Source organism: Paenibacillus sp. FSL E2-0201, assembly GCF_037963325.1.
Classification (GTDB): Bacteria; Bacillota; Bacilli; order Paenibacillales; family Paenibacillaceae; genus Paenibacillus_AQ.
On sequence record NZ_CP150154.1, the window covers coordinates 1,384,112 to 1,614,797 of the forward strand.

The 230,686-nt window shown below is 44.3% G+C and carries 208 protein-coding genes, 1 tRNA gene, 5 pseudogenes, 1 riboswitch and 2 other annotated features (2 of these 217 cut by a window edge); of the genes and pseudogenes, 145 read left to right on the top strand and 69 right to left on the bottom strand.

Translation table 11 applies throughout. The annotated features are described in order from the left end of the window. From NSU15_RS06185 to NSU15_RS06220, 8 genes are all read left to right on the top strand, one after another. Positions 1–58: the 3' portion of a hypothetical protein gene (locus NSU15_RS06185; protein WP_339289611.1), read on the top strand. The gene continues 152 nt to the left of window position 1, outside the view; only the last 58 of its 210 coding nucleotides appear in the window; its start codon lies beyond the left edge, outside the window; it ends in the stop codon at positions 56–58. A 7-nt stretch (positions 59–65) separates the two neighbouring features. Continuing rightward, positions 66–209, top strand: a complete 144-nt coding sequence (locus NSU15_RS06190; RefSeq protein WP_156113062.1) for a hypothetical protein — start codon at positions 66–68, stop codon at positions 207–209. 15 nt (positions 210–224) lie between these two features. Beyond that, a complete protein-coding gene (locus NSU15_RS06195) occupies positions 225–605 on the top strand; it encodes a hypothetical protein (protein WP_042124914.1) in 381 nt (126 codons plus the stop codon). Positions 606–625: 20 nt separating this feature from the next. Next, entirely contained in the window at positions 626–1,123 is a 498-nt protein-coding gene (locus tag NSU15_RS06200) for a hypothetical protein (protein ID WP_339289612.1), read from the top strand. A 35-nt stretch (positions 1,124–1,158) separates the two neighbouring features. After that, complete coding sequence (locus NSU15_RS06205; protein WP_339289613.1) at positions 1,159–1,827, top strand: hypothetical protein; 669 nt, start codon at positions 1,159–1,161, stop codon at positions 1,825–1,827. Positions 1,828–1,874: 47 nt separating this feature from the next. Then, a complete protein-coding gene (locus NSU15_RS06210) occupies positions 1,875–4,088 on the top strand; it encodes a hypothetical protein (protein ID WP_339289614.1) in 2,214 nt (737 codons plus the stop codon). 12 nt (positions 4,089–4,100) lie between these two features. Next, positions 4,101–7,940 carry a hypothetical protein gene (locus NSU15_RS06215; protein WP_339289615.1) on the top strand — a complete coding sequence of 1,280 codons (3,840 nt, stop codon included), beginning with the start codon at positions 4,101–4,103 and terminating at the stop codon, positions 7,938–7,940. A gap of 101 nt (positions 7,941–8,041) precedes the next feature. Further along, positions 8,042–8,821 carry a GNAT family N-acetyltransferase gene (locus NSU15_RS06220; protein WP_339289617.1) on the top strand — a complete coding sequence of 260 codons (780 nt, stop codon included), beginning with the start codon at positions 8,042–8,044 and terminating at the stop codon, positions 8,819–8,821. A 67-nt stretch (positions 8,822–8,888) separates the two neighbouring features. Here NSU15_RS06220 and NSU15_RS06225 read toward each other — a convergent pair whose 3' ends face one another. Next, positions 8,889–9,521 carry a hypothetical protein gene (locus tag NSU15_RS06225; RefSeq protein WP_042124922.1) on the bottom strand — a complete coding sequence of 211 codons (633 nt, stop codon included), beginning with the start codon at positions 9,519–9,521 and terminating at the stop codon, positions 8,889–8,891. Positions 9,522–9,823: 302 nt separating this feature from the next. On the opposite strand from NSU15_RS06225, the gene tkt reads away from it, so the two are divergent. The 3 genes from tkt (at position 9,824) to NSU15_RS06240 (ending at position 13,957) form a co-directional block, all read left to right on the top strand. Then, entirely contained in the window at positions 9,824–11,866 is a 2,043-nt protein-coding gene (gene tkt, locus NSU15_RS06230; protein WP_042124923.1) for a transketolase, read from the top strand. Between the two features lie 33 nt (positions 11,867–11,899). Continuing rightward, positions 11,900–12,217 (top strand): pyrimidine/purine nucleoside phosphorylase, encoded by a 318-nt coding sequence (locus NSU15_RS06235; protein WP_042124925.1) that lies wholly within the window; start codon positions 11,900–11,902, stop codon positions 12,215–12,217. A 222-nt stretch (positions 12,218–12,439) separates the two neighbouring features. Then, complete coding sequence (locus tag NSU15_RS06240; RefSeq protein WP_339289618.1) at positions 12,440–13,957, top strand: M14 family metallocarboxypeptidase; 1,518 nt, start codon at positions 12,440–12,442, stop codon at positions 13,955–13,957. 210 nt (positions 13,958–14,167) lie between these two features. Here the strand turns inward: NSU15_RS06240 and NSU15_RS06245 are convergent, their stop codons facing one another. Then, positions 14,168–15,067 carry an NAD(P)-dependent oxidoreductase gene (locus tag NSU15_RS06245; protein ID WP_076118093.1) on the bottom strand — a complete coding sequence of 300 codons (900 nt, stop codon included), beginning with the start codon at positions 15,065–15,067 and terminating at the stop codon, positions 14,168–14,170. A gap of 234 nt (positions 15,068–15,301) precedes the next feature. On the opposite strand from NSU15_RS06245, the gene NSU15_RS06250 reads away from it, so the two are divergent. From NSU15_RS06250 to NSU15_RS06260, 3 genes are all read left to right on the top strand, one after another. Continuing rightward, complete coding sequence (locus NSU15_RS06250; protein ID WP_042124930.1) at positions 15,302–16,657, top strand: glucose-6-phosphate isomerase; 1,356 nt, start codon at positions 15,302–15,304, stop codon at positions 16,655–16,657. Between the two features lie 132 nt (positions 16,658–16,789). Continuing rightward, positions 16,790–17,422: a YigZ family protein gene (locus NSU15_RS06255; RefSeq protein WP_076118091.1), complete on the top strand. Its 633-nt coding sequence runs from the start codon at positions 16,790–16,792 to the stop codon at positions 17,420–17,422. Positions 17,423–17,426: 4 nt separating this feature from the next. Beyond that, positions 17,427–18,008 carry a TetR/AcrR family transcriptional regulator gene (locus NSU15_RS06260; RefSeq protein ID WP_042124932.1) on the top strand — a complete coding sequence of 194 codons (582 nt, stop codon included), beginning with the start codon at positions 17,427–17,429 and terminating at the stop codon, positions 18,006–18,008. A 143-nt stretch (positions 18,009–18,151) separates the two neighbouring features. On the opposite strand, the gene NSU15_RS06265 is transcribed toward NSU15_RS06260, so the two are convergent. Further along, entirely contained in the window at positions 18,152–18,553 is a 402-nt protein-coding gene (locus NSU15_RS06265; RefSeq protein ID WP_076118089.1) for a secondary thiamine-phosphate synthase enzyme YjbQ, read from the bottom strand. A gap of 206 nt (positions 18,554–18,759) precedes the next feature. Here NSU15_RS06265 and cysT point away from each other — a divergent pair, with 206 nt between their 5' ends. The 5 genes from cysT to NSU15_RS06290 all read left to right on the top strand — a co-directional run bounded on the left by cysT (position 18,760) and on the right by NSU15_RS06290 (position 23,724). After that, on the top strand, positions 18,760–19,575 hold the full coding sequence (gene cysT / locus NSU15_RS06270) for a sulfate ABC transporter permease subunit CysT (protein WP_042124936.1): 816 nt from the start codon (positions 18,760–18,762) through the stop codon (positions 19,573–19,575). Beyond that, a complete protein-coding gene (locus tag NSU15_RS06275) occupies positions 19,572–20,369 on the top strand; it encodes a sulfate ABC transporter permease subunit (protein WP_042124938.1) in 798 nt (265 codons plus the stop codon). The genes cysT and NSU15_RS06275 overlap by 4 nt, the downstream gene beginning before the upstream one ends. A 1-nt stretch (position 20,370) precedes the next feature. Further along, a complete protein-coding gene (gene cysA / locus NSU15_RS06280; protein WP_042124940.1) occupies positions 20,371–21,435 on the top strand; it encodes a sulfate ABC transporter ATP-binding protein in 1,065 nt (354 codons plus the stop codon). A gap of 217 nt (positions 21,436–21,652) precedes the next feature. Continuing rightward, positions 21,653–22,723: a sulfate ABC transporter substrate-binding protein gene (locus NSU15_RS06285; RefSeq protein WP_339289620.1), complete on the top strand. Its 1,071-nt coding sequence runs from the start codon at positions 21,653–21,655 to the stop codon at positions 22,721–22,723. Positions 22,724–22,932: 209 nt separating this feature from the next. Further along, positions 22,933–23,724: an MBL fold metallo-hydrolase gene (locus tag NSU15_RS06290; RefSeq protein WP_339289621.1), complete on the top strand. Its 792-nt coding sequence runs from the start codon at positions 22,933–22,935 to the stop codon at positions 23,722–23,724. A gap of 42 nt (positions 23,725–23,766) precedes the next feature. Here NSU15_RS06290 and NSU15_RS06295 read toward each other — a convergent pair whose 3' ends face one another. Then, complete coding sequence (locus tag NSU15_RS06295; RefSeq protein WP_339289622.1) at positions 23,767–24,978, bottom strand: sugar efflux transporter; 1,212 nt, start codon at positions 24,976–24,978, stop codon at positions 23,767–23,769. Between the two features lie 312 nt (positions 24,979–25,290). Between NSU15_RS06295 and NSU15_RS06300 the strand changes: the two genes are divergently transcribed. Continuing rightward, entirely contained in the window at positions 25,291–25,860 is a 570-nt protein-coding gene (locus NSU15_RS06300; RefSeq protein ID WP_076118237.1) for a GNAT family protein, read from the top strand. A 57-nt stretch (positions 25,861–25,917) separates the two neighbouring features. Then, positions 25,918–27,678, top strand: a complete 1,761-nt coding sequence (locus NSU15_RS06305) for an ABC transporter ATP-binding protein (RefSeq protein WP_339289624.1) — start codon at positions 25,918–25,920, stop codon at positions 27,676–27,678. 363 nt (positions 27,679–28,041) lie between these two features. On the opposite strand, the gene NSU15_RS06310 is transcribed toward NSU15_RS06305, so the two are convergent. Both NSU15_RS06310 and NSU15_RS06315 read right to left on the bottom strand, forming a co-directional pair. Then, positions 28,042–28,845 carry a Cof-type HAD-IIB family hydrolase gene (locus NSU15_RS06310; protein ID WP_042124947.1) on the bottom strand — a complete coding sequence of 268 codons (804 nt, stop codon included), beginning with the start codon at positions 28,843–28,845 and terminating at the stop codon, positions 28,042–28,044. A gap of 12 nt (positions 28,846–28,857) precedes the next feature. After that, positions 28,858–29,805 carry a DMT family transporter gene (locus NSU15_RS06315; RefSeq protein ID WP_076118236.1) on the bottom strand — a complete coding sequence of 316 codons (948 nt, stop codon included), beginning with the start codon at positions 29,803–29,805 and terminating at the stop codon, positions 28,858–28,860. Positions 29,806–30,034: 229 nt separating this feature from the next. Between NSU15_RS06315 and NSU15_RS06320 the strand changes: the two genes are divergently transcribed. After that, entirely contained in the window at positions 30,035–30,748 is a 714-nt protein-coding gene (locus NSU15_RS06320; RefSeq protein ID WP_042124949.1) for a metal-dependent hydrolase, read from the top strand. Positions 30,749–30,832: 84 nt separating this feature from the next. Here NSU15_RS06320 and NSU15_RS06325 read toward each other — a convergent pair whose 3' ends face one another. After that, a complete protein-coding gene (locus NSU15_RS06325; protein ID WP_339291262.1) occupies positions 30,833–31,834 on the bottom strand; it encodes a lipoate--protein ligase in 1,002 nt (333 codons plus the stop codon). A gap of 225 nt (positions 31,835–32,059) precedes the next feature. Here NSU15_RS06325 and cobD point away from each other — a divergent pair, with 225 nt between their 5' ends. From cobD to NSU15_RS06345, 4 genes are all read left to right on the top strand, one after another. Beyond that, positions 32,060–33,148 (top strand): threonine-phosphate decarboxylase CobD, encoded by a 1,089-nt coding sequence (gene cobD, locus NSU15_RS06330; RefSeq protein WP_339291264.1) that lies wholly within the window; start codon positions 32,060–32,062, stop codon positions 33,146–33,148. 575 nt (positions 33,149–33,723) lie between these two features. After that, a complete protein-coding gene (locus NSU15_RS06335; RefSeq protein ID WP_339289625.1) occupies positions 33,724–34,461 on the top strand; it encodes an adenosylcobinamide amidohydrolase in 738 nt (245 codons plus the stop codon). Between the two features lie 49 nt (positions 34,462–34,510). After that, positions 34,511–35,470 carry an adenosylcobinamide-phosphate synthase CbiB gene (gene cbiB, locus NSU15_RS06340; RefSeq protein WP_339289627.1) on the top strand — a complete coding sequence of 320 codons (960 nt, stop codon included), beginning with the start codon at positions 34,511–34,513 and terminating at the stop codon, positions 35,468–35,470. Between the two features lie 8 nt (positions 35,471–35,478). Beyond that, positions 35,479–36,174 (top strand): histidine phosphatase family protein, encoded by a 696-nt coding sequence (locus tag NSU15_RS06345; RefSeq protein WP_339289629.1) that lies wholly within the window; start codon positions 35,479–35,481, stop codon positions 36,172–36,174. 84 nt (positions 36,175–36,258) lie between these two features. Here the strand turns inward: NSU15_RS06345 and catA are convergent, their stop codons facing one another. Further along, entirely contained in the window at positions 36,259–36,918 is a 660-nt protein-coding gene (catA, locus tag NSU15_RS06350) for a type A chloramphenicol O-acetyltransferase (protein WP_339289631.1), read from the bottom strand. Positions 36,919–37,130: 212 nt separating this feature from the next. On the opposite strand from catA, the gene NSU15_RS06355 reads away from it, so the two are divergent. From NSU15_RS06355 to NSU15_RS06390, 8 genes are all read left to right on the top strand, one after another. Next, positions 37,131–37,667, top strand: a complete 537-nt coding sequence (locus tag NSU15_RS06355) for an ATP-binding protein (RefSeq protein WP_339289633.1) — start codon at positions 37,131–37,133, stop codon at positions 37,665–37,667. 158 nt (positions 37,668–37,825) lie between these two features. Further along, on the top strand, positions 37,826–39,277 hold the full coding sequence (locus NSU15_RS06360) for a PLP-dependent aminotransferase family protein (protein ID WP_076118066.1): 1,452 nt from the start codon (positions 37,826–37,828) through the stop codon (positions 39,275–39,277). Positions 39,278–39,296: 19 nt separating this feature from the next. After that, positions 39,297–40,229, top strand: a complete 933-nt coding sequence (locus NSU15_RS06365; RefSeq protein WP_076118230.1) for a D-alanine--D-alanine ligase — start codon at positions 39,297–39,299, stop codon at positions 40,227–40,229. Then, complete coding sequence (locus NSU15_RS06370; protein ID WP_339289634.1) at positions 40,222–41,385, top strand: aminotransferase class I/II-fold pyridoxal phosphate-dependent enzyme; 1,164 nt, start codon at positions 40,222–40,224, stop codon at positions 41,383–41,385. The genes NSU15_RS06365 and NSU15_RS06370 overlap by 8 nt, the downstream gene beginning before the upstream one ends. Positions 41,386–41,477: 92 nt before the next feature. After that, complete coding sequence (gene cobT, locus NSU15_RS06375; RefSeq protein WP_339289636.1) at positions 41,478–42,539, top strand: nicotinate-nucleotide--dimethylbenzimidazole phosphoribosyltransferase; 1,062 nt, start codon at positions 41,478–41,480, stop codon at positions 42,537–42,539. Then, positions 42,536–43,084 (top strand): bifunctional adenosylcobinamide kinase/adenosylcobinamide-phosphate guanylyltransferase, encoded by a 549-nt coding sequence (gene cobU / locus NSU15_RS06380; RefSeq protein WP_339289637.1) that lies wholly within the window; start codon positions 42,536–42,538, stop codon positions 43,082–43,084. The genes cobT and cobU overlap by 4 nt, the downstream gene beginning before the upstream one ends. Continuing rightward, complete coding sequence (cobS, locus tag NSU15_RS06385; RefSeq protein WP_339289638.1) at positions 43,081–43,896, top strand: adenosylcobinamide-GDP ribazoletransferase; 816 nt, start codon at positions 43,081–43,083, stop codon at positions 43,894–43,896. The genes cobU and cobS overlap by 4 nt, the downstream gene beginning before the upstream one ends. 107 nt (positions 43,897–44,003) lie before the next feature. Next, positions 44,004–44,330, top strand: coding sequence for a YnfA family protein (locus NSU15_RS06390; protein ID WP_042124971.1), 327 nt, complete (start codon positions 44,004–44,006; stop codon positions 44,328–44,330). 165 nt (positions 44,331–44,495) lie between these two features. On the opposite strand, the gene NSU15_RS06395 is transcribed toward NSU15_RS06390, so the two are convergent. Then, entirely contained in the window at positions 44,496–46,184 is a 1,689-nt protein-coding gene (locus tag NSU15_RS06395) for a methyl-accepting chemotaxis protein (RefSeq protein ID WP_042124973.1), read from the bottom strand. 355 nt (positions 46,185–46,539) lie between these two features. Then, positions 46,540–46,585, top strand: a riboswitch (PreQ1 riboswitch). A gap of 10 nt (positions 46,586–46,595) precedes the next feature. On the opposite strand from NSU15_RS06395, the gene NSU15_RS06400 reads away from it, so the two are divergent. The 10 genes from NSU15_RS06400 to NSU15_RS06445 all read left to right on the top strand — a co-directional run bounded on the left by NSU15_RS06400 (position 46,596) and on the right by NSU15_RS06445 (position 55,156). Beyond that, on the top strand, positions 46,596–47,309 hold the full coding sequence (locus NSU15_RS06400; RefSeq protein ID WP_042124975.1) for a queuosine precursor transporter: 714 nt from the start codon (positions 46,596–46,598) through the stop codon (positions 47,307–47,309). Between the two features lie 268 nt (positions 47,310–47,577). After that, positions 47,578–49,059, top strand: a complete 1,482-nt coding sequence (locus tag NSU15_RS06405; RefSeq protein WP_076121731.1) for an AMP-binding protein — start codon at positions 47,578–47,580, stop codon at positions 49,057–49,059. Then, positions 49,056–50,207, top strand: a complete 1,152-nt coding sequence (locus NSU15_RS06410) for a thiolase family protein (protein ID WP_076121729.1) — start codon at positions 49,056–49,058, stop codon at positions 50,205–50,207. Before NSU15_RS06405 ends, NSU15_RS06410 begins: the two co-directional genes overlap by 4 nt. After that, positions 50,204–50,605 (top strand): MaoC family dehydratase N-terminal domain-containing protein, encoded by a 402-nt coding sequence (locus tag NSU15_RS06415; RefSeq protein WP_339289639.1) that lies wholly within the window; start codon positions 50,204–50,206, stop codon positions 50,603–50,605. The genes NSU15_RS06410 and NSU15_RS06415 overlap by 4 nt, the downstream gene beginning before the upstream one ends. Further along, entirely contained in the window at positions 50,580–50,921 is a 342-nt protein-coding gene (locus NSU15_RS06420) for a MaoC family dehydratase (RefSeq protein ID WP_042124984.1), read from the top strand. Before NSU15_RS06415 ends, NSU15_RS06420 begins: the two co-directional genes overlap by 26 nt. Positions 50,922–50,923: 2 nt before the next feature. Next, a complete protein-coding gene (locus NSU15_RS06425) occupies positions 50,924–51,745 on the top strand; it encodes an SDR family NAD(P)-dependent oxidoreductase (RefSeq protein WP_042124986.1) in 822 nt (273 codons plus the stop codon). Next, positions 51,746–52,546: an energy-coupling factor transporter ATPase gene (locus NSU15_RS06430; RefSeq protein ID WP_339289641.1), complete on the top strand. Its 801-nt coding sequence runs from the start codon at positions 51,746–51,748 to the stop codon at positions 52,544–52,546. It begins immediately after the preceding gene. Beyond that, the gene (locus NSU15_RS06435; protein ID WP_339289643.1) at positions 52,531–53,388 is read left to right on the top strand and encodes an ATP-binding cassette domain-containing protein; all 858 of its coding nucleotides are present in this window, start codon (positions 52,531–52,533) and stop codon (positions 53,386–53,388) included. The genes NSU15_RS06430 and NSU15_RS06435 overlap by 16 nt, the downstream gene beginning before the upstream one ends. Then, positions 53,381–54,184 (top strand): energy-coupling factor transporter transmembrane component T, encoded by an 804-nt coding sequence (locus tag NSU15_RS06440; RefSeq protein ID WP_339289645.1) that lies wholly within the window; start codon positions 53,381–53,383, stop codon positions 54,182–54,184. Before NSU15_RS06435 ends, NSU15_RS06440 begins: the two co-directional genes overlap by 8 nt. 6 nt (positions 54,185–54,190) lie before the next feature. After that, on the top strand, positions 54,191–55,156 hold the full coding sequence (locus NSU15_RS06445) for a nitronate monooxygenase (RefSeq protein ID WP_339291267.1): 966 nt from the start codon (positions 54,191–54,193) through the stop codon (positions 55,154–55,156). 73 nt (positions 55,157–55,229) lie between these two features. On the opposite strand, the gene NSU15_RS06450 is transcribed toward NSU15_RS06445, so the two are convergent. After that, a complete protein-coding gene (locus NSU15_RS06450; RefSeq protein ID WP_339289647.1) occupies positions 55,230–56,009 on the bottom strand; it encodes an alpha/beta hydrolase in 780 nt (259 codons plus the stop codon). A gap of 198 nt (positions 56,010–56,207) precedes the next feature. After that, positions 56,208–56,442, top strand: a binding site (T-box leader). Positions 56,443–56,498: 56 nt separating this feature from the next. Between NSU15_RS06450 and NSU15_RS06455 the strand changes: the two genes are divergently transcribed. Together NSU15_RS06455 and NSU15_RS06460 are read left to right on the top strand one after the other, a co-directional pair. After that, the gene (locus tag NSU15_RS06455; RefSeq protein ID WP_339289649.1) at positions 56,499–56,621 is read left to right on the top strand and encodes a hypothetical protein; all 123 of its coding nucleotides are present in this window, start codon (positions 56,499–56,501) and stop codon (positions 56,619–56,621) included. 81 nt (positions 56,622–56,702) lie between these two features. After that, positions 56,703–57,569, top strand: a complete 867-nt coding sequence (locus NSU15_RS06460; RefSeq protein ID WP_339289650.1) for a GNAT family N-acetyltransferase — start codon at positions 56,703–56,705, stop codon at positions 57,567–57,569. Between the two features lie 262 nt (positions 57,570–57,831). On the opposite strand, the gene NSU15_RS06465 is transcribed toward NSU15_RS06460, so the two are convergent. Then, positions 57,832–58,926, bottom strand: a complete 1,095-nt coding sequence (locus NSU15_RS06465; protein ID WP_339289652.1) for a Xaa-Pro peptidase family protein — start codon at positions 58,924–58,926, stop codon at positions 57,832–57,834. 293 nt (positions 58,927–59,219) lie between these two features. Here NSU15_RS06465 and NSU15_RS06470 point away from each other — a divergent pair, with 293 nt between their 5' ends. Then, positions 59,220–60,065 carry an SDR family oxidoreductase gene (locus NSU15_RS06470; protein WP_339289653.1) on the top strand — a complete coding sequence of 282 codons (846 nt, stop codon included), beginning with the start codon at positions 59,220–59,222 and terminating at the stop codon, positions 60,063–60,065. A 21-nt stretch (positions 60,066–60,086) separates the two neighbouring features. Then, positions 60,087–60,590, top strand: a complete 504-nt coding sequence (locus tag NSU15_RS06475; RefSeq protein ID WP_339289654.1) for an N-acetyltransferase family protein — start codon at positions 60,087–60,089, stop codon at positions 60,588–60,590. 18 nt (positions 60,591–60,608) lie between these two features. Here the strand turns inward: NSU15_RS06475 and NSU15_RS06480 are convergent, their stop codons facing one another. Then, positions 60,609–60,953, bottom strand: a complete 345-nt coding sequence (locus NSU15_RS06480; RefSeq protein ID WP_076121703.1) for a helix-turn-helix domain-containing protein — start codon at positions 60,951–60,953, stop codon at positions 60,609–60,611. Positions 60,954–61,044: 91 nt separating this feature from the next. Here NSU15_RS06480 and NSU15_RS06485 point away from each other — a divergent pair, with 91 nt between their 5' ends. From NSU15_RS06485 to NSU15_RS06530, 10 genes are all read left to right on the top strand, one after another. Beyond that, positions 61,045–61,305, top strand: a complete 261-nt coding sequence (locus tag NSU15_RS06485) for a YqkE family protein (RefSeq protein ID WP_076121701.1) — start codon at positions 61,045–61,047, stop codon at positions 61,303–61,305. A gap of 232 nt (positions 61,306–61,537) precedes the next feature. Then, positions 61,538–62,485 (top strand): ABC transporter permease, encoded by a 948-nt coding sequence (locus NSU15_RS06490; protein WP_042125010.1) that lies wholly within the window; start codon positions 61,538–61,540, stop codon positions 62,483–62,485. A gap of 2 nt (positions 62,486–62,487) precedes the next feature. After that, positions 62,488–63,432 carry an iron chelate uptake ABC transporter family permease subunit gene (locus NSU15_RS06495; protein ID WP_076121699.1) on the top strand — a complete coding sequence of 315 codons (945 nt, stop codon included), beginning with the start codon at positions 62,488–62,490 and terminating at the stop codon, positions 63,430–63,432. Next, a complete protein-coding gene (locus NSU15_RS06500; RefSeq protein ID WP_042125014.1) occupies positions 63,426–64,181 on the top strand; it encodes an ABC transporter ATP-binding protein in 756 nt (251 codons plus the stop codon). The genes NSU15_RS06495 and NSU15_RS06500 overlap by 7 nt, the downstream gene beginning before the upstream one ends. A gap of 122 nt (positions 64,182–64,303) precedes the next feature. Further along, positions 64,304–65,296 carry a siderophore ABC transporter substrate-binding protein gene (locus NSU15_RS06505; RefSeq protein ID WP_339289658.1) on the top strand — a complete coding sequence of 331 codons (993 nt, stop codon included), beginning with the start codon at positions 64,304–64,306 and terminating at the stop codon, positions 65,294–65,296. Between the two features lie 197 nt (positions 65,297–65,493). Further along, the gene (locus tag NSU15_RS06510) at positions 65,494–65,997 is read left to right on the top strand and encodes a sigma-70 family RNA polymerase sigma factor (RefSeq protein WP_042185661.1); all 504 of its coding nucleotides are present in this window, start codon (positions 65,494–65,496) and stop codon (positions 65,995–65,997) included. Continuing rightward, positions 65,990–67,183: an anti-sigma factor gene (locus NSU15_RS06515; RefSeq protein ID WP_076121697.1), complete on the top strand. Its 1,194-nt coding sequence runs from the start codon at positions 65,990–65,992 to the stop codon at positions 67,181–67,183. Before NSU15_RS06510 ends, NSU15_RS06515 begins: the two co-directional genes overlap by 8 nt. Before the next feature lie 126 nt (positions 67,184–67,309). Beyond that, a complete protein-coding gene (locus NSU15_RS06520; RefSeq protein WP_042125020.1) occupies positions 67,310–67,816 on the top strand; it encodes a metallophosphoesterase in 507 nt (168 codons plus the stop codon). A 103-nt stretch (positions 67,817–67,919) separates the two neighbouring features. Then, positions 67,920–68,381, top strand: coding sequence for a GNAT family N-acetyltransferase (locus tag NSU15_RS06525; protein WP_339289660.1), 462 nt, complete (start codon positions 67,920–67,922; stop codon positions 68,379–68,381). A 37-nt stretch (positions 68,382–68,418) separates the two neighbouring features. Further along, positions 68,419–69,129: an HAD family hydrolase gene (locus tag NSU15_RS06530; protein WP_339289661.1), complete on the top strand. Its 711-nt coding sequence runs from the start codon at positions 68,419–68,421 to the stop codon at positions 69,127–69,129. A gap of 103 nt (positions 69,130–69,232) precedes the next feature. On the opposite strand, the pseudogene NSU15_RS06535 reads toward NSU15_RS06530, so the two are convergent. The 3 genes and pseudogenes from NSU15_RS06535 to NSU15_RS06545 form a co-directional block, all read right to left on the bottom strand. Then, positions 69,233–69,295, bottom strand: a pseudogene (locus NSU15_RS06535) (RCC1 repeat protein); the annotation flags it as partial. Positions 69,296–69,538: 243 nt separating this feature from the next. Continuing rightward, positions 69,539–70,645 (bottom strand): FAD:protein FMN transferase, encoded by a 1,107-nt coding sequence (locus NSU15_RS06540; RefSeq protein WP_339289662.1) that lies wholly within the window; start codon positions 70,643–70,645, stop codon positions 69,539–69,541. Positions 70,646–70,826: 181 nt separating this feature from the next. Next, on the bottom strand, positions 70,827–71,759 hold the full coding sequence (locus NSU15_RS06545) for a glycosyltransferase family 2 protein (protein WP_339289663.1): 933 nt from the start codon (positions 71,757–71,759) through the stop codon (positions 70,827–70,829). Between the two features lie 270 nt (positions 71,760–72,029). On the opposite strand from NSU15_RS06545, the gene NSU15_RS06550 reads away from it, so the two are divergent. Further along, positions 72,030–72,752: a DsbA family oxidoreductase gene (locus NSU15_RS06550; RefSeq protein ID WP_076119983.1), complete on the top strand. Its 723-nt coding sequence runs from the start codon at positions 72,030–72,032 to the stop codon at positions 72,750–72,752. A gap of 141 nt (positions 72,753–72,893) precedes the next feature. Here NSU15_RS06550 and NSU15_RS06555 read toward each other — a convergent pair whose 3' ends face one another. From NSU15_RS06555 to NSU15_RS06600, 10 genes are all read right to left on the bottom strand, one after another. Then, on the bottom strand, positions 72,894–74,474 hold the full coding sequence (locus NSU15_RS06555; protein ID WP_076119982.1) for an oleate hydratase: 1,581 nt from the start codon (positions 74,472–74,474) through the stop codon (positions 72,894–72,896). Between the two features lie 156 nt (positions 74,475–74,630). Beyond that, the gene (locus tag NSU15_RS06560) at positions 74,631–75,200 is read right to left on the bottom strand and encodes a TetR-like C-terminal domain-containing protein (RefSeq protein WP_339289664.1); all 570 of its coding nucleotides are present in this window, start codon (positions 75,198–75,200) and stop codon (positions 74,631–74,633) included. A gap of 20 nt (positions 75,201–75,220) precedes the next feature. Further along, positions 75,221–75,616, bottom strand: a complete 396-nt coding sequence (locus NSU15_RS06565) for a hypothetical protein (RefSeq protein WP_339289665.1) — start codon at positions 75,614–75,616, stop codon at positions 75,221–75,223. A 47-nt stretch (positions 75,617–75,663) separates the two neighbouring features. After that, the gene (locus NSU15_RS06570; protein ID WP_339289666.1) at positions 75,664–76,185 is read right to left on the bottom strand and encodes a hypothetical protein; all 522 of its coding nucleotides are present in this window, start codon (positions 76,183–76,185) and stop codon (positions 75,664–75,666) included. 97 nt (positions 76,186–76,282) lie between these two features. After that, positions 76,283–76,702, bottom strand: coding sequence for a GNAT family N-acetyltransferase (locus NSU15_RS06575; protein ID WP_339289668.1), 420 nt, complete (start codon positions 76,700–76,702; stop codon positions 76,283–76,285). A gap of 103 nt (positions 76,703–76,805) precedes the next feature. Continuing rightward, on the bottom strand, positions 76,806–77,786 hold the full coding sequence (locus NSU15_RS06580) for an RluA family pseudouridine synthase (RefSeq protein WP_339289670.1): 981 nt from the start codon (positions 77,784–77,786) through the stop codon (positions 76,806–76,808). An 82-nt stretch (positions 77,787–77,868) separates the two neighbouring features. Then, positions 77,869–78,057: a CLC_0170 family protein gene (locus tag NSU15_RS06585; RefSeq protein WP_042125046.1), complete on the bottom strand. Its 189-nt coding sequence runs from the start codon at positions 78,055–78,057 to the stop codon at positions 77,869–77,871. 13 nt (positions 78,058–78,070) lie between these two features. Further along, complete coding sequence (locus NSU15_RS06590) at positions 78,071–79,297, bottom strand: Ger(x)C family spore germination protein (RefSeq protein WP_042125048.1); 1,227 nt, start codon at positions 79,295–79,297, stop codon at positions 78,071–78,073. Beyond that, positions 79,290–80,393 (bottom strand): endospore germination permease, encoded by a 1,104-nt coding sequence (locus NSU15_RS06595; RefSeq protein WP_042125050.1) that lies wholly within the window; start codon positions 80,391–80,393, stop codon positions 79,290–79,292. The genes NSU15_RS06590 and NSU15_RS06595 overlap by 8 nt, the downstream gene beginning before the upstream one ends. Continuing rightward, positions 80,341–81,999, bottom strand: a complete 1,659-nt coding sequence (locus NSU15_RS06600; protein ID WP_081954018.1) for a spore germination protein — start codon at positions 81,997–81,999, stop codon at positions 80,341–80,343. Before NSU15_RS06600 ends, NSU15_RS06595 begins: the two co-directional genes overlap by 53 nt. A 169-nt stretch (positions 82,000–82,168) precedes the next feature. On the opposite strand from NSU15_RS06600, the gene recQ reads away from it, so the two are divergent. Both recQ and NSU15_RS06610 read left to right on the top strand, forming a co-directional pair. Further along, on the top strand, positions 82,169–84,004 hold the full coding sequence (recQ, locus tag NSU15_RS06605) for a DNA helicase RecQ (protein WP_042125051.1): 1,836 nt from the start codon (positions 82,169–82,171) through the stop codon (positions 84,002–84,004). Positions 84,005–84,020: 16 nt separating this feature from the next. After that, positions 84,021–85,928, top strand: a complete 1,908-nt coding sequence (locus NSU15_RS06610) for a B12-binding domain-containing radical SAM protein (protein ID WP_339291269.1) — start codon at positions 84,021–84,023, stop codon at positions 85,926–85,928. Positions 85,929–86,146: 218 nt separating this feature from the next. On the opposite strand, the gene NSU15_RS06615 is transcribed toward NSU15_RS06610, so the two are convergent. Genes NSU15_RS06615 through NSU15_RS06630 form a run of 4 tightly spaced genes read right to left on the bottom strand, consistent with a single transcriptional unit; the run spans position 86,147 to position 89,697 of the window. Then, positions 86,147–87,097, bottom strand: coding sequence for an alpha/beta hydrolase (locus NSU15_RS06615; protein WP_339289672.1), 951 nt, complete (start codon positions 87,095–87,097; stop codon positions 86,147–86,149). A 27-nt stretch (positions 87,098–87,124) separates the two neighbouring features. Continuing rightward, positions 87,125–88,093, bottom strand: coding sequence for a type I phosphomannose isomerase catalytic subunit (locus NSU15_RS06620; protein ID WP_042125055.1), 969 nt, complete (start codon positions 88,091–88,093; stop codon positions 87,125–87,127). A gap of 45 nt (positions 88,094–88,138) precedes the next feature. Further along, positions 88,139–88,741, bottom strand: a complete 603-nt coding sequence (locus NSU15_RS06625; RefSeq protein WP_339289673.1) for a class I SAM-dependent methyltransferase — start codon at positions 88,739–88,741, stop codon at positions 88,139–88,141. Next, positions 88,741–89,697: a TIGR01212 family radical SAM protein gene (locus NSU15_RS06630; protein WP_339289674.1), complete on the bottom strand. Its 957-nt coding sequence runs from the start codon at positions 89,695–89,697 to the stop codon at positions 88,741–88,743. Before NSU15_RS06630 ends, NSU15_RS06625 begins: the two co-directional genes overlap by 1 nt. 325 nt (positions 89,698–90,022) lie before the next feature. On the opposite strand from NSU15_RS06630, the gene NSU15_RS06635 reads away from it, so the two are divergent. Continuing rightward, a complete protein-coding gene (locus tag NSU15_RS06635) occupies positions 90,023–90,208 on the top strand; it encodes a hypothetical protein (protein WP_042125061.1) in 186 nt (61 codons plus the stop codon). A gap of 196 nt (positions 90,209–90,404) precedes the next feature. Then, a complete protein-coding gene (trmB, locus tag NSU15_RS06640) occupies positions 90,405–91,121 on the top strand; it encodes a tRNA (guanosine(46)-N7)-methyltransferase TrmB (RefSeq protein WP_036679523.1) in 717 nt (238 codons plus the stop codon). A gap of 53 nt (positions 91,122–91,174) precedes the next feature. Here the strand turns inward: trmB and NSU15_RS06645 are convergent, their stop codons facing one another. Next, positions 91,175–92,290, bottom strand: a complete 1,116-nt coding sequence (locus NSU15_RS06645) for a UDP-N-acetylglucosamine--LPS N-acetylglucosamine transferase (protein ID WP_042125065.1) — start codon at positions 92,288–92,290, stop codon at positions 91,175–91,177. A 48-nt stretch (positions 92,291–92,338) separates the two neighbouring features. Further along, complete coding sequence (locus tag NSU15_RS06650) at positions 92,339–92,866, bottom strand: phosphatase PAP2 family protein (protein WP_042125066.1); 528 nt, start codon at positions 92,864–92,866, stop codon at positions 92,339–92,341. A gap of 401 nt (positions 92,867–93,267) precedes the next feature. Between NSU15_RS06650 and NSU15_RS06655 the strand changes: the two genes are divergently transcribed. From NSU15_RS06655 to rplT, 4 genes are all read left to right on the top strand, one after another. Beyond that, positions 93,268–94,506 carry a glycosyltransferase family 2 protein gene (locus NSU15_RS06655; protein WP_042125070.1) on the top strand — a complete coding sequence of 413 codons (1,239 nt, stop codon included), beginning with the start codon at positions 93,268–93,270 and terminating at the stop codon, positions 94,504–94,506. Between the two features lie 79 nt (positions 94,507–94,585). Beyond that, positions 94,586–94,730, top strand: a sequence feature (ribosomal protein L20 leader region). Between the two features lie 56 nt (positions 94,731–94,786). Next, positions 94,787–95,284 carry a translation initiation factor IF-3 gene (gene infC / locus NSU15_RS06660; RefSeq protein ID WP_042125071.1) on the top strand — a complete coding sequence of 166 codons (498 nt, stop codon included), beginning with the start codon at positions 94,787–94,789 and terminating at the stop codon, positions 95,282–95,284. A gap of 60 nt (positions 95,285–95,344) precedes the next feature. Continuing rightward, positions 95,345–95,545 carry a 50S ribosomal protein L35 gene (gene rpmI, locus NSU15_RS06665; RefSeq protein WP_036679507.1) on the top strand — a complete coding sequence of 67 codons (201 nt, stop codon included), beginning with the start codon at positions 95,345–95,347 and terminating at the stop codon, positions 95,543–95,545. 31 nt (positions 95,546–95,576) lie between these two features. Continuing rightward, positions 95,577–95,936 carry a 50S ribosomal protein L20 gene (gene rplT / locus NSU15_RS06670; RefSeq protein WP_042125073.1) on the top strand — a complete coding sequence of 120 codons (360 nt, stop codon included), beginning with the start codon at positions 95,577–95,579 and terminating at the stop codon, positions 95,934–95,936. A 128-nt stretch (positions 95,937–96,064) separates the two neighbouring features. On the opposite strand, the gene NSU15_RS06675 is transcribed toward rplT, so the two are convergent. Beyond that, positions 96,065–96,607, bottom strand: a complete 543-nt coding sequence (locus NSU15_RS06675; protein WP_042125076.1) for an acyl-CoA thioesterase — start codon at positions 96,605–96,607, stop codon at positions 96,065–96,067. A 307-nt stretch (positions 96,608–96,914) separates the two neighbouring features. Here NSU15_RS06675 and NSU15_RS06680 point away from each other — a divergent pair, with 307 nt between their 5' ends. The 5 genes from NSU15_RS06680 (at position 96,915) to NSU15_RS06700 (ending at position 102,255) form a co-directional block, all read left to right on the top strand. Further along, complete coding sequence (locus NSU15_RS06680; protein ID WP_042125078.1) at positions 96,915–97,967, top strand: BMP family ABC transporter substrate-binding protein; 1,053 nt, start codon at positions 96,915–96,917, stop codon at positions 97,965–97,967. Positions 97,968–98,147: 180 nt separating this feature from the next. Next, positions 98,148–99,686 (top strand): ABC transporter ATP-binding protein, encoded by a 1,539-nt coding sequence (locus tag NSU15_RS06685; protein ID WP_042125080.1) that lies wholly within the window; start codon positions 98,148–98,150, stop codon positions 99,684–99,686. After that, the gene (locus tag NSU15_RS06690) at positions 99,679–100,752 is read left to right on the top strand and encodes an ABC transporter permease (RefSeq protein WP_042125082.1); all 1,074 of its coding nucleotides are present in this window, start codon (positions 99,679–99,681) and stop codon (positions 100,750–100,752) included. Before NSU15_RS06685 ends, NSU15_RS06690 begins: the two co-directional genes overlap by 8 nt. Then, a complete protein-coding gene (locus NSU15_RS06695) occupies positions 100,753–101,709 on the top strand; it encodes an ABC transporter permease (protein ID WP_339289676.1) in 957 nt (318 codons plus the stop codon). It begins immediately after the preceding gene. Positions 101,710–101,913: 204 nt separating this feature from the next. Beyond that, positions 101,914–102,255, top strand: coding sequence for a hypothetical protein (locus NSU15_RS06700; protein ID WP_339289678.1), 342 nt, complete (start codon positions 101,914–101,916; stop codon positions 102,253–102,255). Positions 102,256–102,277: 22 nt separating this feature from the next. On the opposite strand, the gene NSU15_RS06705 is transcribed toward NSU15_RS06700, so the two are convergent. Further along, positions 102,278–102,724: a GNAT family N-acetyltransferase gene (locus NSU15_RS06705; RefSeq protein WP_339289679.1), complete on the bottom strand. Its 447-nt coding sequence runs from the start codon at positions 102,722–102,724 to the stop codon at positions 102,278–102,280. 591 nt (positions 102,725–103,315) lie between these two features. Between NSU15_RS06705 and ilvB the strand changes: the two genes are divergently transcribed. The 14 genes from ilvB to NSU15_RS06775 all read left to right on the top strand — a co-directional run bounded on the left by ilvB (position 103,316) and on the right by NSU15_RS06775 (position 125,419). Further along, entirely contained in the window at positions 103,316–105,058 is a 1,743-nt protein-coding gene (gene ilvB, locus NSU15_RS06710) for a biosynthetic-type acetolactate synthase large subunit (protein WP_339289680.1), read from the top strand. Continuing rightward, the gene (ilvN, locus tag NSU15_RS06715) at positions 105,055–105,543 is read left to right on the top strand and encodes an acetolactate synthase small subunit (RefSeq protein ID WP_209445830.1); all 489 of its coding nucleotides are present in this window, start codon (positions 105,055–105,057) and stop codon (positions 105,541–105,543) included. The genes ilvB and ilvN overlap by 4 nt, the downstream gene beginning before the upstream one ends. A 177-nt stretch (positions 105,544–105,720) precedes the next feature. Then, entirely contained in the window at positions 105,721–106,713 is a 993-nt protein-coding gene (gene ilvC, locus NSU15_RS06720; RefSeq protein ID WP_036679485.1) for a ketol-acid reductoisomerase, read from the top strand. A gap of 101 nt (positions 106,714–106,814) precedes the next feature. After that, complete coding sequence (locus NSU15_RS06725) at positions 106,815–108,356, top strand: 2-isopropylmalate synthase (RefSeq protein ID WP_339289682.1); 1,542 nt, start codon at positions 106,815–106,817, stop codon at positions 108,354–108,356. Between the two features lie 320 nt (positions 108,357–108,676). Continuing rightward, positions 108,677–112,435 (top strand): collagen binding domain-containing protein, encoded by a 3,759-nt coding sequence (locus NSU15_RS06730; RefSeq protein ID WP_339289684.1) that lies wholly within the window; start codon positions 108,677–108,679, stop codon positions 112,433–112,435. 412 nt (positions 112,436–112,847) lie between these two features. Then, complete coding sequence (locus NSU15_RS06735) at positions 112,848–113,690, top strand: MBL fold metallo-hydrolase (RefSeq protein WP_339289685.1); 843 nt, start codon at positions 112,848–112,850, stop codon at positions 113,688–113,690. A gap of 130 nt (positions 113,691–113,820) precedes the next feature. Further along, positions 113,821–115,560, top strand: a complete 1,740-nt coding sequence (locus NSU15_RS06740; protein WP_339289686.1) for a histidine kinase — start codon at positions 113,821–113,823, stop codon at positions 115,558–115,560. 2 nt (positions 115,561–115,562) lie between these two features. After that, on the top strand, positions 115,563–116,903 hold the full coding sequence (locus tag NSU15_RS06745; RefSeq protein WP_339289688.1) for a helix-turn-helix domain-containing protein: 1,341 nt from the start codon (positions 115,563–115,565) through the stop codon (positions 116,901–116,903). 125 nt (positions 116,904–117,028) lie between these two features. Further along, positions 117,029–118,762, top strand: a complete 1,734-nt coding sequence (locus NSU15_RS06750) for an extracellular solute-binding protein (RefSeq protein WP_339289689.1) — start codon at positions 117,029–117,031, stop codon at positions 118,760–118,762. Between the two features lie 90 nt (positions 118,763–118,852). Continuing rightward, on the top strand, positions 118,853–119,743 hold the full coding sequence (locus NSU15_RS06755) for an ABC transporter permease subunit (RefSeq protein WP_339289690.1): 891 nt from the start codon (positions 118,853–118,855) through the stop codon (positions 119,741–119,743). A 9-nt stretch (positions 119,744–119,752) separates the two neighbouring features. Beyond that, complete coding sequence (locus NSU15_RS06760) at positions 119,753–120,646, top strand: carbohydrate ABC transporter permease (RefSeq protein WP_060625478.1); 894 nt, start codon at positions 119,753–119,755, stop codon at positions 120,644–120,646. Positions 120,647–120,698: 52 nt separating this feature from the next. Then, positions 120,699–121,982 carry a Gfo/Idh/MocA family oxidoreductase gene (locus NSU15_RS06765; protein ID WP_339289692.1) on the top strand — a complete coding sequence of 428 codons (1,284 nt, stop codon included), beginning with the start codon at positions 120,699–120,701 and terminating at the stop codon, positions 121,980–121,982. Further along, complete coding sequence (locus tag NSU15_RS06770; protein WP_339289693.1) at positions 121,979–123,640, top strand: DUF4091 domain-containing protein; 1,662 nt, start codon at positions 121,979–121,981, stop codon at positions 123,638–123,640. The genes NSU15_RS06765 and NSU15_RS06770 overlap by 4 nt, the downstream gene beginning before the upstream one ends. Positions 123,641–123,670: 30 nt before the next feature. Further along, entirely contained in the window at positions 123,671–125,419 is a 1,749-nt protein-coding gene (locus NSU15_RS06775; protein WP_339289695.1) for a beta-galactosidase family protein, read from the top strand. An 82-nt stretch (positions 125,420–125,501) separates the two neighbouring features. Here the strand turns inward: NSU15_RS06775 and NSU15_RS06780 are convergent, their stop codons facing one another. From NSU15_RS06780 to NSU15_RS06790, 3 genes are all read right to left on the bottom strand, one after another. After that, a complete protein-coding gene (locus NSU15_RS06780; RefSeq protein WP_339291272.1) occupies positions 125,502–125,822 on the bottom strand; it encodes a BTAD domain-containing putative transcriptional regulator in 321 nt (106 codons plus the stop codon). Continuing rightward, complete coding sequence (locus NSU15_RS06785; protein WP_339289696.1) at positions 125,717–126,646, bottom strand: response regulator; 930 nt, start codon at positions 126,644–126,646, stop codon at positions 125,717–125,719. Before NSU15_RS06785 ends, NSU15_RS06780 begins: the two co-directional genes overlap by 106 nt. A gap of 70 nt (positions 126,647–126,716) precedes the next feature. Beyond that, the gene (locus tag NSU15_RS06790) at positions 126,717–129,827 is read right to left on the bottom strand and encodes an ATP-binding protein (RefSeq protein ID WP_339289698.1); all 3,111 of its coding nucleotides are present in this window, start codon (positions 129,825–129,827) and stop codon (positions 126,717–126,719) included. Positions 129,828–129,946: 119 nt separating this feature from the next. Here NSU15_RS06790 and NSU15_RS06795 point away from each other — a divergent pair, with 119 nt between their 5' ends. From NSU15_RS06795 to NSU15_RS06810, 4 genes are all read left to right on the top strand, one after another. Then, complete coding sequence (locus NSU15_RS06795; protein ID WP_076119970.1) at positions 129,947–130,513, top strand: RNA polymerase sigma factor; 567 nt, start codon at positions 129,947–129,949, stop codon at positions 130,511–130,513. Next, on the top strand, positions 130,510–130,962 hold the full coding sequence (locus NSU15_RS06800; RefSeq protein ID WP_076119969.1) for a zf-HC2 domain-containing protein: 453 nt from the start codon (positions 130,510–130,512) through the stop codon (positions 130,960–130,962). Before NSU15_RS06795 ends, NSU15_RS06800 begins: the two co-directional genes overlap by 4 nt. A gap of 78 nt (positions 130,963–131,040) precedes the next feature. Continuing rightward, positions 131,041–131,538, top strand: coding sequence for a hypothetical protein (locus NSU15_RS06805; RefSeq protein WP_076119968.1), 498 nt, complete (start codon positions 131,041–131,043; stop codon positions 131,536–131,538). 17 nt (positions 131,539–131,555) lie between these two features. Beyond that, positions 131,556–132,647, top strand: coding sequence for a DUF4097 family beta strand repeat-containing protein (locus NSU15_RS06810; protein ID WP_339289699.1), 1,092 nt, complete (start codon positions 131,556–131,558; stop codon positions 132,645–132,647). 51 nt (positions 132,648–132,698) lie between these two features. Here the strand turns inward: NSU15_RS06810 and NSU15_RS06815 are convergent, their stop codons facing one another. Next, positions 132,699–133,679 (bottom strand): aldo/keto reductase, encoded by a 981-nt coding sequence (locus NSU15_RS06815; RefSeq protein WP_076119966.1) that lies wholly within the window; start codon positions 133,677–133,679, stop codon positions 132,699–132,701. Positions 133,680–133,845: 166 nt separating this feature from the next. Beyond that, positions 133,846–134,079: an aldo/keto reductase gene (locus NSU15_RS06820; protein WP_339291274.1), complete on the bottom strand. Its 234-nt coding sequence runs from the start codon at positions 134,077–134,079 to the stop codon at positions 133,846–133,848. 25 nt (positions 134,080–134,104) lie between these two features. Here NSU15_RS06820 and NSU15_RS06825 point away from each other — a divergent pair, with 25 nt between their 5' ends. From NSU15_RS06825 to NSU15_RS06850, 6 genes and pseudogenes are all read left to right on the top strand, one after another. After that, on the top strand, positions 134,105–134,323 hold the full coding sequence (locus NSU15_RS06825; protein WP_339289701.1) for a hypothetical protein: 219 nt from the start codon (positions 134,105–134,107) through the stop codon (positions 134,321–134,323). Between the two features lie 127 nt (positions 134,324–134,450). Beyond that, positions 134,451–135,533, top strand: a complete 1,083-nt coding sequence (gene leuB / locus NSU15_RS06830) for a 3-isopropylmalate dehydrogenase (RefSeq protein WP_339289702.1) — start codon at positions 134,451–134,453, stop codon at positions 135,531–135,533. Positions 135,534–135,697: 164 nt separating this feature from the next. Then, a pseudogene (locus NSU15_RS06835) lies at positions 135,698–136,236 on the top strand (peroxiredoxin). A 228-nt stretch (positions 136,237–136,464) separates the two neighbouring features. Beyond that, positions 136,465–136,872, top strand: a complete 408-nt coding sequence (locus tag NSU15_RS06840; RefSeq protein ID WP_042125131.1) for a hypothetical protein — start codon at positions 136,465–136,467, stop codon at positions 136,870–136,872. Positions 136,873–137,237: 365 nt separating this feature from the next. Continuing rightward, complete coding sequence (locus NSU15_RS06845; RefSeq protein WP_339289703.1) at positions 137,238–138,341, top strand: ATP-binding protein; 1,104 nt, start codon at positions 137,238–137,240, stop codon at positions 138,339–138,341. A 123-nt stretch (positions 138,342–138,464) separates the two neighbouring features. Further along, the gene (locus tag NSU15_RS06850) at positions 138,465–139,970 is read left to right on the top strand and encodes a leucyl aminopeptidase (RefSeq protein WP_339289704.1); all 1,506 of its coding nucleotides are present in this window, start codon (positions 138,465–138,467) and stop codon (positions 139,968–139,970) included. A gap of 107 nt (positions 139,971–140,077) precedes the next feature. On the opposite strand, the gene NSU15_RS06855 is transcribed toward NSU15_RS06850, so the two are convergent. The 4 genes from NSU15_RS06855 to NSU15_RS06870 form a co-directional block, all read right to left on the bottom strand. After that, positions 140,078–140,224, bottom strand: a complete 147-nt coding sequence (locus tag NSU15_RS06855; RefSeq protein ID WP_170880321.1) for a hypothetical protein — start codon at positions 140,222–140,224, stop codon at positions 140,078–140,080. A gap of 103 nt (positions 140,225–140,327) precedes the next feature. Next, a complete protein-coding gene (locus NSU15_RS06860) occupies positions 140,328–140,507 on the bottom strand; it encodes a FeoB-associated Cys-rich membrane protein (protein WP_076119959.1) in 180 nt (59 codons plus the stop codon). A 44-nt stretch (positions 140,508–140,551) separates the two neighbouring features. Continuing rightward, entirely contained in the window at positions 140,552–142,564 is a 2,013-nt protein-coding gene (feoB, locus tag NSU15_RS06865; RefSeq protein WP_339289705.1) for a ferrous iron transport protein B, read from the bottom strand. After that, a complete protein-coding gene (locus tag NSU15_RS06870; protein ID WP_339289706.1) occupies positions 142,561–142,779 on the bottom strand; it encodes a FeoA family protein in 219 nt (72 codons plus the stop codon). Before NSU15_RS06870 ends, feoB begins: the two co-directional genes overlap by 4 nt. Before the next feature lie 286 nt (positions 142,780–143,065). On the opposite strand from NSU15_RS06870, the gene NSU15_RS06875 reads away from it, so the two are divergent. The 3 genes from NSU15_RS06875 (at position 143,066) to NSU15_RS06885 (ending at position 146,721) form a co-directional block, all read left to right on the top strand. Beyond that, positions 143,066–144,025 (top strand): aldolase catalytic domain-containing protein, encoded by a 960-nt coding sequence (locus NSU15_RS06875; protein ID WP_170880320.1) that lies wholly within the window; start codon positions 143,066–143,068, stop codon positions 144,023–144,025. A gap of 329 nt (positions 144,026–144,354) precedes the next feature. Then, on the top strand, positions 144,355–146,481 hold the full coding sequence (locus NSU15_RS06880) for an EAL domain-containing protein (protein ID WP_339289707.1): 2,127 nt from the start codon (positions 144,355–144,357) through the stop codon (positions 146,479–146,481). 166 nt (positions 146,482–146,647) lie between these two features. Then, positions 146,648–146,721, top strand: a tRNA-Gly gene (locus NSU15_RS06885). 154 nt (positions 146,722–146,875) lie between these two features. Here NSU15_RS06885 and NSU15_RS06890 read toward each other — a convergent pair. Further along, positions 146,876–148,020, bottom strand: a protein-coding gene (locus tag NSU15_RS06890; RefSeq protein ID WP_339287325.1) for an IS3 family transposase whose coding sequence is annotated in 2 segments (ribosomal slippage) — positions 146,876–147,732 and positions 147,732–148,020 — 1,146 coding nt in all. Because the reading frame shifts where the segments join, the coding sequence is not laid out codon by codon here. Positions 148,021–148,154: 134 nt separating this feature from the next. Further along, positions 148,155–149,510, bottom strand: a complete 1,356-nt coding sequence (locus NSU15_RS06895; protein ID WP_339289708.1) for a dipeptidase — start codon at positions 149,508–149,510, stop codon at positions 148,155–148,157. Positions 149,511–149,815: 305 nt separating this feature from the next. Between NSU15_RS06895 and NSU15_RS06900 the strand changes: the two genes are divergently transcribed. The 4 genes from NSU15_RS06900 to NSU15_RS06915 all read left to right on the top strand — a co-directional run bounded on the left by NSU15_RS06900 (position 149,816) and on the right by NSU15_RS06915 (position 152,216). Next, on the top strand, positions 149,816–150,211 hold the full coding sequence (locus NSU15_RS06900; protein ID WP_339289709.1) for a helix-turn-helix domain-containing protein: 396 nt from the start codon (positions 149,816–149,818) through the stop codon (positions 150,209–150,211). Positions 150,212–150,253: 42 nt separating this feature from the next. Then, positions 150,254–151,207 (top strand): RNA methyltransferase, encoded by a 954-nt coding sequence (locus tag NSU15_RS06905; protein ID WP_339289710.1) that lies wholly within the window; start codon positions 150,254–150,256, stop codon positions 151,205–151,207. Between the two features lie 32 nt (positions 151,208–151,239). Beyond that, entirely contained in the window at positions 151,240–151,857 is a 618-nt protein-coding gene (locus NSU15_RS06910) for an NUDIX hydrolase (protein WP_339289711.1), read from the top strand. Positions 151,858–152,063: 206 nt separating this feature from the next. Continuing rightward, positions 152,064–152,216 (top strand): hypothetical protein, encoded by a 153-nt coding sequence (locus tag NSU15_RS06915; RefSeq protein WP_170880319.1) that lies wholly within the window; start codon positions 152,064–152,066, stop codon positions 152,214–152,216. Positions 152,217–152,317: 101 nt separating this feature from the next. Here the strand turns inward: NSU15_RS06915 and NSU15_RS06920 are convergent, their stop codons facing one another. The 3 genes from NSU15_RS06920 to NSU15_RS06930 form a co-directional block, all read right to left on the bottom strand. Continuing rightward, positions 152,318–152,788 carry an ASCH domain-containing protein gene (locus tag NSU15_RS06920; protein ID WP_339289712.1) on the bottom strand — a complete coding sequence of 157 codons (471 nt, stop codon included), beginning with the start codon at positions 152,786–152,788 and terminating at the stop codon, positions 152,318–152,320. A 26-nt stretch (positions 152,789–152,814) separates the two neighbouring features. Further along, complete coding sequence (locus tag NSU15_RS06925; RefSeq protein ID WP_339289713.1) at positions 152,815–154,779, bottom strand: ABC-F family ATP-binding cassette domain-containing protein; 1,965 nt, start codon at positions 154,777–154,779, stop codon at positions 152,815–152,817. A 122-nt stretch (positions 154,780–154,901) separates the two neighbouring features. After that, entirely contained in the window at positions 154,902–155,069 is a 168-nt protein-coding gene (locus tag NSU15_RS06930; RefSeq protein WP_156114741.1) for a hypothetical protein, read from the bottom strand. Between the two features lie 180 nt (positions 155,070–155,249). Between NSU15_RS06930 and NSU15_RS06935 the strand changes: the two genes are divergently transcribed. Beyond that, the gene (locus NSU15_RS06935) at positions 155,250–155,627 is read left to right on the top strand and encodes a PH domain-containing protein (protein ID WP_042125154.1); all 378 of its coding nucleotides are present in this window, start codon (positions 155,250–155,252) and stop codon (positions 155,625–155,627) included. A gap of 5 nt (positions 155,628–155,632) precedes the next feature. On the opposite strand, the gene NSU15_RS06940 is transcribed toward NSU15_RS06935, so the two are convergent. Continuing rightward, positions 155,633–156,172, bottom strand: coding sequence for a chromate transporter (locus NSU15_RS06940; protein ID WP_339289714.1), 540 nt, complete (start codon positions 156,170–156,172; stop codon positions 155,633–155,635). Continuing rightward, a complete protein-coding gene (locus NSU15_RS06945) occupies positions 156,172–156,750 on the bottom strand; it encodes a chromate transporter (RefSeq protein WP_339289715.1) in 579 nt (192 codons plus the stop codon). Before NSU15_RS06945 ends, NSU15_RS06940 begins: the two co-directional genes overlap by 1 nt. A 207-nt stretch (positions 156,751–156,957) precedes the next feature. On the opposite strand from NSU15_RS06945, the gene ggt reads away from it, so the two are divergent. Both ggt and NSU15_RS06955 read left to right on the top strand, forming a co-directional pair. Further along, positions 156,958–158,535, top strand: coding sequence for a gamma-glutamyltransferase (ggt, locus tag NSU15_RS06950; protein ID WP_339289716.1), 1,578 nt, complete (start codon positions 156,958–156,960; stop codon positions 158,533–158,535). A gap of 478 nt (positions 158,536–159,013) precedes the next feature. Then, positions 159,014–160,408 carry an amidase family protein gene (locus NSU15_RS06955; protein WP_339289717.1) on the top strand — a complete coding sequence of 465 codons (1,395 nt, stop codon included), beginning with the start codon at positions 159,014–159,016 and terminating at the stop codon, positions 160,406–160,408. Positions 160,409–161,210: 802 nt separating this feature from the next. Here the strand turns inward: NSU15_RS06955 and NSU15_RS06960 are convergent. Then, entirely contained in the window at positions 161,211–161,594 is a 384-nt protein-coding gene (locus NSU15_RS06960; RefSeq protein WP_339289718.1) for a RidA family protein, read from the bottom strand. A 240-nt stretch (positions 161,595–161,834) separates the two neighbouring features. Between NSU15_RS06960 and NSU15_RS06965 the strand changes: the two genes are divergently transcribed. From NSU15_RS06965 to NSU15_RS07050, 18 genes are all read left to right on the top strand, one after another. After that, on the top strand, positions 161,835–163,409 hold the full coding sequence (locus NSU15_RS06965) for a PucR family transcriptional regulator (RefSeq protein WP_339289719.1): 1,575 nt from the start codon (positions 161,835–161,837) through the stop codon (positions 163,407–163,409). A 38-nt stretch (positions 163,410–163,447) separates the two neighbouring features. Beyond that, a complete protein-coding gene (locus NSU15_RS06970) occupies positions 163,448–164,572 on the top strand; it encodes an XdhC family protein (protein WP_339289720.1) in 1,125 nt (374 codons plus the stop codon). Next, the gene (locus NSU15_RS06975) at positions 164,514–165,086 is read left to right on the top strand and encodes an NTP transferase domain-containing protein (protein ID WP_339289721.1); all 573 of its coding nucleotides are present in this window, start codon (positions 164,514–164,516) and stop codon (positions 165,084–165,086) included. Before NSU15_RS06970 ends, NSU15_RS06975 begins: the two co-directional genes overlap by 59 nt. A gap of 237 nt (positions 165,087–165,323) precedes the next feature. Continuing rightward, the gene (locus NSU15_RS06980; RefSeq protein ID WP_339289722.1) at positions 165,324–166,490 is read left to right on the top strand and encodes a BMP family ABC transporter substrate-binding protein; all 1,167 of its coding nucleotides are present in this window, start codon (positions 165,324–165,326) and stop codon (positions 166,488–166,490) included. 108 nt (positions 166,491–166,598) lie between these two features. Then, on the top strand, positions 166,599–168,131 hold the full coding sequence (locus NSU15_RS06985) for an ABC transporter ATP-binding protein (protein ID WP_339289723.1): 1,533 nt from the start codon (positions 166,599–166,601) through the stop codon (positions 168,129–168,131). Continuing rightward, entirely contained in the window at positions 168,128–169,270 is a 1,143-nt protein-coding gene (locus tag NSU15_RS06990; protein ID WP_339289724.1) for an ABC transporter permease, read from the top strand. Before NSU15_RS06985 ends, NSU15_RS06990 begins: the two co-directional genes overlap by 4 nt. A gap of 3 nt (positions 169,271–169,273) precedes the next feature. Next, positions 169,274–170,203 (top strand): ABC transporter permease, encoded by a 930-nt coding sequence (locus tag NSU15_RS06995; RefSeq protein ID WP_339289725.1) that lies wholly within the window; start codon positions 169,274–169,276, stop codon positions 170,201–170,203. A 56-nt stretch (positions 170,204–170,259) separates the two neighbouring features. After that, entirely contained in the window at positions 170,260–171,159 is a 900-nt protein-coding gene (locus NSU15_RS07000; protein ID WP_339289726.1) for an FAD binding domain-containing protein, read from the top strand. 33 nt (positions 171,160–171,192) lie between these two features. Continuing rightward, on the top strand, positions 171,193–173,487 hold the full coding sequence (gene pucD / locus NSU15_RS07005; RefSeq protein WP_339289727.1) for a xanthine dehydrogenase subunit D: 2,295 nt from the start codon (positions 171,193–171,195) through the stop codon (positions 173,485–173,487). Then, positions 173,474–174,010 (top strand): (2Fe-2S)-binding protein, encoded by a 537-nt coding sequence (locus NSU15_RS07010; RefSeq protein WP_339289728.1) that lies wholly within the window; start codon positions 173,474–173,476, stop codon positions 174,008–174,010. Before pucD ends, NSU15_RS07010 begins: the two co-directional genes overlap by 14 nt. A 4-nt stretch (positions 174,011–174,014) precedes the next feature. Beyond that, the gene (gene uraD / locus NSU15_RS07015; RefSeq protein ID WP_339289729.1) at positions 174,015–174,536 is read left to right on the top strand and encodes a 2-oxo-4-hydroxy-4-carboxy-5-ureidoimidazoline decarboxylase; all 522 of its coding nucleotides are present in this window, start codon (positions 174,015–174,017) and stop codon (positions 174,534–174,536) included. A gap of 18 nt (positions 174,537–174,554) precedes the next feature. Continuing rightward, positions 174,555–175,505 carry a factor-independent urate hydroxylase gene (gene pucL, locus NSU15_RS07020; RefSeq protein ID WP_339289730.1) on the top strand — a complete coding sequence of 317 codons (951 nt, stop codon included), beginning with the start codon at positions 174,555–174,557 and terminating at the stop codon, positions 175,503–175,505. Beyond that, positions 175,505–175,891, top strand: a complete 387-nt coding sequence (uraH, locus tag NSU15_RS07025; protein ID WP_339289731.1) for a hydroxyisourate hydrolase — start codon at positions 175,505–175,507, stop codon at positions 175,889–175,891. Before pucL ends, uraH begins: the two co-directional genes overlap by 1 nt. A gap of 33 nt (positions 175,892–175,924) precedes the next feature. Then, the gene (locus tag NSU15_RS07030) at positions 175,925–177,319 is read left to right on the top strand and encodes an allantoinase (protein WP_339289732.1); all 1,395 of its coding nucleotides are present in this window, start codon (positions 175,925–175,927) and stop codon (positions 177,317–177,319) included. Next, positions 177,316–178,557, top strand: a complete 1,242-nt coding sequence (locus tag NSU15_RS07035; protein WP_339289733.1) for a Zn-dependent hydrolase — start codon at positions 177,316–177,318, stop codon at positions 178,555–178,557. The genes NSU15_RS07030 and NSU15_RS07035 overlap by 4 nt, the downstream gene beginning before the upstream one ends. A 132-nt stretch (positions 178,558–178,689) precedes the next feature. Then, complete coding sequence (locus NSU15_RS07040; RefSeq protein WP_339289734.1) at positions 178,690–179,922, top strand: alanine--glyoxylate aminotransferase family protein; 1,233 nt, start codon at positions 178,690–178,692, stop codon at positions 179,920–179,922. Positions 179,923–180,154: 232 nt separating this feature from the next. After that, on the top strand, positions 180,155–181,972 hold the full coding sequence (locus NSU15_RS07045; RefSeq protein ID WP_339291275.1) for an adenine deaminase C-terminal domain-containing protein: 1,818 nt from the start codon (positions 180,155–180,157) through the stop codon (positions 181,970–181,972). Between the two features lie 325 nt (positions 181,973–182,297). After that, on the top strand, positions 182,298–182,750 hold the full coding sequence (locus NSU15_RS07050; protein WP_339289735.1) for an IDEAL domain-containing protein: 453 nt from the start codon (positions 182,298–182,300) through the stop codon (positions 182,748–182,750). Positions 182,751–182,836: 86 nt separating this feature from the next. Here the strand turns inward: NSU15_RS07050 and hemH are convergent, their stop codons facing one another. Next, positions 182,837–183,850 (bottom strand): ferrochelatase, encoded by a 1,014-nt coding sequence (hemH, locus tag NSU15_RS07055; RefSeq protein WP_339289736.1) that lies wholly within the window; start codon positions 183,848–183,850, stop codon positions 182,837–182,839. 496 nt (positions 183,851–184,346) lie between these two features. On the opposite strand from hemH, the gene NSU15_RS07060 reads away from it, so the two are divergent. Both NSU15_RS07060 and NSU15_RS07065 read left to right on the top strand, forming a co-directional pair. Continuing rightward, the gene (locus NSU15_RS07060; protein ID WP_339289737.1) at positions 184,347–186,656 is read left to right on the top strand and encodes an FMN-binding protein; all 2,310 of its coding nucleotides are present in this window, start codon (positions 184,347–184,349) and stop codon (positions 186,654–186,656) included. Positions 186,657–186,855: 199 nt separating this feature from the next. Next, on the top strand, positions 186,856–187,812 hold the full coding sequence (locus NSU15_RS07065) for an HD domain-containing protein (protein ID WP_042125202.1): 957 nt from the start codon (positions 186,856–186,858) through the stop codon (positions 187,810–187,812). A gap of 142 nt (positions 187,813–187,954) precedes the next feature. Here NSU15_RS07065 and NSU15_RS07070 read toward each other — a convergent pair whose 3' ends face one another. Both NSU15_RS07070 and NSU15_RS07075 read right to left on the bottom strand, forming a co-directional pair. Further along, positions 187,955–188,593, bottom strand: coding sequence for a 3'-5' exonuclease (locus NSU15_RS07070; protein ID WP_042125204.1), 639 nt, complete (start codon positions 188,591–188,593; stop codon positions 187,955–187,957). 153 nt (positions 188,594–188,746) lie between these two features. Then, positions 188,747–189,616: a hypothetical protein gene (locus tag NSU15_RS07075; RefSeq protein WP_042125206.1), complete on the bottom strand. Its 870-nt coding sequence runs from the start codon at positions 189,614–189,616 to the stop codon at positions 188,747–188,749. 246 nt (positions 189,617–189,862) lie between these two features. Between NSU15_RS07075 and NSU15_RS07080 the strand changes: the two genes are divergently transcribed. Together NSU15_RS07080 and NSU15_RS07085 are read left to right on the top strand one after the other, a co-directional pair. Continuing rightward, positions 189,863–190,480, top strand: a complete 618-nt coding sequence (locus NSU15_RS07080) for a DNA-3-methyladenine glycosylase (RefSeq protein ID WP_156114742.1) — start codon at positions 189,863–189,865, stop codon at positions 190,478–190,480. Positions 190,481–190,502: 22 nt separating this feature from the next. Next, positions 190,503–191,207 (top strand): DNA alkylation repair protein, encoded by a 705-nt coding sequence (locus tag NSU15_RS07085; RefSeq protein ID WP_339289738.1) that lies wholly within the window; start codon positions 190,503–190,505, stop codon positions 191,205–191,207. A gap of 36 nt (positions 191,208–191,243) precedes the next feature. On the opposite strand, the gene NSU15_RS07090 is transcribed toward NSU15_RS07085, so the two are convergent. Together NSU15_RS07090 and NSU15_RS07095 are read right to left on the bottom strand one after the other, a co-directional pair. Then, positions 191,244–191,927, bottom strand: coding sequence for a PspA/IM30 family protein (locus NSU15_RS07090; protein ID WP_339289739.1), 684 nt, complete (start codon positions 191,925–191,927; stop codon positions 191,244–191,246). A gap of 47 nt (positions 191,928–191,974) precedes the next feature. Next, the gene (locus tag NSU15_RS07095) at positions 191,975–192,193 is read right to left on the bottom strand and encodes a PspC domain-containing protein (protein WP_042125209.1); all 219 of its coding nucleotides are present in this window, start codon (positions 192,191–192,193) and stop codon (positions 191,975–191,977) included. A gap of 288 nt (positions 192,194–192,481) precedes the next feature. On the opposite strand from NSU15_RS07095, the gene NSU15_RS07100 reads away from it, so the two are divergent. Beyond that, positions 192,482–192,895 carry a zinc ribbon domain-containing protein gene (locus NSU15_RS07100; protein WP_042125211.1) on the top strand — a complete coding sequence of 138 codons (414 nt, stop codon included), beginning with the start codon at positions 192,482–192,484 and terminating at the stop codon, positions 192,893–192,895. Positions 192,896–192,957: 62 nt separating this feature from the next. Here NSU15_RS07100 and NSU15_RS07105 read toward each other — a convergent pair whose 3' ends face one another. After that, positions 192,958–194,076, bottom strand: a complete 1,119-nt coding sequence (locus NSU15_RS07105; protein WP_339289740.1) for an endospore germination permease — start codon at positions 194,074–194,076, stop codon at positions 192,958–192,960. A gap of 144 nt (positions 194,077–194,220) precedes the next feature. Between NSU15_RS07105 and NSU15_RS07110 the strand changes: the two genes are divergently transcribed. The 4 genes from NSU15_RS07110 to NSU15_RS07125 all read left to right on the top strand — a co-directional run bounded on the left by NSU15_RS07110 (position 194,221) and on the right by NSU15_RS07125 (position 199,093). Next, positions 194,221–195,735 (top strand): spore germination protein, encoded by a 1,515-nt coding sequence (locus NSU15_RS07110; RefSeq protein WP_339289741.1) that lies wholly within the window; start codon positions 194,221–194,223, stop codon positions 195,733–195,735. Further along, on the top strand, positions 195,732–196,955 hold the full coding sequence (locus NSU15_RS07115) for a Ger(x)C family spore germination protein (protein ID WP_042125215.1): 1,224 nt from the start codon (positions 195,732–195,734) through the stop codon (positions 196,953–196,955). Before NSU15_RS07110 ends, NSU15_RS07115 begins: the two co-directional genes overlap by 4 nt. 538 nt (positions 196,956–197,493) lie before the next feature. Beyond that, positions 197,494–198,267: an SDR family NAD(P)-dependent oxidoreductase gene (locus NSU15_RS07120; RefSeq protein ID WP_076119925.1), complete on the top strand. Its 774-nt coding sequence runs from the start codon at positions 197,494–197,496 to the stop codon at positions 198,265–198,267. Between the two features lie 466 nt (positions 198,268–198,733). Next, positions 198,734–199,093, top strand: a complete 360-nt coding sequence (locus NSU15_RS07125; RefSeq protein WP_042125220.1) for a hypothetical protein — start codon at positions 198,734–198,736, stop codon at positions 199,091–199,093. 64 nt (positions 199,094–199,157) lie between these two features. Here NSU15_RS07125 and nrdF read toward each other — a convergent pair whose 3' ends face one another. The 3 genes from nrdF to nrdI are packed head-to-tail and all read right to left on the bottom strand — an operon-like array spanning position 199,158 to position 202,587. Then, positions 199,158–200,117, bottom strand: a complete 960-nt coding sequence (gene nrdF / locus NSU15_RS07130; protein ID WP_339289742.1) for a class 1b ribonucleoside-diphosphate reductase subunit beta — start codon at positions 200,115–200,117, stop codon at positions 199,158–199,160. Between the two features lie 39 nt (positions 200,118–200,156). Further along, positions 200,157–202,241 carry a class 1b ribonucleoside-diphosphate reductase subunit alpha gene (gene nrdE, locus NSU15_RS07135; RefSeq protein ID WP_339289743.1) on the bottom strand — a complete coding sequence of 695 codons (2,085 nt, stop codon included), beginning with the start codon at positions 202,239–202,241 and terminating at the stop codon, positions 200,157–200,159. Continuing rightward, complete coding sequence (gene nrdI / locus NSU15_RS07140; protein WP_042125226.1) at positions 202,228–202,587, bottom strand: class Ib ribonucleoside-diphosphate reductase assembly flavoprotein NrdI; 360 nt, start codon at positions 202,585–202,587, stop codon at positions 202,228–202,230. Before nrdI ends, nrdE begins: the two co-directional genes overlap by 14 nt. Positions 202,588–202,886: 299 nt before the next feature. Here nrdI and NSU15_RS07145 point away from each other — a divergent pair, with 299 nt between their 5' ends. Further along, on the top strand, positions 202,887–204,464 hold the full coding sequence (locus NSU15_RS07145) for a sugar hydrolase (protein WP_339289744.1): 1,578 nt from the start codon (positions 202,887–202,889) through the stop codon (positions 204,462–204,464). A 56-nt stretch (positions 204,465–204,520) separates the two neighbouring features. On the opposite strand, the gene NSU15_RS07150 is transcribed toward NSU15_RS07145, so the two are convergent. Genes NSU15_RS07150 through NSU15_RS07160 form a run of 3 tightly spaced genes read right to left on the bottom strand, consistent with a single transcriptional unit; the run spans position 204,521 to position 208,896 of the window. Beyond that, complete coding sequence (locus NSU15_RS07150; protein WP_339289745.1) at positions 204,521–205,513, bottom strand: helix-turn-helix domain-containing protein; 993 nt, start codon at positions 205,511–205,513, stop codon at positions 204,521–204,523. Next, positions 205,513–207,075: a response regulator gene (locus NSU15_RS07155; RefSeq protein ID WP_339289746.1), complete on the bottom strand. Its 1,563-nt coding sequence runs from the start codon at positions 207,073–207,075 to the stop codon at positions 205,513–205,515. Before NSU15_RS07155 ends, NSU15_RS07150 begins: the two co-directional genes overlap by 1 nt. A gap of 27 nt (positions 207,076–207,102) precedes the next feature. Then, entirely contained in the window at positions 207,103–208,896 is a 1,794-nt protein-coding gene (locus NSU15_RS07160) for a sensor histidine kinase (RefSeq protein ID WP_339289747.1), read from the bottom strand. 151 nt (positions 208,897–209,047) lie between these two features. On the opposite strand from NSU15_RS07160, the gene NSU15_RS07165 reads away from it, so the two are divergent. The 4 genes from NSU15_RS07165 (at position 209,048) to NSU15_RS07180 (ending at position 216,756) form a co-directional block, all read left to right on the top strand. Continuing rightward, positions 209,048–210,406 carry an extracellular solute-binding protein gene (locus NSU15_RS07165; RefSeq protein ID WP_339289748.1) on the top strand — a complete coding sequence of 453 codons (1,359 nt, stop codon included), beginning with the start codon at positions 209,048–209,050 and terminating at the stop codon, positions 210,404–210,406. Positions 210,407–210,494: 88 nt separating this feature from the next. Next, entirely contained in the window at positions 210,495–211,376 is an 882-nt protein-coding gene (locus tag NSU15_RS07170) for a sugar ABC transporter permease (protein WP_339289749.1), read from the top strand. Then, complete coding sequence (locus NSU15_RS07175; RefSeq protein WP_339289750.1) at positions 211,373–212,278, top strand: carbohydrate ABC transporter permease; 906 nt, start codon at positions 211,373–211,375, stop codon at positions 212,276–212,278. Before NSU15_RS07170 ends, NSU15_RS07175 begins: the two co-directional genes overlap by 4 nt. Before the next feature lie 128 nt (positions 212,279–212,406). Next, on the top strand, positions 212,407–216,756 hold the full coding sequence (locus NSU15_RS07180) for a glycoside hydrolase family 3 C-terminal domain-containing protein (RefSeq protein WP_339289751.1): 4,350 nt from the start codon (positions 212,407–212,409) through the stop codon (positions 216,754–216,756). 102 nt (positions 216,757–216,858) lie between these two features. On the opposite strand, the pseudogene NSU15_RS07185 reads toward NSU15_RS07180, so the two are convergent. The 5 genes and pseudogenes from NSU15_RS07185 to NSU15_RS07205 form a co-directional block, all read right to left on the bottom strand. Beyond that, a pseudogene (locus tag NSU15_RS07185) lies at positions 216,859–217,458 on the bottom strand (MFS transporter); the annotation flags it as partial. Further along, positions 217,418–218,008, bottom strand: a complete 591-nt coding sequence (locus tag NSU15_RS07190) for a hypothetical protein (protein ID WP_339289752.1) — start codon at positions 218,006–218,008, stop codon at positions 217,418–217,420. The gene NSU15_RS07190 and the pseudogene NSU15_RS07185, both read right to left, overlap by 41 nt. Before the next feature lie 79 nt (positions 218,009–218,087). Beyond that, the gene (locus NSU15_RS07195) at positions 218,088–218,621 is read right to left on the bottom strand and encodes a hypothetical protein (RefSeq protein ID WP_339289753.1); all 534 of its coding nucleotides are present in this window, start codon (positions 218,619–218,621) and stop codon (positions 218,088–218,090) included. 210 nt (positions 218,622–218,831) lie between these two features. Then, positions 218,832–219,899: a HAMP domain-containing sensor histidine kinase gene (locus tag NSU15_RS07200; protein WP_339289754.1), complete on the bottom strand. Its 1,068-nt coding sequence runs from the start codon at positions 219,897–219,899 to the stop codon at positions 218,832–218,834. After that, entirely contained in the window at positions 219,896–220,567 is a 672-nt protein-coding gene (locus tag NSU15_RS07205; RefSeq protein ID WP_339289755.1) for a response regulator transcription factor, read from the bottom strand. Before NSU15_RS07205 ends, NSU15_RS07200 begins: the two co-directional genes overlap by 4 nt. 289 nt (positions 220,568–220,856) lie before the next feature. On the opposite strand from NSU15_RS07205, the pseudogene NSU15_RS07210 reads away from it, so the two are divergent. Further along, positions 220,857–221,057: pseudogene (locus NSU15_RS07210) on the top strand (RNA polymerase subunit sigma-70); the annotation flags it as partial. A gap of 188 nt (positions 221,058–221,245) precedes the next feature. Here NSU15_RS07210 and NSU15_RS07215 read toward each other — a convergent pair. Beyond that, positions 221,246–221,516: pseudogene (locus tag NSU15_RS07215) on the bottom strand (transposase); the annotation flags it as partial. A 139-nt stretch (positions 221,517–221,655) separates the two neighbouring features. Here NSU15_RS07215 and NSU15_RS07220 point away from each other — a divergent pair. The 6 genes from NSU15_RS07220 to NSU15_RS07245 all read left to right on the top strand — a co-directional run bounded on the left by NSU15_RS07220 (position 221,656) and on the right by NSU15_RS07245 (position 230,299). After that, positions 221,656–222,480 (top strand): hypothetical protein, encoded by an 825-nt coding sequence (locus NSU15_RS07220; protein ID WP_339289756.1) that lies wholly within the window; start codon positions 221,656–221,658, stop codon positions 222,478–222,480. 415 nt (positions 222,481–222,895) lie between these two features. After that, complete coding sequence (locus NSU15_RS07225) at positions 222,896–223,627, top strand: hypothetical protein (RefSeq protein ID WP_339289757.1); 732 nt, start codon at positions 222,896–222,898, stop codon at positions 223,625–223,627. A 152-nt stretch (positions 223,628–223,779) separates the two neighbouring features. Further along, positions 223,780–225,276 carry a class I SAM-dependent DNA methyltransferase gene (locus NSU15_RS07230; RefSeq protein WP_339289758.1) on the top strand — a complete coding sequence of 499 codons (1,497 nt, stop codon included), beginning with the start codon at positions 223,780–223,782 and terminating at the stop codon, positions 225,274–225,276. Next, the gene (locus NSU15_RS07235) at positions 225,266–226,501 is read left to right on the top strand and encodes a restriction endonuclease subunit S (RefSeq protein WP_339289759.1); all 1,236 of its coding nucleotides are present in this window, start codon (positions 225,266–225,268) and stop codon (positions 226,499–226,501) included. Before NSU15_RS07230 ends, NSU15_RS07235 begins: the two co-directional genes overlap by 11 nt. Continuing rightward, complete coding sequence (locus tag NSU15_RS07240; RefSeq protein ID WP_339289760.1) at positions 226,498–229,431, top strand: type I restriction endonuclease subunit R; 2,934 nt, start codon at positions 226,498–226,500, stop codon at positions 229,429–229,431. Before NSU15_RS07235 ends, NSU15_RS07240 begins: the two co-directional genes overlap by 4 nt. A 19-nt stretch (positions 229,432–229,450) precedes the next feature. Further along, a complete protein-coding gene (locus NSU15_RS07245; RefSeq protein WP_339289761.1) occupies positions 229,451–230,299 on the top strand; it encodes an EcsC family protein in 849 nt (282 codons plus the stop codon). Here the strand turns inward: NSU15_RS07245 and NSU15_RS07250 are convergent. Then, positions 230,289–230,686: the 3' portion of a SprT family zinc-dependent metalloprotease gene (locus NSU15_RS07250; protein ID WP_339289762.1), read on the bottom strand. 331 nt of this gene lie beyond the right edge of the window; the window shows 398 of its 729 coding nt (coding positions 332–729); the start codon falls outside the window, past its right edge; the stop codon is at positions 230,289–230,291. The two genes, NSU15_RS07245 and NSU15_RS07250, sit on opposite strands and share 11 nt — an antisense overlap.

Below are 230,686 nucleotides of genomic sequence, written 5' to 3' on the forward strand. Positions count from 1 at the left end.
GCCGTTGGATTCCAGCCAAACTACAGTTGCTCGGGTCTTAACCCACACTTCGGTTTAACTCAATTATGAAAAAAGACTCGATCTCCATAGCAATGTTTCTAGCCATTGGTTTTGTAATCGCAGGGATGTTCATTACGGTAGCCACGCATATCATTGGCAGCAGTCAGGACGATATCATCACACATACTAAGCAAGTAGAGCAATATTAGGAGGAGGGGTTTCTATTGAAGGAGACCGTCCTCCGGGCATTATTCATGTGGCTTGTCCTGTTTATTATCCTGCAGCCCATTTTCACCTATATTGATTATCTGCTAGATTTGCAGGTCAAAGCTAATACGTCCTACATCACACAAAAAGCAGCAACTGAGGGGATGGTCACAGCATCTATGCGGAATGAAGTGATTTCAAATCTTAAGGCGATTGGGTTCTCGGAGGGTTCCATAGAAATCACAAGCAGCACGGACACTGTTCAGGAACGAAAAAAACGACTAGATGTTTTTGTAACGGCACCGCGAATAAATCTGTTTCCGTATAACTTTTCCACGGTTTCGCAGCCTACCCGATATTATGGGCATGGGTCAATTATGAGTGAATATCTCGATTGATTAAGGGATGAGCCTAATTTATGGATTACATTATTAAGCTGGCATTTGTCCTACTGATCTTTATTTACTCCTGGTTCTTTCAGATTCAGAATCAGGAGTGGGACATGCTGCGCAGCATGCTAAAAGATGCAAACAATATCGCTGTTCACGATGCCGCGCAGGAGTTAGATGAGATTGAACTCACGCAAGGCCGTCTAATTATCGATCCTACGCTTGCATACGATACTTTTCAGCATGCCTTACAGGCGAATCTTGGACTTGATAACGGTCTTTCTCCCAAAATGGGCAGCCGTTTTAAGAATCAAGTAAAGATCGTGAAGTTCGATATTGTTGATGATGCTGATGGAGTGACTTTTCCGCTTTTATACGAGGATAGTGAATATGGCATTACCAAATACATAGAGGGTCCCTCGGTTATTGCCGTCATTGAGACGGAACATCCGCTGCTGATCTCCAGAGCCAAAACACAAGAGCCAATCAGAGTACCAGCAGTTCAGGAGTATAAGTTCAATAAGTAGGGAAAATCCAATTGAGACTAGGGAGAGATTTAGGGATGAAGAAGAGAATTATAGAGGCGACTATGGCAACGACAATGTTATTAGGTGCAGTATTGGGGCAGGGAGTGGTTGCAAATGCGGAAGCGGTTACACCAGTAGCTACTGCTAAGCCAACAGCGGCGGTAAAACCTACAGCAAGCGTGAAACCAACAGCAACGCCGGTGCCTATTATGAGGGATAATCTGAGTAAATTTGGTCTGAAAAAAGAAGTGGATCTTCCAGTAACGGTAACGGCGGATGGGTTGAGTTATACGTTAGAGAAGATAATGATCTATGATGCAAAGTCAGTGGATGCTCAGACTCTTGCAAAACAATATGGCTATAATCTGAAAGATTCTAAGTACTTCATTTGGACCAAGATTACGGTGGAGAATATGAGCGGTAACATCGTTCAACAAAACATTAAGGATTTAAAAGATAAATGGCGCTTAAACTTCGGGGATTTGTCCAAAGGCGAAGCGTATACTAGCATGCCAGATAAAATGCTAGATATTAAAAATAGCAAACAAGCCCTATGGGATTGGAGTCTTAAATCTAGTGAAAAACTGAGTTCGTATCAAGGGTATTGCTACTCTGGCGATATTAATTACTTTAAGATTCGTGTAGATAATAAAAGCAACTCTGCCTCAAAGTACATTGTGGCGCCAAAGGAAATTAAACAATGATAAGAAAGAAAATATTAATACTTTCTTTTTTTGTCGCATGCCTAGTGATGGTGCCATCTCTGATTTATTCTGCTCAATCAACAGATGTTAAGCAAGGTACAGTAAGTGTCCCTTTGAGTACAGGATTAATCGGATCGGGGAATAGCACAAAAACTTTTTATCTGGATATTCCAATTGGGGTCACCAGTTCTGCGATCAAATCCGGAACACTCAAATATTCAGGGAATAACAGTGTTGTGGGGGCTATCACTCTGGAGAACGGGAAGATCAAGCTCACGCTGAAGGGAAATGAGAAGGATGAAACATTTCCGGTAATGGGAAAAGATGGGGCTTTTGAGGATTCTTTTATAAGCGTTCCCGGAAATTCCATCTGGCGCTATGCAGATGGTCGAAGATGGCAGATAAATGATTACAAAGATAACCAGGGAATTAACGTTAGCTATAACGTTAATGCCACTGATTATAGTACACCATCCGAAACACCGCCAACAAGAACGGTTATGACCAAATCTGATCCGGCTAATCCAAGTGTAGCAACATGGTATAGACAAGACCAGACTCAGGTGCCCTATAGTAGTGTAGTTCAATCTAGCATCAAGCTTAATCCACAAGCTCTTGTAGGTGATAAAGGGACTGTATCCGTTAAAAATGGCAAGTTTATAATTACTTATACTGTGCCGTCTGCAAAAAAAAGACCAGAAGAAGTGTCTGAAAGTTTTGGGAAAGGTGGACATGCTAAAGGTTGGCTCTATTATGTCACCCTGCCATATTATTTCGATGCAACTGCCAAAGTAACTTCTTACAGCTATGCTGGTACTGTGAACTTTGACTATAATCTCCCTACAGAACCTACACTTATCGGTACAGTAACCCTAAATAAACCTAATCCAAATCCTACGAAATTGGGAGATAAAGACGAACCCGTTCAAATTTCACTAATGGGGCAGCTTCAAGGATACAATGATGCTTCAAACATTGATGAGTGGGTGTTCTATGCTAAAGAGAAAGATAGGAACAACACACTCAAAACGAAAAAGGAGTCCGCAAAGACATTTAACGTAAGCACGTTATTTGACTTTGAAATTAAAAAGTCGAGTGTGACGGGCGAACATTTTACTCAGGAATATGCTTTAACCGTTCTCGTCCGTTTTAAAAAGCCAATCGTCACAAAGAATGGAACCATCACCTCTCTGGAACAGCCTCTACAGATTTCAGCAGGTGTTTATAAAAATCAACCCCTGGTTACTTTTCCTCCACCTCCGACCGAGCCAGCAGAACCGGAAGGAAAGCCGCCTATTGCAAGAATATCAACAGCTAGATACATAAAAGCAGGGGATGATATGCTCGTTAGCGGAAATGCTTCCTATGATCCGGATGGATATATCACTGATTATGCTTGGAGCACATCTGGAGCGCAGGGGAAAATAGGAAATGTCCCAAGGGGGTATGTATGGTATACCAGAGAGCAAGTTGGAGAGACATTTCCTATAGCGCTCACAGTCGTTGACAATGATGGACAAATAGGTAGTACAAGTACAGAAGTTACCGTCATTGAGCCGAAACCAGCAGCAATTATAGGTATCGAAGGAATACTTAAACAAAATCGTAAAACGACATTGTTTAATAGAAGCCAGAGTCCAACACGCTTTCCGTTAATCGCATCGAAAACACGAGTTACCATCACTGCTGTATCTGGCGGTACGAATGCAGATATTAAATATAGTGGTACATTATCTGAACTTGAAAGCAAAGACATCTTATTTAAGAAACCTGGTAAATATAAGGCTTCGATTTATGTGGAAAATACGCTCGGGTATTCTGATAGTGATGAGATTACTTTTGATATTGTGCCAGATGAAGCGCCGTACAACTACTTTACTCTGCCTGGAGTGGTATATCGAAGTCCTGATTACGGTAATAAAGCGGTGGTTTCATTGGATGATATCTCCTATTCGCCTGATAAAGATGTAGTGGGTTGGAGACTCTGGGAGTATCGCTATGATTCTAATAATGATGGCAGCTTTGAAGGAGAAAAATGGGTGATTTTTAGTAATGAAAATGCGGATCGTTTGAATTTAGAGCTGAGTGAGGTAGGGAAATATGAAGTCCGACTTACTGTCTTTGAAGAATTTGGTCAACCAACCATTGATGAGTTTGTGACAGAAGCTGATCGGAAATCTACAAATTCAGATGGCCAAAAGCTAAGCTCAAGAGTAGTAGAAGTGAAAAATCGAGCGCCAGAAGTGGATTGGTCCTGGTAGAAAGGTGCTTAAATGAAAAAAATAAAAGAAATGATCTCTCTAGTCCTTATAATCACTTTATTATTCGGATTAATGCCTAGCCAGAGCATATATATTCAAACCGTAGAAGCTGCGACTGGTGATCCGAATATCGTCAATTATAAGGATGTTAACATTCCTGCTTACTCCGAGTACCATGATGCAGGATGGAACTACGGAAATTCAAATATAACTATAAATAATCAAAAGCTTACTAATATTAAATACAATAAAATAACCAAACAATTAACATTTGCCATTAGTCCAGATACATTATTTACTTCAAAAGCAACTATCGCTCGTCATAAAGAAAGTGGTTCGTCGAGTATAGTCCAAAGTACTACTATGTGTGTTGGAGCAATAAGTGAGGGGGCAATGTCTCAAAATCTTCCGACTTACGCGTATGGTTGTCCATCTGGACCATATGGTCAATATGTCATGTTTAAACCACTTGAAAAACTGTTTTTCAAAGCATACGATACCGAACCAAATGTCGTTGATACTAAAATTAATTTAGCAACAGATACCCCTTATTCAAATTGGATTGGTTCAAATGTTTTTGATGGTATACCCAAAGGGATATCTATAGAATACTCGCTACGGATAGGCTATCAACATAACTCGGGCGGTTTGTCACCAGAAAATGGTTATGCTTTAATATCTTTTGGTCATACCATTCGATTTGTATACCCCTTAATACCGAACAGTCCACCTACCATTTCGTTAAATACACCTAATAATCAAGTCCTGCAGAACGAGCCTGGACGCAATACACTTAACATCGAGGGATATGTCCACGATCCAGATAATGATGATCTTATCGTAAGTGCGGAGATACCCAATGTATTTTATAGGAAGACGGTAGTATCTCAAACGAAAGGATATCAGTATTTCTCTATTCCTGTAGATGCTATAGGTGACTCTATTCCTCCAGGGGATTATACGATGACTGTAAAAGTAGCTGATCCTGCGAATTTGTCGGAATCTGTGAATATGACTTTTAAAGTTACCAATAGACTTAAGCGAAACGCTTTTGTCCTCGTGAATAGTCCTATCGAGAATAGCGGTACCACCTATGAAGACTATGAGGGAGATGCTAAATACGCTGATCGAGTGAGATATGATCATGATCCCAATTACTTTGATAACTCAATGGGTATTTTAGGGGATTCGGGATTATGGAGGACAAGCCTTTACACTTCATTTCCATATACCGGACAATATGTCGTGAGTTATCAAGCTAAGGATATACCGAAAAGGGATGCTCTCTTTGCTGAATATCAGATGTGGAGTAGAGATGCCGCATCTACGATGAGTTTTAAAGTTCACCGTAAGCCAATAGCGCTTTTTTCAGCAAGACTTATCAATGGAAATGTTCAATTAATAGACTTTTCCTATGATTTAGACCATATTACAAGTTCGGATAAAGGGATTATGCAGTGGCAATGGCAATATAAAAAGTCCTTTGATGAGATGTGGATCGACGGGCAGCCACCTGGGGGAGTTTTTGAGAAAGACAGTTACGACATTCGTTTAAGAGTCCGTGATGTGGATGGAGATAATGGAATCGGTGTATGGAGTGATTGGTGTCAACGTATTGTGGGGAATGCGTCTGTTAATCTACCACCCGTTGCATTATTTACCGTTGATCCGAATATCGTTTCTTATCGTAAATCTACGACCATTATTGATAAGTCTTTCGATCCAGATAATGATCCATTAGATGTATATTACTGGACTGTAATCAAAGACGGATGGAATAAAGTATGGGAACATTGGGGTGGAGCAACAACACCGCCGAATATCGCATCATTCGGTGAAGGGAATTATCAACTCAATCTACAAGTACATGATAATCGTGGCTTGTGGTCAGATTGGTACACTCAAAATGTAAAGGTAGTCAATCATCCACCGGCTGCAGCATTTACAATGCCTAACGAAATATACCGCGATACGATTATCACAATGGATAACTTAACACCAGATCCCGATGAAGATGGAGATGTTCTATCTTATGCCTGGAATACAAAATTTAATGACTCTCCCAACTACTGGGCAGGAAACAACCGTTATCAATCAATGACCATTCGTGATCTTATTAATCGTAACGGTATATCACATAAAAAAGCCATTTCTGACGGTTGGGAAATGCAGCTCACAGCTTCTGATGGAAGGTTAAGCTCTTATGCGACGCGCACATTTATGGTTAAGAATCATGTTCCTGTTGCTAAGATTAACGGACCTTCATCCGTAAATCAGTATGATACAAAACAATTTACGTCAGGCGATACCGATGAAGATACATCAGATCAAGGCTCATTAGAATACTACTGGAAAGTAACGAACAGTACGGGTGAAGTGAAATCGTATCTTACTCGCGATATTACGCTTACCTTCTCAGATCCGGGGATATATACGCTAGAACATTGGGCAATCGATCAGATAGGAGATAAGTCGAATATCGCAGGATTACAAGTCCAAGTAAAAGAGAATCTGGCACCTTCTATGACTTTAACTAGCCCTTCAGGCACAGCAACAAACCCATCTGTGATTGACTCGGACCAAGGCGATCCATTAATCAAGTGGACTTACGCGGATCCGGAAAATGATTCACAGGAGAAATACAGGTTAGAGTTCTTTGCGAAGGATGGTCTATTAGTCTCCACTATAGAAAATCCGGATCCTTCAGGATTGCTCAGACAATATCAAATCCCAAATAATACATTTGAACGGTTTGAATACTTTACAGTGCAAGGTCGAGCATACTCCAAATTTTCATGGTCAGATGTATCAAATGAAAAAACATTCATCATCGATAATGCTCCTAAGCCGGGATTCACTCTGATCACAGATACGGGAAGAGATGCTACAAAGGAACCGATCTACCGTACAGATGTTTTGAATATTAAAAGTACGGCTACGGACAAGGATGAGCCTAAAGGAGATAGCATTAGCCTTAAGTATTATCTGAAAACATCAAATGGTTCAGAAGCTCTCGCAAGTGTAAAAAATGACTTTACCAAGCAATTTAGCAGCAATGGTACCTTTACGTTTAGACAACGTGTAACAGATTCTCTAGGGCTATATCGAGATCTTTCCCAGAATGTTACCATAGTCAACCGTATACCTACAGTTTCGATAACGTACCCAACCAGTATGGACTCGTCAAATCCCACAATCGCAAGTACACTCACACCAATCATTAAATGGGATTATCAAGATGAGGACGGAGATCTGCAGCAACGCTATAAGGTGCGGATTATTAACTTGGCCACCGGTGCAATCAAGGTCCAATCCGGTGAACAAGTATCAAGCGCTAAGCAATGGCAGATTCCAGCTGGTTCACTAATCGAGAACGAGAAGTATGCCGTCGAGGTTGAAGTTTTTGACGGATTCAGCTGGAGCAATGTTTCTGCACGTAAATACTTTATGGTGAATCTATTAAGTATAAAAGGTGCAGTGAAGCACACCGAAGAGTGGAACAACAACCGTAAAGGTTATAACTTGAAAAAGAGCGGAAATGAGGAGAGTCCAAGAGGCTACAACGTATTTTGGGCAGGAGAACGTTTTATTCTGCAAGGTACAGCAACAGGTCTCCCGGATACTGTGCAAGTGACCATGAACGGAGAGTTCACTACGCAGCTCAGCCCAACTAACGACGATAAAACCTTCTGGACAGGTGAAATGTACGATAGTTCATTTGATAAGCTACCAGATGGACCGGTTACTTTTACCTTTACGGCTCAGAATGTGTACAACATCAAAACGGATACCGTTACAGTTGTTATATCATCGGATTGGTCGGAGTATTTCCAGAGTCATCGGATTAAGTAGAGTAGGACCCTATATCATCTATCCCATCTCTTTTTTTTGCTGACTTCTTGGTATCATGTTAATGTTGAAGCAATGTATTAAACATTGATAGGGGTAGGTAAATGATTCGAGAATTAATACCAGCGGAAATGAAATCAATCTTGAGTTCGATTAATAGAGAACAGCATTTTTTATACTATTCATACCTTACAGCTCGTAAGCATAATTCGGTACACTATGGACAGTTTACAGACCAGGGGGAGCTGCTCGGCGTACTGGCCTTTTTAAGGGGGCTCCCGTTCCATGCTTTTTCCGTATTCCCTGTGGAGAAGTCATTTTGTCTCCGGTCCGTGCTTTCATTTATGAAAGACCAACTGAATTTACCTGACAATGCTGTCGGTAGTGTAATCGTTAATGAAGAAGTTATGGCTCTACTTGCTTCACAGCTTGAGCTTGTTAAGTCTCCCAAGAAATTGCTTCTAATGAAGCATATCCATCAAGAAGCGTTACCACCGGTGGATACAAGTGTTGTACATTTGGGCCCCTCTAATTTTGAGCTTATTGAGTCTAAAATGGCCGATTTAGATACAATGGCTTTTTCAAAAGAAGAACTACAGTATCCGTTCTATGGTGTGATGGAACAACGTGAGCTGATTGCGGTAGGGGGATACCATATTTATAGAGAGGATTACGTTGAATTGGGCAACATCGGAACGGATGTAAGATGGAGAAGGCAAGGCTACGGAAAAAAGATCTGCACAGAGCTCACCCGATCGGGAAGAAGGGTTACCTCCAATGTGTATTTAAATGTCCTTGAAGAGAATATCGGTGCAATTACACTATATCAATCGTTGGGCTATGCCCTCATGTGCAAACAGTACATGGTTGAGTTTGTTATTTGAGGGTTAATTAAAAAGGACGAAGTGGAATTACGTTCCACTTCGTCCTTTTTCACAAGCCTAGAACCTTTTATACGACCCCTTCAGTCCGGTCTTCATTCATCCGCATCATTCGTGCGGCAACCGAAGTAGTATGTAATGGTAAAGAGGATGGGCGCGCAGATGCTCTCTGAGCTCTACGTAAATAATAGGATAGCTTGCCAGTAAAAATCTTATGTGCACAGAGTGAAAGAGCGAAATCTTCCGGTGTAACGAAGCAGGAAGGCTTATTCACAGGCTGAACTGCAGTTTCTTCAAATAAAGAGGCAACGAAATGGGAACAAAAATAAGCATTTTCTCTATCGATTTTAATATTCAGAAGCACACCGATTAATCCTAAAAGATGGTATTTATAACGTTCTTGATTTTGCATCATCCCTTGGACATGATTGTACATCGTATCGTATTCCTCAGCGCTAACACGCAACTGATAAATAGAACAATTCGCACTGCTATAGAAAGGGTCAATAAAGTTCTCCTGAATTAGACCTGCCACGAATGGATTGTGCATTTTTTTTCTTCCGAAGCTGTATACCTCCCGCAGTTCACAGTCAAAGGCGATCGAAGCATGATTCAGATCGGCTTTTGTAAACCACTTTATAAAACCACTAAAGGCCGTACCTGTACCGGTAAGCACGATAAAGATGTCCTTATTCGAACTCATGTTCAAAGTTCCTTTCCACTAGGAAATGTTGGATAATGCATGAAAATTATGCTTAACTAACTCCATCTTACTGCATATTTGAGCATTGTAAAACAATCTTTAGTCGTAATTAAAAACTAGACCATAGACTAGTGCAATTTTGGCTTGTCTCATAGTTCTTGTGTGTATATAAATACGTCGATATTGCAAAACATAAGCTGTTGAAATAAAGAGTTTTTAAAAACAATTGGAATTGCTTCCACACTAATGATACAATAAGAGTCAAAATGACATTCTTGAGATTTCAGAGGAGGAACTATTAAATGAGTGAACAAGAACAAGCGATTCAAAAGGAAGAAAACTCAACTGTAGATAACCTGTCCATTACAACGATTCGTACTTTGGCGATTGACGCCATTGAAAAAGCAAACTCCGGTCACCCAGGTATGCCAATGGGTTCTGCACCAATGGGTTACCAATTGTTCGCAAAAACAATGAAACACAACCCTGATCATCCGACATGGGTAAACCGTGACCGTTTTGTATTGTCCGCAGGACATGGTTCTATGCTTCTTTACAGCTTGTTGCACCTTAGTGGTTATGATCTTCCTATGGAAGAATTGAAAAATTTCCGTCAATGGGGCAGCTTGACTCCGGGTCACCCAGAAGTAGGTCACACCGCTGGTGTTGATGCTACTACAGGTCCACTTGGACAAGGTATTGGTATGGCTGTTGGTATGGCTATGGCTGAAGCGCAATTGAGCGCTACCTACAACAAAGATGAACATAAAGTGATTGACCACTATACTTACGCTATTTGTGGTGACGGTGACCTAATGGAAGGGATCTCTTCTGAGTCCGCTTCACTCGCTGGTCATTTGAAGCTGGGCAAATTGGTTGTATTGTATGATTCAAATGATATTTCCCTTGATGGTAAATTGAACCTTTCCTTCTCCGAGAACGTAGCTCAACGTTTTGATGCTTACGGTTGGCAAGTACTGCGCGTTGAAGACGGAAATGATCTTCCTGCGATTGCCAAAGCGATTGCTGAAGCACAAGCTGAGACTAGCAAACCGACTTTGATCGAAGTGAAAACTGTAATTGGTTATGGTAGCCCTAACAAACAAGGTAAAGGCGGCCATGGCGGTACTCACGGTTCCCCGCTTGGAGCAGAAGAAGCTAAGCTGACTAAAGATTTCTACAAGTGGGTATACGAAGAAGATTTCTATGTACCTGATGAAGTTCGTGCTCATTTTGCAGAAGTGAAGAAAAACGGAATCGCAGCTAACAAAGCATGGGACGAAAAATTTGCAGCTTACAAAAAAGCATATCCAGAGCTTGCTGCACAATTCGAAACCGTAATCAACGGCGATCTTCCAGAAGGCTGGGATGCTAACCTTCCAACTTACACTACTGAAGATAAAGCCGTATCGACTCGTGTCGCTTCCGGTAGTGCACTTAACGGTCTGACTGCTGGCGTTCCTCAGCTTGTGGGCGGTTCCGCTGACTTGGAAAGCTCCACTATGACGCATTTGAATGGTTTAACATCGTTCACTTCAGAATCTTATGATGGCCGCAATATTTATTTCGGCGTACGTGAGTTTGGTATGGCAGCTGCGATGAACGGTATTGCACTGCACACGGGTCTTAAAGTATTCGGAGGAACATTCTTCGTATTCACAGACTACCTGCGTCCAGCTATTCGCTTGGCTTCGATCATGAAATTGCCAGTAACCTATGTACTGACACATGACAGTATTGCAGTCGGTGAAGATGGTCCTACGCATGAACCAATCGAACAATTGGCTTCCCTGCGTATCATCCCAGGTCTGACAGTTATTCGTCCGGCTGATGCTAACGAAACTTCTGCAGCATGGGCTTATGCTATGGAAAACAAAGAGAATCCGGTTGCTTTGGTTCTGACTCGTCAAAACTTGCCGATTCTTGCAGGAACCGTTGATGGCGTTCGTGAAAACATCAAACGTGGTGGTTATGTTGTCTCTGATTCCAAGAATGGCACTCCACAAGCACAACTGATCGCAACTGGTTCTGAAGTACAACTGGCTGTTAAAGCACAAGCTGCTTTGGCTGAAGAAGGTATTGATGTTCGTGTAATCAGCTTACCAAGCTGGGATCTGTTCGAAAAACAAGATAAGGAATACCGTGATTCCGTAATTCTTCCAGGAGTTAAGGCTCGTCTTGCTATCGAAATGGCACAAACCTTCGGCTGGGAACGTTACACTGGTGACCAAGGCGATATCCTCGGCATCACTACTTTCGGAGCTTCCGCACCTGGCGACAGAGTAATGAAAGAATACGGCTTTACTGTTGAGAATGTAGTTAGCCGTGTGAAAGCACTTCTGTAATTAACTGAATAATCATTAGGGGGAGAACAAGTAATGAGTCAGTTTAACAACGCAACGATTGAAAAAGCAGCCAATGTATATTATGGCGGACAAGTAACCAGCCGTACGGTAATTTTACAGGATGGAACTAAGGTGACACTTGGCATCATGTTGCCTGGTGTATATGAATTTGGTACGGATGGTCCTGAAATTATGGAGATTCTGTCCGGTGATCTTAAAGTGCTGCTACCCGGCAGCGAAGTATGGCAGGAGATTAAGGGAGCGGAGACGTTCAATGTTCCTGGAAACTCAAAATTTGCGTTGGAAGTATTCGGTGTAACTGATTATTGCTGTTCTTACCCAGTATTGTAATTCAAAGTATAGAAATGAAGAAGTATCCCGGTTGCCTCGGCAGCCGGGATACTTCTTTTTGTGTACCCAGGATAGAGCAAAAAATCAAAAGAAAATATGCAATTATTTAAAAAAGATTAATATAATTAATTTATTGACTAAAATATGACATTCTCATATACTTCCAATATCAATTTAGTAGACTGATATTTTTATCAGTAGACAGATATAGGAGATGACAACATGAGAAAGACAGATTTTCGCAAGGGAATACATAAGATTACACTATTGTTGCTCAGTTGTGTGCTGCTGGTAACTGTATTCGTAACAGCAGCGCCGGTTCAGGCAGCAACGAATATAGTGAATCCCAATCAAGTCTATTCTTATAACTTAATGAAAAGGGATATTGAGAGGTTAGTGCAGGAATACCCTGATCTGGTAATGTCCGAATCTTTAGGGCAGTCTCCTTATGGACGGGATTTGTGGGCGGTGAAGTTAGGCAGAGGAGAATCAGTGCTTTTTCTTAACGGTTCGCATCATGCTAGAGAGTGGATGACAACTAGTTTATTGATGAAAATGCTCGATACGTATGCCCAGGCTTATAAAACTAATGGGAAAATAGGGGGCTATAACGTACGCAGTTTGCTTGATCAAGTCAGCATTTGGATCGTTCCGATGGTTAATCCGGATGGCGTTACTTTATCCCAACAGGGCACTGAAGGTCTTCCAGCCAATTTGGCCAAAACGCTGCTAAAATATAATGGGAACAGCACAAACTTTACTCGCTGGAAAGCAAATATGCAGGGAATTGACCTTAACCGTCAATATCCGGCTAACTGGAACACCATAAAGAATACGGCTTCAACTCCTTGGTATCAGAATTATAAAGGGAAGAAGCCAGCTGAAACCTCTGAAGTGCAGATGATGATGGAATTGACGGAAAGAATTGATCCGGAAGTAACAATTTCATATCACAGCTCTGGTGAAATCATATTTTGGAATTTTAATTCTCTCCGCAGCAATCTTAACCGCGACAAAACAATAGCTCGGACGCTTGGTAATCTGACAGGCTATTCTCTGGTAGCTCCGGAGAAGAATCCTTCCGGGGGTGGTTATAAAGATTGGTTCATTCAGAAGTATGGCCGTCCCGGGTTCACAATTGAAATTGCAAGTTATGTGGGGGAGACCAATGTTCCCTTAAAACAGTTTGATAAGATCTGGTCAGAGAATAAAGAGGTTGGGCTTTACTCTGCGCTACAATCCTATTCCTTATGGCTGAATAAGCAGAAGCCTCAATATCCTCAGCGATCCATGAGTTTGCTGTCGGGAACGGAACTTTATACTAAAATTGGAGCTTCAACAGGAGGTATCAATCTGCAGCCGCAAATGCTTCAAGTGATTGCGAAGAAGGGCGATTGGTATCAGGTTCAAGCAGCGGAAGGACTGGGATGGATTCATCCTTCTCCGGGAAAGCTTGTTATCGTCGAGGAAATATTTGCGAATGCTGAATTCCAGCAAAGTATACCTGCTTATAAGTACCCAGATACATACGCTCCTAAAGTGGTCTCTCTCAATCCGCAGTCTGTCCAGGTCAAGGGAAGATGGGGCACCTGGTTATTAGCCACTACCCCGAGCGGGAGCTGGTGGATTGATGGACGTAAGGCAAAGCTCGTTTGGCCGATAGAAGAGACAGTACAGGAACCGGCAAGTGACGCCGGAATAACCGGCGAAGAACAACCTGATTTTATAACTACTCCATAGTAGTACATACATATTTGCAGTAACAGTAAAGGGGTCTCAAGCCAAGTTCATTCTTGGCTTGAGACCCCTTCTAGAAATATAAGGATAAAATATAAGTTTCACACTATACTTTATCCTTATATTTCTCACATAAACGCTTATCGTCCTGATAAGGACGCCGAAGCCGCTCTTGCTTGATAATCCTTTTTTTCGATATGAATCTTGTATTTATTACTGGTCTGCTTTACTGCCGATTTTCTGCCCGATCCATTCTTCATAGGATTTGACCACTGCGGACAGATCCTCATCAGCGAAGCCGTGGTTGAATCCTGCCTGAAACATGCTCTTAGCTACACCGAGCATAGGCGTAGGCACGCCAGTGGAGTCGCTTAGCGAGGAAGCCAGCTTAAGATCTTTCAGCATAAGACCAAGAGAGAACTGATTGCTGAAATCATTATCGATAATTTTCTGACCCTTCAGCTCGGCCTGCTTGCTGCCCGCAGAGCCATTCTTAACAAGCTCCAGGAATTTATCGGCAGGCACACCGGATTTGACAGCGATGGAGAAGCCTTCAGCTAGAGCGACATTGTGAATGCCAACCATTGCATTATGTGCCAGCTTCGCTGCAGCACCGCTACCGTTGTCGCCCATATGCAGGAGTAGCCGGCCCATAGTATCGAAGATATCGCGATGCTGTTCTATAACTTCAGCACTGCCTCCAACCATGAACACCAAGGTTCCGTCAATAGCTGCCGGTTTGCTACCAGTTACTGGTGCGTCTAGGAAATGTCCGCCGCGAGCTTCTACAGCAGTGGCGATTTCGTGAACTAGTCCTGGAGAAATGGTACTGGAATCAATAATCAAGCCGCCTGGCTTAAGCGCATCGAGAATCCCATTCTGACCATAAAACACTTCACGAACCGAATCATCATTACTGATCATGGTAATAATAACATCCTTACCTTCAGCGGCAGCACGTGGTGTAAGAGCAGTCTGAGCACCTTCTGCTTCAAGAGGTTTACATTTAGCTGCCGTACGGTTGTACACCGTCACCTGAAAGCCGCCGCGAAGCAAGTTGGAAGCCATTGGCGCTCCCATTGTTCCAAGTCCGATAAAACCGATTTGTTTCATTTGTATAGCCACCTTCCGTTTTCTTCATTCTATCACGGCACTTAGGCTAGCACCACAGCTCGGCCATGCCTATTGACGCGGGAAACGCTTCCATGAAACTTTCGAAAACTTGGTTCTAAAGCCCGGGATGTGCCCTAAGACCTTGCCAGTCAAGGCAAATTAAAGTATCCTAATTATAAAGTTGTAACAAGCGGTTTCAAATTTAAAGAGATAAACAGGAGGTTTCCATTACCGATGTCTAAGAAGATTAATTTTGACTACACCAAAGCCCTTTCTTTCTTCAACCAACAAGAAATTGACAACCTTGCCGCCCCAGTTAAGTTAGCACACGAACAGTTGCATAATAAGACTGGTGTAGGTTCCGACTATCTTGGATGGATTGATCTTCCATCAGCTTATGATAAGGAAGAATTCGCACGCATTCAGCAAGCTGCCAAGAAGATCCAGAGCGATTCCGAAGTACTGATTGTAATTGGTATTGGTGGTTCTTATCTGGGAGCACGCGCAGCGATTGAAGCGCTCTCGCATTCTTTTTACAATAACCTTTCTAAAGATAAGCGCAAAACTCCAGAAGTTTATTTCGCGGGTAACAACATCAGCTCTACATACATCACGCATTTGCTTGATCTAGTAGAAGGCAAAGACTTCTCCGTGAACGTAATCTCCAAATCCGGAACTACAACTGAGCCAGCTATTGCTTTCCGCATTTTCCGCGCAGCTCTGGAGAAGAAATATGGCAAGGAAGAAGCTCGCAAACGTATTTACGCTACTACAGACAAGGAAAAAGGTGCCCTTAAGAAATTGGCTACTGAAGAAGGTTATGAATCCTTCATCATTCCAGACGATGTAGGCGGACGTTACTCCGTATTGACACCTGTAGGCTTGCTTCCAATCGCTGTAGCAGGTATTAACATTGAAGAGATGATGCAAGGTGCTGCTGCCGCTGCGGATGAGTTCAATAATCCGGATGTAGCTACTAACCAAGCTTATCAATATGCTGCAGTTCGTAATGCTCTGTATCGTAAAGGTAAGACAACTGAAATCCTCGTTAACTATGAGCCTTCCCTACACTTTGTATCCGAGTGGTGGAAACAATTGTTTGGCGAGAGCGAAGGTAAGGATTTCAAAGGTATTTATCCTTCTTCCGTTGATTTCTCTACGGATCTACACTCCATGGGTCAATTTATCCAAGAAGGTAACCGTAATATCTTTGAAACGGTAATCCAAGTAGATCAAGTGGCTCATCATGTGACCATTGAGAACGATCCAGATGATCTGGATGGCTTGAACTTCTTAACAGGAAAGACTATGGATTTCGTAAATAAGAAGGCTTTCCAAGGTACAATGCTTGCGCATACAGATGGTCAAGTACCTAACCTTATCGTTACTATTCCTGATCAAACACCATACACATTTGGTTATTTGGTTTACTTCTTTGAAAAAGCTTGCGGCATCAGCGGTTACCTGCTCGGTGTTAATCCATTCGACCAACCAGGCGTGGAAGCATATAAGAAGAATATGTTCGCGCTGCTTGGCAAACCGGGTTACGAAAAAGAAAAGGCAGAGCTGGAAGCAAGACTTACAGAATAGTATTGCAGCAGTATTTTAGAGACCATTCATACTAGTGTAAGTCACCAGGAGCAGTCCATAGGTAATCCAATACCGGGGACTGCTCCTGACATTATATGAAGACATCATATGTATATAAGGACTGGAATAATTATGTTAGAACAATATCGGACGGTGCGCTCTTCCGGCTCCAAGGAAGTCGTAATCCGCAAATCTCGCTTCATTGGTCATGTTATGCCGGTTGAGAATGAAGAAGAAGCAATGTTGTTTATCGAAGACATTAAGAAGAAACATCGGGACGCAACGCATAACTGTTCTGCTTATGTGATTGGGGAGAGAGACGAAATCCAGAGGCAATCGGACGACGGGGAGCCGAGTGGAACAGCCGGCAAACCGATTTTGGAAGTAATTCGCAACCAGGGAGTTAAAAATGTCGCAATTGTTGTTACCCGTTATTTCGGAGGCATTATGCTGGGTGCCGGAGGGCTGATTAGAGCTTATACGGATGGAGCAGTGCTTGCGCTAGAAGCAGGAGAAGTGATCACCCGTGTGCTAAGACGAGAGGTATTCGTAGAAATTGAGTACACTTGGCTAGGCAAGGTTGAGAACGAACTTCGGGGAAGAGGTATTCAAACCGGCGAGACTTTGTTCACCGATAAAGTAACGTTGTTATGTTTACCGCGAAATGATGAGGGAGACGCATTTATGGCATGGATAACAGATCTAACCCAAGGGCAAGCCTTGGTAACGGAAGGGCGGCGGATTTACTACAGCGAAGGGGATTAGGTATATGGCAAGGAGAGCAGTGGAGCAGGAGTTGTCGAGGGAAAGAATATTAGAGGCCGCTAGGCATCTGTTTATTACCAAAGGGTATCGAGCGATTTCAATGCGAAGCATCGGTCAGCATTTGGGGTACAGCCACGGCTCTCTCTATTATCATTTCAAAGAGAAGGCGGAGTTGTTCTACGCCATTGTTGTCGAAGATTTTAATCATGTGGCTGCTTTACTGAGCCAAGTAATGAATAAGCCACCTGAAGAAGGCATGACTCGAGTAGAGCAGCTGATTATGGAGTTTATACGGTTTGGAATAGATCATCCTTATCAATATGAGATTATGTTCATGATTCGTGATGAAGAGCTACTGGCTTATTGTAGAGCAGAGCAGGGACGATGTTTTGATTTATTCTCAAGTATTGTACGCCGTCATATGAAGGAAGAGGGATATGTGTCCGAGGATTGGCAGAACGTGCCGCTAACCTTGTTCTTATCCGCTCACGGATTTATTTCTTATTATATCCAAGATAAAGTATCATTTGAGGATGTAAAAGAGGCAGCATCAGCTCATATCAAGGTTTTATGTCGCAGCCTTTAACATGCTGTTTTTTTTATAAGTTTATACTTTAAAGCTGTGCATTGGTATAACACTGCTTCTCTGCTTGGTCAAAGTAATATTTAATTCTAGTTATATTTTAATGGCCGCTCCGGGGCATAACGGAGCGGCCATTTGTATATTGTTTATCCCTCAATAATTTTTAAGAAACATTGTCTTCGTCTTGGTCCATCGAACTCACAAAAATAAATACCCTGCCAACGTCCGAGTAATACTTCACCATCATGGATAATTATACTTTGGGAAGGTCCTGTGGTAATAGATTTAAGGTGTGAAGCAGTATTGCCTTCAGCATGCCGATACTTCGGATGCTCCCAAGGGTAGACTTCATCCAAACGCATCAGAACATCATGCCTCACGTCAGGATCTGCATTCTCATTGATTGCAATTCCTGCGGTGGTATGTGGACAATAAACTACGATCACACCGCTTTGCACTCCGCTTTTTTTCACAAAAGAAATGACTTCACGAGTAATATCCCGTAATTCATCCCTTTTCGTTGTAGTAATCTCCAGTGTATGCAGCATAATCATTCCCCTTCCTGTGATGTGCCACTTTTTCCTATACTTTATTATATATATTTTACCCCAAATTCACTTGAAAGTAATTGACGGCAGCGAGAAGGATTTGGTAAAGTAGTAATATTATAAAACCAAGTATATAAATAGGAATAATTAATGAAGTTGTTGGTTAGTATACCGACCGGTTAGCCGGAGGTGGGAGGGCAAAATCATTGAATTCGCTGCTTAGGCACAAAGGTTGGACTTGGGGTTTCCGAACGACAATTTTGCTCTATTTTGTAGTATTGATCGTGCTGCCTATACTTGGGGTCTATTACAACTCTTTTTCACTGGGTTTCGGTAATTTTGTGGAAAGCATAAGCGACCCGATTGCCTGGAAGTCGGTGCTGTTAACCTTAAAGCTGGCGATCATCGCTACTTTAATTAATGTCTTTTTAGGAACAATGATTGCTTGGGTTCTTATTCGTTATCATTTCATGGGTAAAGCATTGCTTAACAGTCTTGTGGATTTGCCATTTGCGCTGCCGACAGCAGTTGGTGGTTTGATGATTTTGCTCTTGCTCGGGCCTGGTAGTCTTATCGGCAAGGCTGCAGAAGCGCTTGGTTTTGAAATTGTTTTTCATCAGCCGGCAATTGTAATTGCTATGGTCTTCGTAACCTTTCCTTTCGTGATTCGAGCGGTTCAGCCCTTACTGGAGGAACTTGATCCTTCCGAGGAGGAAGCGGCTTATACAATGGGTGCCAAGGGAACTAGAGTCTTCTGGCATGTTATTCTCCCCTCTATGGCTCCTGGGATGATCAGCGGTGGAATGCTTGCCTTCTCGCGGGCACTTGCTGAATTCGGTGCTGTAGTCCTCGTAGCAGGCAATATTCCAGGTCGTACTCTCGTATCTTCTGTTTTTATTTTTGGTGAAGTTGAAAGTGATAATCCGGTTTCCGCAGCAGCGGTTTCTGTCATTCTCTTGACCTTATCTTTTCTTATTCTTTGGCTCATTAATATGCTGCAGATGAGGGGGAGACGCTCATGAGAAAATTGTGGATCGGACTCACTTACTTGGTGTTTTTCTTGCTAATAGCTGCACCCCTAGGAAAAATGGCTATAGGTGCTTTTAGTGAAGGATTCGGTGGTTTCTGGAATGCTCTGACTAGGCCTGAAGCGCTGCATGCGCTTATGATGACTGGGCTTGTTGTGATAGTAGTAACGTTATTAAATACTTTGTTCGGAATTATGATGGCTCTGTATCTTGTTCGGGCGAACTGGATAAATAGACGTCTAAAGGGCTTGCTTAACAGTATTGTTGATTTACCTTATGCTGTGTCCCCAGTTATTGGCGGGCTGATGATTGTCCTGTTGCTGGGTCCAGATAGTGCATTGGGTGCGATTTTTGAAGGGATTGGGCTGAAGATCGTCTATGCGATTCCCGGAATGATCATTGCCACCTTGTTCGTAACCTTTCCTTTAATGGTGCGTGAGGTGATGCCGGTGCTACAGGAGATTGGATCACAGCAGGAGGAAGCTGCTTCTACATTGGGCGCTCGTGGCTGGACTATTTTCTGGAAGGTGACTTGGCCTTCGATTCGTTGGGCGGTTGTGTATGGGGTCATCCTTACGGTGGCGCGTTCACTAGGAGAGTTCGGCGCGGTGCTCGTGGTCTCGGGTAACATTATGAACAAAACCCAGACGGCAACGACGCTAGTCTATCAGGATGTTGAGAATTTTAATGTAACGGCTGCTGGAGGAATAGCGCTAGTTCTGGCTGCATTTTCCGCAGGTCTACTGTTGTTGATGGAATGGACCAAGAGAAGAAAGGAAGTGCAGTAATATGCATGTTGAAGTGCGGGGATTAAATAAGCATTTTGGAGATTTTCATGCGGTCAAGGACGTCAATTTCACCATTACAAAAGGTCATCTGATCGGACTGCTTGGCCCGAGTGGTGGCGGTAAAACCTCAATTCTGCGTATGCTTGCCGGGCTGGAAACACCGGATAATGGCGAGATTATTTTTCATGGTCAGACAGTTAACAATCTTCCTCCTCAGGAGCGCGGGATCGGCTTCGTCTTTCAGAACTATGCATTATTTAAGCACATGACTGTTTTTGATAATATTGCGTTTGGATTAAAAGTTAAAAAGGCCAGCAAAACTGCGATTCGTGACCGTGTTATGGAACTGGTGGAGCTTACGGGGTTAAAAGGCTTCGAGAAGCGTTATCCGCATCAGCTATCTGGTGGACAACGTCAGCGTGTGGCTTTTGCTCGTGCACTCGCACCTGAGCCACAGCTACTGCTCTTAGATGAGCCGTTCGCAGCTATCGATGCGAAGATCCGTCAGGAGCTGCGTGCTTGGCTACGTGAGCTGATTGAGCGTGTAGGTATCACCTCGATCTTTGTAACGCATGACCAAGACGAAGCGATAGAAGTAGCAGATGAGATTATGATCATCAACCAAGGACAGTTGGAACAAAAGGGTACACCTTGGGATATTTATAAGGAGCCTAAAACACCATTTGTGGCAACTTTTATCGGGGAGTCGACACTGATTGAAGATGCTTCTGAGGTGAAGGGCTTTAAAGGCGCTGGAGACGGTAAACCTACCAAGGCACTTATTCGTCCTGAGTATATTGAAGTGGGTAACCTGCATGAGTTCAAGATGGCTTCAGCTACGGAAAAAGGGGTCGTAAAGCATTTGCATTTCCGTGGAAGTGAATGGCTTGTTGAGGTTGAAGTTAATGGTCATAAGCTGGTCACTTACCGTTCCTTGGAGAAAGAAACATTACAGCCGGGGCAGGACATCTCAGTCCTAGTGCACCGGGCTTACCTGTTTAATGATGAGCGAAGCTGGATCCAGGAGAACAACCTGAAAGAAGATCCGATGCCTATTTTTATTTAAAAATAAATAAAATGATTTTCAATTTTTTTGAAAGTAGCGAATGTGATGAGCTAGGTTTAGAGTAACTGAAGTATTGGTATAGAGTAATGGAGTGGAAGTCCAAACATTCCGCGTAATTACGGCAAATACCGAACGTTGGTTACTAGAACTTGGCTTAATCATTCGAGCTACTTTTAAAGAGACTTTAAAATCATTATCTCAAAGGATGTGGGCCGCAATGAATTTCAACAAAAGGAGCAGACAACTGCACGGATGTTTTGCTGCCCTAATGCTGGCCATACTCACGCTGGCGGCAGTCGGTTGCGGGGATGAGAAGGCGGTTACGACGATGGCAGATCCCTCTAAGCCAGGGGATGTCACGCTGGTCGTTGGCGCATACAGTGTGGCTAAGGATGCGATGAAAGATATTTTACCGTTATTTGCAGCACAGTGGAAAGCGGATACTGGTCAGGAGATTAGTTTTCAGCAGTCTTATGAAGCTTCCGGAACACAGGCACGTGCAATTGTGGGTGGATTCGAAGCGGATGTTACACTGCTAGCCATGGAAGGTGATGTCGAGAAACTGGTTAAGGCTGGACTCGTAGCGCCAACGTGGAAAAAGCAGGGTGAACAAGGTATGGTGACACGTTCGGTAGTCGCACTTGGTACACGTGAGGGAAACCCCAAAGGAATTCACGATTTTGCGGACTTAGCCAAGCCAGGGGTTAAAGTGTTATACCCAAATCCCAAAACATCCGGTGGTGCGCAGTGGGATATCAACGCGATCTATGGGGCTGGTCTGAAGCTGTCAGAGGAGCAAGAGGGGGTTAAGGATCCGGCAGCAGCCAAAGCTTTTTTGGAAAGTGTACATGCCAATGTGGAATCTCTGGATAAGAGCGGACGTGCGTCCATGGCTGCCTTCGAGTATGGAGTGGGTGATGTCATCGTCACCTATGAGAATGAACTGCTGGCCCGGATTGCTCAGGGAGTTAAATATGAAGTCATTATTCCTAAAAATACAATTCTGATTGAGAACCCGGCAGCTGTCGTAGAGAAGTATGCGGATGAGCATGGGACTCGCGCGGCGGCAGAAGCATTAGTTGATTTCTTGATAACCCCTCAGGCACAAGAAATCTTCGCAAAGTATGGTTTTCGCCCCGTAGATAAACAGGTCTATGCAGAGAACAAAAGCCGCTACCCCGATCCAGCGGGCCTCTTCGATATTAATTATTTAGGCGGCTGGGATGAGGTGCGAAGCACGCTTTATTCCAAGCGGGGAATTTGGTATCAGGTACTTGCAGGAATATAGGTAGAGGTGTAAAAATAGAGTCATCCTAGCAGGGCTACTGCTTAAGGGATGACTTTTTTGACGAAAGTATATATTTGGGGCCCCCGCAAAGTACCTGGGTACGCATCGAAGCAAAGCTTCACTTTGTGGGGATATTTTGGTGAGCATCTTTAAGATAGACATATAATAATTTAAGACTACCTTGATGGGAACTGAAGGAGAGATGGGCTATGGATACGTTGGTGTTTTTGGGTACTGGGGATGCCATGGGTGTTCCTCGGGTATATTGCAGCTGCGAGACCTGCACAGAAGCAAGGGAACAGGGAAGCAATATAAGGCTGCGTTCCTCTGTACTTATAGATAATGGCAGTGACTTTCTAGTGATTGATTGCGGGCCAGACTGGCGACGTCAGATGGAGGCGCAGGGAGTACGGAATATGCGAAGACTGCTGGTGACTCACGCTCATTTTGATCATATTGGCGGACTGCCGGAATGGGCCGATGCTTGTCGATGGACGGGCATTAAGGGTGAACTTTATACTCCGGCAGAAGTCATTCCCATTATCGAGCGGCAATATCCTTGGCTGCGAAATCACATCGAGATGATTCCCTGTGATGAAGGTATAGAGCTGGACGGCTGGAAGATAGATACCTGGAAAGTAAACCATGGGAAGAATGGATACTCGTACGCTTTTCGGCTAGAGAAGGAGGACTACACATGGGTGTATTGTCCTGATTCCATATCTCTTGGGGCTGAGGAGACACGTCTGATGCATGGAGCCGACCTACTGGTCCTTGGTACAAGCTTCTATTACGAAGCGGCAGAGCTATCCACTCGTTCTGTGTACGATATGACGGAGGCGGCGGAGCTGCTGCAAATCGTTAAGCCTAAAAAGGCAGTATATACTCATATGTCGCATGATGTGGATATGAGACAGTCATATATTTTGCCGGAGAATGTTACACTGGCACAGACAGGTACGAGAATTCCACTACACAAAAAGCCCTTCTCTTCACATTAGAAGAGAAGGGCTTACAGGACAAAGATAGAGCCAATAAACAGGTTAAACGGTTAATTTATCTGATTCATGTACAGGTTGACGTCCGCTTACCGCAAGCATGATTAAGGCAATAGTGATGAGTACAAAACAGAGTACGAATGAATACCGGTAACCTACAAGAGTGGCTAATCCCCCGCCAACAAGACTGCCAATCAATCTGCCGATCGTGGATGAATTAGAGTACAGTGTAGATGCATACCCAGGCATGCTTGGAAGCAGATCCTGGATGTAGCTAATGCCAATCGCTGAAATAACAGCAACGAAAACGGCGAGTAGAACTTGGGCTGCAAGCATCTGCCACATCGCGCCAGAGAGAATGACAACGAGATAATAAGCGCCGCCTAGAATCGCCCCACACATCATCAAGGATCGATTACTGTACTTTGCACTGAGTAGACCTAGCATAATCATAAATGGAATTTCCAGCGCAGCACATATACTGCTGACTAGACCGACATCGCTTGTCGTTCCCCCTAGATTGTTTGTAATAAAGAGGGCTGTATTAATGCTACTCGTCCAGTGCGCTACATACATGAGTATCAGAATCAGAAAAGGCAGCAGAATATTACGGTTCTGAATGAGCCGGAAGCTTTTTACTTTTACTTCAGCCTTGTTGCTGCTCAGCTCTGTATTTGATTTGAGAAATAAGAAAACGAGTAAGGCAACAAGCAGGAAAACTCCGATTGTACCCGAGAAAATCCCCTTAAACCCAACAGCAGCGATTAGCAGGGTGCCGATTAAAGGGCCTGTAATAAAGCCGAGAGAGAAAGCAGATCGCAAGGTAGAATTCGCAAACGCTGTATCCGTAAAATCACTCTTATTCACTGCTTCTCTAGCAATGGCGAACAGTTGAGGCATCCCTGGTGCACCGAGAGCGGTGAACACAATCATGTAGATGAACAAGATCGTAAAATCCTGAATGAGCAAGTACCCGCCAAAAGCCAGAGCATTACAGAGCGTGGCAACTAGATAAATATGTTTTCGATTCAAGCCGAGATCAGAGCGTCTCCCGATAAGCGTACTAATCCATATGCCGGCAACTAATGTGGTAGCTAGAAAAATACCAAACATCCCGACAGATACGCCAAGCTGTTCCGTGAAATAAATGGACAAGAAGGGTGTGCTGAGTGAAATCCCCATTCCCTGCAGTAGCATACACAAAAAGAGTAAGGCATAAGAGGGAATAGAAAATAGTGCAGTAAGTCTTTTGATCATGTTGTGAAGTTACTCCTCTATTTTTGTTAAGATAGTCAAACTGGTTATAGTATACATGAAAAAGACAACAACAATATATATGCGATTTAACTAGAAACCTCAATGATTTGGTTTAAGCTGTGACTTTTCTATGATACAAGGGGGATATCATTCGGGCAAATTCAGCCGTTTGCTGTCCCTTTTGTGATATCTATTGCATTCAGTATTCAGAAGCATGTTTATACTTTATAATCAGAAAGTATTACCGTCTTATATTTACAGATATAGAATAATTATCAACAATGGAAAGGGGAGTACCAAGTGGCTAATCCTATGGATCCGATCCTGATGGAATTTCCTGAGAGCTTTGAGACCGAGCGTCTGCTCATTCGTGCCCCTTTGTGGGGGGATGGCGTTAGTATGAATGTGGCTATAGGTGAAAGTTTAGAGGAATTGAAACCTTGGATGCCTTTTGCTCAAACGAGTCCGACTTTGGATGAATCGGAGAGATTCACACGTGAGGCTAGGCTGGACTTTTTAAAACGTAATCAGCTGCATATGCGCATTTTTAATAAGACTACGGGTAGTTTTATCGGTTGCAGTGGCCTGCATCGTATAAACTGGGAACTGCGAAATTTTGAAATTGGTTATTGGATTCGAAGCTCCTGCGCGGGCAAAGGTTATATGACTGAAGCGGTGAACGGAATCACCGATTTTGCTATCAGGGAATTAGAAGCTAATCGCATCGAGATTCGGTGTAGTGCACGAAATATCAAAAGTGCTGCAGTTGCTGAGCGTGCAGGGTATACACTGGAGGGTATTTTACGGAGAGAGCGCCTTGGGCTAGATGGGGAAATACATGACAGCAAGCTATTTGCGAAGGTTAGAGGCGTGGAATTTTAGGGGGAGAGGGCTGATTTTTTGAAGCAAAAGGGTGTTTTTTCAAGATTAAGTACATACATGTTAAGGCATAAGCTCTTATATACGGTTTTATTATTTACGACTTTATTTGGGATTGTTCTGGATCTAACGATTGCTTGGCTACTCTCAGTGATTACAGATGCTGCGGTTAGACTCGATGTCAAAGCTTTTAAAGGGCTGGTTATATTCGGTTTAATTTACTTATTAGTGAGTGCAATTAACGGTTTCATCGATCGGTATCTCAAAAATAAAATCTCTGCCAAGATCAGAAATGAGCTGCGGCTGGATATGATGCGGCATACCTTAGCACTTCCTCAGTCTTATTTTGACCGTAATCATTCCGGGGATTTATTGTCCCGCTTTACTAATGATAATCAATCTGTGGGTAATGCTACCGGCGAGGTAATGATTGATCTGATCCGTAACCCTTTGCTTGCTCTCGCGGCTTTTGGTTATTTGCTCTATATTAACTGGCTACTGGCACTGATCTGTTTTGCAATGGGACCCTTGATGTTCCTTACGGGAAAAATCTTCGGTTCAGCGATGCGTGAGAACAGTGTGAGGATTCAGAATCATATGAGCAAGATTACTTCCTTTTTGCATGACATTCTAGGTAGTAGTATGGTGTTTAAATCTTTTTCCATCGAACGCAGACTAATGAAGCAGTATCAGGAACATAGTGAAAATATTACTTCCGAAGAATTGAAGCGGGGAAGAATTGAGGGAGCTACCGGCTCATTCTCGTCGTTTTTAGGAAACTTCACGTTTCTTCTTGCGCTGGTCGTGGCTGGTTATTTTGTGGCCAAAGGATCCCTTGAGGTCGGTGCGATGATTGCCTTCATACAGCTCATGAATTATCTAGTCATGCCGTTCTCGGCATTACCAGGACTGATCAATTCGATGCAGCAATCACTTGGGGCGGCGGGACGAATCTTTGAAGTGTTGGATAGCCCTGTAGAAGTGAAGGCTCTACCTGAAGCAGTGACGAAGCAGCCTGAATTTGAGCGTATGGTCATGTCCTCGGTATCCTTCTCTTATCCGGGAGCAGAGAAACACAGCTTGAACAAGATCAGCTTAGAGCTTCACAAAGGGGCTCAAATGGCGATTGTGGGACCGAGTGGTGGAGGGAAATCTACGCTTTTTAAAGTATTGCTTGGGTTATATGAACCTGATGAGGGTGAAGTACTTATAAATAATGAGAAGATAAGTGAAATGAGTCTTGCTAAGCTTAGGAGTCACTTTGCTTATGTGCCGCAAGAGTCCGGGCTGTATACGGGAAGTATCCGTGATAATATTCGGAATGGAAATCCGGATGCAGGTGAGCAAGAAATTCTGGAAGCTTTGCGACAAGCAAACGCTTATGATTTTGTAATGGAGTTGCCGGAGGGCCTCGATACAGATATCGGTGAGGAAGGTTCACGCCTGTCCGGTGGACAACGTCAGCGGCTATCGATTGCAAGAGCGATTCTTAGGAACTCTCCAATTTTGCTACTAGATGAAGCTACTGCAGCGCTCGATAATGAATCGGAGAAGCTGGTGCAGCAGGCGATTCGTAAACTAATGGGAGACAAAACCACACTTGTTATCGCCCACCGTCTATCTACGATTCAGAATGCCGATATCATTCTAGTGATGGAGAATGGTGAAATTGTGGAGAGCGGTACCCACGAAGAGTTGCTTGCGGCGGAAGGAAGATATCATGGCTTGTACTATTCACAGCTGGAAGAGGAAGAAGCTGGCGAGAGCGGGCATGAGGTAATGGAGTTTGCATCTACAGGAGTTCCAAGCTTACTGAAATAACAAAAGGGTGCTGCAACGTCAGATATCATGACGTTACAGCACCCTTTTTTAAGAAATTGAATTTATATAGATTGAACTTTAACTCTATATAAGTTGAACTTTAAAACATTCTAAAAAGGGAAAAGTGACGGAGGGGAAGTTTGGAACTGTAGGAGCGATAGCGACCGCCTGAAAGCTTTCCAAAGGAAAGCTCGCATCGGAAGCATAAGCTGTCACCGGATTTCAACCGTGAACCACGGTATATAATCAAAGAAATCTGGTGACAACAGCGGCCGGAAGTCCAAAAATTCCCCGCAGTCACGCACTTACCTTAATAGAAAAATCTTAAGTTTAACGTATATAAAACTATTAAGTTCAGCCAATTTAGTTCACCTTATTGAGAATGAATTTATCAATCGCGTATTTTACGCCATCTTCATTGTTGCTTAGGGTCACGAAATCAGCAATTTCCTTCAGCGCAGGAATAGCGTTAGCCATAGCAACGCCAAGACCGGCAGCTTCCAGCATCTCATGATCGTTCCAAGAGTCACCCATAGCCATAGTCTCGGAGAGATCACAACCAAAATGATTGGCTAGGAATTCAAGCGCAATTCCCTTGGTTCCTTCATGATGCATGATTTCTAGGAATTGTGGTTTGGATTTGGTAATATGCACGGAATCGCCGAGCAATTCACGTAGAATTGGAGCCAGCTCATCCAAGAATGCAGGATCATCGATAATCAGCATTTTTGGTGTTTTTTGCGGGACAAGCTTCTCCCAATCTGGTTCAATATAATATGGTGTTTTGTTCAGGTCTGTATAATCTTTAATCTTCTGGTTGTCTTCACGGGCATACAGCTTGTCGTCAATGTAAGTTTGCAAATGCAGATTATGCTCCACGCAGTAAGTGAACAGCTTGTGTACCGCATCTTGTGGCACGTAACGCTCATATAGTACCTTTTCATCGAGCAAGTTCTTAACGAGAGCGCCTTGATAAGTGATGATTGGCACGTTAAGTCCAGTTTGACGGGCAATGGCTTGTGCAGAAGCATAAGCTCGGCCTGTAGCAAGGGTTACAACAACGCCAGCGGCTACAGCCTCTTCAAGCGCAGTCTGTGTAGCGGGAGTTACTTCCTTGTCATCGTTAATTAGAGTGTCATCAATATCAATCGCGATCAATTTGTACATTTGTCTCTCTCCTTATCTCTTTCTAAATAAATGTAATTTGGAAAAATAATTCTTCTTATGTTGATTCTGACCCGGTTCCGGACTCAGCTCTGCCATAAGCATAGCTCCCAGAATACAACCACAACCGAGCAGAGCGGACATACCAAGCGTTTCTCCGCCAAAGGCTAAGCCTGTCAGCACAGCGAATACAGGTTCTGTGGCATAAATAATGGCTACCCGGGAAGGCGTAGTGTATTTCTGGCAGGCGGTTTGAATCCAGAAAGCAAAAGCGCTGGTAGGGCCAATAGAGATTAAAAGTGCCCAGAGAACGTCTGGGTCCTTGATAAGCTCTGCGCTGTGTACCAGCGGTGCAGCTCCTTCAAAGATAAGCGAAGCGACAATGCTGAACAGTCCAACGAAGGCGAGCTGCAAGGTTGCCAGCGGCAAAGCCGGATAATGAGGTGCATAAACGCCAGTATATGCGACTTGCAGCGCAAAAGCTATGGCGCATAGCAGGATAAGAGCATCACCTTTATTCAGGGACAAAGCAGAGCCTGTGAAGGTCAGCAGGTAAAGACCTACTGCGGCAAGCGCCGCGCTGAACCAAGTGTAACGTGAAATGGCATGCTTTAGTAGCGCCAGAGAGAGAAACGGAACCAATACGACCGATAGACCGGTAATAAATCCGGTATTGGAGGTGGTTGTATATAGAAGTCCCATGGTCTGGAAGCCATAGCCCATAAACAAAAAAAGGCCTAGCAGCAGAGAATCGCGTACCATGCGGAAGCTTAACTGCTTCCACTCCTTGCGGTAAAAAATAAAAGTGATTAGAGCCAGCAACAGGGCAGCACCTGTAAAGCGGATGCTGTTAAACGCGAGTGGAGGGAGCACTTTGACAGCATTTTGAACAATCAGAAAGGTGCATCCCCACATCATCGCCACAAGTAGCAGGCTGAAATCGGCCATACGGGAACGCTTCACTTCTAAGGTCATCCTCTCTTCGGCAAATGCCGTCCTTGTAAGAACGACAAGGTCAAGTTGTCCAAATTGTATCGTATATTCATGGGGAGGACAAGATAGGAATCGCTCAAAGGCTTATATTTAAAGGGATTTAAGGGATTAGGCTAGACAAAAAAACAGGGTCTTGATATACTTCGATAACCGCACATTTGTTCTTGTTTTTCGCATCTTAGAAAGGAGCGGTTTCACCATGATGGGCAGATCCCATTTAATAATCAGCACTGGGGTTACCCTATCTGTAATGAGTTTGATGTCACACGAGATTACGATTCCAGTTATTGCGGTCGCAGCGTTAAGCTCTTTGCTGCCTGATATCGATGAACCGAATTCGCTGCTCGTGCGCAAGGCGATTCCAGAGTTTCTATTGAGAGCGCTGCAAATTGCTTTGATAGGCGCGGCAATTTATCTCTATTTTGCCGGAATCGTGGAACGCCCTTGGAATATTGTGCTGGCATTGCTTGTAGGTAGTGTATCATTCCTTCCAAGCCGAAAGCTGCGCCATTTGGTCATGATTTTAATCGCCATAGCACTTTTTGCCTTCGGGGAAGCCTATGATCCATGGAACTACATTGCAGCGTGCGTGCTCGTCGTTTCATCGATTGTCCCACACCGTGGCCTGACACATACCTTGTATGGTGTTGCGGGCTGGAGCGCCTTATTGTATTTCGCCTCAGCCGGTATAAATGACGGTGGCAGTCTATGGATAGCTGGCGGTATGTCGTATGCACTTCATCTACTGGCAGACTCCCTTACTCAAAGAGGAATTACACCATTGCCGCCAATCCCCTTTAAGCTGCGTCTCAAGCTAATGAGTACAGGCACGAAAAAGGGTGGAGCCGTAGAGAACATCTGCATCATGCTGACTCTAGCGTTCGTTGTCTATGTATTTATACTTTCTCCTTGAACTAAAATGAATATGAAAGAGGGGCTTGTCTATTCTTTACGCAAATTGCGCAGAGGATAAGCAGGCCCCTTTATTTTTGTATAACTATTCCTCTAAGAAAACCAGTCCGATAAAGTCCTCCGGTTCAATACGTCCGAAATAATGCTTCAGATCTAGATGAGCTAATGCTTCTCTAACTTCAGCCTCGTCATAACGTTTGCCACGAAGGGCATTTTCAACATCGACTACGTCACCAACCCCAAAGAAGTCACCGTAGATTTTGATGTCCTTAATGAGGGAATCTTCAATATCCATACGAATATCAATAATTCCAGCAGGGAATTTGCGTGTGTGTTTGACGTTACTTTTTGGCGACAGACCGTAGTTCCAATCCCAGTTCTGATAGTGCTCTTTGGAAATTTCGTGGATTTTGACCCAGTCTGCTTCCTGAAGTTTGTACTGAGGAACCTCGGATGGCTCCATGCCAAAGATCGAACGCAGCAAGCCGGAGCGGAACTCTTCAATGGTCATGTCTGTACCTAGCAGCTCTTTGATGTTGGCTACGCGACTACGTACGGATTTGGTGCTCTTCGATTTGAACTTCTCTGGATTTACTTTTAGAGAGGCTTGTACATTGTCCAAATTGAGATCAAACATCAATGTGCCATGGCTGAACATGCGCCCACGTGTGGAGAATTGAGCGTTGCCGGAAATTTTTTGTTCGCCGACTTGAAGATCATTCCGTCCACTAAGCTCAGCGTTTACACCCATGCTTTGTAAGTAGTCGATCACCGGCTGGGTGAATTTCAGGAAGTTATGGAAGGATTGGCCGTCGTCCTTAGTAATGAAGCTGAAGTTAAGATTTCCGAGATCGTGATAGACAGCTCCACCGCCGGACAAACGCCGCACAACCTTAATATCATTCTCTTTAACATATTCCTGATTGATTTCTTCAATCGTATTTTGATGTTTACCGATGATGATAGATGGGCTGTTAATATAAAAAAGCAGGTAACTCTCGTCCATCGGCAAGTGTTTCAGCGCATATTCCTCAATCGCCAAATTGATGGAAGCGTCAGTAATCCCTGTGTTATCAATAAAAAGCATAGTGAATTCCTCCGTTGCAGCAAAATTGATTACAGTTCTCATTTTAAACTAAAAGCGGTTTTTTAACAAAAGTGATAGCTTCGTAGTTCTGAATAAGGGTTTGTGTAGTTGGGTTATTCAGATGATTCCTCCGGGGAAGCATTGACGTATTTCCGGCAAAGACGCAATAATGGTGGCAAAGACATACATATTGAGCAGGAGATAGTTGATAGAGGGAGTGTAAATATGCTTGAAAAATACGGCCATGGCGGTGATTTGCTAACGGCTTCGGAACTATATGAGGAAGCTGGCGGCACATTTCTCGATTTCAGTGCCAACATCAATCCTATCGGGCCTCCACCGGCGGTTTTGGAGCTGCTTAAAACAGCATTGTCTACGGTGGTTGCTTACCCGGACCCTGGACACCGACGCTTCAAAAGCCTGCTAGCAGAGGATCTCGGTATAGATAGTAGCTGGTTGACCGTAGGTAACGGAGCAGCAGAATCTATGGCATTGTTGCTGCTTGCGATCGTCCCGAAAAGGGTGGGCATCGTAGAACCTTGTTTCTCTGAGTATAGACAGCTTTCTGTGCAATTCGGCGCAGAAGTATTATCTGTTCAGGGAACAAGGGAACAGCAGTTTCGAGCTGGAGTGGACGAGATTGCCGAGCTGCTGGAGAAGGTTGAGCTGCTGTTCCTTGGACAGCCGAACAATCCTAATGGCGTTCAGTATGCGGTGGATGAACTACGCTGGCTAGCGCAGAAGGCAGAGAGCTGCGGGACATATTTAGCTGTGGATGAAGCTTTTATTGATTTTATTCCAGAGGCTGAACGGAATACGCTGCTGCCGGAGCTGGAGCAGTTTCCGCATACGATACTGGTACGGTCGATGACGAAATTTTACGCGATTCCTGGACTGCGTCTCGGGTTTGCAATTTCGCATCCAGAGCTTGCAAAGGCGATGACCGCAAAGCAGGTCACTTGGAGCGTGAACGGCTTGGCGCTGCTAGCCGGTGAAGCCTGCCTTGAGTGTGGGCACGATTATGAACGTCGCACGCGAGAGCTGATAAAGGCGGAGCGGGAGCTGCTGCGGCAAGGCCTTATGCAGCTAGGCTGCGATGTGCCGCCGGGCGAAGCGAACTTTCTGCTCTGTGGGTTACCCTCGCCGTGGAGTGCGGCTGAGATGCAGACCCGCCTTGGGCGCGTCGGTATACTGGTGCGCAGCTGCGCCATGTACCCCGGTCTAGGGGAAGAGCATATCCGGGTTGCCGTTAAGGGACATGAGGATAATGTCCGACTGCTGAATCAGATGGGGAAGATTCTGGCGGGGAAGTGACTGGTGCAGCGCAGGGTGCTTATGGGGTGCCGTTTACGTGACTGGTGCAGTGGAGATGGTTGGGAGTCAACTGCCTGAGTGATTCATGTTGCGCAGAAGGCTGGGAGTAAACTGCTAAGTGGTCTATATAGCGCAAAAGAATAGGGTTTGAGGCCGGATTGGATGCTTCAGCTCGCATGCTCAAGGTTGTGACAGATTTTGATTAGGTATTTTTTGATGGATACCCTCGAAGGTGAATTCTGTTGTATTTTGTACAACAGAATACGCCTAGGATGAGTAGAAATTCGATTCTATAGCACTCTGTACAATAGAATTTTGAAAATTGGCGCGAAACACACCCTTACGTGACATTCTATTGCACGAATTACAACAGAATGGATTTTGCCAGTGTATCTGGCTAAATCTGTTGTACAAAGTGCAATAAATGGGTTGAGGGACAGGTGCTAAGGTGGATATAGAGTATTTGCTGAATTAGAGGAATAGGCGATTTATGAGTGAGAGGGCTGGGAAGAGAAAGAGCGGCCGTGGAGCTGGTTAAAGAAAAAGATGAGCGTTGAAAGGAGCTGGATCGGGAAATGGTGCAAGTGAAGATTCCATTTAACCTCGCTGGAGGCGTAAAAGAGTACCATTCGGCTATCTGGCCAGGGCTTGCTTTACAGTGGAAGGGAAACCATCTGCTACTGGAGCTGCCTGCTGAAGCAGATGGTTTATCGAGTGCGTTCTATGGTGGAGGAATGAATCGGCTAGAGCGGGCTGTCAATTTATATGTTGACCGCAATTATGAATGTAGTGATCCAGTTCAGGATATGGAGAATAAGCTGCGCAATTGGGGGTATTCATTATCTGGCTGTGCGGGTCTGATGACGGCAGTACCGCTTGAGCATGCAGCGGTAGCTGAAGAAGACACTGGCTCCGCGGGGATTTTTGTTTGCGTTACTGCTGCCGCAGGAAATGCTGCGCGCGCTGGTGTGGAACGCAATGTGCTGGCTGTTTATCGACCGGGTACGATTAACATAATGCTCGGTATTGATGGCCGCCTGACACCAGCGGCCATGGTCAATGCTGTGCAGACAGCTGTCGAAGCCAAAGCTGCTGCTCTGGCCGATCTCGGGATTACCGATCCCGAGAATGGCTTGATTGCAACCGGAACAACTACGGATGCGATCGTACTGGCTGTGAGCCAAAGCGGGCGATACAATGCAAAGCATGTCTACGCCGGAACAGCTACCGATCTGGGGGGCGCTATCGGCCGCCTTGTGTATAGCGCTGTGACAGGAAGTTTGCTGTCGGTTCAGGCAAGGAAGGACAGCTAATGAGAATAGGTAGCTGGAATTGCTGGAGAATGTACAGAGGTGATCGCCTGTGACAATCGCTTTAGTACTGCTTGCGGCTTATGTAATTGATCGGATCGTAGGTGATCCGCGTAGCTTGCCCCATCCCGTAATCGGTATGGGCAAAGCAATCACGGCTCTGGAGCGGGTGATCCGCCTTCTATGGACCCGTCCGCAAAGCCTGCGAAGAGCGGGAGTATTACTTCCGCTGTGTGTGGCGGGCGGCGTTTGGGCACTGACGGCCATTCTTCTATGGCTGTTGTCGTTTATCTCACCTTGGCTCGTCTGGATAGCCGAGGCATGGCTGATTTCAACCACGATTGCCTCCAAGGGGCTAAAGGATGCAGGGATGGCGGTGTACGTGGAACTCCGTAAAGGTGATATTCCTGCAGCTCGCAAGGCTCTGGGGATGATCGTGGGACGTGATACGACCACACTAGATCCCCCGGAAATTGTGCGCGGCACGGTGGAGACTGTAGCAGAGAATATCGTCGATGCGATTATTTCTCCATTGTTCTACGCGCTCATCGGTGGCGCGCCGCTTGCTATGGCTTATCGGGCAGTCAACACGCTCGATTCCATGGTGGGATATAAGAATGATAAATACCGTGATCTCGGCTGGGCATCCGCTCGGTTAGATGATGTCGCCAACTTTATTCCAGCGCGGATAACGGCACTGCTCTTGGCTCTGTGTGCATGGGTGCTTCGTCTGGATTGGCGGAGATGCCTGCAGATGGTGAAGCGGGATGCACGACTCCATCCAAGCCCGAATAGCGGCTATCCAGAATCCGCTGTTGCAGGCGCCCTCGGTATCCGGCTCGGTGGCGAGAACGTGTACCATGGTGTGGCTTCTTTCCGGGCCTACATGGGTGATCCGGTACGATCTATGGAGCCGGACGATATTATTCAGACCTCGCGGATGATGATGCTCTGTTCTTCAATGTTTGTAGGTCTATGCGCAGTAGTAGCATGGGTTTGGATTGGAGGCTGATGCTAGACATGGCGTTTCCTCTTATAAAGCTAGAACTAGTACTTGTTCGCCACGGGCAAACTCAGTGGAATGCTGAACATCGTTACTTAGGACATACGGATCTCCCACTGCTTTCAAGTGCAGTGGAGCAGCTATCTCAGCTAAAACAGCCGCTTGGTTGGTTGACCGAACAGGGGCTTGAAGCATCAAATGGCTTTTGGCGTGTATATTGCAGCGATTTGCTTAGATGTCGGGAAACATTAGCATACATATCACCTTTGCTAGAGAAGGTAGCTATCTACGATCAGCGGTTGCGTGAAATGAATTTTGGTGCTTTCGAAGGTTGTACTTATGAGGAGCTGAAGGATAACTCACTGTATAGAAGCTGGATTGATAATCCTTCCACGGTTACACCACCAGATGGAGAAGCATGGGCGCAGTTTGACGAACGGTTGCGTAGCTTTCTATTAGATTTGGGTCGAGCGGCTGAGGATCCATTTGTGCAGGCATCAATTAAAAAAAACAAGGATAAGGTAGTAACAAATAGGGTGTTGGTAGTCACACATGGTGGTGTTATCCGGAATTTCCTTGCACAGGTAGTTCCGGGAGTCACATTCTACAACGCTGTTGCACCTTCTCCGGGAACAGCAATGGTACTCAGATTATTCTGGCAGAACGGGAAATGGTCGGCAGATCTTTCGGAGATTGATGAGAAAATCAAATAAAAAAAGGGTTCTACATATTAGGCATATCTAATACGTAGAACCCTTTATGTTTAACTATCGTTCGACGTCAGCGAAATAACGAGGTTAATTGTTGGATAACCATTCCTCACAGGTATCTGCACGTAATTGTAATTCATTATACAGCATGCTCGCATGGTAACCATCGCACACGGCATGGTGGAATTGCCCCGATATTGGTAATAGTATTTTTTTGTCTTGAAGAAAATATTTTCCTATAGTAAAGATGGGAAGTAGGAAAGTTCCCTCGTTATACACGTTTAGGTTAAAGCTCGTAAAGCTGACCCACGGAATACTTGAAATAGGGAAGGTGTTCGGTGGTTCGTTTGCTTTAGCGATAAATTGTTTTACACTTCCGTACATTTTCATATCATCCAGATAACGGTTATAGAAATCATTAAACTTTTCACTGTACGAAGTCCAGATGCTTGAGAAAGTCTTATCATCCTCATGGAAAATTGTAAAACTAGGTGACAAGCTATCCCAATAACCTAATCTACCTTGAGAATCAAAGCATGTGCGGAATTCACTATGACGGTTCACCACCGTAGTTATCATGTGGATTAGTGCTGGGTACAGCTTAATTCCCTTATTCTTAAGCTCTGACAGTAGAAGGGTGATATCAATATTTACGGTCATGCTATAGGTACATCTGACATTGTTTAAATAATGCTCAAAATAGGGTTTTCTGCTCCAGTTATCCATGACAATCGGGTTAAAAATCATTTATTATGACCTCCTAAAATTAATTCATTTTTCATTTTAGGAGGTCAACTGGACTGATTTCACCATATCCTTATCACAATCCCTTGAGAAAGTATTTTGTAACGATTAGTATACCATCATCATAGCCGTAATTAATAATAAATCTAATGAAAAATGATACAGTACACTGAGATAGTAGAACATTAGTTAAAGTGGAAGGGAGATCCTTTATAATGCTGTATGAAAAGAGGGTCATCGAAAATTTACTCCAGCAAAAGCGTACGAGCGCGATTCCCATCGTTGTGATGATGTGCGGTGTGGCAGGGTCGGGTAAAACGACCTTTGCTCAAAAGTTGGAGAAAGAAGGATTCGTTCGTCTCTCGATTGATGAGGACATCTGGGCCACTCACGGTCGTTTTGGAGTCGATTATCCAGAGCAGAATTATGATACCTATTTAAAAGAATCAGAATTAAAGCTGCGTGGGGAGCTAGTAAATCTGATTCAGGCTAAACAGCATGTGGTTGTCGATTTCAGCTTTTGGCAACGGAATAGACGGAACGATTATAAGCAATTAATTGAAGAGCATGGCGGTGTCTGGGAGCTGATTTACTTAAAGGTTCAGCCGGATGAATTGCGGCGACGACTACTCATCCGGAGTGAACGTTTTGACGCCAATGCGGCGTTTACGATCACAGAGGACACGCTAACTCGATTTCTAAGTGGTTTTGAAACCCCTGCTGGTGAAGGAGAAACAGTGATCGAAGCGTAGGTCATCCTTCCTTAACCATTTCCCAAGCGTAGAATGAAAATTATCAAATTTGTCAGCTTATCCACTCATAGAACCACAGTCAGATTAAAATCCTATGGCTGTGGTTCTTTTTTTACGCGCTTGATTATGCCATGATAGCTATGGAGGCGACCCGAGAGATGTTTAAGGACTTTAAGCTTATAGCCGGACGGCCGGTGTATATACAAATTAAAGACTATATGAAGCACTTAATTATAAAAGGCGGTCTACAAGGCAACCAAAAGCTGCCCTCCACAAGAGAGCTCAGCACACTGCTTAAGGTTAGCCGCAACTCTGTAATCTCTGCGTATGCAGAGCTTGAGGATGATGGGTTTGCCTATACAGTTCAGGGGCAAGGGAGTTATGTGGCGCCTTCGCCTCCCGGCAGTGAAACGATTGTCTCTTGGACGATGGACTGGAAGTCACGTCTTAACGATCATGCGCGACTCGCAGAGGAAATGGACATCATGAAGCGCGGTTTACGAGCGGAGAAGGGTACGATCTCCTTTACGAGCATCGCACCTGATGAAAGCCTTTTTGATCTGGATAATGTGAAGCGCTCCTTTATGGATCGTATGTCGGTGGAAGGTAACGTCTTACTGAATTATGGATATGCCAAAGGGTATAAGCCTTTAATAGACTATTTGAAGCAATATATGGAGCACAAGGGCGCCCAAATGAAGGGCAAGGATATATTGATCACCAATGGCTTTACAGAGGGATTCGATATTGTATTGTCGGCACTTAGCAAGAAGAATAGATCGGTCATTTGTGAGAATCCGACGCATCATACGGCGATCAAAAATCTGAAGCTGAACGGCTTTGAGATCACCGGAATTCCTATGGAGCGTGATGGGATTGATCTGGTAGAGCTGGAGAAGGCATTGCAGCAGCAAGCTTTTGACTGTGCCTACTTCGTCCCTTCTTATCATAATCCGACCGGTATTGTAATGTCCCCCGAGAAAAGACAGGGGCTAATGAAGCTGATGAATCGGTATCAAATACCGGTGATCGAGGATGGTTTTAACGAGGAATTACGATATTCGGGCTCACATGTGGCTCCACTAATCGCAGCAGCAGGTAGCGGCAACAGCGTGATCTATCTAGGTAGCTTCTCAAAAGTATTATTTCCGGGACTACGCGTAGGCTGGGTGCTGGCAGATCAGGAGTTAATCTATTCTCTCGAAAGCGTCAAGCGCGCACGTACCATTCATACCTCGACGCTGGATCAATCCATTTTGTATCAATACTTATTGGGCGGACATTTAGAGAAGTATTTGAAAAAAGCCAGAGCAGAATACAAACGGAAATATGAACTAACCCTGCAATGCTGTAAGGAGTTTATTCCGTATACGTCATTATCAGGGGACGGGGGATTGCATCTTTTTGTAACCTTCGCGGAGGACTTTAATACTAGGACGCTGCTGGCAGCCTGTCATGAGCAAGGGGTTATTTTTACAGCAGGAGATATATTCTTCACAGACGGTAAGGGTCAAAATACAATACGGATCGGTTTCTCCAGAGTGACGGATGAGGATATCCGCAAGGGGATCGAGATTATTGGTAGAACAGCACGACAACTAATGGGATAAAGAGGTGCTTGAGATGAAGATGAAAGTAGGCGTAATTATGGGCGGGGTGTCCTCAGAGTTTGAGGTATCCATGAATAGCGGGAGAGAGATTTTGAAGAATCTGGATCCAAATAAATATGAAGTTACTCCAATAGTGATCACCAAACGTGAAGAGCTGATTGAGCAGGCAAAAGGAATCGATATCGCGCTGCTTGCGCTCCACGGGGCTTACGGTGAGGACGGTACGGTTCAGGGGACGCTGGAGACAATGGGGATTCCTTATACAGGCAGTGGGGTTTTGTCTAGCAGCATTTGCATGGATAAAGATCTTTCTAAAAAGCTTATGCGCTGCTCAGGCGTCAATACGGCAGATTGGCTGTGCTGGGATAGTATGAAGGATTATTCTCAAGAAGCGGTAGATCGGATAAGATATCCTGTTATGGTGAAGCCGTGTTCAGGCGGTTCGAGTATTGGAATGGAAAAGGTCAGCAGTAGCGAAGAATTATTGAGCGCAGTACAGAAGGCTTTTGCCTGTGATCAATCGATTCTGATCGAGAGCTACATTCAAGGCCAGGAAATCACTTGCTCCATTCTAAATGGAGAGATGTTGCCCGTTTTAGGGATTACTTCAGCACATGCGGAGTGGTTCGATTACAGCGCTAAGTACGAAGATGGCGGGGCAGACGAACGGGTCATCGAACTACCGGCCGAGGTGTATGAGCGAGTGCGTGATGCAGCCTTAACTTGCTACAAAGCATTAAAATGTAGTGTGTATGCACGAGTGGATATGCTCATCAAGGATGGTATTCCGTATGTGCTGGAGGTGAACACGTTACCGGGCATGACGAAGGCCAGTCTTTTACCAAAAAGCGCACAAGCGGCAGGCTACTCCTTCAGCGGACTGCTGGACGCAATTATTTCCCTTTCCCTAGCGGAAAAGAGTCCAAAAGAAGAGGTGTACAGCCATGCATAATGAATGGGTTGCTCCACGTGTGCGAGAGATTGCTCCCTCGGGGATTCGGGCTTTTTTTGACCTAAGTACGGGAAATCAGGATATTATATCGCTTGGTGTAGGCGAACCAGATTTTGTAACACCGGAGCATGTAAGAGCTGCCTGCATTCGTGCTTTAAATGATGGGGAAACGAGGTATACACCAAATTCCGGCTTATTGGAGCTTAGAGAAGAGATCGCCTCTTATCTGCACACAAGCTTCAATCTCCGTTATGAGCCAACTAATGAGATTATGGTTACGGTGGGAAGTAGTGAAGCTGTAGATTTGGCTCTGCGGGCCTTTATCACACCCGGGGATGAGATTATCGTCCCTTCTCCAAGCTATATCGCGTATTCGCCGATTACCCATTTGAACGGGGGGGTTACGGTAGAGGTTGAATCTTCAGCCGAGCAGGGCTTTAAGCTTACTGCTGAAGCGTTGCAGAGGGTAATTACCCCGCGTTCCAAGATTCTTATGGTAAATTTTCCGAGTAATCCTACAGGAGCAGTAATGTCTTACGAAGACTGGTTGCCGATTGCTCAGATTGTAAAAGAGAATAACCTACTTGTCATTTCAGATGAGATTTATGCCGAGCTTACCTATGACAGTCAACATGTCAGCATTGCCTCTCTTCCAGGGATGATGGAACGAACCATTGTCATTAGCGGCTTCTCCAAAGCTTTTGCGATGACTGGCTGGCGAGTAGGTTATGCCTGTGGTGATCAGGAATTAATCGCTGCGATGCTTAAAATCCATCAGTACACAGCAATGTGTGCACCGGTACTAGGTCAAATCGCTGCCATAGAATCACTGCGTAATGGTATGGAACATAAGGACCACATGAAACGATGCTTCGATGAACGAAGAAAGCTGCTGGTTAGTGGATTTCGATCCATTGGATTACCTTGCCATGAGCCGGAGGGTGCATTTTATGCCTTTCCTTCCATCGCTAATACCGGATTGAGATCAGAGGATTTCGCTTTGCAGCTGCTCAAGGAGGTTGGTGTTGCTGCGGTTCCGGGGCATGTGTTTGGAGCCGGTGGAGAGGGGTATATTCGCTGCTCTTATGCAGCATCTCTACAAAAATTGACGGAAGCTTTGGAGAGAATTGAAGGATTTATGAAAGTGAAGTTGTAATTCTAGCGGTCCCCATCTATCATAGATGGGGGCTTTTCTGTGTAGATAAGATAGAATAGGTGATACGGATATCTTTAATTGGAGGTTAAAATATGATTTCAACGATTCAAGAAGTAATTAAACGAATCACACCAGCTGATGAACAGTCTTTCCTAAAGGCGGAGCACCGCCTGAATATTCTAACTAAACCGCCGGGCAGTTTGGGACAATTGGAGACTCTGGCTGTTAAGCTCGCTGGAATTTCGGGTACGGAGCAGCCTAGCTTCACCAAACGGACGGTTGTTGTGATGGCTGCCGATCACGGTGTATGCTGCGAGGGAGTTAGCGCCTTTCCGCAGGAAGTCACAATGCAAATGGCCTATAATTTTCTTAGCGGAGGAGCGGCTGTGAATGTACTGGCACGCCAAGCCGGGGCAGAGGTAAAGTTCGTAGATATCGGTGTTAACGGCGATCTTAGTCATGAGGATCTGATTGATCGTAAGGTACGCCGGGGAACGGATAATATGGCTGCGGGACCTGCGATGAGTCGTGAGGAAGCGATGAGTGCTGTGCTTGTAGGCATAAAAATCGCACAAGAAGCGATTGATAACGGGACGGAGATTTTTATTACGGGTGAAATGGGCATAGGAAATACAACGGCTAGTGCAGCTATTCTGTGTGCTCTAAAAGGAATAGCGCCTGAAGTAGCTGTCGGAAGAGGAACGGGAATTGATGATGAACGTTTACTACATAAAATTGCAGTTGTGGAACGTGCTCTAAAGGTGAATCAGCCGAATCAGGCAGATCCACTGGATGTTTTGTCCAAAGTAGGGGGACTGGAAATCGCCGGTTTGACCGGTCTGATTCTTGGCGCAGCCGCTGCTAGGATCCCTGTGATTCTGGACGGTTTTATTTCGGGTGCGGCAGCTCTCATCGCGAAGGCCCTTGCGCCAGAATCCATTGCCTATATGATAGGCTCCCATGTATCAGGTGAACAGGGACATAAGCTGATGCTGGAGCAGCTTGGGCTTGAACCGTTGTTTAACCTTGGCCTTCGTTTGGGTGAAGGAACTGGAGGCGTATTGTCTCTTCATTTAATAGAGGCGATATGCCGTATTTTGAGCGAGATGGCCACCTTTGAAAGTGCAGGCATCTCTGGAGCTGGGAAACAATGAGTATTCTTGTAACGGGTGGCGCACGTAGCGGGAAGAGTGGTTTCGCAGAAAAACTGATGTCGTCACTGACAGATCAGGCCTTCTATGTAGCAACCGGACAAGCGTTTGATGATGAAATGAAGGAACGGATTGCACTGCATCAGCATCAGCGTTCGCAAAGTGGGTATGCTTGGGAGACGTTAGAGGAGCCCTATGATTTGCCAGATCTTCTTAAGCGTTTATCTGGTGAGAAGGCGGTCCTTGTAGATTGTCTAACATTGTGGTTATCGAATGTACTGCTTGCCATGGAAGGATTTACGGATAGACAAGAACTGATTGAGAGCGAGATTACAAGACTTGAAGACAGTGTACGCACATTTCAAGGAAACCTCATTTTGGTCACTAATGAAGTAGGGGACGGTATTGTTCCAGAGTATGCGCTTGGTCGATTGTACCGTGATTTGGCAGGACGCATGAACGCGTTACTCGCTAGGCAATGTGAGCAGGTCTTTCTAGTGACTGCTGGCATTCCAATTGAGCTTAAGAGCAGGGAGTATCGTTTATGAGGGAGCGCAGGGATGCTGCCGCGGCTGCCTTTCAGTTTTTGTCTCGGTTTCCTGTAAAGAGTGATCCCGGATTTTCTCCTGAGCTGCTGCGCCGAAGTGTGCTGTTCTATCCCGTGGTGGGTGCAGCTATCGGACTGTGCGTAGCTGCTGGAGCAGCTTTGACGGGCTGGATGTTACCGGCTTGGCCAGCCGCTGTTATTACCCTCATTTTATGGGTAGGACTTACTGGCGGCTTGCATCTCGATGGTTGGATGGACTGTGCGGATGGTCTGCTTAGCTACCGACCGAGGGAACGAATACTGGAGATTATGAAGGACAGCCGTGTGGGGGCGATGGGTGTGCTCGCCTGCGTGCTGCTCTTGCTGTTAAAAGCCTCTTTAGTGGCAGCATTAATCGAAGGCTACGCCTATTACGAGCTGCCACTGCTCTTGCTGCCAGCGATCTGGAGCCGCTGGTACATGGTGCGGGCAATGGTGCATTATCCCATTGCCCGCGGGAACGAGGGGCTGGCCGCGAGCTTCGCCGGCCTTGCTCCCTCGCAGGAGCGGCGCGCGCTGGCGATAGCCGCGCTGCTCTCGTTAGCCGCAGCCGCTGCGCCCCTGGCGCTCGGCGCGGGCTTAGGCGCGTGGCCGCTGCATCTGGCGGCAGCGTTACTGCTGCCGGCTGCAGCCTGGGCCAGCGGCACTGTGACTGCGCGGCGGATCAGCAGCCGGCTCGGCGGGCTCACCGGCGATGTGTATGGCGCGCTGAACGAGCTGCTAGAGGTTGTGCTGCTACTAGTATTAGTGCTGCTCCAGCACAACTTTATGTAAGTGGCTCCAGCAGGTGATGCTGTAGTAGTCAGCTTGCTCAATCTGTTTTCATCATCTTCTGCTGATTCATTTAGATTTATATGAGTTCGATAGGAAAGAGGGATGACATGGTTGCTGCCATTCTGCTATTTGTAATTGCCGGCCTTGCTGAGATTGGAGGCGGATACTTGGTATGGTTATGGCTGAGAGAATCACGACCTCTCTGGTACGGTTTGGTAGGTTCTTTGATTCTGATTGGCTATGGCATTATCCCTACATTGCAGAAGTTTCCGTCCTTCGGAAGAGTGTATGCAGCTTACGGTGGGGTATTTATCGTACTAGCTGTGTTATGGGGCTGGCTTGTAGACAAGAAAACACCCGATGTATATGACTGGGTCGGTGCTGTTATTTGTGTGATCGGCGTATCGGTCATTCTTTGGGCGCCGAGACATTAGTATTATTAAGATCTCCTATGCGGTGAATGGTGACTCGTTAGGCGAGCAAGGTTAGTTAGTGGGTTGAAGACTTTGAGGTTTACTCTGCTCTACAGACTGAGTATATTGCTAAAACAAAACAGCCCGTTCAACACTTTCGTGTGAACGGGCTGTTTTTATTTAAGCTTAGATCTTAAATTGTTGTACAGCTTCCTGAAGCTTTTTAGCCTGCTCATAGAGATGTTGGACGGTTACTGCATGTCCTTCAAGCTCTATACGCTGGCGCTCTGAGTTCTCGGATAATGTATCCGCACTTTCTTGGGATCTTGAAGTAATTTGTGCGGTTTCCTCGACGGAAGCACTGACTTCTTCCGTACTTGCTGAGATTTGCTGCGTAGCCGCAGATACGGATTGAATATTCTGATTGATGCTCTGGATCAGAATCAGGAGGTGATTGAAGGCATCGCCCGCTTCTGTCACCTTGCCTACCCCAGAGGCTACCTCAGAATTCACTTGGTTCATCTCAGTAACGGAGCGATTCATATCTTCCTGAAGTCCGAGTAGGAAATCACGGATCTGCTCATTCGCATTACGGGATTGTTCGGAAAGCTTGCGTACTTCTCCGGCAACAACGGCAAATCCGCGACCATGTTCACCTGCACGCGCTGCTTCGATCGAAGCATTGAGTGACAGCATTTGGATTTGCTTCGTAATTTCAGTAATACTATGAACGACTTCTCCGATCATTACTGAACGTTCGTTCATAATTTGTAATTGCTCCAGTGACTGCAAAGAAGCACGTTCAACCTGGCGCATTTGCAGAACAGCACTTTGAGCAATCTCATTACCGCCACTCGCCTCAGCGGAAGCTTCACTGATCTGCTCTGTGACTTCGGTAGCTGCTGAAGCAATATGCTGAATGCCGAAATTGATTTCTTCCATAGCTTTTGAATTATCTAGAGCACTGCTCGCGATGGTCGTACTACCTTTGCCGATTTCTACTACGGAAGAGCTAGAGTGGTCCGCCATTTCATTTAAGACGTCTACACGCTCTCTTAAGGAATTGGAATCGGTGACTACTGTGTTTGAGGTAACGAGTACATGTCCAATCATTTCTTTTAGGCGTAGGGTCATCGCTTGGAAGCTTCTGGATAGCTGAGCGACCTCATCAGTGCCATTAACCGTTAATTCCTCTGTGAAATCTCCCTCTGCGAGACGGGCGCTGTAAGCTGCAAGCTTAGAGATGGGACGAGTTATCCGCATGCTCATAAACCAGGCACCGGTTGAACCTATGATTAGCGTTAGCAGAGTGATCCCGGCACTGGTCCACAGAATGCTGTTTGTTTTTTCTTGAATAAAGCTTACATCACTGCTGATTCCGATAACCATCGTACTTCCGGGAATTCCGATATAAGCTGACTTATGTACACCATGGGCGTCTCTGTATGTATCGCTTAGTCCGCTCTTTCCTTTAAGAGCTTGCTGCATTGCAGAAGATACCTTAACAATTTCATCCCGCTTTAATTTTCCATCATGATCTACGGTCAGAACCTCGGCTTCCTTGCCTTTAAGATTGACTAGAAAAATAGTCTCAACCCCATGCTGCTTCTTCTTATCCTGAAAATAGAATTCAAGATTGGTGGCTGCTTGTTCGTTCTTCTTTAGTGCTTGCTGAGCATGCATGGTGTTTATATTCTTATATACGTCCTGAGCAGCTGCAGTTAGAATTTGATTGATTTGTGGCATGACATAGCTGTTGAAAATACTGGTAGATATAAAGTAGAAGCTGGTACTTAACAAAAGAGACGTGAGTAATAGAACTACAAACAATAAACGCGTGAATCGGCGACTGATCGACTGCTTGAAACGAAACATATTGTTCTCCCCTTTTTATGGACAGCGAAGCTCCATTTCTTATTGGAATACATCCTATCTCCCTACCGAGTGCTAGTGTCTGGCAACCTGCAATATATTCCATAGTTATGTAATATATCAACTAAATGGATCGGGAATGAAGTGTTTGATACTATTCTATAGAATTAACCTCTGGATGAATAGTGAAAATTTTAGTTTATAGAGCATATTTTTCTGAAAAAGATGAATTATTACTGACACTTTTATTTTTATTTAATAAAAATGGGTATAAATACCCAATTCATTATTTGTTTATTTTTATGGATTGTTTGATGACAGTGTGATAGAGTATTAATGTTTTGTTCCAAACATAAGGTAAGCCGCGGTTCGTAACCATCCCGCGTAAACAAAACTAGGAGGAATTTAAGTAATATGTTCAATTTGTTGTGGGGAGTTTTATTTGTTATTGTCAATTTTGCCTTTTTTCTACTCTGTTACCGCCTGTTCGGCAAAAATGGAATGTATGCCTGGGTAGGTATCGCTACTGTTATTGCTAACATTCAGGTAGCTAAGACGATTGCTATGCCATTTGATATTGTGATGACACTCGGAAATACGATGTATGTCACTTTATATATGACCAGCGATTTGCTTAATGAGAAGTATGGAAGAGCGGAAGCACGCAAAGCAGTTTGGTTTGGTTTCTTCACTTTGCTTATGACGACAGTCATTATGCAGATGGTACTAGTATTTAAGCCGCAAGAGACCGATATCGCTCAGTCTTCTTTAGAGACGATCTTTGGGCTGATGCCTCGACTAGCTCTGGGTAGTCTTACTGCTTACTTCATTAGTCAGTTCCTAGATGTTCGGTTATACGCCTGGATTCGCAAATATTACAGCACCTCAAGTCAGCTGTGGATTCGTTCCAACGGCAGCACGATGGTCAGTTCTTTTGTGGATACACTAATCTTCTGTACCATTGCATTTGCTGGGTTGTATAACTGGAGTGTATGGCTTGAAATTTTGCTTACAACCTATCTAGCGAAATTCTTACTAACCGCAGTAAGCACACCTATCTTATATATCGCCCGAACTTTTACTTTTGCTGAAGATGGAATACCTTCATCTGTTCAAAAGAAGGAATAAACAACACTACAGCCAGCGCGTACCGATTATAATCGATGCGCGCTGTTTGATTTTTCCGGTCATTAGAAGACTTAATCGTTACATGAAAAATGTGTACATAAAATTAATATAAAGCTAAAATAAGCTATCGTAGCAATTCTAATAGTGTGCCTTGCAATTCGGAGGTTAAAGCTGCCGTTATTGCTCTTCAATTTAAGTGCTATCAGTCCGATCGAAGAGAGTGTACATATTCGGTAGTCATAGAAATTACGAACAGGTGTGATGAAGGATGAATCTAGTAGTGCCTATACTGCGCCATGCAGCACAGCAGCCCGACAGCATTGCCTTAACCCAGGCCCAAGCGACGCATACCTATGCAACATTAGTACAAGCGATGCAGAGAATCGCGAATGGTCTACAGCAAAAGGGCTTGAAGCATGACAAAATCGCTATTTTATCTACGAATCGTATTGAATTTGTTGAAGTTTTCTTAGGGGCTATTTATGCGGGCTGTGTTCCGATTCCTTTAGATCCCAAGTGGAGCGCAAATGAGCTGCAGATGATTATAGAGCAGTGCCAGCCGTCGATGATTTTTGCTGAGCCGGAAGCTGCAAAGCATCTGGTATTTATGAACGAAGCCATCCCAACGCTGACTTTTTCAAATGAACGAACAGGTTCCTATGATCAGTGGTTGGATGCGCTGAAACCAGAAGCTGAGTTGGATGAGACGAACGAGTTATTATTTATCGGCTTTACTTCAGGTACAACCGGATTGCCAAAAGGATATATGCGTACCCATTTATCATGGTTAAAAAGCTTTGAGGTATCAAATGATGCCTTTAAATTGGATTGTATAAAAAATGTTTTAGCGCCAGGTCCTTTTGTACATTCGCTGTCCTTATTCGCTGTCATGCAGAGTCTATATGGCGGAGCAAACTTTCATATTACCCAAAAATTTAGCGCCACGCATGTGTTAGAACTGTGCAAGCAGATTCCGGGTGTGGTGCTGTTCGTTGTACCGACAATGCTCGAATCCATGATGCAGCAGGCTGTTCCTGGGCAGACGCAGATTGATGCGATTATTAGCTCAGGTGCAAAGTGGCCTTGGCTGTCCAAAAAAAAGGGCATGGAAGTGTTCGGCGGAGCGCGTCTCTATGAATCCTATGGTTCCTCAGAAGCGAGCTATATTAGTTATTTGGACGTTCTGGAGGAGCATAATCCGAACTCTGTAGGCAAGCCCTATCCCGGAGTGCAAATTTCCATTCGTGATGAAGAGTTCCGTGAAGTCCCTACGGGAGAGATTGGGCAGTTATATGTGCGTAGTGATATGATATTTCTAGGCTACCATCAATTGCCGAACGAGACAGAAGCAGCTTTTCGAGACGGATGGCTTATTTTAGAAGATTATGTTTATCAGGATGAAGCTGGTTATTTATATCTGGCAGGTCGCTTGAAGAATAGAATCATATCCGGTGGGTTGAACATTTATCCAGAGGAAATAGAGCGAGTGCTGGAGCATCTTCCGGAAATTCAAGAAGTAATGGTGCTTGGCGTCCCTGACGAATACTGGGGAGAACAGTTGGCAGTCCTCGTGAAATGGAACGGCGAAAAGCACTTATCTATAGACGAAATAAAGAATTATTGTCGCCAGTATTTAGCAAGCTACAAAGCGCCGAAGCAGCTGCTGACAGTAGAGGAGTTTATCTATACTAGCAGCGGAAAAATTGCCCGGCAAGCGATGAAAGACTATGTGAAAAGAGCGATGGTATGATCGAAGCAGTGATTGTCATGGCAAAACGCACACCGATTGGCAGGATGGGCGGCTTATTAAGTACATTGGAGCCGGAAGCATTACTGGCGCCGCTTATTCAGCATATTGTGGCAGAGACAAACCTGCCCGTAGATATGATCGATGATGTGATTATTGGAAATGTGGTCGGTCCGGGGGGGAATATTGCCCGGGTAGCAGCGCTCGAAGCGGGGCTGCCAGTTTCGGTTCCGGGTGTCACTGTGGATCGACAGTGCGGTTCTGGGCTAGAGGCGATTAATATTGCAGCTAGGCTTATTCAAAGCGGTGCTGGTGAAATTTATTTCGCAGGCGGCGTTGAAAGCACGAGCCGTGCTCCCTGGAAGATGGCTAAGCCACAGACCTTGATGGGTATTCCACAGCTATATACCCGTGCTCATTTTACGCCTAGCGCTTACGGTGATCCGGATATGGGGATTGCTGCGGAAAATGTAGCGCGGAAGTACGGGATTTCGCGCGAAGAGCAGGATCAATATGCCTTAAAAAGCCATCAGAAGGCCGTTCATGCTCAGCAAAGTGGCCAGTTTCAGCAGGAGATTGTACCTCTTCTGGTTGAGGGAGAGTGGGTGCATACCGACGAATGTCCTAGGGTCAATACGAGCTTGGATAAGCTGCGAAAGCTACCGCCAATTTTTGAAGAAAAGGGTACTGTCACTGCTGGAAATGCTTGTCCTATTAATGATGGTGCGGCGCTTCTATTAATGATGTCCCGTGAGAAATGTCGGCAACTCAAGCTTAAGCCTATCCTGCGTGTCGTGGATGCGCAAGCGGCAGGTGTAGATCCGAACTACTTAGGTATGGGGCCAGTTCCAGCTGTATACAAGGTGTTACATCGTCAACAGCTGACCATAACCGATTTAGATATTGTAGAGTTTAATGAAGCCTTTGCTTCGCAAGTTCTAGCCTCACTGAACGAGCTTCAGATTCCACAGGAAAAGGTCAATCTTGGAGGAGGCGCATTAGCTATCGGTCATCCATACGGGGCGTCCGGAGCCATTTTAATGACGAGGTTATTTGCTGAAATGCAGCGTGCTCCTTATAAAAGGGGACTTGCCACTTTGGGCATCGGCGGTGGGATGGGGCTGGCAACGCTTGTGGAGGCGGTAGAATGAACTGCATTCATCATCAGATTCATGTGTCAGCTGAGTGGATTTCGGACTATGCGCAGAGTATTGAGGCACCCGTGCAGACGACTAACGGTCATCTGATTGCTCCTTCTACGATGCCTATTATTTTTTGGCAGGTCTTCGATATTCCTTGGCTTAATAAGGGAGAACCTTTGCTTCACGGCACTCAGAAATTTTCATATCAAGCTCCGATTACAGCGGGAATGATGTTAGATTGTGAATTAGCATTAACGAGCAAGGTGCAAAAGGAAGGCCGGCAGGGCAAGCTGACCTTTTACAACCATACACTGGTTTGTAAATGTGAAGGTGAGCTTATAGTTACTGCAGAAACGGTGTTAATTCGGGTAGGTGATAATCATGATGAAAAAATTCATAACTGCTGAAGCCATCCGGCAATATGCAGCTGCTTCCCAAGATCTGGCCGCTATTCATCTAGATGAAGATGCTGCAGCTGAAGTTGGATTTAAGCGGCCCATTGCACATGGAATGTATCTTATGGGATTAGCTCAATCCTTATATCTCGCTGAGCATCGGGCACAGTGGATCACTCGGTATGAGCTGAAATTTCATCAACCTATAGAAGTAGATAATGTCGTTATTTTTGATTTTGTGGAGGATGACTGCGCTGTGAAAGTGATCCTTACAACAGAAGCTGGCGATGTTATTGCTTCAGGAGCTTTTTCAGTGAAAGAGGTGTAATCATGAACAAAGTAGCCTTAATTACTGGAGCGACAAGAGGGATCGGGCGCAGTATCGCCGTGCAGCTCGGCAAGTCCGGTTATAAAGTGGCTGTAAATGGCACAAAACAAGTCTTAATCGATGAGGTTGTGCGCGAGATTCGTCAGGCAGGCGGTGAAGCATCGGGATACTCTGCGAATGTAGCAGATCCAGTTACGGTCTCTGTAATGGTTGATGAGGTTATTGCTAAATACGGCCATATTGAGGTGTTGATAGCGAACGCTGGCAATTTGCAGGATCAGAAGTGTCTACGGATGACAGATGAAGAATGGAAGGCCGTGCTGGATGTACATTTAAATGGCACCTATTACAGCATTCAACGCGTACTACCGCATATGCGTCAGACAGGCGGCGATATTCTGTTGATGACCTCCACCGCTGGGTTAACAGGCTCCGTGGGTCAGGTAAATTATAGTGCAGCCAAGGCTGGAATTCTCGGAATGATGTGGACACTCGCAGCGGAGTTGAAGCGTGACAAGATTAGGGTAAATGCGATTTCACCAGCCGCTTTAACAGATATGACCAGACCTGTCATTGATCATTTGAAAGAGAAACATGCCAGTCGTAATGAACCGTTCCCGGAGTTTTGGCGAATAGGCGCTCCAGAGGATATTGCTACCTTCGTAAATGCAGTATTGAGCGAGACCGATGCGGATTTAACCGGTGAAATCTTTGCTGTGAATGGATCAAAGGTGACGAAATGGGAGAAGCCTGCGCCTGCCTTTTCCGAGAACAGCATTGAGGCATTTTTCGCTGCTTGGCACCGTCAAAAGGGGAGTGAATAAATGCTTACCTTCGATCAAGTTCATTTTTATTATAAAAAGGGTCAGCCCGTCTTAGAGGATATCAGCTTTACAATAGAAGCAGGGGAATTTGTGGCGATTGTTGGCGCTAATGGCTCTGGCAAATCCACCATTGCCAAGCTAATGGACGGTTTGCTGCTGCCGCGAAAAGGTTCGATACAGTTTAAGGGTCTAGACACCTCAAAGCCAACTGATCTTACAGAAATTCATCAGCAAATCGGCTTTGTTTTTCAGAATCCAGAGGATCAATTTATCACCACAACCGTTATGGATGAGGTGCTTTTTGGTTTGGAGAATATTCGTGTGCCAAGGGAGGAAATGCGCAGCCGATTGGAGGATGCCTTGCAGGCTGTTCATATGGAGGATTATCTGGATGCTATGCCACATCAGCTTTCTGGAGGTCAAAAGCAGCGTGTTGCTATTGCCGCTATACTGGCGATGCGCCCGCAAGTCATTATTTTTGACGAGGCCACCTCTATGCTTGATCCTCAGGGAAGACAGCAGGTGCTTTCCATCATGCAAGAGCTGCATCGACAAGGTCTGACCATTATTCAGATCACTCACCATATGGAGGAAGTGCTTTCAGCAGAGCGATTATTACTCCTGCATCAAGGGCGGCTTGAGTTTGACGGCGATCCACTGGCTTTTTTTGAAACGATGCCTGTTGCGGACTATCAATTACAACTGCCCTTTGCAGTGCGTGTACAAGCATTACTCCATTCAGCAGCGCCGCCAACACCCGATTGGAAGGGGAGAGTCCGATCACAATGGTCTACCAATTAAATCATTTAAGTGTGAACTATGCTGATCATGTGGCTTTGCACGATGTAAACTGTACCCTTTCTGCGGGCAAATGGATTTCGATTATCGGTCCAACGGGCGCAGGAAAGTCTACCTTTGTCAAAGTGCTGAAGGGCTTGATTCCCACCGTAAAAGGCGACTATTGGATTGATCAGCAGCCTGCTCCCAGAGATGCCAAAGGACAATTAAAGGTCGTCCCTGAGCTGGGCTTCGTCTTTCAATATCCGGAGCATCAGCTATTCGAAACCACGGTGTATAAGGAGCTTGCTTTTGCTCTAAATCTGCAGGGGGCTTCAAGTCAGCAAATTACAGAGGCGATTGAAAGGATTTTGCCGCAAGTAGGTCTGTCAGAGGAGATTCTCCTTTTAAATCCATTCCAATTAAGCGGTGGAGAAAAGCGCCGTGTGGCTATTGCCTCTGTGCTGATGACGAATCCGAAGCTGCTAATTTTGGATGAACCAACAGCGGGGCTCGATCCAGCCAGCCAAGTATCTTTGTTGAAGCTGCTGAAATCATGGCAACAACAAGACCAGCGCACGCTTCTCTTCGTTTCGCACCAGATGGATGATGTTGCCGAGTACTCGGATGAGGTGATGGTTTTTCACAAAGGTCAGCTCAAAGGGCATTATAACCCCAGAACATTATTTCTGGAAAAGGAAGAATTATTGGTGGAACTGGGGCTGTCCATGCCTGAACCCGTACAGCTATTGAAGCTAGTAGAGGAACTATCCGGTCAAAAAATAGAGGTATCTAGCTGTAAAGAGCAGGATATCTTCGATGCTGTTCTGCCGATTTGGCATTCGAGGGGGCAAGAGCATGGCTGATTCCGTATTAGTGGGTCAATATGTGGAGAAGCATTCGATTTTCCATCGTTTAGATCCTCGTACAAAGCTTATTGGTATCGTGATTCTCATGCTGAGCTTTCTAACGCTTGGAACAGGTCTTAGCTATGTTATTGCAACCTTTTTTGTGTTCGGAATTTTACTGTTTTCAAAGGTTCCTTTTCATTTCTTCTGGCGAGGGCTGCGCCCGCTATTATTTATTTTGCTGTTTACCTTTGTGTATAACGCCGTGTTCACCAAAGGAACGATCCTCTGGTCATGGTCATTTATTGAGGTGACTGAAGAAGGACTGCGAATGGGATTACGTTTTGTATGGCGTATAATATTGCTCATCTTATTAGCCTCAATATTAACATTAACTACTAAACCGCTAGATTTAGCGTATGGTCTTGAAAAGCTGTTAGCTCCTCTGTCCAAATTGGGGGTACCTGTAGAACAACTCTCATTAATGATAGTGATTGCGATTCGGTTTATTCCTACCATCAAGGAGGAGCTGGATCGTATTCTTCTCGCACAAAAGGCAAGAGGTTATGATCTTACAGTATTATCGCTGCCTAGACGGATATTTGCTTATATCCCGATCATTATTCCTTTGCTTTTCACGACGATTCAACGTGCTGAACAGCTGAGTTATGCGATTGATGCGCGTGCTTATGGAAATGGTAAAGGGAGAACTTCTTATAGGGTATTGCAATTGCAGCAAATGGATTATCTAGCAGTGGGAGTTGCCTTGTTGTTCGCTGTGATTCTGCTTGGGTTAAAGATAGGAAAGGTGTAGATGAAGATGAAATGGAACACCCGTATTACGGAGTTATTGCACATAGAGTACCCTATTATTCAAGGTGGACTTGCTTATTTAGGTTATGCAGACCTCGCGGCTGCAGTTTCGAATGCTGGTGGATTGGGTCAAGTCACAGCGATGAGTCTTCCGAGTGCAGAGGCTTTACGTTCAGAAATAGAACGGGTACGTACTTTGACGGACAAGCCATTTGGTGTTAATTTTGCCATCGGTATGCATGGTATTGGTTATGAAGATCGGGTGCAGATCGCCATCGACGAGAAGGTTCCCGTCGTGAGCCTCACCGGAGGAAATCCAGCCCCCATGCTGGAAATGTTTCGGTCTACGAATATTAAAACGCTGGTGCTCGTCTCCTCACGTAGACAAGCCCAAAAAGCTGAACACTTAGGCGCTTCTGCGGTTATTGTTGTTGGGCAAGAGGGAGGAGGACACTTGGGACGTGATGATGTTGGGACTATGGTGCTCGTGCCCCAAGTAGTGGATGCGGTTGAAATTCCTGTGATTGCTTCAGGCGGGATCGGGGATGGCCGCGGATGGATGGCTGCCCATGCACTGGGGGCTGAGGGAATTGAAATGGGGACACGTTTTGTTGCTACGGTTGAATGTGTTCATGCGGCTGCTTCTTATAAAAAAGCCTTAGTAGAAAGCTCTGAGTCAGATACAGTCGTAATCAAACGATCTATCGGAGCACCTGCGCGAGTATTACGCAATGAATACAGCGACATCATTCTTGAAGTCGAGCGTATGACACCGACCTATGAGGCCTTAAAAGAATACATCAGCGGCGCAGCCAACAAGCGCTGGGTTTATGATGACATCAAAGAAGAGGGCCTCGGCTGGGCAGGCCAAGTGACAGGAATGATCCATGATATCCCTACAGTCTCTGAGTTAGTCGGCAGGATGGTCAAAGAGGCAGAGTCGATTCGTGGGATGTGGGGAATGCAGGTGTGAGGAGCCAGCAGAGCAGTTGTATCCAGAAGATGAATTAATCAACTGAAGGATAAGGTATTAGATTGGCGATGCGTTATGCAAAAGAAGATAATAGTTGGTTGAATCTATCACGCTCCTCCAAAAAAGGGCAATGGCTGCTGTATTGGAATGGAACTAATTGCGAATTTTTAATCAGCTTATTTGTTTCCTGAGCTTGGGTAAACGGAACGACTTTATCATGAATTCCATGAATAATTAATGTGGGCACATCGATCTGTCCAAGATCGTTGTAAACATTCTCGTCTCTTAGCGTGACCATAATGGCGGAAGTCGACCAATTTGCAGCTTGTAAACCCATTAGAAAGAACCATTCGGATTTCGGTTCAGAAATGTACTGAAAGAAAAAAAGCTCCGTTTGGTTTTGCAGCATTTTTGGACGGTCATTGTTTGTCTCTTCGATGATTTTATTTGTAAATTCTTTTGGAACGCTTGATGGAGACGCAGCGTCGATTAAGACGAGTTTAGATACCCCGTACCCTTTATAACGAGCCATATAACGAATCGAGATCGCGCCTCCGGTAGAGTGTCCTGCCAGTGTTATGTTTTTTAGCTGCAACGCCTCGATGACCATACGAAGATCATCTGCTAATCTATCGAAACCGTAACCTTCGAATGGTTTATCCGAATTGCCGTATCCTCTCCAGTCCATTCCGATACAACGATATCCGAGCTTAGGAAGGAAATTGAACTGATATTCAAACTGTTTATGGTTTAGCGGCCATCCGTGAATAATAAGTATCGTTTTATTTCCCTTCGGATTGATGTCCTCTATAAATACTTTTACGCCCGGTTCCACAGTAACGAAGTATCCCAAGAGTATCACCTCATTTTTTAAAATGTACTTTCCCGTTAAGATATTCGCCCTAGGCAAGGTTAATGCCTAATTTTGGCGTCAAATTGGGGTTAGATAGTACGTAGAGATTTCTGCGGAATAGCAGTTCCTTTGGCAGTTGTTGTTTGAGTTATTGACAGAATTTTGCAAATATCTTATATTGAGCTTAATTAATAATTACCAAATACGATGAAGAGGACAAGTAGATACGGAAATGCCGTTCAGGGAACTGCCGGTTGGTGCGAGGCAGCGGGTATCCGAATCGAAAAATCACCTCAGAGCTGGCCCCCGAATTATAGTAGATGGGCCCGGGATTCTACCGTTACAAAGAAGCATCGTTGTTGGACGATGGCTAAGTGGGCGTTTATTATAAACGTCAATCAGGGTGGTAACGCGGAGCAACTCCGTCCCAAATGGGATGGGGTTTTTTTGCGTCTTCATAAATTAATTATTAAATTGGAGGGTTATCGAATGAGTAAATTGATGGTTACAGAACGTTTGACATTACGGCAAGTTGAAATTGATCATGCTGAAGCTTTGGGTAAGGTTTGGTGCAGTTCAACAGGCAGGGTTAAAGCGCAGGAGTACTTTTGATAAACCAGCAAACCGTAAGAAAGAACGATTAGTTTTGAAAAATCCGGAAAAACGTTGAGAAGGTGAAAGGGGGATATTGTAATGCAATTCAAGTTGTATACGGATGTGCATGAGTTTTACATCGATACCTATGATGTGCTGATGCGTCATGAAGCGCAAAATTTGATTCCTCTTGGCAATATCATAATTGGGCATGAAGGAAAAGACAAAACAGACTGGCGTGACCCTATAAATTGGCTTATGGCAACTATTTCGGATGCTAAGGGCATACAACTTACCGCCATAATGACACCGCCACACAATATTACGCTTTATGCAACGGACAACAAAATTAACCCAGAAGCTATAAACTGTCTGATAGATGGGTTGAAAGATCGTGAAATTCCAGGTGTAACAACCGAAAAAACCTTGGCAGAGTATTTTGCCAAAGAATATACCTTGCGCAAGGGATTAACTTTTGAAACAACCATGAGCCAACGTATATATGAACTTACGGCAGTAAATCCAGACATTCAAAAGGCTGGTATCGTTCGATTGCTGGATGAAAAGGATATTCACTTTTTCCCATACTGGGCTGAGGCATTTTATGCAGCGGGGAGTTATGGCAAAACAGAAATGTCTATCCCGCAAGATGCAGACCCTTACCTCTACCGAATAGCATCGAAAAAAATCTATATTTTAGAGGACAAAGGGATACCCGTTTCTATGGCAGGATTTACAAGGGTAATGCAGACGGCTATTGGCGTGGCATTTGTATATACGCCTCCATATGAGCGCAGTAAGGGTTATGCTACTTCAATTGTGGCGCAAATAAGCCAACTTGCATTGGATAAAGGATTTACTAAGTGCGTCTTATATACGGATTTAGCAAATCCCACATCTAATAGCATCTATCAAAAGATAGGCTATATGCCAATTTGTGATTCTCTCCAGTTAAAATTTGAATAGTAGAATGATGCGGACAGGCAAAGTCAACTAATGGAGATAACCAATATGCGGAAATGGCAGATGAAATGTTGAAAGGGATTATGGATTTGAAAGGGTCTGAATAAGTCGAGTATGGTGCGGGAAAAAGAGAAAGCCCATCACAGTAAGTTGAAAGTGATTCTTTTCCAACTTATTAGGGATGGGCTATCTTTGATTCTAATATTTTTCGGATACTCTTGGTATCAATATTGGGCTCATATGAACTACGGCTATATTTTCTTTTCTACAAATGAAGAATAGTCAGTTCCTTAGGGAAGCTTGTTAAGGTCTCCGCACCTTCAGCTGTAATAATCAGATCATCTTCGATACGCACACCTGCTAGTCCGGGTACATAAATCCCTGGCTCAACGGTGAACACGTTGCCGATTTCGATAATGTCATCGTTCTGTCCATGGAGTGATGGATATTCATGTACATCCATACCCAGTCCGTGTCCGACACGGTGCAAGAAATATTCTCCGAATCCGGCTTCTTCAATCACGTCACGTGCAGCTTTGTCGACAGAACCGAAAGGAGCTCCAGGATTGGAAGCAGCGATCCCAGCTTCGTTAGCAGCGAGCACGGTGTTGTAGATCGTGACAAGCTTGTCATCCACGGATTCAATAGCAAAGGTACGTGTAATATCGGAAGCATAACCATCAGCGTATACCCCGATATCAAACATCAGGAAGTCACCTGGCTGAATGACCCGGTTGCCTGGAACACCGTGAGGCAGGGCGGTTTTCGGACCAGAAAGCACCATGGTGTCAAAGGAAGGGCCAGAAGCGCCAACCTTTTTCATTAGATATTCTAGCTCAGCTACTAGATCGTTTTCTGTAACGCCTGTTTTCACATGGGTAAGCACGCGGCGCAAAGCTTCCTCAACTAGCTCAGCGGCATGCTTCATGCGCTTAACTTCATCCGGGGTCTTTTTGGAACGCATGCTGCGCAGCAATGGACCAATATCACTAAATCGTTCCGCTGGAACGGCAGCGGTTAAATGTTCAAAACGGGCTACTGAGAAATGTTCCTTCTCTATGCCAAGAGTACCTATCTTACTGCTGCCGAAACAATCCTTAAGCAGGATATAGGGATTATCAGTGTCACTGTGGGTTAGGAGTTTGGTGACTGAAGAAGCGGCTTGAGCTGCTTCCGCATCTAGTGCGGGTAGAATCAGCATAGGCTCCTCTCCACGTATCAACAGCAGACCCAGGAAGCGTTCATGCGGATCGCTGGCGAATCCGGTTAAGTAGTAGACATGTTTGGGATCTGTTACGAGGAGGGCATCAAGTCCTTCACTCGCCATTTGCTGCTCTAGGCTTGTCAGAGCGTTATTCATAGTTGGTATTCCCCTTTCAACTTCACGATTAGAACCGCAATATTCTTATTATAGATCAAAAATAGACTAGACGCACATGATGAACTACACCTATCGTTGGCTAATCACGACATCCCTATTCTAGAACTTAACCTTAAGCAGTAACGCATATTTGTTCATCTATACCATTAATCGTGAGATGTAGCTTTTCTTGAGACTACTAGTTGGTGTAACATAATCTTTAAATATACTTCTCGTAAGGTTAGGTGGAAGCTTATTGGGGTACGGTTGTTGAGAGAGGAGTGATTCTTGGGATGAAGGGTAAAATTGTACTTGTAACTGGAGCAAATTCCGGAATGGGGCTAGCGACGACAGTTGAACTGGCTCGCAAGGGAGCCAAAGTAATAATGGTATGCCGCAATCGCCAGCGAGGAGAAGAAGCGCTTGCTGCCGCTAAACAAAAGAGCCACTCCGAGGATATCGAGCTGATGTTGTGTGATCTGGCCTCGCTGGAGAGCATTCGTAGTTTTGCGGAGGAATTCACCCGGAAATATCCGATTCTAGATATACTCATCAATAACGCTGGGGTAGTCACGATTAAGCGTCAGCTTACGAAGGACGGCTTTGAGATGGATCTTGGTGTAAACCATTTGGGGCATTATCTGCTTACGAATCTGTTACTGGAGCCTTTAAAGGCAGCAGAGCAAGGCCGTATCGTTGTCGTTGCTTCCGGTGCTTACAAAATAGGTGCACTTCACTATGAAGATCCAACCCTCGATCGCCGTTTCAATCCCGCCAAAGCCTACGCTCGGTCCAAGCTAGCTAATATTTTGTTCACAAGGGAGCTGGCTTTGCGTCTTCATGGTACAAAGGTGACTGTGAATTGCGTACATCCAGGAGCAGTAGGCACGAATATCGGTGTGAACCGAGAGACGGGCTTCGGCAAGTCGATCCTTAAGCTGCTGTCATACTTCTTCTTAACATCCGAGCAAGGAGCCGATACAGCGATTTATTTGGCAACGGCACCTGAGCTTCGAGAAGTAACAGGACAATATTATTATCGACGAAAGATTAAGCAGCTGTCTCCCAGAGCGCAGAATAGACAAGAGGCGCAGCGGCTGTGGCTATGGAGCCAGGAGCAGGTCGGCCTAAGTAATTAACACATTTGGAGGAATCAAGGGATGAAATGGGAGAATAGCAGGATTGAAGATGCAACACCTGCAGACTTAGCAGCTATTGTGGAGATTTACAACTCAACGATTGCTGGACGGATGGTCACTGCGGATCTGGAACCAATTACTGTTGCAGACAGAGAAAAATGGTTCCTTGAACATAACAGCCACCATCGTCCTTTATGGGTACTTAGGCAGGGAGATGAGATTGCGGCATGGTTCAGCTTTCAATCCTTCTATGGTCGTCCAGCGTATAATGCAACAGCAGAAATTAGTGTATACGTGAGTGAAAAGTTCCGTGGTGATGGAGCTGGTAGAATTCTTTTGAAAGAGGCCATTGATAAAGCACCTAGTCTCGGCATTAAGAATCTAGTTGGTTTTGTGTTCGGACATAATGATCCAAGCCTTGGTTTGCTAGAAAAATTCGGTTTTAAGCAGTGGGGATTACTACCCGGTGTAGCTGAACTGGATGGTATAGAACGTGATTTGGTGATCGTAGGACTTAAAATCTAATAGCCATAATTGAAACGCTTACATTTCAAGTGTTGAGCTTACGTTATTTGTGTCACAATCAATCCATATTTTTGACCAACGCTGCAAATCTCGGATGACTGTTTCTAGGGCAAGTCCTTTATCCGTTAAGGAATATTGGATTCGCACAGGTGTCTCAGGGAATACTTCTCGAAGAACGATTCCTTCCAGTTCCAGCTCTTTAAGCCGTTCGGAGAGTAACCTTCCGCTGATGGGCAAAGCTGCTTCAATCACATTGAAACGTTGTGGTCCTTGGAGGAGCTGGTAGATGATCAAACCTGTCCAACGCCTGCCGATAATATCCATACTTTTTTGTAGTTGGGGACATAAATCAGTGGACTTCATATGGCTCACCTCTTAGTGAACATTATAAACGAAAAGACCAATAATTTAAACGAATTCCAAATTAATTCATTACTAGAAGGGATGATTGACCGTGGCTAAAAAAAAGAAAATGCCAACCACTCCGCGTCCTGCTGCGACCGATGGACCAGCTACGCTAAAAGACCTGCTGAGCAGTGATGTTCTAGGAAAGCTGAAGGCACAGTCTGATGCGCTGAAAGCGGAAGAGAATGACCGCAAGGAAGCTGCTCGTAAGGCGGTAGAGGATCAGCGAAAAGCTGAACAAAAGCGGCTTGAGAATGATTTTGCACATCTGCTGGAGAACAGTAATCAGGATTGGAGTAAGTATAAATAACTACTATAGCTAGCGAAAATAGATCATGAGATAAAGAGATGCCACATGGGTGTCTCTTTTTTTAATGTTATTTATAAAATTCTATTCTTTTAAATTTTACTATACGAAAGGGTTGACCCTCAAAGTGGGCTTAGGTATAATCGAACATAGTGCAAATGAAAATCATTATCAATACCGATAATATCATCTATTTCTCAAACTATTTAACTATTAAACAGATAAGGAACAACTCATGAAACTAAAATATTTGTCCCTACTTCTAATAGTATTCTCATTTATATCTTTGTTTATAGGCGTAAAAGATATTTCACCTTTGGATCTTTTTTCGCTTACGGAATCTCAGATGCAGACTCTGCTAGTCAGCCGGATTCCACGCTTAGCTGCACTGATTATAGCTGGTGTAAGCATGAGTATTGCCGGATTAATTATGCAGCAATTATCACGAAATAAATTCGTTTCTCCCACTACGGCGGGCACGATGGACTCCGCGAAATTCGGTATTCTCGTGTCCCTGATGCTGTTCACAGGGGCGACGCCGATGCAGAAGCTGCTCGTTGCTTTTGTTTTTGCCCTATTGGGAACATTTATATTTATGAGAATCTTGGATCGGATCAAGTTCAAGGATAGTATTTTCATCCCGCTGGTCGGACTCATGTTCGGGAACATTGTAGGCTCGATTACTACATTTTTTGCTTACAAAAATGATTTGGTTCAGAATATCTCGTCTTGGATGCTTGGCGATTTCTCAACGATTATTAAGGGTCAATACGAATTAATCTATATCAGTATTCCGCTTGTTATTCTCGCGTATGTTTTCGCCAATAAGTTCACAGTTGCCGGTATGGGGGAGGATTTCTCCGTTAATCTCGGTATGAACTACAAAGCGGTTGTGAACGTAGGATTGGTGATTGTAGCGTTAATCTCTTCAGTAGTTATTTTAACCGTAGGTACAATTCCTTTCCTAGGTCTTGTTGTACCTAACATAGTAACGCTATACATAGGCGATAACTTGAAAAAAAATCTGGCGCATACTGCCATTCTCGGCGCGGTGTTCCTCCTGTTCTGTGATATTCTGGGCAGGCTCATTATATATCCATACGAAATATCAATCAGTCTCACGGTAGGCGTCATCGGAAGTGGTCTGTTTATCTACTTGCTGATGAGAAGAAAGGCGAATTAGTGATGAAGACGAAACTAACTATATTATCCTTAAGCGCTGTTGCTCTCATCGTCTTGTTTATGACCTATCATGTTATGGGCAATTGGGATTATGTTCTACCCAGTCGGGGGAGAAAGCTGGCGGCCATTTTAATTACCGGAGCGGTGATAGCTGTCTCTACCGTAGTTTTTCAGAGCATTACGAACAATCGGATTTTGACACCTAGTATTCTGGGGCTAGACTCTTTGTACATGTTGATCCAGACGTTCGGTGTATACGCCCTAGGCTCATCAAATATGACGTTTATGAATAAAAATGTGAATTTCTTGTTCTCAGCTTGTATCATGGTTCTGTTCTCAGGTGTGATGTATAAGCTAATGTTCCGAAGAGAGGGTCAAAACATATACTTCCTGCTGCTCGTAGGACTTATTATGGGGACGATGTTCCAGAGTGCATCTTCTTTTATGGAAGTGCTCATTGATCCGAATGAATTCCTGATTCTGCAAGGAAAAATGTTCGCCAGCTTCAACAACGTCAGCAGTGATCTACTGATATTGTCTACAGTTGTTCTAGCGTTAACTACGCTGTATTTCATGCGATTTGTGAAGTATTTAGATGTTATTTCTTTAGGGAAAGATGAAGCCATTAACTTAGGAATCAATTATGACTATGTAGTCAAAAGGCTGTTAGTAATTGTATCCATCTACGTTTCAATATCAACGGCTTTAGTGGGGCCGATCACTTTCTTGGGTTTACTAGTAGCCAATGTGGGGCATCAGTTGTTCCGTACGTATAAGCATTCCTATCTGATTCCCGGCACGATTTTGCTAAGCATTATTGCTCTTGTCGGGGGACAGTTTCTAGTTGAACGTGTGTTTGGATTCACTACTACGGTTAGTGTAATCATTAATTTTGCAGGTGGCGTCTACTTTGTCTATCTGCTGTTAAAGGAGAATAAGTCGTGGTAGAAGTTAAGCATGTAAGCAAGCGTTATGGCGGAGTAACCGTTGTTGATGATGTGTCTTTAACCATTAAAAAGGGTGCAATCACCTCGTTTATCGGCCCTAACGGAGCTGGTAAAAGCACGTTGCTCTCCATGATCAGTAGACTTATCTCTAAAGACGCAGGAGAAGTACTGATTGAAGGGAAGGAAATTGGCAGCTGTAAGAGTAATGAACTTGCTCGTAAAATATCGGTGCTAAAGCAGTCCAATCATATCAGCGTACGCCTCACCGTGAAGGAACTTGTTTCTTTCGGAAGGTTCCCTTATTCACAAGGGAAGCTCACACCTGAGGATAGAGCGTTCGTTGACGAAGCGATTGCTTACATGGACCTTCAAGAGATGCAGGATAAATATATTGATCAGCTTAGTGGTGGACAACGTCAGAGAGCGTATATTGCGATGGTTATGGCTCAGGACACTGAGTATATTTTGCTCGATGAACCACTCAACAATCTGGATATGAAGCATTCTGTACAAATTATGAAGGTGTTACGCCGATTGGTAGAAGAGAAGGGCAAGACGATTGTGCTCGTCATTCATGATATTAATTTCGCTTCTTGTTACTCTGACTACATTGTAGCGCTCAAGAATGGGCGGGTAGCTTCATCGGGTACGGTGGATGAAATTATTGATACTGTAGTGCTTAGGGATGTATATGACATGGATATCCCTATAGAAACAATAGGTGGTCGTAAAATTGGTGTCTATTTTTAAACAAGACGCCGTTTATATTCGGAAATTATTATGACGTAACGCTAGAAGTGATAGGCGCCAGCTTCTTGACGAATACGCGAATAATTCAAATAGCTTGACTATAAATTATAGGGGTGAATATTTTGAAGAAGAACGTATCTTTACTAATCATGACAGTGTTTCTTGCCGTAATCTTGGCGGCCTGTGGCTCCAATAATGCAGCAACTTCAGATAATAATACAGCAGCGGCAGGCAATACAGAGGCTACTACTGCACCGAATACAGAATCCAAAGAGCTTACTATTAAGCATGAACTTGGAGAAATTACGATTAAGAGTAACCCGCAGAAAGTCGTTGTATTTGACTTCGGTACACTCGATACTTTGGATAAACTGGGCGTAGAGGTGACTGGAGTGCCTCAAAGCAATGTACCCTCTTATCTCTCTAAATATAGCGATGCCAAATATGAGAATGTCGGTGGTTTGAAAGAGCCTGACTTCGAAAAAATAAATAGTCTTTCTCCTGATCTGATCATCATTTCCGGCAGACAGCAAGATTCTTATGATGAATTCAGCAAAATTGCACCTACATTGTACGTTGCTGTAGATAATGCGAATTACATGGAATCCTTCACGAAAAATGTGAAGACGCTGGGCCAAATTTTTGGCAAGGAAGCTGAAGTAGAAGCTGAGCTTGCGACTATTACTGACTCCGTTAAAGCTCTGAATGAGAAAGCTAAAGCCGATGGTAAAAAATCTCTTATTATTCTTGCCAATGAAGGAAAAATCAGTGCTTATGGTTCAGGTTCACGTTTTGGTATTATCCATGATGTATTCGGATTTGTTCAAGCGGATGATAAAATCGAAGTATCCACTCATGGTCAAAGCGTATCGTACGAATATGTAGCCGACAAGAATCCGGATTATCTGTTCGTAGTAGATAGAGATGCAGCTGTGAAGAGTGATGGCAGCAAATCCGGTTCAGCGAAGGATGCAGTTGAGAACGATCTCGTGAAGAACACAAATGCTTTTAAAAACGGTAAAATCATTTACCTTGATCCTAACTACTGGTACTTGTCCGGTGGCGGTTTAATCTCTGTTAGTGAAATGCTCAAAGAAGTTGAGGTTGTTCTGTAAGCAGAGTAACCTGGAGAATTGAACGATCAATAAATATTCCGATGATTATTAACAAGCCTGTTGGCAGGAGTAAACCTCCTTGTCAGCGGGCTTTTTTTCGCATTCTTCCATAGAATAACTGGTATATTCATACTAGTTGTTGAATTTAACTGTAACTTTTTATGTTGGCATACGTGGTTAGGTTAAGGGGGGAGTGCATGAAGCGAAATTCACTGGATGAAATATATCAGATGTATGTGATGGATATTTACCGCTATTTGCGCTCCCTTTGTGGTGATCATCACGCGGCCGAAGATTTAATGCAGGAGACCTTTTACCGAGCTTATTTATATTTGGAGGATTGTAAAGACGAGAAGATTAAGCCGTGGTTGTTCCGTGTCGCGTACAATGCCTTCGTAGATTATAAGCGGAAGGAAGGACGCAGTACTGTTCAGAGTGAGGATTTTTTTAAACAGCTCGCCCATCCAGATACCACGGAAAGCACGCTGCTTCGGCAGGAACGTTGGGAAGAGATGAGGATTGCGATAGGTGAGCTACCGGACAATCAGAGGCATGCACTGCTACTACATGATTTTCATGGTCTTAGTTATCTGGAAGCATCGGACATTATGAATGTGGGCCTGTCCCAATATAAGATATTGATCTTTCGAGCCAGACAGAAGCTGCGTGAAGCGGAACGGAGGAGGAATGAGCATGAGTGAGGAATTCAAGGAGAAATTAAAAAGGTATGGAGAAGGTACTCTTCCTGACGAGGATAGAGATGAAGTGGAGCGGGAGTTAGAGAAGATGGAAGCTTATCAGGCTTATCTGGATGAACTGATGGGTGAAGAAGAGCGGGCTTCAAGTGAGGATAAGAACATAAAATTCGGCAAGGGTAAAAGAAACAGACCTGGCAAGGAAAAAAAGATCATCCGCTGGGGTAAATGGAGAGCTCGGATATCGAATACTTTAACGGTAATTTCTGCGTTTTTAATTTTCTTGATTATCAGCAGTGTCATCACTGCGATATTTTATAGCACTGGAGAAAGAGGAGAGACTTATAGTGATGTTGTTTCTTCCGCTATTGCTGTCTCACAGCCGAATACGATTGTACATTTGAGTAGTGGTACCGGTCCATTTTTTAGCATGAATCTGACAAGTAAGATAGAGAAACAAGTGGGAGATGAACAAATTACTGTCGGGGATTATTCAATGAAGCTCCTATTTGGGTGGGCTAGGCTCTACAACTATTCATGGACGGATGATAGTAGAAGTGTAGGTTATTATTTTGTGTATCCGCAGGAGAATCAATCTGTGACAAACAGTATGGATAACAGCAATGAGTGGGAGAGATTGGAGAAGCTGCCGGAAGGAACAGTAGCGGAAGCTTACTTGTCTTTTGATCAATTTTTTACGACAGATGAGCTGTTGAAGAAGTTTGAGCCTAAGAATCTTCAGCCTTTGTGGTTTGCAGCAGATACAGGTCCACGGACACGACAGCCAGTCGTAAATGATCCATTAGGTTTTCCGTATATGCCTATTTGGCATGATGATGATATGAAAGTGACCCAGGAATCAAAGCAGAAGCGAGGATGGTTCGGAGGGGTGACTAGCCGTTCGAGTGTTTCACCATCTGTTGAGTCATATGGTGATGGTGAACTGCGTAATGCAAACTTCCTGAAGACGCTGCGCTTGATGCAAGAGCATAAATCAATCGCGGACAGGGTAATTCCGTTTATTGATTTGGATGATTCCATTAGTTATTTGGAGAAGAACGGAGTTAGGCTATATGGAGCTGTAGTAACCGGTCCGGTGAAAGAATTGCTTAAGCTGAAGGAAGAAACATGGGTCAGCGATTTGCATGTGGGGGAAGTAAGACTATGGAATTGGCAGGATCGAGAGTCCTAGCTGCGGAGTGGAAGAAGTCACAGAACTTGCTTCTCGCTTAAGCAAATCGTACAATTATTTGAATATTAGATTTATGGATATGTGTGATAACTAAAGTTGAGTATGATAGATTAGGAGCTGAGATTTATGAAAGTAGGAGTCGTATCTGATACACATATGTCAAGAATGGCTAAGTCTCTGCCAAAGGCGTTGATAGCAGAGTTTCAAAATGTGGATTTAATCTTGCATCTCGGTGATTGGGTGAGTATGGGAATCTATGATTTACTGACGAAATTAGCACCGGTAGAGGGTATTGCCGGAAATAATGATGGCGATGAGATCATTGAGCGTTTCGGAGAACGCAAGATCATTACTCTTGAGGGAATCCGAATCGGAATGGTTCATGGACATACGCCACATTCTCGCAAAGGAACGGATGGAAATGCCCTGCTTGCTTTTGCGAATGATGAGGTGGATTGTATTCTTTTTGGTCACTCACATCAGCCCTTGCTAAGAGAGGAGAATGGTATCCTGCTATTTAATCCAGGTTCTCCTACAGATAAGCGGCGTGAGAAATTGTATTCTTTCGGAATTTTAGATATCGAAGCGGGTAAAGTTAGTGCCCGGCATGTGTTCTACGATTCAAAGGAATAAGGCTCAATTATCCAAATCATTCGGCGTTCTCTCCATGGTGAACGGCTCGGTAACCCTTTACAATGAGGTTAAAACGGGCGAAGCCGGAAAGTGAGCGCTGAGGATGAATAACTATCGTATAGAACGAGTGGTTCTGGATGATTTAGAATGGCTCATTCCATTATTTGATGAGTATCGAGTATTTTATGGAGCAGCCTCAGATCGGGAAGGTGCACGCGCCTTCTTAGCTGACAGGCTAAAGCTGAATGAATCTGTGATCCTTATGGTAGTTGAGGGGGATGGCGATGAGAAACGCGCGTGGGGCTTCACACAGCTCTATCCTTCTTTTTCATCGGTTACGATGGAGCGCCTCTGGATACTGAATGATTTGTTCGTTACTGAGGGACTGCGAGGGCATGGCCTAGGTTCCAAACTGCTGGACAGTGCTAGAGACCACGCCCTTTCTACGAATACGAAGGGCTTGTCCTTGACAACGATGACAGAGAATGTGGGAGCGCAGCGTTTGTATGAAGCGCATGGATACCTTCGAGATGATGAATTTTATACCTATAACCTTTTTTTCTGAAGATAGCTAGAGAGAAAGATAAGTAAGGGGCGTTAAAGTGGAAACAAGTCATAAGTTGGCAATCTTTTTTGATCTCGATGATACGTTATATGATCATCTGGTTCCTTTTAAAGAAGCAGTGTGTGAAGTGCTCCGCCCAGATGAGAATTGTCTGGACTTTGCGGAATTATTTTATAAAGTGAGACATCATAGCGATGTATTATGGCCGATGTATTTGCGCGGTGAGATTCCGCTTGAAGAGACAAGAGTGCGGCGGTTGGAGCTTGCTTTTGCAGAGTATGGGTTACAGATTGATCGTGACCAAGCCTCGGCGGTACAAGCGGCATATATTGGACGACAATACACTATTCAAATGATTGATGGCGTGCGTGAGCACCTTGAACGGTTCATTGCGGACGGCCATAAGGTAGGCATTATTACGAATGGACCGAAGGATCATCAGATGAATAAGATTGTGGGATTAGGGTTAGATCAGATTATTCCCGAGGATATGATCTTTATTTCTGATGCTGTAGGTCTTGCTAAACCGGATCCGGAAATATTCGTGCACGTAAACCAAAAGTCAGGCACTTTGGCGGAGAACTCGCTTTATATAGGGGATACTTGGGCTAATGATGTAGTTGGAGCGCTTGCGGCTGGATGGAAGGTTTGTTGGTACAATCCGAGAGGCAGACAACCGGCTACGGATCATAACCCTAGTTATATTTTTACTAATTATAAGGAGTTTGGTGAGCTTCCTCTTGTGTAAGAGGAGGTACAAAACATAAGCCATGCGAGAGAAATTGGCGCATGGCTTTCATTATTTTATGCATTAATAATTTTGAGAACTAATTTCTTGGTAGTTGGATGCCTTACCAGCTGTGTACATCGCATTGACCATGTTCATTATTACCCACAGCAACCACCGTGCCGTCGCCGCAACCGCCACAATATCGCGCCAGCCGCTATGGAAGGTAGGGGTCTCACAAGGTTCATGAATTTCGCTCCTTTGTTGATGTAGATGTTTCCGAGGTTTAACTGTATTAAACCATAGTTCTTTCTTGTTCGTATATTAAACTGAGAGAGAGGCGTCCTTCTCGCTGCTCCAAGTCAGATCTATAAAAAAAGCTTGCTCCCTAGAAAGCCGGCTTCGGCTCTATGGGGCAAGCTTTTTTCATTTAGTCTGCGAAGCTGTACGTTGGATCCGTCAGATTCATTCTTTCTTTAATACCTGCGGTGGCATAGATTTTGTTGTCGTCGGTAATAAAGAAAGCTTCCACATCTTCAGGTAAAGATTCAAGATATTTCATACCCTCTTCAATTCCCATCAAGAATACCCCCGTTGATAAGGCATCTGCGTCTGTTGCATTCGGGCTCATAATGGTAAGGCTTTTGAGACCGTTCTGAGAAGGATATCCTGTACGTGGATCAAGGATATGATGGTAACGAACATTGTCCTGCATAAAATACCGTTCGTAAACACCAGAAGCATCGATGACCTCATCTGAGATTTTAATAGTTCCTAGCTGTGTGCCGCGGCTTTGATCCGGATCCTGCAATCCGATATTCCATTCCGTTCCGTTTGGCTTCTTACCGAGTGCAATAATACTGCTGCCTCCGAGGTTAATCATAGCGCTATTCAGACCTTGCTCTTTCAAATAATCAGCGATACGGTCAGCAGCATAACCTTTACCAATGCCACCCAGATCTAGCACCATATTTTCCTTCATAAGCTTTACAGTTTTCGCAGCTTCATCAATTTCAACGTCCTTGTAATTGGTTAGGCTCTTCGCTTTATCAATTTCAGCTTGGGGAGGGACCTTATCTCCACCGCTACCGATATTCCAAAGATCGATTAACGGACCGATTGTAGGATCAAATAGCCCGTCCATTTCCTTTGCGTATTGTATGGATTGTTTAATTACATCCAGGGTCTCGTCAGAAACAACAACCGCTTCTTTTCCTGCTGCCTGATTGACTGCGTAAGTCTCTCCACCTTCTTTGGTGCGGCTAAGCTCCATATCCATTCGCTCCAGCATCTGCTGGATATCATCCATATTTTTCTGTTCTACAGTAGCACCGAACACTTTGATATTCACAACAGTATCATAAATATAAAATGTTTGAGAGAGAGACTTTTCCTCCCCTTTTCCGGCTGTTGTTGCGCTACCCGTAGTTCCCGCTGTTTTATCGTCCTTATCTTTAGTAATTAGCCAAGCTCCGACAGCTATGACGGCGATGACGATTACAACGAGGATCAGCGTCGTTTTTTTGTTCTTGAACATATTCCACCATCCATAAAGTTAGTTTCTAAAACAAAACACATTATTTATATCATACCCCAGATCAGAAGTTGATGGAAATTAATTTCATGACACATTTAGGGATATAATCTGGCGACATAGAAAAAAAGCCCCGTATCCTGATTCGGAGCGGCGCTACAGATTTAGAAATAAACGATGCTACTTAATCTAGCATATATTCACTGTATTTATTCTTGCGAGGGTTTAATACGAAGAGGATGCCCTTGGCATATCCGCTAACGGCTTTGAAATTCCGTTTTAGAGTTGCTTTAACCGTCAGACAAGACAATGTCCAGATCAAAGCAGCATAATTCATAAAAGGAGCTTTACGCAAGTTGAGCAGATAGTAGTGATTGATTGCGGTAGCCCGTGCTACAACCCCCGCCTTATCACGAGAACCTGGCGACTCATGATGGATGATTTTCATAGCGGGGTTAATCACGAGCTTGCCATAGCGGCTGGCCAAGTGGGATAAATAAATATCCTCGGCTATGGAGTAGCTTGTCATCCATGGATAGGGCTTAATATCACGCAGTGCCGAGCGCCGGAAGGACATATTACACCCGTGAAAAAAATCTGTTTCAAATACCTGCTTCTTCTCTCCCCAAAGGAATTGCGAGCCTGCAAACATACTTGCCGACAATCTGCCCGGTGATCCGGACATTTGTCCGGTTATCATACCGAACAGCCTGCTTGGAATGCTACTATGTATGCCTTTTGCAATACCACCTACACCAACAATGGAATTATCGGCTGCATAAGTATCTAGCAGTCGCCGAATATATAAGGAGTCATCTAATTCTGCATCATCATCTAAGTGGAGCATAATTTCTGCATGGATCAGTCCTAGCGCTTCGTAACGGGAAAGCCAGAGGCCAGGCTTAGTTTTGCGATGATAATGAAGTTCAGCCTGCGGTAATCCAGTTAGTATTTCACGATAATAAGCTAATCTGTCCTCAGGGATCTCACCGTCGTCCACAATCCATAGCTCGATGGAGATGTCCTCAAGCTGTGTCTGCTTGCCAATGGACTCTATGCACACCGTAAGGTCGTCGATTCGGTTACGGGTAGGAATCACTATAGATATATCATACATATCTGATCTCCCTTCCGGACTTCTTTTGTCCGCTAATCTGAATGCAGTCTTCCGGCAAAATGGTTACCTTCATTCTATCTGTCCTGAAGAAGAGCGTATATACCACTTTCGTATACTTTTAGTTGGGGCTCAGGTCTAATGAGATTTTTTGAAATAAAAGTTAAGTTTGTATTTTTCGGTTTTTAACTATATAATAGTAAGCGACGAATATTTAGTTATCAATCTTATTCAGCAGTTACTAATGAACAATAATATTAGGAGGTTTTTTTCATGAGAATAGATATTTGGTCCGATTATGCGTGTCCATTTTGTTATATTGGTAAAAGACGTTTGGAGAATGCGCTGAGTCAGTTCCCGAACCGAGATCAAGTAGAGGTGGTATTCCGTAGCTTTCAATTGGATCCACATGCAAAATTGAATGAAACTCAGAGTATTCATGAGATGCTGGCTTCCAAATACGGTATGACGATTGAAAAAGCAAAAGCAATGAACGCACAGCTAGCTGAGCAAGCCCAAGATGTGGGATTGGATTTCCAATTCGATACAATGAAGCATACGAATACTTTCGACAGCCACCGCCTCAGTCACTTTGCAAGCTCAAAAGGAAAAGGTGCAGAAATGTCCGAGCGTCTGCTACGTGCCTACTTTACGGATTCATTGAATCTTGGGGATCGCAGTGTACTTGCTACACTTGCTGCTGAGGTAGGGCTTGATCAGGTAGAAGTAGCGGCAATGCTGGAGACAGATGCTTACACAGCTGAAGTGAATGGAGATATCGAAGAAGGAAGCCGTCTGAATATTACCGGTGTGCCTTTCTTCGTGTTCAACAATAAATATGCTTTATCCGGTGCACAGCCTGGACCTGTATTTACAGAGGTGTTGGATACCGTGTGGGCGGAAGAACAAGCTGGACCAACACTGCAAGTGGTTGGCAAAGGAAAATCTGACGTATCTACGGATGATGGCTGCGCGGACGGATCTTGCAATATATAAAGTTCGTATAGTGTGGAGAAGAAGAGATGGAGAAGTATCCATTTCTTCTTTTTTTAATTCCGAAACTCTGCTCTGTTTTACACACTAAAAAGACAAGCGCCGCCGAATCTATCCGGGAACGCTCGTCTTTTTAAGAAGTGTTTATCTAAAAGAAGTGATAAAGCTTGTGAACAAGGTGCGGACATCATACTGATGTTGATTGATTGGTTCGATAGGCCGGTTAATGCCGAGCAACGTGTATACTGCAGTTCTGGCTGCTCTGATAGAGTATTCTTCCGTGAATACAACATCATCTGGAATTTCGCAATATTGTCCAACGAAGGCAAGGTTAGTAGAGCCTTCAGGAACTACTTTAGGTCGGTCACTGTTTAGTCTAGGCATGAATTGTGAAGTGATATAAGGCATCATACATGGAATACAATTAGCAGTTGCCATGATCTCATCCTTATGTTCTTCGAAATGAAGATGACCGATTAATTCTTCCATAATTTCTTCACCGGTACATTCACTCATTTTCTTCTTCACGAAGTCTCCTACGTTGTCAGGGTACAAACCGTAACCCCAGAATACTTTTACATGCTCTGGTTGATTGCGGAAATGCGGTTGGAAAGCTAATACAACGGACATTAACCAGCTCGAATCTTTAAAGGTAACCAATGCGCCAGTACCTGCACGATTACGAGTGAATTTCTCCATAAGATCGAAGAATTTGGAATCTTGGAAGGTCACGGTAAAGGACTCCCATTTCGAACCATCTACATGATCATCGAAGGAGGATGGATTGCCGAGACCTGGTTTTTTGGCGGCGATGTTCTCCCATAATTTCCATGAGCTACCCTTTCCGTTGAGACGTGGGGCAGAAGTCATAGATCCAAGGCTGGAGCCTTCGGTCATAGAGCCGTTCGTGACGATTACGATATCGTCTTCGCTTATGTTAATAACGTCTGGGACACCTTGGCGTAGGACGTTCATTTGGGTTACGGTAATGCCATCTCCGTCTTTGAACTGCAGGTCAGTTACTGTACATTTCAATGTAAAGTCTACACCAAAGCCTTCGAGATATTTGTGCATAGGTAAGATGATGGAATCATACTGGTTATATGGAGTGCGGGTTACGCCTTCCAGGGTTTGAATTCTTGGGAACTCATGAACGAAGCGAATCATATATCGTTTAAGCTCTACCGCGCTATGCCAAGGTTGGAAGGCGAAAGTAGTAGCCCACATATACCAGAAGTTCGTGGTGAAAAAGTGTGGACCAAACCAGTCGTTAATCCGAGCTTTTCCCATTTTTTCTTCTGGTGTAATAATTAATTTACCCATCGCAAGCCGGTCAGCCATATCGAAGCCCATGGATAATACATCTTCCACCTCACCGTTACGGTTAACGAGTCTAGCGTTAGCATGTGTTGGATTGGCGGTATCGAATTCTATAATCTCTTCTCTAACGGATTTGTCAGGATGGTCGAGGGAGGGAATCGACATGAGTAGATCCCATGTATTCTCATAGGTCTCATCGTTGAGCATCCGGCCACCGCGAATGACATAACCGTGCTCAGTGTCACCTGCGCCGTCGTTGCTGCCACCGAGAATCTTCATCTCTTCAATAATGTGAATGTTCTGTCCCGGAAAGTCACAGTCTCTGACCAGGTAAGCCGCGCCCGCTAAGGATGCAATTCCGCCACCGACAAAATAAACCTGTTTATTACCGTACTCTTTTTTCACAATGGTCGCCTCCAAGTTGTTGTTGAAATAATCACATTCTTAATGTAAACCAACTCTAATTCTGAAGGTATAATCAAACCTTTTAGAGTGTATGGATTTTAGTCATTTCGGTCTAACTGTCTAGTTTTTAGACAAAAAACCGCTGCAACCCAAAGGTTACAACGGCGTATTCTCATACTTGTGCAAGGCTTTTAGAATATTTCCCTCAATGAGTACACTTAGCTTCTCGATAATATGATCCGGATGTTCCTTCATCCCATCTCTCATCCACTGAATGACAAGGCCTGTGAAGGCCAGTGTATAGAAGTTGGCAATGAAGTGCTTATCTTCTTGACTGACCTCCATCTCGACGGACAGTTCGTTTATAACACCCATAATGAGATCATTCGTCACATCATATAGATACGCATCCAGATGATTTCTGCCGAGTGAGTTCAAGGTGTTGCAGCAAAAGGTTTTATTCCGTTCGATGTAGCAGAAGATTCTATAAAAACCGTCCGTCCATGTGCTGTAGCTACGATACTGGGCGATGCTTTCTACAGCCTCGGTCTTATAGATCCAACCCAGTAAATCAAATATATCTTGGAAATGATAATAGAAAGTTTGTCGATTTAGTCCGCAATGGTCCACGAGCTGTTTGACTGTAATTTTATTGAGCGACGTATGTTCCATTAGTTCTTTTAAGGAATGGGACAATGCATTTTTGGTTAGAAAAGAATTGGACAACGATCGATCATCTCCTCCGTTCAAGCTTTCGGCCACTGCTTAACCAGCAGACGAATTGCTTCCGCCAATAAACCGAGTGCAAATCCTCCACATGTAAAAAAGAAAAAAGCTAGGAATCCCGCGAGATCCTCCCAACCGGACATCTCTCTATAGGTGTAGCTTAGCATAATTACCGAACCGATGATTATTCCTGTTGTAGTGATTAACCAGAGTAGACGAGCTCCGAGCCACCCTAAGGCATTGACGATACCAGATACGACAATGGAAAAAAGGGCGAAGCGCAGCAAGAGTATGACATCCAATGTATGAGCCATCATAACGAATCTGTGCAGAATGAAAAGCAGCCATAGACAAACACAATAAACAGCCATCCAGATTAACCAACGGTTACTTTTGGCAGCAGGCAGGAATTTCATTTCTGGCTCACCTCTTTTTCCAAAGTACGAACGGTGTGCAGTAGGGATTATATGGAGAAAGACTCCAGTTCTTCTGCACTTTGTAGAAGATGATTCAGCAGGTTCGGAATGTCCTCCATCTGCTCTTCCGTGATTTGCCTTTTGAATCGCAGCTCGATGCAGTTATTGTAGGTTTCGCCTTCTTGACCATAAATGAAGCTTAAAGATTGCACGGGCTGGAATTCAGGCCCCCAGATCGCTTTGAGAATACTCTCGATCGCCTGACATTCAGCAGGGATATCTTCGATCTCCATATAAAAACGTAACGAAAGATTGCAACCGGGATCCGTGTTAGGTACTTCCAATATTTCATCGCTAAGATCTTTCACAGATGAAGTAAGAAAGACTTCGGCGGTTACGCTCCTGCCAGCCGTCAATTGGAAGGAAAGGCTAAATTCTCTGGACATCGATGCCATATTCAGAAGGTCGGAACGATCCGTAACTACTAGAATTCCGTCCAAATTATCGTAATCGTAGATTTGGTTCTCAAAAGCAATTTTAATATTATCGAAGACAGTAGGATGGAACAATAATGGCACCTTCTTTTGTTTATTAGTATTGTAACATGATCTAAATAGAAGTGAAAAAGATGCCCAGGGACCATATGGACCGGGCATCTTTCGCTTGTTACTCCATGACCTTGAACATGCCCGTCATACCCGGGGCATGATTCTGAAAGCCGAATCGTTCGTAAAAGGTATCATTCCCATGTGATGCGAAAAGTCCGACGAACGCGCCAGAAAAACAATGAGATCGAATATAGTGTAGTAGCTGCTCAATAATGACATTACCAATGCCTTGGCCCTGAAATTCGGGAAGCACGGCTACGTCCTGAATATAGAAGTACATATGACCATCGCCGACGATCCGCCCCATACCGATAACCTTGTCTTCCTGAACAACGACCATCCCATACACCGAATGAGCCAGAGAGGCTGCGGTCATTTCCGTATTCACATTCCCCCAACCGACAGCTTCCCATAAGGAGGCATGCTCCTCGGTCGTGGGTAAACGTTCAATACATTCATAATGATGTGCTGTTGTCATAGCTAATCACCCATTCTTTGTTAAGTTATTGTAGCGATTGTAGTGTAGTAAGCTCCACTGTAATCAGCCCCCTTAGGATGAATGGGTATTCACTGTGATCTTGTTAGTTCGTAGGTGCAGGTGCGGTATATTTCAGGAATGTCTTCGGAATTGGGCTTTCGAAGGTCATTAACTCTCCTGTAGTAGGATGAATAAAAGAAAGTACACGAGCATGCAAACCTAGTCGGCCTACCGTTTTGGTCTCCGCACCATACTTCTTGTCCCCTGCGATCGGATGTCCGATATCCGCCATATGCACACGAATCTGATTCTTACGTCCAGTTTCAAGCTTTACCTCAAGCAAGGAGAAGTGGCGGTTCGCCTGAAGGAGCTTATAATGTGTGATCGCATGCAGACCGTCGCCTTCATGAGGACTGGAGTACATTTTCAGGGTAGAGGTTTCTTTTAACCAAGAGCTCACCGTACCTTCAGGTCTTTTAACAGCGCCCTCGACTAGTGCTACGTAAGAACGTTCCTTCACGGTATCCTTCCACGTAGTTTGCAGTGCCTGCTGGATCCGTTCGCTTTTGGCAAACATCATTACCCCAGACGTATCGCGGTCCAAGCGGTGTACGACAAAAATTCGGTTCTTAGGATTACTGATGCGGACATGCTCCGTAAGCTGGCGGTAAGCTGTTAATTCATTTTCTTCCGCAGTGGCAATCGACAGCAGTCCAGCATCCTTTTGAATAATGATTAGATCATCATCTTCATGGACGATGGTGAGTCCGATCATTTCTGCTACTTGTACAGGCTTCTCTTGATCAATCGTCACAGTTTGCCTCGGATGCAATTGAAAATTATGCTGTGTGACTACCTTGCCATTCACTGCTACTTGTCCACGCGAGAGGATAGATTTAATAGCATTTCGTCCCCGGCCTGTGATGTGGCTGAGTAAGAAGGCTAGCAGCTCCGAAGGTTCATTTACTGTAAAAGACTTGGGTGCCGCGGGTGCTTTAGCTTTATGATTAAGCTTGCCAGTTGGCTTGCTGTGGGAACGAGTACCTCTTTTGGCTGTTTCTTTAGGATTTCTTCTTGTGTTCATGACTGCATTCTCCGTCCTTTAATATTGTACTCCTCAATATACCATGGGCTGTTAAGAAATACTATGTGAAGGGCAGTGGTACTCATAGAAATATTAGTTGGACTACAACAACAAGAAGAAACAAGATGATTTGTACCCAGCCTAATAGATGAGAAATCTTCTTTTCTCGGGGCATAGCACTTACGGCATAAATCTTAGTATCCACAGTAAGCAGCAGGATGCCAGAGATCAGAAGTGCTGCAGCTATGTAGGTTAGCTGATGATAGATCATATTTAAATACCACCTATTCTTCTTTAAGTCCAACTCTGTTTATATTTGAATTGACTTTTATATCTACAGTGAGATGGGAATACTGTTCTTCCCAATCCTTTTTGTTATGGACGTTAGCTTTCCAATAGGAAGGCATATAAGCGCGTACGTATTCTCCCATACCAAAGATATCCGAATGGGCTTGTTGAGTCTCTTTAATTAGCTGATCTAATATTTGTATAACGCCTTTCTGGAAGTTGACTTCAAGTTCTTTCAGAGCTTGGCTTGAAGAAATATTGGCTTCACTGCTTATGTGTTCATCCAGAGCGGCATCTAGAAAAATATTATAAGTTATATGGGGTTTCCCATTTTTGATTTGAGCCTTAATTCTTGTGAAACGGTCGTTAGTTTTGAGGATCACCGGACCAAACTTATCTGAATTGAATAGCACGGAATAACCTCCGGGATTAATACCCTTCATAGACATATATGCTCCGATTTCAATAGGGGTCGTTGATCCCACCATCACACCACCACTAAAGTAAGCTAGACCTTTAATCAACATATTCTCTTTTTGATGTAAAGAAACGTAAGGTAAATAACCGCTTTCGCCCCATTTGGATTCAGCAGACCAGAATACCCCCATATAGTTAGCAGGGAACTTGCCAGAGGTTACTGCTTTCTCCATGGTGGACAGGATATACAGGGTCGGTACTCGTTGAAGTGGAGGATTTATATTCATGAATTCGGATGCCGCTCCTTCCGACACCAGCAGCCAAGTACGCCGGCGTACCTCGGGATTGCGACGTAAATAGTCATTTAAATCATGCAGATTGCTCCTCGCAATATCTTCACTAATGATAATGACCCGAAGATGGATGAGATAACGTGGATCTGAGATTTGCTGTTGCAAATTATTCATGGCGTCATCCAGAGAGTATCCGTATACTTGTATAACCCATACCGGATTTTGATTTCCTCCTCCGCTACCCTCACCCCCGCTACTTGGTCCTAACGGGACTCTTCCTGGAACCGCAATTTGAGCGGTCACGCGAATCTTATTCAGGTTAATGTTCGCGCTACTAAGATGTGTCGTTTTATCATCTTCGGTTTCGCTATTTGCCGGAACGGAGTCTATGGACAATCCGAGCACAAGGGCACGATCTTCTATTTCGAGCTGGTCCCAGCAACCCGCGAGAAATCCTGATGCTATGGAGAGTACTACTAAGAGAAAGATACGTTTGTAAATTCCATTATTCATGAGCAGGCTCTCCTTTATGACGAATAAGAGCCATTAACCATAACAATAGAGGGTAGAAGGTCAATAAAATCAGACCGATAACCCCAGTAATAGAGGCGATCGTGTGGACTTGATAAATATCTCTGGGTATAAGTGAAAAACTGAAGATTAATGGAAGTGAAAAACTGGATAATAAGCGGTGATCTTTTATCCGCATAACCTGCTGAACTGAATATGTCGCTACGTAGTAATTCGTGAAAATTGTAGTGAATATTGACACTACCCAGACTATTATAAATAGAGCATCAAATCGTTCTAATAACCCCCCGCCAATAGAAATGGAACGGGCAGTCTCTAGAGTGGGATAGGTGAGCAGTTTGGTTTCTTGAGCTCCGAACATCCCAACAGTGATGATAATGATCATTACATAAACAAAGCCAATAATAAGAAGTGCAGCAGCACCTGCTTTAAGTACCTGATGGGGATTTTTCATTATGGGAACCATTAGCGTTAGAACAAAAGTTCCCTGATACAAGGCAGCAGAAGTAAGCATTCCCTTTGAAAAGCTTGAAAAGGTTAGGTGATTACCTGTGATGGGCAATAAGTTTAAGGCATCTACGCTTTTTAACGAAACTAAAACAATGCCGATAACGGATACTAAGATGAAAGGTAAATAAAAAACATGAACATATGTAAATTTAATAGTATTTCTGCGTATGGATAAGGCAGCCAGGATGAGCATCAATAGAATTACCGCTTCGATAGGTGTTTTTTTAAACACAACTGTGATGCATACCTCCCCGAATTGACGCATGGTAATCCCGGCAGAGAATGCAAAAAACAATGAAATAAGAACTGAGAACATATCTGCGAGTCCTGTGCCGAGTAGCCGGCGGCTGAATATGAACAAAGTTTCGTTCGGGAATTTGCGGCAGACAGCGGCCGTGAACCAACAGCCGAGAAAAGCTAATGGAATTCCAGAAGCTGACACCAAAGGTGCGCCGCTTCCACCAGTTTCAGACATATTACGAGGAATGCTTAATATGCCTATCCCAATAATCGTACTAACGATTACTATCACTACTTGGATTGTTGTTATCGGGCGGTTGTTGTTCATCAGGTTCACCTGTCTCCTTAAAAATCTGATCTAAATACGTTGTTGGCAAATCATGAGCGAGTCGAGTAGGGTCTGGACTGTTCAAAAAGCTCGGGCGTCGTCTCATCCACCATAAGGGGACACGAATCAGACTGTCCTTCAGATCTCTCCATTTAGTAGGCACATATGGTGTCATGTAAGGAACCCCAAAGGATTCCAGAAATAATAAGTGATTCACAATTACTATGGTGCCTAACATGACGCCGTACAGACCAAAGCAGCCCGCCAGAATAATTAATGGGAATCTTAGCATTCTGGATGAGATCGCCGCATTGTACGAAGGGGTGGCAAAAGACCCTATAGTTGTTATGGCGACAATAACCACGGTTGTCGGACTCGCCAGACCTGCTGATACGGCTGCCTGTCCGATAACAAGGACACCTACGATAGAGAGGGCACCTCCAATCATTTGTGGTAAACGAATGGTCGCCTCACGAAGTACTTCCATGAAGACCTCCATGATCAGTACTTCTAAAACTGCTGGAAAAGGAACCCCGGCTCTCCCCCCTGAGATCGCAACAGCAAACTCCGTTGGCAAGAGCTCTGGGTTAAAGGAAATTACAGATACATACAGAGCAGGGAAGAAAAGTGAGAATATCAAGGCAATCAGCCGGATTATTCGAATAAGGCTACCGACAATAAAACGTTCCGTATAATCATCCATCGTCTGGAAGAATTGACTGAATAGGGCTGGAGCGATTAGAGAGAAGGGAGAGCCGTCTACCAGAATGACGACTCTTCCCTCTAATAATGCTGCTGCAGATCTATCTGGTCGTTCCGTTGGTTGAACTTGTGGAAAGGGGGATAACGGATTATCCTCTATGAATTGCTCGATGTACCCTGAATCTAGGATGCTGTCTGTGTTGATCATAGATAATCTCTTCATCACTTTTTTAACTAATGCGGGATCTACTATCCCTTCTATGTAGCACACAGCAACCTGGGAACGGGTACGTGCACCAAGCGGGGCGGTCGTAACTCGAAAATCTGGAGTTTGCAGCCGATAACGAAGCAGGGATAGATTGGCTTCCAAATTCTCAATAAATCCTTCTCGCGAACCGCGTATAATCTGCTCCGTCTGCGGCTGTTCAATACTGCGATGTTCAATTTTACGCAGATTAAAATAAAGTGCCTGGTCCATGCCTTCTACAAGCAGAACTACGCTACCTTCTAATAGAAAGGCAGGCAAGGCGTTTAAGTCCGGTGTTCGGTTCCCTTGAGTCACTTGAACGGTTGTATTCCAGATGAAATCGGGCAGATCCTTGCGTTGCTCTGGAATTGCCGAGAGTTCGGAGGGAGCACTCATTAACGGCTTCAGGACATGCTCATGAACTTGCTCCTGATCCACTAAAGACGAAAATAACAGGATCGCTGCGTGATACATGCCATACATTCGAAAGTTACGCACAATGAGATCAGCATCTTCACCAAAGACATTACGTATGGCATTAATGTTTTTATCTAGGTCAGAAGCCAGAGGATTCTGCGAACGCTCATTAGGGGAAGTGGGTTCTTCGTGTGCTTTTTTATGTGTAAAAGAACTAAGATTTTGTTTCCAATTTTGCACGGTTGTTCCTCTTTCCTATAGAATGGCGATTCTTTAAGCTTGGCTCAAAAGAAGAGCTTTTATGTAAATTTTCCAAAACATGAAGTGGCAGGATGATTTCACGAGTGTTGCTCAATACACCATTGACCGCTAAACTAAAGATAGAAACGCTTAAGGGGTTATGAGAGATATGAAGATGCAAGCACCTACTATTGAACAGGCGCAGGCTGAGCTGCAGAAATATTACGGTTATCCAGATTTTCGGGATGGTCAGAAGAAGATTGTTCAGAACTTGCTGGAAGGTCGCGACACGCTGGGGATCCTCCCTACTGGAGGCGGAAAATCGATCTGTTATCAAGTTCCTGCATTGCTGCTGCCCGGACTGACATTGGTGATATCGCCATTGATCTCGCTGATGAAAGATCAGGTGGATGCTTTGACCACGGCAGGTATTCCGGCAGCCTTTATTAATAGCACGTTAAGCGGAAAAGAAGTAAATGAGCGGATTCGTGCTGCCCGTCGCGGCGATTTGAAGCTGCTTTATGTCGCGCCCGAAAGGTTAGAGCTGGACTGGTTCCGACTGGAGATGGCTGAGCTGGCGATTTCCTGTGTGGCTGTAGATGAGGCACACTGTGTATCACAGTGGGGACATGATTTCCGCACAAGTTATTTGTCGGTATCGCCATTTGTGGACGAGTTGCCAGAACGACCTATCTTGGCTGCATTTACAGCGACGGCGACGCCAGAGGTTATGGAGGACATGGTTCGGCTGCTTCGTCTGCGCGAGCCAGGTATTTTCATGACTGGACTCGGAAGAGATAATCTAGCCATGTCTGTGCTACGTGGAGAGAATAAGCGGGAATTCGTCATGGACTACACAGCGACGCATTCCCACCAACCGGGCATTGTATATGCGGCTACACGCAAAGAAGTAGATGATCTATATCAAAGGCTGCAGGCTTCAGGAATAGCAGCAGGCCGCTATCACGCAGGGATGAATGATCAGGAGCGGGCAGATAGTCAGGAAGGCTTCCTCTATGATGATATCCGGGTTATGGTGGCCACGAATGCCTTTGGGATGGGGATTGATAAATCCAATGTCCGTTACGTAATTCATTACAATATGCCGAAAAATATGGAAGCTTATGTTCAAGAGGCTGGTCGTGCTGGCCGTGACGGTGAACCTAGTGAGTGTATCCTGCTCTTTAGTGCGCAGGATATTATGACACAAAAGTTCCTAATTGAGCAGAATCCGCAGGATACGGACCGCAAAGCTAACGAATATCGCAAACTTCAGCAAATGATTGATTATTGCTATACTACCCGTTGTTTGCGGAGTGCTCAGCTGGATTATTTTGGTGAGGCACATGGAGACAAGCCATGCGGGATTTGCAGCTCATGTACAGATGAACGAGAGCTTGTAGATATGACTGTAGATGCACAGAAGATATTCTCTTGCATCCACCGTATGCGAGAGCGTTATGGAGTAGCGTTGGTGGCTTCTGTGCTTAAAGGTTCTCGCAATCAGAAGGTGATGCAGTATGGTTTTGATAAGCTGCCGACCCATGGTGCGATGTCGAGCCGGACGGAGAAGGAGATCTCGGAGAGTATCAATGTACTTATCTCTGAAGGATATCTGGCATTGTCTGAAGGACAATATCCGGTAGTACGGCTCCAGCCTTTGGCTGCTGAGGTACTGCGAGGACAGCGTGAAGTGATGCAGCGAGTAGCGCGGCCATCACGAGCAGGTGCGGCATCCGGTACGCGAGTTCGTAGTCGCGGACATGATTTGTCACCTTCGGCGGTCAATGAGACCGTCTTCGAGCAACTTCGTCTGATTCGGCGGGAACTGGCAGGCCGAGAGCATGTGCCATCTTATATTATTTTCAATGATGCAACGCTGCGTGAGATGAGTGTGGTTTGCCCGCAGACCGAAGCGGAAATGCTGAGGGTAAAGGGTGTCGGGGAAGTGAAATACCGGAAGTATGGTAAGGCATTCCTAGAGTTTTTTCAAAATGAAATGTAGAAAAGGTCGTGTAGCATTGAAAATCGTTCTGACCACGCTAAACGCAAAATATATCCATACCTCACTGGCGATCCGTTTGCTTAAAGCTTACAGTGAGCATGAATTTAAAGATATTCATTTGGTGGAGTACACCATTAAAGATCCCGTAATGAATATCGTGTCCGACTTGTTTCAGAAACAGCCAGATGTGATTGGCTTCTCCTGTTATATCTGGAATATCGAAGAGACGCTTAAGCTGATCGGAATTCTTAAGCAAGTGATGCCTGAGGTTACGATTGTTCTGGGAGGGCCGGAAGTCTCTTATGAGCCGCTGCATTGGATGAAGAGAGAAGCTGGCATTGATTTCATCGTCAATGGAGATGGAGAAGAGACGTTCCATCATCTGCTGCAGGAGCTGAGAGACGACCGGAAATTTCATTTTGTGTACGGAGCTGCTTATCGTAAGGGAGAGGAGATCATTGTAAATCCACCTCGTCCCAAAAGCGATCTAAATACGCTGCCTACACCGCATCGTTTTCCAGAGGATATTCCAGATCTGAGCAAACGTATTGTTTATTTTGAGACGAGCCGTGGGTGCCCGTTTAACTGTCAATTTTGTTTATCCAGTATTGAGGTAGGCGTACGTTACTATGATATTGAACGAGTGAAGTCTGATCTCCTCTACTTAATTGAGAATGGTGCCAAAATCATTAAGTTCTTGGACCGCACCTTCAATATCAATCGTAACTATGCGATGGAAATGTTTCAATTCTTGATCGACAATCATCAAGGCTGTGTATTCCAGTTTGAAATTACAGCAGATATCATGCGGCCAGAAGTTCTGGATTTCCTGTCCAAGAATGCGCCTCCGGGCATCTTCAGATTTGAGATTGGTGTACAGTCTACGAATGATGAGACGAACGAGCTCGTTAAACGTCGCCAGAATTTTAAGAAGCTGTCCCGTACCGTGATGAAGATTAAGGAAAGTCGCAATATCGATCAGCATCTGGATTTGATCGCGGGGCTTCCAATGGAGGATTACACCACCTTCCGCAAAACCTTTAATGATGTATTCGTTATGGAGCCAGAAGAGCTGCAGCTTGGATTCCTCAAAATGCTTCGGGGGACAGGCCTGCGCGCCCAAGCGGCAAAATATGAGTATACGTATATGGAACATGCCCCTTACGAAATTCTTAGCAGTCATATGATGTCCTTCTCGGATATCATCCGGTTGAAGCGGCTTGAGGATGTGCTGGAGAAATACTGGAACAGCCATCGGATGGACCATACGGCCAAATACTTGATCCGTCACGTGTTTGAATCCCCATTCGATTTCTTCCAGGAGTTCGGTGACTATTGGGAGGAGAGAGGCTGGCAAAAGATTGGGCATCAACTGGAAGATCTCTTTATCCGTTTGCAGTCCTTCTTGATAGATCGTGGGACTCTGTCTATGGATATTATTACTGGGCTAATGAAGCTTGATTATTTCCTAGGACACAAGTATAAGCCTCGCAAAATCTGGTGGGATTTCGTGCTGGATAAGTCGGATTGGTCGAGTTACTTGAGGGATATCGCTGCTAATCCGGGTCAAATCTCTGCGCAGTTGGCAGAAGCCGGACTCAGTGAAAGAGAGCTGCAAAAATATACGGTGCTTGAAGTGCTACCGTTCTCGCTTGAAGCGGTGCTGGAATCCATCAGCGGTCTACGGGCAGATGGGGGTTCAGAGGAAGAGGAAGCGGACAATGTTGTCGACGGGGTTGTACCTTCTTCAGAGTCGCTAATACAAGGAGGCACAGAGAGTGGTTTAGAAGAGTCTGTCCAAACCACAAGCTCGGCTGTAGCCGTAGCTGAACCTTCTTCCGTTCGAGAAGGTCGCACGCTCCTGATCGTGATGTACCAGCAGAACGAGAGCCAACGTGCTCAGTACTATACGCTGCCATTGTAATAAGGCGGTTTAATTTGATGGATAGACCGTTCCTTTGGGGCGGTCTATTTTTGCGTCATTCGCAATCGTCATCTGAGTCCGAAAGCAGTGGGGGAAAGTAAGGTAGTAAGGGGTAAAGTAAGCTGCACACAACCCAAAACGAAAAGCAGCGATCCCCCAATAACGGGAGGACCGCTGCTCTACATAAAATCCACTAGCCTCAAAACTTCGGCTTTTTCTTAACTTGTAGCCGTAACCTCAGAAGGGAGATGCTGGTCTAGCCAGTTAATTACATCAGCTGTAACTTGATCCCGGTTTACCTCATTTAGCATCTCGTGTCTGCCACCTGGATATAGTCGATACTCAACGTCTGCCACTCCTCGTTTCTTATACAACTCAGCTAGACGGGGAATACCTTGGCCGGTCATCCCTACAGGATCTTTATCTCCACCAAATATATAAATGGGCTTGCTTGTACATAATGTGCTAAGTGATTCTTCGGAATGAATCCCCCTTAGGAGGTGGAAGAAGTCACGGAAAAAACGTGTCGTACAAATGGCTCCGCAGAATGGATCGGAAATGTACTTATCAACTTCTGCAGCATCGCTGCTCAGCCAGTCATAAGCTGTTCTTACGGGAGAAAAGGCACGGTTGTAACTGCCGAATACTAAGCTATTCATCAATACACTGCGGTGATGTTCTCCCTTTAGCTTAAGCTGTGCACTAGCCAGAGATTCGCCAAGGCGCAGCATACCGCGGGGACCATTTGTACCGCTTAGGATAAACCCTGTATAGATTTCGTTACCTTCTTCACACATCAGCTTTTGGGCCAGAAAGGAGCCCATGCTATGAGAGAAAAGAAAGATGGGCTTTCCTTCATGTTTGGAGAGTGCTTTGGCGGCTACCTGAAGCAGGTTGCGCCGCATCCAATAGAATCCGTCCTCTCCGACATCGCCGAGGAGATTGACTTGACCAGCGGTTTTACCATGTCCCCGGTGGTCATTTACATATACTGCATAACCTATTCCGGTTAATGCTTCCGCAAACCGAGCGTAACGGACAGCCGTTTCGCACATTCCGTGAGAAATTTGCACGATACCCTTAACTGGAACATCGGATTCAGGTAACCATTCATAGACATGGATATTTACACCTATGGGATCCGTTAGGGTAAAACTGTTTTCCTTCATGGTCCATTCCTCCTAAAGGTTCTCGACTTATGGTAAATAAGAACGAAGCACAGTAGAATGACCTTCGATAGCGTAACGGCCGAGGTTGGAAGGAATCAGATAGCATTCTCCTGCAGCATAAGGCTGAGAGCCGCCATCCCAAGTAAGATGTCCACTGCCTTCACAGATCACTAGAATAGTGAAGCTGTCTTCTGTAGTGGTGAGGTCCCATGAACCATTTACGATTCCCTTTTCTACGATAAAATATGGTGAAGCGGCAAGCTGCAACCACTCTCCAGGGACTGCGTTATCTGTCTTCATTGAAGTAGCCCCGGCGCCTTCATAGGCTGTCACATTAAGTGAATCTTCAATATGAAGCTCGCGTGGCTTTCCGTCCAGGCCTGGACGGTCATAGTCATAAATGCGGTATGTAGTGTCGGAATTTTGCTGAATCTCTGCTACAACGACACCAGCGCATAGCGCATGAACGGTTCCGGCTGGAATATAGAAGGAGTCTCCTGCGGAGACAGATACTTCTTGAAGGCTATCCATAACGGTTCCTTTCTCCAGTGCTTCGCGCAATGTTTCACGGTCAACACCATCTTTAAGACCATAAATGATCTTGGCACCTGGCTTAGCGTCTAACACGTACCACATCTCTGTTTTGCCCAGTTCACCTTGAGGTAATCCCTCATAATCATCTGTAGGGTGGACTTGAACGGAAAGATTGTCGTTGCAATCCAGCAATTTGATTAGTAGAGGGAATCTACCGCCCGCCTCTGAAATCCCTTTGCTTCCGAACCATTCATGGCCGAACTGCTCACGAATTTGATCCAAGCCTTGGCCGGCTAACGCTCCATTTACCACCGAAGACGTACCATTCGCGTGATCGGCGATCATCCAGCCTTCACCAATATGTCCCTCAGGTAGATCTAGCCCGAATTTCTCCAGTGCACGGCCTCCCCAGACACGTTCTTTAAACTCCGGTTGAAATTTCAAAGGATATGGTTGTGTCATTATTACATCTTCCTTCCAAATATAAGATGGTTAATTACTTACAGATTAAGAGGGGATTCCTTTTTTCTTCTCGAGCGCAATTACATAAGGTGAATCCTTGCGCTGCAGCTGGCGGTAAACAATGCTCTGCGCTACAAGTGGGGAGACAGCCGTTGCCCATGATTCAACAGCGGCGGCTTCGAGCTCTCCACCTGCATGGCCGGGATAAAGAACTGCCGTAATGATTCCCCCTGGACGCAGTAACTGGAGTGAAGCCTCCAAGGCTGCAATAGAGCTGTCAGGCTGAGTAATGATATTCTTGTCGGCATCGCCCGCAGGCAAGTAGCCAAGATTAAACATCACAGCCCCAACGGTGCCATGCCAGATTGCTGGAACGGCTTCGGCCATTTCGGCGTGGCTGCGTTCCAGCAAGGTGACGTCAGCAAGCGAAGGCTCATCCTCTCTTGCAAGCCGCAGGCGGTCTTCAGCCAACCTTAATGCTGCAGCTTGGATGTCGAAACCATAGACTTCCCCGCGAATGCCGGTTGTTTTGGCCAGAAAAAGCGTATCTGCACCTGTCCCCACAGTAGCATCGATCGCTCGGTCACCTAAGGTCAGGCGCTCAGAGATTAATTTATGGGCAAAGCTTAGAACGGACATAAAGCCCATCAGCTCTTCCTCCAATACTTACCCTGCCAAGTATCGCGGGCAACAAGTTCAGCGTCAATGGCATTTAGCACTTCCCATTTCTTGAGACTCCACATCGGTCCGACTAAGAGATCTCGAGGCGCGTCGCCAGTTAGACGGTGGACAATCATCTCAGGAGGCAGAATTTCGAGTGAATCGGCAATTAGCTTCACATACTCGTCCTGTTCCATGAATCGAAGCAATCCGGCTTCGTATTGCTTCACCATTGGTGTTTTACGCATGAGATGCAGAAGGTGAATCTTAATTCCTTGCACATCCATGCGAGCCACAGCAGATACCGTTTCAAGCATCATTTCATGCGTCTCTTGTGGAAGACCGTGAATGATATGGGTGCAGACACGAATGCCGTGACGTCGCAGCTTCTCAACAGCATCTACATAACACTGGCTATCGTGAGCCCGATTAATTAGCTCAGAAGTAGAGTCGTGTATAGTCTGAAGTCCCATCTCTACCCACAGATACGTGCGTTCGTTTAGCTCCGCTAAATATTCGACAACATCATCTGGCAAACAGTCAGGCCGTGTAGCAATAGATAGTCCTACGACACCTGGCTGCTGCAAAATCACTTCGAAATATTCTCTAAGCTCTTCGACCGGAGCGTACGTATTGGTATAGGCCTGAAAGTATCCGATGTATTTAGCGTTTGGCCATTTTAGATGCTGTTTGTCACGGATATTATTAAATTGGGTGACGAGATCATCTCGGCGACTTCCCGCAAAATCACCAGAACCTCTGGCACTGCAAAAAGTACAACCACCTTTAGCGATGGAGCCATCACGGTTGGGACAGGTAAAGCCTGCATCGAGCATAACTTTGAACACCTTGGTATTCATTTGCTCACGCATTTCATAATTCCAAGTATGGAAACGTTTATCCCCCCACTGGAGCGGAGGAGTAGTGTATTGAAGATTAGACACAAAGAGCTCCTTTCTGAAAATATAATCATGGATAAGAATCCTGATCTTTATATTTTTCTGAGACGGATGGCATCTTTATAAAAGAGAACACACAGCCGTTTCTTTATAATCCAATACATTGTATCAAAAAACAGAGCTCGGCGTAACATTCACTCCCGGGACTGGCATGAAAAATAGGCTGCAAGTAAGGCGCTTTCAACTTGAAAATGCTTACATAGTATGTTATATTCAGAGTGTGAAAAGCTGCTGTGGCATAAAGAAATTCAACCAGGAGTTCATAATTTCGTGTCGTCCGATCCATAATAATAACCGTGAGGTGATAGCAATGAATTCTCAAACGGTATATGCTGAGGGTAAAGATTCGATTGAAGTCCACTTAACGCCAGATGAAGCCCTTGCACTAACAGGCGTGGAATTTAACGGAAACCCTAAGATCAAGACAGATGCACAGCGTAAAATTCGTAGTGCATTCGAAAAAAAGACATTTGCCACAAGCTCAAACACAAAGTAGATCCTAATCTACCGGACAAGAGTGAGCCTTAAATCCAAATATACACAACGAAGGAATTCCTCTGGATAGCTCATTTAAGAGCTGAACCAGAGAATTCCTTTTTCTTTTTTACCCCAATCCCTTTACTTTTCGGGACAATTTCGGCACAATATTGCAAGTGACAGTTATCGTATAAGAGATAATCGGAGGAATACCTATGCGTTTACGCGGAAGAAAAGGAATACGTGAAAGTTTGGAAGAACAGACCGATCTAGTCATTCTTGACCCTCGTAGTTATAAAGGTGAGTGGTCCAAGCTGTTCGGAAATGATCATCCGATCCATGTGGAGTTCGGAATGGGCAAGGGGCAGTTTATCAGCCAAATGAGCTTCAAATATCCCGATATTAATTTTATCGGCGTTGATATGTATGATGAACTGATCCGTCGTGCTGGAGATAAGGCTAGAGCAGTTTGGGAGCCAGCAGGTCATGAGACGCCACCTAATCTGAAATTGGCGCTTGCCAATATTGATTACGCAGAGGAAGTATTTGCTCCTGGAGAGCTGGAACGAATTTATCTTAACTTCAGTGATCCGTGGCCTAAGAGTAAGCATGCTCGACGTCGTTTGACACATCCGCGTTTTCTTGACAAATATCGCGGCCTGCTAAGCGACCTAGGTGAAATTCATCTGAAAACAGATTCCCGAAGCCTATTTGAATTTTCATTGAATGCATTTGCAGACTTTGGTTTACAGATGAAAAATATTTCTTTGGACCTACATGCAGACGGCATCATAAATGAGGATCATATTATGACGGAATACGAGACGAAATTTGTGGGACGTGGCGTGAATATCCATCGTTGTGAGGCAATTGTAGGCGCAGAAGCACTCAAACAGTATCAGGCTACTCGATTAGATAAATATCGGCTGTAGTTAACAATAAAGCGGCAAGTCTCCAGAGATATGGAGGCTTGCCGCTTTATTTGCTATTCCAGTAATTCGATAATGCTTTGAGCGCTTTGTAAGGGGTGGTATCGAGCGATTTCCTCTAGATGGAGCTTCCGCTTATTCTGCACGTCTTCATAGTTGTTTAAGAGGCGTTCCATCCACATTACGACTACGTCTAAAGATTCTATCGGCTCTCCGAAGCCTGATGCAGTAAAATAGCGGCAATTCTCCTCCTCCTGCCCGGGCAGAGGGTGATAGAAAAGCATCGGAATTCCTTTAGCGAGTCCTTCACTGCAGGTCATTCCACCCGGCTTTGTGACTAGCAGATCGGATACCTCCATAAGTTTATCGATCTCACGCGTAAAGCCGATTAGAGAAATATTGGGATGATTATAACGAGGATCTTCTTTCATTTCACGCAGCAGCTTATCGTTATTTCCGAGACAAAAGACAATCTGAATCTTGTCCCGCCAGTCTGCAAGACAGGCATTTACTACCTGATCGTTCATGATCCCCCAGCCGCCGCCCATGACTAGTACTGTGGGGATATCCTTTAGATTGAATTGCTCTCGGATCTCCTGCTTTCCAGGATGCTCCCAAAAGTTAGGATGTACGGGTATCCCTGTGACCCGAATTTTCGCAGCAGGAATGTTCCGCATACGCAATTTGGACCTAACCTCAGGTGTTGAAACCAGATAACGGTCTACCTCTGGACTGATCCAGCTGGCATGTGCGTCATAATCCGTTATAACAGTTACGAGCGGTACCTGTAAGGTTGGATCCACTCTCTTTAGCCGAGATACTACAGCACCCGGAATAAAGTGTGTACAGACAATAACGTCAGGCTTCAGCTGCATAACAACATTTTTGGTATGCGTATAAAATATACGATGCAGGGCAAGTGTGGTAAGACGATTAAATGATTTCTGATGGCGGTAGACGTAGCCCATCAGCTTTGGTTGAGTCGTTACCGTCTTGCGATAAGCGGACAGAATAATAGGTGCCATTTTGGGATTTAGAAAGTTCCCTAGTTCCAGCACCTTTGTTTGTAAATTAGGTGACAGTTGGCGCAGACTGCTCGACAGTGCATAAGCAGCTTGAGTATGTCCCGCGCCAAAGCCTTCTGAGAGTATTAAGATTCTTTTTTTTTGCAATTTTGATTCACCTATTCTCAAAGGTTTTCCCGGTTTAACCTATATACTTCAGATCCATAAGGCTATGGTACCTGCTGCGACACTGGTTCCGATCACTAAGCCTGCAAATACATCTGATGGATAATGTAATCCCAGATAAATGCGTGAAAACCCGACAATACAGGCCAGGGGCAGCAGAATAACGGTTAAGGCAGGAAATGCTACCATATATGGGACCGTTGAAGCAAAGATAGCTGTAGTATGACCAGACGGAAAAGAATGATCCTTTAATGGATTACGAAATGTGTTCGTATCCGGTAACGCCAGATAAGGCCGCATGCGTGGATACAGTTTTTTGGCGACAGCAACGGGCAAATGGCTAACTGCTAGAGCTGTCATTGCTTGCAGGCTGGCAGTTCTCCATGCCTGAGGAGCAAATGCCCAGATCAGTATGTTGATAACAATTGTGCTTGTAGCTCCACCCAAATGAGTGAGATAGAAGAGCCAAAAGTTCAGAAAGCGATTATGCATTCGTCCGTTGATCCACTTAAAAAGGCGCTGCTCCCAGAGATGTAGCTTCATGAATAAATGTCTCATATCTTGTCCCTCCGCCAGTTGGCTACCGATAACAGGTGCTTATGAGCAGTCCGTTCTTTAGCATAGATCTGTCTTAATCATACTTTTTAAAGGTAGTCCATTTCAAGGAAAAGCTCAGTTTTGCTAGAAATTTGCTAGTTTTGACTTAGAGCCGCTAACGCCGTACAATGATTCAAGCGGACTAAACATGTTTAAAAGGGTAAGAGATAAATAAGGATCCTAAATCATGGATTCCATACAATTCTTTTAAACAACATATATAAAAATTGTGAAGTCTGCCGAGAATAAGAATACTCTTGGTCTATTGTAAAGGGATGCAACAAAAGGGTCAGAAGGAACGTTAAGCAATCTAGAGAGAAAAAAAGAACACCGAGAGTGAAAAAAGGGGGCATCAAAAGGTCATGACAGACGCACTGTTTGTTACGCTCCAAGTGATCTTGGCAGCAATCGCAGTTTATCAGTTTACCTTTTCGTTATTTGGTCTACACAGGAAAAAGACAAAAACAAAGTATAAGCCAGAAAAAACATTTGCAGTACTAGTTGCTGCACATAACGAGGAAGAAGTCGTCGGCGCGTTAATGGAGAACCTGAAGCAGCTTAACTATCCTTCAGAACTGTTTGACGTATTTGTAATTTGTGACAATTGTACAGATGGTACAGCTCGCATCGTTAGAGAGCACGGAATGAACGCTTGCGTCCGCACTAACCCGAATCTGCGTGGTAAAGGTTATGCAATTGAATGGATGCTCAAGGAGCTTTGGGGCATGCAGCGTCAATATGATGCAGTCGTAATGTTTGATGCCGATAATCTGGCACATACAGAGTTCCTAATGGAGATGAACAATGATCTTTGTTCAGGAGCACGTGTTATTCAAGGTTATATTGATACTAAGAATCCAGAAGATTCATGGATCACTGCAGCGTATGGTGTGTCGTATTGGTATATTAACCGTTTGTGGCAACTTTCACGCCATAATTTGAATATGGCGAACTTCCTTGGCGGAACAGGAATGTGTTTCGAGACCACTCTTCTTAAAGAGATGGGCTGGGGAGCTACAAGCTTGGTTGAAGATCTGGAGTTCACGATGCGCAGTGCATCTCATGGTGTATATCCAAAGTTCAATTATGACGCAAAGGTTTTTGATGAGAAGCCTCTAACTTTCAAGGCTTCATCAAGACAGCGTCTGCGCTGGATGCAGGGACACTTTACTGTAGCACGTCGTTATTTTTTTCCATTACTTTGGCAAAGTATTAAAGAACGCAGCTTAACAAAGTTTGACCTCGCGCTTTACGGAGCGAATGTATATATTGTTTTGCTTACCTTTTTAATGACGGCGGTAATGTGGGTGGATATGGCCCTCTTTAACGGACCAAACATCGCTAATATTTACGGCAGCTTGCCAGTCTGGCTCGGCTTCCTTGCTATCGGCTTGAATCTGGTGACCTTTGGGGTTGCGATGGCTTTGGAGAAGGTTAAATTTAAGAAGGTGTACGCTTATCTGTTGTTCTTCCCAATTTACCTGATCTCTTGGTATCCTATTACGTTCTATGCGTTCTTCACGCAGAACAACAAGCAATGGAGCCATACCAAGCATACGCGTGTCGTAAGACTTGAAGAAGTGCAAAGCAAACAGGTTTAACATATTTAAAGATGTTGTATAAAAAGATTTGACACTCCGTTTGGAGTGGTGTATAGTATTCAAGTACGCAAATCATAGGGATTGCAAGAAGAAGCACCTGCTTCTCACCTGACTGGCATTTTCGCCGGCTGGTTTTGATCTCAATGCTTTATGAATGTTAATGTTCATGAACGTTGATCAAACACGGGGTGTCGGGTGTTACCGGCATCCCTTTTTTATGGAGTAGGATAGTATAGTTGCTAAAAAGATCCGGAGGTGGAGAGTTATCAGTAAGGAACATATGATCAATGATGAAATTCGGGCCAAAGAAGTTCGGTTGGTTGGTGCGGAAGGTGAACAAATCGGAATTAAACCGATCCGCGAAGCGTTGCAAATGGCGATCGATCTTAATCTAGATTTAGTCAATGTAGCACCGCAGGCTAAGCCGCCGGTATGCCGCATCATGGATTACGGCAAGTTCCGTTATGAAACGCAGAAGAAAGAGAAGGAAGCGCGTAAGAACCAGAAGATCGTTGATATCAAGGAAGTCTGGTTCCGTGCTAACATTGAGGAACATGATTATCAAACCAAGTTCCGCAATGTGATCAAGTTCTTGGGTGAAGGCGATAAAGTGAAGTGCTCCGTACGTTTCCGCGGACGTGAGATTACACATGCGAATATCGGCCAGAAAATCCTCGAGAGAGTTAAGAACGAAGTGGCTGATATATCTGTTGTTGAGCGCCAGCCTAAGCTGGAAGGTCGCAGCATGATTATGATTTTGGCTCCTAAAGCCCAATAAATCTGGAGTCACTTGCTTACCTGCAATTTGGCGCCGCATAATATTCAAGGAGGAAACACCATGCCTAAGATGAAAACACATAGCAGCCTGAAAGGTCGCTTCAAAATTACCGGAACTGGTAAAGTAACACGTTACAAAGCTCACAAAAACCACTTGCTGTCCCACAAATCTAAACGCGCTAAGCGCGTTCTGAACGGTAATCCAGTAATGGCCCCTGGGGATGTAAGACGTTTGAAACAAGGATTGGCTAACTTGAAATAGTTTATCACACATTTTTGGGAGGTTTATTAATATGGCAAGAGTTAAGGGCGGATTTGTAGTTCGTCGTAGACATAAAAAAGTGTTGAAATTGGCAAAAGGTTATTTCGGTTCTAAACACCGCATTTTTAAAACAGCTAAAGAACAAGTAATGAAATCGATGGTTTACGCTTACCGCGACCGTCGTCAAACTAAACGTAACTTCCGCAGACTGTGGATCGTTCGTATTAATGCAGCAGCTCGTTTGAATGGTCTTTCTTACAGCAAGCTTGTATACGGCCTGAAATTGGCTGGTGTAGAAGTTAACCGTAAGATGTTGGCTGATCTGGCTGTAAATGATCTTAACGCATTCAACTCATTGGCTGGTATTGCCAAAGAGAAAATCAACGCGTAAGTGTTGTGATATAATCGAAAAGCACCGTCTGCGTGTTGCCCATGCAGCGGTGCTTTTTTGTGCGGTATACAGTGTATAGAATGAAAGCTTGTTTAAGGAATGAGGAAAAAACTCTGCTTGATGCAGAGTTATTCCCAGTACTTCACAGTATTGAGTTCGGCAGCGAGTTTTTTGCTGATGGTTCTTCTCACTTTGCGCAGCTCAGAACGTTCATTAGCGGATTCATTGATCAGTTTCTCTTCATCGGTTTCCGGGATAATAGCAGGAACCGGAGTGGGAGTGCCATCCTCGCCGACTGCAACAAAGGTAAGAAATGAAGTGGCGGCTACGGCGCGCTCACCCGTATATAGATTTTCTGAAATGATCTTTACAAATACCTCTATGCTTGTGCGTCCTGTCCAAGAAACGAAGGATTCGAAGCATACAGAGTCTGTAGGTCGGATAGGTCTCAAAAAGTCAACGGAGTCTGTAGAGGCTGTGACGACGTTAGCGCGGCAATGGCGCATAGCTGAAATGGAGGCTACTTCATCAATGCCACTCATAAGCTTGCCGCCAAACAATGTTTTGTGATTGTTGACATCATTAGGGAAAACGCGTCCTGTTTTGAAAACGCGTGATTCACGGCAATACTTAAAAGCCGGCATCGTTTGTGGATTTTTTTCATCGGTCATATCTGATAACTTCCTTTCAGTGCAAATACTAAGCAATCATGATAATAGAAAACGCATAAGTGTGCAATAATATTTGTAATGTGTTGGAATACTATACAGAAGAAATTAAGGTTTTCTAACATCACCCAAACATGATGATTACATGCCGTGTCATGGAAAGCGGTTACTTGCGAAAAAGTACAAATTATTATTGACCTGAGGTCATTTATGGACTGGATTTTAGATTTTATTGCAGTTATAATTTGATCTATGGAATGTCCAAGCAGAACACAGAAGACATCCAATATTTTAAGGGGGATCACATTCAATGAAAAAAGTTTTCAAACTATCTCTTGTAATGTTGCTGGCATTTACAGTAGTATTGGCGGGTTGCGGAAACAACAACGCTAAGAATGCTGCAAATGGCGAGACTAACGCAGGAACAAATGGTGGAACAAACGCTGGAAAAGATTTCAAATTTGGTATGGTTACTGACATCGGTGGTGTTAACGATAAGTCGTTTAACCAATCCGCATGGGAAGCATTACAGGCTCTTGAAAAAGAAACTGGCACTTCCGTTAAATATTTGCAAAGTAAATCCAATGCTGACTATGAGCCAAACCTTAACCAATTCGTTAAAGATGGCTACAACTTGACTTGGGGTATCGGTTTTGATCTTGGCGACGCAATTAAAAAGGTTGCTGGTGAGAACCCAAATGCTAACTTGGCAATTATCGATAGCGTTGTAGATGCTCCTAACGTTGCATCCGTTACTTTCTCTGAGAACGAAGGTTCTTTCTTGGTTGGTGTGGTTGCTGGTTTGACTACAAAAACTAACAAAGTAGCTTTCATTGGTGGTATGGAAAGCCCAGTAATCAAACGTTTTGAAGTAGGATTTAAAGCTGGTGTAGCGGCAGTTAACCCTGAAGCTAAAGTTACAATTACTTATGCAGGTGCATATGACAAACCGGATACTGGTAAATCCCTTGCAGCTACATTGTACAACGATGGTAATGACATCATCTTCCCTGCTGCTGGTGCAACAGGAAATGGCGTATTTAACGAAGCTAAATCCCGTAACAAAGCCGGCGGTGCTAAAGTATGGGTTATCGGTGTAGACAAAGACCAATCCATTGAATTTGGTACAGACGTAACTTTGACTTCCATGATCAAACGCGTTGACGAAGCTGTGAAGAAGGTTTCCAAAGAAGTAATCGACGGTACTTTCAAAGGCGGTACTACAACTGTTCTTGGTTTGAAAGACAATGGTGTAGGTATCTCTGATACATCTAAAGTTAACGTTTCTGAAGAGATCTTGGCTAAAGTTGAAGATTTCAAAAAACAAATCATTGATGGAACCATTACAGTTCCTGCAGAGTAATATCTCCCTTTAATTTATCGGATATCAATAAGCAACAAGGAATAAGGCCGGTTATGCGCTGGCCTTATTCCTTGTTAAAGCACTGGTTATAATAAGTTAGACACAGTTATACCGCCTTGAAAAGGGCGGTACATCCGTGTCTACATGGTAGTTATATATTTCTGTGATGAGGGTGATTCCATGAGTGCTGCGGCTCCAGTCGTAGAGTTGAAGCAAATCACAAAACGATTTCCCGGTATTGTTGCTAACGATTCCATTAGCTTGACATTAAAGAAGGGTGAAATCCTTGCATTGCTAGGTGAGAATGGTGCAGGCAAATCTACTCTAATGAATATCGTATTTGGATTGTACCAACCGGATGAAGGTAGTATTGAAATCGACGGGAAACCGGTTATTATTGATAATCCCAATAAAGCGATTGAGCTTGGTATTGGTATGGTGCATCAGCATTTCAAGCTTGTGGAACCTTTTACGGTGACTGAGAATATCGTTCTTGGGATGGAGCCGAAGAAAGGTCTTAAAATTGACTATAAATCCGCTGCGGAACAGGTTCGGAAGCTATCGGAGCAATATGGCCTGCAAGTGAATCCAAATGCCGTTATTCATGACATTTCTGTAGGTATGCAGCAAAGGGTAGAAATTATGAAGACCCTGTACCGCGGAGCGGATATTCTCATATTTGATGAGCCGACTGCAGTACTTACGCCTCAAGAAATTACGGAATTGATGGCGATTATGAAGCGGCTTGTTGCAGAGGGAAAATCTATTATCCTGATTACGCATAAGCTTAAAGAAATTATGCAAATATCTGATCGGGTCACCATTATTAGACGCGGAAAAGTAATCGATACCGTAAATACCGCAGAGACTAATCCGAATGAACTAGCTGAGAAGATGGTTGGACGTGGCGTAACCTTCAAGGTAGATAAGAAGGCTCCTGAGGTTGGCAAAACTGTACTCGAGCTGAAGGATGTGAACAGCAAGAGTAAAGATGGTGTCTCAGTGCTGGACGGCCTTAGCTTTGATGTGAAAGCCGGAGAAATTCTTGGAATAGCTGGTGTAGATGGCAATGGACAGAGTGAACTGATTCAGGCCATTACAGGTCTGCGTAAAATTGATTCTGGTTCTATTCAGGTGTCTGGGAACGAAATAGCTAATTTATCCCCGCGTAAGATTACGGAGATGAATGTGTCTCATATTCCAGAGGACCGTCATAAGCATGGTTTGGTGCTTGATTTCTCAGTAAGTGAGAACATGGTTCTGGAAACTTACTATAAGAGTCCATATAACAAAAATGGCTTTATGCAAAATGATGTCATTGATAAATATGCTGAAGGTCTTGTGGAGCAATTTGATGTGCGTACACCTTCAATTCAGACCAAAGCACGTTCTCTATCCGGCGGAAATCAACAGAAAGCGATTATTGCTCGGGAAATAGATAAAGATCCGACATTACTTATTGCAGCACAGCCAACACGCGGTCTAGATGTTGGTGCTATCGAGTTTGTTCAAAAGCAGCTTATCGCACAGCGTGACCAAGGAAAAGCTGTTTTGCTCATTTCGTTTGAATTGGACGAGATTATGAATGTATCAGACAGAATTGCTGTTATCTATGAAGGCAAAATTGTCGGTGAAGTGTTCCCGCAGGATACGAATGACCAGGAACTGGGTCTTATGATGGCAGGCAGCTTGAAGCGGGGAGGTAAGGCAGTTGAATAAGTTCAAAAAAATCTTCACAACTGACAGCTATATCGTTCCTCTTGTCGCCATCGTGCTTGGTTTTCTTGTGGGAGCAATAGTTATGCTTATGGGTGGTTATGATCCGATAACTGCTTACTCCGCACTGTTCTCACGCGTATTTGGTAACTTGTACAACTTTGGTGAAGCCGTGCGCGAAATGACGCCATTAATGCTCACTGGTTTAGCCGTAGCCTTTGCATTCCGTTCAGGGATGTTTAATATCGGGGCAGACGGACAAGTGATGATTGGTATGACAGCTGCGACCGTGGTGGGCATTAAATTTGCAGCCTTGCCAGGATTCATATTGGTTCCGCTTGCTGTTATTATAGCGGGGTTATGTGGAGGTCTGTGGGCTGGTATCGCTGGCTACTTGAAGGCCAAACGTGGGATTAATGAAGTTATTACCACGATCATGTTAAACTGGGTTGCTCTGTACTTGTCGAATTATATTGTAAGAGCATTTCTGTTACTCCCGGGACAGAATCGTTCCGAGGATATTCCAGCTTCACTTTCTATGACGTTCTTGAATTCGTTATTTGACAATGCACGTCTGCACTGGGGAACAGCTATTGCCCTTGCCGCAGCAGTATTCTTCTATGTCTACTTATGGAAGACTAAACAAGGATATGAAATGCGTGCTGTTGGTTACAATCCTCATGCTGCCGAGTACGCAGGTATGAATGTTGGCCGTAACGTTGTAAAAGCAATGTTCATAAGTGGAGTATTTGCAGGGTTGGCCGGAGCAGGGGAGGTACTGGGTGTATTCCATTATCAATCTGTGTTCGCGGCATCACCAGGATATGGATTTGATGGTATCGCAGTGGCTCTACTTGGTTTAACACATCCACTTGGTGTTGTTCTTGCTGCGATTCTCTATGGTACGTTGACTTATGGTTCTGCAGGAATGAGTTTTGCTGCAGATGTTCCTCCAGAGCTTATTCGTATCGTTATAGGTTCAATCATATTCTTTATTGCGGCACAAGGGATTGTGCGCTGGGTGCTTAAGCCCTTTTACTTCAAGCGCAAGAAAGAGAAGGTGTTATAGATGGATCTGCAGACGTTAGGTCAACTGCTTAATACAACGCTTGTTTTTTCCACAGCGCTTATTTTTGCCTCACTTGGCGGCATCTTCTCTGAACGCTCCGGTGTCGTAAATATTGGACTTGAAGGTTTGATGATGTTTGGTGCTTTTGCCGCAGCAGTGGGCGGTTATTATGCTCAAGATGCTGGGATGGGTGAATGGGCTCCTTGGGTTGGCGTACTATGTGCTATGGCCGTCGGGGTACTTGGTTCACTAATTCATGCAGTTGCAGCTATTACCTTTAAATCGGATCAGACGATCAGTGGTACGGTTATTAACTTTTTAGCCGCAGGCAGTACGCTCTACATGGTAAAGCTGCTGTTTGATGGATCTGCTGAAACTCCACTAATCGATGGGTTTAACAAGGTTGCAATTCCTGGACTCTCTAAAATCCCGGTGATTGGTGAAGGGATATTTAATTCCTATCCGACCACTTATCTGGCCATTGTGCTGGTTATTGTTATTTATTTCGTTTTGTTTAAAACGCCATTTGGACTGCGTTTACGCGCAGTAGGTGAACATCCTAGTGCTGCAGACACCTTAGGGGTCAAGGTGAAGCGGATGAGATATATCGGCGTAATGCTGAGTGGATTGCTGGCTGGTATCGGTGGTGCTACAATCACTCTAACTACAACGGGAACCTTTGGACATAATACGATTTCAGGTCAAGGTTTTATTGCGATTGCAGCGATGATCTTTGGTAAGTGGAATCCGCTTGGTGCCTTTGGCGCTGCTGTATTCTTCGGATTCTCTCAAGCGATCCGTAACTACGTACAATTGTTTGAATGGTCAAAGGACATTCCACAAGAGTTTATCTTTATGATTCCTTACGTATTAACGATCATTGTATTGGTGGGTGCTGTAGGTCGTTCCGCTGCTCCTAAGGCGTTAGGTCAGCCATACGATCCTAGTAAGCGCTAGATCTTTTCAATTTTTAGCTTATAACATTACCGAACCGCATCTCCGGACTTTTTCCGGAAATGCGGTTTTTTTTGTTAGCATCGATATGGATAAACATTGAAAAGTACGGGCAAGTGTACAGGCGAAGGTCCTTCTAAACGAATAAACTGTTTTGAAGATGATGGGAATCAGAGGCTTGCAAAACATTTTTTTGGAGGGGATATTATGACTAAGCCAGTTACGAAAAAGCAGGTTATGAGACTCGTAGGTAAGCAGATCATCGCTGTGAAAAAGGATGGCACTCAGGTTACAGGTAAGCTGCTACGAGTATCAGGAAATCGTCTTATATTGCAACGTGTAAGTGGTAAAAAAGTACAAACGAAAGCAATCATTCCATTAGTGCTGTTTGATTTGCTCGCCGTTGGAACTGCACCTTATGCTTATGGCGGTGGTTATGGTGGTGGCTATGGCGGAGCTACACCTTATGGCGGCGGTTACGGATATGGAACTCCTTATGGAGGTTATGGGTACGGAGGTACACCATATCAACCTTTTGGATTCTTTTAAGTTCCGATCAGAGCTGCTTTAGCTACATGAAGCGTTTCTCAAGCTCATAACAAAAACTTAGGGACTGATAACGGGCTACGCTGTAGCCCAATTTTTGATAAAAGGATAGCGCTGCTTCATTCCCTAAATCTACGGAAACCTTAGAACGATGACATCCGCGAGATAGTGCAAACCTTTCTGCTCGATCCATAAGCATATTCCCCAAGTGTTTTCGCCGGGCTTCGGGTGCAATAGCCAGCATATCGATGTAGAGTAAATCACCATGCAGCAAGAAATGGACAAACCCGTTTGGATCGCTTTCATAGTCGGGACAGGTGACAAGGGTGATTCCGTGTCCCAGGCGACGGGGTAAATCCTTTTTGATTTTAGTGATTTCAGTTTGCGGCAGATGAGATAATGGTACAAGCTGTCGCTCGATTAAATCAAAAATAATAACGTCATCCTGCTTAGGTCGACGATAGCGAATCATTAGAGCGTCCCCTTTCCACGCATTGTCGTACATCATATGTTGGGAGAGGGTCAGGCGTTCCGGGAGCGTAGAAGTAGGAGTTGTGACGATTTTTAAAATATGGGTATTGACTATCCGTGTTAGGAATCATATAATGTGTCTAAACATTTTAACGAACATACATGTATCGGCGATGATGAGGACGAAGTTTTAAGGGCTCTTTTGCTCAGAGAGTGTGAGGATTTGCTGCAACCTCCACCGAAATCCCTTATATACGAGCTCACCTCGGAGCTGTTTCCCTGAAAGGTCCACTGGCTAGAGTGGTGGAATTATTAGGGGGAATCGTTTAGTCCGCGTTACGGACTTCAGGTTACAGAGATTAGGGCCCTTGCCTACATCGATGGATTTTTGTATACCTGATAAGGCGTTGCATCGCGAGATGTAATGCAAACATGGGTGGTACCACGGAAGATCAACCTTTCGTCCCTCACGCGCTAATACTGTGCGTGGGAGGCGAAAGGTTTTTTTGTTTTATAAATAACTATTTGCTGATGTATAGAGGACGGTCCGTCATTTGCATAATGAATGTTAAATATCGGAGGAGGAATACTGATGAGCGCGCAAATACCGGAATTACGGTCTACAGAGCAGCTAAAAGAAAAATGGATGGAGCCGGAAGTCATTACCGGTTCGGAAATACTACTCCGCAGCCTTGTATTGGAGGGTGTAGACACAGTATTCGGTTATCCAGGTGGGGCTGTATTGTACATTTATGATGCATTGTACGGTTTTACGGATTTCAATCACGTGTTAACACGTCATGAGCAAGGCGCGATTCATGCAGCTGACGGTTACGCTAGAGCAAGTGGCAAACCAGGGGTATGTATCGCAACCTCGGGTCCTGGAGCAACAAACCTTGTAACAGGTATTGCTACAGCATATATGGACTCCACTCCATTGGTTGTAATCACAGGTAACGTATTCTCCAGCTTGATCGGTACAGATGCTTTTCAGGAAGCAGACATTACCGGAATCACGATGCCAATCACTAAGCACAGCTACTTTGTAAGAGATGTTGAGGATCTCCCACGCGTCATTCATGAAGCTTTTCATGTGGCGAATACGGGTCGTAAAGGTCCTGTGTTGATCGATATTCCGAAAGATGTGTCGGCGGCAAAGACATTGTTCACACCAGTAAAGACCGTAAATCTTCGTGGCTACAACCCTTGTACAGTTCCAAACAAACTGCAGCTTGATAAACTGGTTCGTGCGATTGCGGTTGCTGAACGTCCAATTATCATTGCGGGTGGAGGAGTTATCTACTCCGGAGCACATGAAGCAATGTTCGAATTCGTGAAACGGACAGAGATTCCAATCACTACAACCTTGCTAGGACTTGGAGCCTTCCCAAGTGCAGAAGAGCTTTGGATGGGAATGCCAGGTATGCATGGCACATATACCGCAAACAATGCAATTCAACAATGTGATTTGCTCATTAATATCGGCGCCCGCTTCGATGACCGTGTTACGGGTAGGCTGGACGGCTTCGCGCCAAAAGCCAAGATCGTGCATATCGATATCGATCCTGCAGAAATCGGAAAAAATGTATCGCCTGATATTCCGATCGTTGGAGATGTGAAAACTGTACTGGAAATGCTGATTCCTGAGGTTGGCCGTGCATCTAAGGCTGATGCTTGGAGAACGCATATCGCGCAGTCGAAGCTTGATCAGCCACTTCGGTATAAAGATTCGGAGACAGAGCTTAAACCACAATGGGTTATTGAAATGATTAATGACACCACTAATGGTGAAGCGATTGTTACTACGGACGTTGGCCAGCATCAAATGTGGGCAGCACAATATTACAAGTTCAATCATCCGCGTTCATGGATTACTTCAGGTGGTCTTGGAACGATGGGCTTCGGATTCCCCTCAGCAATTGGTGCACAAATGGCACATCCTGATCGATTGGTAGTATCGATTAACGGAGACGGCGGCATGCAAATGTGTTCCCAAGAGCTTGCGATTTGTTCGATTAACAACATACCGGTCAAAATCGTTGTTATTAATAATCAGGTACTTGGAATGGTTCGCCAATGGCAGAATCTTATCTATGACAAACGTTATAGCTATACAGACCTTGCAGGCAGTCCGGATTTCGTAAAGCTGGCTGAAGCTTATGGCGTAAAAGGTCTACGGGCCACGAATAAGGAAGAGGCTCGTGATGCATGGCAGCAAGCTCTGGAAACACCGGGTCCAGTATTGGTAGAATTCGTTGTTCCAAAAGACGAGAATGTCTACCCGATGGTAACTCAAGGTTCAACCATCGATCATATGCTGATGGGGGATGAATAACAGTGACAAGACATACGATTTCTGTACTCGTAAATGACCAGCCGGGTGTGCTTCAGCGGGTGTCAGGTTTGTTCGGTCGCCGCGGATTTAATATTGAGAGTATTACAGTCGGCCAGTCCGAAGAGGTCGGATTATCCCGGATGGTTATCGTTACTCTTGGCGACCAGCATACCCTTGAACAAATCGAGAAGCAGCTTTATAAGCTAATTGATGTTATCAAAGTCGTTGATCTTGGAGCTAAGCCAATGGTTGCACGTGAACTGGCTCTGATTAAAGTGAACGCTGATCCAAGTGAGCGTCCGGAGATCATGGGTGTTGTAGAAACCTTCCGAGCCTCGGTTGTAGATATCGGAAGTACAACATTGCTGGTGCAGGTAGTTGGAGATACACAGAAGATTGATGCGATGATCGAGCTTTTGAAGCCTTATGGGATCAGAGAGCTTTCTCGCACAGGTGTTACGGCTATGGTGCGCGGTAACTCTTAAATATTTTATTTTGCGACTTTAACGGATTACTGCTTGATTGCATTAATCTGATATGATATGAATGAACTTCCCGCTAAAGAGCGGGAGCTTGAAGAGGAGCTTGATAGGATATGAATCCAGTTCTCTTGAAGCACCCGCTCTTTATGATGGGTCTCAAATTAAAGGAGGATATTGACAATGGCAGTTACAACGTACTATGAACAGGATGCAGAACTTAGTGTATTAAAAGGAAAGACAATTGCGGTAATCGGGTACGGTAGCCAAGGACATGCCCAAGCACAGAATCTTCGTGACAGTGGTCTACAAGTTGTCATCGGTCTTCGTGAAGGTAAATCTTTCGAAACTGCAAAAAATGACGGTTTTGAAGTATTGCCAGTAGCTGAAGCAGTATCCCGTGCAGATGTTGTGCAAATTCTGATGCCAGATGAAACTCAAGCATCCGTATATAAAAACGAAGTGGAACCAAACCTTAAAAAAGGTGCGGCTCTGATGTTCTCCCACGGCTTTAACGTACACTTTGGACAAATCGTTGCTCCTAAAGATGCGGACGTGTTGCTGGTAGCACCAAAATCTCCAGGTCACATGGTTCGTCGTACTTATGTTGAAGGCTTCGGCGTTCCTGGCTTGATTGCTATCGAACAAGATGCAACAGGTAAAGCGAAAGAAATCGGTCTTGCATATGCAAAAGGTATTGGTTGTACACGTGCAGGAGTTATCGAAACTTCTTTCCGCGAAGAAACCGAAACCGACTTGTTTGGCGAACAAGCAGTGCTTTGCGGTGGTGTTTCCGCACTGATCAAAGCTGGATTCGAAACTTTGACAGAAGCTGGATATGCTCCTGAAATGGCTTACTTCGAATGTCTGCACGAGCTGAAACTGATCGTTGACATGGTATATGAAGGCGGATTGTCCAGCATGCGCGATTCCATCAGTAACACTGCGGAATACGGTGACTATGTAACTGGACCACGCATTGTAACTGAAGATACTAAAAAAGCAATGAAAGCTGTTCTGACGGATATCCAAGAAGGTAAATTCGCTCGCGACTTCATCCTTGAGAACCAATCCGGACGTGCTTTCCTTACAGCTACTCGCCGCAACGAAGCTGCTCACCCAGTAGAAGTTGTAGGTAGCCAATTGCGTGAAATGATGCACTGGATTAAGAAGTAATCATATATACTTATGATTAAATAGTGTGACCATTCAAATGCGGCCGTGACTATACGAGCCGCATTTGAGGGTTTTAGCACAATCTTTGGGAGGTGCTTTGCATGCGGAAAATTTATGTGTTCGATACGACGCTGCGAGACGGAGAGCAGTCGCCGGGTGTGAACCTTAACACGCGTGAGAAAGTAGAGATCGCCTACCAGCTGGAAAAGCTGGGGATTGACCGCATGGAAGCGGGCTTTCCTGCTGCTTCACCAGGTGACCTGGCTTCAGTAAATGCGGTAGCAAGAGCTGTAAAGAACGTCACGGTAATCGGCCTTTCGCGTTCTAGAGAGACAGATATCGACGCTGTAAAAGAAGCGCTGCAGGGGGCACAGGACCCTTGCATTCATATTTTTCTAGCTACATCTCCTATTCACCGCCAGCATAAACTCCGGATGGATAAAGCTCAGGTGCTGGAAACTGCACAATCCGCTATCCGATATGCCAAGAAATATTTCCCAAAGCTTGAGTTTTCATTAGAAGATGCGGGCCGTACGGAGTATGATTTCATGGCTGAAATGGTCGGCATGGCTATCCGTGAAGGTGCTAATGTTGTTAATATCCCAGATACTGTGGGTTATTTGAATCCTTCTGAGTACGGAGCTATCTTTAAATATCTAAAAGAGAATGTGCCTGATATTGAACGCGTACAGCTTAGTGCTCATTGTCATAACGACCTTGGCATGGCTACGGCCAATACGTTAGCCGCGATTCAGAATGGTGCAGATCAGATCGAAGGAACGATCAACGGTATTGGTGAACGTGCCGGGAACACAGCGATTGAAGAAGTGGCATTGGCGCTGGAGACACGTGCTGAATTCTTTGGCGCAAAAACTTCCTTAACTTTGTCCGAGATTTCTCGCACAAGTCGCTTGGTCAGCAAGTTGACAGGTATGGTGGTTCCAGGGAATAAAGCGATTGTAGGAGCTAACGCATTTGCTCATGAATCGGGTATTCACCAGGACGGAATGCTGAAAGAGAAAACCACTTATGAGATCATGACACCGGAGACCATTGGACTTAAAGAGAGCAAACTGGTACTTGGTAAGCACTCTGGACGCCATGCTTTCCGTGATAAGTTAAGTGATCTAGGATATGATTTATCGGAAGAAGAGCTTAATACAGCTTTTTCAAGGTTTAAGGATTTGGCCGATAAGAAAAAAGAAGTGTCTGATGAAGATATTTTGGCATTAATTGAAGAGAAGTTAATTGATACGCCAGAAGTATTCAGACTTCAGACGATTTACGTAACTTACGGTAATGAAGCTGTTCCAACCGCCAAGGTTATTATTAATGGTCCGGAAGAGCAGCCAATTGTTGCGGTTGCCGAAGGTAATGGTTCAGTAGATGCTATCTACAACGCAATTGACAAAGCTACGGGTGAGGAAGTTACCCTTGGGGACTATTCCATTAAATCCGTCTCACGTGGTAAAGATGCACAAGGTGAGGTTCATGTAGTACTGTCGCAGGGTGAAGTTGCTGCACAGGGACGTGGACTTAGTACCGATATTCTAGAGGCAAGTGCTCGCGCGTATATTGATGCGCTGAACAAGCTTTTGGAGAAACGTAAAACTTACACCAAACGTGATCACGCTAGTCTTTAATAGGTACATTTTTATATTAACTTTCTTCTAAGTTGATTATCCTTACAATTGAGGTCCAAATGAGTATTTATTGATACGCAGGGATAAGCGAGTTACTCGCATATCCCTGTTTTTTTATTTGGAATAAAAAGGGATGAAAAAGACTGATACAGTAATCTGTTCAGATTATGTATAGATGCACTATTTACAATAGATGTAAGCATGGCAATTTGTAGAAGGAGAAAAGTTCAAGGAGGTAAATACAGAGCATAAGAGTACTGGATCCAAAGATAGAGCTTTTGAAAAGCACAATGAACGAATTGAAAAGGAGGCTTTTAATAATGTTATCAAAAAAGAAAATAAGCGCATGGCTCATAGTATTATTACTTGTGACGCAATGGGCTTATAGCTTTGGCTTCGGGTTTAATACGCCAGCATATGCGAGTGGAAACGGCACTGTGATTGGAGATAATCTCATTACTAGTGTAACGCTGGCTGTATACACCGATGACAAATACACTAGTACGGTGACTGGAAGTGTATATGAGCTTGACTCCAACACGGAATTGAATTATACATGGGCACTTCCTGATGGACATCAATATGAGGATGGATCAACCTTTACCTTTGATCTTCCTACACAATTTGAACTTTATAACGATCTAAATGATAATTTAATGTTTGATGATGAAATTATTGGAACTTATACAGTCGACAAAAATACGAACAAAGTTGTATTCACATTTAACGATTATATCGAATCCCACTATCAAGTAGGGGGGACCTTTACAGTAAGATCGCTTTTGAGTTCTAAGAAAATTACAGGCTCCACAAATCAGACGCTAACATTCCCGATACAGGGTGGTACTCAGATCATTGAACTTAATCTTAAGCCCAAAGACAGTTCTTCGATAGAAAAAAATGGTGTGCCTAAGCCGCAGTATTATAATCCAACTAGCATCGCATGGACTGTTGATGTAAATAAGTCACTAGACAGTATTAACAATGCGGTGGTTACGGACAAGCTTCCTGCAGAATTGTCACTAAATACAGTATCGATAGCTGTTTATGAGCTTGATGTGAATGTCGATGGGACAGCAAGTCTTGGTAGTTTGGTGAATAACAGTAAGTATGATGTGGCAGCTTCCACTTCTGGAGAGCTTAATCTGAAATTTAATGACAAGCCGATTACTAAGGCGTACCGGATTGGATTTTCAACAGATATTATCGGTGCTGGTGTAGATGCAACAACATTTAAGAATGAGGCTATCTTAACGGGTGATGGAATATCTAAGAAAGATGATGTTACAGTTCCAGTAGGGCGCGGTAAACCGTTGTCTAAAGTATCTACAGGATACGATGAAGCGACTCAGATAATTTCCTGGGCTGTAAATTTCAATTACAATGAAAAACCAATTACAGCTGCAAAAGCTGTATTGAATGATTTGTTCAACAATACACAAGATCTAATCCTTAGTTCTGTTAAGGTCTATCCTGTTACTATCGACGGAAATGGACAAGGAGTTAAGGGGGCAGTAGCGCTTGATTCAAGCGAATATACGATAACCCCAACAACTGCGACAGGTTTAAAAGGTTTTGACCTGAAATTTAACAATGATATTCATTCGGCCTACAGAATTGAATATCAAACAAAGGCAAATGACAGAGTTCATGATGATACTACGATTACAAACAAGGTTACTTATGACGGAAAGACTGAACCCGCTTCAAATTATATCAAGCAGCATATTCTTCATAAAAATTATAGTAATGTTAACTATGCCAATAAAACAGTTGATTGGACCATCCAAATTAACGACGATAGTGTGACTATGGATAATCTGGTGGTTACGGATACTTTCGGTAATGCCGGACTAAAGCTTGTTCCAAATACTTTAAAGGTTAAGCCGACAAAAGGTGGAACTGCGACCGTTCATAGCGTTGTTTACAATGAGAGTAATCCAGTTGCAATTACTGATGGGTTTGTAATTACTTTTAATGATCCGATATCCGAACCTTACACAATTACTTATACAACAAGCTTTAATTATGATTGGTTGGCTCCTAATACGGATAAGTTCTCCAATACAGCCGCACTTAAATGGGATGAGAATGGTAAGCCGAAGAAAAAAGAAGTTACCGCTACCTTTGATCCTAGAGCCGAGGTAAAGAACAACGGTAAAAAGAGTGGTTCTTACAATGCTCAAACGAAGGAAATTACTTGGAACGTTGGCGCCAATTATAATCAGAAAACGTTAAAGAACGCCGAACTGATTGATTCCATTCCGGCTGGCCAAGTTGTTGTTAAGGATTCTGTAAAAGTTTACAAATGGGGGTATGGAAAGAATGGAGATCCAACTCCGGGAGCCAATGTGGATTCCAATGATTATGAAGCAAAGGTGATTGGCAGTGAACTGAAGGTAACATTTAACAAAGCCATTACTTACGCGTTCTATGTCACTTTCAAAACTACGTTTGTTGATCAAGCGATTGATTTAAGTAAAATTACCAATACAGCTATTCTATATGACGGTAATACAAAAGAGTCTGCAAAGCTGGAAGCTTCGGTTAATGTCCCTCAAGGTGGGGAATACGTTAATAAAACTGGATCACAGAATGGCAATAAGATTAATTGGGTAATTAATATCAACCGTAACCAATCTTTTGTAACAGAGGCTGTAATTACGGATATTCCGAGTGATAATCAAATGCTCTTGTCTAATACATTCCATGTCTTTAAAACGACAGTCTTAAGTGATGGAACTGTAAAAGAAACTGCTCAAGAATTGATTAGAGATACGGACTACAAGCTGGAGATTACTACGGATATCGATGGAAAGGAAAGCTTTAAGCTTAGTTTCCTAAAAGATATTTCAGAGGCTTACATTCTAAAATATGACTCTCTGATCACCGCAAATCATAATGATAAAGTTACAAACAAGGTTAAATTTGATGGTAAGAACATCAAGGTCATTCCACATGAATCTACTGAGGATATTACAGTTAAGCTCTCTAGCGGTTCCGGTACAGGAAGCGGTGTAAGAGGTCCATTAACGATTACAAAGGTAGATGATAAGGATAATGCTAAGTTGCTAAGTGGCGCTGTCTTTGATCTCTATCGTGTCATTGATAAGGACAAGATTTGGATTAAAAAGGGTGCTACGGGTGTAGATGGTATACTTGAATTTACCAAGCTGCCAGGTGGTAAATATGTATTAATTGAAACAGAAGCACCAGTTGGTTATATTCTTGATCCAACACCACATGAAGTGGATATTAATACAACGGCAGGTTATAAGTTAACAATAACCAATACAATCCCGACGCCGACAGCAACGCCGACGCCGACGGTAACACCGACGCCGACAACAACACCGACGCCGACAACAACACCGACGCCGACAACAACGCCGACGTCGACAACAACGCCGACGTCGACAACAACACCGACATCACCAGTAACACCAACATCAACACCAACAGTAACACCAACGCCGACGGAAACACCTGTGTCGACAGTAACACCGACGTCGACGCCAGACAATCCAATTTTCCCTGTGTCGACCCCGACGTCAATACCGGGAGCAATCGTTACTGCTACTCCATCAGCAACACCTGTGGTGGCAACGCCAACTGTGACACCAACAGCAGCGCCAACAGTCACACCGGTGGCAACTAGTACGCCTATTGTTCCGCAGGTAACACCACCTGTGCAGAATCTGACAACTGATGAGGACATTCCGCTTGAAGGCGAAATCCCACTTGGGGGCGTGCCAAGTATCGGTGATAAGCCCGATCATGGTAAGGTAACAATTACTAAAGACGGTAAGTGGATTTATACACCAGATCCAGGTTACGTTGGAAAAGACAAGTTCACGATCATTGTGACAGATGAGAATGGAAATGAAGAAGAGATCGAGATTGAGATTGATGTTGAGGAAGTACCGACAGGTACAGTGAAAGAACCAGGGGATAACAGCAATAAACCAACTCAGCTCCCGAAAACGGGAGAAGACAGTGCGCTACCTATTTACTTAGTAGGTGGAAGTCTAGTTCTTGTGGGATTTGTGTTAGCTCGAAGATTTAAACGAAGTAATTAATACATCGTAATGACAAGGGTTCGAGCGAAGACAGGCGGCACTCAACTCCCATAGTATAAAAGTCAACGGAGTAAGGCTCTTCCTCTTATTGGAGGAGCCTTACTCTTTATTTTTGGTCTATGGCTGCTCGCTTCATAACCTTCTTCACTTCGAGGGAGCTTCCGGGCCTGGCTTTAGCCTCGCATCTCCACGCTCTAACGTACAGCCTGCTCAAACACAAGGACCAAAGTACACGAACTGAATTTGAGGCTGTGCCAGTCGGATGAGCTACCTAACTCCCAACAAAGTGAACCTTGACGAAAATGGGATTTTCGCTCATTATTCGTAATGTAGCGCCAGCGACACTATTTAGCTTATATCTATTTTTACTAAATAGTAAGCGCTATCATAAAATGCGCTGGGAGATGATACCATGGAATTTATGTATTTAGGAACTGGAGCAAGTGAGGGTTATCCAGCTTTATTTTGTCAATGTGAACGTTGCTCTATGGCGATGGAGCTTGGTGGCAAGAATATTCGCGCTCGTACAGGAGCGCTTATTAACTCTGATTTGCTGCTGGATTTCTCACCTGACATGTATATGAATAAGCTTCGTTACAAATTGGATTTGGGGAAAGTTAATCATTTGATTGTTACGCATTCGCATACTGATCATTTTGCAGCAGCAGAGCTCATGATGAGGCATGAGCATTGGTATTGTCAGCTGCAGGAGAGTGGAAAAAAACTACATATTTACGGAAATGAAACGGTAGAAGAAACGATGAAGTCAGCTCTGCGCTATGATTATGGAACCGATAAGATTGAAGATCCTTTTTACGAGTTTCATATCATACAGCCTTTCATGCCCTTCACTTTAGGAGAAGTGACAGTAACCGCATTGCCAGCCCATCACAAGCCGGATGAACATAGCTTTATCTATTTACTTGAGCAGAATAACACAAGATTCTTATACGGCAATGATAGTGGTGTATTCAGTGATGCAACCTTCAATTATCTCCGTGATAAACACCTGGACGTTGTTAGTCTAGATTGTAATTATGGGCTAGAAGATAGATATGATTATCATATGGGGATCTCCGGATGTCGGATTGTAAGAGAACGTTTGCTTGAACAAAAAAGCTGTGATACTAGTACATCATTTATTCTCACTCATTTCTCTCATTACAGCGCAGAGTTGCACGATACTTTAGTTAAGAATACAGCAGAGGAGAATTTCATCATTTCCTATGATGGGATGAAAGTCTTCTTAGCATGACATGATGATAGTCTATCTATAATTAAAAGAATAGTCATTACCCGTAAAATCCTCCCTTGAGGAAAGGACTACTTTACGGGTCTTTTTTATAGCTTTAAGGGCTCAAAATGAGTAGATACGGAGGTAGAGAATGAAGCTGCTGGCTACGGGAAAAGTAAAATGGTTCGTCTATCAGAAAGTTGTCATCGTTTTTATCGTCTTTTTGATTCCGCTCATATCGATGAATATTTGGGTGAATTATAAGGGGATGTCATTCACCAAAAATACGATTTTGGACTCATCCCTGGCTGGGGCGTCATTCTATTCCAAGCAACTGGATAAAGAGATATATTTCATCCGCAATCAACAATTACAATTTCAAGAAGATAAAAACATACAGAAGCTTAGTTTTCGAGGTGAAAGTTTAGAAAAGTATGAAGAGGTAGAATTAATCGGTAATGCTGAAGATCTATTGAATCGGATCATTGCCTCAAGCGAATACGTGGTTAACGCCGGGGTATATGTTAAGTCTCTGGGCAAAACGATTTCTGGTAAGACGGGGATCACGCCTATTCCTAATATGGAGTACGAAAAAATTTCCTCGTTACTTAACGTTAAGCAGAAGCCTTCATTCTATCGGAGCGGTGATGCGATTTTCCTTATAGAAACAGGAGATAATGCGGAGCTTTGGTCTTATATTGAAATCTCAAAAGGAAAGCTATTGGAGGCACTGAATCAAATCGCAACCTTATATCAAGAATCGGAGGTATTTCTGGGAAGTAATGAGCTGGGCAATATTCTATCTACTACAGACGATCAGTTAGTATCTACTGAGGTCCTTAAGCTCATCACCAAACAGGATCAGTTTAATTCCGATATCCCAGAAATAAACAAGGTGAACGGTAAAAGTTACTTTATTGCCCATAACTTTATCAGTTCTTTGAATCTATCCTTGATTATGTACGTGAATCAGAATGAAATCACAAGGCCCTTAAGCCAATTTAACACACTACTATATGCCTCTTTCGTCATCGCTATTGTGGTAATGATACTTTATTCTTATTCGGTAAATCTAATGATTCATAGGCCCTTATCCAAATTGGTTAAGACATTCCGTATGGTAGAAACGGATAATCTTGATTTAGTCATCGAGTCAAAGACCAAAGATGAGTTTTACTATATTTTTAATAGTTTTAATCGCATGGCTTCTAGACTTAAGCGTTCTATTGAGGAGAATTATGAGCAGAAGATTGCCCTGCAGCATTCGCAGTTGAAGCAATTGCAGTCACAGATTAACCCGCATTTTCTCTATAACAGCTTCTTTAATATTTACATGATGTGTAAAGTAGGAGATTCCGATAGTGCGGCTGAGCTCTCACAAAAGCTAGGGAGCTACTATCAATACATCACGAGAAGTGGATCGGACGAGGTGCCTTTCTTTAAGGAGTATCAGCATGCGCTTGATTATTGTGAAATTCAGTGTATTCGCTTCTCGAATCGTATTTCTTTTGAATATGAAGAAATACCCGTTTTGGCGAATGCAATTTTAGTACCGAGGCTAATTATTCAGCCGATTGTTGAGAATGTGTTCGAGCATGCTTTCGAAGACGACTCCCGACACGGGATTGTTTATATTGGTGCCAAATGCGAAGAGGGAATAGTAATTATCACGATTGAAGATAACGGCAATCTTTTAAAAGATGAGGAAATAGAGTACTTGCAGAAGAAACTTGCGATGGGTCTGAAACAAGTTGAGAAGACGGGATTAATCAACGTTAATAATAGACTCCAATTGAAGTACGGACCAGATAGTGGCTTGTTTGTATCACGCAGCAAATACGGAGGATTGAGGGTAGAACTGATAGTTAAATATGAGAGTAAGGAAGTGTGATTATGTATAGATTACTAATCGTAGATGACGAGCCTGTGATTGTGAATGGATTAGTCCAACTGTTTCAGGATAACTCAGAATTTGAACTGGATATACGAAAAGCTTACTCCTCAAGCGAAGCTCTTGAAATTGCTAAGAAAACGAAATTGGATATTTTAGTTAGCGATATTCGTATGCCTCAGAAGAATGGTCTCCAGCTCGTGGACGAAATCGTCTATTATTGGCCATTATGCCGAGTGATTTTCCTTACAGGATACAGTGAATTTGATTATGTATACGAAGCGATCCGTAAGAATGTGGACAATTACATTCTGAAAACGGAAGGAATTGAACCTATTTTCCAAGCTGTGAAGGCAGCAGTCGACAAGCTAGACGAGGAGAACCGTCGTAGACTTCAATTGGAGAAGACACAAATGCACTATCAAATCGCTAGTTCCTTCCTAAAGAGAGAGCTGATGGAGCGGGTGCTAAGCGGGGAGTCTATCACTTCTATACTCAATAATGCACGTTACAAGGATGTAGAGTTCGGCATTGCATTAGATCGTCCTTCGTTCTTTCTTGTGGGTATCTTGGATCGACTAGATGATCCTAAATTTAAAATGCCTCCGTCTGTTCAGCGTATTTTCCATGATCACCTGCCTGCATCTATTGCATGTGAAGAAGTGATTTATGATGATCGTGTATTCATATGGCTGCTTCAACCAGATGAAGGGTTGCTGAATCGCTTTCGTAGTAACTATCCAGATCAAGGAGTGAATTGGCCTGGAATCGTTGCTTATATGAGAGGGATATTAGAACCTGTACAGAATGAGTGTGATGAGCTGCTAAGTGTCTGCGTTTCATTCGGAATATCGGGGGATTTACTTAACCATTGGGAATCGATCCATCTTCAAGTTGAAGCAGTACGCTCCATGATTCTTAAGAGAGCTTTATTAGGTCAGCATATGCTTATCCTAGACCTTGAGAAACTAAGTCAACTTGAGGATACGATGCACAAAGCTGGAGGAATCGAGCAGGATGATTTCAAGACGCTAATCATTGAACAAATTCACCAATTTGTGCAGGAGAACCTATCTGGAGATTTATCGCTTACCTCAATTGCTGCAGAGGTGCATCTTAATCCGTCCTATTTATCTCGTTATTATAAACAGACGACAGGTCAAAATTTATTAGAGTATATCCAGTCGACGAAGCTGCATGTTGCTCTGCAGCTGATGAAGAATACAACTCTGAAATTAAATGAAATCGCCATCCGGGTAGGTTTTGAATCACCATCCTACTTTACAACATTCTTCAAACGGAAAATGGGTTTATCTCCACAGGAATATCGAAATTCAAAATAAGTAAATAAAGTGAAAGTGATGTAAAAAAAGTGAAATTGAAAGCGGTTTCCCGTGTGACTAAAATAATAACTAGGAACACTGATTCACAACAAGAATTGCAGCAAACAAAGGGGGGAAGCGTTCAGATGAAAAAAATGGGACCATGGAAAATGATTTTGTCAGTAACGATGATTCTTTCATTATTGTCAGCGTGTGGAAGTCAAGGGAATGGAAATACGAATGCACCAACTACGCCTAAGGAAGACACTACGAATAGTGCGACAGACAGCGCCACAGCACCTGATCCACTAGGGAAATATCCGGAAACGGTCACTGTTACAGAAATACTAGGATATAATCCACCAGAAGATCCAAGAACCCCAAGCGGAATAACACCGGAACAAAATGCCTACCTGAAAGATCTCAAAGAGATGATGAATATTGAAGTGAAATACAAATGGACCGTTCCCTCTGCCCAGTTTGAGCAGAAGTTCTCGCTTGCCATGGCATCGGGGGATCTACCCGATGTGATAGAAGTTGATCAGAAGAACTATGAGAAACTTAAAAAGCAAGATATGCTTGCTGATCTGACAGATGCTTATGCACAATATGCGTCACCAGCTCTTAAGGCTTATATGGACTCCGATGGTGGATTCGCGATGAAAACGTTCAGTGCGGATGGTAAGCAATTAGGTATTCCTGCATTTGAAGATCCCTTCTTATCTACGCAGCTGCTATGGGTTCGTCAAGATTGGCTTAATAATCTAGGATTACAGGCACCAAAGACGATCGATGAGCTTGAGAAAGTTGCACAAGCATTCACACATAATGATCCAGATCAGAATGGTAAGAATGACACCTATGGTATCGCCATGCAAAAGAATCTCTTCTTTTGGGGATTTGATGTCAGAGGTTTCTTTAATGGATTCGGTGCTTATCCTTCCGTTGGTGATAAACAATCGGCTTGGATTAAAGGCGGCGATGGCAAATTGTTACCGGGATTGATTCAGCCTGAAGTGAAGACTGCACTTGGCAAGCTACAAGCATGGTATAAAGATGGAATTATTGATAAAGAGTTTGCACTAAAGGATGAGAATAAGGCTGTAGAAGATCTGACAGCAGGTAAAGTGGGTATTTCCTACGGAGAGTGGTGGTATCCGAACTGGCCGCTTAACTCCAACGTAGACAAAGATCCAAAGGCGGATTGGATTGCAATTCAACTTCCAGGGATTGATGGTCCAGCTAAATCACTTGTTCCAAAAATCCGCAGCAATAAAATTTTCGTTGTGAACAAAAAGATGAAGAACCCAGAAGCAGCGATTAAGATGCTCAATTTCTACATTGAAGTTGGTAATAAGAAATACAAGGATAAGAACAAAGCGGCAGATGGCTATGTATACAACTGGTTTAACCCACGGATTGCTAACCCTGTTGATATTGATACGATTTACAGGGAAGTAAACAAAGCGCTCGATGCTAATCAGACTGAAATTACAATAGACGATGCAAATTATAAGACCGTTGCGGATACTTTCAAAGCGACTAAGGACTTCCTAGCAGGCGACACATCTAACGCTACCAAAGGTGTAAACTGGGGTCAATATTATAGCCGGGCTGCAAAAGACGGTGGCTGGGGCTTAACACGACAAATTAAAGAAAATCAACAATTTGTATACAACGAGTTTTACGGTCTTCCTACACCAACAGTAGTGGAAAAGGGTGGTCAGCTGGATAAGTTGATGCAAGAGTCCTTTACCAAGATTATCATGGGCGGTTCTCTTGATGATTTCGATAAATTCGTGGATAGCTGGAAGGCACTTGGCGGTAATGAAATTATCGATGAGGTCAATGAATGGTATAGCACGGAAGCTACGAAATAAATCATAGGAACAAGAAAGCGGGTGAGGTGAGTCGGGTGAGACGACTCACCTCCCGTTTTTAAAATGAGTAAGTTGGTGAGGAGGGCATCTATGAAATCACTCAAGAAAGAATTTCCGCTTCATATCATGTTAATACCGGGTGTGATTGTTACACTGATTTATGCCTACGGACCGATGGCCGGCCTGGTTATGGCGTTTCAACAGTTTGAGCCGTTATCCGGTTTTTTTAAATCCGATTTTGTGGGATTAGATAACTTCCGTTATGTATTTAATTTACCGGATTTTAAGCAAGTACTTTGGAATACGCTAGTTATAGCCATCATCAAAATGGTATTGTCTCTGCTTGTCCCGCTCATTCTAGCTTTATTATTAAATGAGCTTACTAAGAAATGGTTCGCAGGTTTTATTCAATCTGCCATTTTCCTCCCGTTCTTCCTTTCATGGACCGTCCTTGGGGGTGTCATTATTGAATTATTCTCTCTGAATGGACCTATTAATGGCTTAATTTCCTCTATGGGCTTAGAACCTATCATGTTCATGCTTGATAATGGTTGGTTCAGGGGGATTATCATTGGCTCGGATGTCTGGAAAGGCATGGGCTACAATATGATCATCATGCTTGCTGCCATCACAGGAATTAATGCGACGCTGTATGAAGCGGCAGAGGTAGATGGTGCAGGGAAATGGAAGCAAATGCTTAACATTACGCTTCCAGGTATAGCACCGATTATTATTTTACTTAGTGTATTAGGTCTCGGTGGTATTCTTAATGCAGGTTTTGAGCAGATATTGATTATGTATAACCCGACTGTATATGCAGGCGCAGATATAATAGATACATTTGTCTATCGATTGGGGATGTTCAGCCAACAATTTGGACCTGCGGCAGCAGTGGGTCTCTTTAAATCGATAATATCTTTATTTATGGTATCAACAACTTACTATGCAGCTTACAAATTTAACAATTACCGCATATTCTAGGAGGTGGAGATGGTGCTACATAAACAATCATCCAGCAGAAAGTTATTTATCGTGTTCAATACGCTGTTGTTAACTTTCATTACCATACTCGGCATTATCCCATTTGTACACTTACTCTCCATCTCACTTAGCTCGAATACAGCTGCGATGGCTGGAGAAGTGAAGCTTTGGCCCGTCGGCTTTTCCTGGGATGCTTATGTATATTTAGGAGAAAAGGTAGAGTTCTTTCGTTCCTTGGGAGTCTCCGTAAAACGAGTAGTGCTCGGTTCAGTAGTTAACTTGTTTCTAGTATTTATTACTGCTTTTCCACTGTCCAAATCGAATGATCAGTTTAAATTTAGAACCGTATATGTATGGATATTCGCGATTACGATGTTTTTTGGAGGCGGTTTAATTCCGACGTATATCGTAGTGAAAAATACAGGCTTAATCGATTCCATTTGGGCGCTTATCTTACCAGGTGCATTGAATGTATGGAATATGGTTCTGATGCTTAACTTCTTCAGATCTATTCCAAGAGAATTGGATGAAGCGGCTACGATTGATGGTGCCGGACATTGGAGAGTACTTTGGCAAATTTATTTACCGATATCCCTTCCATCCATCGCAACGATTGGGTTATTCACCATAGTTGGGCATTGGAACGCTTGGTTTGACGGTATCCTTTACCTGAATTCACCTGAGCATTATCCGCTACAGACCTATCTTTCTACCTTGATTATGTCTATCAATGCCCAGATGTCATCGATGTCCATTGAGCAGCTCAAGGTGATGGAGAACCTGAGTGAGAAGACGATCCGAACGGCGCAAATATTCATGGGCGCATTGCCAATTATGGTAGTGTATCCATTCTTACAAAGGTATTTCGTAAAAGGAATGACGGTTGGTAGTGTTAAAGAATAAAGAAATAGAGTACAGACATAGCATAAAGTCTCATATGAAGGAGCAGATTGCGATGAAGAAAGTTACTGTTGCTTTAATTGGAGCGGGCCTGCGAGGAATTAATTATTCAGAATATGCGATTCAGCACCCCAATGAGCTTCAAGTTGTAGCTGTTGCAGAGCCGAATGCGAAGCGGAGAAATAAATTTAAGGAAAGACATAAGCTGGCTGATGACGTGTGCTTTACCCATTGGGATGATTTTTTTGCCTCCCCGAAAGTAGCAGATGCGGTATTTATCTGTACCCAAGACAATCAGCATTATGTGCCGACAATGAAAGCACTGGAGGCAGGGTATCATGTACTATTAGAAAAACCGATGTCCCCTGATGCCAAGGAATGTGTACTTATGGGGGAAATGGCCTCTAAAGTGAATCGTGTCTTCTCGATATGCCATGTATTGAGATATACCAATTTCTTCTCTACGATCAAGGAACTGCTGGAAAGTGGTGCGATCGGACAATTGATGTCCATTCAACATAATGAGAACGTGGGTTACTGGCATCAAGCTCATAGCTTCGTAAGAGGAAATTGGCGCAAAAAGGATGAGTCCAGTCCGATGATTCTCGCTAAGTCCTGTCATGATCTGGACATTCTTTCCTGGTTGACAGATTCAGAATGTGTTCGAGTGTCTTCCTTTGGCTCACTGTCCCATTTTAAATCTAGTGAAGCACCGGAAGGAGCCCCGCTACGTTGCACAGATGGATGCCCAGCAGCAGATAAATGTCTGTATTATGCTCCTAATCAATATTTGACGGAGGATACGGATTGGCCTACATCGGCAATTAGCGATGATCCAAGCTATGAAGCCCGCCTGAATGCTCTTCAGGAAGGACCTTATGGACGATGTGTCTATCATTGTGATAATGATGTCGTCGACCATCAAGTGGTAAATCTAGAATTTGCTAATTCCGTAACTATAGCTTTTACAATGAGTGCGTTTACCAAAGATGTAAGTCGTACCCTCAAGCTGATGGGTACCACGGGAGAAATACGCGGTGCGATGGAGAAGAATGAAATTGAAGTGCTCCATTTTGGCAGCGGTAAGGTAGAGAGAATCTCGTTCGAGAATGCAGGTGGTCATGTTGGTCATGGCGGCGGCGATATGGGGTTAATCAAAGATTTTGTTAAGCTGGTTCGAGCGGAAGGGAAGATTCAAGGTCTTACATCAGCCAATCATTCCGTTCAAAGTCACCTTATGGCTTTTGCAGCAGAGCAATCTCGCATTGAGGGCAACAGTATTGTTCTGAAAGAATTTGCACAAAGTGTCTGTAATGATGAAGAGGTGAAGCAACGATGAATGCTCCGCAGCCATTTCAGACGATGTTATTAAGTTCGTTGGTTAAGGTATTTGCTGATGAAGTGCCGAATCATGAATCCTATCACAGTGCAACCGCACTTGTTGGAGAAACATTTTCGTTCCAAGTCGCTTATACCTCAGATACACTTCTAAAGAATATTGAAGTAGAGGTAAAGTCATCTCTTCCAGATTTAATATGTATAAGATCCGTTGGACTTGTTCCCTCAGAAATGCCTTGTTTCAAAAATCATGATGACGATGTGCTAAGAACTAGGCCGGGATTATATCCAGATCCATTGTATACGCTGGATCAACAATCTATTTCATCGATCCCGGGACAATGGCGATCTTTATGGGTGACTATAACCTTGGATGAAACAATGAGTACGGGGCTTCGCACTATTCAGGTCTTCTTCCAATCATCTGAAGGGCAGATGTTAGGTGAATCGGATGTATTCGAGTTAACCGTTATCCCTGCAACACTACCGCCGCAACAGTTAATTCATACGGAATGGTTCCATGTGGATTGTCTTGCTACAAAGTATGGTGTCGAAATATTTAGTGAAGCGCATTGGGCCCTTATAGAACGTTATGCAGATACGATGGTTAAGCATGGTATGAACATGATCTTAACTCCGTTGTTTACACCGCCTTTGGATACAGCCATTGGTGGAGTACGTCCAACCGTTCAATTGATATCCGTGACTAAAGCGGGAGATCGTTATGAATTCGGATTTGATCTGCTTACTCGTTGGGTATCGATGTGCCGCCGACTTGGCTTCAAATACTTTGAGTTCTCTCATTTATTTACTCAATGGGGTGCAAAATGTGCACCAAAAATAATGGTAACCATTCAAGGTGAAGATCAGCAACTATTCGGCTGGGATACGGACGCATCCTCGGCGGAATACCGTAGTTTCTTGGATCAATTATTACCTTGCTTAGATCAATATTTGAAAGAGCAGGGAATAGACGAGCAAAGCTGGTTCCATATTTCAGATGAACCAGGAGAGGAACATTTGGAATCGTACCGAGCTGCAAGTGAGATCATTTATAAACATTTATCAAGTTACCCGATCATGGACGCTTTGTCCGAATTGGAGTTGTATGAACAGGGCCTGGTGAAAAGGCCGATTCCTGCGAATACGCATATTGAACCGTTCTTAGAACATCAGGTTCCAGACCTTTGGACGTACTATTGCTGCGCTCAAGGTGAACAAGTATCCAACCGGTTTTTCAACATGCCATCTGCTAGAAATCGTATAATTGGGTTTCAATTGTATAAATTCGGATTACAGGGCTTCTTGCATTGGGGTTATAACTTTTGGTACTCGCAATATTCATTGAATCAGCAACTGGACCCTTATCGTACGACTGACGCTGAGCATGCATTTCCCTCAGGAGATGCCTACTTGGTCTATCCGGGAGAAGAAGGCCCGATTGAATCCATTCGATTAGAAGTTCTATATGAAGGGTTACAGGATTTGCGCGCATTAGAATTACTTGAGCAGAAAATTGGCAAGAAAGCAACGATAGCCATTATGGAAGAGGGTCTGAGTACATCGTTGACCTTCTCTGTATACCCAAGGGATCATGGAACATGGCTCTTAGAGGCAAGAGAGCGGATTAATCAAGCGATAGCAAGTTATTCTACTTAAGTGATCATACCATTACGAGGTGTTGTGAATATGGCGACTTTTCATTATTCAGGATCTTCCTTTTATTATAACGATCAGGCGATACGGCTTATCTCAGGAGCCATCCATTATTTTCGGACTCTACCGGAACACTGGGAAGACCGTCTTATCAAATTAAAAGCTTGCGGTTTAAATACGGTTGAAACCTATGTGGCATGGAATTTACACGAGCCGAAGAAAGGCCAATTTCATTTTGAAGGCATGGCAGATGTAGTCCGGTTTATTGAATTGGCAGGAGATTTGGGTCTGCATGTCATCGTTCGTCCAGCACCTTATATTTGTGCAGAATGGGAATTTGGTGGACTGCCATCTTGGTTGCTAGCTGATTCGGATATGCGTCTTCGATGCTACCATAAGCCATTTCTAGATCATGTAGATGCGTATTATGATGTATTGCTCCCCAAATTACAACCACTGTTATGTACAAATGGCGGCCCGATCATTGCTATGCAGATTGAGAATGAGTATGGAAGTTACGGTAATGACAAGCGCTATTTGACTCATTTAAAAGACAGCATGATTTCCCGTGGGATAGATGTACTACTATTCACTTCCGATGGACCTGAAGACGCGATGTTACAGGGAGGTATGGTCCCAGGTGTGCTGGAGACGGTGAACTTTGGATCACGTCCAGTAGAAGCATTCAACAAGCTCCGTGAATACCAACCAGAGGCTCCAATCATGTGTATGGAATACTGGAACGGTTGGTTTGATCATTGGCGTGAAGAGCATCATACGCGTCCGGCTGAGGATGTAGCGAAGGTATTGGATGAGATACTTAGTTTAGGCGCATCCGTCAATTTCTATATGTTCCACGGCGGAACCAACTTTGGGTTCTACAACGGAGCGAATGGACATACGTTTGACAGCTATGAACCAACAATAACTAGTTATGACTATGATTCCTTATTGAGTGAATCCGGTGAGCCGACAGCTAAATATTATGCAGTTCGTGAAGTGATCTCCAAATATGTAGATCTGGGGCCCATTGAGCTTCCAGCTCCTGTTGCTAAGAGAGCATATGGGAGAGTAGAGATGAAGGAGCAAACTTCACTTACCGCAAACTTGAATCGCATTTCTGTACCCATTCACTCTGCATACCCTGAACCGATGGAGAAATTGGGTCAGGATTATGGCTTTATTCATTATAGTACGTTCCTTACAGGACCTCGTCCCAAAGACGAGTTCTTCATCCAGGATTTACATGATCGCGCATTAGTCTTTCTGAATGGAGAGCTCACTGCAACCTTAGATCGTGTAGAGCCAGAGGTGAAATTAGAGTTCGAGGTGCCGGCCGAAGGGCTGCATGTTAGTATACTTGTGGAGAATTTAGGACGCGTCAACTATGGTCCTTTTATGAGAGATTGTAAAGGGATTACCGAAGGGGTGCGTTATGGACGGCAGTTTCTGTCGGAATGGACGACTTATACGTTGCCATTAACGGATTTATCTGGTCTGCAGTTTGAAGGTTTATTCAGGCAAGTGGAACCTAGCTTCTTCCGCAGCACCTTGGTTGTGGATGAACCTTGTGATACTTTCTTGAGCATGGAAGGATGGACTAAAGGCGTCGTGTTCATTAATGGGTTTAACCTTGGACGCTATTGGAATATCGGACCACAGAAAACAATGTATGTGCCAGGTCTTCTATTGAAACAAGGCGACAATGAGATTGTCATCTTTGAATTGCACAGCACTTCAGATACCGCTGTTACCTTCGTAGATCAACCGGAATTAGGATAATAGGGCATATAATATATCGTAATAACAAAGACACCCAGATAGTATCGGGTGTCTTTGTTATGTTCAGAAAGTATATTCTTGTTTATTGAACTCTGAGGTTATGGAGCTCCCATTGTTCGTACCACTCTTCAACACTGGCTGGGAGTCCGATACTGAGTTCACTTATTAATAGATCTTTGAGAATTTTGTATTGTTCTTCCACAGCGGAACGTTCCCCGATACTGTCGTAGACCTTCATTAATCCTAAATGTCCTTGTTCAAAATAGGGCTGGAGCTGTACTACCCTCTGATACACGGTTACAGCTTCAGGAACTCTGCTGCTGTCGATATAGAACTGGGCCATCCCCATAGCATGGTGCAGCCAAATGGTGCGCAGGCGTTGTCGTTCGCCCTCTGCCCACAGATAATCGTAATCTCCAAAATAATCTCCTGAATAAAGATCAAATAAGCTTGATGTTCTGCACAATTATCCTCTGTGATAGTTTCGAGTGTGAGAATGTTGTGCTCCCACTGGGCTGCATCAATTAGAAGCGGACCGGTCTCAAGCGAATACCCTTCACCGCCACTGACGTTGCTGATATGCAGGTCCACCTCACTCTGCTTTAAGCATTGCCTTACTTGATAAATGGTTGTATAGAGATGGGTGGAAGCCTTTTTAAGGTTGAAGTCTGGCCATAGTAGGTCAATCAGGGTGTCTTTACTGACAAATCGGTTGCGATTATGAAGCAAGAAAGCAAACAATTCTTGAGCCTTAGAGGTTCTCCAGCGGAGATTGTTCAATGGCTGTCCTCCTCGTTCAAAGCGCAGCGATTGAAAACAACGAATCATTATTTCATGCGCTATCCTTGTGCTTTTTGGAGCAAGCTTCAATCTGTCCTCCAAGCGTTGTACGGTCTTGAGCAACCGGTCATGTCGTACGGGCTTCAATATATAATCGATCGCGTTTAATTCAAAGGCTTCCACTGCATATTGGTTATACGCGGTCACGAAAACTATATTTGCGTTTGGACAGACCTCTTGCAGAATTGCGGCAGCCTGAAGACCGCTTATTTCAGGCATTTCAATATCAATGAAAATAACGTCAGGCTCTAATGCTGGAGTTTCTTGTATGGCTTGGACAGGATCTGTATAGGATGCGACGATTTGAATAGCTTCCATTTCTTTTAACATGAATTCTAATTTTACGAGGGCAAGCCGTTCATCGTCCACCAACACTGCTTGAATCATTGTTATTTCACCACTCAACATAGTATTTTTAGCAAAAAACAATAAACTCTTACCTCTATTTCGGTTCATTCTAGTCTGTCTGTGAATAGGAATTTTTGCGAATCATATTTCTTTTTTCAGAAGGGATTATGAAACTTACTGAAGTTCCTTGCCCTTCCTTGCTTTTAATTTGCAAACCCGTAGCGTAGACACGTAACAACCGCTTATGTGTATTAAGAAATCCAATCCCTTGTGTTACATTAGACTGACTGCTCAGTAGTTGTTGAAGTTGTTCGGCAGTCATACCTTTACCGTTATCAGCAATCGTGATCTCAATATCATTAGCCAGTTCTTTGATGGATATTGTAAGCGTACCTCCTTTGGAGCGGCTTAATATACCGTGTCTAACGGCATTTTCAACAAGTGGCTGAATGGTCAAGGGTGGTAACTGAAAATGCAGGTTCTCTGGTAAATCCCAGTTGATGGTCATCCTGTCTTCAAAGCGCTCTTTCTCTATGTACAGATAGGCACGGACAAGCTCAAGCTCGTGTTCAATCGGTATCATCGGCTCAGCATTCAAAAAGTTAAAGCTTAAGCGCAAATAAGAACTAAAGGCATCAATTAGATGACTCATACGCTTTGTATCAAAAGATGCCAGTGCAGATATAGAATTTAATGTATTAAATAAGAAATGTGGTTGTATTTGCGCTTGTAGATACGCTGCTTCCAGACGAAGCCGTTCATTTACGGACTGCTTTAAGTCTGTTAAGGAACGTACCCTTCCTCTTAGCTCCATAGCGTTCATGGGTTTCATTACATAGTCGTTTGCACCCGAAACAAATCCTGTGTATATATCTTCCGGCTGGCTACGTGCGGTTAGAAGTAGAATAGGAAGCTCAGCTATGGTAAAACGATCATGAATTTTCTGTGTTAATTCATAGCCGGACATCTGGGGCATCATTACATCTGTAATGATTAAATCCCAATGATCCGTATCCAGCTTTATTAAAGCATCGATTCCACTGGTTACCGTAACCATTTCATAGTCTTTGATGGACAGTACGCTAGTAAGGATTTTCAGATTAACGGGATCATCATCGACAGCCAAAATCCTAGGTCTTCTTCCATCCGTTGATGAAGTAGATGTAGCGGCAATCTCGGATAGCGTAATTTGGGATTGCTTGTCCTTGTATTCAGTCACTGTTGGGGGCTCTGAATTGAATTTTTGGATGCTGGTATCGGATAGAGGCATAGTAAAAGTAAAAGTAGAGCCTTTGCCAAGTGAAGATTTTACGCTAATCTCTCCACCGTGAAGTTCAACCAGTTGTTTACAAATGCTTAAGCCTAATCCGATTCCACCACTGATTGCTGTCTTGTTTGAGTCACCCTGCTCATAGGGTTGAAAGGCTCTTAGCTGTGTTTCTTCGTTCATCCCAATCCCAGTATCTGTAATATGGATGCGCGCCAAACCTTTATGAATATCCGCATGGACTCTCACTGAGCCGGTACTCGTATATTTAACAGCATTTTGAAGCAGATTGAACAAAATCTGGATGAGCCTTTTTTCATCTGCCACAACAGAAGGAAAGGAGTCAGGGATTTCCGAGATTAAGGTAATGTTTTTACCTTCCGTTAGAAATTTGAGCATATCGAGCACACCAACAGCTACGGATTGAATGGGAACATCTCTTAGTTGCAATTGAATGTTGCTCTCACGAAGCTGTGATTGATCTAGTAGATCGTTTATTAGTAGCGACATACGTCTTCCAACGGTAATTAGCAGTTCTAGATTATTTGCGTTCTCAAGCATTAAGGATTCTCTCTCACTGTCTAAGATGGTCTCAGCAATATTTATGATGCTATGTAGCGGGTTTTTCAGCTCATGAGAGGTATTAGCTAGGAAATTATCCTTTTGTGTAACAGTTCTTTGCAGGCTCTGTGCCAGATTCTCAGTCTGCTTAGTATTCCAGAAATAGCGTTTGAATCCAAAAGTCGCAAAGCATAAAAAGGCAATAATGAGGTCAAAAGGATAATAGGTAACGTTGATCAGGTCGTAATTTTTGAACAATCCCCAATGGGTGCTGTTAACGATGGCTAAGATAGATAACAATAGAAAAATAGAGCCATCGTGGTTTCTAAGAGTAGATTTCAGAAAGAGAACTACAACTTCTAATGATAGAACGAATATATTGATGAAAAAAATAAGTATATACGATTCGTAATAGCGGACAACGGGACCGAGCAGTATAAAAAGGATATGTACCAGAGATAAGCTGGTCAGGATCCGGACACTTTTAATTTTTAAATTCTGGAACATGAGTTGCTTGCTTGTTAGTAAGATGAATATAAAAGCTAAAATATTAGATATGATTAATAGTTTTAAGCTCCATTGGTAGTTTAAGGGAAGCATATGCAGCAAAAGTTTGTCATCATCAATGAGAACAGTAGTTATAGCGGAAATTACCAATAGAATAAAATAGATCAACATCTTTTGCCGCGGTCCAATGGTATATAATATTGCTGCATAGACTGCATGAAGTAGAAGTACTACACATAATAACAGCTGAAGGCCTATGGAAACGATCCTCTGGTGTGTTAAAGCTTTTTCGTTGCCAAATAAAATGGGTTTGTAAATCCCACCTGTATGAGCTAAAGAGTAGTTGGCTGCATGAATGACAATTTCAATCTCACTCTCATCAGTTGTAAACGATATGGAGTAAGGTAATACATGAGGAATATAGTCTTCCTTATCGGCAGACGGAGAACCTGAACTTCCTAGCAGTTCACCATTGATATAAATTTTCGAAGAGGTTCGAACCCCGGATATGAGGATGCCGTAAGACTGCTTTTCATTTTTATCTACAAGAATACGTAACCGGTAGGAACCGTAACCGAAAGCCGTTTTTTTGCCATTATTAATTGCTTCGTTCCATTGACCTGGAACTTGTATATATTTTTTAGGCGTAGCATTATTTAGCGATTCTTTATTGAAAGTGGGAAGCAACGTATTAGGATAGAACTCCCATTGCCCTTTTAAGGTAAGGAGCTTGTCTTGATTCAATTCGTTATTCCGTAAATCGAGTACTCCTTTGACTAATTGTGGTTGTATAGCATGAGGCGAAGCCCAAATCCATAGGAAGCGAAAGCAAGTAAGTATGGTAAGAAATAACACGATAATTAGAAAGAGTTTTCGTTTGGTCATAGTAATTAAACATTATTCGACAAAAAACAATATATTCCCTTCTCAAAGATATTTCAAAATTTTTTTTAAAAAGATTTGATGAAGTTGCAGGGAAGTGGATTTGTCCGGCGTCTAACGTTATGAAGGTGAAGGAGGGGAGAAAGCTGGAAGAGGCGGAATGGATATCAGCCGTGCTGAACGGTGAGCATCAAGCCTTTGGGCATTTGGTGACACGTTATCAAGGCATGGTATACAGAGTGTGCGTCAAGATTACTGGGGAAGCCGAATCGGCCAAAGATATGGCCCAGGAGGTTTTTATAAAAGCATATAAAGCGCTCCCCTCCTTCAGAGGACAGTCTTCCTTCTCGACCTGGCTGTATCGGATAGCCTACCGAACCTGTCTGGACTGGAAACGCGCTAATGATAGGGAGTGGAGGCATCGAAGTGCAGCTGATTACACTGAGAATGATTGGGTAACTTCTCAAACACCTGAGCAACAGGTGCTAGAGCAGGAACAATCAGCTGAATTGGGTGAGAATGTGAACAGCCTTGCTGAACCGTACCGGTCGGTCGTACAGCTGTACTATTTTCAGCGGAATTCTTATCAAGAGATAGCGGAGCAAAAAGGTGTATCCGTTAAGACGATCGAATCGCAGCTATATCGTGCCAGACAGATGATGCGTAGACAAAGGGAGGAATTGCGATGAATTGTGCAATAGTGAAGGAATGGATGCCACATTACATTGACGGTCTACTGTCTTCAGATATGGAGCTGAGTATCCGGTTGCACATACAATCCTGTCCTGATTGCGCGGAGTGGCTGGAGGAAGCGAAGGAAATGTCAGCTCTATGGTCAGAAATGGAAGCAGACAGCGAATATCAGCATGAACAGATGGACTTTCCAGATCTTGCATCAGGTGTTATGGCCCATATCGAGCAGCTCGAAACAGGGCGGAGAGAGCGAGCAATTAAAGCGACAAGCGTAAGACGTCGTTCTGCTCCTAGAACTTCATGGATGCATTATGCTGTGGCTGCCTGCTTAAGCTTGTTATTGTTACAGTTTGGAGTTTTTGAGAATTTGGCTTATGGAATCACTGAAATTAATGGTCATGTGTCGAATTCGGTGACCCAATGGTTTGGTGGCTTTGGAAAATAGTCATAAAGAGATTAATAAAAAATAGATGGATTCAGATAAACCAAAGTTTATGCTATCCAAAATTTAGGAGGATGTATTATGATTAAGAAGAGACGTTGGCTCACTTTTATGCTGGCTATGATTCCTGGTGTAGGTCATTTGTATTTAGGCTTCAAAAAGCAGGGACTGCAGTTTATGATCGGGGCTTCCTTATGTATTATGTTTATTCCGTCTGAGCCCATGATCTTCCCTTTTGCCCTAGCTGCACTATGGTTTTACCAATTGTTTGATGCCCTGCAGAAAGCAGCTTGGATGAAAATAACTGCAGCCGAACACGAGCGTATGATGTTTCATCCAGACAGTTTCGGAGAACCTTGGACGATGGGGATATCCTCTATGCCGGGTTACCCACATGAAGATGTGAATCCAGCTTGGGTCGGTATCGGATGTGTTGTTGCCGGGTTTCTTATGCTGGTAATTTCAGCATTCCCGACGTTGTGGAGAATGTTGATTGAGATTAACATTGGTACGATCTTGCTTTCATTGGGACTGATAGCATACGGACTCAAGATGCTGCGAAACAATACGAGAGCATAAGAAACGGGGATTTGACTATGGGGAGATGGAAAATCGGGAGCTTCACTGCAGCCTTAGGCTGTATTACGCTTGGCGTCATTATTGTAATGGCTCAGTATAATATGATCAGCTATGAAGTACTAGGTTATTTATGGCCAGCACTGTTGATCCTGTTCGGACTCGAGATGTTGCTCAGGCTGTTTATTAAATCCGATGTCAAAAGCCGTGTAAGCGGCTGGGCTATCCTATTGATCATCTTGCTGATTGGAGCAAGCAGCGCTCAGTCAGTAATGGCCGGAGGCTCACTGAGCAGTCTAATTGGGAATACACATTTGACTCCACTTAGCGGGAATGTCGAAGTGAAAGAAAATATTACGACGCTGAAAATCGTACTTCCAAGTGGAAAAGTAAAGGTCGAGGGGATAGATGGAAGCTCATTGGATTATGAGGGAAGCCTACTTCTGCCTGGAAAATCCCAAAGTGAAGCTGAAAGTGCGTTGGAAAAGAAATGGAAAGTTAAAACTGAGGGAGATACGCTGATTATGGAGCTCGATACAGATCATAATTGGTTCTCTAATATTCAGTTTGGATTTAATACTAAAAGTCCGTATCTAAATGTGAATGTACCTAGCAGCCTTGCTGTTGAGGTTGATACTAGCGATGGGTCGATAGAAGCCTGGAATTTAAAGTCTGGCTTAGTGGTGGACACAAGTAATGGGGTATTAAATATTCATGATGTTGCCGGCGGAGTAGAGGCACATACCAGTAATGGCTCACTGACTGTTCAGAACATCCAAGGTGGAGCGCAACTCAAAAGCTCTAATGGAGCTATTATATTGGATAATATAGATGGTGCATTAACCGCAAAAAGCAGTAACGGCAAGATCACTATTAATTCAGCAGTGACCGGAAAATGGAAGTGTTCGTCAAGTAACGGAAAGATTACGGTGGGATTGCCATCGGTGTCAGATGCGAAGATTACAGCAGATACCAGCAATGGTTCGCTAAAAGGGAATGTGTCCTGGGATCGAGACGGGGATAGCTATGGCACTGCCATTCTCGGTAAAGGAACATATACTGTGGACCTAAACACAAGTAATGGAAGCGTGACCGTGGACACAGCTGAATAAGCATGAATAATAAAGGGAGCCTAGTCTAGGCTCCCTTTTTGTATAATAGTCCTACCAAGCGTAAGCTTTAGGGGCTTCTCCGCCCGGTCCTGGGAAGATTTCATCTAGCCGTTTAAGTACTGACTCATCTAGTACAATCTCAAGGCTGCGTAGTGCACTCTCAAATTGCTCCAGTGTACGTGGTCCAATAATTGGTGCGGTTACAGCAGGATTGGCTAGCAACCATGCTAGAGCTACATTATCTTGCGGTTCTCCAAGCTCCATACATAAGCTTGCAAATGCCTCAAGCTGATCTTTGAATTGCTCTACGCGCTCGGCGTTTCCTCCACTGCGGCTGCCTTCTATTTTCTTAAGTGCATTACGCCCGAGAAGACCTCCATCCAGTGGGCTCCAAGGAATAACACCTAAACCAAGATGGAGAGAAGCTGGCAATACTTCAAGTTCAGGAAGTCGGCAGGTCAGGCTGTATTTATGCTGCTCAGAAACCAAGCCTAAAAAGCCACGTGCTTTGGCTTCTTGTTGAGCTACAGCGATATCCCACCCGGCAAAGTTGCTGGAGCCGACATAACCAATCTTGCCTTGATTTACAGCAAGCTCGAACGCCCCCCACAGCTCGTCCCAAGAGACACTGCGATCCACATGGTGCATCTGGTACAATTCAATATGATCGGTCTGGAGACGCTGCAGAGAGCCCTCTAGATGGCGGCGAATGATATAGGAGGATAAGCCTTGTTCATCATTAGGTCCGTCGAGCTTATCGCTCATAGCTCCGTATACCTTGGTAGCCAGCACGACCTTTTCACGTCGCCCACCACCTTGCTTAAACCAGCGTCCAATAATCGTTTCGGTTAGACCGGAATTCTCACCCCAGCCATAAATGTTAGCGGTATCAAAAAAATTAACACCTGCGTCGAGTGCAGCGTCCATAATACGGAAGGCTTCTTGTTCATCTGTTTGTGGGCCGAAGTTCATTGTTCCAAGACATAGCCGACTGACCTTCATACCGGATTTGCCAAGCTTAGCATATTGCACTTCGCATTCACTCCTTAGGTAGATGATTTCAACTTAATTGTAAACATCTTCAGAAAGAAGAGCAAATATGAAGCGGACTTAGGATGGTTTTTACATAGAACGCATACCTAAGTAACCCGCCGGGTTTCTTTCTGCTTATTTGAAGCTGTCTATTCGTATAACGAATTTAGATATTGAGACCTTTCATGCTGCTATCATCGTATCTACCGCCTTGAACGGCTGACTGAGGACTAACAGCTTCAATACGTGCTAAGTCATCGGGAGTCAGCACAATGTCCACAGCTCCTGCATTTTCCTCTAAATAACTAATTCGTCTCGTTCCTGGTATTGGAAGTGCTCCTTTTGCTAATGTCCACGCCAATGCCAGTTGCGATGGTGTACTGCCTTTTTCTTTGGCGATCTAAATAAATGGTCAATTTTTGATTTTGCAGGATCCATTACTGAACACCATGTTAGAGACGAAATATCTTTTAATGAATAATTTGTCTATTGAACAGGTGCTTTACGATTTTTATAAATTGAAAAAGATACAGTTATTTAAGCCTGAAAAGCAATTTTTGGTGGATGACAATCTCATGGTTCCCAAAATAGATTATTTAACGCTAAAAATCCCATCAACCTTATCGGTAGAGGGGATTTCCTAACCTAACTTATAGGCGTTACCTATCAGTTCAATAGAATTTATATCTTTGTCCTTTATGACTGGGTATGATACAACAATATAAAGAAGAACTATGTCTGTTAGAGCAGACCACTTGAGGAGTGACTGAGATGAGTGAGGTTAAAAAAATCGCCGTAATCGCAGGGGACGGTATTGGACCTGAAGTAGTAGCTGAAGCAGAAAAAGTATTGAAAAGAACGGAAGCAGTATTTGGTTATGCCTTTGCAACGGAGCACGCTCTATTTGGTGGCATTGCAATAGATGAGAGAGGCACACCGCTGCCAGAAGATACATTAGAAATCTGTCGTAGTGCAGACGCTGTATTACTGGGTGCTGTAGGCGGACCAAAGTGGGATAACAATTCAAAGGAGCTTCGTCCTGAAACCGGATTGCTTGGCATTCGTAAAGCGCTTGGATTGTTCTCAAACTTACGTCCAGCAGTCGTATTCGATTGCCTTAAGGATGCTTCGACCCTAAAGCCGGAAGTTCTGGAAGGAACAGATCTTATGGTCGTTCGTGAGCTGACAGGCGGGATTTACTTCGGAGATAAATTGCGTCGTCAAGGTGAACATGGAGAAGAAGCAGTAGATACTTGTGTATACAACGTAATGGAAGTGGAACGAATCGTACGTCAGGCTTTTGAAATTGCTGGCAAGCGTCGCAATAAGCTTGCAAGTGTTGATAAAGCGAATGTCCTTGAAACATCACGTTTATGGCGTGAGGTTGTAAATAAGATTGCTCCTGAATATCCGGAGGTAGAAGTAGAGCATGTGCTCGTTGATAACTGCGCCATGCAACTGCTGCGCCGTCCAGCCAGCTTTGATGTTATCGTTACCGAGAACATGTTCGGTGACATCCTGAGCGATGAGGCTGCGATGTTGACTGGCTCTATCGGTATGCTCGCTTCTGCTTCGATGGGCGACGGTAATTATGGCCTCTACGAGCCAGTCCACGGCTCCGCACCTGATATTGCCGGACAAGGGCTTGCGAACCCAATTGCAACGATCTTGTCATTAGCACTGATGTTCCGTTTAACCTTTGGTTATGAGGATGCGGCGGCTGCGATAGAGGCTGCTGTGGCTGAAGTATTGGACGCAGGACACCGTACAAGTGACATTGCCGTAGATAAGAGCAAAGCGATCAGTACATCTGAAATGGGCGACCTGATTGTTGCAGCTATCCGCAAAGCGTAATATAATCTGATTTTTTTTAAATACGATTAGAGTGGAAATTGTCAAAGATTGACTTTGATTTTGTACGATGATACCATTTGATATGTAGACAGGATGTAAATTATTCCAGCATATCATGACAAGAAATGGTTGGTTTCTTACATAATTAAGGGAGGATTTTGGCAATGGCTGAACGTTTAGTAGGTAAACCAGCCCCAGACTTTACTATGCAAACCGTATCAGGTGATGGTAAAGATTTTGGTGAAATAAGTCTATCCGACTATCGTGGCAAATGGCTGGTATTCTTCTTTTATCCTCTGGACTTCACTTTTGTATGCCCAACTGAAATCAAAGCTCTTAGTGATGCTGCTGCGCAGTTCGAAGCGCTTGATACAGAAATTCTCGGCGCAAGTGTAGATTCGATCACAGCCACAAAGCATGGATCAATACACCTAAGGATTCCAATGGTCTTGGCCGTTTGAACTTCCCGCTTGCTGCAGATATTACGAAACAAGTTGCGAAAGACTACGGCATTCTAATTGAAGAAGAAGGCATTGCATTACGTGGATTGTTCATAATCGATCCTGAAGGTGAATTGAAATACCAAGTCGTTAATCACAATGATGTAGGTCGCAGCGTAGAAGAAACACTTCGAGTTCTTCAAGCACTGCAATCTGGTGGCTTATGCCCAATGGACTGGAAACCAGGTGACAGAAACCTTTAACTGATCCTCTGCTATTATCTGATCTTTGATATTCTGATTTGGACCTCCTTGCAGAAATTTTTCTGTAAGGAGGTTTTTTGCTCCAAAAAGGCTTAAATAAAAAAATGGATTTGAAAATAGGCGTGAAAAGTTATATTATGTCCTCGAGTGGAGGAATCTCCATTAGGGTAATGTAATACAATAATAAAAACTCAGGTGAGTTAGTTAATCTAAGGAGGGTGAACAAATATGAGCTTTTGCTGTGGAGCGAGTATGGTAGGAACAAAGGGAACCCTTAAACATTATCGCACGCAAGTCCATAATGTTCCCCTGCTTTTTTGTCCGGTATGTCATCGTGTAGAGGTTCACTATAAGGTCGAGAATGAATATGAGATCTTGGCGGAATACGCACATGGGGACGGAGTTACTGATGTGGATTTTCAGGACTATGTCATGGAAGACGAAACTGCAATATTCGAGAATGTCATTAACATCGAGAGTGAAGAGCCTCTAGCTATTGTGCGGAGCCAGATCGATATGGCACTTGACCTGCTTGCTGTAGCCAAACAGATTGAGGACACGAAGTGGGAACGGGAATTGAAGAAAAGATTAGCTGTGATGAGTCAGAGACGCCTTCGTCTGCAACAGAAAGCATAAGATTATTTGTAATTTGGGTCTAACCCATTTCTTTTTCAAGGCCTTCGCAACTGCGAGGGCTTTTTAGTTTTTCTGTTTTTTTATAACTGTGTAATACATTTGAACGAACTAATAGTAATAAATAAAATTTGATGTGATATTTTATATGTCTTTGGAATCATTTTATGAATTTTTTTATCATTCGACAGTTTCTCTGATTGCATTGTCTACTTCACTTGGATATGATTGGAATATAATTGAACCGGTTGGAAAAAGTGCAACGATTACCGAATGTTCTGGCGGCTTCGTCATATACTCAAATACATAGTAATTTGATGTCGCTTTAGCGTCTTCGTCAAATGCAGTAAAAGGGGGAACTTCGTATCGTGATTAGCCAATATCAAGAAAGTCTTCTATTACCGGGAAGAACCTATCAATCAGGACCTGTGGATACTACATACGAGGATGTACTAGAGAATATTGACAGCGGAATTATGCTTTTTGATGAAGAGGGAGTTATAAGTTTTGTAAATAAGCAAATGTACGGGATGCTTGAGTTAACCCGACACTCCCTTGTGGGCTGTACAATATCACACCTGTTATCTAATGTTCGATTGAGCCGCTTTAAGAAAAAGCAAGTATTGCAAAGCTATAGAGAGATGGTATACAAAGGAAAATCTAATTATGAGTTTTTAGACGAGTATGGTCGTTATTGGAAGGTTACATTATGCTGTGGAGAGCAAATGAAGGGTTGTTATTTGTTTACAGTTAAAGAAATCTCCGATTATAAGTTGATTGAGCAAACAGCTTATCAGAACGATAGTTTAGCTATGCTAGGTAAATTATCCGCATCTATTGCCCATGAAATCCGGAATCCATTAACAGCAATTCGTGGATTCATTCAATTGCTTCATCCGCATCTACAACAGCTTGGAAAGCAGGAATATGGCAAGATTATCTTGGCGGAGATCGATCGTGCGAACGATATTATTCATGAATTTCTAACCTCTTCCAAGCCATCAGTTCCTCAAGTGGGGATGATTCCTGTGTCAGCCTTACTTAAAGAGGTGGTGCTGCTTACAGAAAGCGAAGCCTTGATGAAAGGTTGCCAGATCAATCTACATCCTTTTCAGGAGGATATGATGATTTCTGGAGATGTGAAACAAATGAAACAGGTAGTCCTCAACATGATTAGAAACGCTATGGAGGCCGTTGCGGATAGAGCAGATGGTCTAATGGGTAAAATAGAGGTTGGAGCCGGCAGGGAGGGCTCTGAGGTCCGTATTTTCATTTCTGATAACGGTAAGGGAATGGATATCCGTACACTGGACAGGTTATTCAATCCATTTTTTACGACAAAGGAGAATGGGACTGGGCTCGGGCTTTCCGTGAGTGACCGAATCATCAAAAATCATGGCGGATGTATTTCTGTCAGCAGTAGAGTTAATGAAGGTACTCATTTTGTGATCTCATTGCCATTAATCCATTAGTACATTTAATTAGAATATAAAGCGTTTAAGAGGCTGATCCCTGCGGATAATACAGATGCAGAGATCAGCCTTGCTTATGTTACAATGGGGATTGGTTTTGGGAGACAAATGGAGGTAGACATAATGAATATACAATTCCACAGCGGCAGTTCCATTGATGAAATACAGGGTGATGCCCTTATCCTTATTATCTCTGAGTCGGAGGCCCAACATGGAGGTCTTTCAGAGAGATGGAATGACAGCATTCGCCTATTAGGGAAGACAGGTCTATTTAGTGGAAAGCTAAACCAGACTTATGTACTACCTTTAGAGCAGACATCCGGTTGTCCTATTGCGATTTTGGTTGGAAAGGGGGACCAACTTCTTACGACTGAAGATCTACGTCAAATGGCAGTTCAGACAGCTCGTGCAGCACTTCGATTGAAGGCGATACAGCTAGTGTTTCAGGTGCCGGGAAATATTCAGGAGCTAACAGTAGATGGGGATAGCGTATCTATTGCCTACGCGTTGTCTGAGGGGTTGTCACTTGGTTCCTACCGTCGTCCCACGTATAAGCAGGAGCAATCACAATATACAGGTCCAAACTCGGTTATTTTCACTATGGAGAAGAAGTCAGAGAATACTTTCGAGCATGACTGGAATCTGGGTATGCAGAGAGGGCTGGCTTTTGGTGAGGCTACGAATCTGGCACGGAACTTGACGAATATGCCCGGCAATCTGCTGACTCCATCTGACCTTGCTGTGGCCGCTATAGAAGTAGCTGAACGTTATGGATTTCCTTCCGAAGTGCTGGATGAACGGGAAATTGAGCAAAAAGGAATGGGCGGATTGCTCGCAGTCGGAAAAGGAAGTGTAAACCCTCCGCGAATGATCGTTATCCGTTACCAGGGAACGGGGCACTGGGATAATGTAGTGGGGCTGGTCGGTAAAGGGATTACTTTTGATACAGGGGGGATATCCTTAAAAAGAGCCCCAGGCATGGAAGAGTTAATCAGTGATATGGGGGGCGCAGCGGCTGTGCTTGGAGTAATGGAGGCATTAGGCCGATTACGTCCACGAATTAATGTCGTAATGGTCATTCCATCTGCTGAGAATATGCCTTCTGCTAATGCCTTCAAACCCGGGGATATCATTACATCAATGAGCGGAAGAACTATTGAAGTGTTGAATACCGATGCAGAAGGTAGACTTGTACTTGGGGATGCGCTGACTTATGCCCGCGAGTGGGGAGCGAAACGTGTTATTGATGTCGCCACGCTGACAGGTGCGGTGTTATCGACATTGGGAGACATAGCTACAGGTGCTGTTACTAACAACGAAGAATTCATGGGGCAGTTTCTGACAGCAGCTAATGTTTCGGGTGAAAAAATTTGGCAGCTTCCGGCTTACCCGGAATTCCGCGAAATGCTAAAGAGTGAAGTGGCCGATATCCGTAACACCGCAGGAAGATTCGGGGGTGCCACTACCGCTGGGTTATTTGTAGGTGAGTTTGCGGAAGGTCTGCCGTGGATACATCTAGATATTGCTGGAACCGCATTTCTTTCTAAAGAACGTGGAGTTAATCCTAGAGGCGGTACAGGAGTCATGGTTCGCACATTGGTTCAGTGGTTGCTCGGCGAAAGCGAATGATTAGCTCTTCATAATCAACAAATAGAAACCTCGCCTTAGGCAGATGGTCTGTATGACCAACCATTCGCTAAGGCGAGGTTTCTTTGCTTTTGTAAGGATGATAAAGATTAAACAGTGCCATTGGATTTTTTAGTCTTCGATTGGGAAGTAAAGGATTGAATACTGTTCATAATTTTATCGCGAGTTCCCTTATTTTTCAGTAAATAGGCTACTCCCAATGCAGCGGTTGTTAAAAATGTCTTTTTTGTGTTCATAGTGATTACCTCCTTGGTATAGTCTGTAATTGCTTATAACAAACATACCCGAAAGCTTTGAAAGCTAAACTATGAACCCTTACATATAACTGTTAGTGCAAGCCTACTTCTTCTTGTTAACAGGTGTTGAGCAGCAGGAGAGGGGAGAATCTAAAGACGCTGCTGAACAGCTCTTGCCCTTATCACAGCCAGCGCAAGCACCTTGCTTGCCCTTTTGCACATGTCGATAGATGATCCAGCCTGAATAACCGAAGATCAGAGTGACAATTAGAACATTTATCATTACGGTGCCCCACTTTCATTAAGAGAATCAACAAATTACAAGTTCTACGACCAGCCTAATAATCGCCCGCCTTGGAAAATAACAAAAGATACAATATACGCCAGAGCAAGAGAATAGCCAATGGAGAAGAAAGTCCATTTCCAAGAGGCTGTTTCCTTTTTGATAACCCCTACAGTGGCCAGACAAGGAATATATAGCAGGATAAAGGCCATAAAGCTGACTGCACTCAGCGGTGTAAAGACTTGTGAAATTTGATTCTCTAATCCAGCGGTATCCGGTGCGTGATAGATGATATTCATCGTAGACACAACAACCTCTTTCGCTAAAAATCCTGGAACCAAGGTAGAGCCAGCCTGCCACGTTCCGAAACCAAGCGGTTCTAGTAGTGGTGCAATCATGCCACCGAATTTAGCCAGGAAGCTATGATCCATTTCTACATCAAATCCACCGGGACCCGCATATGACATAAACCAAATAATCGCTGAGCCAGCTAGAATAATCGTTCCCGCTTTACGAAGGAACCCTTTGCCCTTCTCCCAAGTGCTGCGCGATAAGGTCTTAATCTGCGGCATACGGTAAGGAGGGAGCTCGATGATAAAGACAGAGGATTCATTTTTGAATAAGTATTTAGAGAATACCTTACAAAGAATTAGGGCAAACACAATACCCATAACATACATAGAGAGAACGGCAAACGCTTGTTGCTCAGGGAAGAATACAACTGCAAATAATGCATAAACAGGTAATCTTGCTGAACAAGACATCAGCGGCATTAATAGGGTTGTCAGCATGCGGTCCTTGGGCTGTTCAATGCTTCGCGCCGCCATTATGGCCGGTACATTGCAACCAAAACCAATGATGAATGGAATGAATGCTTTTCCGTTCAGTCCCATTCGTTCCATGGTGCTGTCCATCAACAAGCAGACCCTTGCCATGTATCCGGAGTCCTCCAGAAAGGAAATGATCAGGAAGAGAATGAAGATCTGCGGAACAAAGACCAGTACACCGCCTACACCGCCGATGATACCATCCACGATCAAAGCATGTGTGAAGCCGGAAGCTCCTATGGTTTGAAGCAGTGAATTCGTTCCATCACTAATAGGGCCGGATATCAGACCATCTAAGATATCCGATAGGGGTCCGCCAACCCAGTCAAATGTAGTCTTAAAGAGAACATACATAAAGAAGATAAATAAGGGCAGTCCCAAAAAGCGATGAGTCAATATCGAATCTAATCGTTCAGTCAAGTTATGGGGCTTCTGAGCTGTCGTATCAAGGACCTCGATACAAATATTGTGAATATACTCCATGCGGTTCGAGCGAATCCATTGCGGGAGTGTCAGGGCGAGTTTTTTGATTTGCAGCTCACTCTGACAAGATTCACAGATATTCAGCAGTCCCGTAACGTCTATACGCGACTTCAGGAACTGAAGGATAACCGGATTCTGTTCCATTAGCTGTAGAGCGACCCAACGGTGGTTGGGTAGATCTTTTATAGAACGTAATTCCTTTTCTATAGAAGATATCGCTCGTTCGACTATGTCGCCATAGTTCAGCTTGAACTTTACAACAGGAATAGCTGACGATTCTTCTAGGATGCTGAGCATCTGTACGCTGCCTTTACCGGTTCTTGCTATAAGTGGAAGGACTGTTACGCCCAATCTTGATTGTAAAATGGTTTGATTAATACGAATACCACGCGCATTGGCGACGTCAATCATATTAAGACCGATTACAGTAGGCTTTCCATACTCAAGTAGTTGAAGGGTGAGCAGCAGATTACGTTCCAGCTGGGAGGCATCCACGATATTAATTAATGCTTCTGGGGATTCTTCTATTAGATATTGGGCTGCGACCCCTTCATCGCGGGAGAGTGGGTGAAGAGAATAGATGCCGGGTAAATCTATAAGCCTGCCTGCTCCGTTCTTCAGATTTCCGATCTTTTTCTCAACGGTAACCCCTGACCAGTTACCTACATATTCGTATGAAGTCGTTAATGTATTGAAGAGAGAGGTCTTACCTGTATTGGGATTGCCCACAAGAGCTATAGAACTCAAGATACATTCACCTCAATCAGAGAAGCTTCCTTGCGGCGGATGGCAAACAACTGTCCGTTGCATTCTAGTGTAATTGGTCCCCAAAAAGGTCCCTTTCCTTTAAGACGGATGCTCACACCCTCTGAAACTCCGAGATCAGCAAGACGACGGCGTAGAATAGGGTTCATTCCTTCTATTTTATGAATAGATCCGGCAGCACCAGGTTGTAATTTCAATAAGGAACAGCAGGTAGAAGTAGCTATTGTAATCCCTCCAAAAGAGACTGATAATCAATCTCAACTGTTTTATTGTAATGTAGCATTTTTAAGTGTTTGTATACTGTGATATTTGTCGCTGACACTATGTGGTAACACTTCAATGAGTTTAGACGAAATATCCTTTACAACTTATTCTTCATTAAAGTATGATTGAACGATATAAATTGCATAGTAAAGCTATGCTAGCGGTTATAATGATTGCAATAGCGGTTACGATGATTGCAGGAATTGAAGGGAGATAATTATGAAGACTAATCAATGTAAGATTGTTGACTGCACCATTCGCGATGGGGGGCTAGTTAACAACTGGGATTTCAGCGTGGAATTTGTGCAAAATCTGTATGCCGGCTTGAATGAGGCTGGTGTTGACTATATGGAAATCGGTTATAAAAACTCCCCTAAACTGCTCAAAGGAGCAGAAGGTGCCGGACCGTGGCGTTTTCTGAACGATGATTTCTTACGTAAAGTTATCCCGCAAAAGGGACATACCAAGCTTTCTGCTTTGGTTGATATCGGTCGTGTAGATGAGAATGATATTTTACCTCGCAGCGAAAGTATGCTGGATCTGATTCGTGTGGCTTGTTACAGCAAAGATGTGGAGAAAGCCTTGCAGCTGGTACAAACTTTCCATGATCTAGGCTATGAGACAACGATCAATATTATGGCTTTGTCTAATGTAATGGAGAATGAATTATTAGAAGCTTTCGAAATGATTCGTGAGAGCGTAGTTGATGTAGTATACATTGTGGATTCATACGGTAGTCTAGATCATAATGATATCAACTATTTGGTTGAGAAGTTCAAAACTCATCTGCCTAACAAACGCCTGGGCGTACATACCCACAATAATCTTCAACTGGCGTTCTCTAATACGTTGATTGCTGCTGAGAAAGGTGTCGAGCTGCTGGACGCTTCCTGTTATGGAATGGGACGTGCTGCCGGAAACTGTCCTACAGAGTTGCTAGTGACTCATTTGAAGAATACTCGTTACACTTTGCGTCCTGTAATTGATATCATTGAACGCCTGATGATTCCTTTGCGTGAAAAAGAAGAGTGGGGCTATATCATTCCTTACATGATCACTGGAACGCTTGATGAGCATCCGCGTTCGGCTATGGCGCTACGCGCATCAGCGGATAAGGATAAAGCGGTTGATTTCTATGATAAGCTTACGACACCAGAAGTTAACTTCGGAGATAAATAAACCTGTTGTTCAGAAGCACTGAACCCGTTCATTGGGGGAAGTGCTTTTTTTTTATTGAATAAAAATTCTATAAGTTTCTCTAATTAAATTATTCTTATAATTTTTCGCTAAATTGCGGACCGTCCCTATAAGGAAGTTGGAGGCATTAATGCTTGCCTGCTAGAAGAAAATGGTTTATATTTATGCAAGATTTATGAATAATCGTTATGAAAATACTACCTCACAAAAGAAATGTAACTTTAAAGACCGATCTAGCCGATATTTATACATAGGACAAGACTATACATAGTTGCTTATTAATAGACATCATTTTCAGACGCGAGGGACTTATGAGACAAGAAGAGAAAAAGACAATTCAAGCGGCTATTATAGGAGCCTTACTGTTCCTATTCATTCAAATTTTCCATACATCGCTAAACCGATTGGACAATTGGGATATTATTTCTGCACTCTACCTCATTGTCGGCTGTTGTACTGTTGCTTTTGGGTTTGCGATATTTGCACAGGGCTGGTTGTTCTTCTCTAGCAGATTATCTAAAGGAAGATTATATGTCGCTGCTCTTTTTGGCGGAATATGTATTATTGATTTCTTGCATACACTCGGTTTTGTAGCATTTCCATTGATATCATCATTTATTACCCCTGAGGAGTCAAGGTGGCTACTTACCTTTTCACGTCTATCCAGCGGGCTAGGCATATTGTTCATTTTTAGTAGAGAAGATAAACCTGTGACCGTCACAGAAAAAAGAAATGTATTCAGAATCGCCTTCATGTTGATTATGCTCTTTATCGCATTATTTATATTTATCCACTCGGCAGTGCCGGAGTTGTTTACTAAGCCTTGGATGAGTACGATTAAACAATTCGTTGATCTGGGGGTACTGTTTGTTTACTTGGCGAGTGTCGCTGTCATTGTATTTCCTGGCAATAATGAAAAGTCAGCCTCGATGCTTGTTATTATTCGGGCACTGATTTTTTTCTCTCTAGGCCAGGCGTTTTTTATGACTCCCATAAGTGGAGGGAATATTGATGATCTCTTTGGGATGTTATGTAGCGGAGTTGCATATTACCAGTTGCTTACCGGTGTGTATCGACTGACGATTGAAGAGCCATTTTACGAGAAGCAGTTGGCTGAAGAACGGATCAATTACTTGGCTTATCATGATGATTTAACAGGACTTCCAAATAGACGTCGGCTGACACAGCGTGTTGAAGAAATGATTGATGCTGGAGAGCCAGACACTAGTGATCAATTCTCAGCTTTGGCCATTATGAATATTAATCATTTTAAGAATATAAATGACTCTCTTGGTCATTATGCCGGAGATCTATTATTAAAATTGGTGTCTGAGCGGCTTGGTAATGAGGCTAGACCCAGTGAAGAGCTGTATAGTATGGGGGCAGATGAGTTTGCTTTTCTGATGACCGATAGAGCAAGTCTTGGAGAATGTTTGGCAAGGGCTGCAGAGTTGCTTAGATTATTTGAAGCCCCCGTTAATATAGACTCTGGTGAGTACCACATCTCGCTCAGTTTAGGGATGAGTATTTATCCTGGTGACGGGGAAACGGCTGAACATCTAATTCAAAATGCGGATACTGCGGTTCATAATGCGAAGGAACAGGGAGTAGAGATTCGTCGTTATATCCCAGCCATGCAGATGAAGGCAAAGGAACGTTTGAAGCTTGAAAATGATCTTCGAAGAGCGCTTGAGCGTGATGAGTTCTATCTCGTATATCAGCCAAAGGTGCAGTTGGAGACGGAAGAGATTGTAGGAATGGAAGCATTATTGCGTTGGAATCATCCCAAGCGTGGTATTGTCTCACCTAATGAGTTTATTCCATTGGCTGAGGATAGTGGGCTGATTGTTCCGATTGGGGAATGGGTCCTTAAGACGGCTTGTCTTCAAAATAAACAGTGGCAGTTAGCTGGTTACCAACCGATATGCGTCTCCATCAACTTATCTATGCGTCAATTTCTTCAACCGAACCTAGCAGGCAAGATTCATTCCATTTTGACCGATATTGGATTAGATCCATGTTATGTCGATCTTGAAATTACAGAGAGTATGACTTTGGACAAAGAAACGGCTTTTGATCAGCTGAAGCGTTTGAAAGATCTTGGTGTATTTATTAGCATCGATGATTTTGGAACAGGCTATAGCTCATTGCATTATTTGAAGAATATGCCGATTGACAGGCTGAAGATAGACAGATCGTTTGTCTCCGAGGTTATGGAGGATAGTAATAATGCGGCTATAGTCTCCACGATTACTTCTATGGCGCATCATTTGAAGCTTAAGGTTACAGCAGAAGGGGTGGAGAACAAGGAGCAATTGCAGTTTTTGCGCGAGCAGCATTGCCATGAAGCTCAAGGCTTTTTGTTCAGTAAACCTATTCACGCTGCTGAATTTGAGACATCTTTTTTGAAAAAGGCTTCCCTCGGTGCTTCCTTGTAAAATATAAGAAAGTATAAGATTCACACCATACTCTATGTCTTATATTTCTAGCTAAACGCCTTTCGGCGTCCTTATAAGGACGCCGAAAGGCGTTTATGCTTGAACAAAAAAATGTTGATTTTTATTTATGGGGGTGATACAATATCTCTTGTACTCACTTTCTAATGCGGGTGTAGTTCAATGGTAGAACTTCAGCCTTCCAAGCTGATAGCGTGGGTTCGATTCCCATCACCCGCTCCATAATTTAAACTTCCAAATCCTTGCGATGCAAGGATTTTTTTATGTTTTGGCAGTTGGTTTTATTATGCATTGCGCTTAGATTATCAAAAAGCCAGGCTCCTCAACGAGGGACTGACCCCCGTTTGTGAGACAGGGATCAAAACACCTTACAAGTTTAAGTAGCCAGTCGCCGGAAATCCATCGGTGACTGGTTATTTAGTTTCGCTTGAATTCGAAATGAGTTATAGTAAATGATGTAGTCTCGAATGGTCTCTACAACGATTGCAGTCGTTGTAGATGTGAGATCTTCGAGGTAGAACGTTTCAGACTTTAGGGTGGAATGAAACGATTCAATGGGGGCATTATCAGCGGGCGTTCCTTTACGGGACATGCTCATGGTAATGCCTTTTCCTTTTACAGCTTCCTGGTACGCAAAGGACGTATACACGCTGCCCTGGTCGCTATGCAGCAACATCTTTTCCTGCTTTGGAAGTTGATTTAACGTATCCAACACCAAAGAGGTATCTTGTTTATCTGCTATACTGTAAGCCACAATCTCACCATTGTACAAGTCTAGAATGCTGGAGAAGTACAACATCTTCCCGCCAAATGGCAAATAGGTAATGTCCGTGACGAGTTTTTGCAGAGGTGCTTCTGCATGAAACTGTCGCTTGAGCAGATTTTCAAAGGAGTGTACAGATTGCCCAGTCACCTTTCGTTTTTTCATCCTCACGCGGCACTGAAGCCCCTCACACTGCATGATCCGCTGGACTCGCTTGTGATTTATACTCTGCTCTATCCGAAGGAGCGCCGTGATTTTCCGGTACCCGTAGCGGAATTTATGACGGATGCAAAGCTCCCGGATTTTCTCCACCACTTTGTCTGTATGCTTTGTCCCCACAGCTGCTTTCCAGCGGTAGTAAGTCGTTCTTGCGATTCCGAGCCATCTACAAGCCTCAGACACCGTCACTTCGTTTCGAATGGATTCGATCCAGGCAATAACGGCCTCTGGTTCCACCTCCTCTCCAACTCCTCGTACTTTTTTAGCAGTTCTAATTGTTGTTTTAAGAATCGGTTCTCTGCCTTTACTCTTTCGAGCTCCGAAGAGTCCTCCGGACCTTTTCCATAGCTGTACTGTTTACCCACCGGCTGCTGCAAACGATGCCGTTCACCATTTCGATTCCATCTCATCCATGTCTTTAGCTGTGTCTTATTCCGTATTCCGAGCTGCTCCATAACCTCTTTCACAGGTACGCCTGCTAATCTCATTTCTATAGCTTTCATCTTTATTTCCACGGGATAACTTACTCTGGTTGCCAATGCAAAAACACCTCCAAGATGATCTCCTTATCTTACGACAAGGTTCCATTCTTTTGAAGGTGTTTTGATTTGTCTCACGTTATGGGGTCAGTCCCACGAAGAGAAGCCTGGCTTTTTATATACTATCTTTTCACTTAAACAGTTTTCAAGAACTCAACAATGGTGAGCAGTCCCTTATCAAAGTTCTCAAGGTTGAAATGCTCATCCGGTGCATGCAGGTTCTCATCATCAAGACCAAAGCCCATCAGGACCACGGGTGCTTCAAGTACACGGGCGAAGCTTTCCATGATCGGAATGGAGCCACCGTCTTTGGTGAAGAGGGCGCGGGTTCCGTATACTTTTCCGTAAGCGTCTGCTGCTGTTTGCAGAATAGGGTTCGATGGATCGATGTTAAAGGCACGCGCCTTCTCCATTTGCTTCACATGCACTTTCGCTCCGGTTTGAATATTAGCCTTCAGATGCGCTTCAACGGCATCAAGAATATGCTGTGGGTCCTGATCGCCAACGAGACGGCAGGTAATCTTCGCATGTGCTTCTTTTGGAATAACCGTCTTGCTACCTTCGCCTTGGAAACCGCCATAGACGCCGTTAAGCTCAAGTGTAGGGCGAGCACCAATACGTTCTACAAAGGAGTAACCTTCTTCGCCGTATAATGCATCGAGTCCAAGTCCTTCGCGGATTTTCTCTTCATTCACGCCTTGCTTCACAAATTCTTCACGTAGCATAGGTGAAAGTTCAGGTACACCATCATAGAAGCCTTTTACAGAAACACGACCTTTGTCGCCATGAAGAGAGCTGAGCAAGGACACGAGAGCATGTAGTGCATTCGGAACACCGCCGCCGTAAGATCCGGAGTGAAGGTCTGTAAGAGCTGTAGTCACGCTCACTTCAAGTGATCCTAGGCCGCGCAGTCCGGTGCAAATTGCAGGACGACCGCGTTCGAGCAGGGATGTATCGGAGACCAGCACCGCATCCGCAGCCAGCTTTTCTTTATTAGTTTCCAGGAATGGAGGCAGATTTACGCTGCCGATTTCTTCTTCACCTTCGATACAGAGCTTGATGTTAACAGGAAGAGTACCTTCCTGTTTCAGGATCGCTTCAATTGCTTTGAGGTGAATGAATACTTGTCCTTTGTCATCCGTTGCTCCGCGTGCATATAGCTTGCCCTCACGGATTTCTGGTTCGAATGGAGGTGTGGTCCACAGGTTTAGTGGATCTACTGGCTGCACATCGTAGTGGCCGTATACAAGAATGGTTGGCTTACCCGGAGCATGAAGATAATCAGCATATATGACGGGATGTCCCGCTGTCGGATGAAGTTCAATGTTCTCAAGTCCGGCTTTCTTTAGTGTGTCCGTCAGCCAATGGGCTGCAGCTAGTACATCGTCCTTATGCTCAGACAAGGCAGAAATACTTGGAATCTTGAGCCATTGTTTTAGTTCTTCGAGATGTTCATCCCGGTGCGTTGAAAAATACGTTTCGTATGACATAGTGGGTATGTACCTCCTTAAGTTTTGCTGCGCAAAACCGGCTTCGTAAGCGCCTGGGCATGAGCTTCATCGCCATGCGTGACCGTCTTGTTTAGCATTCTATAGGAATCATTATACTGGAGAACTCATTATGGATCAAAAGCGATTAGAAAGACGTCTTATCTGGTCTTCGTGACCGGAGCTTTTTTTCGTAATTAATAGTTCTTTTCCGGTTGTTGATTACTAACAGTAACCATGATAAGCTGGATGAGCTTAAGGGACAAGAAGGTCTATTACATCCTTAAGTTACATGGAGGTAACTACAGTTGGAACATTCAATGGACGAACCCATTCGCTTAATGCCAACGCTGGAGGATTGCTCCATCACCCGCCAAATTCTGGACAGGGTTGGGGACAAATGGAGTGTGCTCATTGTTGTGAATTTGGGTGCAAAGGCACTGCGGTTTAAAGAACTGCAGCGGCGTTGTAGTGGTATATCACAACGGATGCTGACCCAGACGCTCCGTCATTTAGAACGAGACGGTATAGTTTGGCGTAAAGTCACGCCTACGGTACCTTTGACTGTTGAATACGGTCTAACAAGACTAGGAGAGTCCCTGCTAGATCCTCTAACTTCCATAGTGGAATGGGTCAATAGGAACAATGCTGAAATCGCTAAGGCGCGTATTGGTTATGATCGTCAGCACGAAACGCAGGAGTAGCAAGCTAACATTACAATTTACTGGGATAGAGGATGGATTATTTTGCTAAAGAAAAGTGAAAAAAACACATTTATATATACGTATACCTGTTCAGAGGACGAGTTATCACTATGTCAGATGGAGCTCCGTTGTCTTTTTGGAGAGGAAGTACCTTCTTCAATCTTTAAGAGTGAGGTAGAAGTGGATGTAAGCCGCAGTCCCTTCATTAAAGAGCGAATTGATGTCATGTACGAGGGAGAAAGCTTGCCTGAGATTTATGATCAGACGGAGCAGGTGGAGCTTGGGGGTAAGACGTTTAAGGTTATTTTTGTAAAGACCAATGATCTGACTCCTGCGGACAAAATAGAATATGATGAGCGTAGAGTGATCGAAAGAGAAATCGGGCTGCGTATTGAAGGAGAGGCGGATGTAAACCGCCCTGAGTTGGTATACGGTATTGTTACGCTGGGCGGTCGCTGGTACTTTGGATCTTATCATAAGAACAAGGCCACCTGGTTCCGTCAGATGAAGAAGCCGCGCAGCTACTCTATTGCGCTTAGTACACGAGTGGCCAGAGCAGCGGTCAATATAGCCGTTCCGAACCCGGAAGGTGTGCGAGCAATTGATCCTTGCTGCGGCATCGGAACCGTGATGGTAGAAGCGCTGTCGATGGGAATCAATATGGTCGGACGTGACATTAACCCTCAGATCGCGATCGGTGCCAGAACGAATATTGCCCATTTTGGATTCACTAGTGAGGTAACGCTTGGGGATATTGCTGACATTACTGAACATTACGATGTAGCTATTGTAGATATGCCTTATAATCTATATTCTAGTATTACACCTGAGGAACAGTTTGCTATTTTAGTGAATGCTCGCCGGATTGCTGACCGTGTGGTGATCGTTGCGATTGAACCGATGGATGAGATGATCACGGAAGCTGGATTTACGATTATAGACCGTTGTGAAGCTAAAAAGGGTTTGTTCTCCCGTCATTTAATGCTTTGCCAGTAATCCTAATGTAGGTATTTAAAAGGGGTGTAGCAATGGAGCAGAAATGGTTAACCTGGGCAAAAGAAATACAGGCCATCGCACAGACTGGTCTAACTTACGCTAAAGATGTCTATGATATAGAACGGTATCAAGCTTTGCGGGAGCTAAGTGTGGATATCCTCGCTAATTATACGTTCGAAAGCAAGGAGAGAATAAGACTCTCCTTTGCTAGTGAGGGTGGCTATGCTACTCCGAAAGTAGATATCCGCGGTGTTGTTTTTCAGGAAGACAGAATTCTGCTTGTCCGCGAGAAATTGGATGGAAAGTGGGCGCTTCCTGGAGGCTGGGGGGATATAGGGCTGTCACCGAGTGAGGTCGTTGTTAAGGAAATTGGGGAAGAATCAGGGTTTGAAGCGGAAGCGATTCGCTTGCTGGCTGTTCTGGATAAAAAATTTCATAACCACCCTCCGGAGCCGTATCACGTGTACAAGTTTTTTATTTTGTGCAGAATTGTGGGCGGCGAGGCGATGCAAGGAGTGGAGACGAGTGAAGTATCCTTTTTTGCTGAAGATGAACTGCCTGAGCTCTCAGTTGAGCGGAATACAGAGGTGCAGATTCGCATGATGTTTGAATATTTACGAAATCCAGAAAAAGTAGTAATATTGGACTAAGAACCTACATATTATATATGACTTCCGTAAAGTGTTGTTTTTAATGATTTAAATGTTGGGTAATAACTATTATGTAAGCACTTACAATGTTGGGCCGCTGAGCCTTTCCTTTATATCTAAAAAAGTTCAATATTCTAAGTTTTTTGGGTCGAGCGGTCTACATTTTTTCCTCTACTGTGACGATAAGAATTTTAGGAGGGGATCGCATGGAACAAGAAAAGTTGAGCATTCCATTAAAACAGGAAAATGTGGTGCGTCCTGCAGAGGGCAATATTGCCACTGGGCTGGTTTGGGGTATCTTAATCAGCATTCCATTATGGATCTCTGTGATTGGCTGGATTCTGGGGTTTTGGCACTGAGCCATATTCTAATAATTATCTAACTCTAATAGTTGTATAGTATACATCAAAGGCGGTCTCTTCGTAACTGAAGAGGCCGCCTTTTTAGTTTCCTGAGTTTCTTAGGATTTCGTATATACTAGTCTAAAGTTCTCGCAAACGACCTTCATCTTTGAATCAAAAGGCTTCTTCAGAAATGCTAAGGATTCTCTGGTGAAAAACTTCTCATGCTCATAGCGCCACGACTCCAACGTTCTGTCATCTTCGCCTTCGCTATAGGCAAAGTCAGCGCCAACCTCATCAAAGGGCGTAATTTGTACTGCTGTCGTAACGATTACTGCTTGCGGATGGCCGCGGCCATCCAACAGAATACTATGTCGTCCAATTTCCGGTAAGGTCTCGTCATCGCAGACTTCATAAACCTCATAGTTTGAAGCGGTTCCTGTCTTAATCCCGCGGATGACCAGATCCAGCAGTTCATCGGCCATTTGAGGACTGTCGCCAAAGGCCCAAGCCTCGTAGCTATTCGCTGCTTGTGGATGAAGCTGGGTGTATTCTTCCCAAAAAAGCTTAATCTTCGTTTCGTTACTCATATTCGTATCTCCTTGTTTAATAAACGTTAGTGTCCAGCTGTTTCCATCCAACCCGCATAAAGATCATCCAATTGCTCTTGCACTACATCGCGTTCTTTCTGCAGCTCGGTGAGTTCTGCCGCATTGCTACTGATCTGTGGATCTAGCATTTTGGCATCGATTTCCCCAAGCTGCTCCTCAGCCTCTGCTATAGCCTTTTCCCAATCGAAGAGGTTGCTCTTCTTGCGGGAACTTGATGAGTTAGTCGTAGTCCCATTCACGGACCCGTTAGATGGAGACTTGCCGGAGCGTGAAAAGGCTCCTTCTGAAGAGGAAGGCTTAGGCTGCTCAGGAATAGAGGCGGGTGCTGCCAATACCTGTTCAGCTTGCTTCTCTTTGTAATACTCATAGTTACCGTTGAAGACTCCAAATCGTCCACTTTCAATGGACCAGAGCTTATGGAACAGACGATTAATGAAATAGCGGTCATGCGATACGGCCAGTACTGTACCCGGAAATTCCTCTAAGGCTTCCTCTAGCGCCTCACGGGAGTCGATATCTAGATGGTTTGTTGGTTCATCTAAAATCAACAGGTTTGGTTTGCGATGCATCAACACAGCGAAACGTAGGCGGGTCCATTCTCCTCCAGACAGATTCGTGATGTCTTTGAACACATCGGCACCATAGAACAGGAAACGTGCAAGCTGTCCGCGAGCTTCACCTTCCTCTAGTCCGGCCTCTTCACGGAAGTAGCGGAGTACAGATTGTTTGTTATTGTCAGGGACAGCCTCTTGCGCAAGGTAACCGACAACAGTTCTTGAACCCAGTGTACAGCTTCCGGTGTCAGGCGTTTCCTGACCTAATATAATTCTTAGAAGTGTACTTTTCCCTGCCCCGTTACCACCAATAAGCGCTGTAGTCTCTCCGTAGCGAAGCACTTCGTTTGCGTCAGTAAACAGGCTTCGTGCTCCATAGGCTTTACCGATATCCTCCAGAATGACGACCTGGTTCCCGGAGCGATCGTTTTGCTGCAGCTGCAAATCCATCGATTTTCGCTCTAGAATAGGACGTTTAACCTTCACCATACGATCCAGTGCTTTTTGCATGGAAGCTGCTCTCCGATAAAAGGCAGGGTTAGGAGGCGTCCCGCGATTCCCGAATTCGATGAGGCGTTTGATGCTCTCCTGCATTTGTTTTATTTTTTTCTGCTGTTCTTGATAATTAGCGAATTGTTGAAGCAGGCGTGTTTCCTTCTCTACTTGATAGCCGCTGTAGTTGGTATGGAAGGTAAAAGCCTCGCCATCCTCAATCTCGATCACTTTCTTGACTACAGCATCGAGGAAGTAACGATCATGGGAAATGGCTAACACTGTACCGTCATAGCTCTGTAAGTACTGCTCTAACCACTCAATGGCGTTCATGTCTAGATGATTGGTTGGCTCATCGAGTAGAAGTACATCAGGTCTACGCAGCAGCAGTTCTGCGAGTCCGACTTTAGTTTTCTCGCCGCCAGAAAGTGAGGAGAAGAGTCGGCTATATTGCCCAGTTCCGATTCCTAGACCAGTGGCAACCCGCTGAATAGTGGATTCAATTTCGTAGCCTCCTGCGGTCTCAAATTTATCCTGAAGACTACCGTATTCTTTCAGTAGTCGATTCCATTGTGTTTCATCCGTTCCGGTATTGAAGGTGGACATTTCAAGCTCCAGCTCTCGCAGGCGTTGTTGCCACTGCAGAGGCTCAGCAAAACTGCGTTGTAGAACCTCATGTACAGTTTCTTTTTCGTTAAACTCTTGAATTTGAGCCAGCGTACCCACTACGCTGCCTTTGCGAATTGAGATTTGCCCTTGATCGGGGCGCTCTTCACCATTCAGTAAGTGGAAAAGCGTAGTTTTACCACAGCCGTTGCGGCCGATTAGGCCGATTTTTTCCCCTTGGCGGATATCGAAGGTGATGCTATTCAGTACTAGCTGTGCACCGTGGTATTTTTGAACATTTTGGCATTGAATAATCATATATATTCTCCTTTAAGAATGCCCTTTGCACCGCCAGAACCCTAAATCGAAACTGGTATTCTGTAAAAAAACCATAAAAAAAGACCGTAGGGAAATTTCCCCACGGCCTTATCATTCTCCGGTTAACTGATCCGTCCGGGTGATGGCAGGAAAGGCATTTCACAATTGTGTAGTGTTATTAAATTCATGGAAATGGACAGACTTCTCCCGTTATCGCCATTTACATGAGCAATGCCAGCTATCGCTTTAGGTAGCCGACTCATAACACTGTTGGTCCAATTGTGATCCATTCCTTCCACACCCCTTTCTTAACAAATTTAATGACAGTGTAAACAATAATCGGAAATTTAGCAAGTAAAAAGATGGCAGAGAGGGGGCTTACACTGCATAGAATATAAATCGTGGAATAATATGGTTCTATGTGGGGGAGATAATCCACTGAAATTTAACAGATGAAAAGGGGGAGCTAAATGGCGCTTTTTGACGGATTGATGGGGAATGCATCGCAAGTGAATCTGGCAGAAGTACAGCGGGAATACGCACAAATTCTTGCCCCTCAAGAGAAAATTGAACGAGCCTACAAGCTGATTAGAGATATGTTTATTTTTACGGACAAACGATTGATTCTAGTGGATAAACAGGGACTGACGGGCAAAAAGACGGATTATCATTCCATTCCTTACAAAAGCATCTCGCATTATTCCGTGGAGACGGCAGGACACTTTGATCTGGATGCGGAGTTATGTATCTATATATCCAGCAGCGCTGTGCCGCTCAAGAAGACCTTTAACAAATCCGTAAATATTTATGAGGTACAGGCGGTGTTGTCCCAGTATATTTTGAAATAGATTCGTTAGACAGTGTAGCGCAGTACCAGACCACCATAGGCAAAAGCGGCTAAGATGACTAACGCAGGATGCAGCTTAAGCCGCTTTATGGCAAAGAATGCGATTACGGCAATGAGCAGTGTTTGCCAGATTCCGATAGAGTCTGCAGGACCTTTCGCCATTGTCCAAGTGAGCACAGCCATCATAACAGCAATGACCGGTTGAACAAGCAATGTCATCCCTTTCACTACGGGGGATTGCTTGTATTTTTGCATGACCTCTAACAGGATAATAAGCGCTGCTGCGGAGGGGAGTACGGTCGCTAATAATGCCAGAATTAGTCCAATCCAGCTGTAGACATCATAGCCAACATAAGCTGCGATTTTGGTAGCAATCGGGCCAGGTAAGGCGTTGCCTAGTGCAAGCATGTTGGAGAATTGTTCATCGGTTAGCCAGCCGTAATGGGGAACGATTTCTTGATACATCAGCGGAATAGAGGAAGGACCGCCGCCATAACCAAGCAGATTAGCCATGAAAAATCCGTATATGAGCTCTAACCAGTCCATCAGCTTGATCCTCCTTGTTGTTTCTTCGCAATGATCCGGTAATGAAATGCTCCGTAACCAAGGAAAAGTACAATTACGATAGCTGGATGTATTTTAAATATTTGTAACAGGAGTAATGCGAGTAGGGTGAAGGCTATGCTGAGAAATTTCCCTAGCCCTTTATAGGCTTTTTGCGCAAACTCATATGCCATTATTCCTAACATGACAGCGATGACAGGGGATACCCCCGCGATCATTCCAGCGACTACCTTCGAGCCACTTAAATAATTTACAGCAGACAACAGGAAGATCATGGCCATGCAGCTAGGTAAAATATGTGCCAGTACCGAAAGAATAGCCCCTTTAACTCCTCGAAGTTTATACCCGAGATAGGCCGCCATTTTGGTGGCAATAGGTCCGGGTAGTGCGTTGGCAATCGCCAATGTCTCTCCGAATTCATCATCACTTAGCCAAGTGTAGCGAGTTACCGCATCATGCCGGATCAATGGAATCACGGAAGGTCCTCCTCCATAGCCAACAATTCCAGTTCTGAACATGGCGATAGCTAATTGTACATAGTCGTTATGGATGAATATCACATGAGACCTCCCCTTGTTTTTAGAGCTCATTTTATACAATTCATATGTGTGAAGCTACGAGGTTGACTAGCGATTAACTAATCTTTGTGCATGGGACACAAAAAGAGGATGGTTATTTTGCGGTTTGGCGTAATCGATTGACAAGGGTTTTTTATGTAATGTTAAATGACATTAATTAAGCGAGAAGTTTATAGGGAGATGGGGAACATGGCGGAGAAACCCGTAATAGGCACAAAAACGATGGTCGTCAGCCCCCATTATTTAGCTTCGGCTGCGGGTGCGCGCGTGTTGGAAAAAGGGGGGAATGCCTATGATGCGGCAGTGGCGATTAGTGCGACGTTGGCCGTAGTCTACCCACATATGACAGGGCTTGGCGGGGATTCGTTCTGGTTGACCTATAACAAGCAGGAGGCTTGTGTTCGGGCTTATAACGGAAGTGGACGGTCGGGTTACGGAGTTCGCAGAAGTTGCTTTACTGGCGAGAATGCCATTCCTAGGCGAGGGATTCGTAGTGCCATCACCGTGCCGGGGATGGTGGATAGCTGGGATGCTATGCTGAGTAAGTATGGCCGTTTAACGCTAGCGGAGGTGCTGGAGCCAGCCATCGGCTATGCTCAGGGCGGGTTTCCGATGTCGCCGGATCAGCGGAATAATACTCTGCTTGCTGGAGCGGCATTGTCGGCAGAGGCATCTGCGATTTACATGCCGGGCGGAGGGGTTGTATCTGCTGGGTCGAGATTTCAGCAGACACAACTGGCTGTAACACTGCGGACGCTGGCTGCGGATGGACGGGATGCTTTTTATAAGGGAAAGATCGCTGAAGATATATGTGATTATATGCTGGCAGCTGGGGGTTATCTCACACGGGATGACTTTGCGGATCATCAGGGGGATTGGGTCGAGCCGATTCATACGGAATATCACGGGCATACGGTGTATCAAGTGCCGCCAAATTCACAAGGATTTACGGGATTGATGAGTCTTAATTTATTGGAGTATTTTAATTTCGGAGAAATCGAGCATGGCTCTTATGAATATTATCACCTGCTTGTTGAGGCGCTTAAGCTGAGTTTTCGCGATCGGGATAGAGTGCTTACAGATCCTGATTTCAGTGCTATTCCTTTGGTGCGGCTGCTGGATAAGAACTATGCAGGGCAACTGGCCTCTACGATCTCGATGCAAAAAGCGGCACAGCTGACAAGTCAGCCCATCGGGAGTGATACTGCATATGCTGCGGTTGTGGACGAGGAGGGGAATGCGGTCTCTTTTATACAAAGTCTGTATTTTGAGTTTGGCTCCGGTGTGGTAGCTGGGAATACCGGGATTCTGCTGCAGAATCGGGGTTCATTTTTCTCGCTTGATCCGAGTCATATCAATACACTTGAGCCGCATAAGCGCAGCTTCCACACCCTGATGCCAGCCATGGCCTGCCGAGAGGGCAAACCAGCGATTTTGTATGGTACACAAGGGGGCGAAGGTCAGCCTCAGACTCAAACGCTGCTCCTTACAAGAATGCTGCATTATGGAATGAATCCTCAGACGGCTATAAGTGAACCGCGTTTTGTATGGGGGAGAACCTGGGGGGAGCTTACGCAGGAGCTGAAGGTGGAGGGACGGGTAGCAGATGACGTGCTGGCAGGTCTGGCGGGAGCCGGTCATATAGTCCGGAAACTGGACGCATATGACGGGATCGTGGGTCATGCCCACGCAATTTCGATAGATGACAATGGATATCGTAGTGGAGGGACGGACCCGCGCTGCGATGGCGCGGCGATTGGTTGGTAGGGTGGGATGAGAGTAGCTAGAGTTCGGGATGGAGGTAGGACATAGGCTGGAGAGTGAAAGGGATGGGAGAAAGCTTTGTGCGTTTGGATGTAGGTTCTCAGAGGGGGAGTTAAAGGTATTTTTCTAAAGACTTGAACTGAAGATTTGAATTAAAGATTCAATTTAAAGATCCGTACTAAGCCTTCGACCTACGCCCTAGAGCCAAGTCTTAAGCTAGACGTTAAGCCAAACCTTACTTATCTCGTACGCCTAATTTCGTCCTCCTGTTATTTCGGAGAAAGGGTTTACTGAAAAGTTTCTTGGATAAGTAGCATAAGAGATCTTAATTTAGCGTCACGAAAAGTTTTTAGACTAAATGATTAAGAATTTAGAAGTGTTGATTAGAGAGGTATGAATGAGAGTTTAGGAGAGGTGACTAAGATCAGAGATGGGATGTTTAAGATTTTATAAGGAATGGTGACGGGAGGAGGATGGAGCTATGGTTCTGGATAATCGGTATGGTGCGTTTATAGATCCCGAACTAACAGTCGGGAATTTAGGAAACGGGATATTGGACGGACTTACCTTTGCGGTGAAGGATGTATATGCGGTGGCTGGACATTGTTCTAGCGCAGGCAACCCAGATTGGCTGCGGAGCCACAATCCGCCTTCAGAACATGCGGCAGTAGTGCGTCAGCTGCTTCAATCGGGAGCGACGCTTCAAGGAGCAACTCATACGGATGAGCTAATGTACAGTCTGGGTGGTGAGAACCATCATTATGGAACGCCGATAAATCCAAGTGCTGCAGGTTGTATCCCAGGTGGTTCTTCTAGTGGATCGGCAGTAGCGGTAGCCTCTGGCAGTGTTGATTTTGCACTTGGAACAGACACAGGTGGTTCTATTCGCGTCCCTTCTGCTTATTGCGGCGTATATGGCTTTCGACCGACGCATGGTGCTGTGGATTTAGAAGGTGTGATTCCATTGTCGCCGGAATTTGATACGGTAGGTTGGATGGCTGACCGTATCGATGTACTCCAGAAGGTTGGGGAGGTTTTGCTTGGTACCGGGAGCATGGTTGAAGAAGAAACGAGAAGCATGGAGGAACAGGGAAATCTAGAGAAGAGTATAGATATGAGTTTAGAAACTAGGGTAGAGAAAAATTTAGAGAGTATAGAGATGAGTTTAGAAACTAGGATAGAGAAAAATTTAGAGAGTATAGAAAATGGTGCGGAAAAAAAGGTGAAGAAGGGACTGGAGAGTAATTCACAGAAGGCTAAAGTGGAAAGTTTACAAGAAAAAATGAAAACATTATTTGTTGCTACGGACTGTTGGGAGTTGGTCGCTCCAAAGGATGTGGATATTCTAACAGATGGACTGAACCACTTACGAAACGGTGCCTATCATACCCTCGATACTATAATAGCTCCCGAAGGTTTGAAGATCTGGATGGATATTTTTCGAGAGCTGCAAGGTAGTGAAATATGGGCAACGCATAGCGCCTGGATTGAGAAGGTAAAACCAGTCTTTGGGCCTGATATTGCAGCGCGGTTCTCTTGGGCTGCCAGTTTAGCGGGCAAGGACCATAGTATCGCTCAGAATAAGCGTAAGGAAATTTCTGCCCAATTACGCGATCTGATGGGAGAAGATAATTGTCTTGTGATTCCGACAGTACCTGGTCCAGCGCCACTGCGTGGAGGGGATTTGAGTCAATTGGAGGAGAATCGTAGTGGGGCGATGATGTTGAGCTGTATAGCTGGACTGGCAGGCCTGCCACAAGTGACATTACCCATGCGCTCAACAAATGGGGCACCGTTGGGATTGTCCGTTATCGCAGGACATGGTCAGGATCATCGGTTACTCACATGGGTGAAGGAGGTGTGGCGGCGGTCTTGAGATAATGGTTCTTAATGGTTCTTGATGGTTTTGAGATGATAGGTGAAATTGGTTTTGAAAACAAAAGATCTCAACGTGACGAAGTGGGTTCAATAACGGTGCGTTAGAGTAAAAAGAAAAATACAGCGCCCAAATGTTGGCATAAGACTAGCGGTTTAGTAAATACCTCCATGTGATGAAAAAGAACGGTATAAATTTCGTAGAATGCAGGAAATTGACTCATGTAGATAAACTGAACGGCCAAAATGCCTCAGGACTTCGGAATTCCGGCGATATCAGCGGAAAGAGGTGTAAAAATCCACCAGAATGCAGGAGTTCCGGCGCTATAGCCTGAAAGAGGTGTATAAATGCACCAGAATGCAGGAATTCCGGCGATATAGCCGGAAAGAGGTGTATAAATGCACCAGAAAGCAGGAAATCCGGCGATATAACCGGAAAGAGGTGTATAAATGCACCAGAATGCAGGGAAAACGGCGATATAGCCGGAAAGAGGTGTATAAATGCACCAGAATGCAGGGAAAACGGCGATATAGCCGGAAAGAGGTGTATAAATGCACCAGAATGCAGGAAAACCGGCGATATAGTCTGAAAGAGGTGTATAAATGCACCAGAATGCAGGAAAAAAACCGGAGATATAACCTGAAAGGGGTGTATAAATGCACCAGAATGCAGAAATTCAGGAAATATCATATTTTATTCTGAAAAACAACAAAGCACCTTCCTTAAAGAAGATGCCTCATGCTCCGTGCCCCGTGCCTCGTGCCCCGTGCCCCGTGCCTCGTGCCCATGCCCCGTACGAAATCTATTCTACGAATGCTTCGACTTCTGTTTCTACTAGCAGTAGTGGATCGATGAGTGCCTTTACCTCAACCATGGTTGCTACAGGCTGAATGTCTTTGAAGAATTCGCCGTGTGCTTTGCCGACCTCTTCCCAGCGGGAAATGTCTGTCACGAACATTCTTGTTCTTATCACATGCGACAAATCAGCATCTAGCTGGTTTAGCGCTTTTTCGATGGTGTGTAGAATGAATTTCGTCTGCGCATAAGGATCTCCTACACCGACCACTTCCCCGTCTTGCATAGCGGTTGTTCCTGCGACTTCGATACGATTGCCGATTCGAATGGCGCGAGAATAGCCAACTACCGACTCCCAGGTTGAACCTGTAAACACTTGCTTTTTACTCAAAAGATCTCCTCCGAATCCATCGTGTATTTAGTCCGATCTAATTATACTACCTGCACAAGTGATGTGAACTAAAGACAAATAATTAATCAGTGATGCAACCATATGTTAAGTTTATTTACATAATAAACATATAAATTTAATTTTTCTCTATTCAATCAGGTTCATTTTAATTATAATGTTACATAAAATAACATTAAAAGATCAGGAATGGTTTGATTGATCCTAAAAAGGAGGGATGGCATGCATCTTACGGTTGAAGAAGCGTTGTCCATTTATCCTTTGTCCGAGGCGAAGCTTATTGCGGGGTCCAAGGGGAAGCATCGAATTGTGAAGTCGATAAATGTGATGGATGCACCCGATATTTCGGACTGGATCAAAGAAGGTGAAATGCTGCTTACGACAGCCTATTTAATTAAGGACAATCTGGAGGATGCCTCTGCTTTGCTGCAGACATTGAATCGCAGGGGATCTTCGGCCTTGGGTATTAAGTTGGGGCGATTTTGGGATGAGGTACCGGTGCAATTGATTGCTGAAGCGGAGAGTCTTAACTTCCCTTTAATCCAGTTACCGTTTCAGTTCACTTTTTCGGATCAGATGAATGGTCTGTTCCGCGCCGAGCTTAGCCGCAGTACTCATGTTCTGCAGAGCATTATGGAGAAGCAGAAAAAGCTGATGCAATTCGCTTTGCGGTCCGTCCGTAGCCGTCAGTTGTTTGATTCAGTGTCTGAAGTAATTGGCCATTCACTTGTGGTGGTTAGCGCACGCGGGGATGTGATCTACAACAACTCAGAATATCAGCCCTCACAGCTACTGGAAGGGTGGCCATGGCAGAAACGGAATCATCGCTTTCGTGTAGAAAATCAGACGGGTTATCGTACTCCACTAATGCAAGGAGAAAAGTGCTCCGGATATCTATTGTATTGTTCCATCGATCCTTTATTGCTTCCTGTGGAAGAGAGCTTATTTGTTCAGGGTGCTGAACTTATTTCATATCATATTCATTCAGGCTACGAGGATTATTTCGAACAGTCGGAACACAGGGAGTTTAGTAGATTACTTAGGCGTTGCTTGAGTGGGCATTTAACCTACACGGATCTAGCCCAGGCTGCGCTCAGCTTGGAGATTGAACTGCTTCTGTCGCCGTTTCGGCTGATATTAACCGATACTGCTGCAACCGGTGAGGAACGCCAGAGTGAGCTGCTTAGATTAAAAGAAGAATACAACGAGCACCCTGTGCTGAGGGAATTAAAGGGAATTCATGTGATCGTTGATCAAGGATTATTGTCCATCTATCCGGGAGATCGTCAGAGTCCTGAACAATTTCAGGAGCTAGTCCAAGCTTGTTTTGACAATCTGAAGTTTGATAAGGGGTATTATCCTCGTGCTGCGATTAGTAGTTGTAAAACGAAGGCGGATGGGCTGAGGGAAGCTTTTGCAGAGGTGAAGGAATGCATGGGAGTGCTTCAGCACGGGGGCGTACATGGAAGTGTTGTGCATTATCGGCAGCTTGAGCTTACCCTGCTTCTCGGGCAAATCCCGACAGAAGTTATGGAGAAATATTGCAACGGAACCCTTAGGGGACTGCTCAGCCGCGAGCCGGAGTATGTCAGAGAAATGCTGCGGACGCTGGAGGTTTATCTAGAGAACGATGGTCATGTCAATGAGACGGCTAAAAAGCTGTTTATTCATCGGAACACAGCCACCTACCGGATCGAGAAGCTTAGTGAGCTACTGGATGTCGATTTTAAAAAAATAAATGATCTAATGAGGCTTAAGCTAGTGTTCATGTTTCGGAGGATGCTTGGGCGGGACTGAGGTATGGGTTGAAATGCAAACACGGAGGAGGGAGCCTCGTGAATACACATGACATCGCAATGCATATTCAAACCCATAAGGCGCCTGCGGTGCTGGCAACGCTGATAGAAGTGGAGGGGCATTCGTATCGTAAACCCGGGGCAGTGATGCTGTTTTTTGAAGGCGGCACGATTGGAAGTCTAAGTCCAGGGTGTCTGGAAAGCGATCTGCAGCTACGTACCTCTGAGATTTGGGAGCGAGGGCTGCCGGAGATTGTGGAATACAATATGTTGTCTCCAGATGATCTGTCATGGGGTGAGACTGTCGGCTGCGGTGGCAAAATCAAAGTGGTGCTTGAACCCGTGCAAGGAGAGTTGCAAGAGCTGTTGGTGCAGGCGAGTGACAGACTTTCTGCGGGAGAGAGGCTGGTCTTATTCCGTGATGCAGTTGGGAGAGGTTTTGACTATAAGTTAGAGCTGGATACTGATATTCCACTATCGCAGAACAAGAAACATCCGAAATTATCCTACTTGGCAAAAGAAAGCATGGCGACAGGTCGCTTTATGGCCGCCCGAGCTGAATTGACAGCATTTCATACATGCTTTGTGCCCAAACCGCGACTTGTGATTTTTGGTGGGGGACGTGATGTGGTTCCGATTGCTGAGCTTGCTAACAGAGTCGGCTTTCGGGTTGTGATAGCAGATTGGCGTGAAGGGAGTCTGCAAAATGAGTTTCCTCACGCTGAACGGATTATTTGTTCCCCAACGGAGGTTGTTGAACGCTTGGGTGTAGCTCAGGAGGATTATGTGCTGATTTGTAGTCACCAAATTGGGAGGGATAAACAGTTCCTAGAGAGTGTGATTCCGCAAGCTCCGCTATACATTGGAGTTATTGGTTCAAAGGCGCGGATCGCTCTTTTGCTGGAAGGGCTTGAGGTCCCTGCTTTTTTATATGCACCTGTAGGGTTACCTATCGGTGGAGAAGGTCCCGAGGAGATTGCGGTCAGTATTATTGCAGAAATCATTCAAATTAGAAGGGCGGGCTTACGAGAGCTGCCTAAAGGAGTGGATAGTTTTGAAAGTAGCAGGAATATATTTGGCAGCAGGGCAGAGCAGGCGGATGGGCGTGTCCAAGGTTTCACTGAAATTGTCACAGGAGGTCTCACTCGGGAGCGTCGCGCTTAGTGAATTGGATCGCTGTAATCTTGAGCCGCTTATCGTGGTAGTACGTGCGGATGACAACTTGGAATGGCTGCCACCAGCGATTGAGCCGCAAGGAACTAGACGTACCGAAACTTGTTTAACCGCACACTTAGGATTGTCTTTTTCTCTTCGCTGCGGACTTAATGCTGTGCTGCCTTTGCAGCCGGATGCAGTAGTTGTGGCTCTAGCGGATCAGCCTTTTATTACTACGGCATTAGTAAATCGTCTAATACAAACGTTTGAACAATCTCCGGAGATGGATTATGTAGCTAGTGTCAGCGATGGGTCGGCTATGCCCCCTGCTTTGTTCTCAAAAGCGCTGTTTCCAGCGCTACAGGGATTGGATGGGGATCGTGGAGCGGCGGCGATATTGCGATCACCTGATTATAAAGGGATTGTTCTGGAGTCTGACTCCGCCCACTATTTCATGGATGCTGATACTGAAGAGGATTTTGGTGAGATTCAGGAGCGATGGATGCTGAGGAACGGAAAATAGAAAGTAATCGAAAAATTGATCGAAAAAGTGTTCCTTCCCCACATTGAGTCATATAATGTGACATATAAAATCCTTATCCATAAACCTATTAGTGCATTACACACAAAAAAAGTGCTGATTCTTATCATCAAACACAAACGTATGTTATATAAATTTACGCAAGAGCCGCCTCTAAGTATAGTAGAAGTACATTAATGGTTGCAGCCATGATGAGAGATGATTTGGAGGAGGAGAATTATGAAAAAAAGGGGTCAGTTCATAACATCTTGTCTTGCATTAATGGTTCTGATGACAGTGGTTTTGGTGGGGTGTGGGAGCAATAATAATAATTCTTCAAATGCAAAAGCGACAGAGGCAGGAGCGACAACAACGACGGCAACAGAGGCAACTGCAACTACAGAGCCGGCTGTTAAGAAACCGACGGTTGCTTTTGTGTATATCGGACCTCCAGGGGATGGCGGATACACCTACCAACATGATCAAGGACGGCAGTATATGGAGAAGGAGCTTGGAATTAAAGCCGACTTTGTAGAAAATGTCCCGGAAAGTGCCGATGCTGAACGAATCATCACAGAGCTTGCACAATCACACGACATCGTGTTTACAACGAGCTTCGGATATATGGATTTTACATTGAATGTAGCGGGGAAATTTCCTAATGTGAAGTTTCTGCATGCTTCTGGTTACAAAACCGCAGAGAACATGGGGACTTACTTCGGAAAGAATTATCAAGCCAGTTATTTGAGCGGTATTGCGGCAGGGAAAATGACCAAAAACAATCAGCTAGGTTATGTCGGTGCTTTTCCGATCAGCGAAGTGATTTATAACTTGAATGCTTTTACCCTTGGCGCACAAAGCGTCAATCCTGATGTGAAGGTGAACGTGGTTTGGACGAATACATGGTATGACCCCACGACCGAACGTCAAGCGGCAATCAGCTTGCTGGATAAAGGAGCAGATGTGCTTTTGGCCTATCAGGATTCACCTGCGACACTACAGGCTGCTGCTGAACGTGGAGCTTTTGCCGGGGGGAATGATTCGGATATGAGTAAATACGCTCCGGATAATTATTTAACCAATCCAGTATGGAATTGGGGTCCTTATTACGTAAAAGCAGTGCAAGCAGTGATGGACGGAACGTGGAAAAGCGAGCAATATTCCGGCGATATGGCTGACGGCATGGTTGAGCTGGCTCCTTTCGGGAACAAAATACCAGATGATGTGAAAAAGCTTGTCGAGGACGCTAAATCCAAGATCATCACTGGTGAGCTTGAGGTTTTCACAGGCCCGATCTCAGATAACCAAGGAAATGTGAAGGTTCAAGATGGCCAAAAGCTGACCTTGGAGGAAGTGCTGGGTATGAATTGGCTTGTAAAAGGTGTGGAAGGAACTATCCCGCAATAATTTGTAACCATACTAAAAAAATGTACACGATCTATGGGTGGGGCGGATTCCATGAAGTGGGAACTTCCCCACCCGTACTACAACTTGAAGGAAGGAGGGGGGCAGACCATGCGGGAAACTTCAGTTGAAATGCGGGGAATTGTGAAGAAATTCGGCTCGGTAACCGCCAGTGATCAAGTCGACTTTTCGGCAAATGCGGGGGAGATTCATGCACTGCTTGGGGAGAATGGGGCAGGAAAAAGTACAGTGATGAGCATGCTGTCAGGGGTGTACAGAGCAGATGAAGGAGAAATCCTCATTCATGGAAAAGCTGCTCACATCCGTTCTCCTAAAGATGCAGCCCAGCTTGGTGTAGGTATGGTGTTTCAGAGCTTTAGGCTGGTGCAAAGTCTCACTGCTGCGGAAAATATCGTGCTTGGCGAAAAGTCGTCTTTCTGGCGTGGGCGTAAGTGGATGAAGAACAAACGCAAAGAAATAGAGGCTTTAGCAGAACGGTTTGGATTGAATTTCCCGGTGGATCGTCCGATTTGGCAGCTGTCCGTTGGTGAACAGCAGCGTGTTGAAATCGTTAAGACGCTGTATCGAGGGGCTGACATTATTATTCTGGATGAGCCGACCTCTGTGCTAACCCCGGGGGAGGTGGAGCAGTTATTTGAAACGCTGCGGGTCATGAAGCAGGCTGGAAAGACGGTCATCATGACGACTCATAAAATGAAAGAGGTTATGGCTTCCTCCGATCGGATTTCCGTCATGCGCAAAGGAAAAATGATCGCTACGCTGACCGCGGCGGATACGGATGAAATGGAGCTGGCTCGCCTAATGGTGGGTAAAGAAATAACTATTACCCGGCAAGAACGGGAGGCCACCGAGGGAGACTCTCTGTTAGAAGTGAAGGGCTTGGACGTATATGCCGATCATGGACGAAAAGCGTTAGATCATTTCTCGCTGAATGTGTGCAAAGGAGAGATTGTTGGCGTAGCTGGGGTAGCTGGCAATGGGCAAAAGGAACTGGCCGAAGTGTTAACAGGTCTCAGGGGCTGGAAAAGTGGTGAGATTACTTTTGATGGAAACACGGTGAAATCTGCTTCGGTAAGAGGGGCAATTGATTTGGGAATCTCTCATGTTCCGGAGAACCGGATGAAGAGCGGTTTAGCCGGACGTCTCGGATCGGTAGATAATCTTTTATTCAAATCATATCGCTCAGTGGAGCACTCTAAATATGGTTTCCTGAAGTCTGCGAAGAACCGTTCGTGGTCAGAGGAGCTGGTCCAGCGCTTTAATGTCAAAACACCTGAGCTGGATACGCCAGTACAGCAATTGTCAGGCGGTAATCAGCAGAAGCTGCTGTTTGCACGTGAGATCAGCCATCGGCCGAAGCTGATGGTCGCCGTTCATCCGACACAAGGGCTGGATGTAGGCGCCACGGCTGGTGTTCACGACCTTCTTATGGAGCTGCGCGGTTCAGGTAGTGGCGTGCTGTTAATTTCGGAGGATTTAGATGAATTACTTCAGTTGTCTGACCGGATTCTAGTGATCTATGGCGGCTCAATTATTGGTGAGAGTACGCATGAGGAAGCGAATCGAGAAAGCATCGGACTGCTAATGGCTGGTATTCATAACAGAGAGGAGAGCGCCGTATGAGCCTGGAGAATGGAAGAAATACCGCAGCAGTTGTACTAGAACCCCTTCCCTCCCACTCCGGGAAACGATTCTCTCTGCGTTTGGAATACGATGCCAGCCGCATCCGTTCGCCTTGGTGGACCCCTATTGTATCTATAATTCTAGCGTTATTACTGTGTGCCCTATTTATCGCAGCGAATGGGATGAATCCGGTGCTGGTCTATGAAAAAATGTTCCGTGGCGCATTTGGCACAGCGTATGGGCTCACTGAAACGATGGTTAAAGCGATCCCGCTACTCCTATGTGGGCTTGGGATTGCTGTGGCTTACCGCATTTCTGTATGGAATATTGGAGCAGAAGGGCAGTTAACCGTTGGTGCTATGGCAGCTACCGCAGTCACGATTTATTTTCCTGATTTATCTTCATTCTGGTCTCTAGCCTTAATGCTGCTGTTCGGCATTGCGGCAGGAGCGATTTGGGGGCTACTCACTGCTATCCCCCGGACGCATTTTGGCGTGAATGAGCTGATTACTTCATTGATGCTGAATTATGTTGCTTTATTGGCACTCGATTATGTGGTATTCGGACCTTGGAAAGATCCTAAAGGGTTTAATTTCCCCGGATCGCCAATGTTTACTTCGGCTCAGTCTCTGCCTGTTCTCGGAAGTACGAGATTGCATATCGGATTGTTATTTGGACTTATCGCTGTTGTGATTTATTACTTGATGATTCGTTTCACCAAGTGGGGTTATGAGCTTCGTCTGATTGGGGCCAATCCTGTGGCTGCCAGATACGCCGGCATTCATATCAAGCGGCATATTATTATCGTCATGCTGATCAGTGGAGGGCTTGCTGGTATAGCGGGAATGGCTGAGGTCTCCGGTGTTACTCACAAGCTGATGCAAGGCATCTCTCCCGGTTATGGCTACACCGCCATTATTGTGGCTTGGTTAGCCAAATTAAACCCACTCGGCCTAATCGTTACTTCCGTCCTGTTCGGTGGCTTAATTGTCGGTGGATACAGTGTTCAGACCATTGGGCTACCCTCCTCAATTTCGGAAATGCTGCAAGGCTCTATCCTGTTTTTTCTGATTGCTGGCGATATGATTTATCGTTTCCGTATCCGCCGTAGCAAGGTTCAGCTGAAAGGGGGGAGATAACCCATGGATTTTACTACACAGCTCCTAATCGCCGCAATATCCGCAGGGACCCCGCTGCTATTAGCTACTCTTGGAGGCATTTTAAACGAACGAGCCGGCATTATACAGCTTGGAGCTGAAGGGCTGATGCTGATGGGAGCAGTCACTACTTGTATCGTGTATATTCGCTCAGGAAACCTGCTGTTAGCTCTACTGGCCACCGTAACTATAACGGCTGTGCTTGGTTTACTTCATTCTTTTCTCAGCGTGACCTTAAGGGCAAATCAAACGATGTCCGGTCTTGCGATGACTCTGTTCGGCAGTGGACTGAGCGCTTATCTGGGCAAACCGATCAGTGGCATTCCTTTGCCGGGAACATCCCCTAAGCTGCATTTGGTGTGGCTGGAGAATGTTCCGGTTATCGGAAAAATATTCGGTAATATGGACTACCTGACCTGGTTCAGTCTGCTGCTAGTGCTCGCTCTGCATCTGCTAATTCACCGCACTTCTTGGGGGCTGCATTTGCGGGCAGTCGGAGACAGTCCGGCTACCGCTGACGTGATGGGGATTCGGGTACAACTTATCCGGTACAGCTATGTGATCATCGGTGCTGCCCTCATCGGTCTGGCAGGAGCAGATATGGTTTTGGCTTACGCTCCAACCTGGAATGAAGGTCTAACTGCAGGTCGAGGATGGATTGCGGTGGGTCTTGTGATTTTCGCCAGATGGAATCCGCTGCGTGCCTTGTTCTGTGCATACTTTTTCGGGGCACTGGATTCGCTTGGCTTCCGCATTCAACTGCTGGGCAGTGCGGTTCCGCCTTATTTTCTCAAAATGATACCGTACCTTGTGACTATCCTAGTCCTGATGTACCTAGGGTATCGCAATCGCAATAAACCATCCGGCACACCGGAATCACTCGGAGTTCCTTATATTCGGGAACAAAGGTTTTAAGGCAAAGCGTAGGCGTAGAGAGACAGTAATCATGTGCTTAAAAGGAGGCGGAGTGTATGGGGGTTTTACGGGAAGAGGATGGAAGGCTACCTGATGTAATTCAGCCCCGCAGCCTGCACGAAGCTTGGGAGAGGAAAATGGCGCTCGGGGACAGTGCCCGATATGTCGCGGGAGGGACACTGCTGAGAACAGGGTGGGAAAGTGGAACAGCCCTTATACCTAAACAGCTGATTGATCTTCGGCAAATTTCAGGTCTTGCTGATATTACTCAAACGGAATTCTACTTGTCCCTGGGTGCTCTTGTTCCGCTCTCTCAGTGCCGCAGCAATGAGCATTTGCAGGCAGTGGCTCCAGCGCTGCAAGAAGCCGCACGTTGCATAGCTGCTCCGTCGGTGCGTAATCTAGCCACGCTTGGTGGCAATATCGCTTCTGGCTTCGGTGATATTCTACCCGCGTTACTGGTATATGACGCTGAGTTGATTTCCTTTGACGGTAAATTTATGACGACACTACCGTTGACAGAATGGCTAAACAATCACTGGAGTGGGATGAAACCTGCGGCAGATCTAGTGGCTGAGATTCGTATATCACCTGCTCGCCGAGAGAATCCATTAACAGATAGATTTGAAATTTTTCGTAAGGTTGGCCGAAGGGAGGCTTTCACCCCTTCACTTGTAACGGTAGCGATATCCGCATGGATCGATACTGAACACCGTTTTCGTGAGGTTCGTATCGCAGCAGGCGGGGGGACGGGGCGTCCGCAGCGGCTAAGAAGAGTTGAAGCTATGCTTGAAGATGAGGTGTATACAGATTCGCTGCTGCCTGCTCTATATGAAGTGGTTGAGAACAGCTTCGAGACATATGGTGATCCCTTTGCCACAGAGCTCTACAAGAAAAAAACAGCTGGAAACCTACTTGTAGCTGAGCTTTGGAAGGTTATGAATAGGCGGAGCTAAGAGGTGAGACCCCCACGAAAGGAGCGAGGGAAAATGCTGCTGAATAAGGAATCCAGCGGAAGCCGCTGGCGTACACGGCCCGACGGAGAGGGCAAGGTATCCGGCAAGCTGCAGTATTTGACCGACATGAGAGCGGAAGAAATGTTAATCGGCCGCGTGCTCCGCAGTCAACAGGCACATGCCCGTATTTTGTCTGTGCGAATTGAGAAGGCCAGGGAGGTTCCGGGTGTACACGCTGTTATTACTCACGAGGATGTGCCCGGACTTAATGGATTTGGTATAGCTTTGCCGCATCAACCAGTGTTTTGCAGTGACCGTGTGCGCTATACCGGCGATGCGATTGCGGCAGTAGCGGCTGAGACAGATGAAATTGCGGAGTATGCCCTATCCCTTATTGAAGTGGATTATGAGCTTCTACCTTTGCTGGAGAATCCGGAAGAGGCGATGAAGACGGACGCAGTCCTGCTGCATGCTGAGGGAAATGTACTTCATCATACGGAATACCGTAAGGGGGAGCCGGAAGCGGTATTTACGGATTGCTGCCATGTGGTAGAGGAGACTTACTATACACCGCGTCAAATGCACACCTATATGGAGACCGAGGGTGGATTGTTTATCCCCGAAGATAACGGACGGCTTACCGTTTATTCAGCTACACAACATGGGTTGATGGATCGGATGCAGCTATCCAGAATTCTGGCTATTCCTCAAGAAGATATCCGCGTCATTTCGAGTCCTATCGGAGGGTCCTTTGGAGGAAAAGACGAGCTGAATGTACAGCCATACGGAGCGCTGCTTGCAATGCGAACACTCCGTCCAGTGCGACTTCATAATTCGAGAGCTGAATCGGTGCGTGCTGGACTTAAACGTCATCCTATGAAAATTACCATGAAAACTGGCTGTGACCACGAAGGCATCATCAAGGCACATCAGGTCAGAATTATTTCGGATACGGGAGCTTACGCAACGCTTGGTGCGGAGGTGCTTAACTTCGTAACAGAACATGTAATGGGCCCTTATATCATCGATCATGTGGATGTGGAAGGCTTCGCTGTATACACCAATAACGGTGTGTCCGGTGAATTCCGCGGGTTTGGCGGCAATCAGGCGATATTCGCTTTGGAAGGACAAATCGATCGTTTGGCAGAGCGATTACAGATTGATCCGTGGGAAATGCGCCGCCGCAATCTGCGTAAATACGGTGATCTCGGTCCATTAGGTCAGGAGATTGCCCAGACCGATGGAGCCTATCAGGTGTGGGAAGCGCTGGCTGATTCGCCTCTCGTGACTGAGGGAGCGTATACAGACAAAGACTCAGGCTTCGTGGAACCATGGATCGTCACCGGAACGGGTGCTGCGATAGCTATGCATGGTGCAGGACTTGGTTATGGCATCCCCGATCCGGCGGGTGGTCGGTTGTCTCTGACTCTAGAGGGCAAGATTGAGGCGGTTTTTGGTTACGAGGAGTTTGGCCAGGGTTTAATTGCAACCATGGAACAAATGCTGATTGAACAGTTTGGCTTGGCAGCAGAGGACATAAGCATCGTCATTGGCGATACGGATGTTGTACCTGATAGCGGATCTAGTACGGCTTCACGATCAACTAGCATGATGTGGATGGCTCTCAAACGGCTACGTCCAGACTTTACCTCTCGAGTATTGCAGGCAGCTGCGACGATAAAGCCAGAGCTGGATGACTATGAAATGAAGCTCGGCCCTGGTGGCATTTGGCAAAAAGACGGTGGTCTGCTTCTGACATACAAGGATCTGGCAGAGAGGATTTCAGAACCCATTGTCTGTAATACGAAGTTCACTTATCCAACCACGCCTTTTAAAAGAGTGGGGGCGCATTTCCTTTACACCTATTCCGCCATTGCGGTCCGGGTGGAAGTTAATCTGCTTACAGGACGTGTTCGTGTACTGGACCAATATCATACGGTAGCGGCGGGGCCGGTGGCGAATCCGCAAGGGTACCTCGGGCAGATCGAAGGTGGCAGCAGTATGGCGGTGGGCTTCACCTTGTCAGAGGATGCTGTAATGTCAGGCGGCAGCTATGTCACCAAAAATTTAGACACCTATTTGGTGCCGACCATTGCCGATATGAATGGCAGCATTCAAGTGCAGCCGATAGAGGATTTACCGGATCATGATACGTACGGTCCTCGCGGTATCGGAGAGGTGGGTTCCGTCAATTTAGCTCCGGCTGTCGCATCAGCCATATTCCAGGCTGTAGGGAAACGGGTAACCAAGCTGCCCATTGATCCCGAATGGCTGCAGTCTACACCGTTTATTCCACAAAAGGCGGTGAATATCCATGCGGAACACTAATCCGAATTCGAATCTAAATGAAGAGAATCTTGATCCAGCATCATTTAAAGAAGCTTTTACAGAAGAGAGGTTCACCTTCAGATGTAACCTTAATGGTAAAGCGATATCCACCGAGATTCCCCCTTCCCGCCGGCTTTTAGATGTTATTCGTGAAGATTTGGAGCTGACTGGAACGAAGCGCTCTTGTGAGATTGGCCGCTGCGGAGCCTGTATGGTGCTGGTGGATGGACGCCCTGTGAATTCATGTCTGGCGATGGCCTATCAATGCTCAGGTGCCAAAATTACAACGATTGAGGGTCTTAGTGAGGCGGGACTACATCCCGTTCAGCGTGCTTTTTTAGAAGAAGGCGGGTTCCAATGCGGTTATTGCACACCTGGGATGGTCATCTCGGTGGTTGCCCTGCTGGATGAGAACCCGCATCCTACTCAGGTCGAAGTGGAAGAAGCTTTATCGGGTAACATTTGCCGCTGTACAGGATATGGAGGCATTTTGCGAGCGGTTAACAAAGCTATTGGGGGATGAGTGGATGGTCATTTCTGAATGCAAGTTTACGCTGGATGAAGTAAATGCCATGAGCATAACGGAGTTTGTGAAGCATCTGGGAGGGATTTTTGAACACTCGCCGTGGGTGGCAGTGGAAGCTTATAAGCAGATCCCGTTCCATTCAATAGAGCATCTGCATAGCACAATGATGGAGACCGTACTGAGTGCAGACCGTAGCCGAATGGAGGGACTATTAAAAGCTCACCCAGATCTGGCGACTAGGCTTCAAGTTACACCTTTGTCAGCATCGGAGCAGCAGGGGGCTGGACTAGATCGGCTAACAATGGAAGAGTTCAATCTGCTAAACGATCTTAATAGAAAGTATACGGATAAATTTCAGTTCCCTTTTATTCTAGCAGTTCGTGGCAAAAACAAAGATGACATCATCAGTGCCATTGAAGCACGGGTAGAGCGCTCACCTCAGGAGGAATGGGTTCAAGCTTTTTCTGAGATCGGCCTTATTACAAAATTCCGCTTAAGTGATTTAATCATTCATTCATCATAATCGGGGAGGATGTCAGCCATGCTGGAACCAATTAACGGACGTACAATGTTTTATGGAAAAAGCGATGTTCTAACTTATCGTACCTATGCGAAACCGCTGGCCGTTACCCCTGTTCCCGAATCTTCCTTCACGGGCTGCGATAACATTATATTCGCGCATAATATTACATTTGCCGTTACGGGCGAAGCTTTTCTCTCTTCTTTTTCAGAAGGGGATAATTCTATGGTCGTAGCCACCGATTCCATGAAAAATTTCATTCTGCGCAATACCGCCGACTACACGGGCAGCACAACGGAAGGGTTGCTGCAGCTTCTCAGCAGCCGGTTTATGGATAGATACAGTCATGTCACTGCAGTTTCTGTGTCCGCAGATCGGTTGCCTTTTGAACAGGTAATGGTCCCCGGAGGCGAAGGGCTTAAGCAGAGTCAATTGGTGCTGCGGCACTCCAATAATGAATCCTATTCGGCTTCGCTGACAGTAAAACGTGGAGACAATGGGTCTGAGGTTGTCGCTCATGAATGCCGTTTGAAGGACTTACAGCTTATAAAAGTGAGCGGAAGCTCGTTTTATGGATTTGTCCGTGATGAGTATACAACTTTGCCGGAGAGCTTTGACCGTCCGCTTTATATTTTTCTGAATATTAACTGGACCTATAATGATGTCGAGCATGCTTTGGATGGAGATCAAGGCCAATATGTAGCTGCGGAGCACATTCGTGACATCGCCCATAGTGCTTTTCATGAACTGAACAGTCCTTCGATCCAATCGTTGATTTATCAAATTGGTCTGCGTGTATTGTCCCGTTTTCCACAGCTGGCTACAGTCTCGTTTGAGTCCAATAACCGGACTTGGGAAACGATTGTTGAACCTGAAGAAAGCAAAGGTGGAGTGTTCACCGAACCTCGTCCACCTTATGGTTTCCAGGGGTTTTCTGTCAGTCGTGCAGATTTGGCTGGAGAAACAGCGTAATGAGCGGGCGTCTTACCACCCATGTGCTGGATCTGTCGCGGGGCATTCCCGCTGCAGGCCTGACACTTCAGCTCTGGAAGCTAACGGAGGGTATGAGTAAGCTTCTGTGTGAAGGGGTTACGAACAGTGACGGGAGGCTTAATGCTCCGCTGCTGGAGGGGAACGGGATGGAGGCAGGCTGCTATGAGCTGTTGTTTATGGTCGGCGATTACTATCGTAGTGTGGATGTCGAGAAGCCGGCAGTTGGCATAGGAAGTCCGGTAAGCTCGATGCCTTTTTTTCTAGAACAGATCCCCATTCGTTTTCACATTGGAAGCTCTACAGACCACTACCATGTACCTTTGTTAGTTGCTCCTGGTGGATACAGTACGTATCGAGGAAGTTAGGGAAGGTTTGATGACCGGAGGAGGTAGCAGCTCATGAAGGAGCCCTATGAACTTGTGATTAAGAATGGGAATGTAGTCCTGCCTGATCAGGTGCTTAAGCTGGATATTGCTGTATCAGAAGGAAGGATCGTCGCATTGGGCGAGAAGCTTTCTACTGCTCCGCTGACCCAAGTTATTGATGCTGAAGGGCACTATGTACTTCCAGGGATGATCGATATGCATGTGCACTTTAATGAGCCGGGGCTGGGACATTGGGAAGGCTTTCGCAGCGGTTCTGCGGCATTGGCAGCTGGCGGCTGCACAACCTATGCCGATATGCCGCTAAACGGCAATCCGCCTACGGTGAACGAGGCTGCACTCCATCATAAGGTGAAGGCTGCGGCTGGTAATTCCGCGGTTGATTATGTGCTGTGGGGAGGGCTCGTTCCGGGGAATCTGGATGATTTGGAAGCCTTGGCAGCTGCTGGTGTCACTGGATTTAAAGCCTTTCTCTCCAATCCCGGAGGGGAAGGCGAAGGAAGATTCCGGGAAGTGGATGAGGATACGCTCTATCAAGGGATGCAGCGAATTGCTGCTCTAGGCGGGATTCTCGCCCTTCATGCCGAAAGTGAGGCTATCACGGCAGTGTTGACCGCAGATGCAGTGCGAAACGGCAGAAGCAGTGCGCGTGATTTTGCGGCTTGCCGTCCTGCTGAGGCGGAGCTGGAGGCAGTGTCTAGGGCGCTGTTATATAGTGAACGGACGGGATGTCGGTTGCATTTTGTCCATATCAGCACTGCTGCCGCTATTGAGAAGATCCATGCGGCTAAGCTTCGAGGGCTGGACGTATCGGCTGAGACCTGTCCCCATTATCTGGTCCTTACAGAAAAAGATATGGAGGCTCTCGGACCTGTCGCCAAGTGTGCACCTCCGCTGCGAAGTGGGTTGGAGCAGGAGAAGTTATGGGAGATGCTGGCCCAAGGCAAAATCGATCTGATCGCTTCAGACCATTCTCCGTGTCCCACGGAATTGAAGGTGCACCCGGAGTTGTCTTTTTATGAGGCTTGGGGCGGAATCTCAGGAGCGCAAAGCAGTCTTGAGCTTATGTTCCATGAAGGTGTGAATGTCCGGGGCTTGCCGGTTACATTAATCTCTCGCTTGCTTGCAGGGCAACCCGCAAAACGCTTTGGATTGGAGCATCTTAAAGGCACTATAGCGCTAGGACTGGATGCCGACTTCGTACTGCTGAATCCAAACACAACCTATACACTGGCTGCTGAAGATTTGTTCTATCGCCACAAGCACAGCCCATATATCGGAAGAACGCTATCCTGTAAGGTAGCTGCTACGATATGCCGTGGGCAGGTAGTCTATACTTCTGAAGAAGGAGTGATTGCCGAGGAAGGTGGACAGTGGCTGCGGATAAGGAAGGAGCAGTATAGTCTATGAACGATTCCAGAGTTCAAGCATCTACCCAGAAACTGCTGGAGCTGCTGGAGGAGCTGGGGGCATATACCGCGTCTGGGCCGGGAGTTACTAGATTACTATATACGAAGGAATGGAGACAGGCGCAGATTTTTTTGCAGCAAAAAATGGTTGGTTTCGGCTTAAAGGTTACTACAGATAAGGTTGGGAATGTATATGGTCGCCTGTGTGGACGCAGTCCAGAGGAAAAGGTTATTTTAACCGGATCACATATCGATACCGTGGTCAATGGCGGAAAATATGACGGTGCCTATGGGATCGCCGCTGCTATGGTTGCGCTGCAAGATTTGCAGATGAACTATGGTCAGCCGAAGCGGACGCTTGAGGTTGTATCATTTTGTGAAGAAGAGGGTAGCCGATTTCCACTTGCTTATTGGGGTTCGGGTCATGTCACGGAAAGGTATGACGGAAGTGAAGCCGCAACCTGTAAGGATGCTGATGGAATATCATTACAGGCAGCAATGGAGGAATTTAGCTTTTTGCAAGGTGTAACGGAAGGGAATGGAGCCAGAAATGATATTGGGGCGTTTGTGGAGCTGCATATCGAGCAGGGAATTATTCTGGAGAAAACAGACACGCAGATAGGCGTAGTTCAGGGTATTGTTGGACAGAGACGTTACATGGTCAAGGTTAGTGGTGTGGCTAATCATGCCGGTACAACGCCGATGTTGATGCGGCAGGATGCACTGGCTAGTGCGGTAGAGATGCTGTATGTACTAGAAGGTGCTGCTAAATTGGCTGGTGAACCTCTTGTAGCAACATCAGGCAAGCTTGAGGTGCATCCAAATACACCAAATGTGATTCCGGGTGAGGTTTTATTTACACTAGATATCCGTCACATTGAAGAGGACGATTTGGAGTGTTTCTGTGCGAAGCTTTTTTCGCGATATTATGAAATCACCGCAGAACGTGGAGTAACCTTAGAAGTTACACCTGTGCTTCATACACTCCCTGCACCTATGGATACGAAGCTCTCTACAGCACTGGAAAATATCTGTCGGCAGCAGGGTAAAACCTACCGTACGATGGTAAGTGGAGCGGGTCATGATGCTCAGCTGTTTGCACCGCGTTGCCCCACTGCGATGATCTTTGTGCCAAGTCGATCCGGTATCAGCCATTCACCGGAAGAGTATACCTCCCCCAAGCAGCTTGCTACTGGTCTTGAGGTGCTGACTGCGATGTTATATGAGTTAGCGTATTAGAGAGTTCATGGAACTTTTAAATATAAGGAAGTATATGTTTTACTCTATACTTTATCCTTATATTTCTCGCTGAAACGGAGCCCGTCCCTTAAAGGGCGGCATAGCCGTTTCTACTTGAAGGGAGAGATCATCATGAAGCGTTACGAAGATTTGTCGCCTTCCCTGCGCTGCATTATGACTCCGGGTCCGGTGGAGGTTGATCCGCGTGTGCTGCGGGCGATGTCTTTTCCGGTACTGGGGCAGTTTGATCCAGAGTTCACCCATATGATGAATGAAACGATGGAGATGCTGCGGGAGCTGTTCGCTACCCGGAATGCTTGGGCTTACCCCATAGACGGGACCTCGCGCGCTGGTATTGAGGCGGTGATGGTCAGCTTGATCCTACCGGGAGAACGTGTGCTGATTCCGATCTTTGGCCGCTTTGGACATCTGCTTCATGAGATTGCCGAACGTTGTGGTGCTGAGGTATTCGTTCTGGAAAAACCATGGGGAAGTGTGTTTGAACCGGAGGAAGTAATAGCAGCTATGGAGACTTTTAAGCCAAATGTGGTGGCGATGGTGCATGGTGAGACTTCTACAGGACGGGTGCAGCCACTCGCGGAGATTGGCAGAGCCTGCCGCCGAATGGATGCTCTTTTCATAGTTGACGCAGTTGCAACTCTTGGGGGCATTCCTGTCGAAACGGATGCTTGGATGCTGGATGTGGTCGTAGGAGGTACACAGAAATGCCTGTCCGTCCCTTCCGGAATGGCACCGATAACGTATAATGATCGCGCTGAAGCTAAGCTCATGACCCGGAAGCGAGTGGAGCGTGGGATTAGAACCAGCGATGCCCAGCTTGGTGAGTTGTCTTTTGTCCGCAGCAATTATTTCGATCTAGGCATGCTTCAGGATTATTGGAGCCCGCAACGTCTCAATCATCATACAGAGATGACCTCTATGCTCTATGCACTGCGGGAAGGCCTGCGGATTGCGCTTGAGGAGGGACTGGATGCCAGATTCGCCAGACATCTGCTCCATGAAAAAGCACTTGTAGCTGGATTAACAGCAATGGGGCTTGCGCTTTACGGTGATCCTTCCTGCAAGCTTAGCGTTGTTACCTGTGTGCTGATCCCTGAGGGCATAGAAGGGGAATCCGTACGCACGCTGCTGCTGGATCGGTTCGGCATCGAAATTGCCAGCTCCTTTGGAGCTCTGAAAGGAAAGATCTGGCGCATCGGCACGATGGGCTTTAGCTGCCGTACGAATAATGTGCTGCGTTTGCTTGGCGCTTTGGAAGCAGCTTTGCTACGACACGGATTTGGAGTTGCTTACGGGCTTGGTGTTCAAGCGGCACTTGACGTATATGAGGAAAACGTAAGATAATCGTTGGAATAGATGCTGGCGGGTGAGTTCATACCAGGGGGCATGTCCAGCATGTTGGACAATCTTTGGAATAAGAAAACGGCTATCATCTGCAGGGATGACGGAGCCGTTTTTTCGTACAATATCAGATATGCCAACCATGATATTAACACAGCCGATGGTTAAGCAATCCTCTATGATTATGAATCTATTCACTACATCAAGAAAGCACTTGGATACTGACGGGGGAGAGATGAAGATGACAACTTTTACAAGAAAGCCTTTAGCAGATTGTGTACCTGAGCTTGTGGCTACGGCAAGAGGAGACAAACCGGCAACACTAGTAATTACAGGTGGAAAGCTGGTTAATGTATGCTCTGGTGAAATTTTAGACGGAATGTCTGTTGGTGTGCAAGGTGGACGCATCGCTTATGTTGGGAAAGATGTGACACATATGATTGGTGAAGGAACACAGGTTATTGAGGCGAACGGCAAGTATATAGCTCCGGGACTACTTGATGGCCATTGTCATATTGAGAGCACACAGCTGACCGTTACTGAATTCTCCCGTGCGGTTCTGCCGCTGGGCACAACAGGTGGTTTCTTTGATGCCCATGAAATTGCTAACGTATTCGGGCTGAAGGGGATTCAATTGATGCTCGAAGAGATGCGGGGGACGCCGTTAGCTGCTTATATGCAGGTGGCTTCTTGTGTGCCTGCGGCAGGTGCGGAATTCGAAACAACGGGAGCCTCTATAGGGCCGGAAGAAGTGGCAGAAGCTTTCACTTGGGGACCTGATGTGATTGCTCTAGGAGAAGTAATGAATTTCCCTGGCGTTGTTTACGGCGATGAAAAAATGCTTGGAGAAATTCAAGCTACGCTGCGAGCAGGCAGATTTGTAGACGGTCATTTCACATGGCCTTCCAGCGACTGGAGACTGCCAGTGTATGCGGCGGCGGGTGTGACTGGAGATCATGAATGTGTTACTGCAGATGATGTGATTGAGCGCGTTCGATTGGGGATGTATGCCAAAATGCGCCGTGGTTCAGCATGGCATGATGTGGCTAAGACAATTACGGCTCATACAGAACACGGAATTGATACACGCCGGATGATGCTGGTAACGGATGACCGCAGTTCAGAGTCTTTGCGAGATGAAGGTCATATGAATTTCGTTTTGCGTGATGCCATTGCTCAAGGTGTTAAGCCTATAACGGCTATCCAAATGGCTACTATTAATACTGCTGAACGCTTCGGTTTAGCGCGGGATATTGGTTCTATTACTCCGGGTTCTTTTGCAGATATCATTCTGCTGGACGGGAATTTGGCGGATATTAATGTAGTGCTGACGATTGCCGCAGGTGTAGTCGTTGCGGAGAACGGGGTAATGACAGCAGAGCTTGCTAAATTTACTTATCCGGAGGAAGTGTTGGCATCGGTCCATTTGCCACAGCGTCCTACTTCAGAAGACTTCATCATAACAGCTCCAATTCAAACAGGTGAACTTACTACAAGAGTTATTAAAGTAAGAGAAAATCACGTAGAGACCATTGAGCTTATGGTTCCGATACCTGTAGTGGCAGGTCAATTGAATGTAAATGCCGTAGAAGGTTTGTGCAAAATCGCTGTGCTCGAACGTCATAAAGGTACAGGCAATAAATCAGTGGCCGTTGTAGAAGGCATCGGATTTAAAGAGCCTGCTGCCATTGCGATGACAGTTGCGCATGATAGTCATAATGTACTTGTCATCGGCAATGATGATGAGCTAATGGCTAAAGCTGCCAATGCGGTGGCGGATGCTCAGGGTGGTGTCTGTATGATCACATCCAGTGGAGAAACATTATTTCCGTTGGCTATTGCAGGTCTAATGTCCACGGAACCGTTCGAAATAGCTGCCGCAAAATCAGCTGCGATCAGTAAAGCGCTATATGATGCAGGTTGTACTTTGAATTATGCGTTTATGACCTTATCGCTGCTTGCATTGGCGGTTATCCCGACGCTACGCATCACAGATAAGGGTCTCGTTCGGATCTCGCCTGAAGGCATACAGTTAGTGCCGCTTTTTGTTTAACTAAAGTGAACTGAATAATACTTAAGCAAAAGACTGTTTTGAGGTCGTTTATGACCATTCAGAACAGTTTTTTTGTTGGGTAAATAAGAAACTGCAAGGTTTTTAAAATATATATATTAAACAGATGAATTAAGATTGAAACATTTTTCTAGGGAATTAATGAAAAAATATTAATAAAGCGTAGTCAGCAGACGATAATAATGTTAAATTAGATAAAAATTAAAGCGAATGAATAGCGTTAATTTTACATTATTGGCATATAACGAAATTATAGATATCATCAGGTTTCAGGTAACCCAACTAAGAGGGACGAGGTGCATGAGAGATGATCAGATTAGAAACGCAAGATATTTTGAATATTAGCATGAAGCAAATGGCTGCTATTTTTAAAATGAAGCCGCTTGAGCTGAGATTTGTCACTGATTTTCAGGGTGAGAAATATCTCTTAACCAATGATAAGCTACACCTCAGCAACCAGCAGTATTGGGCAAAGGTTATGGAATGTGTCTTTGGTGATCATGTTAGACCTGTGTTAATGTGTGAGGTGTTGTATTTCCTTCGTAACGAATTTCTGGATAGTGATATCAAGATATGCTTCTCATATGATTACGCAGAGAATGGGAATGGAGAAGCTACGGCGACGGCTGAAGTATCGTTTAATGATTCAGCTGATTTACAGCCGAGTGAGATTGCCGAGCTGATTGATTTTGCGTTGACCTTACAGGACAAGCAGTGGTTCCATGAACTTACTACTAAATATAAGCAACTTACAGCATAAGTATCCATGTTCTTAAATCTTATAAACTGACATAGTAAACCGTCTTATCTGCAGCAAAATATTTGCGGATAAGACGGTTTTTTGCATTACCAGCCCATGGCGTTTCGTTCAACATGCTGAGCCAGAAAATGAAGCCAGTCCTCATGATTATTCAAGCAGGGGACCGCAGTGAAGTCTTCAGCATGTCCTCCTCCAGCCTCATATTGTTCACGCCCTTCTATTGCTAGCTCATGTAGCGTTTCCAGACAATCGGTAACAAGGCCTGGAGAGAAAATCAAAGGTTTATGAATTCCGCGTTCCGCTAGCTTTCCCAAAACATCTGCTGTAGAGGGACCTACCCACTCTTCACGTCCGAAGCGCGATTGAAAAGTAACCTGCCAACGCCCGGGCTCCCAATTCATAGCAGATGCGAGAAGGCGTGCTGTTTCCATACATTGCTCTGGATAGGGATCACCTGTATCTGCATACCGTTTGGGGATCCCGTGGAAGGTCAGTACGAAATAATCAGGCTCCGAGCCCAGAAGTTCCATTTGATGCAATAAATGTGACTTCATGGCTGAAATATAGCCAGGTTCATTATAATAAGCATCCATAAATCTGAGAGCTGGAATAAGGCGCTTCGTTACCGGCCCAGTGGAGCTTTGGCGTCCTAGTGCAGCGAAGCTCGCCTGATCGAATACGGATGCCGTCGTAGTGGACGAATATTGAGGGAATAAAGGCACAATGATGATGCGTGTGACTCCGGTAGCTTCCAATTTATTCATTGCTTGTTCCATGCTTGGTTCGCTATACGCTAGGCCAAGCTCAACTTGATACCGTGGGCCTAGAAGCGCTTGCAAACCAGATTGCTGAGCTAATGAGTGGGAGAGCAGGGGTGATCCTTCTGTAGTCCATATTTGTCTGTACAGCTCAGCCGACCGGCGTGGACGTGTGCGCAGAATAACACCTCTCAGCAGAGGCTGCCAGAGCAGAGGTGAATAATCTATGATTCGGCGATCGGATAAAAAACGTTTCAGATAAGGGCGTACCGCCTTTGCAGTAGGTGCTGTAGGCGTGCCGATTTGGGCGAGTATAACTCCAATAGGCGGCTGTTTGTTCAAAGCTTTGAACTCCTTTCCCATGGTAGAGATCGTTCTAAAATAGCACATCTAATCTTGGATTCACAATAATCGAAATCACTTTATTTACATAGGGAAGAAGAAGTGGGATGTATTTGTTTGGAAAAAATAATCGAAAATCACATTTATGAGCAAATAGTGATGTTTCTTATAGGGTATGTGATTTTAGATACAGAGGAATTACGGAAAAGTTTGGTAGTATCAAACCAGAAATTGATTGAAAAAGCGTCTTCATTCTTTTCTAACATTATATGTGAATTATTTCACCTTTTATGCGGCTTTTTGTTAAAAGGAAGAAATGAATAGATTTTAGACATTATTTTTTGGAAAGTGATGGATAGCGCAAAGGCATGAGAGGGGGGATGAATTCTTATGAAGAGAGAAGTAATGCTTCATAAGAAGAGAAGGGGCGCCGTAAAAGGTAAGTTTAGTTAAGAAAAGCTATATATCACTGGGGATTTGGTAAAGGAGAATTTTATTGAAAAAACTAATTTCTTTAACGGTTAGCGCGGCAATATTGTTAGCGCCATTTGCTTACACACTTAATGTGCCTGCTTTAAACTTGAAGGTGGATGCAGTATCAGCAGCTTCTGAAGAAGCGGAAGCACCAGCAGCCAAACCAACGGCAAAACCAGCAGCAACAGCAAAACCAGTAGCAACACCAAAAGCAACGGCAAAACCAGTAGCAACACCAAAAGCAACACCAAAAGCAACAGCAACACCAAAAGCAACAGCAACACCAAAGGCAACTGCGGCTCCGGCAGCAACACCAAAAGCAACAGCTAAACCAGGTACAACGCCAAAAGCAACCGCTGCACCAGCAGCAACCACAGTACCTGCTGCTACAGTAGCACCTGCTGCGACTGCTAAGCCTGAGCCAACAACATTGCCGGTTACAGTTAAAGAAAATGTATATCAAGATGGAGTTTACGTAGCGTATGGCGATGCATACTCCAAAGGTACTGAAGGCGCTAAGATCGAAATTAAAGATGGAAAAATCACTAGCATTGATCTCCTGAGAACCAGCCCTAAGCTGATCGATAGAGATGCTCGTAACAACTATAGCGCTTTATGGCAAGCTTATGGATTGATGACGAATAAATTGTTAGGAAAAACAAGAGATGGAGCAGCAGCAGTAGACGCTGTTTCGGGAGCTACCCGCTCTAGTAATGGATGGAAATTGTCTGTAGACAGAGCGTTTGAAAGAGCTCTAACAGTGAAAGATACAGATGCAATTTACTTTGATGGTGTTCATATGGGCATAGATCCTACAGGTAAATATGCAGTATTTGCAACCTACGAATCCAATAAGCTCACAGCTGTTAAAGTGTACCCGCTGAACAGTGCCGGTGATTTCGTGGATGAGAAGGCCTACACAGCTGAGCAATCCGCAGCAGTTGCAGCTATAACGCCAGCGTTGCTGGCTAAAGGAACAGCTGCGCAGCCTGTCGCAGGACTAGAAGCCGACTTTAAAGCTGCGACTAATGCTTTCTGGGATGCTGAGCAGAATGCTAAGATTGACAATACTTCTGCTTATGTAGACGGTTTCTATTCTTCTTATGGAACTGCAAGAAGTGTTGGTGTTGAAAGAGCTGACATCGTGATCCGCAATGGTAAGCTAGTGGATGTGAAGCTGTTCAGACTTGGGAACAACCTAATTGACAGAGGTGCAACGGCTTATGCTGAAGTTGTAAAAGCTAATGCTCCTATGACAGCTAAGCTGCTCGGAAACGGATCTTACTTCGCTAATTATGATGAGAAGGTTGATGGAATTTCCGGAGCTACAGAAAGCAGTCACGGTTGGAACCAGGCTGTAGAAAGAGCTTTTGAAAAAGCACTGAAAGTTCCTGGTGAAGCTAATTATTTTGACGGCAAATTTGCAGGTGTAGATAACCAGTCTAAAGTGTTATTGCTTGTAGATGTTGCTTCAGATGCAGTCACAAACATTAAACTAAGCTTGTTTGGAACTGACGGCAAGCTGATTGCTGATGACAAATTAAGTGCAGAACAAAAATCGCTGGTAGGTACACTTACTTCAGGATTACTTGCTAAAGGTGTACAAATGTCCGATATCACAGGTCAAGAAGAGTTATCCGCAGCTGCTAAAGCTGCACTGACGGATGCTTTGACCAACGCATCCAAAGTTCAAGGTACTTATAAAGACGGAACCTTCACTGCATTTGGAGATGCCTATGATAAAGGAACAAACAGAGCAGACGTTACACTGCGTAACGGTAAGATCGTAAACGTTGCCTTATATCGTGTAGGAATGAATCTTGTAGATAGAGGTAAAGCAGCTTACCCAGAAGTGGTAAAAGCAATTCCGCAATTGACTACTAGCATCCTTGCAGCAGGTACTAGAGAAGCTGTTCAAGATGTGGATGCAGTTTCCGGTGCAACTAGCAGTAGTGTAGCTCTTAAGACTGCGGTGGATAGAGCATACGGGAAAGCTGAGATTGTTGAAGCTAATAAAGCGGCTTACTTCGATGGAATCTTCATTGGTGTAAGTGCTGATAAGCTTGTAAATGTTATGACGTATGTTGAACATGGCGTTCCTGTTAAAATGCTCGTTTACTATCTAGATAAAAACGGAAGCACCAGAGCAGTTAACCAGTTGACTGACGCTGAGCTGGCTGTGAAGAGCGAGATTGAGTCGACTTCAACAGGCTATAGCTTACACAAGTATGGATATCGCGCAGCAGCCTTCGGAAATAATGATGCCGAGAAAGAAGTATCTGCTAAAGTGGTAGAAGCTATTAAATCAGCGCTTGAATCCGCTGGTAAATAAGCAATTTTCAATCAATAGTTAATCTATAAAGGGGGTTATTCTAGAGCCATATTATGGCCTGTGGAGTAACCTCCTTTATCTACCTGTACATAAAAATGAAAATAGATCGTATAGTGATTTAAAGGGATTTTGGACGTGAGTGTCTAAAGTTTAATATAGAGAGCAGGTACAAAGCCTGTTATTAATAGGAGGCTTCAACATGACACAAATTAAACAGCTCGCTCCACAGGATGAATTTGTTGGCTTTTATCTCTTAAGAGAGCTAGCGATCAAACAAACGAACGGTACCCCTCCAAAGGATTATTTTGACCTAGTCTTGGGGGATTCCAGTGGACAATTGTCCGCGAAATATTGGGATGTCAGCACAACCGATAAAGAAACTTTTTTTCCTATGGCACTGGTGAAGGTTCGTGGGATTGCGCACACTTATCGTGAAAAATTGCAAATCAAAGTAACCAAAATCAGATTGGTGAACGATGAGGATGGCGTTGCGCTAACGGATTTTATTCGCTCCGCTCCTATTCGTCCAGTAGACCTTATTCATACGATTAAAGGGGTTATGGCAAGCATCACAGATCCGGAGATTGCCTCAATTGTCTCCTTTTGTGTAAGCAAAGTGGAAGAGAAATTGATGCATTATCCGGCTGCCAAGACGCATCACCATGCTTATTTTGCCGGACTTGCTTATCATATGGTTCGTATGCTGGAGATCGGGGATTTTCTGTGCAAGCAGCGTCCGTTCTTGAATCCAGATTTAATGAAGGCTGGAATTATTCTGCATGATATCGCGAAGCCGGAGGAGATGATCTCTCAGCTCGGAATTGTCTCGGAATATAGCGTACAGGGTAAGCTGATTGGTCATATCTCGATGGCATCTAACTGGATTACGGAGGCAGCTATCCGCTTAGATATTGATTTGAATTCGGAGAAGGTTCTGGCGTTACAGCATCTCGTATTGTCACACCATAATTTGGGCGAATGGGGCAGTCCTGTTCAGCCGCAGACGGCTGAAGCGGTCGCTCTGCATCATATCGACGCGATGGATGCGAAGCTGCAAATGGTGGAGGATGCTCTGGATACCACACCAGAAACCGAAGAATGGACGCCATTCATTAGAGGACTGGAGAATAAAGCAGTCTATCGGATGAAGATCTAGTGTGTTGTGTTGATCTTGGTTGGTGATCAGGATGAACCGATGGGATGTTCACTGATCGCTGATAGTTCTTCCCTGTAAATCCAAACACCCAACCGGCAGTGAGTCGGTTGGGTGTTTTTTTGCTGAATAACGAAACATTTTATTACAAATAGAAGTTGTTCGTTCTTTGTTTGTTCACAGGTCTCTTAGCCGGTTTACTCTTTCGAGCAGAAAAAGGAGTGTACCCACCAGCAAACATAGTTCCGCTATTATATCCTTGGCTGCTGGAGAGCGAAAGCGGATCACGGTGTGATTCTTGCTCCATAAGTCTTAACAGTACCGAGGCTGCAGCGCGCGCGTCATCGAGAGCGTCATGGTGCTTCAGCTGAATGCCGAAATGCTCGGAGACTACATTAAGCTTATGAGAGGGGAGCTCGGGCAGCATTTTTTTGCCTAATAAATATGTACATAAGTATTGAAAGCTAGGATAGCTTAAGGACATTCCATCGAGGCAATATCGCAGTACACTCATATCAAAAGCGGCATTATGTGCCACGACGATTTGCCCGTGCAACAAAGGTTCAACGGTAGGCCACAGTTCATCGAAGGTGGGTTGACCGATTACCATGGAGGGGGTGATGCCATGTATTGAAATGTTCATGCCGTCAAACCGCTGCTTGGGATCGATCAGCCAAGAATGTTCTGTTGTTATCTTTCCATCTTTTACTTCCACGAGTCCTAAAGCACAGGCGCTGGATCGACTGGAATTCGCCGTTTCAAAGTCAATTGCTATAAAGTCCATTCGTAAAGCTCCTTATCTATCATATATACATTCATATTAAAGTAGTAAAATGATAAATACAATCTAGTACAAGTACAAGAGAAAAGCCATGATATTCTACATAATAGAATTGTCATGGCTTTTAGGGCTGTGGTTATTAATTATAGTTAAACGCTATACTTCTCCCCCAGCAGCGATGTAAGCATCAAGTACCCGTTTGAGTGCTGCTTTTTGGCTTGCACTGATGGTTCTATCCTCTTTCCGTTGATCTCCTTCAAGACGCATAATGGTTTTCTCGGATTCAATGAGCTGAGTCAACATCTTGATTTGTGATTTGTTGAGTGTTTCATCATGATATTCCCAAACCCCCGGACTATTAATATCCGTGCTCATATCTCTTTCTGCTCCCATAAATCCAGGATTTATTTCAAATTTTTGACCATCTATATTAAAGATGTAATTCTTAATGAATATCCAGCTATCACCGGTGTATTGTATTTTTAACCGTAGCCCAGAAGTTATTTGTCCATCCTTGATTCCAAAATAAGCGTAAATGCCATTTTCATTGATGTACTTTGGCGCTTCTTTATCTTGATACCATGTAATGCCTTCAACTTCATCTACTGTTTTCACCATTTGTGCAAGAGCCGCATCTTGCTTGGCTTTGATAGCAGCAGCTTCTTTTTCTTTTTTCTCTGCATCAGCTTTAGCATCTGCATCTGCTTTTTTCTTTGCCTCCGCCTCTGCAGCAGCCTTTGCTTCTGCGTCAGCCTTAACCTGTTCAGCATCATTTTGGACTTCAGCACTTACAGTAGTTGAATTATCATTGCTGTTTGTCGAAGTTTTTCTAGACGTATCTGCTGTTTGAAGAGTTTTATCTGAGTCGGAATTTCCTCCAACCACTGTAAATACAATCATTAAAATAAACGATAGCAGGGATAAAAGAAATTTAATCTTTGCAGGTTTTTTACGTATTGCCGAGACAATCCCAATGATTCCAAGTGTAATAAAAGCGAGAAAACAAATTACGACTAAAAATGCCATTTTACAATTCCCCCTAAGATAAAAAAGTATTTTTGTGTAAAAAATCCACATGTTATGAATATTGGATAACTATTCTACGCATAGTTTAATATAAAGATGCAGTTTTATCACCATAATTTTCTTGTTTATAACAATATATTGAATTGACTTGATAGTCTCGTTATCTTGCTATCCTATTCAAGAATCCGTACACTGCAAAATAGATGTTGTATATTATTATTAAGCTCAGATACGGGAGGTAATATTTTGAGCGCTGTAACTACTAAATTTTTTGAATATGGGCAAGTTGAAATGGATTACCTAAGAAGTGTCGACCCAGTGCTAGGTGCGGCGATAGCGCGGATGGGGAAAGTGGAGCGTGTGATTATTCCGGATCTTTTCACTGCGCTTATTTATGCCATAGTGGGTCAGCTAATATCAGTCAAAGCCGTTCGGACCATCTGGACAAGAATGCAGTCTCAATTCGGAGAAATAACTCCGCAGCAGCTATCTATACACACAGCGGATGAGATACAGGGTTGCGGCATGACGATGAAAAAGGCATTATGCATTCATGATATTTCTAATCTGGTCGCGCAGGGTGATTTTAAGCTGGAGGAGTTATATGGATTTTCCGATCAAGAGGTTATTCAAAAACTCATGAAGCTAAAAGGCATTGGCAAGTGGACAGCAGAGATGATGTTAATTAATTGTATGGAGCGTCCAGATGTAGTTAGTTGGGGAGATATCGCTATCCGTCGTGGCATGATGAAGCTGTATGGGCTTGATACGCTTACCAAAGAGCAATTTGAACAATACCGTCTTCGGTACTCACCACTCGGTTCAGTAGCCTCCATATATTTGTGGGAGATTTCATTTCAATAATTAAAAAGCAGGGAGTACTTTCATGGACAAAACAATAAAGGAACAGCTCGTGGAGTTAGCTGACGCGGACTACCAGAAGTTTTCTGCGGCTTTACTTCCCACAATCGATAATGTGATAGGGGTCAGGCTACCGGAGCTGCGTAAGCTCGCCAAAACCATTGCAAAGGGAGACTGGAGAGCTTATTTGGAGCAAGCCGAGTCTGATTATTTTGAAGAAATAATGCTGCAAGGGATGGTGCTTGGTTATGTGAAGACAGATCTTGAAGAGATTCTGCAATATATGGCGGATTTTATTCCTAAAATCGATAACTGGTCGGTATGCGATAGCTTTTGCACTGGCCTGAAGTTTACGAAAAAGAATAAAGAGCAGATGTGGGACTTTATAGTGCCTTATCTGTCATCTGAAAAAGAATATGAGATTCGATTTGCAGTAGTAATGATGTTAAATTTTTTTATCGAAGAGGCATACATCCAACGGATTCTACAACTTCTCGATAAGGTCAGACATGAAGGGTATTATGTAAAAATGGCAGTTTCTTGGGCGCTTTCAATGTGTTATGTAAAGCTGCCTGCGGCTACGATAGATTATTTGAGAACCAACAACTTAGATGATTTCACCTATAACAAGGCTTTGCAGAAAATCACAGAGTCTTATCGTGTAGATCCGGAAACGAAAAAAATGATACGCGGGATGAAGAGGAATAGAAAAAACAAGCCCCTTATGTAGCTCAGTAGCTGAGAAATAAGGGGCTTGTTAGTATATTTATTTTTTGTCAGTATTCATTTTCCGGTTGCGAATACGTTCAATTTCATCATCTACGGCACTACGAAGGTTGGGATCAATGGATGAAGCTACGCCTGCGCCTGAGTTGGATTTATACTTGGAGTTTTCCGCCAGAGCTTCCCATTCGAAAATTTTCTCTTCCATTCGTTCGAAGCCGCGTGAAGCGGTACCCACATTTGGTCCTTTTACACTGTTGCTATGAGGAGCCGAGCTTAGTGTTTCTGTAGCTTGCTGAGCGCGAGCGATAAGCTCGGTTCTTTTCGCTTTAAGATGTTCGCGTTCTTCTTTAGCTCTAGCGATATTGATCTCCAGCTCAGCCAGGGATTGCTGAGTTTGTACCTGACTATTGATACTCTCATCTAATTGTTCTGTATACCGCAGCTTGGCCATGAGTGCAAGGCGTGCTCTTTCTTCATTTCCTTGCTCAACCGCTTGAACGGCTTCAGCTTCGCTTTGCTCTATCAACTGAGTATATTCTTGCTTACGGCGTTCCAATACACTCGCTGTAACCTTTAAATCACGCTCATTGCGTTCAGCAGTAGCTATTTCGTTCTCAAGATCGCGCAGATACTGTCCTGTTAGCAGCACCGGATTTTCTAATTTATTAAGACCTTCGTGTAGGGCAGCTTTGGTAAGGGTGGAAATTCTTTTGAATAGACTCATGTTTTATCTCTCCTTAGTATGTTTGATTGTGAATGAATGACGGTCTGTTAGTAGAAATCAGGTCCATCTGAAAAGCTGCCAAAAGGTTCTTTAGGGACGATGATGCTGGCGATGATGTAAAAGATAAGGACTGTACCAAAGCTGAAAAGTGCTGCAGCAACGGTCACGAGACGGAGTACTGTGGCATCAATGCCTGACCAAAGAGCAAGTCCTCCACACAAACCACTAATTTTTTGATCACTTCTGGATCGATATAATTTTTTCATTTATTATTGTCATCCTCTCTTATGGGGGTGATTGTTATTGAATCTTGCTACCCGCTTGCTTATGTACTCATTGTAAAGTCTTTTCGAATGTGGCAAAACAGCCTGAAGACGGTTTTTGTTACCAGACTTGAGTCGAGGTTCGTTCCCGCAGGAAGGCGGGGGAACGAAGTTCAGAATTGTGGATGAACTACAAATTGTGGTTGAAGTTAAGTACAATAAAGAAAGGAATACTTGTGAAGGTGTCGAAATATGCTTATATTATGACTACTACGGAATTGGGGGCTGAATATGAGCTTTTTTAACAAGGTAAAGGCAGGCGTAAGCGAGGCTGGGAATAAAGCAAAGACAGTGGTGGAGATCAATCGATTGAAATTACAGAACAACAGCAAGCAGAATGACATTGACCAGCAGTATCAGGTTATGGGTAAACTGTTGTTTGAAGCTGTAACCCAAGGTGCAGGACCACTGCCGAGTGAGCAGATCGAGAAGAATATTTCCCGTATTCTTGAACTGAAATCGGAGATTGAGGTTAATCTTGCGCAAATCGCTGGGTTGTCCGATGTGAAGCAATGTAAAGCATGCGGTGGCAATGTGGCAATTGAGGCTCGGTTTTGCCCGAGCTGTGGATCAACTTTTGAAGTAGCTCAAGAGCCAATTCGGGATGTAACACCATCGTCGATTACTTTGGATAAGAAGGAATAACCTTACTGCGTGTAAGAAATTCATGAGCAAAAGGACAGCCCAATAGCTGTCCTTTTTTTATTTTAGGGAGAGAGGTTATTTAACTTGGCAGCATGACGTTTCTTGAAATGATACACAATAAGCAACATAAGCGGTAGAACAAATGCACAGGTGAAATCCCAATCTACCCAGTAGGTGGGAATTTCCTTTACATAGAAAATGATGTCTTTAGCAATCAGTTGTGACATTCCAAATAACAAAAATCCAGTGGGTATGATCAGAGGACGGTGACTTTTGAGTTTAAATAATTGGGCTGTACCTAAAGTTAAAGCATAGTAATAAATGGCAGTTTTGAAGTATGTGCTGATAATCCATGTTGTAGCCATAAGCGCCTCGATACGTTGCAGAGAATTTGCAATATTAATTTTTTGAGCAAGAATGTATGCGGCATAAAATTGATGTTCAGAAGCGTAAACACCAAGAACGGTAAGTGAAAAAAATAAGATGAGGTTAAGTCCCAGAGCTCCGATGATCAGGGCTATGAAAATATCCCGGCTTGTTTTGCTATTCTTCTGAGCATAAGGATATATCATAAGAAACACGCACAATTCGCCAAAAGGATAAAAAACACCATACATCAAAGTATGGAGCATATCCGGTACTGGTGTGTTCATGATGGGGTATAAACGCTCCATTCTGACATCGGGCGTCAGCAGAAGCAGAAGACCGATCAAAAAAACTGCAAATAAAGGGAAAAAAAGCTGAGCTGCCCGCCCCAATGTTTCTAGGCCAAGTCTTACGCCATATACCAGTAGGAAAATAGCCATGAAACGGATAACCCCGCCAGGTGTTTTCTCGTATATCTGTGTACACATGAAATCCTCAATTTCTCTTATGTAAGTGGATGCGGCAATCAGGAAGAACACTAGATAGAACAAGGCTACAGCAGTTCCAACCCACTTTCCTAAAATTTGTAGGCTAAGCTCGATAATATTCTTGTTGGGTTCAATATTTGCTAAGTAAAGTAACAGTTTTATGCTCGCAAGACCCAAGGGAATACTAATCAAAGCAGCGATCCATGCATCTTGTTTCGCTCCTGCTACCATTAATGCCGGATACACAAGCGCCATATCCCCAATAAATGTGAATAGCCCGAGTATAATCATTTGATTGGTACTAATTCTATCTTTCTCCAAACTCATATACCCCCTCAAATTTATTGGACTAGTTTTAGTATGGTTGTAGATACCAGAATTATGCCAACCCGATTTTTATTCCGGAGGAATAATTATCATAATTAACATCAAACTATACTCATCTATCTATAGAGAAGTGGAGGCTGCATCATGAAGAGTTCGGAGACTGGCAGACTATCAAACCGATTGAAAACCAATATTGATCAGTTGTACGGATTGCTGGGCGGAAGTTCTGATGTAGTGATAAAAGAGTTACAGATAGAAGAAAATACTCATATTTCTTTGGTTTACATAGATGGTCTTGTGGATACTCAGGTTCTGCATAATTCAATTTTGTATTCTTTGCAGGAACATATTCCTTATGAACAGCTAGGGAAGCTTGAGCCCGAGCAGAAAATTGAGATCATTAAGAAACAAATATTAATAGCTGGTGATCTAACCGTCATCGTTGATTTCAGCCAATTTGTACACGAATTATTGTCCGGTAGTATAATGCTGTTGCTCGATGGGACATCCACCACTCTCCGGATCGGTTTACCTGGCTGGGAAGATCGTAATGTAGGGGAGCCTAGCTCACAAACGGTTGTTCGGGGACCCATGGAAGGATTCACTGAGAATTTGCGGACGAATACGGCACTGATTCGGCGGAAAATCAAAGATAGCCATTTATGGCTGGAAACCGTCCAGATCGGAAGGGTGACTCAAACCAGCGTATCTATTATGTATCTAAGCAACATCGCGAATAAGGATTTGGTGCAAGAAGTAAAACGCCGTCTGAATAAAATTGATACGGATAGTATCCTCGAGAGTGGATATATTGAAGAGTTTATTCAAGAGACGGCAGTGACACCTTTTCCTACCGTATACAACAGTGATCGTCCGGATACAATTGCAGCGGGTATCTTGGAAGGAAAAGTGGCTATTCTTGTCGATGGAACTCCTTTTGTGCTGCTGGTTCCCACATTTTTTGTAGCGTTTTTCCAGTCTGCCGAGGATTATTACCAAAGGGCTGATATTGGAACTTTGCTGAGATTAGTTCGTTTTATTTCATTTTTTATTACTTTGCTAGCTCCCTCATTATATGTTGCAATTACTACGTATCATCAGGAGATGATACCGACCAATCTTGTAATTAGTTTAGCTGCCCAGCGGGAGAGTGTTCCTTTTCCTGCTTTTGTCGAGGCGCTGATCATGGAAATGACATATGAGATTTTGCGGGAGGCTGGGGTTCGGATACCCAAAAACATTGGACAGGCGATATCCATTGTCGGAACGTTGGTGATTGGGCAAGCCGCAGTTGCAGCGGGTTTTATTTCTTCTGCAATGGTCATTATTGTATCGCTCACAGCGATTTCTAGTTTTGTTATTCCGGAGACAGGAATGTCTATAGCTGCCCGGATGATCCGTTTTGTGCTAATAGGTTTGGCCGGATTTATCGGATTATATGGGATTCTATTCGGTATTTTTATCATCGTGTTGCATTTATCGAGCTTGCGTTCTTTCGGAATGCCTTATATGAGTCCGCTTGGGCCTTATAATTCCAAAGACTTAAAGGATTCTATCTTTCGCTTTCCGTGGCCTTTACTAAAGACAAGACCCGTCGAAAACAAGACGCAGAACCTATTTCGTCAAAGTAGAACCAGTGATGAGGAATCAAAAAAATGAATAAAAAATTAGTTAGAGGCGTTCTCCAATTGATGATAGCTCTCCAATTTACGTTGGTGCTAAGTGGTTGTTGGGAAAGGAAGGAGCTGAATGAAGTAGCCTTTGTACTGGGGATAGGGATTGACAAGGCTGAAAAGGGTTATACAGTTTCGATGCAGGTCGTTATTCCGTCTGCGATTTCCTCACAATCGACTGGAGGAGGGGGAGGCACTGGAGTCCCTGTGGTTGTTTATAAATTCACGGTACCTACGTTTTATGATGCACAGCGTATGTTGAATCTGGATAGTTCCAGGACAAGTTATCTTGGTCATATCCGGGTGTTGGTTATTGGGGAGGAGCTTGCCCGCTCTGGAGTGGGCGAGATACTGGATGTATTTAAAAGAAGTCGGGAACCACGTATGGATTTCTACGTTTTGGTTGCCAGAGGTACTACTGCCAGTGATGTCTTGAATGTCCTTACACCTATGGATAAATTACCAGCGAACAAATTATTTAGTTCCCTAGATAATTCTTATAAAGATTCAGCAAAAACAGTCGCCGTCACACTAGATGATTTTATTGAAAATTTATTGTCTCAAGGTGAAAATCCTGTACTGACCGGAGTGGAAGTGATGGGAAATCCAAAAGATGGGGAAGAAAAAAGCAATGTAGAGCGAACGATGCCAAAGGCGAGATTGGAATACCATACTGTGGCTGTGTTCAGAAAAGACAAACTGATCGGTTGGCTAAACGAGGGTGAAACGATCGGTTACAATTATATCAACGATAAGGTAACCGCACATTCTGGCCCGATAGCAGGAGAAGACGGAAAGCCCATTGTTATCGAAGCGATCCAAGCTTCAACCAAGCGCAAAGTGAAAATTATTGATGGGGAGCCGCATATTTACCTTAATGTTAAGGCGCTTTGCAATATTGAAGAAGTGCATAGTACAGAGAATTTGGAATCGGAAAGCACCATAAGACGTTTGGAAAAGGAAACAGAGGAACGGATTGTAGAGCGGATGCAATACACTGTGGAGCAAGTAAATAATCGCTTCAACGTTGATATTATGGGATTTGGACAATCGATCTATCATGACAGCCCTAAAGCATGGGCCAAGCTACAGCACAAGAAGGGCGGAGATTACCTTAAATCCTTGCCCATCCATTATAGTGCCTCAGTAGTTATTAACCGCGTTGGTCTAACCGATAATTCTTTTCTTGAACAAATCAAGGAGTGAGAGAAATGGTATTACTGTTTTTTTTGGTGATTGCTATAGGTTGTATGGCACTTGATTTACCTAAGTTAATTCGAAAGCGCCGAGTACGTGATCTTAGCATATACTTTATAGTTTGGATTTTGGGTCTTGGCGCGACCTTCTGTTCGTTGTTGAAATTGAACATCCCCAGTCCGTTGTTTCTAATTATTTTTATCTATAAGCCAATAAATAATTTATTTGGAATATGGTTTCATTAACAACGACGGATTTACAAATTATCAAACCCCTTAGAATAAGCATTGGATAAAACTTCTGGTTTATCTGATGAATTCTAAGGGGTGTATTTTTTATGACGATTAAAAATAAATTCTCAATTGTTGTAAAAGTAGATTAAAATATTGATTGCTATATACAATTAAATACAATAAAGTTGTCATATAGAGGATAATTTTGTCGATTTTTCTGCAAAAATGTTCCAATTCATATTGAATCAGGCGATATTAGGGTCTATGAGGTTCGAATCCTCCTCCTGAAAAAGACATAAGAAAGTGGTGCACTTATGAGTATCAACAGATTTGAGAACAAAGTAGTTATTATTACAGGTGCAGGTACCGGAATCGGAAAAGCTACAGCCTTAAGAGTAGCAAGAGAGGGCGGTACTGTAGTAGTTGCCAATCGATCAGATGCCGGCGCTAACACAGTTGAGGAAATTAAGGCTCTAGGTGGGGAAGCGATGTTTGTTCGGTCAGATGTTTCTCTCGAAGCAGACTGCAAAAATATCGTAGATCAAACATTAGCAGCTTATGGAAAAATTGATTGCCTATATAATAACTCAGCAATTACAGGAGACAATACGGATGTTATAGACTATGATCCGTTGTTGTTTCAAAAAGTGATTCAGACAAATCTCACTAGCCAATTCTACATGTTGCATTATACATTACCTCATATGAAATCTGGAGCTTCCGTTCTAAACTGCTCCTCTTTGCATGGTATTTTTATCGGGATGGCCAACGATGCAGCTTATTCAGCAAGTAAACATGCTATTGTGGGGATGACTAAATCGGTTGCCAAAGAAGTGGGTCACCGTAACATTAGAGTAAATGCCCTTTGCCCAGGACCTATCCCTACACCAACCATGAACAGATATGAAAAGCTGTTGTCTGATGATGTAGAGATGCTTCAATCTCTTATCGCTTCTGGAACGGCTCTGGGTAGATACGGTACGCCTGAGGAAGTAGCTGCGTTTGCATGCTTCCTACTAAGTGATGAGGCTTCGTTTATTACAGGTACAGCACATGTGATTGACGGGGGCTATTCCGCAACAAAGTAATTCCGGATTGTTTACTTATATAACAACTAAAATATAGTATTAGAGGCTTTGCGGCGTATTCTGATTCCAAAAACCTGAAGGATGACTGGATTGGAATCGGAAGTCGCACGCAGAGCCTTTTTTAGTTGTCTAAAAAAACAGATTCTTCGTATGTTGGCAAATTGAATGGTTGCAAGAGACAGCAGATACACAAAAATGAATGAATTAAGGAAAATATGACCATGAATATGTTGGAATTTGTAGAAAATTGTATTTTAATATAAATAAAAAAAGAAATTTGTCGATAATAATATAGGTAATATGTATTAGTTAATATTCTAGAAAGGGTGTTGTTATAAAAACAATACAGGAAGTAGATGTCGTCGCCCTGAAAAAGCATGGGGCGGGTATTTTTTGTCTGTGAAGTTACATACATTTCATCTCTATTATTAAAAAAATAACGTTAAAACTTGGAGGAAAAATAATTATGCCATACACAATTAAGTACAACCAAAATGAGAACCATATCGATGTAGTATCTATCGATTTTTCAGCTGAAGATGTTCAAGGATACCTGAAAGATTTTGAAAATATCATGAAGCTTGTTAAACCTAAATTTACAGGAACAACTGATGTAACTGATTCTAAAAGTGTACTTACTCCTGAGGTTGCAGCTATGCTAGCCCCTACAGGTGCGATGGCGAGTGAAGCTGGTCAAGCAGGATGGGCCTATGTAACTAAAAACCCAATTTGGAAGATGCAATTGAAACGTATTTTTGGTAGAGATTTTGCAGATGCTTACGATACCTACGAAGAAGCTAGAACATACCTGAAAAGCTTGCAATAATCTAATATTACAGTTAGCAAAAAGTGCGGAGAATGTTCTCCGCACTTTTTTGCTTTATCTATATTTAAAATTGAAAATCTTCATCCTTTAGCGGCTCCACGTTAAGCGCCCGGACATATCCGTTGCCTTTTTTCGAGAAGAAGTCATGCTGCTTAGTGTGGGTACTGATACCATTCTGAACAATCGGGTTGATCTCTTCCTCGTCGAATAGCGGATCATGGCCCAGATTCATCATAGCTTTATTGGCATTGTATCTAAGGAAGGTCTTAACCTCTTCCACTAGTCCGATGGGAGCATAGATCTGCTCGGTATAACGTTCTTCATTCTCATGCAGCAGTCTAAGGAGGTCAACGAGCTGCTGGTGAAGCACGCGTTGCTCGTCCTCTGGAAGCCCGTCAAAGATCTCCTGCGCCAGTACACCGACATATACCCCATGGATGCTCTCATCCCGAAGAATAAGGTCGATAATCTCACCGCTGCAAGTCATTTTGCCCTGGCCGGCCAGATAAAGCGGGTAGAAGAAGCCGCTATAGAACAAGTAGCTCTCGAGCAGCACGGAGGCTGCCATAGCAAGGTATAGGTCTTTGGGTGAGTCTATTTTTTTGTAATATTGCGATATCGTCTCCGCTTTGAACTGCAGGTATGGGTTCTCTTCTACCCAGCTGAATACACTGTCAATCTCCTCCGTGGAGGACAAAGTGGTGAAAATGCTGCTGTACGATTTGGCGTGAATCTGTTCCATCATGCCCATAAAGCCAAGCACAGCCTTGCGCTGAAGGCCTTCGACATGCTCCATAATCTGCGGCATACCTACTCCGCCTTGAATCGTATCCAGCAGTGTCAGGCCGCCGAGCACTTTCATATAGGAGTCCTTTTCTTGCTCACTAAGCGTGAGCCAGGACATTTTATCATCGGATAATGGAATTTCATCGTCCGTCCAGAATTGCATAATGTTCTGATTCCAGAACATCAATGAGAAATCGTCGTCGGGACGGTTCCAGTTTACGGCTTGGATAGCGGTCATAATATGGCAATCTCCTTTTCTGCGGCTATAGCCTTCCAGTTAGATCGAGCAGGTGAGGCATTCCTCGACGGACAGCTTTTTGGTCCGGGTGTAATACAGCGACTTCAGGCCTTTATGCGCCGCATACAGATAGGAGCGGGCCAGTTCTCTGGTTGATACATCGCTGTTCACATGCAGAACAGTCGAGATGCCCTGGTCGATATGGGGCTGAATTTCCGCGATCAGATCGATCACCTTGAACTGATCCATTTGGTAAGCCGATTTATAGAAAAATACATTATCCGGACGCAGGTACGGCATCGGATAGTAAGTCGTTGAATTGGCATATGTCCGTGTTTCAATCTGCTCTACAATAGGCATAACGCTTGAAGTGGCATTTTGAATATAGGAAATGCTGGCTGTTGGCGCAATTGCCAATCGGTAAGCATGGTACAGGCCATTTGCTTTTACTGCATCCCGCAGTTGTTCCCAGTCCGAAGGGGATGGGATGAAAATATCTCCGAACAGCTCTTGTACTCTTGGCGTTACAGGGCGGTAATCTGTTGTCAGATAACGCTCGAAATAAGCTCCTGTAGCATAATCAGAGGCCTCAAATCCATGGAAAGAGTGGCCGCTTGCGGCAGCGATCTCCATGCTTTTCTCCAGGGAATGGTAGTTCATGGTCATGAAAAAGGTCCGGGCAAAATCGCGAGCCTGTTCGCTCTCATAAGCAATCTTGTTCTTGGTCAGATAGCCGTGAAGATTCATCACGCCAAGTCCGACCGAGTGCATCTCTTTATTGGCCTTGGCTACGCCTGGGGCATTGGAGATGCTGGTCATATCGCTGACAGCGGTCAGGGCGATCATACCTTCATGTACCGATTCACGGATTTTGCCATGCTCCATCACGTTGACAATGTTCAAAGAAGCCAGATTGCAGCTTACATCACGGCGGATGGTATCCTCCTGCCCGTAATCATTAATCTCTGAAGTCTCTTGCAGCTGGAAAATTTCCGTGCAGAGGTTGGACATTTTGATCTGTCCGACATTGTTCAGGGCATGGGCCGCATTGGCATTGCTCTTGTTCATAATATATGGATAGCCAGATTCCAGCTGGATCATGGCGATTTTGGTCAGCATATCCCGCGCGCTCATAGCTTTTCTCTTTTTGACACGAGGATCGGCTAACAGCTTATCGTACATATCATCCAAATCCATGTCATCAAGATGCGTGCCGTAGGCCTTGTACACACTGTAAGGGGCAAATACATGCAGCGGTTCATTGTCCTTCGCCAGTTTATAGAAGCGATTTGGAATAATCAGGCCGATGGACAGGGTTTTGAGCCTTGTTTTTTCGTCGGCGTTGATCTTCTTGCTGTCGAGAAATTCAAGAACATCCCAGCCAAAAATGTTGTAGTAGGCGGCTCCAGAGCCTTTACGTTGACCCATCTGGTCAGCATAGGAGAAGCCGTCTTCCATCAGCTTGAGCACAGGTATAATGCCCTTAGCCGCATCCTCGACACCCTTGATGGTCTCTCCGCGGGAACGGAGCTTGGACAGGTTGACAGCCACGCCACCGCCGATCTTCGATAGCTGCATGCAGGTATTGAGCACATAGTTGATCGAATTAAGCGAGTCGTCCATTTCGATCAGGAAGCAGGAGACAAGCTCACCGCGCCGGCTCTTGCCCGCATTCAAGAAGGTAGGCGTCGCTGGCTGCAGGCGCTGCTCCATCATCGAACGGGCAAGCATGCCGGCAGTAGCGGCGTTACCGCGTCCTAGGTGAAGGGCAACTGCCGCCACACGGTCCGGATAATGCTCCAGATATTGCTTGCGGTCATTGCTTTTTACAGCGTAATCCGTATAGAACTTCGAAGCTGCCATATAGGATGGAAAGCTGAAGTTGTAAGAATGGGTAATTTGGTAGACTTCTTCAATCTCAGTTAAGCTGTACTGTTCGTAAAAATTTTCGTAGAAATCCTGTTCAATCATATAATCAACCTTGGCTTTTGTATTCTCAAAAACCAAGCTCCGCCGTTCTACATCCCGCATAAATTCGGCTACTGCCTCAAGGTCTTTATCCAATTGAAAGAAACCAGTTTCGTCTCTCTTCATCAACATGTTGTTTAGTTCAATATGCCGCAACTCGGCTCACCTCCTGTTTAATTCGTTCTACATCGCCAAATGTGCCCGATAGCTCAAATTTACCGATAACCGGTACGTTGTACCGATCTGCAATCAAGTCTGCGCTATGCGCGAACAGCTCGCCCCAGTTCTTGTTGCCGCTGGCGGCGATGCCTTTCAAATTGGAATAATTGTTCTTCAAAAAAATAGACACCTTCTCTGGAATCTGTCCAAAGCCGGTGGTATATGTAATAAGCACGTAGGGCTCATCAATGGTCATATGCTCTTCAATCTGCACAGCGGGCAGCTTAAGCTTACCAATGAAGCGTTTGACGTTTCCCGTTTTCGAATCGTATGCGACTAGCATGGAGTCTCTCCCCCTGTATATATTAAACCTAATTTAAATACTGTAAAGATTGAATAGATAAGCTATAAATACTGGAAAATCATATGAATACTATATTTAGTGTGCGTTGTTTATTTTAATCACTATATGTTGAAAAGTCAACATGAAAAGTACATCCTTACTAGTGGAAGTTGTCTAGCAATGCTAAGTCGAACAGACCTGTAATAAGAGTAAGATTACCTGTATTCACTGCATGTTCAGGCAAGTGGAATTGAGGTTTACTAGAGGGGGAATAAGACAAACGAAGGAGGAGATTGGTTATGACTCAAGCGATGCAGCGCCAGCAAGCAGTAACTATCCATAAAAATGAGGCATTTGCTTTAACCGCAGAGCAGCTTCTGCCGAAGCTTATTTACCGAAAATGTTCACCGAAGCAGATGGTCCGGGTTGTAAAGAGTGAACTAGCGGTGCATGGTTGGCAAATTGAGACGATTCAAAATGCGGAGACCCTTTCTTCCATTGTATTTGGGAAGGGGGAGGAGGTTATTCTGGATTTCGGAGAACATCTGGTTGGACGGTTGACGATACAGATCATTCCTATAGGCAGCCCTCCGGATGCTCCGCTGCATCTGCAGATCACCCTCGGAGAAATGCCGGTGGAGATGGCTGAACCTTTCTCGGAGTATGACGGCTGGCTTAGCAGCTCATGGCTGCAGGAAGAGCGGGTTCATCTGGATGTGCTTCCTGCATCACTAAATCTGGAGCGTAGATACAGCTTTCGGTATGTAAAGCTTAAAGTTCTTGATACGTCACCAAAATATAAAGTATCCTTTGCCGAAATCAGCTGTACAGCAGAAACCTCAGCTGACCGCTCTTTTCTGGCTCCGCTGGACCACCTGGATGCCGAACTGCAGGCCATTGATGGGGTCAGTGTGAAGACCCTCGAAGAATGTATGCAGGAGGTCTTCGAAGACGGGCCTAAGCGGGACCGCAGACTGTGGCTTGGGGATCTGCGGCTACAGGCGCTGGCCAATTACGAAACATTCTCGGGTAACGATTTGGTTAAGCGATGCCTATACTTGTTTGCAGCTTATCCTGATGAGCGGGGACGGATCACAGCCAACTTGTTCATGAAACCCTATGTGATCCCTGACGATACGTATCTCTATGATTATTCACTCTTTTTTGTATCTACTCTGTGCGATTATTTCTTGGCTACAGATGACCGGAATACGTTGGAAGAGCTGTGGCCGTCTGCTTATCGGCAGATAGAATTAGCCTTAGAGCGATTGGATGAGCGTGGCATTGTGACCGACGATGAGACTTGGTGGGCTTTTATTGACTGGCATCCGGCTCTGAACAAACAGGCTCCGGCGCAGGCCATCTTAATCTATAACTTGAAATGCGCTCTGGAGCTGGCTGTTCTTCTCGGAGATGAACGACAGGATGGTTTGCGGCAGACGATTGAACAGCTTACGCAAGCCACTTTGGAACACTTATGGGACTCTGAATTAAGCTATTTCGTCAGCGGGGACATTAGGCAGGTTTCGTGGGCTTCTCAAATTTGGATGGTGCTTGCTGGAGTTGTTGAAGAAGAGGAGCGTGGGAAGGAAATATTGCTCAGGCTTCAGCAGGATTCGTCTCCCATTCCGATGACCACACCCTATATGGTTCACCATTTCATTGAGGCACTGATCCAGGTAGGTGACAGAGACAACGCCATTTCGGAGATCAAGAAGTATTGGGGGCAGATGATTAAAGACGGGGCTGATACGTTCTGGGAGCTGTATAATCCAAGCGATAAGAGCTTTTCACCCTATGGCAGTCATTTGATTAACAGCTATTGTCATGCCTGGAGCTGCACACCAACGTATCTGATCCGCAAATATCAATTATAAACAGATGCATAATCGTTAGCGGCCAGAACAACCTGAGCACCGTTGCAAGTGGTCTCTCAGGTTGTTTGATTCTGCTTGCGGTACAAAAGCGGAGTAACTTCGTATCGTTCCGCGAATTTTTTGTAGAAGAAGCTGAGACTCTCATATCCGCATTCTCCCGCTATATCTCCAATCGGTCGATCACTGTTAGCGAGTAGGAGAGCGGCATAAGCCATGCGATGCTCCTGTACCAGTTCACCGAACGTTTTGCCCGTGCTTTTCTTAAGTAGATTGCTCAGGTAATTAGGATTGAAATTAAAGCGCGCGGCCAAATCCTTTAAGGAGCAGTCATTAAAATGGCGCTCCAAATACTGTAGAATTTCAAGTAGATCGCTCCGTTTAGTGGTAGGTAATCCACTGGATACGCTGTCCTGGTTTAGAACCCGCATGAGCTCTGTAAACACGAGGATCATATAACCGTTGATCATGTCCGTGGAAAAATCACGGGGATCAAAATACTCGCACATCATGCTAGCGAGGATATGGTGCAGGTTATGACAGCTATCTGATCGGAAGACGAGGTAACGGTCATGGGCTGCGGCGGGAGATTGGGCGTTGATCAGAAAATCGCTTAATCTTCCGTCAGATCCTAGCCGGGTCAGAAATGCCGCGTTCAGCGTTTCCTTTCGCATTAAAATATTGATTAGGATATCGTCTTCATCAAGTGTAGAAATCGAATGGGGCACATCCGTATCCAGCAAGCAAATCTGGCCTTGACTCAGTTCTACGACGGACCCGCCAATGATCTGCCGGCAACGTCCTGAGTACATATAATTGAGCTCAATAAATGTATGCGTATGCTCCGGCATATCGGCGAACCGGTGATGCTTGCTGATATGGTAATCGCCTTGACTAAAAAAATGATGTACCGGCAGACGAGGAACCCGTTCTCCGTGAGGCAGGATCAATTCTTTGCCGCCAAATTCATTAATGTTTTGGCGGGTGTACTGCTGTTTGGCTTCAATTACATCAAGGCGGCGCAGGTATTGATCAAGTTCCTTATGATCCATTAGCCTGCCCCCTCTTTTTCAGCATCGCTTAACTTTCGGTATTCCTCCGGTGTGAATCCGGTCATTTTCTTGAACAGCCGGAAAAAATATTTGGTGTTATCGATCCCAAGGCTCTTGGCAATCTTATAAATTTTCTCATCACTGGTGCGAAGCAGCAGCTTGGCACGTTCGATACGCTCTTTGTTAACATAATCAATCAGATTTTCGCCCGTCTTTTCCTTAAACAGGTGGCTGAGATAGCTCGGACTGATATAGAACAGATTCGATAAATGCTCTAGTGTGAGAGATGAGCAAATGTTTTTGCGGATATATACCTTCACATTGTCAATGACGTTGGGAGAGGAATAGACCGATTGTTCCTTCAGCAGTTCCGCTATGGAGGTCAGCACGGTCAGGAAATATCCCCGGATTTCTTCTGCATCAAATGAAATACTTAGTACGCCTTCAAGGCTGGATGAGGTATGTTGTCCGTTCTCCACAGGAAAATAGACGGAGACCAAGGTTTTGACCTCTGTGATGATGGCTCGGCAATTCTCTTTCAACTGATGGATTGTCGCTGCGGGCTGCCCTCGATAATAGTCAAAATAGTCATGAACCCGTTCTTTCACTTTATCGATGTTTCCAGATTCGATGAAAAAGATGAGGTCCCGACTGCCTTCCCACATTTCCGGCCCAGCCTGGTAACTACCCGGGCGGTAGAGAAAAAACTGTCCCTGGTCGGCGATTGCACGACAGTTTAATGCGGATATCGATTCCTGGCGTGCCTGCGGAAGATCCTTCAGATCGTTTTTAATCCCACTTATGCCGATGCAAGCTTGGGGTCCGGTTTCTTCGATCAATTGTTTGGCTTCGTAAGAAGTCAGTTCCAGCACCTTGGAATCGCTGAGTGATGCATCACATAGCTGGAGTGAAAAGGCGAGTTTCCTGCTCTGTGGATGGGGAAGAAAGATACTAGTATTCTCCAGATAGGGCTCTTGGGCAGCTAAATCTTCCGGATTATAGAGCGTCAAAAGGATCATTTGTCGGGATGACATCAGATTGAGCAATGGGGCTGATCGGAAGCTAGGCGGCTTCTCAGCCGGGTAGAAGCCGGCAAGGTATTGAAGAAGGGCCTGCAAATCTCCCTGTAGGCTTAGCTGCTCCGCTTCTTTGGTTATATTCAGAGTTTCCGCCTTAGCGGACTGCTCACTCTCTATGGCGGTTATCGCTTTGGCAATCGCCTGGTGGATCTCGTCTTTGCTGAACGGCTTTAGTAAATAGTGGACTACTCTGGCTGAGATCGCTTCTTGCATATATTCAAAATCAGAAAATCCGCTGATGACGATGATTTTTTTATCGGGATAATCATTTTGCAGCTGACGAAGCAGGGATTTTCCGTCCATAACTGGCATCCGCATATCGGTGAAGATTAGATGTGGGTCCTCCGCTTGGATAAGGTCCATGGCATCCTCGCCATTGTCGGCTTCACCACTGAAGATCAATTCATTAGTCACTGCCTTGATTTTTTTCAGTAGACCCTGACGGATCAAAGGCTCATCGTCGACGATTATGAATTTGTACATGATCCAGTCTCCTTTTATCGTTTATCGTTATTTAGAGGGGAGTGTTAGGGTGATCGTCGTACCCAGCGCTGGTTCACTGGTTATGGTCAGTCCGAAATCTGAGCCGTAATACAAGGCAATACGAGAGTGGACATTCTTAATACCGATGCTCTGTCTGCTCCGGTGGCCAAGCCCCATGAATTCCGGTGGCTGATCTAGTAATGCTTGAATTTCCTTAAGCCGTTCTTCTTGGATACCTATCCCATCATCTCGGATTTCAAAAATAATCCGTTTGGTGTCAGGCTCCAGAAAGCCCTTCAGTAAGAGCATGCCATTCCCTCTTTTATTCTCCAAGCCGTGGTAGACGGCATTTTCCACTAAGGGCTGAAGGATCAGCTTGAGAATCTTCGCTTCCAGAACGGAGTCCTCCAACTCTTTAACAAAACAGATTTTGCTGCCATAGCGGATCTGCTGGATGGCCATATAATTATCGACATGCTGAATCTCGTCACGGGCAAATACTAGCTCACTGTCAGTCTTGATACTGTAGCGGAACATATCTCCCAAAGCTTTGGTCATTACAGCAATGCTTTCAACCTCTTCAATTTCAGCTATGCTGTTGATAGATTCGAGTGTATTATACAGAAAATGCGAATTAATCTGCGCTTCAAGCGCTTTCATTTGTGAATCCATCGTCAGGATTTTATTCTGATAGCTCTCTCTGACAAAGATGTCGATGTCCTGCATCATCTTGTTGTATTCCGTATACAGAAAGCCGATCTCGTCAACCCTCTTAGGTTTGATCTCGGTTGTAACGAATTTTTGTGATTTATTTTTGCGCATGATTTTGGCGAGCTGAGTAATCGGCTTAGTAATCCAATTGGACAATAGGATGGACAGCAGAATGAAAATGACCGCACAAGTAAGGGAAATATAAAGGATCAGTTTGTTGGAAATTCCGTATTTCTCATACAGCTCACTCAATGAAATATTGGCGATAACCGTCCAATGGTACACAGGGAGCCGCTGAATAACCGTCAAATTATTCTCATTGTAAAATTCCAGCTCATCGCCCTGCATCGCCTCGGTCTTACGGGTTAAATCCTCCGGCAGCCGTGAGTCTGTGTTCTGACCGGTACTGTCGTAGATAATGTTGCCATCGTCGTTGGCTAGCACAAAATAGCTCATATTAGGCACAGCATCTTGATTCAGGCCTTTGAAAATATCTAAGCTACAGTCCAGCATAAATACACCAAGGAACTGTTGAGTCTTCATATCGTAGAGCGCGCGGGAGAATACCAGGGACGGCTCAGAATTAATGATATAAGGCTTTACACCGGGCTCGCCAATATAAAGCTGACCTTTGTTGGCAATGGTCTTCTGATACCACGCATCCTGGAGTGGGACATAACCCACCTTCAGTTCCGCCGTACTGCCATAGCTGATATTTTTGCCGTCAGGAGAAAAAAGGTAGATTCCATTTACATAATCATAGCTCAGCAGCAGATTCTCGAAGATCAGCTTCAGCTTGTTTTGTATAATAAAAATGTCATAGGAATCACTGGTGCTGGCCAGTTTTTTTAGCTCGTCGCTAACGGTAGTGTATGCGGTCGCACTGGAGGTTTGCTGCTGAATGGTAAGTGAAATACGTTCAATATTCCCGAAAATATCCTCAATGCCTTTAACGGTATTATGGATGGTGTTGGAGGCAACGAGAGAGGTTTGCTGGTTGACCAGATTGGTATAGCTCCGGTAGGAGTTATACGTGACGATCACAATCGGAATGACAGATACAAGAACGAGTGCTAGAAAGAGTTTCGTTTTGATACTGGAAAATTTCATTCTCTCTCCTCCGATTTAAGCCGTTCGTAAAATAGTGCACCCTAAATGCAAAAGTAATTATACCGCTTACAAGATTAAAATAACAATACAGCAACCAACAAAAAATGGATGCCGGGAAATAGAAGTGATATGAAAACAGGGAGGTTATTCTATGAAATTACGTACTAAAAAACGGACAGGAGCCTTAATGCTAGCGCTGTTACTTGCTGTTCTAGCAGGCTGCGGCTCAGGTAACAACAGCAACACTAGTAACGCTGAAAATAGTGGAAGCGCTACAAATGCTCCAGCAGCTACAACGGACAGTGCGAAAAAGGTGACGCTGACCATGATGGTATCTGGTACCAAAGCCCCGGACGGACAGGATTTTGCACTTGATATTATGCCTAAGCTCGTTAAGGAAAAGTTTCCTAACGTTACGCTCGAAACTTCCAAGCTTCCGGATGAGCAGTATTTCACTTCGATTCGTACAAAGCTCGCTTCAGGTAAAGGGCCGGATATTTACTGGGTATTCCCAAGAAATGCATCCCTCGGTGTCCTGGACATGGCAAAGGCCGGCTATGCGGCTGATCTATCGGATTTAACCTTTTGGGATAACATCAGCCAAGGGGCGAAAGATGATATGTCTTATGAGGGTAAGCCTTATGGAATCGCTGGGGGTCTTGATTATCTAGGGGTGTATTACAATCAGGATTTGTTCAAGCAGGCGGGTGTCACAGAAATGCCGAAGAATTGGACCTCATTCCTGGAAGCTTGCCAGAAGCTGAAGGATGCGGGAATAACTCCAATCTCACTCGCGGACAAGGATCCTTGGTTCCTCCAGTTCGGGATGTATCAAATCGCAGCGAATGAGGTTTATCCGGATGAAATGGATTTCGATACCAAGCTTCAAGCGGGCGAAAAATCGTTAACAGATCCAAAGTGGGTAGCCACGATCTCCAAAATGAAGGAATTATATGACAAAGGTTATGTAGTCAAGAACTCACTTGGACTTGGAAGTGCTCAAGCGGCTCAACTGTTCGTAGATGGTAAAGCGGCTATGGTGTTTGACGGAACCTGGGATTATGCAACATTGACAGCCAAAGGTGCAGCCGACTTTACCCGTGGATTCTTCTCTCTGCCTGCTAACGATTCAGGCCAGCCCACTTATGTCTCTGCTGCCACTGCTGCTGGTTTTGCGCTTAACGCTAAATCGGAGAATCTGGACATTGCCAAGGAAGTTATGAATTACCTGTTTGATGGTCAGTCAGATTTGTTCAAGGCTTGGACCGAAGCCAACAGTTCAATCAGTGTGTATAAAGGTGTTCCGTTGAATCATGACCTGTTCAAAGAAGTTAATGATTCCTACCTGAATAATGGAAAGTCCGTATACTTCCCGAACCAAATGTGGCCAACGGGTGTAGCTGAAGAGATGGAAGCTAAGTTCGCAGAAATTATCGGCGGACGAAAGACTACGCCGGAGCAAGTTACAGAGGCTATGGACGCCAAGTTCAAGGAATTGTGGAAAAATTAAACCGGAATCACTGAAGATCGTCCCGCCAGTCCTGACATCAAAATAGCTGAGCTGGCGGTACGGTTTTGGATAGGAGGATAAGACAGAGATGAAATCGACTGTAATGAAAAAAACGATGTATTTTTTCGCGTTGCCGGCGCTAATCTTTTATTTAACATTCTGGATCTTTCCGATCACTAAGCTGTTTCAATACAGCATCACTGACTTTAACGGGTACGCCCAAACCTTTAATTATATCGGCTTTGATAACTACAAAGACTTGTTTAGCGGAGGTACACTGGGCAATTCGATCAAGAATACTCTCATTTATACGGTTGTCAGCGTAGTGGGGGGCAATCTAATCGGGCTTGGACTGGCGCTGCTGCTGAACATGAAGATTCGAGGCAAGGGCTTTTACCGCTCCATCTCCTACATTCCGACTCTATTCAGTGCGATTGTGGTCGGCTTCATCTGGAGTTATGTTTATATGCCGGACAGCGGGATGATTGCAACGTTCTTGACCAAGCTCGGGATTGCGAATGATAATTTGAATTTTCTCGGCAGCTATTCTACGGCGCTGTATTCTATTATTTTCGTAGAAATCTGGAAGAACGTCGGAACAACGATGATTATCTTTCTTGCAGGTCTTCAGACTGTTCCGAGTGAATTGCTCGAGGCTGGTAGAATTGATGGCTGTAGCGCCTGGAAGCTATTACGATTTGTGAAGCTCCCACTGCTCGCCACATCCATTACGATTAATACAACGCTAAGTTTAATTAATGGTCTGAAAGCCTTCGATTTTCCGTTTATTATGACTAATGGAGGTCCTGGAACTTCTACTAACACCCTGATTTATTCAATTTACAAAATGGCGTTTACGGAGCAAATGTTCGGCAAGGCCTCGGCGCTCGGGATTATTTCGTTTATGCTGATTATCGCTATTACAGCGGTTTCCGTCCTGATGATGAACAGAAAAGAGGTGTCAGCATGAGCAATGGAACAGCAGCAGGCAATCTTCAGCAGCAGCATAAGCCTATCCGGAACGTGCGGAAGCCTGTTATAACCGGGTCAATTCTCAAAAAAATACTTGTTCAGCTCATCGTTATCTTGATTATGGTACTGAATCTGATTCCGCTTGTGATTGTGCTGTCCACCTCACTGAGATCACCGGACAACAACACAAACCCGCTTGATTTGTTCAATGAGATATCATTTACGAGCTACCGGACAGCCTTCGAACGGATGCATTTTGGTTCCGCCCTACTAAATAGTGTGGTGCTGACAGCGATTTCCGTTCTTCTAGTTGTGATCTTCGCGGCTATGGCTTCCTATCCGATGGCCCGAATCAGAAGCAGATGGAGCCAGTTTCTGTATCTGTTCTTCCTTGCCGGACTAGTCGTACCTGGACAGATGGTTCTGATCCCAATCGTGCAAATGATCAACAGTTTGGGGATTCCAAGCACGCAGTATACGCCAATCCTGATGTTCGTTACCTGCAGCCTGCCATTTTCAACGTTTCTATACACCGGATTTATTCGTAGCGGCGTCCCGGAGGAGGTAGAAGAAGCGGCACATATTGATGGAGCGGGACTTTTACGTCGGTTCTGGACAGTAGTGTTTCCGCTGCTGATTCCTGTAACGGTTTCGGTTATCATCACGCAAGGCATCTGGATTTGGAATGACTATTTTTTCAATATGACGTTTATTTCCAAGTCCTCGCAGTCACCCCTGCCGCTAGCCATGCTTGGCTTTATGGGTGACCAGCAGAATCCAACCCAGTGGAACGTCCTATTCGCAGCTTGTATGCTGTGTGCGCTTCCGCTACTGATTGCCTTCTCGTTTCTGCAGAAGTACTTCGTAGGCGGACTTACGGTGGGTTCCGTGAAAGGCTAACCTTCAGAAACTGCATCTTGTGATCTCTCATCGACGACTCTTTAAATGTCTGAGAAGGGCAGCCGCAACAAGACTGTCATCAGTTAAATGCGAGAGACTTGTCCAAAAAAATAAAAAGGAGCAATCACATGAGCAGTGGAATGAAAATGATTTCTCTCAAAAAAATAGCAGTGGTCAGCCTGATTTTGGCGCTTATCGCCTCCATGATATCAACGGTATCACCGAACCAAGCGAGTGCGGCAGATCCTGAACCGATTGAGTTTGCTAGAGGCGCTTCTAACATGCCGATTTTTGATGGGGTGCCGAGTCATCTGGACGCTTTTGTGGATTTAATTTTAGCAGAGATGAGCATTGAGGATTTGGCGTATTACGCGGATCAAAAGAGTGCCGGCACAGCCCGTACAATCGCGGCAGGTTATACTTTGCCGGGAACGGCAGCCGGTGGAGTAGACCGTGTTATGGGGGTAAGTACAGATATGCCTTCCATGCTCGCTTTGGGGCAAAGCTGGAATAAGGAGCTAGTCAGCCAAGTGGGAACGGTCATGGGGAATGAGCGGCGGGGTGAAGTTGCTTTGGCTAATCCTAACACTCTGATGTTCTCTGCCGTATCTGATTTACGGACGAATCCGCTTAGCGGCAGATTTGAAGAGGGCTACGCGGAGGACCCCGTCCTTGCCGGTACGATGATCAATTCCATGGCTAAGGGAATTACCGGTTACGGGGAGGTTGGCAATGAGGATGGCTTCTGGTTAAAAGCTCAGTTGGGGACGAAGCATTATACCAACTATTTGGCGCAATGGTTCAGAGCGAGCGGTCAATTTTATGCAAGTGCTCGGGCGCTTAATGAATACCAAATGAAAAGCTTCCTATATCCATTGCAAGCCGGTGTAGTCCAAAGCATTATGACCACCTATGGGCGTACGAACGGAATTCCTAACCATATCTCACCGAATATTATTCGTGCATCGAATGCAAATCCGTACAGTATGTTGCCGGTAGGTGATTTTATAGCCGCCGATCGCGCGATGACCGCCGGCTTCAACAATGGTTATCAGAATTATACGGATGCGGATGGTGCGGCAGCGCTCTTGCTGCTTAGCGGGAATCATGCGAACACGACAAGCTCCACCCGCACGAATATTTTGAGTGCTGTAAACAATGGGACTTTCGGTGTGACGCGTGTGGAGCTGGAGCACAGTGTCCGCGGTCAAATCGAGATGTGGGTGCGTACCGGATACTTTAATGAGAAAAACCCGGATGGTTCTCCAAAAAGTTATCCCTTCTCGGATTTAGCCAGCGATCGCAGTCCACAAAACTATTCGTTAAGCCAGAGCCAGAATGTTGCGCTTGACGCTTCGCGGGAAAGTATCGTTCTGCTGAAGAATGACAACAACTTGCTGCCGTTGTCTAAATCCAGCAATGTAGCTGTTACAGGGCTTTTAGCAGATACCCGGTTTAAAGCAACTTACTCCGTCTCTAAAACACCGGTATTGCCTGGGGCTGGGCTGTCCCCGCTTGGAGCTATTCGAGAAACGATTGGTAGTGACCAAGTCACCTTTGGTACAGGAGCTCCCGTAATAGCGTTTGATTCAGTCTCGAATCATCAAACGGTTACGGCTTCCACCTATACGAACGGAGCTCAGCTTACTGCGAATTACATCGCGCCAGATATGACAACCGTAACAGATAGTGTCTATAGCTATAACGCCGCCGGAAAAGCCTATACGGCATCCCAAGCTTTTGAGGCTTACGCATGGGGCCAAGGCGGTTACAGTTACTTGTCACTTGCCAATGGAAAATGGCTGAAGGATGTAACGAACGGCAGCAGTCGTACTGTGCAAAACAGCGATGGCACCAAGCTTAATCTTGTGGAAAATCCATTCTCTAATGTAGCAGATGCCAGTACGCTTCCGGGTCGCTTCCGTCATGAAGCCAATAGCGACGGGACCGTTTCCTTAATCTCGGGCACGTATTCGGAAAGCTTCGGAGGCGGCTTTGAAACCGCCTACTATACTGCTGGCCGTTTTGTTACCGTGAATGGATCGGATGGACTTGATCTATCGTCGGCGACGCTGACCAATCAAGCAGGCGCTGCGGCACGAACTGACAATCAGAAGTTTCAAGAGATTGTCTTGAAGGAAGCGGGCGCTGATGCGAGCGCTTGGGCCTCCGGCAACGACTACGCTGTAGTTGTCGTCGGTGCACCGGCCAGACACAGCGCAGGCGAAGGCGCCGACAGATCGGATCTTAACCTGGGAGAAGATCAGTATAAGATTGTGTCTCAAGTGGCGCAGGCTTTTCCGAAAAAGACAGTTGTTATTGTTAAATCGAATGCGCCGGTGAATATAGAAGCCATTCAAAACAATGAGAATGTAGCTGCCATTATGTATCAGCCATATGCAGGTCAATACGACAGCAAGGCAATTGCGGATGTGTTGTTCGGTGATTATGCACCTACGGGCCGCTTGTCTTCGACATGGTATGCCGGCATGGAAGCTTTGCCGGTTCTTGATAAATATTCATTGCCCGAAGGGGTAACAACTCCGGTGACTTTGGGGGAACTCGACCCGCGGTTTACAGTGGACATGACAAACGGTGATCCGCTTGAGAGTAAGCTGACCTACATGTATACGGATGCCCAAGTAACGTATCCATTCGGTTACGGGTTGGGATACAGCAGCTTCGAATTTTCGAACTTAAGCGTGCCGTCTAATGTTAGCGGCAAGGAGCCTTTTGCCATCAACGTAGATGTGGAGAATGCGGGAGCCGTTAATACTTCGGAGGTGGTTCAGCTGTACATCAAAAACAATACCTCCAAGTACGGTGATCATACACCTAAGAAACAGCTGGTTTCCTATGAAAAAGTGTACATTCCGGCCGGAGAGACAAAGATTGTTCAGCTTACAGTGAACCCATCTGATTTCGCCGTGTGGGACGTCAACCGTAATGACTACGTGAATGAAACGGGGAGCTACACTCTGATGGTAGGCAAATCGTCTAGTGATCTTCCTATATCCGCTGCGCTCTCCTACAATGATGAGAGAATTGCGAAGCTTGATGCGGTCAATGCGCCTGCCAACATTTTCGACCACGCCTTTGCATCTAAAGATGTGGTTTATAGAGAAGTCTCCAAGCTTCGTACAGCAGAAGGGCTTAAGGCAAAAGAAGCAGAGAACGGATATTATGCCGTCATGTCTAAGAACAGCAACTCCTGGGTAGCACTTAATCAAGTTCGTTTATCCGGTGTAACTGGCATTACCTTGCGTGGGGCTTCTACGAATGCAAGTTCAGTAGTTGAGGTTAGAGCAGATTCTCCAACGGGAACCCGTTTGGCTGTCGTTACATTTGACGCGACTGCGCCAGCAGTCCGTGAGGTGCCGGGCAGCACCTTTAAAGTGACCGAGTTGGATTATACGGATGTAACGGGGGAGTTGTTGACGACACTCTCCGGTACGCATGATTTATACCTAGTCTTTAAAAATCCAGATATTCGAGTGGATATCATCCAGTTGTCCGGCGCTGCACCAGGTAGTTTAAATCCGACAGCCCTGGCTGGGAACCAGCAAGCTACTATAAGCTGGTCAACTGCCGCCAATGCTGAAAGCTATAATGTTTACCTTAAAAAAGGGGAAGTTTACACACCAGTTACTGAGCATATGACTTGGAAGGATAACGGTCTTGGCGCGGTCATTACAAATTTGATCAATGGCCAATCTTATACGTTCGCCGTATCAGCAAGTAATCTGTTAGGCGAAGGAGTTAAGTCGGACATATCGGTTACACCGACAAACGGTAGCAGCGGTGGCAGTGACGGCGGGACGATCAATCCGGGCACCCCTGCAACGCCAACACCAATACCAACTAGTAGCCCATCAGCGTCGGAGACCCCAAGCTCTGGAAATCCGCAGCCGGGAACACCGGGACAGTCGGCAACATCTTTCCGGGATATCCCTAGCCGATATGACTGGGCAAGGCAGGCCATCGATAAGCTTGCAGCAGAAGGCATTATTAAAGGTACAGGTGATGGTTTGTTCTCACCGGGAGGTAAAATCAAGCGGGCGGACTTTATTGTGATGGCAGTTCGAGCTTTCAAGCTCAGCTCGGATTCAACAGATCAGTTCGCCGACGTCAAGCCAAGCGCTTATTATGCCGAGGCGTTGTCCATCGCCAAAGCTCTTGGAATTGCTAAGGGTGGTGCGGACGGAAGCTTTAATCCGAATGCCGAAATAAGCCGACAGGACATGATGGTTCTGATTGCAAGGGTGCTGAAGGCTGCTGGGAAGCTTCCCGAAGAAGGTTCAGCGGCAGATCTGAAAGGATTCAGAGATAATTCGAAAGTATCTAGTTATGCGGTAAGCAGCATTGCTTCATTGGTCAAGGCAGGTATCGTTAAAGGTGACGGGTTAAATTTGAACCCGGGTGGAACAGCGAGCCGGGCCGAAGCAGCAGTGCTAATCTACAATACCTACACAAAATGATCTAACGGATGTAGATGTAGATGGATAAGGTAGGCAGACAAAGACCTGCGGGAGATGCTTCTCCCGTGGGTCTTTTGTTGTTGATAGTGTTCATTCAGTCTGTCAGTTAGGAGTTTTAGCTTGTATCTTAATGATCTTCTTTGCAGACCTTGTTATGTGTTGTGATTCGCTCGCCTGCCCTACCTTTTTAATGAATAAAGAGAGCAGTAAACCGACTATGCAGGCAGATACCCACGATTACGATGTAGGCATCATTGATGCCTTGTATAGAGGCCTCCATTAGCCTATGCTCCTGCGTTACATTACCTGTAGCGTTTGCTGCCATACTCTGTATATGCGCAGCAGTACTGTTCGTCATTATGCTTACAAGTAGAGAAGTGCCTACTGCTCCAGCCACTTGTTTAACGGTATTAGAAATCGCTGTACTATGCGCATTAAGCTTGGCTGGTAATTGATTTAAACCTGCAGTTTGTATAGGCATGAGGATCATCGCCATTCCGATTCGTCGACCGGTTGACATCAGGATCATAAAGAGATAACCAGTTGAGTCCGTTAGGGTAGTAGCAACAAGTCAGACTCCATAGCTGTATATCCGCGAGCATTCTGAAGATAGAGAGGAAGTAATATCATATCTGCATACATGGCAATCGTGACTGCAACATTAATTACGGTCGTTAAGGAGAACATGCTGTACTTGAAGGCACCCCATACCAAACATAGCGCTGGAGCTTATGGCATTGGCTGGGTCCTCTATCGCAAGCAGCGTGTATTGAGTCACCACAATGGAAACCATTGCGTCTGTAAAGCTGAACATTTTCAGTGAGGTTACAATAGGTCCTTTCAGATGCCGTTTACCTATAAATCCGCTAATAGCAAAACCAAGCTTGGAGAAAGCGATAGTTGCTACTAAATAAGCAAGGGAACCACTGTATAAGATAACATCGCCTACAAAATACATTCTCAGGCAGACTAACAAATATGAGAGTCCTAGAAGACAAAGGAAGGTACCACTTCGCTTGTAAACAAAATGCTCCATACAATGCCTTTCTTTAGGATCTTCGATACTCTTGGCTACCGTATATTTATAAAGGGCTTGAGCTTTTGCCGCGCACAGAAGTAAGTAATATACCGCGATAATGATGAACCATCCAGAAAGGAGATACACACCAAGAATCAGCTTACCGATGCCAAATAACGCATTGATGATCAGTGATGGAACGTTTAATATGGCAGCCCGGTCTTGATAATCCACCAAGTAGCGATCAAGTAATTGCTTAATGCTTATCTCCTCCTTTCGTGTTATGAACGGTTTCGGATATCAGCAGGTAGTGCTACTTTGCTAGTAAGGCATTAGCCTTTTCGCACACATCGTAGATGTTGTCATATTTCTGATCGATCAGTGGGGCTACCTTGTTCGTTTTTTTCTTACTAATACTGCAATAAACCAAATACGGAATGATCCAGCCTGTAAAGGCAGGAATGGCTAGTGTTATAGAAAGAGGTAGCATGTCAGCCATATAAGCAAATACTGAGCCGGCCATAAATGCTGTGCCAATAACACCAATGATATAAGCAACTACTGAAGCACGGATGACTTTAGATTGCTCGAGTGCATAGATTTCCGAAGCATAAGCATCAAACTGACGCTGCAGACGAGTTAGCTCGACTTTGTTGTGAATTTTTCGATCTCGCTTGAACTTCATGGTTACGGAATTTATATTGTGAACAGAGTTCGAAGTTCCCTCCAGTGCCCAGCCAAAATTGTAATATCCATCGGCATATATCGACTCCAGACTACGCTTTATCGTAATATCCTTGTACTCGTAGCCGATAAAGTTATTTTCGTTTCTCGTGATCTCACTCATGATTATTTCTCCCTTGTATTTATATTTGATGAACCCTGTTAACGCTTGACTTAACCCATTCTAGGGTTGATATATTTATGATTTGCTTACGAAATGTTTATAAAATATTAATTGAAGCTTCTTTATTGGATATGAAAAAAGCAGCCCGAATTCAATTTCGAATTCAGGCTGCTTTATGAAGAGGACACTTTAATCCAAGAGACGAAGTACTTAATTCCCTGCTTTTAATTTAACGGTGAATGTCGTTCCGATATTGGGTTCACTCTGAACGGAGATAACCCCGCCCAACAGTTCAATGACTCGCAGTGAAAGAGTAAGGCCCAGACCGTTGCCCTCCGCAGAGTGCGAAGTATCTCCCTGATAGAATTTATCGAAAATATGCCGTAGCGTTGCTTCATCCATACCGCACCCGTTATCTGTGACCATGACCGTAATAGTATCTTCATCTGAAGTCTGTGTTAAGGTGATGGTTCCACCGGGTGCTGTGAATTTCAGAGCATTGGAGATGAGATTAAGCCAAACTATTTCCAGCATACCTTCATCCGCGTGAATGATCGCACGATCCTCAATATCTGCTACAAAGGTGATGTTTTTTTCTTCCCAAGATTTTTCAAAAGTAAGAGCGCAGTCGCATAGCTGTCTGCATAAATCATAAGGATCGGCAATTTGATTAATCTCCTGATTTTCTAATTTGTTTAGCTTCAGAATATTGATCACCAGCGTTGATAATTTCTGAGAGGCCGTAATGATGGTGTCCGTGTAGTCCTTCCGGAGTTCTTTAGGTAAATCATCTTTTTGCAGTGCCATGGCATAACTTTGAATAACAGCCAGAGGCGTTTTGATCTCGTGAGATACGTTGGAGATGAAATCATTCTTGAGCGTTTCAATGCTGCCGAGTTCCTCCACCATTCTGTTGAAATCCTCGAACATGACATCTACATAATCTTTCTTGTCGGCTCTGTGTACAGGTTCTAGATAGATTGAGAAGTCACCTTCTGCTACTTGTTTTGCTGCCATACTGAGTTTTTTCATGGGCTTATCAAATGCGTTGTACTTCTGACGTGCAGTAATAAGACAGAAAATGAAGGTGACAATGATCCAATATCCCACCATGCCGAAAATAAACTCCGTTGGAACATTCTCTGACGGGACGTAGGCGTTGTATATCATGGATTGTCCTGCGGTCAGCGTCATCAGTACCAAATAAGTCCATACAAATTCCTTCCATGAAAAATGCTGTGACTTGATTCTCGCGTCTTGATTCTGTTCTTTCCTCATGTCAACACAGCCTTGTAGCCAAGCCCATGTACCGTCACAATCTTGAAATTCTCACAGCAAGAAAATTTGTCCCTAAGCTTGGTAATATATACATCGACTGCACGCAAGCTAGTCTCGGAGTCTATACCCCAAAATTCGTTCATTAGCTGGGCACGGGAAAAGGTAAAGTTGGGATAGGAAAGCAGCTTATAGAGGATGTTGAATTCTCGCACCGTCACAGGGATTTCTTTAGCGTTCAGCGTTGTAGTTACAGCATCGGCGTCCATCTCGAGACCTCCTACCACGAGTTTTTTGTCATGGGCAATATTGGCCCGTCGCAGTAGTGCCTCTACACGCAGTATCATTTCGTCCATATTGATGGGCTTGACCATGTAATCGTCAATGCCTGCGCGAAACCCTTTTTGTTTCGAGGAAAAATCATCCCGGGCGGTTATAAAAAGAATAGGGATAGTCTTGTTAATCCCTCTCACCGTTTCTGCAAATTCAAAGCCATCAATCTCCGGCATCATAATGTCTGAAATGATAAGATCGTATAGATTGTTATACATCAAATCGTATGCCTCACGCGGGTTGAAACAACCTCTGGCGTCGTATGAGTTATTACTCAGATATGTACAATAAATTTGATTGAGCTTAATATCATCCTCTACAACAAGAATATTGACCATAGGGATCTTCCTTTCTAAGACGAATGAACTCATTATAATCGCTATATGTTAAAAAAATGTTTGAAAACTGTGTGAAAATATAACATTTTGGACACTGGCTATCGATCCTTTAATTGTTGTTGTATGGAAGAGATCATTAATGAAGCTGTAGCTGAGAGACTAAGCAGGGGCTGTACAATTTCCCACGTACATGCACTTCTAGGCATCTACCCACATACAATAAGATGACCATGAACCCGTAAGGCTAACAGATCGGTTTCATTGTACAAGTGCGGGAGGTGTCGCCAAGTTGCCTGGATTCTTAAGTACGATCGCGTTGCTAATCAAAGAACTGACGTTGCTGGTATCCTACGTAAGGAACAACGCATTTCCACAGCCGCTCTCGGAGCAGGAGGAAAGCAAATACTTAGGCATGATGGCTGAAGGGGATGCTAAAGCCCGAAATTTGCTTATCGAGCACAATTTGAGACTTGTCGCCCATATAGTTAAGACGTTGTGAACAAACTCCGAGGTCAACATATTGTGTTTCAGAAGCGGTTATTGATAAAGCGAACGGGGAGATATGGGGAAAAGACGCTGATTAAGTTACAATGAGGGGCTTAATCATAGGTTAAGTAGAAAGCGTGTTTCCATCTTATTGGGAACACGCTTTCTGTGTTGCTACCTAGTAAAGCGATAAGTCGGCTGATTAAACCATCCATTGCGATCTCGGGGGATACTCAGTTGCAGATATCCATACTCCGAATGTAGCTTACGAGTATAAGCACCGTTACGAGAATTACCTGAATTTCCGCCCCGACGGTCATAATTTTCATAGTCTTGAAATGCGGTTAATTCCGTTTCTATTAAGTGTTCAATTCATAGCCAATTCTAAATGTTTACAGAAAATCTCAGTCGCATCCTGTTTTGTGAGTAGAGCTTGGACTAAATGTGTTGTAAAATGATTCATAGATAAGATCCCTCGTTGAATTGTTGTGTAGTAACTCAATTTCACAAGAAAAAAGTCTTTCTTTTTATTTACCAAAATATAATACGCTCTCAATTAACAAATTAAAACTTTTTAATAAGAATGATTGGGGGAAGCTTTAGTGGGATTAGTAACATTAGATAATATTGTCGAAGGGCTAAAAGCGATCCCTACTTCAAAGTATTGCAAACCTAATGAGTTAGCTGCCCTTTTTTTTCAGGCAAAGTCAGAATACTTATTAAGAGACAAGCTAGATCTATATTTTATAGATCAATTCAAAGAGAACAACCTGATTTCTTTACGTGAATGGAAAACCTGGGGTCCTTGGGGCCTAAAACTTGAACATACAGCAATGTACCTCTTAACTAATGGTTGGGAAGGAGATGTGGAAACTGTAGAAAAAACGTTAGAAAGTATGTCAAATAAAAAATGGGAGAAGCTAATAAATGAAAATAAGATTCCTGAAGAGTTGCGTAGATTTACGTGGATGAAAAAGGGGACAGCTGGAATTGATCTTGCCTTATTTCGAAACTACTCAGAAGAAGAGAGAAAGAACGGGGAGGGATATCCTTTCAAACTAGAGAGTTTAATTGAATTTAAGTGTGAAGTATTACACCAATTAAACCCTAAATTAATAGATAATCCAAAGTATATTGAGAAAGACCTTGAACGGATGAAAACCATTAGTATGAAAACCGAATGTTCATACTTTCAAATCTTATGTCTCATCGATTTCCCTAATGGTGTTGCTCCCATTTATTATCCTCTAAATACTCATTTTGAAAACAATTATCGTAACAGAAATAAGTATAGTGTTGATAAAATGACTAGAAAATTAAAAGATAAATATAAGGACTTTTACAAAGTTACTTATATTCCAAAAGTTGAAGTTGGAGAGTATTTAGGTACGAAAATAGAGCTGCACTATTGGATTGTTTCTCAATAGTGCTTTTTTTCTACTATTAAGTCGATTGCTCTCTACCAAGTATAAGTGTAAAAGACGGGTGAGTTTGTGACATAGACTTGAGTGAAAAAGATTTTATAGAGAATCTGAGTTTATTCGGTTCGTGAATGTATTTTTTATATCTATCACTTTTAATCAAGGGAATCTTGTTAAAAGGAGTTATAAACGAATGGAACGCTCGATTTGATACAAGCACATGAATACCATAACGTAAGGTTTAGATATGATGAATGATGTTATGATAAGACAGTAAAGACCCAGATATATATAATGAATATAAAAAGTCGAAAAGCACCCATAGTGGTGCTTTTTGTTCCATATGCAGGGAATTTAATGAGCGGGAAAGAATAGTCTTTATAATACTTACACTTTAGTATGTTAGCTTAGGAGAGTGGACATGAAAAGTAATAAAGGCAAAGGGATTTCACTATTTGGTGTATTAGTAGTAATAACTTTGGGCATTGTCTTTGGAACCAATGGTATTAAGTCATCAGAAACAGAAGTAAACTCTACTCTCGTAAAGAGTAGTAAAGATGGAATCCCGCTATTTACTCCAGACACGTTGCAAAATGAAATGGAATACAATTTCAGTGAAACAACTTGGTATCCTCTGATTAATTACTACTTAATATCGGATGAGGAGAAGACAATAAAGATTATAATTAACAAAGCTAAAAAGGAAGTGGCCAAAGAAACAGCTCAATCCATTTCAGGCGCTGTGGCGAGCCTTACTTATAACGAAGGACGTACAAACTATTTTGTCTATAAAGTGGTAGATAACAACAATCAAGTCGTTTATACCTTTGATCGTCTGAATCAAAATGCAGAGAAAATGACAGCAAAGTTGAAAGAAATATACAAGCAAGCCGACGGCATAATTCTTGATATAAAACCGCGTGATAACAGCTGGAGTCAGATTGACGTCACAGTTTCCGATTCTTGGTACAACTCTCAAGAACTTCAGAAAGAGCGATTTGTTAAATCGTACGGAACTTTAATTTCGCAGGTGATATTGGAGTCAATATATGTTATCACGGGTGAGGAAAGAGTATTTGTTTATTTCATAGATGAATTTGGTGCAAGGTTAGCATCACCGAGCCTTCTAGAAGGCTGGAAGCTAGAGAGATAATAAGGTCTGTTAGGTGATATTGTTTGTTAAGAGGAAACTTTAATTACTATATTAACCAGAAGATATATAGTATTATTTAAACATCTGCTTTTGTAAAATAGATAATTAGACCTATAGTATCAACGAGAAAGATGAAATACATGGAGGTTAACATGAGTACCCTTACCCAACAGCAACTTGAATCCCATCTGTGGGAGTCCGCCAATATCTTGCGCGGAAGTATTGATTCATCCGATTACAAAAACTATATCTTTGGCATGTTATTTCTGAAGCGGCTGAATGATGTATTTGTGGAAGTGGCCGAAAAAATCGAGCGTGAAGAAGGCGAAACCTATGGCTGGACAGACCGTGACGAGCACCAGTTTTTTGTACCTGAGCGTGCACGTTGGTCTTATTTGTCTACCGTTACAAGCAATGTAGGTGAAGCCATAAATGTTGCTTTTGAAAGCCTGGAAGAAGAAAACACGAAGCTGCAAGGTGTTCTTGCCAGCATCGACTTTAACGATAAAGAAAAGCTTCCTGATAAGCTGATTTTGCGACTGATCCAGCATTTTGGTACCATCAACCTGCGTAATGACAATCTGACAGAGCCTGATATGTTAGGACGTGCCTACGAATATCTGATCAAGCAGTTTGCCGATGATGCTGGGAAAAAGGGCGGAGAATTTTATACGCCAAGTAAAGTGGTTGAACTGATCGTCAATCTGATCAAGCCTGAAGAAGGCATGCGTATCTGCGATCCAACGGCAGGGTCTGGGGGTATGTTGATTCAGTCTGTGGACTATATCAAAACAAAGGGCGGCAACCCACGTAACTTGACGCTGCACGGCCAAGAACGAAACCTCAATACTTGGGCTATCTGTAAAATGAATTTGCTACTGCACGGACTGAGCGACCATCGCATTGAAAGAGGCGACACCATCCGTGATCCGAAGCTGACGGAAGACAGCGAACTGATTCTGTATGATCGTGTTATTGCCAATCCACCATTTTCCTTAAGTAATTGGGGACGTGAAGAAGCGGAAGCTGATTCCTATGGACGTTTCCGTTTTGGTATTCCTCCGAAAGATAAAGGGGATTTGGCGTTTGTTCAGCACATGGCGGCTACGCTTAATCATCATGGTAAAGCTGGAGTTGTGATGCCGCACGGCATTCTGTTTCGTGGTGGAGCCGAAGGCCAAATTCGAAAGGGGCTGCTTGAAGGTCTGCAAGGTGAAGAAGGACTGATCGAAGCAGTGATCGGTTTGCCATCCAATCTCTTTTACGGAACGGGAATTCCTGCTTGTATCGTGATTCTGAATCGGAATAAGGAAGAGCACAAGAAGGGTAACGTACTGTTTATTAACGGGGCGCAGGATTACCAGGAAGGCAAGAATCAGAATGTGCTTCGTGATCAGGATATTGAGAAGATTGTTTCGGCTTACGATGCTTGGCAGGATATTGAAAAATATGCGCGGGTGGTTAGTCTTGATGAGATTAAGCAAAACGACTATAACCTGAACATTGCTCGTTATATTGATTCTGCTGAGGAGGAAGAAGAGATCGACGTGGAAGAAGCGATTGCGGCACTTCGGCAGCTGGAGCAAGAGCGAGAAGAGATTGAAGCGAAGATGTATGGGTTTTTGAAGGAGTTGGGGTATGGTGCGTGAGTCTTTTTGGATAAATAAAAAAATTGGCGATGTTGCGGAGTTAAGAAAAGGTGTCTTTGATCCAAAGATAAATGAGAGTAAGGTATATGTTGGTCTAGAACATATTGAACAAAATTCAGGTAAATTACTTGGCGTAGGCCGTTCAGAAGATACAACCAGTGTTAAGGCTTGTTTTGAACCAGGAGATATTCTGTTCGGGAAGTTACGCCCATATCTTCGCAAGTTTTGGCTTGCAGATATCTCTGGTGTATGCGTTACAGAGATTTTACCGATTATGGCAAAAGAATGTATCAATAATAAGTTTTTGTTCTATCTTCTACAACAAAATAATTTTATAGATTATTTAGACCAAAAATCGTATGGCACAAAAATGCCTAGGACTTCATGGAAAGAAATTTCTGAGTATTCAATACAACTTCCACCAGCTAATGAACAACAAAAAATCGCTGAAATCCTCTCATCTGTCGACGAAGCCATTGAAAAGACAGAAATGATTATCAAGCAAACGGAAACGGTAAAGAAAGGCTTAATGCAGCAGTTGCTGACAAAGGGAATTGGGCATACGGAGTTTAAGGAGACTGAAATCGGAAAAATTCCCATGGATTGGGCTATTCAATGCGTGGCGGAGTTAACCTTAGAGCATAAACAGGGGTATTATACCAAAGAGAAATATGTGGTCAATAAAACTGGAACTCGATTGATCAGGATTACGGATTTGAAAAATCCAACAATTCTTTATGACGATATGCCTCATTTAAATATTGATGATCATACTTACCAACAGTTTAAAGTAGAACAAAATGATTTCTTGTTTGCTAGAAGCGGAGCTAGTATCGGACGTTATGGTATTGTAGAAGAAAATGATCCAAAAGCTATATTCGCTTCATACTTAATAAGGTTTAGGTTTAATCCAAAATTAATACTGAACCGATACTTCGGCTACTTTTATGAGTCTGAGGCGTGCTGGAAACAAATAAAATCCATAATACAAGGCAGTTCTAATCCTAATATCAATGCAAACAATATTAAGAGTTTAAAAATAGCTGTTCCCACAATTGAGGAGCAAGTTAAGATTATTAATGTTTTGGAGTCAACAGATTCTAAAATTGGTATAGAAAAGAAAAAACTAATTAAATTAAGAAATTTAAAGCAGAGCCTTATGGGTTATCTTTTGACAGGCAAAGTCCGCGTCAATATCGACCAACTTGAAGAGGTGCTGTCATGAGCATAAATGAATGGAACGAAAAACAGCTGGTCGAGAACCGTCTGATTCAGCAACTTGAGGATATGGGCTATGTGCATCTGCATGGCCCTTCTCTGGATGCTGAGCGTGAGACTGGACGTGAAGTAGTACTGACTCAGCGGCTAACCAAAGCGATCAGGACTCTGAATCCCTGGCTTTCGGATAACAACCTGAGTAAAATTGTCCGCTCTATTAAGCATGCGGAAGCAGCAAGCTTGATGGAAGCCAATGAAAAAATCCATGATATGCTGGTGAACTACATTTCCATCCAGCAGGACCTTGGCAAAGGAAAGAAAGGCCAGACTGTAAGATTAATCGACTTTGATAACCCATCTAACAATGAATTCCTAGTTGTTGATCAATTCACAATCACTGGTGGGGAAAAACCGATTCGTCCTGACTTGATACTGTTCGTGAACGGACTGCCGCTTGTGGTAATTGAATGTAAGAGCCCGATGGTCTCCATCGATGAACAGATCGGTAAAGCTGTCAAGCAAATGCTTCGTTACCAAAAGGGTTATGAGCATCTATTTCACTATAACCAGATCTTGATCGCTACAAGTAATGACCGTGCTAAAGTGGGAACGATTGGGGCACAAGTGCAGCACTTTGGAGAATGGAAAGATCCGTACCCTTTAACCAGTCCTGAAGTTGGAATCAACCCCACGCCTCAGGATATTCTTGTTGCTGGTATGTTGTCCAAAACGAACCTGCTGGATCTCATCCAGAACTTTATTGTCTTCGAACCTGAAGGCGGCCGTGTCATCAAGAAGCTGGCTCGCTATCAGCAATTTCGCGCCGTACATAAAGCAGCAACCCGTATCCTGACGTCACATGATCCAAGAGATCGCGGTGGCGTTGTATGGCATACCCAAGGCAGTGGGAAATCACTCACCATGTTATACCTAGCGGTCAAGCTGAGACGAATCGAAGCGTTAAGTAACCCGACTATTATCATAGTTACGGATCGTAAAGATTTGGATAATCAGATAACGAATACATTCCGACGCTGCGGGTTTGCTAATCCTCAGCAGGCTGAAGGCGTGCGCGATCTGAAAAAATTGCTTCAACAGGGACCAGGCTCCACCATTATGACATTGGTTCAGAAGTTTCAAACGGACAAAGACCAGGACAAATTCCCTGTGCTCTCTACTGCTTCAAACATAATTGTTATGATTGATGAATCTCATCGCTCGCAGTATAAAGGCCTTGCCATGAATATGCGCACCGCTCTCCCGAATGCTTGCTACCTAGGTTTTACAGGTACGCCAATTGACAAAGAAGATAAAAGCACAACCCGCACATTTGGTTCCTATATCGACAAATACACGATTGAGCAGGCGGTGGATGACGGGGCAACGGTTCCTATCTTTTACGAAGCGCGCTTGTCGCATCTGCACGTGGAAGGGGAAACGCTAGATCAACTCTTTGACCGCAAATTCCGTGAATACGACGAAGAGACCAGGGAACGGATTAAGAAGAAGTATGCTGACGAAGAAGCCATTATAGCAAGCCCGAAACGGATTGAGCAGATTGTACTGGACATTATCAAACATTTTGAAGAGCATATTCAACCGAACGGTTTTAAAGCTCAGATTGTAGCGATCTCAAGAGACGCGGCAGTGACCTATAAGCAGAAAATGGATGAACTCAGTGATCTGGAGTCAGCGGTCATCTATTCATCCAGTAACGATGATGACGACAGAAAGAAAGAATATGCAATCTCCAAAGATGAAGAAAAGCTGCTGATTGAACGTTTCAAGAAGCCGCTGGATGAAGACAAGCTATCATTCCTGATTGTATGCGATAAGCTTCTGACAGGTTTTGACGCACCAATTGAGCAGGTCATGTATCTGGATAAGCCGCTTAAGGAGCACAACTTGTTGCAAGCGATTGCCCGCACTAACCGCACATACGATGGTAAAACTTATGGCCTCATCGTGGATTACTTTGGCGTATCCAGCTTTCTGGAAAAGGCGCTTGATATTTTCAGCAAGGATGACATTCAAGGAGCACTTATGCCAATTGGCAGTGAACTTCCTAGATTACAGAGCCGTCATCGCGCAGCAATGAGATATTTTGACTATATCCGCAAAGACGATCTGGAGAGCTGCATTCAAATCCTGGAACCCGAAGATGTACGGAGTGAATTTGAACATGCTTTCAAGCTATTTGCGAAGAGTATGGACATGATTTTGCCTAACCCGATTGCTCAGCCGTATGTGAGCGACCTGGCCTTTCTCGGTAAAGTAAGACAAGCTGCCAAGTCCCGATATAAAGTGGAAGATATGGATATCAGTGACCTGGGGGAAAAGGTCAGACAACTGATCGCTGACCATTTGCGGGCTTCAAAAGTGGAAATTCTGCATGATCCCATTGATATCTTATCCAGTAAGTTTGAACAGCATTTAAACCAGTTCCAAGGTGAAGCCAAAGCTTCCGAGATGGAGCATGCCATTCGTCATGAAATTCGGGTAAAGCTGGATGAAAACCCTGTACTGTATACTTCACTGAAGAAGAAGCTGGAAGAGCTGATCGAAGCGCGGAAGCTGAAGCAGATGGATATCTTTGAAATGATGGAGAAGATGCAGGAGATTATGGGCGAGATGCGGGATGTAGCCAAGCAGGGGGAGCATCTTGGGCTTACCCGAGAGCAATACCCATTCTTTTTGATGCTGGAAAAGCAGCTTCCTGAAGAGGATAATAAAGAGGCGCTTAAAGCCTTAACCGAAGTCATCACGGAAAAAATCCAAGAGCTCTCTGTAATTGAATGGACGCAGAAGGATGATGTGAAACGGGAAATGCGTCAGCAGACCAAGCGTCAATTGCGGGTATTTAAATGTCCAGAGGATAAGCTCGAATCATTGACCATTCAGCTCGTCAATCTAGCAGGAATTCATTATCGGAAATGATAAGGGGTTATATATAGTTATGCATGTGAATTCATACGATACGCAGTCATTAATCACTATTAACAAGTGGAAAAACCCACCAAAGGGCTGGCTGATGCAAAAATTCGATAAAGTTAAAGCCCCTCTTAATAGTGCCTCTGATTTTATTATGGATAATGCGGTAGGCGAAGCGGTTAACAAATCTTTAATGGGAATAATCTCTACTTTAAATGATGGAGCTGCTTGGTCAGTACAAACTGAAATAATTTTAAAAGAGTATCGTGAAAAGGGATGTGTAGTAAATAAGCATTCAGATATTCATAATCTCTCATTGAAAACTTGTGATAAAGTGGTTGGATATTTAGGAGCCAAATATAAATCAATTGCTTTAGCAGAAGGAGGAGGTGCTGGATTACTAGGTGCTCCAGGAATGCTCGTGGATATTCCTGCTTTATTTGCATTAAATCTGCGTGCCGTTGCGGAATACGCTACTTATTATGGGTTTGATGTTGATGAACAGCATGAACGAGAGTACATTATTAATGTACTAATGTATACTTCATCTCCATCTTTAGTGGCAAAGCAAACAACATTGGCTGAGTTGTCAAGGATTGCTGTAATGGTTTCCAAAAACAAAACATGGGAACAGATTAACAAGAGCGTTTTAGCACAAGGTATTGTAAAGGCAGGCGAGTCAATTGGAATGAACATTACAAAAGACAAACTTGGTCAGGCGATACCTGTTGTGGGAGCTCTTATTGGAGCAGGATATAATGCGTATTTTACCAACTCAGTTTGTGAAGCTGCTTATAACCTTTACAGAGAAAGATTCTTAGCTGTGAAATACGGGGAAGAAATATATAGGTTTCAACATAATACTACAAAGTAAGAAGAGGTCCATTTACTCTAAGCCACTCTTTCCGCTCTTCGTAGTCAGGCATAACCGATCTCAGGCAGCACCAGAATGCCTCAGAGTGGTCAGGAACTTTTAGGTGAGTCATCTCATGAACAACTACATAATCCACAATCCGCAGGGGAGCCATCATGATACGCCAGTTGATCAGGAGCTCTCCTTTTTGCGTACAGCTGCCCCACCGCTTCTCTTGGTCTTTCAGGAGCAGAGAAGTAGGGGTTAGGCCCATTAGTTTACTGTATTGTTTAATACGTTCTTGAATTTTCAATGTGCCGTAGGCTTTGTACCAGTCAATACAGAGGTGTTTAAGTTCCTCCGCTTGCTGTGCTTGGTTGTAATGAATAGGAATATTTGCACTGAATT

What these genes read in the sequence shown, in the direction of transcription:
- NSU15_RS06765 (WP_339289692.1), top strand. Translation starts at nt 120,699, where the DNA reads ATGAAGAAAGTTACTGTTGCTTTAATTGGAGCGGGCCTGCGAGGAATT.
- NSU15_RS06310 (WP_042124947.1), bottom strand. Translation starts at nt 28,845, where the DNA reads ATGTACAAATTGATCGCGATTGATATTGATGACACTCTAATTAACGAT.
- NSU15_RS06215 (WP_339289615.1), top strand. Translation starts at nt 4,101, where the DNA reads ATGAAAAAAATAAAAGAAATGATCTCTCTAGTCCTTATAATCACTTTA.
- leuB (WP_339289702.1), top strand. Translation starts at nt 134,451, where the DNA reads ATGAGTGAGGTTAAAAAAATCGCCGTAATCGCAGGGGACGGTATTGGA.
- uraD (WP_339289729.1), top strand. Translation starts at nt 174,015, where the DNA reads ATGGTCATTTCTGAATGCAAGTTTACGCTGGATGAAGTAAATGCCATG.
- NSU15_RS07240 (WP_339289760.1), top strand. Translation starts at nt 226,498, where the DNA reads ATGAGCATAAATGAATGGAACGAAAAACAGCTGGTCGAGAACCGTCTG.
- NSU15_RS06525 (WP_339289660.1), top strand. Translation starts at nt 67,920, where the DNA reads ATGAATAACTATCGTATAGAACGAGTGGTTCTGGATGATTTAGAATGG.
- NSU15_RS06930 (WP_156114741.1), bottom strand. Translation starts at nt 155,069, where the DNA reads ATGGATCACAATTGGACCAACAGTGTTATGAGTCGGCTACCTAAAGCG.
- NSU15_RS06300 (WP_076118237.1), top strand. Translation starts at nt 25,291, where the DNA reads ATGGATCCGATCCTGATGGAATTTCCTGAGAGCTTTGAGACCGAGCGT.
- infC (WP_042125071.1), top strand. Translation starts at nt 94,787, where the DNA reads ATGATCAATGATGAAATTCGGGCCAAAGAAGTTCGGTTGGTTGGTGCG.
- NSU15_RS06915 (WP_170880319.1), top strand. Translation starts at nt 152,064, where the DNA reads ATGGAACAAGAAAAGTTGAGCATTCCATTAAAACAGGAAAATGTGGTG.
- NSU15_RS06205 (WP_339289613.1), top strand. Translation starts at nt 1,159, where the DNA reads ATGAAGAAGAGAATTATAGAGGCGACTATGGCAACGACAATGTTATTA.
- NSU15_RS07230 (WP_339289758.1), top strand. Translation starts at nt 223,780, where the DNA reads ATGAGTACCCTTACCCAACAGCAACTTGAATCCCATCTGTGGGAGTCC.
- NSU15_RS06910 (WP_339289711.1), top strand. Translation starts at nt 151,240, where the DNA reads ATGGAGCAGAAATGGTTAACCTGGGCAAAAGAAATACAGGCCATCGCA.
- NSU15_RS06935 (WP_042125154.1), top strand. Translation starts at nt 155,250, where the DNA reads ATGGCGCTTTTTGACGGATTGATGGGGAATGCATCGCAAGTGAATCTG.
- cysA (WP_042124940.1), top strand. Translation starts at nt 20,371, where the DNA reads ATGCATGTTGAAGTGCGGGGATTAAATAAGCATTTTGGAGATTTTCAT.
- NSU15_RS07120 (WP_076119925.1), top strand. Translation starts at nt 197,494, where the DNA reads ATGAGTATCAACAGATTTGAGAACAAAGTAGTTATTATTACAGGTGCA.
- NSU15_RS06235 (WP_042124925.1), top strand. Translation starts at nt 11,900, where the DNA reads ATGAGTCAGTTTAACAACGCAACGATTGAAAAAGCAGCCAATGTATAT.
- nrdF (WP_339289742.1), bottom strand. Translation starts at nt 200,117, where the DNA reads ATGACCGCTATCCAAGCCGTAAACTGGAACCGTCCCGACGACGATTTC.
- NSU15_RS06210 (WP_339289614.1), top strand. Translation starts at nt 1,875, where the DNA reads ATGGTGCCATCTCTGATTTATTCTGCTCAATCAACAGATGTTAAGCAA.
- NSU15_RS07235 (WP_339289759.1), top strand. Translation starts at nt 225,266, where the DNA reads ATGGTGCGTGAGTCTTTTTGGATAAATAAAAAAATTGGCGATGTTGCG.
- NSU15_RS07195 (WP_339289753.1), bottom strand. Translation starts at nt 218,621, where the DNA reads ATGAGTGAGATCACGAGAAACGAAAATAACTTTATCGGCTACGAGTAC.
- NSU15_RS06515 (WP_076121697.1), top strand. Translation starts at nt 65,990, where the DNA reads ATGAGTGAGGAATTCAAGGAGAAATTAAAAAGGTATGGAGAAGGTACT.
- NSU15_RS06745 (WP_339289688.1), top strand. Translation starts at nt 115,563, where the DNA reads ATGTATAGATTACTAATCGTAGATGACGAGCCTGTGATTGTGAATGGA.
- NSU15_RS07070 (WP_042125204.1), bottom strand. Translation starts at nt 188,593, where the DNA reads ATGGACTTTATAGCAATTGACTTTGAAACGGCGAATTCCAGTCGATCC.
- rplT (WP_042125073.1), top strand. Translation starts at nt 95,577, where the DNA reads ATGGCAAGAGTTAAGGGCGGATTTGTAGTTCGTCGTAGACATAAAAAA.
- NSU15_RS07035 (WP_339289733.1), top strand. Translation starts at nt 177,316, where the DNA reads ATGAACGATTCCAGAGTTCAAGCATCTACCCAGAAACTGCTGGAGCTG.
- NSU15_RS06875 (WP_170880320.1), top strand. Translation starts at nt 143,066, where the DNA reads ATGAAGACTAATCAATGTAAGATTGTTGACTGCACCATTCGCGATGGG.
- NSU15_RS06190 (WP_156113062.1), top strand. Translation starts at nt 66, where the DNA reads ATGAAAAAAGACTCGATCTCCATAGCAATGTTTCTAGCCATTGGTTTT.
- NSU15_RS07105 (WP_339289740.1), bottom strand. Translation starts at nt 194,076, where the DNA reads ATGAGTTTGGAGAAAGATAGAATTAGTACCAATCAAATGATTATACTC.
- NSU15_RS06540 (WP_339289662.1), bottom strand. Translation starts at nt 70,645, where the DNA reads ATGTTCAAGAACAAAAAAACGACGCTGATCCTCGTTGTAATCGTCATC.
- NSU15_RS07100 (WP_042125211.1), top strand. Translation starts at nt 192,482, where the DNA reads ATGAGCTTTTTTAACAAGGTAAAGGCAGGCGTAAGCGAGGCTGGGAAT.
- NSU15_RS06335 (WP_339289625.1), top strand. Translation starts at nt 33,724, where the DNA reads ATGGTGCAAGTGAAGATTCCATTTAACCTCGCTGGAGGCGTAAAAGAG.
- NSU15_RS07170 (WP_339289749.1), top strand. Translation starts at nt 210,495, where the DNA reads ATGAAATCGACTGTAATGAAAAAAACGATGTATTTTTTCGCGTTGCCG.
- NSU15_RS06430 (WP_339289641.1), top strand. Translation starts at nt 51,746, where the DNA reads ATGCTTACCTTCGATCAAGTTCATTTTTATTATAAAAAGGGTCAGCCC.
- NSU15_RS06730 (WP_339289684.1), top strand. Translation starts at nt 108,677, where the DNA reads ATGTTATCAAAAAAGAAAATAAGCGCATGGCTCATAGTATTATTACTT.
- NSU15_RS06735 (WP_339289685.1), top strand. Translation starts at nt 112,848, where the DNA reads ATGGAATTTATGTATTTAGGAACTGGAGCAAGTGAGGGTTATCCAGCT.
- NSU15_RS06460 (WP_339289650.1), top strand. Translation starts at nt 56,703, where the DNA reads ATGCAATTCAAGTTGTATACGGATGTGCATGAGTTTTACATCGATACC.
- NSU15_RS06840 (WP_042125131.1), top strand. Translation starts at nt 136,465, where the DNA reads ATGAGCTTTTGCTGTGGAGCGAGTATGGTAGGAACAAAGGGAACCCTT.
- NSU15_RS06360 (WP_076118066.1), top strand. Translation starts at nt 37,826, where the DNA reads ATGTTTAAGGACTTTAAGCTTATAGCCGGACGGCCGGTGTATATACAA.
- NSU15_RS06920 (WP_339289712.1), bottom strand. Translation starts at nt 152,788, where the DNA reads ATGAGTAACGAAACGAAGATTAAGCTTTTTTGGGAAGAATACACCCAG.
- NSU15_RS06680 (WP_042125078.1), top strand. Translation starts at nt 96,915, where the DNA reads ATGAAAAAAGTTTTCAAACTATCTCTTGTAATGTTGCTGGCATTTACA.
- rpmI (WP_036679507.1), top strand. Translation starts at nt 95,345, where the DNA reads ATGCCTAAGATGAAAACACATAGCAGCCTGAAAGGTCGCTTCAAAATT.
- NSU15_RS07000 (WP_339289726.1), top strand. Translation starts at nt 170,260, where the DNA reads ATGGGGGTTTTACGGGAAGAGGATGGAAGGCTACCTGATGTAATTCAG.
- NSU15_RS07090 (WP_339289739.1), bottom strand. Translation starts at nt 191,927, where the DNA reads ATGAGTCTATTCAAAAGAATTTCCACCCTTACCAAAGCTGCCCTACAC.
- NSU15_RS06725 (WP_339289682.1), top strand. Translation starts at nt 106,815, where the DNA reads ATGCGGAAAATTTATGTGTTCGATACGACGCTGCGAGACGGAGAGCAG.
- NSU15_RS07180 (WP_339289751.1), top strand. Translation starts at nt 212,407, where the DNA reads ATGAGCAGTGGAATGAAAATGATTTCTCTCAAAAAAATAGCAGTGGTC.
- NSU15_RS06595 (WP_042125050.1), bottom strand. Translation starts at nt 80,393, where the DNA reads ATGAACAACAACCGCCCGATAACAACAATCCAAGTAGTGATAGTAATC.
- NSU15_RS06475 (WP_339289654.1), top strand. Translation starts at nt 60,087, where the DNA reads ATGAAATGGGAGAATAGCAGGATTGAAGATGCAACACCTGCAGACTTA.
- NSU15_RS06985 (WP_339289723.1), top strand. Translation starts at nt 166,599, where the DNA reads ATGCGGGAAACTTCAGTTGAAATGCGGGGAATTGTGAAGAAATTCGGC.
- NSU15_RS06325 (WP_339291262.1), bottom strand. Translation starts at nt 31,834, where the DNA reads ATGCTTTTTATTGATAACACAGGGATTACTGACGCTTCCATCAATTTG.
- NSU15_RS07110 (WP_339289741.1), top strand. Translation starts at nt 194,221, where the DNA reads ATGAAGAGTTCGGAGACTGGCAGACTATCAAACCGATTGAAAACCAAT.
- NSU15_RS07030 (WP_339289732.1), top strand. Translation starts at nt 175,925, where the DNA reads ATGAAGGAGCCCTATGAACTTGTGATTAAGAATGGGAATGTAGTCCTG.
- NSU15_RS07075 (WP_042125206.1), bottom strand. Translation starts at nt 189,616, where the DNA reads ATGGCATTTTTAGTCGTAATTTGTTTTCTCGCTTTTATTACACTTGGA.
- NSU15_RS06565 (WP_339289665.1), bottom strand. Translation starts at nt 75,616, where the DNA reads ATGAAATTCCTGCCTGCTGCCAAAAGTAACCGTTGGTTAATCTGGATG.
- NSU15_RS06995 (WP_339289725.1), top strand. Translation starts at nt 169,274, where the DNA reads ATGGATTTTACTACACAGCTCCTAATCGCCGCAATATCCGCAGGGACC.
- NSU15_RS06990 (WP_339289724.1), top strand. Translation starts at nt 168,128, where the DNA reads ATGAGCCTGGAGAATGGAAGAAATACCGCAGCAGTTGTACTAGAACCC.
- NSU15_RS06695 (WP_339289676.1), top strand. Translation starts at nt 100,753, where the DNA reads ATGGATCTGCAGACGTTAGGTCAACTGCTTAATACAACGCTTGTTTTT.
- NSU15_RS07155 (WP_339289746.1), bottom strand. Translation starts at nt 207,075, where the DNA reads ATGTACAAATTCATAATCGTCGACGATGAGCCTTTGATCCGTCAGGGT.
- NSU15_RS06440 (WP_339289645.1), top strand. Translation starts at nt 53,381, where the DNA reads ATGGCTGATTCCGTATTAGTGGGTCAATATGTGGAGAAGCATTCGATT.
- NSU15_RS06365 (WP_076118230.1), top strand. Translation starts at nt 39,297, where the DNA reads ATGAAAGTAGGCGTAATTATGGGCGGGGTGTCCTCAGAGTTTGAGGTA.
- NSU15_RS06620 (WP_042125055.1), bottom strand. Translation starts at nt 88,093, where the DNA reads ATGACACAACCATATCCTTTGAAATTTCAACCGGAGTTTAAAGAACGT.
- NSU15_RS06805 (WP_076119968.1), top strand. Translation starts at nt 131,041, where the DNA reads ATGATTAAGAAGAGACGTTGGCTCACTTTTATGCTGGCTATGATTCCT.
- NSU15_RS06200 (WP_339289612.1), top strand. Translation starts at nt 626, where the DNA reads ATGGATTACATTATTAAGCTGGCATTTGTCCTACTGATCTTTATTTAC.
- NSU15_RS07205 (WP_339289755.1), bottom strand. Translation starts at nt 220,567, where the DNA reads ATGGTCAATATTCTTGTTGTAGAGGATGATATTAAGCTCAATCAAATT.
- NSU15_RS07040 (WP_339289734.1), top strand. Translation starts at nt 178,690, where the DNA reads ATGAAGCGTTACGAAGATTTGTCGCCTTCCCTGCGCTGCATTATGACT.
- NSU15_RS06220 (WP_339289617.1), top strand. Translation starts at nt 8,042, where the DNA reads ATGATTCGAGAATTAATACCAGCGGAAATGAAATCAATCTTGAGTTCG.
- NSU15_RS06370 (WP_339289634.1), top strand. Translation starts at nt 40,222, where the DNA reads ATGCATAATGAATGGGTTGCTCCACGTGTGCGAGAGATTGCTCCCTCG.
- NSU15_RS06410 (WP_076121729.1), top strand. Translation starts at nt 49,056, where the DNA reads ATGATCGAAGCAGTGATTGTCATGGCAAAACGCACACCGATTGGCAGG.
- NSU15_RS07085 (WP_339289738.1), top strand. Translation starts at nt 190,503, where the DNA reads ATGGACAAAACAATAAAGGAACAGCTCGTGGAGTTAGCTGACGCGGAC.
- NSU15_RS06395 (WP_042124973.1), bottom strand. Translation starts at nt 46,184, where the DNA reads ATGTTTCGTTTCAAGCAGTCGATCAGTCGCCGATTCACGCGTTTATTG.
- NSU15_RS06390 (WP_042124971.1), top strand. Translation starts at nt 44,004, where the DNA reads ATGGTTGCTGCCATTCTGCTATTTGTAATTGCCGGCCTTGCTGAGATT.
- NSU15_RS06520 (WP_042125020.1), top strand. Translation starts at nt 67,310, where the DNA reads ATGAAAGTAGGAGTCGTATCTGATACACATATGTCAAGAATGGCTAAG.
- NSU15_RS06305 (WP_339289624.1), top strand. Translation starts at nt 25,918, where the DNA reads ATGTTAAGGCATAAGCTCTTATATACGGTTTTATTATTTACGACTTTA.
- NSU15_RS07160 (WP_339289747.1), bottom strand. Translation starts at nt 208,896, where the DNA reads ATGAAATTTTCCAGTATCAAAACGAAACTCTTTCTAGCACTCGTTCTT.
- NSU15_RS06445 (WP_339291267.1), top strand. Translation starts at nt 54,191, where the DNA reads ATGAAATGGAACACCCGTATTACGGAGTTATTGCACATAGAGTACCCT.
- NSU15_RS06785 (WP_339289696.1), bottom strand. Translation starts at nt 126,646, where the DNA reads ATGATTCAAGCAGTGTTGGTGGACGATGAACGGCTTGCCCTCGTAAAA.
- NSU15_RS06855 (WP_170880321.1), bottom strand. Translation starts at nt 140,224, where the DNA reads ATGAACACAAAAAAGACATTTTTAACAACCGCTGCATTGGGAGTAGCC.
- NSU15_RS06225 (WP_042124922.1), bottom strand. Translation starts at nt 9,521, where the DNA reads ATGAGTTCGAATAAGGACATCTTTATCGTGCTTACCGGTACAGGTACG.
- NSU15_RS07175 (WP_339289750.1), top strand. Translation starts at nt 211,373, where the DNA reads ATGAGCAATGGAACAGCAGCAGGCAATCTTCAGCAGCAGCATAAGCCT.
- NSU15_RS06860 (WP_076119959.1), bottom strand. Translation starts at nt 140,507, where the DNA reads ATGATAAATGTTCTAATTGTCACTCTGATCTTCGGTTATTCAGGCTGG.
- NSU15_RS06685 (WP_042125080.1), top strand. Translation starts at nt 98,148, where the DNA reads ATGAGTGCTGCGGCTCCAGTCGTAGAGTTGAAGCAAATCACAAAACGA.
- NSU15_RS06940 (WP_339289714.1), bottom strand. Translation starts at nt 156,172, where the DNA reads ATGGACTGGTTAGAGCTCATATACGGATTTTTCATGGCTAATCTGCTT.
- NSU15_RS06810 (WP_339289699.1), top strand. Translation starts at nt 131,556, where the DNA reads ATGGGGAGATGGAAAATCGGGAGCTTCACTGCAGCCTTAGGCTGTATT.
- NSU15_RS06750 (WP_339289689.1), top strand. Translation starts at nt 117,029, where the DNA reads ATGAAAAAAATGGGACCATGGAAAATGATTTTGTCAGTAACGATGATT.
- NSU15_RS06490 (WP_042125010.1), top strand. Translation starts at nt 61,538, where the DNA reads ATGAAACTAAAATATTTGTCCCTACTTCTAATAGTATTCTCATTTATA.
- NSU15_RS06495 (WP_076121699.1), top strand. Translation starts at nt 62,488, where the DNA reads ATGAAGACGAAACTAACTATATTATCCTTAAGCGCTGTTGCTCTCATC.
- NSU15_RS07045 (WP_339291275.1), top strand. Translation starts at nt 180,155, where the DNA reads ATGAAGATGACAACTTTTACAAGAAAGCCTTTAGCAGATTGTGTACCT.
- NSU15_RS06435 (WP_339289643.1), top strand. Translation starts at nt 52,531, where the DNA reads ATGGTCTACCAATTAAATCATTTAAGTGTGAACTATGCTGATCATGTG.
- NSU15_RS07165 (WP_339289748.1), top strand. Translation starts at nt 209,048, where the DNA reads ATGAAATTACGTACTAAAAAACGGACAGGAGCCTTAATGCTAGCGCTG.
- NSU15_RS07095 (WP_042125209.1), bottom strand. Translation starts at nt 192,193, where the DNA reads ATGAAAAAATTATATCGATCCAGAAGTGATCAAAAAATTAGTGGTTTG.
- NSU15_RS06415 (WP_339289639.1), top strand. Translation starts at nt 50,204, where the DNA reads ATGAACTGCATTCATCATCAGATTCATGTGTCAGCTGAGTGGATTTCG.
- NSU15_RS06425 (WP_042124986.1), top strand. Translation starts at nt 50,924, where the DNA reads ATGAACAAAGTAGCCTTAATTACTGGAGCGACAAGAGGGATCGGGCGC.
- NSU15_RS06740 (WP_339289686.1), top strand. Translation starts at nt 113,821, where the DNA reads ATGAAGCTGCTGGCTACGGGAAAAGTAAAATGGTTCGTCTATCAGAAA.
- NSU15_RS06585 (WP_042125046.1), bottom strand. Translation starts at nt 78,057, where the DNA reads ATGATCTATCATCAGCTAACCTACATAGCTGCAGCACTTCTGATCTCT.
- NSU15_RS06770 (WP_339289693.1), top strand. Translation starts at nt 121,979, where the DNA reads ATGAATGCTCCGCAGCCATTTCAGACGATGTTATTAAGTTCGTTGGTT.
- ggt (WP_339289716.1), top strand. Translation starts at nt 156,958, where the DNA reads ATGGCGGAGAAACCCGTAATAGGCACAAAAACGATGGTCGTCAGCCCC.
- NSU15_RS07150 (WP_339289745.1), bottom strand. Translation starts at nt 205,513, where the DNA reads ATGGATCATAAGGAACTTGATCAATACCTGCGCCGCCTTGATGTAATT.
- NSU15_RS06470 (WP_339289653.1), top strand. Translation starts at nt 59,220, where the DNA reads ATGAAGGGTAAAATTGTACTTGTAACTGGAGCAAATTCCGGAATGGGG.
- NSU15_RS06650 (WP_042125066.1), bottom strand. Translation starts at nt 92,866, where the DNA reads ATGAGACATTTATTCATGAAGCTACATCTCTGGGAGCAGCGCCTTTTT.
- NSU15_RS06625 (WP_339289673.1), bottom strand. Translation starts at nt 88,741, where the DNA reads ATGGGCTTTATGTCCGTTCTAAGCTTTGCCCATAAATTAATCTCTGAG.
- NSU15_RS06705 (WP_339289679.1), bottom strand. Translation starts at nt 102,724, where the DNA reads ATGATTCGCTATCGTCGACCTAAGCAGGATGACGTTATTATTTTTGAT.
- NSU15_RS06760 (WP_060625478.1), top strand. Translation starts at nt 119,753, where the DNA reads ATGGTGCTACATAAACAATCATCCAGCAGAAAGTTATTTATCGTGTTC.
- NSU15_RS06880 (WP_339289707.1), top strand. Translation starts at nt 144,355, where the DNA reads ATGAGACAAGAAGAGAAAAAGACAATTCAAGCGGCTATTATAGGAGCC.
- nrdI (WP_042125226.1), bottom strand. Translation starts at nt 202,587, where the DNA reads ATGCTAGTCGCATACGATTCGAAAACGGGAAACGTCAAACGCTTCATT.
- NSU15_RS07225 (WP_339289757.1), top strand. Translation starts at nt 222,896, where the DNA reads ATGAAAAGTAATAAAGGCAAAGGGATTTCACTATTTGGTGTATTAGTA.
- NSU15_RS06980 (WP_339289722.1), top strand. Translation starts at nt 165,324, where the DNA reads ATGAAAAAAAGGGGTCAGTTCATAACATCTTGTCTTGCATTAATGGTT.
- NSU15_RS06510 (WP_042185661.1), top strand. Translation starts at nt 65,494, where the DNA reads ATGAAGCGAAATTCACTGGATGAAATATATCAGATGTATGTGATGGAT.
- NSU15_RS06465 (WP_339289652.1), bottom strand. Translation starts at nt 58,926, where the DNA reads ATGAATAACGCTCTGACAAGCCTAGAGCAGCAAATGGCGAGTGAAGGA.
- NSU15_RS06795 (WP_076119970.1), top strand. Translation starts at nt 129,947, where the DNA reads ATGAAGGTGAAGGAGGGGAGAAAGCTGGAAGAGGCGGAATGGATATCA.
- NSU15_RS06240 (WP_339289618.1), top strand. Translation starts at nt 12,440, where the DNA reads ATGAGAAAGACAGATTTTCGCAAGGGAATACATAAGATTACACTATTG.
- NSU15_RS06615 (WP_339289672.1), bottom strand. Translation starts at nt 87,097, where the DNA reads ATGAAGGAAAACAGTTTTACCCTAACGGATCCCATAGGTGTAAATATC.
- NSU15_RS06545 (WP_339289663.1), bottom strand. Translation starts at nt 71,759, where the DNA reads ATGTATGATATATCTATAGTGATTCCTACCCGTAACCGAATCGACGAC.
- NSU15_RS06955 (WP_339289717.1), top strand. Translation starts at nt 159,014, where the DNA reads ATGGTTCTGGATAATCGGTATGGTGCGTTTATAGATCCCGAACTAACA.
- NSU15_RS06575 (WP_339289668.1), bottom strand. Translation starts at nt 76,702, where the DNA reads ATGACAACAGCACATCATTATGAATGTATTGAACGTTTACCCACGACC.
- NSU15_RS06580 (WP_339289670.1), bottom strand. Translation starts at nt 77,786, where the DNA reads ATGAACACAAGAAGAAATCCTAAAGAAACAGCCAAAAGAGGTACTCGT.
- NSU15_RS06345 (WP_339289629.1), top strand. Translation starts at nt 35,479, where the DNA reads ATGGCGTTTCCTCTTATAAAGCTAGAACTAGTACTTGTTCGCCACGGG.
- NSU15_RS07065 (WP_042125202.1), top strand. Translation starts at nt 186,856, where the DNA reads ATGACACAAATTAAACAGCTCGCTCCACAGGATGAATTTGTTGGCTTT.
- cobD (WP_339291264.1), top strand. Translation starts at nt 32,060, where the DNA reads ATGCTTGAAAAATACGGCCATGGCGGTGATTTGCTAACGGCTTCGGAA.
- NSU15_RS07245 (WP_339289761.1), top strand. Translation starts at nt 229,451, where the DNA reads ATGCATGTGAATTCATACGATACGCAGTCATTAATCACTATTAACAAG.
- NSU15_RS06255 (WP_076118091.1), top strand. Translation starts at nt 16,790, where the DNA reads ATGTTAGAACAATATCGGACGGTGCGCTCTTCCGGCTCCAAGGAAGTC.
- uraH (WP_339289731.1), top strand. Translation starts at nt 175,505, where the DNA reads ATGAGCGGGCGTCTTACCACCCATGTGCTGGATCTGTCGCGGGGCATT.
- pucL (WP_339289730.1), top strand. Translation starts at nt 174,555, where the DNA reads ATGCTGGAACCAATTAACGGACGTACAATGTTTTATGGAAAAAGCGAT.
- NSU15_RS06675 (WP_042125076.1), bottom strand. Translation starts at nt 96,607, where the DNA reads ATGACCGATGAAAAAAATCCACAAACGATGCCGGCTTTTAAGTATTGC.
- tkt (WP_042124923.1), top strand. Translation starts at nt 9,824, where the DNA reads ATGAGTGAACAAGAACAAGCGATTCAAAAGGAAGAAAACTCAACTGTA.
- ilvC (WP_036679485.1), top strand. Translation starts at nt 105,721, where the DNA reads ATGGCAGTTACAACGTACTATGAACAGGATGCAGAACTTAGTGTATTA.
- NSU15_RS06275 (WP_042124938.1), top strand. Translation starts at nt 19,572, where the DNA reads ATGAGAAAATTGTGGATCGGACTCACTTACTTGGTGTTTTTCTTGCTA.
- NSU15_RS07200 (WP_339289754.1), bottom strand. Translation starts at nt 219,899, where the DNA reads ATGAGGAAAGAACAGAATCAAGACGCGAGAATCAAGTCACAGCATTTT.
- NSU15_RS06285 (WP_339289620.1), top strand. Translation starts at nt 21,653, where the DNA reads ATGAATTTCAACAAAAGGAGCAGACAACTGCACGGATGTTTTGCTGCC.
- recQ (WP_042125051.1), top strand. Translation starts at nt 82,169, where the DNA reads ATGAAGATGCAAGCACCTACTATTGAACAGGCGCAGGCTGAGCTGCAG.
- NSU15_RS06965 (WP_339289719.1), top strand. Translation starts at nt 161,835, where the DNA reads ATGCATCTTACGGTTGAAGAAGCGTTGTCCATTTATCCTTTGTCCGAG.
- NSU15_RS07125 (WP_042125220.1), top strand. Translation starts at nt 198,734, where the DNA reads ATGCCATACACAATTAAGTACAACCAAAATGAGAACCATATCGATGTA.
- NSU15_RS06655 (WP_042125070.1), top strand. Translation starts at nt 93,268, where the DNA reads ATGACAGACGCACTGTTTGTTACGCTCCAAGTGATCTTGGCAGCAATC.
- NSU15_RS06420 (WP_042124984.1), top strand. Translation starts at nt 50,580, where the DNA reads ATGATGAAAAAATTCATAACTGCTGAAGCCATCCGGCAATATGCAGCT.
- NSU15_RS06400 (WP_042124975.1), top strand. Translation starts at nt 46,596, where the DNA reads ATGTTCAATTTGTTGTGGGGAGTTTTATTTGTTATTGTCAATTTTGCC.
- ilvB (WP_339289680.1), top strand. Translation starts at nt 103,316, where the DNA reads ATGAGCGCGCAAATACCGGAATTACGGTCTACAGAGCAGCTAAAAGAA.
- NSU15_RS06790 (WP_339289698.1), bottom strand. Translation starts at nt 129,827, where the DNA reads ATGACCAAACGAAAACTCTTTCTAATTATCGTGTTATTTCTTACCATA.
- cobS (WP_339289638.1), top strand. Translation starts at nt 43,081, where the DNA reads ATGAGGGAGCGCAGGGATGCTGCCGCGGCTGCCTTTCAGTTTTTGTCT.
- NSU15_RS06290 (WP_339289621.1), top strand. Translation starts at nt 22,933, where the DNA reads ATGGATACGTTGGTGTTTTTGGGTACTGGGGATGCCATGGGTGTTCCT.
- NSU15_RS07050 (WP_339289735.1), top strand. Translation starts at nt 182,298, where the DNA reads ATGATCAGATTAGAAACGCAAGATATTTTGAATATTAGCATGAAGCAA.
- NSU15_RS06455 (WP_339289649.1), top strand. Translation starts at nt 56,499, where the DNA reads ATGAGTAAATTGATGGTTACAGAACGTTTGACATTACGGCAAGTTGAA.
- NSU15_RS06755 (WP_339289690.1), top strand. Translation starts at nt 118,853, where the DNA reads ATGAAATCACTCAAGAAAGAATTTCCGCTTCATATCATGTTAATACCG.
- NSU15_RS06320 (WP_042124949.1), top strand. Translation starts at nt 30,035, where the DNA reads ATGATGGGCAGATCCCATTTAATAATCAGCACTGGGGTTACCCTATCT.
- NSU15_RS06925 (WP_339289713.1), bottom strand. Translation starts at nt 154,779, where the DNA reads ATGATTATTCAATGCCAAAATGTTCAAAAATACCACGGTGCACAGCTA.
- NSU15_RS06250 (WP_042124930.1), top strand. Translation starts at nt 15,302, where the DNA reads ATGTCTAAGAAGATTAATTTTGACTACACCAAAGCCCTTTCTTTCTTC.
- NSU15_RS06245 (WP_076118093.1), bottom strand. Translation starts at nt 15,067, where the DNA reads ATGAAACAAATCGGTTTTATCGGACTTGGAACAATGGGAGCGCCAATG.
- cobU (WP_339289637.1), top strand. Translation starts at nt 42,536, where the DNA reads ATGAGTATTCTTGTAACGGGTGGCGCACGTAGCGGGAAGAGTGGTTTC.
- NSU15_RS06480 (WP_076121703.1), bottom strand. Translation starts at nt 60,953, where the DNA reads ATGAAGTCCACTGATTTATGTCCCCAACTACAAAAAAGTATGGATATT.
- NSU15_RS06260 (WP_042124932.1), top strand. Translation starts at nt 17,427, where the DNA reads ATGGCAAGGAGAGCAGTGGAGCAGGAGTTGTCGAGGGAAAGAATATTA.
- NSU15_RS07145 (WP_339289744.1), top strand. Translation starts at nt 202,887, where the DNA reads ATGACTCAAGCGATGCAGCGCCAGCAAGCAGTAACTATCCATAAAAAT.
- NSU15_RS07115 (WP_042125215.1), top strand. Translation starts at nt 195,732, where the DNA reads ATGAATAAAAAATTAGTTAGAGGCGTTCTCCAATTGATGATAGCTCTC.
- NSU15_RS06635 (WP_042125061.1), top strand. Translation starts at nt 90,023, where the DNA reads ATGAATTCTCAAACGGTATATGCTGAGGGTAAAGATTCGATTGAAGTC.
- NSU15_RS07010 (WP_339289728.1), top strand. Translation starts at nt 173,474, where the DNA reads ATGCGGAACACTAATCCGAATTCGAATCTAAATGAAGAGAATCTTGAT.
- NSU15_RS06800 (WP_076119969.1), top strand. Translation starts at nt 130,510, where the DNA reads ATGAATTGTGCAATAGTGAAGGAATGGATGCCACATTACATTGACGGT.
- NSU15_RS06775 (WP_339289695.1), top strand. Translation starts at nt 123,671, where the DNA reads ATGGCGACTTTTCATTATTCAGGATCTTCCTTTTATTATAACGATCAG.
- NSU15_RS06405 (WP_076121731.1), top strand. Translation starts at nt 47,578, where the DNA reads ATGAATCTAGTAGTGCCTATACTGCGCCATGCAGCACAGCAGCCCGAC.
- NSU15_RS06355 (WP_339289633.1), top strand. Translation starts at nt 37,131, where the DNA reads ATGCTGTATGAAAAGAGGGTCATCGAAAATTTACTCCAGCAAAAGCGT.
- NSU15_RS06590 (WP_042125048.1), bottom strand. Translation starts at nt 79,297, where the DNA reads ATGAATAATGGAATTTACAAACGTATCTTTCTCTTAGTAGTACTCTCC.
- NSU15_RS06850 (WP_339289704.1), top strand. Translation starts at nt 138,465, where the DNA reads ATGAATATACAATTCCACAGCGGCAGTTCCATTGATGAAATACAGGGT.
- pucD (WP_339289727.1), top strand. Translation starts at nt 171,193, where the DNA reads ATGCTGCTGAATAAGGAATCCAGCGGAAGCCGCTGGCGTACACGGCCC.
- NSU15_RS06550 (WP_076119983.1), top strand. Translation starts at nt 72,030, where the DNA reads ATGAGAATAGATATTTGGTCCGATTATGCGTGTCCATTTTGTTATATT.
- trmB (WP_036679523.1), top strand. Translation starts at nt 90,405, where the DNA reads ATGCGTTTACGCGGAAGAAAAGGAATACGTGAAAGTTTGGAAGAACAG.
- NSU15_RS06700 (WP_339289678.1), top strand. Translation starts at nt 101,914, where the DNA reads ATGACTAAGCCAGTTACGAAAAAGCAGGTTATGAGACTCGTAGGTAAG.
- cobT (WP_339289636.1), top strand. Translation starts at nt 41,478, where the DNA reads ATGATTTCAACGATTCAAGAAGTAATTAAACGAATCACACCAGCTGAT.
- catA (WP_339289631.1), bottom strand. Translation starts at nt 36,918, where the DNA reads ATGATTTTTAACCCGATTGTCATGGATAACTGGAGCAGAAAACCCTAT.
- NSU15_RS06895 (WP_339289708.1), bottom strand. Translation starts at nt 149,510, where the DNA reads ATGTCATACGAAACGTATTTTTCAACGCACCGGGATGAACATCTCGAA.
- NSU15_RS06295 (WP_339289622.1), bottom strand. Translation starts at nt 24,978, where the DNA reads ATGATCAAAAGACTTACTGCACTATTTTCTATTCCCTCTTATGCCTTA.
- NSU15_RS06265 (WP_076118089.1), bottom strand. Translation starts at nt 18,553, where the DNA reads ATGCTGCATACACTGGAGATTACTACAACGAAAAGGGATGAATTACGG.